We start from the raw sequence: 230,686 nt of genomic DNA, 5'->3' as shown, positions 1-230,686 counted from the left end.
AACAGACATTAAATTTGATGTGATAGTATCATGTCTGGCTTTCCATTACATTGAAGATTTCAATTTACTAATGAAAAAATTAAATAAATTATTAGCAAATGACGGTATATTACTATTTTCTACAGAACATCCGTTAACAACAGCAACGAAACAAAAAGAAAATTGGTCTCACGTTGAGAGTCGATTCAATCACTATAAATTAGATCATTATTTTGAAGAAAGCGCGAGACCGATAGAGTGGTTAGATACTGAAGTAATTCGTTATCATCGCACAATTGGAACAATGATGAATACTATAATCGATAATGGATTCATTATTGAACGAGTACTTGATACAGGCAATACAGAAATGTCGTTAAAATTATGGGATGCAGAAGATATTATGAAAGTAAATCATAGACCACCGTTTATAGTGATAAAAGCGAAAAAGTATTAACGTATGAAAGTACGTAAGAAACCAGGTCTTAAAGGCGCTCGTCGTTCACCACAGTTCTTAAAACGTTAATATTTCAAAATTACATTTCAAACTCTTTGGATGATTCCAAAGAGTTTTTTGTTTTTTAGAAAGGAGTTAATAACTGCTTAATAGATAGAAAAATCAGACTATTGGCATATATGATTTATATGAGATTATTTATATAATGTTCAAAAAGAAGGGGAGAGGGAACATTGAACATTTTATCGATTCACTTACTAACTAAAGAAATTCATAAATTAAAGGAATTTTATAGTGATTTAGGGTTTAAGACAGAAATTATGGAAAATAAATTAATCGTTCATCTCATTAAGAGTGATATTATATTTGAAAATGATATCAATAAAAAGGAACCATTTTATCATTTTGCTATAGATATTCCCCCAAATCATTATAACTTTTTAAAGAAAAAAATAAGTGGCCGAGTATGTCTCTTAACTGAAGATGATAAAGATGAAATTTATTTTGATCATATAAGCGCTAAATCTTTTTACATTAATGACTCATCTGGAAATATTGTAGAATTTATAGCAAGAAATGATTCAGATTGCAAAAATTCTATAAATAATAGATATATCAGAATAAGTGAAATTAGTTTAGTTACAAATAAGGTTAATGAGACTTTTAAACAGTTAGAGAATTATAAATTTAGGGAACGAGATAACGAGTTAATAGAAGAAGGTTTAAATTTTATATGTTCAGGTGAAGAAAAAGAATATATTTTATTAACCAAAGAAAGAAGAAGATGGTTATTTTCGGACAAATTATCTAAGTCATATCCTATACAAATAGTTACTGACGAATATATGTTGAATTATCTAAATAATCAATTGGAAATCAAAAAGAGGGGTGTTTAGTTTGATTAAAGGTTTATTCGAAGCACATCTACCAGTTAGCAATTTATTAAATTCTATTAAATTTTATGAAAGTTTAGGATTAACATTAGAAAATCATATACCAAATAAGGTTGCATTTATGTGGATTGAGAAAGATGTGAGTTGGTTAGGACTATGGGAATGTGAAAGTGTCCGTTTAGATTATCATCCTTCTATTCGTCATATTGCCTTTAATGTTGATTTAGAAGATTTAAAGACAGCAAAACAATGGTTAAATAAAAAAGGAATTGAAACTAGAGGTGCTTTTGGATTTAGTGGAGAAGAACCTTTTGTATTACCACATGTGAATAATGCTAGTTCTAAGATTCATTTTTATGATTTAGATGGTAATAGTTTAGAGCTAATATCACAAATTTCAAACCCTGAACAGTGTCTTGATGCTATGTACTTATCGGAGTGGGAAGAAAGATTTTATTAGTTACATTAATTAATAACAAAAATTAGCAATTATAAAGAAATATTACTTCAAAAACGAAGTGATAAAAAAATGTGGGGTTTACCAGGGGGAGCAATGGAACTTGGAGAAAGTTATGAAGCAGTAGCTATTATAGAAACTAAAGAAGAAACAGGACTTAATATTGAGCATTTGAAATTCATTTATCTGTTTTCTGGTGAGGATATTCATTATATCTATCTAAATGGCGATGAAGTATATAACACTATTGCCCTCTATGAATCGAGAACATTTTCAGAGGAAATTAGAAACTCAGATGAATCTATAGATTTGAATTGGTTTAACATTAATAATTTACCTAATTCAATAGCGCCACCAAAAGCGAGGCATGAGTTTTATTAAAATATTATAAGGATGAGTTGTAGTTCTATAGTAAAATGTAAAATAACTCATTGATTCAAAAGCAATTCGCGCAGTATAGTGAGAAATGCTTTCCATATATAGTTTGATAAAATATCAATAAATTTATCAAATTTTAGAATTTTCTATCTATTTATATGGTACATTGATTGGAAATATATTAAAAAGTAAAATACGTGTTTGTTTTTATAAGGAGCATTTGAAATAGATGCATAGAAAAACTGATATGAGGTAATGCAAAATGAAATATTATATTGCGAGTAGCTGTTTGAATAAAGAAATTGTTAATGAAACTATAAAACAGTTGGATGATAAAGGTTTTACTAACACTTATAAATGCACTCTAAATGATAAAGCAAGTAATGAAACTGAATTGAAAAATATTGGTCAGGCAGAGTTTCAAGCAGTCAAAAAATCGGATGTCTTATTGTTATTTTACCCGGAGGAAAAGGAACACATATTGAATTGGGAATAGCTTTGGTTGCGGTATACAAGTAGTAATAGCCTATTTTGATGATAATTTCTTAAATATCAATAACTCAGCGACATTTTATTATTTAGATAATGTAAGTCATATCAAAGTTACAGAAGAAAACGTTGCAGAAAGTTTATACAATTTTATTTTAAAAATAGAAAAATAGATGGAATAAAGTGATTCCATCCATTATACATAATAAATTATTTTAGAAGGATATTTTGACAAAGGTATATAGTTACTTAAGTCTTTAACATCATTATGTAGTTGAACTGATACCCCTTTAGAATAATTTCCGTATTTTAAAGGTCTTTGAATTACTTCTGAAAAACTAAAATTTGATGCGATATCATTAAATTTTATATTGTCAGTTTCATATCTCATAACCTGTTTTTTTAAGTATAGATTATGTATTTTCTTTATAGAGTCATTATGGTATATTTCGTCTTTTATTAATTTAGAAATATAATTATCATCCATAGAGAGATAAGTATTAATTACAGAAGGATTATTAGTAAATGAGGATATATCGCGGATTTCTTGATAATTTGCCTCCTTCAATAAAATTTTAAGCATTAAATCAATACCTAAAACATATTCGTGACCAAAACTAGATAAAAATAACCGCTCTTTCATTTTGTATATCTTCTGAACAATACCAAGTATGTCTTCGTTAACTACTACTGATTTATTGTTGTAATTAGTATTTGTAATAATGCTAAAGATATCATCTTTTAGTGGATTATTATTAAAATTATAGTAATAATCTCTTTGAATATAATCTAATTTGTCGGCGCCTAGTTCAGAAAATAATATTTGCTCTATTTGTGGTAAATCACCTTCTCTTCTTAATACATTCAAGACTGACTCCATTAATCCATTTTCCAAATTTAATATTGATTTAATTTCTAAATCATTTTTAATTAGCAGTTCACTCCATTTTTCATGATGGATATTTGTTACATTTTCAAAAGTATGTGAGTATGGGCCATGTCCAATATCATGTAATAATGCTGTAGTTAGTGCAATTTTCTTTTCAAAACCGACAATACCTTTTAAATCTGAAATAAGGTTTGTTATAGCAAAGACACCTAATGTATGATCAAAACGATTATGGATAGCATTTTTATTTAGTAAGTAAGTATGGCCCTGTTGTTTAATATTTTTTAATCTTTGTAATACTTTTGAATTGATTAATTTAATATAAAAGGAATCTTTAATTTCTATTTCAACATGAATACAATCTGTAAATATCATAATACCTCCAAGTTAAATCATATATTCTAATATACAATTTTTCAAAAATTAAGTAAAATTAAATAATAATTCATTTTTAAGGAGAAGCAGATGGGAAAAGTGGCTTTAATTGGTAATGGTCATATCGCAAAGGCAACATATATTAAGTATTTTAGAGAGAGAAACAAAGATTATGAGATATGTGCTGTTGTTAATCCAAATGTAGAAAGTGCAAAAAAATTTATTAAGGAAAATAGCATAAAAAAGTCATATAAAAATATTGATCAGATGTTAATGAACGAGCACCCTGACTTAGTAATAGTCTGTTCACCAAACAGATATCATTATGAACATGTAATGAAGTGTCTTAGTAAGAATATACATGTATTTTGTGAAAAACCACCTGCAATGAATAGTAAACAAGCCAAGGAAATGTATAATCTTGCGAAAGACAATAAATTGTTTTTGGCTTATAATTTTCCGCATCGTTATTCTGAAGAGACAAAAATACTCAGAAAAAATATCAAAAAACTTGGAGATGTTTATTTTATTGAAGCAAATGCAATTAGAAAGCATGGTATTCCAACTTGGGGGAAATTTACTGAAAAAAGTATACAGGGTGGAGGACCACTAATTGATATTGGTATACATATATTAGATGCAGCACTTTATATTTTAAATTATCCTAAAATAAAATCAGTATACGCTAATCAGTACACGTCACTTTCACATGAAAAAATCAAAGCATTTATAAATAACACTGAAAATAATGAATATACTATCGAAGATTCTTTGTTTGGGACAATAGAGTTTGAAAATGGTGCAATTCTTAGAATAAATACCTCATATTTATTAAATGTAGAGTCAGATGAGTTTAACATCAGAATGGTGGGGAAACAATATGGTGCAAATTTGTATCCATTGAAAATCTTTACAAATATTGATATGGACCTTATAGAGTACGAAGAAAAAAATGAAGTTACTGAGCCACTGAATAGATTTGGTTGTTTGGAAGAATTCTGTAGAAAGATAAAAAAGAATCAGTTTTCTACTCAAGAAGCAAATGAAGGTTATATGATTCAATATCTCATAGAATCATTATATCTTTCTGCAGAAACTGGGGAAAAAGTAATTCTTAAATATTAGCGTAACTTTACAAATGATTAATAAATACAATATAAAAGATTATTGATTTGAAATTAAGGAAATGGAGAAGAATATGAATATATATAAAACAACTGTTTTTCCCTTTAAAAATGCAGGAGGGAATCCTTGTCCAGTAATTTTAGAAGCTGATCAGTTAACTTTTGATGAAATGAAAAATATTGCAAAACAATATGAACTTGAGGTTGGATTTGTATTGGAAAGTGAATTACCTTCGTGTGATTATCAGTTTAAATACTTCGTGCCTAATAAAGAAATGGAAATGTGTGTTCATGCGACGATAGCATGCGTTACAGTTCTTAAGAATAAAGGATTTCTTAAAAAGAGTCATTTTTCAGTAGAAACATTAGCGGGTGTTTTAGATATTGAGATTATTGGAAATGACATTGATTTCAAAGTAAAAGTAAAACAAGGAGCACCAAATATTAGCGATGTAATGATAGATAAAAATGAAATTGTTAAAGCATTAAATTTATCAGTGAATCAACTTTCAGATAATGTTATAAAGAATGTTTCAACATCTAGGTATAAAACCTTTATAGAGTTGAAAGGTGTAGACGTTTTAAATCATCTTAATCCAGATTATGAATATTTATGGTCAGTTTGCAACAAGATAGGATCGACTGGATTTTATCCGTTTGTAAAAGATGAAAGCAATATTTACCATGCCAGACAGTTTCCAAATAATACTGGTTACTTAGAAGATTCTGCAACTGGTGTGGCTGCTTCAGCACTAGGAATTTATGTTAGAGATGTAATGAATCAATCTTTTGATGAATTAACAGTATTTCAAGGATTTGCGATGGATAGTCCAAGTGAAATTGTAGTTATCAATGATGATGAATCAAATTTTGTTGTAGGAAGAGCAGTTGTTGTATCATAGTTAATGAAATTTTAAAAATATAACAATAAATTAAATAAACAAGGGGATGTATTATGAATAGTATAGATGTCTTGATTTTAAACATGTCAGAAGTGAGAAGACGTAGTGAGATTGTTTGGAAAAGTATTGATAAAAAGTATTATGAATTTAAGCCGGATCAAGATGCTCTAACAATATATGAAATGATTAAACATGTTTTACAATCTGAATATATGTATCATGAAATGTTTATTAAAGGTGGCAGTATTGAGGAAATTCCAACACCATATGATGATATTTATAACAGCATTGAAGAACTAATAATAGTTTCAAAAAAATATAAAGATGAGTACAAAGAATTCATTAAAAAATTAAATGAAGATGATCTTACTAATATCAAAATTGATAGATCACAAGATGCAGGTTATATAAGAACTATAGGAGATATGATAGAAAGAGTAACTTTCCATGAAGCAGTTCATCTAGGACAATTATTAGATTATATGAGAACTGCAGGAATTGAAAGACCGAGAATTTGGGATTAAAAACTTGTAAATAGATATACTTATAATTGGAAAAGATTTAGAATATGCTTCTCAGAAATTAATAGAAGAAAATATACCCGTAAAGGAAGCGTATCTATTCGAAAGAAAATGGCGAGAGCTAATAATTGAACAAAAGAATCTGAGTAGTAAATCAGAAGTTCATTTCATAGAATCAAGTACTCATAATATACATATAGATCAACCAAAAGTTTTAGCAGAAATAATAAAATTATTTTGTTATAAAATAAAGGTGAAAATGTGAAGAATATAAAAATTCAAAAGTTATCACAATGTCATGCTGAAGAAATTGCGAATGAATGGAAGTATGAAGGGATTTATAAATTTTATGATGCAACTGAAGATGAAGAAGATTATCGAGAATTAATTTCACAAGAGCTTCGAGGTGAACAATATTTTGAAGTATTGTCAGAGGACCAATTAATTGGATTCTTTGTAGTAAATGATTCTATACCAAATTTTGTAGATTATGGTCTAGGTATGAAGCCTGAATTAACAGGCCATGGTAACGGGAAAATATTTATTAAAAAGACAATCCAATATATCATTGAAAATTATGATGTCGGAACAATTACTTTATCTGTTGCTTTATTCAACAAGAGAGCAATCAATTGTTACGAGAAATGTGGTTTTATTAAAGAAAAAGATTTTGAAATGGAAACAAACGGATCTCAATATCGTTTTGTTAAAATGTATAAGAAGTGTTGAAAGCTATAATATCGATTCATCGGGGGAGAAAAATGATTTATTTATTAAGACATTGTAAAGCAACAGGTCAAGAATATAATGCGGAATTAACAAGTGAAGGAAAGGAATCTTCAATAAAACTTATTCCTATCCTGTCAAAATTAAATATACATGAAATTCATAGTAGTCCAATGACAAGAGCAATAGATACAGTAAGTCCATTTGCCGAAAAAAATAATATACATATAAATACTACTGAAGTTCTTCAAGAAAGAATACTTAGTTTAGATGCGATTCCAGATTGGAAGAGTCATCTTGAAAAAACATTTTTAGATTTTGACTATAAACTAGAAAATGCTGAATCAAGTAACGAAGCATTAAAAAGAATTTTTACCTTTGTAAAAAGTTTGGATAATGACAAAAATCATTTAATTGTTTCACATGGCAATCTTTTAACTTTATTGATAAATAAATATGATAAAAATTTTGAATTCATAGAATCATTAAAGATGGAAAATCCAGACTTTTTTAAATTAGATTTGATTAACGAGAAAGTAGAACGTTTAAATATAAGTAAATAAATAGTTTATTATCATAAACTATACTTACCACCGGTCAGCAGTTTATTTAGTTACTCTTAAGTGATATTTGATGCAATTCTATGCAATCGAAAAAATCAGAAATCCTTTAATATCAATGCTTACGACAGTCTATACAACTGTACGAAATCCTAAAGTTTTTTGAACGTAGGAAGTCAGATTTTTAAAGGCCTGATTGTTAACAACAGTTTTCAAAATATTAGACTGCAGCTGTTTAAAGTTTACTTGCTTACAGATGGAGTCCGCAAATTGCGTCAGCAATTTGTGTTCAAATAAAATGATTACAGCACTTCTCGAAAATACTCGAGAGGTGCTTTTTTTGTTATTATTGATAGATTTAGTTGCCTTTAAGTTACCCCTAGGTGTCAATAGTGGTTTTAAGAGGAACCATTTTGTTTGAATATTGTTTGAAATTCATTTATATGCATCTGTATGAAATCATTTGAAATGACCTAGTTTTTCTTTAGGACTCGTACATCATTAAATCTATTTACTCATAATAATATTTGCTAATTTCATTTGCACTCAATAAATCATATGCATCCTTTTATTCACATTGGAAAATATTTCATGTAATTGTAAGAGATTACTTGAATTATTGCATTACTTTTTTTATAATCTTTTCAACTAATTAGAAATTTATTCTAAATATTTCGAATGAAGGGTGAAACATTATTTAGTGAAGTATTATCGATAAGAGGACTTTATTTAACTAATACTTTGATTATAGGATTGTTTATAGTGATATTTATAATGACCAATGACAACAAAAGACGTATTTAATGTCTTTATTGAAAGAATTAACTACGTAGATTTTGTATAAATAAGTGATTAAAAAGTTTTACGGTATGAGTAATATTTTAATAGTGATTCTTTATATAAAGTATTTTTAAATTTAACACATTTCAAATTAATATAATAAATAATTATTGACAGAAATATTTGACAATTATATAATACTCTTAATTTAATAAAAGTTGATGAAGAACAAGTAAATACTAATTATTCTTAATAGAGAACTGATGGTTGGTGGAAATCAGTGGATGATTATTATTGAATACATCTTCTAAAGAAAATCAACACAGCTATGTGTCTGTTACACATACAAGACCCAAGTTTGGTGGTACCGCGATTATACGCCCATACATTTATTTGTATGGGCGTTTTTATATTTTAGGGGGAATAACATATGGAATTAAACTTCGAACAACAAGAGATTTATAAATTACAAAAGGATACACTAGTTAATGGACTAATTGATATCGTGCCATTAGAAAGTTTTGAAAAAAAACTGAAAGAATCTATATTAAATAATAAACCATTAAAAATAAAATTCGGATTAGATCCAACAGCACCTGATGTTCATTTAGGACACACAGTAGTGATTAATAAATTGAAACAATTTCAGGATTTTGGTCATCAAATTCAAATAATTATCGGTGATTTCACAGGTAAAATAGGAGATCCAAGTGATAGGGATGCGACAAGAAAGCAATTAACTGATGAAGAAGTCATATATAATGCTAAAACATATTTTGATCAAATTTCAAAAATAATAGATAAAGAAAATATTGAAGTATTTTATAATTCAAAATGGTTGAAGCAATTAGATTTGGAAGAAATATTAAATATCGCATCATCGATTACATTGACAAGATTATTAGAACGCAAAGATTTTACTAATCGATTTAATAACAATAAACCAATAGCTTTACATGAGTTTTTCTATCCTTTAATGCAAGGATACGATTCTGTAGCGTTAGAATGTGATATTGAGATTGGTGGAACCGATCAACTATTCAATCTACTTATGGGACGTCATATGCAAGGACATTATAAACAAAATGAACAAGTAGTATTAACACTACCATTACTTGAAGGTTTAGATGGTATACAAAAAATGTCTAAGTCCAAAAACAACTACGTAGGAATAGATGAAAGTCCTAAAGATATGTATGGAAAATTAATGAGCTATCCTGATGATTTAATGGAAAAGTATATAAATTTAGTTACCCATTACTCTATTGAGAATAAAAAAGCTTTAATTGAAAATATCAAGCAAAATAAAATACATCCTAAAAATGCAAAAATGCAGATTGCGAAACATATTGTAACTTTATATCATGGTGATAAGAAAGCTGAAATTGCTGAACAAGAATTTAACAATGTATTTGGAAGAAATGCATTACCTGAGCAAATTGAGGAATTAGAACTAAATGCAGGTATATATAATACTTATGAATTTCTAACAGATAATTTATCTTTATTCAGTTCAAAAAGTGAAGCAAGAAGAATGATTTCAAATGGCGGCGTTAAAATTAATGGTGAAAAATTGGATGAAACACAATTAAAGATTAAATTAGAAGATGAAATGATTGTTCAAGTTGGAAAAAGAAAGTTTAAAAAGATAATCTTAAAATAATTAATCAATAAGTTTTTTTGAAAAACCCTATCATATTCTTAATAAATAGAGGTAAATAAATTGGATAAAATACTAGCTTTAAATATTCTATCATTTTTGAATGTTAGAGAAATAATAAATACACCAAGAGAAATATCAGGTGGACTTCTTCATAAAATGTATAAAATAGAAACCGATAAAGGGACATATGCCGTAAAGCGATTAAATGAGGAAATTATTTCACGTCCTGAAGCTCCTAATAATTATATCCTCTCCGAAAAATTTGCGAGTTATTCAAAGGGTAATATGATTAGTGCTGTTTGTGCAAAAAATAAAAATGATTTACCGTGGACAATTATTGATAATAGATATTATATGGTATTTGATTGGATTGAAGCTCATTCTCTTAATCAGAATGAAATTGAAAATAATCACTTATTGATTATTTCTGAACTTTTATCAAGATTGCATAAATTTAATTATCAAAGTGATTTAGTTAATAAAGAATTTAAAAATATTTACTTTAACGATTTTGAACAAATAATTAAGGATGTATCAAATGATGTGTTTGCATGGGGGATAAGCAAACATCAACTAATAGAAAATATAAAAAAATGGATTAATTTATACAACGAATCAATGTGTGAACTATCTCATAATCAAATCATAAGTCATAGAGATCTCGATTCAAAAAATGTTTTATGGAAAGAAGGAAAACCATATATTATTGACTGGGAATCAGCAGGATATATTAATCCAACCATTGAGCTAATTGATGTTGCTACAAGCTGGAGTAGAGATGAAAATGGTAGAATTAATAAAGAAAAATTTAATCTAGTGATTGATTGTTATAGAGAAAACTATAAGATTAATGACAATTTATCAAATGCAATGATTGGTAATTTAGGTGGAATGCTCGGATGGTTACTTTATAGTATGAAAAGATTTTGTGATACTAATAATAATGAAGATGAGAAAGAATTGGGTAAGAAACAGGTTATAGTAACATATAATCATTTAAAAAGATATATAGAAGAAATTCCTTACTTATTAGATGAAAATAATAGATAGTTATATTTATGAATAAAACTTCAATAGATTGAATTTGCACACGCAACCGGGAAGTTTTTATTTTTATTAAACTAGGTAGGATGACGATGCGTACAGAAAAACAAATGTTTGAATTGATTTTTGAAATAGCAAAACAAGATGACCGTATTGAAGCAGTATTACTTAATGGATCTAGAGCTAATCCAAATAGTATGAAGGACCAGTTTCAGGATTTTGATATTATATTTGTAACAAGACATATTAATGAAATTATCAAAGATAAAGATTGACATAAGCAGTTTGGTGATATCTTAATTATGCAGGAACCGGACTTTGAACTTGATAGGAAACATTATAATGTGTATGGTTATCTGATGCAATTTCGAAATATGACAAGAATTGATTTAAGATTGATGCAACCAGATAGTATCTTGGAATATATAGATGATGCCTATTCTAAAGTTTTGTTAGATAAAACAGGAAATTATCAACAATTCAATTTTAATAAAGAAGAAGAAATGTACGTAACCAAAGTAGCTACACAGTACGAATTCAATAAGATTGTTAACGAAATATATTGGGTTAGCACCTATGTCATTAAAGGAATTGCTAGAAAAGACTTTATGTATGCAGAATATATGCTAGCCAATCCAGTAAAAAATGCGTTTATTAAATTAATAAAACAGTATATTTTATCGAAAAAAGATTTAGAAGAATATAACTTTGGAAAAGTGAATCAACATATTTTAGAACATGAAGAGATAAAAGATAGTTTAATAAAAATCAGTTGTAATGTCAGTCTAGAATCTATTGAAGAAAATATCAAACTAATCGTTGAACAAACAAACGAACTCGCAACTAAAATAGCTTTGAAACAGGATATTAAATATAACAAAGTAGAATATAACGCTGTAAAGTTTTATATGGCTAATATTTTAAAAACTAAGGATGATTCACATGTCTAATATTATAGAAAATTATATTGAGACTGTCAGAATTGGTATAAATGATATATTACCGGATGAACTTTTAGGAATCTATATACATGGATCATATGCTCAAGGTACTTTTAAATGGGAAAGATCATATATTGATATGATAGTTTTGATTAATAAAAGTTTGTCTGTAAAACAAAAAGAAGATTTATTAAATTTGTTTATTACATTAAAAGATAAAGGGCCTAAGAAAGAGATAGAAATATCATTTTTAAATATACACAAGTTATTTGAAGAAAGTCATCCTTATTCTTATGAATTTCATTACTCGCCATACTGGTACAAGTATTTTGAAGAAAACAAATGGCAAGTAACGACGAATAAAGAAAAGTTAGATCCAGATTTAGCAAGTCATATAATGAATCTTAGTGTTCAAGGAATAGTTGTGTGTGGTCCAGAAATTAAAGATGTATTTCCTGTTATTAGTGAACAAGAGTTTATCGATAGTTTAATCTATGATGAATCAGATGCACCATTAAACAATGTTGATACGATTATGAATTTATGTAGAAGTTATTATTTTCACGAAAAAGGTGAGTTGATTTCTAAGCTAGAAGGATTAAATTGGATGAAAAATAATAAATCAGATTTCAATGAGTTACTAAATTTAGTATATGAATTGTACGATAATAATCAAAATTTAATACCAGACAAATATTTACAAGAAGCTAAAAATTTTAAAGATTATATTGATTATTTAAAACAGGAATAAAAAGTAATAGATAAATTACACGTTTATAAGCTATACAGCTGACTGGAAAGGGAAATGCATGAGAGGATTTTTTGATAATAAAAACATTGAACGAAAAGCAATGCAATTATTAAATAATTTTAATACAAACGAGTTTGGTAATTTAGTTATAAGTGATAAACCGGATTTACAAGATATTAAAAATGAAATAGGTATAGAAGTCACGATTGTAGAGTTCCAAGGATTAATAAAGAATTTTAATCTCATAGGCAAATCAATTATTGAATATCACAAGATGTTTAAATCGTATGCTTATAACATTATGGATTTTGATGATTTATTAAGCTTAGATAATGAATATTTTATTGAGTTCCTCGAACAGAATCCCGTCTACTTAAAGGATGGGCATCCTAAATTTATTTATTCTAGACAAGAATTGAGTACACTTAAAAAGAAAGATAAAATTTATTTTACAGATTCTCATTTGTTAACATGCTTAGATTCAGAAGGATATTTTAAATTTATACCTGTGGTAGCAGAATGGGTATCTGAATTACCTTCTCTAATGTTGGAGCAATATAAAGTAAAAGAGATAAAGGCAAAAGACTATAAAAACTTTCAAAATTTATATTTATTTATATATTGTTTTTCAGGAGACATAGAAGAGATTAAACAATTTGAGTTGACGTTAAAAGAATATGTTAAACATAATAATCAAATTTTCAAAGGAGTTTTTATTAATAATAATTGGAGTAATACTGAGAAATTATATTACATAGAATTATAAATACCACCGGCCAGCAGTTTATTTAGTTACCCTTTAGTTACCCCTAAGTGATATTTGATGCAATTCTATGCAATCGAAAAAATCAGAAATCCTTAAATATCTATATGTACGATATCCTAAAGTTCTTTGAGGTGAAAAAATGTATATTTGTCCTGTTTGTGGATATAATCAGTTAGAAGAAGAGCCATACAAATTTTTTGACGATAATATCTTTAATGCTTCTTTTGAAATCTGCTCATGTTGTGGGTTTCAGTTTGGCTTCGATGATGACAATATAGCATCTCAGCATAAACAAAAAATAACTTTGAAAGAAGCACATAAAATATATTTCGATAATTGGGAGAAAAATGGTTACAAAATATTTTCAAAAATTAAATTTGGAGATAGAATATTAACTGATTATCTGCCATTGAAAATTTTAGAAATACAAAAAGAAAATATTATGATAAATAATGATGATTATAATCAATTCATATTTTGAGGATGAATTATCTGAGGAAGAAATAATATTAATATATAATTTTACGAGAATTAAAAATGCACTTTGAAAATAAGGGAGTATACAAAAATTGTATACTCTCTTTGATTTGAAATGTATTAAGTATATGCAGCTTCAAATAATATATTTTAGGTATATAAAAACTACCGGCCAGCAGTTTATTTAGTTACCCTTTAGTTACCCCTGAGTAATATTTGATGAAATTCTATGCAATCGAAAAAATCAGAATTCCTTTAATATTAAGACTTACAACAGTCTATACAACTGTACGAAACTCAAAAGGTTTTTGAACGTAAAAAGTCAGGTTTAAAACGTCAGTCACTCACCACAGTTCTCAAAACGTTAAGTGTCAAAACTCTTGCAAACTTGTTAGCATAGAGATTTGTTACGCAAATTACATCAACTTTGCGTTTGGTAGCGCATTTTAGTGCGCAAGAAATACAAGTAATGGTTTTATGAAAGCAATACTATATTGGTACTGTATCAAATAGCTTGCGTTTCGATTATAATCGAAACGCTAATTGTTTTCTTCTTTGATTTCGATTATAATCGAAATAGGAGGTGCGTATTTTGGATTATATTACTAGAGTTCAATATCTCAATAGCATTAGCCGTTTTGTAGATAAACCGATTGTAAAAGTTTTAACAGGTTTACGACGTGTCGGTAAATCGACGCTTTTAGAAATGATTAGATATGAATTGCTTTCTCACATTAAAGATGAACATATTTTATTTCTTAATTTCGAATCAAAAGACGGATTATCTATTAATAATGCTCAAAAACTAGTTAATCTTGTTTCAGAGCGTTTTAACAAGGATGACCGCATATATTTATTTTTTGATGAAATACAACTTGTAAGTGAATGGGAAAAAGCAATTAATGTTTTCAGAGTTGATTTCAATGCTGATATTTATATCACTGGGTCAAATTCAAAGCTTTTATCGACTGATATTTCAACGGTGTTAGCTGGTAGAACCGTTAATTTTCATATTCAGCCTTTTACTTTTAAAGAATATAAACATTTATTAGCACATCTCAATTTAACTGAACAAGCTTTATTTAATGCATTTGTACAGTTTGGAGGAATGCCTTTCATTAAGTATTTTGATTTAGAGAAAGAAGCTACTTTAAAATATTTAATGGATGTATATAACACAGTTATTGTTAAAGACGTATTGGAATATAATAAAATAAGAGATGTTGATTTGTTTAATCGCATACTAAGATTTGTTATTCAAAATATTGGCAGTACCTTTTCTGCATTAAGTATTGTAAAATTTTTGAAAAGTGAGCAAAGGAAAGTATCTGTGGATACTGTACTTTCTTACTTAAGAATGTTAGAAGAAGCTTTTGTAATTCAGAAAATTGTGAGAGAAGATTTGATAGGTAAAAAAGTATTAAAAGTAGATGAAAAATACTATTTATCAGATCACGGGTTCCGTGAAGCACTTGGATACTCTAATACTCAATCAATTGAAAAAGTATTAGAAAACATTGTTTTAAATGAAATGCAATCAAGAGGTTACGAAGTAAAAATTGGAAAAGTCAATGATTTAGAAGTGGATTTTGTTGCACAAAAGCATCAAGACAAATTATATATCCAGGTAAGTTATTTGTTAGCAAGTCCATCTACGATTGAACGTGAATTTAAAAGTCTTTCAATGATTAATGATAATTATCCAAAATATGTTCTATCTATGGACCAATTAGATTTTAGTCATGATGGTATTATTCATATGAATATTATAGATTTTTTAAAAAGTACTGATAGCAATAGCTAATCTTTTGATAATATACAAACTTATTACTAATAAGTTTAAATATTAACTAGTGTCCAGCATAATTTTATAGTTAAATAATTTCATAAAATTTAAGTGCTTTTCGATGATAATCGAGAAGTACTTTTTTGCTTACTATATAACTCTTTATTAGAAAAGGGGCGATCGTTTAATTTGTTTAGTGTCAACTAATCATGATTATTATATAATTATATTTGAATATTCTGTATATTTAACAGGGTGGAGGGTATAATGTTTAAAAGTGAACTCGAGTTATTAAATAAATATTTAATTGAGGAATATGTCGGATTTAATGATAAAAAAGATATAATTGCATCCATGGATTTTTCAAATATTCATGATTTCTTTCCTGATGTGACTGAACAGCTTAATAAACTGCATGATCCTCATTTACGTATTGTTGATAAACTGAATACAAAAAAAGTATCAATCTTATGTAAGAACCATAATAATCGGCTGTTTGTTGTAAAATCTATTGATCCAGACATAACGATTGGTAGTGAAATAATAAAAATAGGTGAGCACTCAATTCAAGATATAATTGAGAATGAAGCAGATTTATTATTTGATCCAAATCCTAAAAGATACGAATGGCATAATGTACTTCGCAAACATAAAACTGTAACTTTAAAAAATGGAGAAGTTAAAAATATCTTTATCGCGTCTAATGATGAATTATATGATGAAGAATATAAAATAGAAAATCATGATGATTACATATTTATCAGATTACCTGATTTTAAAAATGTTAATGCATTACATGAACTCATTAAAAAAAATAGTAACTTACTTAAACGTAGTAAAAAATTTATTATTGATGTGCGTGATAATAGAGGTGGCAGTGACTTTGCATATTTTCCATTGTTAGAATACATCTTTCCCCCTGGATATATATTAAATATCGATTACAGCTTAACGTTTAATTATTCAAAAAAATATTGTGATTATATGATCAGTAAAGTGGATAAAGATTTGATGAAGATGGATGAGGGAGAGACGAAGGAAGCGTTTAAGGAATATCGCAAAAGAATGTCTGATAACTATGGTAAAGGTGTGACCAAATTTAGTGATGATATTGAACCGATTGTACTGGACGGTATCGCTCAAGATATTAAAGTAATTGTAATCGCTAATGAAAGATGCGGGAGTTCAGGTGACAATTTTGTTGAGACCGTTAAACATAGTGAATTTGTGACTGTTATAGGAAGAGCTACTAAAGGCATGAATGATTATTCAAATTGTGGTTATCTCTATTTAAACGACCAATTTGACTTGCTTTGTCCATATTCAAGATATAACGGTTTAGACCATGGTGTCTCTATGGCTTTAAAAGGAATTTCACCAGATATCGCAATTCCATGGACTACTGAAGAATTATCACGCGATGTTTTACTTGAAAAGGCGATTCAGTTGGTTAATGAATGATTAGAATACTAATGTTTTATATTTAGTTCTAAAAAAATCGAGGGATTCTAATGAAAATATTTGGAGAAAAAATAGAAAATCTTAATTATAAAAACATTCCTAGTGTATATGCTGTTATTTTAAATAACGCAAAAGAGAAAGTTTTAACGGTCAGGAATGGAAAAGGACATTACTTTCTTCCTGGTGGAGGAATTGAAAATAACGAAAGCGATCAGGAGTGTTTGGAAAGAGAATTGCTTGAAGAAACCGGATATTCTGTGTCCATAGGCAATTATATCGGCAATGCAAAGCAATACTTAATGAGTTCAAAAAACGAACCAATATTAAATGATGGAAATTTTTATATATGCATCTTATTAGAAAAAATCAATAATCAATCAGAGGAAGATCATGAAGTAGTGTGGTTAAAAATTGATGAATTTGAACATCTGTTATTTCACGATCATCATATTTGGGCTGTGAATGAAAGTTTGTATCGATAATATTTTGTTATTAGGATGTGAGATATGAAAAATATATTGGTTACTTTAGGTTTTGTTATTGGTGGGATACTACTAATAATGTCGCCATTTATTATTGATCTTTTTCTAATAAATGCTTTTAAAAGTTCGTATGAATCACTGTTGTTTTTACTACTTATATTCTTAATAATTGTTTATGTAATTTCAATATTTTTAGATTTAATTATTGAAACAATAATAAAGGTAATATTGAAAATCAATAAAGAAGATTCGTTAAATATATTAAGTAAGTTAGTTATCAGCGTTATTTGTAGCTATTTTTCTTTAGTAGCCATTGATAGTCTTTTTTCTAAAATTAATTTAAATGTCGTTACTATAATTGTAATGGTATTAGTGCATAATCTTATTTTATATTTTGTTGAAAGTAAGCTAGATAATGTTGAAAATCAATGCTAATTTGATAGGTAGCTTTGATTTTTTATAATAATATTCTAAAAATTCTATATACTTTTACTTAATTCTAGTTGATTGAGGTGATATATATGACATATTACATTAGAAAAGCAACATATGATGACATTGCTGAAATTCAAGAAGTAGCTAAGGTTTCATGGCACGAGACGTATGAGGGCATTATTCCAGCAGACATTCAAAACAAATTTCTAAATGAATCTTATAATGAGGAGATGCTTAAGAAAAGAATTGATAAGTCAATTTTATTAGTTGCTACATATGATAATAATATCGTGGGTTTCGTAAATCTTTCATACTTGTTAGAAGGTAATAAATCACTGCTTATGGCGATTTACATTTTGAAAGCATATCAAGGTAAAAGGATTGGATCTAAGTTGTTGAGTGAAGCGAGATCTTACATAGATACGAACACAAAAGAAGTTACTTTTGAAGTAGAAGTTGAAAAAGAAAACACCTCTGCAATTCAATTTTATCAATCTAAAAACTTCGTTATCAATGAAGAATATGTAGATTATTTTTATGATTATCCTTTACAAACAGTTAAGATGACAATGAGATTGTAAGGGATAAAATATATGGCACAATATCAAATTAAGCAACTTAAAATTGATGAATTTAATCTTTGCGAAAATATTTGGGGTAAGAAAGAAAATCCTGAAATGATTGAGCAATTTTATAATCAAATTAAGAATGGAGAACGTATCACATTTATTCAGAGAATGATGAATTTATTGGTGAAGGTTCTTTAGTTTTTACACATCAAGATTCGGATTATACCATTCCAAATCAACGCGTGTATCTATCGCGAATGATTGTTAAAGAAGAGCATCGTAATCGTGGGATTGGAGGTATCATGTTAGATTATTTAATTGAGAAGGCCCAATTCATTAGGTTACATATAGCTTTCGTTAGGCGTTGATATCGATAACTTAAATGCAGGCATCTGTATGAAAAGAAAGGATTCACAGAAGTTATATTTGAAGGTGAAGATGAATACGGTGAGTATGTGAAGTTGTTGAAGAGGTTATAAAGTTAATAATTTACATAAACAAAAATGCAAACGCAAAAATTTGCGTTGCATTTTTGTTTGGTGTAATATGTAATCAGGAGGGAGTGATTATTAGTGAAAGAAAGTAAAGTATTAGAATATAAAGAATCTGTTACGAATCAATTTTTAAAAACTGTTAGTTCATATGCTAATTTTAGAACTGGTAAAATAATTTTTGGTATTACCGATCGAGGTGAATATATTGGGTTTAATAATGTCAATCAAGTAATTTTGGATATAGAAAACAAAATAAATGATAGTATCACTCCCAAACCCAATTTTACATTATCTATTCAGAAAAATAACACAATTTGTTTAGAAGTTGAAAAAGGCATTCATAAACCATATTTGTACAAAGGTAAAGCGTATCGAAGAAGTGATACTGATACAATTGAAGTTGACCAACTTGAATTAAAGCGATTAGTACTTGAAGGTTCAAATTTAAGCTTCGAAGCATTAGAATCGAATGCTTCTTCGTTTTCTTTTGATACACTATCTAAAATACTTATTGAAAACCTTAATATTAAATCTGTAACTGATGATTTATATAAGACGCTTGGATTAATCAATATAAACGATAAATATAATAATGTTGCATCTCTACTTGCAGACAACAATAATTTTTCGTGTATTGATATCGCTCGATTTGGTTACTCGATAAACGAAATTCTTGATAGAGTTAAACTTTCGAATATTTCAATTTTATCTGCTTATCAAACTGCTATTGAAACCTTTGAAAGATATTATGAATATGATCAAATAGAAGGAATGTATAGAAAACCAGTAACGATTATTCCAAAAGATGCATTTAGAGAGGCTTTAGCTAATGCCATCGTTCATCGTCATTGGGATATTAATAGTCATATTAACATTGCAATGTATCAGGATAAAATAGAAATTACATCTCCTGGTGGTTTACCTAGTGGAATCAGCGAATTTGATTATCTTGAAAATAATATTTCTGTTTTAAGAAACCCTATTTTGACAAATATATTTTTTAGATTAGGCTTTATTGAAGTATTTGGAACAGGGATACAACGTATTAAAGAAGCATATAGTGAAGCTGCAGTTAAACCTCAATTTATTATTTCAGATACAAGTATTAAAATCATTCTTCCTGTCATTAATGCAAAACCAAAAGTCACAAAAGACGAAAGCGTAATCATGGAAGAACTTAAATCTGGTTATGTACTTTCAAGTAGCGAGCTTGTAGAAAGAACACCTTTCAATAAGTCTAAGGTCATTCGTTTAGTCAATCATCTATGTGAAAGTGGATATGTTTATAAAGTTGGAACTGGTCGTGGGACGAAGTATAGAGTTTAATCATTACATTTGGAGATGAATGATATGAAAACATACTCAATTGAATATGCGCAAAAGCATTTAGAATCTCTAATTCGGTCAGTTAATGATAATAATGAAGCAATTTTAATTAAAGACTTCTTTCCTGGTAATACTAATGCAGTATTAATAGGTGAAGAGCAATGGAATTCTATGCTTGAAAAATTAGGAACAGTCATAAAAATCGAACAACGTAAAAACGAAGAAGAATTTGATTTTGATAGTACATGGGATAATTTATTATGAATGAGCTATATATCTTTAGCTAGTATCACTGCTTATAGCCAATATAAAGTGAAGCCACAATTTTTTGTTTCAGAAACAAGTATTAAGTTTATCCTTCCTGTAACAAATGTTTTACCAAAAGTAACAAAAGATGAAAGTATCATTATGGAGACACTGGGTTCTGGATATGTGCTTTCAAGCAGTGAAATAGTAGAACGTACGCCTTTCAATAAATCAAAGGTCATCCGCTTAATAAACCATCTTTGTGAAAATGGATATGTCTATAAAGTTGGCACAGGTCGTGGAACAAAGTATAGGATATAATTCTTGAGTGATTAAAGCAAAATTGAAATTTAATAATTTAAATGTTATATATTTTTGCTAAGTATTATCTTATCCATCGCTTTTATACCATTTTCAATTATGACTTCTTTATATGCATTGATAAAGAAGTCTTTTTTTATGTCTATTATTCTAAATCCACACTTTTGATATAATGCGAGTTGATTCAGACTTGAATTGGCTGTTGCAATGATTAAATTGTTATATCCTGAATGCTTCGCTATTTTTTCTGCTTCTTTTAGCATCAACTTTCCATAACCTTTTCCTTGATAAGCTTCACTAACTGCAATATTCATTATTTCCATCGTTGACTCACTTAGTTCTTTAAGTACAACAACACCGATAGGTTTACTTTGTTCTAATATATAGATTGAACTTTCACTAATATATTGATTAATCATTTCAATTGAAGGGTCTGCTAATAATAGCAATTCTTTTATTTCATCGTTGATTTCTTTAGCTTGTTTTAACATCGAATCACCTTTTTGTAAGAATTTTCTGTATAATAATATTATATATTTTTCTAATGAAAAAGACAGTAGGTGATTAAGAATGAAACCCATTTACACTTTTGAAATCGCTGATGATTTAAATAAGTATCATGCTGATATTACATATTTCCATACACAAATAAAAGATTTCCAAAAATATCTTGAAGATTATTTTCAGTTAAAGGATATACCAAATGGTGTATTCTGGACATCACGTTTTGTGATGGAGGAGGTACTTGAAAAACCAGTACCTGCTTTTACGAGAGATGAAGCGATCTATATGTGTGCTGTTCAAGATTACTGGGCACAATATTTTATAGCGTTGCTTCCGGAATCTTTAAAAGATAAATACACGTCATATTATAGCGAACATACTAAAGATGAGATGCTTGCAATATTAGGACATGAACTCGCACATCATATTGATCTATTTCTTGCTGAATTCGATGAAGAACATCCAACGTGTGAGGATATGTGGTTTGAAGAAGGAATGGCGACGTATCTTCCAAGAAAGTTCTTTTTTGATGATGAATTATTTAATGACATATATCATCTTGAAAAGTCACTTTACGAATATTATCTAAATGAATTCGGTGACTTACCTTTAGAACACTTTACTTATGATATTTACTCACATTCGAAGGAATATATTATGTTTCATTACTGGATGAGTTTTATTAAAGTTACTCAGTTTGTAAGTCATGTAGATGGAGATGTTTCACGTTTATTTAAACTTTATCATGATTGGGATACGGAAGGGAGAAAGATATCTTTATCGCATTATTTTGAAACACATATATAGGAGGATGCCATGCATATTGATGATTTAAATGAGCATTTGCCCGGCTTTCATTTTGTGAAGTTAGAAATCTTCAATAAAGGCTGGTCGGATGACCAAAAATATATTGTTACAACTCGGGATGAAAAGTATCTATTACGTCTTTCTTCTATTGAAGAAATAGAGGATATTAAATTGCAAATTTATTTAGTTGAAAAGTGTATGGACCTTGGGCTTCCTGTGCAACAATTAGTACCACACGGCGAATATAAAGATCAATATTATTTATTATACAAATGGATTGAAGGTCATGAAGCCAAAGAAATATTACCCACATTAACTTTAGAAGAACAATATGAACTTGGTCTTGAAGCCGGTAGAATATTGAAAGCCATTCATGCTATACCTGGAGCAAATCAGTTTGGATGGCGTGACTTTTTCCTAAAGAAAATCGAACGTAAGCAATCGATGTATCTAAACTGTGAATATAAATACGATAATGATAAGTGTTTATTTAATGTAATAGAAAAGTATGAAAATCATATCACCGATAAACCTGTTGTCTACCACCACGGCGATTATCATGTCGGGAATATGGTCATTGATGAAAAAGGTAAGCTCTGGATTATTGATTTTGATAGATGTAGTATCGGTGAACCATTTGAAGAATTCAATCGTATCAGCTGGTGTGTCAATACAAGTGAGGCATTTAGTAGAGGGCGCGTTGATGGATATTTTGATGGTGAGATACCTATTGAATTTTGGGAAGTGTTGTCTGTCTATATCGCTACGAATATCATATCGTCATTACCATGGGCAGTGCCATTCGGTGACAAAGAAATACAAGTCATGAAAGAAGAATTTGAAGTACAACGTAAGTATTATGAAGATTTTAATATTGTCATTCCTAAATGGTATAAATAATCTTTATTATTTTGATTTTTATCGTTTTGAGTGGGCGAATTACGTCAGATTTCGACCACTGGGCATTAATTTTTCTATATTATTAACTTCGAGTGGGCGAATTATTGCACATTTCGACCACTCATTTCTCAATTTAAAATAATAAATATAATAAAATTACGAATTAAAATATTGGAGGGATACACTTGAGTGAAATATGGGAACTCCTAGATATGAATAGACAAAAAACAGGTATCCTCCATGAAAGAGGCGTTACAGTACCTGATGGATTGTACCATTTAGTAGTAGAAATCTGGGTACAGAAACCAAATGGTGATTTGCTACTTACACAACGTCATCCTGATAAACCACTTGGTTTAAAATGGGAGTGTAGTCGAGGATCTGCTGTTGCAGGAGAAGATGGTGTACTTGCTGCACATCGTGAGTTACTTGAAGAAGCAGGTATTTATGCATCTTTAGAAGACATTCAATTTAAAGGCTATACGATGCATTCGCATTATATTACTGAAACTTATCTTTACGAAGCACCAACGAATGACATTACATTTAAACTTCAAGCAGCAGAAGTTGTTGATGCTAAGTGGGTCAGTCCGAATGATATTGAACAAAATTTAGACGAATTAATACCAGATTTATTGGATAGATATTGCAAGTTTATTAAAGTGGGGTAGTTAACATGAGAAATTTGAAGTTCGAGTTTGATTTTTTCTTTATATCAGAAGCTTTCTTAAATCAACATCAGCATTATTTAATAAACACTTTAGTTGTTCCGAAAGAAGAGTTTAAGAAAAACAGCAGCTTATCGAATGTTGTTAACAATTCAATGTATCAAACATGGCATCTGACATATGAGTTTGTTATTGTAGCTGAACCTGGATGGTATGAAAGCATAGAAAGTACACTTAAAGATGCATTAAAAAAAGAAATGATCGATAATGGCACTCAGCTGATCAATGATGATAGATTGATCACTTCAGCATATTGGGATATGCTCTCAAGAAACGAACAAATAAGCTTTATCCAACAGTTCAATGATGAACCTAGCAAAACAGATATAACGCTGTTCAGTTCAATATCTCATCTTACTGCATTGCATAATAAATTCCCGGAAAACCATGGTGCAAATTGTTTGTCGGCAACACTATATGCATTAACTAAAAATCCATGTATATTAGAACAGTGGGTGCATCAGGAAACCTTTATGCCCTTCCTTAACCGACTTGGATATAAAGAAGTGGAATCTTCATTTAGCAGTGGAGATATTATCTGTTTCTATTATGACGATTTACTTACACATGCATGTTATGCGATTGATGACGAATATGTCTTTAACAAGCAAGGACAGACATTCTGGAAACCGTGGACGATAGAACGATTTGAGACGATTCAAAATAATAGAAGTGAAAATAAAATTCGATTCTTTAGCAAATAGATCATATTTAAAATATTTTTTAAATATGATTTTATTCTGGAGGTTTTTATGGAATTTACAATTTATAACAATAAATTTGAGAAAGAAATATTAACAATGATTTATGACTTTTTTGATTTTCATGCTGGGTTAGTAAGTTCTAAAGATGAATTAACTAATGAAGCCAGATTGAAAGAAATTATTAATGAATGGATTTCCGAAAATCATGAACTTTACTTAATTAAAATTGGAAAGGAAATAATAGGATTTTGCCACCTTTGGTATAAAGGTGAAATAGTATGTTGGGTTGAAGATTTATATATTATTCCTGAAGAAAGAGGGAAAGGTTATGGTTCTTATAGCCTTAAATTAGCTGAAAATATTGTTAGATCGAAACCGGGTTATCAAGCCATTAGTTTAGATGTATCTATAAGAAATCAAACAGCCATTGACTTGTATTTTAAAAATGGATACGACTCAATAAGTCTTATTACATTAAGAAAAGAATTTTATGAAAATAAAAGAGATAAAACTGTTAATTTCCTTGAACATGAATTTTTTTATTAAAGAATAGTAGTAATTTATCGATATCTGCATTAGTAGATGAATTGTACAATTATTGCCTTTTACTCTTAAATATACTAATTTTAATAACCCATCACTCAAACACTTGAGCGATGGGTTTATCTTTTAGAATATATTTTTATATCGATACGTGAGTAAACAAATCAATAAGTAAGCAAGGGATGCTACAACAAATGAGAATGTTAAGGTAGCGTGTTCTGCTAGTAACGACATCACAAATTTTGATAAACAAAATCCTAAACTATATATACTCTGATTCAGTGTGTAAGTATCAAGCAGTGTTTCATGATTTAAATGCTTTTGTATTTCTGTGTGTAGTGAAATAGATAATAATTGCTCTATAATGCCATAAAGCCATGATAGCAGAACTGCTAATATTAACCACCTGTTAATCCCGAAGACAAACGTAATGAGTGAAAGCAGCATATATCCACTGTAATAGAAGTGCATCATATTAAATCTTTGAATCAAATGAATCATCTTTGATCCGACAAGTAAACCTACAAAAAATGCCGCGTTGATAATACCAAACCAGAACGACGGAGCATTTAAATATTCTTTTACAAAGGCAATCATTATTGCAGCAATCCAGACAGCATGGCCAAATGACGCGATGAAAGTATTCCAATTTAAATATTGACTGTAACTGGTACGATTACTTTTAATAACCGCTTTGAAACTTTTGGAACTTATATGCTCACTCTCTACAGTATTAATATTAAAATTTATCTTCATCATAAATATCACAGATATGATAGACAAGATGACACAAAACATAATCAATCCATCACTATGCAGGAATGCTAACAATAAACTGCCTAATGCCCAGGCTGAAATTTGTATCATATTATTCATACTGCTAATTTTTCCGTTTGCTCTAAGAATATTATCCTTAGACTCAAAGTAGGGGATTAACGTGTTGCTTAATGGATTTGTAAATCCATCCAAGAACGCAATCATAAATGCTAACCCTAATATATAAATATAATGCAATTCAACATACATTATACCGATCAATATGATCAGCAAGGCACATTTCATCGTTTGATTAAACACTAAAATATATTGCTTTTGAAATCTTGAATATATAATTGGTGCGATAAACCCACTTATAAAATAAGCAGATGTGATGAAAATAGGTACTAATGCACTTAATTGAATAGAGTGCGTTAATTCATAGAGATAAGCAATCAGTGCAATAATATAAATATTATCGCTCGTATTGGCGAATAACTGACTAAAGTATAAGTATTTAAAGTTATTTGTAAATCCTTTCATGATTTCCTCCTAATTTAAGAAGATCATAGACTTACAAATACAACTTATTTAATTGTTTTTATTGACTTGTAAGTCTACATCTAATTGATGAATTAGAAAGAAATCATTACATATGAGATCACCTCTTATATATTTTTTAATGCATTTATCTTATCATTATCAGAAAATTTGTACAATATATTCATTTTTCTCTTAATTTATTAATGACTATTTCTGATATTTCACGATTTGTTAACCATCTATTTTCACTAGAATGTTTTCCTAATTTTATAATATTAATTTCTCTTTGAAATGTATAATTTCTACTAGATGTACCTTTAATTAAGTAAATTTGACTATTAAGAATATTTTGTTGGTCAATAAAATCATTAAAAAGTTCATAATAAGGACTATGTATCCAGGCAATAATTTTAGTTATTTTTTCGTTTCTTATGAAGTCTAATAAGTTTGTATAATTTTGTTTGTTTCTATAATCAAATTGAAAAAAATCTACGTGTGACATCTTTAAAATATCCTGATATTTCTCTTTATTTCTACTACATAAATAAATTTGCTCCTGATACTCTTTTGCAGCCCACTTACTAAAATCTAATAACATACCTGATCCGCCAATAATTATTATTGTCAATTATATCACCTCTTAATTTATTTTAATTTTTATAAAGTTTATATTACTACTCTTATATTGTCTTAAATTCAGCAATTTATTAGTATTTTGAAACTAAAATAATAATTATCATAAATTCAGGAGGGATAACTATGAAAAATAAAAATTTTATTTTGTATTGTATACTTGGCGGTGTGAGTAATTTTGGAAGTGTATTATTGAACTTAGGCATATTGTTTCTTGTATTTGAATATACAAATTCCACTAAAATTACCTCATTTATTGCTGCAATTGAAACAGCTCCATTTATTATTTTTGGTCTAATGGGTGGAGTAGTAGCAGATTGGTTTTCAAAACGCAGTTTTTTGTTAAATCTTTTACTTTTTAGAATGCCATGTATTATCATTTTTATTATATTTATTTATTTTAAGATTTATCCATTAATGTCTATCGTTTTTTTTGTAATTTCAATGAGTGTTATCAACTGTTTTTTTAATCCAGCTCATAGAGCTTTACTACCTCAAACCATATCACAAATTCATTTAGTAAAAGCAAATTCAATGTATGACGCTATACTCAGATCAACCACTATATTAGCTACTTTTTTTAGCGGCTTACTTTTATATAAATATAATATTATCGTACTTTTTATTATCAATTTATTGATGTATATCGTTGCTTTTATTTGTATAGCACTGATGAAGTTTGAAACTAATAAAAACATCAGTAATTTAAGTATTAATAGATTATTCCATGATTTATTAATTTTTTACAGATATATAAACAATAATAACGAAATGAAAAAATTATTTCTTTATACTTTTGTTATGGTTTTCTTAAATACATGGATTTTTGACGTAGGGTTCTTAGGATTATTAAAATCTGAAAGTCAAAATGCTAATCAAGATTATACATTTTTTAAGGGATTCTATAGTTCAATTGCGATATTGATAAATATGTTAATTCCGTTCATATTTAAGAAACAATCCATACAATCATATTTAAAAGGCTCATTAATATGGGGGAGTGGATTTTTCATTATTTCAATAAATCAAAGCTTCTATTTTATTTTAATTGGATTAATTTTTATCAGTATAGGAATGATTATTTCCAGTACAACGAGATCTTTTATGATTCAAACTAAAATATCTCCTGATATGCATTCAAGAGCATTTAGTTTTAACGCAGTTTTATTATATATTGCCAATACCATTTCATATTTATTGTTTGGATTTTTATCTGATTTTATCAATATTAATATATTATTTACTATTTCTTCTTTATTAATGATTTTCTTAGCTATATTTTTTTACATATTCGTTTGGAGTAATGAACGTGAAAAATTTGAACCATTTTGAGAATTGTTGATATGAATTATATCCTACAAAATAAGCTATTTCTGTTAATAATACTCCATTTTTATTTATTATATTTAACGCCTTTTTGATCCTAATATAATTTATGTATTCTATTGGTGTCATATTAAAATACTGTTTAAATAATCTTATTAAATAATATTTACTATATGATAAATCATTTGCCATTTGATTAAGTGTTAACTTTTCACGATAATTTTTTTGTACATAATTTTCTATTATTTTCTTTTCTTTATTAATTAAAACTTCATCCTGATCAACACTAAAAAATGCTTTATGTATAATTAATTCAGTAATCATTGCATCTAAATATTGTGCTTTTATTTGATTGCTTTGAATAGTATTCATAATGTGGTCAATTTTTTTAAACATTTGAATCATGGATGCATCACGTTTTATAGGCATATCAAAATAACTCATCTTCAAATTTAAGTCCTGCTCTATGCCTTTTACATAAGATGCATGAATAGCAAGCAGTTGTTTTCGTTTACTAACTTTAATCTGTTTATGTTTTGTAGATGGTTGTAAAGTTATTATCTTTTCCTCTCCAAAACTAACATCGCTATTTTCAATTTGATAGAAATTGTGCTGGAACTCATTAAAAATTATCTTGTAAGTATCGTCATATCTTACAAGACCTTCTGTTAATTTATCTTCACGTGAAAGATATAATCCATAATTTGTTTCTATAATCATATTTACCTCTCATATTTTTAATAATTTAGTTCATCCTATATATCAATTCTTCTTTTGAATATTTCTTTAATAGGGTTCCTGAAAATAATGTATCTTGAACATCATAATTAAGTGCTTTTAAAGTCTCAATTGCAAATTCTCTGAATGCAAACCCAATCGCAGTAATAATATTATTCTCTCGATCATAGTGTACTGGTGTTCTTGTAAGTTGATTCGTTGATAAATCAGGAAATGATTCTATCGTTTCTTCATAGAGACCAGCAGTGAATTGGACATCTTTCAATAAACCTGCTTTTGCAAGTAAGATAGGTGATGAAGATATTGAACTTATCAATGGACGAGTATCTGTATTTAATTTCTTTAAAAATTTAATTAATTTCGTATCATCTATTGCTTTTGTATAATCTATTATTCCAGGCAAAATGATGAGTTTATAATCATTAATATTCAATTCTTCAAAAATTAAACTAGGATTCACTGAAAAATTATCTTCACTTATTATTGGGTCTTTCGTAGAGGCTGCTGTTTCAATTGTCCAAATGTCTTTTTCTTCTAGACTAATCGTTAAATACGAAGTTAAGCAATTAATTTCGTAGAGTGAAAATCCAGGATAAATTATGACAAGTGCTTTATTTTTCAATTTTAAAATCCTTTCCTTAATTCATATATTAATTCATACATTTTATTATTCTTTATTTTCCGAAAATTCTATATAATAAATATAATACAATTGATGGAGGTTGGACGCAATGTCATTAGGGGTTAAGCGTGGTCAGGTTGTATTAAGTGAATACCAAGAAACTTGGGTAGATGAATATAATCATGTTAAAAATGAAATTCTTAATGTTGTGAAGTTAGACAAAAACGCCATTCATCACATTGGAAGTACTTCTATACCTGGTTTATCAGCTAAGCCTATTATTGATATATTAATAGGCGTTGAAGATTATATGTCACTTCCTGAATATTTTTTTAAAGAATTAAAGACAATAGGCATTTATAGATTGCGTGTTGAAAAAGATGATGAAATTGTGTTGGCGAAATTCGAGGATGAATCTTTTCAAAAACATACCCATTTTATTCATATAGTAAATAAAGAACAACAGAAATATACAGAATTATTAAAGTTTCGAGATTATTTACTTTCACATTCAGATGCTAGAATGGAATATCAACGTTTAAAAGAGAAACTATATACACAATACGCAGATGACAGACCTAGATATACACAAGAAAAAGAAGCATTTATCAAATTAATTATTAATAATGAATAGAAACCATGTTTTTTGTTTGAATATCATCTCAGAAATATGTAATTCATTCTCATACAAATAAAATATGAAAGTAAGTGATTTTTATGAATAAAGATTTGACAAAAATATTAGATTTTACAATCGAGTTAGAAAAATTAAAAACTGTGACTAGAATGAATAAAACAGTTGATAAAAGACAAGAAAATAGTGCTGAACATTCCTGGCATGCAGCTTTTGTAGCAGAGGCTTTTTCAAAATTTTATCCCAAAGCGTTAGATACAAATAAAGTTATAATGATGTTACTGATTCATGATGTTGGTGAAATTAATGTGGGTGATACATTTTTATATGATGAGGTAGGTAAGTCAAGTTCTTTTTCAAAAGAACGAACTTCATTAGAAAATACTTTACTGAATTTAGATAAAGATCTTAAGAAAAAATATATAAAGCTTTGGGAGGAATTTGAAATAGGTCATTCTGAAGAAGCCAAATTCGCAAGAATTGTAGATGCTATATTACCCTTGATAAATCATTATGTGACAGGAGATGTAAGCTCAACTGAAGCAAGATTGACAAAATCTCAAGTTATAACAAAAAAACAATTTATAAATGCAGATTCTGAGGAATTATGGGAATTAGCAGCTCATATTATTGATAAAAGTGTTGAAAAAGGTCTTTATGAAGATAAGTAATAATGATTTATACTAGTTGAATGGTATTGATAGATTCTAAATAATAATTATTAATTTAGGGGTGGGTATTGTGTCGAGAAATAATTTCTACGATTCAGACGGTTTATTTAAAGAATTCACATCGATTAGAGAAAACAAAGTTAATTTTAATGATTTAGTTGAGACACCTATTTTATTCAGTATGTTGCCTGATTTGAAAAATAAAACTGTATTAGATATTGGCTGTGGAATGGGGCAACATGTTAAGGCATATGCTGAGATGGGGGCTAAGTCGGTATTAGGTATTGATATTTCTGAAAAACTTCTAGCAATTGCTGAAGAAAAGTTCAATGGTAAGAATATTGAATATCAAATGAAATCTTTTGAAGATTTAGATTCGATAAATGAACAGTTTGATGTTGTTACGAGTTCACTAGTATTTGATTATGTTCAAGATTTTGATCGACTTATGAAAGACATAAGTCATATAACTCATGTTCGTTCACAAATCATTTTTAGCATGTCACATCCTATCGTTACTTCTTATGATCAATCTATACCAAGGTGGACTCGTGATCATGATGGTAATAAACTTCATGCGAATCTATATAATTATTTTATTGAAGGGGAGAAACATTTTTCATGGGGTGGAACAGAGGTAGTTAATTATCACAGAACAATATCTAGTGTAATTAATTCGATAATTCAATCAGGCTTCACAATTCTTGAGTGTCGGGAATCATTAGCTGATGAACATCTTAGAAAAGTATATCCTGAAGTTTTTGCAGGTACTATCCATCGACCGGATTTCATTTTCTTTAAATGTATAAAGTTATAACTTTGAAATAGAACTAGCATATATTATCGCTAGTTCTATTTATTTCAAAATAAATATTTAAATATTCTAAAAATTGTTATATAATATAATTAATTTTTATGATCGGAGGTGTTGGTATTGTTTTTAGAAGTTGCGAAGCGTATGCGTTTTGTTTTAACGGTACGTGGGAAATTTGCGTTTGAAATTCAAAATTGGTGGAGTCTGCCCTTTTTTAAGCAAGTACAACTTCTAGAGGAATACTAAACACGGTTCCTCTAGCACACTAGAGGAGAGAAAAAATGAATATTTTAAACGTAGCCCAAGTATCAAAATCTTTTACAGGTGATGTAATATTTGAGGATATTAAATTTGAAGTAAACGATCATGATCGTATTGGTCTTATCGGAAGAAACGGTGAAGGTAAAACAACCTTATTCAAACTCATTTCAGGAGAAGAGCGTCCTGATAGTGGTTTTATTAGTTTATCAAAAGATATACGCGTTGGTATTTTGAGCCAGATCCCTAAATTCCCGGATGATATGGATGTTTATTCATGTTTAGCACAAACTTTTATTGATCTTGATGTAATAGAGAAGAAAATGAAAGCATTAGAATTAAAAATGGCAAGTAACCCTGATAATCTTGAAAAGATTTTAGTTCAATATGCCAATATACAAGAGAAGTTTGAAGCACTAGGTGGTTATGAAAAGGATAGTAAAATCAACTTTGTAATGCATGGTCTTAAAATTTATCCATTGGCCGGTAGACTTTGGTCTCAGCTTTCAGGTGGAGAACGTACTAAAGTTGGTTTAGCCATGTTATTACTTCAATCACCGGAATTATTACTACTGGATGAACCGACAAATCATCTGGATATCGAAAGTATTGAATGGTTAACGCAATTTATTAAAAATTATAAAGGTGCTGTTATTATTATTTCTCATGACCGTTATTTTCTTGATGAGACGGTGAGTAAAATATTAGAGATAGATCAACAAACGCTGCATATTTATCATGGAAATTATTCTTACTTCATAAAAGAAAAAGAAGATAGAATCTTAAGAGAGTATGAAGAATACAAAAATCAACAGAAGAAAATTCAAAAGATGAAAGCACAGATTAAACAATTAAAAATATGGGCGAATCAAGCTGTACCACCAAATGCCGCAATGCATCGTCGCGCAAAAAGTATGGAAAAAGCTTTGGCTAGAATAGAAATAAAAAAGAAACCGATTATTGATGCTAAAACAATGCAGCTTGATATTCAAAGTGCAGACAAATCTTCTAAAGATGTGTTCACTTTAATTGATGTTGCCAAAATGTATGATGATATATTGTTTGAAGATGTAAATATGAAAATCAGAAGAAATGATAGGATTTCTATTGTTGGAGCCAATGGTACAGGAAAAAGTACGTTAATAAAAATGATGTTAGAGGATGTTAATCCTGATGAAGGCGAAATCATTATTGCACCTAATATTAAGATTGGTTATCTCTCACAACATCATTTTACTGAAGACAATGATACTGTTTTAGACGCGTATCGTGCATACGCATCAGTCACAGAAGGAGAGGCTCGTAATCATCTCGCTGGATATTTATTCTATGGTTATGATGTATTTAAAAAAGTGAAAGATTTAAGTGGTGGAGAAAAGATGCGTTTACGATGGGCACAAATTATGTCGAATGATTTTAATGTACTCATTCTCGATGAACCTACTAACCACTTAGACATTGAATCTAAAGAAATATTAGAAGATGCTTTAGATAAATTCGAAGGAACGATTATCGCTGTTTCGCATGATAGATATTTTCTTGATAAGTTTTTCGATGTTACTTATTGGATTGAAGATAAAAATGTAAACATGTATTTAGGAAATTATAGTTATGCGAAGCAGAAAAAAGCTGAATAAACTTAACCCTTTATTATTTTATTCTAGGTTTGATTTTACTTACTTTCATATTAAAGGAGATATGTTATGAATCAATATGTAGATTTTAATCAAGAAAGATGGAACAATGTATCAAAGAAAAAAGGTAATGCTTATTCAATTCCGTTAAGTCATGAAGAATTTATATATATTAAAAATAATCCTATCGATGTTAGTTTGACAATTGGCAAAAGTGTACCTAACGAATGGTTCACAAAAGCGAAAGGTAATAAATTATTAGGTTTAGCTTGTGGTGGAGGTCAACAAGGTCCTATTTTCTCTGCTAAAGGTTATGATACAACAATTATGGATTTCTCAGAAGAGCAGTTAAATAAAGATAGAATGGTTGCTGAAAGAGAAAATATCATTATTACCACAGTTCAAGCCGATATGACTAGAGATTTTCCTTTTGAAAATGAAACTTTTGATATTATTTTTTGTCCAGTATCGAATGTATATATTGAAGATTTAGAGAACATGTGGAAAGAGTCATATAGAGTGTTAAAACCTGGTGGTTTATTAATGGTTGGTTATTTAAATCCATGGGTCTATATGTATGACGGTGATATTGTTTGGGATCAACCCGATAAAGAATTATTATTAAAATATAAATTACCTTTCAATTCTAGACAGCTTGAAGAAGATGGTAATTTAATTATTGATCCTGAGTATGGATATGAATTTAGCCATACACTAGAAGAGCAAATTGGCGGTCAATTAAAAGCAGGTTTTGCCATGATTGATTTTTATGAATCAAAAGATGTCCGAAACAGACTAACAAAATATGGTAGTGACTATATTGCTAATCTATCTATCAAATTGTAATTATATTAAATGGTTTTCAAAATCAAATTCAACAAATATATCTATCGTTTCTGATACCATAATAGTGAACTACACTCTTAATAGGATGTGATTATTTCATGAATATTAATGATCTAAAGCTTACTCAGCTCTATTTGAATTAACGTAAAGTGGATGAGGTAAGTGAATGGCTGGATGATGTTTCTGTCAAAAATACAATAATCTCGGTAATTCAGTATGATAATCAATTTTATATCGTTGATGGTCATACACATTGCTTCGTTGCTTTTCAAAAAGGGGTTATAGATATCCCTGTTGAAATTTATGATATTGATAATACATCAGTAGAGATGCAATTATATCTGGATTGTATAAAGTGGTGTGAACAAGAAAATATTTATCATATTAATGATCTATCCCATCGCATTCTAGCAGAAAAAGAGTTTGAAAAACTTTGGATTGAGAGATGTCAAAATCATATGAAAGATATTCAGGATGCTCGTGATGCTGATATTGCTTATCGTGAGCATTTGAACCATAAAGTAACCTATACTCACGAAGAAGTCATGAAACATTTCAAATTGTAATCCTACACCAATCTGTTATAATAAATATATAACAGATTGGTTTTTTATTTTTACCTTTAAATCTGTTCTATACTTTGTATAACAGAGAGGTGGTTCAATGTACATAGAGATTGATGAAACGAGTAGCGTACCGGTTTATTTACAACTTGCCAATCAAATTATATATCACATTGCAGAAGGGAATGTCGTACCTTATGATCCGTTACCTTCTGGTCGTGCATTTGCAAAGAGTCTTCAGATTAATATGCATACGGTGAACAAAGCTTATCATTATCTGGAGGAGAAACAATTGATTCTCGTGCAGCCGAAGTCCGGAGCGATAATTCATCCTGATGCTTTAAAGGCTGCTACAAAAGTTGAACGGGAAGAATTAATGAGTCGTTTGAAACCGATTATTGATGAAGCGAAGTGCAAACAATTGGATGTTGCTGATTTACTGAAATTAATTGAAAAGGGAGAGGGTTAATGATGGAAGGTTTATTACTTAGTAGCATATTGTTTTTAACCGGCTTATTGTTCTTATTGAATGGTCGTTTCGTTCGTCGTAATATTTTATTTAGTGTCTTTGTGCCTGAGAGTGAAACAAATAATACTATGATTCAACCGATAAAATCTCGTTACAACAGGCAGATAATCATATTAGCAATCGCTGTTTCTCTATTATTTAGTTTGATTTATTTATTTGCTAGTCATTCAGCAGCACTCCTGAGCTTTGTCGTATTACTGCATGTTTTAATTATCTTCGCAATATTTATCTATAAGAACGCGCATGATGCGTTAAAAGCTGTAAAGTTAAGCGAAGAGTGGATGAAAGATATTAAAGTAGTGAAAGCGACTGATACGAGTTTAATGACAGAAAGTTCTCCGCTTCCGAATGCTTTATTTGTGATTCAGCTACTTGCATTTATCGCTGCGTTTATATTTGTTGCACTGAACTATGATAGAATACCTGAAACGATAGCAACACATTGGAATATTAAGGGTGAAGCCGATAACTTTAGTCCGAAAAACATCATCAGTGTATTTGCGCCTGGTGTACTTGGACTTGTAATTTTGTTAGTACTTTTTGCAAGTTCAAAAGGGATAAACTTTTTCGATGGTAGTGTTAATCCTTCTGCTAAATCAGCTTCGATTAAATTTGTCAAGAAATCTAAGTTAATTAACAGTATGATGATTCATCTCATATCATTTACAATGACTTTACTCTTTATTTTAATCTTTGTACGACCTGCTATCTATAATGGGGATTATCTTCCTCATGGAATTATGAGAATGTTAATCGCTATAATGCTGGTTATTACAGTAGTTTGTCTTTATTTACAAGTTTCTGAAGATAAGAAGTATCGTCAGGCAGCAGCTTCATCAGATAAAGCACCTTATTATAATGAAGGTCATTATATCTTCGGACTATTCTATTATAATCCGGATGATTCTAATGTCTGGGTACCGAAGATTTCTCAAATGGGTATGACGCTCAATATGGCGCGACCGATATCCTGGTTTATCGCGTTTATGCTTATAGGTTTACCCTTTGTAATCATTGCGCTTATTACAATTTTCTCATAATGTTTTAATATGAAGTTAACTTCATTTTTTACGGATATTTTAGTAGATTTGAAGCTAACTTCATTTTTTATTTATTCTGTTTTCTATTATTATAAAGATAACAAATAAATCATTAGGAGAGATGCTTATGATTTCATATGAACAATTACAATACAAAGACGTTAATCAATTAAAAGACTACTTTAAACATGTTATTTCACATACATTTTTAAACAATGGCGTTGATGATGATGAAGACCTTAATAACGAAATTAATAAGAAGATAACTTATATCAATCATTATTTTAATGGTTCAGATGATATGTTTATTGTCGCTAAGGATGGCGACGTTGTTGTTGGAATCATTGGGTTCTATACACCTAATCAAATGATCCAGAAGCTTGTCGGAGATAAAGTTGATGGATTAAAAGAGATGGGAACACTATACATACATCCTGATTATCAGAGTAGAGGAATAGGCAGTCAACTTATCACGCTTTTAACACAGTTTATGAAAGAGCAGGGTATCGATTCGTACTGTTTTGACTGTGGTTATAAAAAATCAATGGCCACATGGACGCGTAAATTTGGTCAACCTACGTATTTCTTTAAAGATTACTGGGATGTAGGAGATCATTATGCTGTTTGGGTGATTGATATTAAGGATGTCTAATAAAGATAAGAATTTTGCATTCATTATAACTTAATGTTGTTTTTTATTTTTCAACCCTTTCGGAGGTGTTACCCATGCATCCAGAGATTGGAGTAGCTTTTAATAATTTACATCAGTTAAGAAAAGATTATTTTTCCTCTTCAATATTTATCAACGAATTAAATAAACATGTAGAACAAGATAAATGGAGTGTCGGAGAAGTGATTTTTCATTGTTATTTGTTACTTAAGTTGACACGTCAGTTTTCAAAGTATTATATTCCAATCGCTAAACATTGCGTTGCTTTAAATACCGAATCATACTTCTTATAATAATGATATGCATAATATTTATGCTGGTAAAACAATGAAAGCACCTTTTATCTTAACTCCAAAACTTAACGTGGAGTATCATTTGCAAGATTTATTCGATTTACTCGAAACAGAGACTGAATTATTAAAAGAACATGTGGGCCTACTGAATGATCAACAAGTTCAAAAGATTCGATTTCCAGATCCTGTACCTAAATATCCTAATGTCGTGCAGGTTGTAAAGCTTTTATATATTCACGAAAAACATCACTATGAAGTAGTGAGTGCAAGAAATGAGCAATATCATAGAGATTAGGAGTAATGAAATGATCCATCGACTGACTCAAGAAAAATTAGATAGTGTAACGCAACTTGCACTAAAGCTTTGGCCAGATAATCAATATAATGATTTGAAAGTAGAATTTAATGATATCTTGAATGATGATAATCAATGTGTGTTTCTTTTTGTTGCAGATCAAATAGATGTAGGTTTTGCTCATGTCAGTTTGCGTGTTGATTATGTTGAAGGGACAGATTCAAGTCCGGTAGGTTTTCTTGAAGGTATTTATGTCTCTCCTGATTATAGAAATCAAGGTATCGCAAGAGAACTTATTGAAGTATGTGAGCAATTTGCCAAAGATAAGGGCTGTACTGAATTTGCGAGTGATTGTGAGCTTACAAATCTAGATAGTATTTTAATGCATGAAAAACTAGGGTTTGAAGAAACTAATAGAATCGTGTGTTTTAAAAAGAAAATAGAAAGATTTAAATGTTAATTACATTTATTCCGGCAAATATGGAGTTGTATTCCATATTTGCCGAACTTTTTTGATTGATTTTTATGTTTTTTTCGGCTAATATGGAGTTGTATTCCATATTAGCCGGAGGTGGCTTAATGTATATCCATAGAACAATTGAAGATACATTGCTAAAAGTTCAACAAAATTTTAAAGTTGCTTTAATTACTGGACCACGACAGGTCGGTAAATCTACTGTATTGAAGCATTTATTTGGTGATGATTACGAATATGTCACTTTAGATGATTTATTCGAATTGAATCTTGCGAAAGAAGATCCAAAGCTTTTTTTTATGAATCATCCTGGGAAATTAATCATTGATGAAGTGCAATATGCACCTGAATTATTTATAGAAATTAAAAGACTCGTTGATCAAAACGATGATTATGGACAATATATTTTAACAGGTTCTCAAGGATTTAGTTTAATGCGTAATATTTCTGAGTCCTTAGCAGGTCGCGTTGGTATTATTGAAATGAATGGTCTGTCTACACGTGAAATTGTTGGTGATGATATGTTATCACCATTTATTCCAAATAAAGATTTTATTGCTGCAAAAAGAAAATATGTTGAATTAAGTGAGATGTGGCGTATCATTCAGCGTGGAAGTTTACCTGAACTGTATAAGAACGAAAATCTCGATTGGGACATGTATTATGCTTCTTATGTAAAAACATATATTGAACGAGATGTCCGTGATTTGCTTAATGTTAAAGATTTAAATCTATTTTCTCAATTTTTAACGGCATTAGCTGCACGTACTGCTCAAATGTTGAATTACAACACGATTGCAAATGAAATTGGTGTTGATATAAAGACAATCAAAAGTTGGATTAGTGTACTTGAAACATCAGGTATTATATATCTTTTACAACCTTTTTCTAATAATAGATTGACCCGTGTTATTAAAACACCGATGTTATATTTTAAAGATACAGGGCTTGTTTGTTATCTACTGAAATGGAAAACACCAGAAACACTAATGAATGGTGCAATGAGTGGAGAAATTCTTGAGACATTCGTGATTTCTGAGATTATTAAGTCTTTTAATAATGCAGGTATAACTAATGTACCTATAATGTTCTATCGTGATAGAGATATGAAAGAGATTGATGTCATTATTGAAGAAGATGGTGTTTTGTATCCAGTTGAAATAAAAAAAACATCGATGCCAACATTAAAAATGGCCAAAAATATGGCTGTTTTAGAGAAAGCTGAAGGCTTTTCAATTGGTAATCAAATGATTTTAAGCTTTGTTCAACAAAAAAGTTATTTAGCTTATGATACGATTACTTATCCTATTTGCGCCATTTAACCCTGTCCAAAGTAGTCTATAAAGGCTACTTTTTTATTTATACAAAACCAGAACATACGTTCTATTTTTATTGAAATAGAACGTATGTTCTGGTATGATAAATATATCATCAAAGATTATAAGAGGGTGCTTAATATGTATGATTACAGTCTATGTGAGAAAAGGAATGTACTCTGTATTGACCAGAAGAGTTTCTTTGCGAGTGTTTCTTGCATCATGAAAGGACTTGATCCTATGACAACAAAGCTCGCTGTTGTCGCTGATACGAAACGACAGGGGTCTGTTGTACTTGCTGCTACACCACCGCTAAAAGCAATGGGGATAAAGACCGGTTCACGTTTATTTGAAATACCTCATCGTTCTGATATTTATATTATCAATCCTTCGATGAACACTTACTTGAAAGTTGCCAGTCAAATTGCTGAGATTTCACTGCAATATGTTGCACCGGAGGATTACCATCAATATAGTATCGATGAATTTTTTATGGATGTTACAAAGAGTTACAAATTATATGCAGAAACTCCTTATGAATTGGCTTTAAAGATTAAGAATGAAATTTATGATAAGACGCAAATTCAGTGTGCCGTGGGCATAGGGGATAATGTCTTACTCAGCAAGATTGCACTGGATATGGAGGCAAAGAAACAACCGGATGGTATTGCTGAGTGGCATTATGAAGATGTACCGGCAAAGATGTGGTCGATTGAGCCGTTAAGTAAGTTTTGGGGAATTAATCGTCGCACCGAGAAGAAACTCAATCAAAAGGGGATATTCACGATTGGGCAGCTTGCTAATTATCCGCATCATTATTTAAAGCGTGATTTCGGTATTATCGGAGTAGACCTGCATTTACATGCGAATGGCATCGACTCAAGTTTAATCCGAGAGAAACATCATATTTATAAACCCTCTATTAATAAAAGTCAGATTTTAATGCGTGATTACCGTTTCGATGAACTACGAGCTGTCGTGTTAGAACATGTTGAAGAAGTAACATTCAGACTACGTGCCGACAATATGATTGCACGTACGATTTCTTTTACTGTTGGTTATAGTGATGAAGGAAAAGTAAATAAAAGTTACACATTATCTGAAGGGACGAATTTAACCGCTGATATCTTTCAGGTTGTGTGGGGATTTATGATGCAGTTATGTGATAAGAAGCGTATGTATCGTACAGTAAATATTTCACTTACAAACTTTATTCGTGAGGAAGATCGTCAGTTATCGCTCTTTGTCGATGAGTTTGAACGTGAGAAACAGGAGAGACTGGAAAAGACGGTAGACCAGCTAAAGATACGTTTCGGGAAGAATAGTGTCTTGCGTGCAGTTTCGTATACAGAGCAAGGCACGGCGATGAAGCGTAATGGATTGATTGCTGGTCATAAAGCATAGTAGTAATTTTAAGAACTGATTAAATGTCAGTTCTTTTTTATTCGCATAATCGTAATCAACATAATCGTAATTATGCATAATTACGATTATATTGATTATAATTATGCTATAATGATATTTGAGGTGAGAAAATGTTTATAGGAAGAGAAAAAGAATTACGTTGGTTAGAAGAGCAATATACGAGTGATAAATTTGAAATGAGTATATTATATGGTAGAAGACGAATTGGAAAAACTAGACTAATAAAAGAATTCATTAAAGATAAAAAAGCCATATACTTTTTAGCTACAAATGGCACTGAAAAATTAAATTTACAACTTTTCTCAGAATACTTATTTAATATATTGAGTCCATCATTGACTACAGCACAATTTCCAGACTTCCATAGCGCATTTAAATATTTAGGTGAACAAGCAAAAAATGAAAGAATCGTACTTGTGATAGATGAATATCCATATTTAGCCGAATCAGTAAAAGGGGTATCAAGTATCCTTCAACGCGTAATAGACGAATATTTTATAAATACTAAATTATTCATTATTTTATGTGGATCATCAATGAGCTTTATGGAAAAGCAAGTTCTAGGTCAAAAAAGTCCGTTGTATGGCAGAAGAACAAGTCAAATGAAATTGTTCCCTTTTTCATTTGAAGAAGTGCTAGATTTCTTTCCAAATTCAAGTAATGAGGAAGCAGCAATATATTATGGTGTCACTGGAGGTGTAGCTGAGTACCTTACATTTATAAATCCAGATGACACTCTTGATAATAATCTTATTCACTTATTTTTTGAAACGCGAGGAAGACTATACGAAGAACCACAAAACTTACTTAATCAAGAATTAAGAGATCCCAAAATTTATAATGAAATATTGTTATCAATAGCTAGTGGATCTAGTAAAAATAATGAAATTGCGACAACAATAGGCAAACGTTCTTCAGACATTACACCGTATTTAAACAATTTACAGGAGTTAATGATTGTCGAGAAAGTCGAATCTATTTCAGAATTTGGTTCAAAAAAACCAATATATAGAGTACGTGATTTTATGTATAGATTCTGGTTTAAATTTGTAAAAACAGGACAAGCTATGATTGAAATGGATGAAGGGAAAACATATTATTACGAAAAAGTTAAACCTTATATTAATGAGTATATGGGATTAGTGTTCGAACAAATCGTATTCGAATATATGAATAAAAAGAATAAAACATTTAAAATAGATGATAAAATAATTCAACAGGGTATATTCTTTGGAACAGATAAATATAAGAAAAAAGAAGTTGAAATTGACTATTTAGGAATAAGTTCAAATAAATATTATCTTGGAGAAGTTAAATGGAGAAATGAAAAAGTAAAATCAAAATTACTCCTTTCACTACTAGATAAATCGACTATCATACCTAAAAAACATCAATATCTATTGTTTAGTAAGTCTGGATTTGTTGAAAGTGATATTTTTGAACAATATGATGTAGAGTGTATAAGTTTTGAAGAAATTTGTTCATTATTGAAAAATAAATAAAAGAAAAGGAACAAATTTAACGTGAGAAACAAGAAATGATTACAAAATGATTGAAGCTGACAGTTGACCAGTTAAAGGTACGTTTCTGAAGGAACGCGTATATTGCGTACTGTATCGTATACAAAGCAAGGAAAAGTGGGTTTAATCGCAGGTCATAAGGTTTAGTATTGATTTTAAGAACTGATTATATGTCAGTTCTTTTTTTGACTAAATGTAATAATGTGTTGAAAGCCATCTACCATAAGTATATAATTACACTAAATCTAACAATCGAGGTAAAGGGTCATGATTATTCTATAATCCAAATGATGATATTAATTAAATCATTCAAATCAGGATTAAGGGATAACTATGTCCTTTTTTAATATCATCATTTGGACTTTCATATATTAAAAGATGAAAGGAAGAATGACATGATGCTACAATTAAATAATATTCTTAAACAAATAGAAGATACGACTTTATTCGAAATAGACCAATTAAAGATTGGCCAAGGGGAGAAGATTGGCTTAATCGGTAAAAATGGTTGCGGTAAATCTACATTACTTAAAATGATTGCCCAAATAGATACTTCATATTCAGGTGTAATAACTAATCCGTTTCAAACAAAATATGTTCCGCAATTGAAAGAAATAACGAGCCAGTCCGGCGGGGAACAGACGAAAAGTTACTTACTTGATGCTTTTAACAGCAATAATGCTTTATTGTTACTTGATGAACCATCCACTAATTTAGATATGAACAATATCAAGTGGCTCATCAATCAAATCAATCAATTTCAAGGGACAATGGTAATCGTGAGTCACGATAGATCATTGCTCAATCAAACAGTACAAAAAATATTAGAAATAGAAGAGAAAAGACTTAATATATATACCGGTAACTATGATGAATACGATGAACAAAAAAAGAAACAATATGAGCAGCAATTAAAAGAATATGAACAGTATCAAAAGAAAATGAATCAACTCCAGCAAGAATCTATTGAAAGAAATAAACATGCTAAAAACTTTAAAAAAAGAAAGAAGAATATTAGTATTTCCGACTATAAAGTCAATTCAAGAATGGGTGCTTATGACAGCCAGGAAAAAGCAATCGCTAAATCAAGCAAAGTGCTGCAAAAACGAATGGAACAAATGGAAAAAGTAGAAAAACCTAAAAATGAAAAGCATTATAAGATTAAAGCAGTCGGTAAATTAAAGCAAATAGGTGCGACTTTAATACATTTAGATAACTTTAATTTAAAGGTTGGCAATCAGCAATTATTTCATGCAGACCACTTCAAGATGGTGCAGGGGGATAAAATTGCAATTACAGGACCAAATGGGAGTGGTAAGACAACTTTTATTAGACAGTTAATTAAAGAGCAAATAGATGGCTACTATAAACCAAATATAAAAATAGGTTATTTTGCACAAAATTTAACGACGTTAGACGAACAAAAGAGTATATTTGAGAATGTACGAAGTACATCTGTACAGGACGATATGCTTATTAGAAATGTACTCGCTGCATTAGGATTTGATTATTCTAGATTGAATCAAATTGTTAAGTTTATATCCGGCGGAGAACGTGTGAGACTACAAATCATAAAGTTATTACTCGGTGATTATGATCTGTTAATCTTGGATGAACCGACAAATTTTCTTGATATTTCTACATTACAAGCATTAGAGCACTTCTTAAAAGATTATCCTGGAAGTTTTCTGATTGTATCTCATGATGAGCAATTTATAAATAATACGACAAAGAATAAATTTGTCATAAAACAACAACAATTATTAGATGACACAAAACAGAAAGAATATCAAACGACTAATAGTAGTCACTTACAGCTATTAGAATATAAATTAGAACAAATGATACTTGATCCTGACATAAATATACAGGATGTTATCAAACTTAAAAAGAAAATAGAAAATCTTAAAAAGTAATCAAAATTCATAAAACAAAAAACTTTCAGATCTTCTGAAAGTTTTTTATCGTTTAATCACAACTTCTGAAAAGTTATAGAATCCAGCAGTAGTTACTTTTGCATTATGAATGCTATTTGGTACTTTAACTTCCTGAGTAATGTTGAAGATAGGGTAGAGTGTATGTGATTCAAATAACGACTGATTAATCGCATGATTCAGTTCATTCCACTCACGAGTATCTGTTGTGATATATGTAGCATAATAATCACTCAACAGAGGATACTGTTGTGATAAATGGTGATGCATCGTTTTATTTTGATAGAGCAGAGTAAAATATTCAAAGGATTCCGCTTCACTAAAGAACATGCCATGGATATAAATATCCCCCTCAACTGTTATTTCACTTTTAAAGGAAGTCATAATATCGATAGGTTTTAATACCGCTTCTATATTGTATCGCTTTAAATATCTTTTATACTGGAGCATCTTTTTTTCGATATAGCTCGGATAGACAATGGTTATAGAGAAATGATCTTCTAATTTATTTAATGGTTTAAGTGAAAGTGGCTGATTTTTTAGTATATAAGGCGTTCCTTTACTTGTGTGTATATCTTTAAGATGATGAACGGACTGCTGAAATAAGTAATGCACAGTTGCTTTCTGAAGATCAGATAACTTATTTTGAGCGAGTGACAGCACATAATAAAAACCATCCGTTACTTCAATATGCTGGAACGTATCACTATCACTTAACATAAAGTTACTTTCTTTAAGCTTCGGTATATAAATTAATTCAACTTCATCCAGATATGATTGATAGCCATAATACTGATTAAAAGATTTTAAAGTCGTTTGAAATTCATTATTCATTGCGATATAAAATGGTCCAGTACCGATAATTTGCTGCTTATCCTGCTTATAGATTGCAAGATTTAACTTACATAACACGTCTTTAAAATACGAAAAATCATTATAGTATATTTTAAGCGTAAGTTTATTAATTACTTCCATTGAGACAATTGGACTTAATAACACTTTCGTCTCCTGAAACGCTATTGCATGACTCAGACATCGTTTAATATCTTCAGCAGTCACTTGAGTACCATCATGAAAGTAAATATTCTTCCGTAAATATATCACTGCATGGTCATCATAAAAATCAATATGCTGTGCTATCTTAAAATGATATTGGTTCGAATGTTTATCATAAGCGACTAACGTGTCGTAAACATTACTCAATATATTGGCGCTATTGATATCTACCACTTCTAAAGGATGAGAATAGAGTGGGGCGTAGCGCTTCTTAACGACTAATTTGTCTACATCAGCTGTAGATACACCGAGTAATTGATTGGCTTTCGTAATTAGCATCTGTTTATGATGAATAGACCAGTCCCATGTTAAATATTGAATAGCATCTGATAATTGATATGGTGTTAGCATTGCATTCACCTTATTGAAATATAATGTATCGATATCCACGAACCATTGAACCGTAGATTGATTCCCGCGACCACGTGCACTCTTAAAAGTGAGATAACCACTATCCTGCCATCTTTTTAAACTTCTGGATAAATGCTTCTGGCTCACCTTTAACTGTTCACTGACAGATGATTGATGAAATGCTGTAATCTTCAAATTATAGAATGACAGTAATAATTGCTCCATAGCTCCTCCTAAAAGTGGACTGAAATAAAATATTGTCCATTTTTAAATCATTATGTCTACTTTATCATATGTAGAAAGTTAGGGGGAATGAAAATGAAAGTTCGTGACTTACCAATCAATATACAACTCAGATTGTGGGGTTCCTTTGTCAATCGCTGTACTTATAGTGCGACACTACCATTTATTGCACTATATTTAACAGATCAGCTGAATGCAAGAATCGCTGGATTGTTTTTAGCATCAATCGTCTTTGTCCAGTTTATCAGTAATATATGGGGAGGTTACTTAGTCGACCAATTCCCGAGGAAAAAGATGCTGATTTTTGGATCATTTACTGAAGCATTATCGCTAATATTCATGTGGCTCACTGTTGTCAACTCATGGATTTATCTGTTTATGACGACGTTTGTACTCTTTACGATATTCAGTGCATTTCGCAGACCTTCTATGAGTGCACTAGTTCAGGATTCAGCAACAGATGAAAATAAGAAATTATTATATCGGATGGATTACTGGCTGATTAATTTATCACTGGCAATAGGCGCACTTCTCGGTGGGCTATTCTATAACGAACATAAAAGCTGGTTATTCTTTGCTTCAGCGATGGTGGCACTGTTATTAAGTTTCTTATATATGAAATATATTGAAGAAACAAACAGCTTTATCCGTAAAAAAGAACATAAAAATGTATTTGTAGATTTGTTCATTGCATATCAGACTGTCGTTAAAGATAAACGATTCGTATTGATGGTAATCGGTACGATGTTCATTGCAACTGTGGAGCTCATGACAAGTACTTACGTTGCTGTAAGATTACATAAAAACTTTGACACAATTTACATGTCCGGTTTTGAAATTACCGGTGTTAGAATGTTTACAATCATTAACCTCGTTAATACAATTACCGTGATTACATTTTCTTTATTAGTTGGTAAGTGGTTAGAGAAGTTTAAAGTAAGTAGAATTCTAGGATTTGGACTATTGATGTATGCAATAGGATATGCAGTACTTACTTCTGCAAATATGTGGTGGCTGATTATCATAGCTGTGCTTATTGCTACATTTGGTGAAATGATATTTGCACCGATTAAAAGTGCGGAAATGCTGACATTAATACCAAAACAAAAACGAGGTACCTATAATACATTCAGTTCATTCACATTCAGTGGCGCACAGCTATTATCTAATGGATCTTTAATCCTTGGTACATATTTAAACCCATATGCGATGAGTGTAGTTGTGTTTGTGATCGTAATTATTGGATCAGTACTTATGATGAACAGCTTGTATAAAAATGATAAAAGGGACATGAAGTTAAGATATCAATCTTAAATCAAATTCAAAGGATGAATTAAATGAATTACATTAAGAAAATGAGAAAAATAATTGGACATGATTATCTAATAGTTGTTGGATCTGGAGTAATACTCGAAAAAGATGATAAAATTTTATTAGAACAAAGAGCAGATAATAGTCTATGGGGCATCCCTGGTGGATTGTTGGAAATTGGTGAAACGGTAAAAGAAACTGCTATCCGAGAAATATATGAAGAGACAGGATTAAATGTCCATACTATGAATTTATTCGGAATTTATTCAGGGGAAAAAGCAAAAACGATTTATCCAAATAACGATAAAACATATTGTATAACGATATTATTTCATTCAAAAAATTTTGAAGGTGAATTAAAGCCATCACATGAATCCAAAGCATTAAAATACTTTTCAAGAGAAGAATTAAGATCCATTCCAATTAATACATCAAATATAGAAATGATTGAAGATTGGATTGATGGTAATTATCACATAAATATAAAATAAATATTTTAAATACCCATCGAATAATTTTATCTTAAAAACAAAGGTTAAATTGTAGAGATAAACTTATAAGGACACTGATAAGTTTCTATCAGTGTCCTTGTTTGGTTCAGACTATAACTCACTCTTTATTTCACAAACATTTCTACAAATAAGTCATTAATTATTACCTCTAATTGTTTCACTAACTTTTTATATTTACCCATCCCTTTAGCTCTGAAGTACATACTTTGATAGAAATGTTTATAATTAGTTCTTATTCTGAATCCTTCTAGATTCTTTGAAGTTTGATTTAACATTGTCTTATTACTATCATTCAACCAGTTAATATATGCTTCTTCAGAAATACGTTGTTGATCAAGCATCGCAAATACAATAAATAGCATTCGTTCTTCTTCATCATCAATATAACACGATTTATCAACATTTAATTTTTGAAGATTGATATTCAGAACATCTAATATTTCTTCATTATATTTTGAATCGTAGAAATCACTTGTTACTATACCCGCAATCAAATCTGAGTAATGCGCAATACTATGAGCCCATCCTTTACCTTCGACATATCCTCTAATATCTAGTTCATTCTTAAATAAATAGATACTCTCGTGTATGATTTGTTGTTTTAAATCATTAGATAGAAAATTACGCTGCGGATTGATAGCAACTAAAAAGTATAACACAAGTGCACTAAAGCTTCTTTTGAATACAGAATCAGAATTAATCTCACCTAAACCATATTTGATTTGCTCTAAACATATTTCAGTATAAGCAATAAGTTTTTCATTGGTAAAGGGTTCACTTTCCAGCATTTCTACAAGTCTCATTAAATAAATATTGTCTCTTAAATATCCATCAGTTGTTCCAATATTTTCTAACATTGATTCGAATAAATTTTCTTTTTCTTGCTGTGACAAACTTTCAAAATTATATTGATTATCCTCATTTGATATTTTAATCATATTTTACCTCATTTTTTAAAATTTTCTGGTAATTTCTATTAATACTATTATATATGAATATGTATAAAATAAATACGAAAGGAAACTTTCAATTAACTGAAAGTTTTTGGGTTTTCGTTAGAAATTTGCAGTTAACTGAAAGTTTTTGTATTTTTCTTATCAACCATTGTACTCCCCTTCATTATCAGATAAGATTAAATTATCAGTAAATTTGAAAAGGAGAATGAAAATGTATCCAGATGTAAATAGCACGATGCAAGAGATTGAGCGTTTAGTAAATATTCCAGGTCCTTCAGGTTTTGCATTTAAAGCAATTGAATATGTGACAGAAACATTATCTTCAGTAGGTTACGAAGTACAACAAACGAATAAGGGTGGGGTATTGATTACTGTGCCCGGGAAGGATGATACACGTCATAAATACTTAACGGCACACGTTGATACGTTAGGTGCGATGGTTAAAGAGATTCTACCGAGTGGGCGTTTACGTTTATCGATGGTCGGTGGTTTCAGATGGAATGCTGTTGAAGGTGAATACTGTGAAATTCATACAAATGATAAAGTGTATACGGGAACAATCTGTCTGCATGAGACAAGCGTCCATGTTTACCGTGACGCAGGTGATATTAAACGTGATGAGGATCATATGGAAGTTCGTATTGATGAAATTGTAAAGTCTCAGGAAGATACTGAAAAATTAGGTATCAGTGTCGGAGATTTTATCACGTTCAATCCAAGGTGTGAAATTACTGAATCCGGATTTATTAAATCGCGTCATTTAGATGATAAAGCAAGTGCGGCGATGCTTATCCAGCTGTTACGTCATTTAAAGACTGAAAATATTGAATTACCTCATACGACCCATTTCTATTTCTCAAATAATGAAGAAATCGGTTATGGTGGTAACTCAAATGTTCCGGAACAAGTTGTAGAATATATTGCTGTTGATATGGGTGCATTAGGTGATGGACAAGCCTCTGACGAATATACGGTATCGATATGTGCAAAGGACAGCTCAGGTCCTTACCATTATCAATTGAAACAACATCTTGTTCAGCTTTGTAAAGATCATGAAATTGATTATAAAGTTGATATTTATCCATATTACGGTAGTGATGCGAGTGCTGCAATGAGCGCTGGTTATGATGTTAAACACGGGTTATTTGGTGCTGGTATTGAATCAAGCCATGCGATGGAACGTACACATAAAACTTCACTTGAAAATACGGAAAAATTAATATATCAATATGTATTGAGTGATGTAATTTAGTATAAATGTAAATTTAGAATTTTCTGATAAATATAAGTTGAATATTTTGAGACACACGTCCTTTTTCGTTATAATGTGGTTACTACATGAGAAAGGGCGTGTTTTATTTATGACAAAAAAAGTATTAATGGTACTGACAAATCAAGAGAAGTTCAGTGATGGTACACCAACAGGACTATGGTTAGAAGAAGCTGCAGCACCATATAAAATTTTTGAGAAAAATAATATCGCAGTAGATTTTGCTTCTATAAAAGGTGGCGCAATTCCACTGGATCCAAACTCTGTAGCCAATGATGAGACGAAGACATATGCCGATGTCGTTAATAAATTAGGGGACTCTCTAAAATTGAGAGACGTTGTATTTGAAAATTATGATGGTGTATTTATTCCGGGTGGACATGGTACGATGTATGATCTACCTAATAATCCGGATTTACAGAACATCCTTGCATTCTATAAAGAAGATGGTCGTGCCATTGGAGCTGTTTGTCATGGTCCAAGTGCTTTCGTCGGTGCTAAACTTAAAGATGGTAACTACTTAATAGACGGTGTTAAACTTACTGGATTTACAAATAACGAGGAAAGTGCGATGAAACTAGATGAAGTTGTTCCATTTGCATTACAATCAGAGTTAGAAAAACAAGGTGGCCGCTTTGTTGTTGGTGAGAATTTCACATCACACGTTGTAACAGATAAGAAGTTCGTGACCGGCCAAAATCCTCAATCTAGTGTTGAGGTTGCAGAGGCATTTGTAAAAGTATTATAAAAAATAAACCACATGGAGTAATGCTCCATGTGGTTTATTTCATAAGTAACAGATTTCTTAAAATTAATCCGAGTACAACACCAATAAGTAAGCTTAGCATCGTCCCAAGTAATATATATTCACTTGTCTTATCAATCTTCTCTAAATTGTTATTTGGTTTATCATCTTTAAGGTCATTAAACCGAAGTATCGATTTACTGGCGATAACAAGTCCAATCGCTGTATATTCTCCAAAAGCGATAAACATCAGGATCAGTAGCCTTTCAATATAACCAATCATTAAACCTACGTTATCTGACTGCTTCGTCTTTGTTTCACTCATCGCCGTTAAAATCCATTTAATGATAGGACCTGACATAATAAATAACAGAATAAATATCCCGATTAAAATCATTTTCAGCATAATGCGTACTCCTTAAATGTATTTTGGATATGTAAAGTCATGCTGTTGTGGTCAAGTTGAGCTAAAGCCGCTTCTATCAGCATTAACTGTTTCTTATGACTTTTCTTTAAATGTTCCGAAATGGTTGAAATACCTTTACCAAGGACTTGTGCAATTTCTTTTTGCTGATCATATACATAGGAGAGCAGCAGTACTTGTTGCTGCATTTCAGAATGATTATGAACGATTTCTGTTAAATAGGGATATAATATATTATTAATTATCGTAACATCCTGTTCCTCAATCGTTAAATAAAAATCAGTAATATCTGACTGTTTAATTTGAGTTAAATTTCGTCGTGCCTGTTTAATGATTGGTGCATTCCAATGTTCAAGGTTACCAGAAGGGATTTCTTCATTGCTCACAGCAATTCCGAATTTAATCGGTTGTGATTTATACGGCCATAATAACTTTATATATAAACTTGTTAAAAGAGTTGCTGACAGACTATCGCTTACAAAAAATAATTCATCACCCATACGAAAATTAATATACTTAAATGATACGTCCTTAGTCCACTGTTCTATTTCTTCAGTTAAATGCACTAATGTGTTACTGATTGCCTCTGTATTATCGTATTTAGTACTTCCTGAAACATCCATTACGAATAAAGATAACATCTTAATCCTCCGCTTCGTTTATTTAGGCGAATTGTTATAATTCCGTTTATTTAGACGAATTGTTATAATTTCGTTTATATAACCGAATTATAACACACTTTTAAGTAAGCTTACGATAAAATAATGTTAAAAGCGTGAATAGATAAGTATTTAAATCAAATTTAGTGTAAATTTCATTTAAATCTTCTTAAAAGATGAAACATTAATGCTATGAAGTGATTAAATAGATGCTTTTATGTTATTATGGTGCATGAGATTAATGAACAATAGTGTTCATTCGAATAAGGAGAATCATCATGAAATTTATAAACTTATCAAGAGAAGCTTTCGGAGAATTTACAGATAAACAGACATATAGTCATTTTACGCAGATGGCAGTTAACTATGATCTGAAAATTGCAGAAGGTGCTGAAGTTCATCTCGTAGGTGTTACAGATGATAATGAAAATATTATTGCAGCCGGTCTTTTCACCGCTGTACCTGTGATGAAGGCGTTCAAATACTTCTATTCAAATCGTGGTCCGGTCATGGACTTTCACAATAAAGCGCTTGTGACATTCTTTTTTAAGGAATTAGAACGTTATTTAAAGCATCATAAAGCACTTCATCTTAGAATCGATCCATATGTGCCATATCAACTGAGAGATCATGAAGGTAAAGTGATAGAAAGCTATGATACACAAGATATTTTTGAAAATTTAAAAACATTAGGCTTTAAACACCAAGGATTTACGACTGGTTTCGATCCAATTCATCAAATTCGCTGGCATTCGGTACTAAATACTGCAGGTTTGTCAGAAAAAGAAGTATTGAACAATATGGATAGCCTACGTAAACGTAATATTAAAAAAGTGATTAAAAACGGTATAAAGGTACGTGATCTCTCAATAGATGAACTGCATATCTTCAGACAGTTTATGAATGATACAAGTGGAAAAAAAGAGTTTGTTGATAGAGATGATGCATTCTATAAAAATCGATTACAATATTTCGGAGATCGTGTGAGAATGCCGCTCGCTTATATTGATTTTTCTACATATATACCTGAGCTCATTGCCGAAGAAGTTGATGTACAAGCTCAAATCGAAAAAGCTAAAACAGAACTTCAGAAAAAGCCTGATGCGAAGAAATGGAAAAATGTACTGACAACAAGCGAAAATCAATTAACAGCCATTAAAGAAAAACTCGCTGAAGCAAAAGCTTTACAGCAAAAACATGGCGATACTTTACCGATTGCTGCTGCATTCTATTTAATCAATCCATTTGAGGTCGTTTATCTTGCAGGTGGTACATCAAATGAATTTAGACATTTTGCAGGTAGTTATGCGATTCAATGGGATATGATAAAGTATGCCATGGAAACAGGCGTTAATCGTTATAACTTCTATGGCATCAGTGGTGATTTCACGGAAGATGCAGAAGACGCTGGTGTAATCAAATTTAAAAAAGGATTTAATGCCGACGTTATTGAATATATCGGAGATTTTGTGTTGCCGATCAATAAACCGGTTTACAAAGTATACGAAACGATGAAGAAAATACGTAAATAAGATTTGAAGGGAAGATTTTCATGGAATTCACTGAGTTGACGGTTGCAGAATATACTGATTTTATTTGGAATACAACTGAAATGAGTCACTATTTTCAACTGCAGGAAAACATAAAGAATAGAGAAGCTGACGGTTATTCAGTTGTTTTATTAGGCATTAAAGAAGAAGGCGAAGTCATTGCTGCCAGTCTATTTTCAAAAATACCGACATTCGGAAGTTATTTCTATTATTCAAACCGTGGTCCAGTCATGAACTATAAGAATTCAGAGCTTGTTGATTTTTACTTCAAATCGCTGGATACATATTTAAAAACACATCAGGCTTTATATGTGAAGCTAGATCCATACTGGATATATAAAATGTACGATAAAGATGTGAATTATAAAGAAGAACATGGCACAAACGATGCGATTATTAATCAGTTAAAATCGCTTGGCTATAAACATACCGGTTTCTCAGTAGGGTATACGATGGACACACAAGTCAGATGGATGAGTGTGTTATACCTTCAAGATGAAACGCCAGACTCAATAATGAAACAATTTGATTCACAACGTAAACGTAATGTGAAAAAAGCACAGAAATACGGTGTCAAAATCAGATTGCTTGGTAAAGATGAATTAGATGTATTTTTAGATTTGTATCGTGAAACGGAACAACGCGCTGGTTTTATTGCACGACCGGACAGTTACTTTGAAGGATTCCATCAATATTATGAAGATAAAGTACTATTACCGTTAGCGTATATTGATCTTGATGAATATATTGAGAAATTATCAAATGATATTACATCATCTGAATCAAAACGTGATCAGATGATGGCAAATGAAAATAAATCAGATAAGCAGATGAAGAAGATCGAACAGTTAGATCGTGAAATTAATCACATGCAAGACGAATTATTAGAGATGAGTACATTACGTAAAACTGATGGTAATATTCTTAATTTAGCTGCTGGTATGTTTTTCTTAAACCATTTCGAAGTGAACTATTTCTCTGGCGGTTCTAGTGAGAAATATAATAAATTCATGGGACCATATGCAATGCACTGGTATATGATCAATTATTGTTTTGAACATGGATTTGATCGCTATAACTTCTATGGTGTATCTGGTGATTTCAGTGAATCTGGTGAAGATTACGGCGTATATCGATTTAAACGTGGATTTAACGCTCAAATTGAAGAACTTGTCGGAGACTTTATTAAGCCAATCAATAAACCTAAATATGCTGTATATCAAGCCGCATTAAAAACGAGATTAAAATTAAGTGAATTAAAACAACGTAAACGAAATAAAAATAATCAGTTAGAAGATGAATTAGAAACGACAGAAAATATTGTATTACAAAAAGGACCGGATAAAATTAGTGAGTCGAATTAATCATTAAGATATAAAAATTGAATAATTAATCTTAAGTACAAAATAAGGCATCATATAATATAAATGTATATATAGTATTATATGATGTTTTTATTCAACCTTTTAGTTTACATAATATATATTATCGGAAGTTGTATGCAGAAGAAAAAGATACTACCTATTTCGTAGTATCTTCTATGCTTTCCATTATTAATGTATAAATGTTTCAATTATATATAATTAATTACATTTACTTTAAAGCTGTTAATTCATAAGCAGCAATTGTTCCGCTCATTTCATGACTTGCAAGTAATACCGGTTGTTTTGTCGGAGAATGTTTCGCATCGATAAATGTTAAACCTTCCGGTGAAATATCGCCATTATCATTTGCTTTGAAATATGTCTCAAATACAGGTTTCTTCGGATTTGAAACGTTATAAACCATAATTCCGCCAGTTCTTTCTAAACCGATAAAGGCATACGTATTACCATTGATAACACCAGTTATAACTGATTCAGCTTCAGGTCCTTTATCATCACTTCTTGAGTCAAATTCAATTTTACCAAGTTCTTCCTGATGTGAATTGAATGTATCTTTATTTGCTTTTGCAGTAATTGATTCAAAATCTGATCCTGAATCGTACACTAATCCTAAATTACTCGCATTGCGAATTGAGAATGAACGTCCACCAAATGTTACAGGAACAGTGAATTTACCTTCTTTATTAACAAAACTTTGAGAAGTTGTTGTTTTAAGACGTCCAAGATGCTTGTCATCTTCTAAATCTTTAATATCTGTACCTTTTAAATATTTACTATTTAAATCATATTGATCAGCGATATCTGCAATTCTAGTTTCTTCACTATATCCTTCGTAATCCTGCGAATCCCCTTCATTTGCTGTTAATAAGTAAGTTTTACCTTTTATCGTCATTTGAGCAATACCGTCAGGTTGATACATACCAAGTAACGGATAATTTTTCATATTAATCTTTTTATCTTTATCAGAAACATCACTTGTATGCTTTAAATATGATTTATAGCCTAGTCCTCTTACTTTAACGAATTTATCTTTTTTAAGATCAAACTTTGCGATCGCATTACGCTCCTGAATCGTAATATATGCAAATTCATTTTTATCATCTATCGTTACATATTCTGGTTCAAGATTTAAGAAGCTTTCTTCAGCAGTGCGCCCAAGCTGACGTAAGTTACTTGGAATCATCTTTTTAGAGAATTTAACTGTCTTAACTGCTGATTGTTTCACTTTACCTAGTGCATTGACTTTAATTGAAGATACAGAACCTTCCGGATTAACAGTATAAGCATCATTCGGTTCACCTTCGTTAGCAACGATTAATTTCTTGCTATCGTGCGTGAAAGTTAGCATATCTGGCAATGCGCCAACAGTAACCTTACTGATTAATTTACCGTCTTTATCTAAAAATGCAACGCGTCCATTGTCTGTTTTTTCTTTTGCAGGAATACTGATAGCGATATAGTGATATTTCTTATTCACTGCAACACTTGTAATATCACTACCTTCAATACCAAGGTCTTTTAATAAGATACGTTTCTTTAATGTGAATTTCCCTTTTGATAATTTAGACATATCTAAAATATCAACTGCATTTAATGCACCGTTAATTGAGTATGCTTGTTTGAATTGTGGATCATAACTTACAATTTCAGTACCGCTTTCACCGAATTTAGTCTTTGAATCATAGCGAGCTAATTGAGAAACTTTAATCTTGCTATTTGGTCCATAATTGTTTACTGATTGTGCATCAGCAATAGGTGTTGCTAGTAATGATGTTAACGCTAAAGTACTAATAACTTTGCTTACATTTTTCATAATGACATTCTCCTCAAAGTATATAATTTAGTAGATTTTATATGTATAAATTAAAGTTTAATGTAATGATGTAAACCACGAATAAAATTTATTAATACAATGTAAATATTTGATTACAATATAAAATAAAGCGGTCAGGAATTCTCCTGACCGCTTCTTTAAGCTTTTAACGATTCAATTTGTTTTCATGATGCTTCACAGATTCCATTTCAGCACGATTTTGATTTTCATCATATTTACGTTGCTCTAATTTTGCTTTTTGTTTTAACTTTTTATTTTTACGATGATCTTTAGTCATATACCAGAATAAAATGCTTAGCAATAATGAAATAACCGCTAAAAAGCCTGCATATCCAAGTAAAGGTTGGTAAGTAATATCGTAAAAGTTAGGTAGTATAAACGCCGCAACAGCTAATAATAAAAACGTAATGATCGGTGCAAAAAGAAATCTACCTAATGCTAATCCAAAGATTAACGAAATAACAAGCATCCCTACAATAGTGATTAATAGGAAGTTCGGAATTTCATAGAAGTTGATTGTATTTAATGTCATCATTTTATCACTCTCTTATCCTTTATCAATTTTAGAAAATACAAAATATAAAATACAAAACTTATTATACCCTATAATTATAAATATAAAATCAATATTCGGTAAATTTCTTATCATTTAAAGAAATCTTTAGAACTTTAGAAAAAAACTTAATATTTTACGAAAAACACTTTTGTTAAAAAGATTTCTAAAAATTCATAATAAAGCGTATAATAAAAATATTAACATCTTCAATAAAGATGAATCTGTTAAAGACAAAAGGAGAATGAATATGAGTTTACCGAAAAGAAATGAAGTTCCTGTTGAACAAACTTGGGATTTATCTACATTATTTGACTCAAATGATGCATTTTATGCGCAACTTGAGAAAACAATCGCAAAAACGAAGCAATTCAATCAAGAATACGCAGGGACACTTTCTGATACTAGTAAGATTGAATCTGCTTTAGATGAATATGCTGCAATTAAAAAAGAACTGGATCACTTAGGCAGTTATGCTTCCTTATTGTTTAGTGTTGACCAGACAGATGATACTTCAGGCAAATTATACAGTAAATATGTGAATAGTTATGGTATGATTGCAAGCTTACTGACTTTCGTAGAGTCAGAGGTTCTTGCTCTAGATACAGAAATTTTAAACAAATTAAAAGATGAAACACCAGCGTATCAACGTTATCTGGAAAAACTAATCGCGCGTAAACCGCATCAGTTACATCCAGAAGTTGAAAAGACACTTGCATCTTTCTCACCAGTATTCAGTGCCCCTTATAACCTTTATGATACGACTAAGATGCTGGATATTGATTTCGGCACATTTTCTGCGCATGGTAAAGAGATACCAATGAGTTACGTTTCTTTTGAAGGTGAACTTGAAGTTGACGCAGATACAGAAATGCGCAGAAATGCATTCAGAAAATTCTCTGATACGTTAAAAAAATATGAAAATACAACAGCAAAAACATATGATATGGTCGTTCAGCAAGAAAAAATCGAATCTGAACTGCGTGGATATGATTCAGTGATTGATTATTTATTACAACCACAAGAGGTTTCTCGTGAACTATATAATCGTCAAATCGATTTAATCACGACTGAACTAGCACCACATATGCGTCGATATGCAAAGTTACTGCAAAAAGTTAACGGTTTAGAGCAAATGAAATTTGAAGATTTAAAGATATCACTAGATGACTCTTTCGAACCAGAAATCACTGTAGAAGAATCTCGTGATTATATTAAAAAAGCGCTTTCGATTATGGGTGAAGATTATATGCAGATGGTAAATGATGCATATGACAAACGCCAGATTGACTTCGTACAGAATAAAGGAAAGTCAACTGGTGCATTCTGTGCAAGCCCGTATCAGGTGAACCCGTTCATCTTAATTTCATGGACTTCAAAGATGACAGAAGTATTTGTGCTGGCACATGAATTAGGTCATGCAGGTCACTTCCATCTTGCTCACCAAAATACAAATATATTTGATGAAAGCTGCTCATTATACTTTGTTGAGGCTCCTAGCACGATGAATGAAATGCTGATGGCAAATTATTTATTGGCCGAATCCGATGATCCAAAATTTAAACGTTGGGTTATCGCTTCGATTATATCACGTACTTATTATCACAATTTTGTAACGCATTTATTAGAAGCAGCTTATCAGCGTGAAGTTTATCTATTAGTTGATAAAGGTGAATCCATGACTGCTGATATATTAAACGGTATTAAGCGTAAAGTAATTGAAGATTTCTGGGGAGATGCAGTAGAAATCACTGAGGGTGCTGAACTGACTTGGATGCGACAACCTCATTATTATATGGGATTATACCCTTATACGTATTCAGCTGGACTGACTATCTCTACGATTATGTCTCAACGTATTCTTAATGAAGGTGAACCAGCTGTACAGGAATGGACAGAAGTACTTAAGAGAGGTGGTTCATTACCACCAGTTGAACTTGCAAAAATGGCTGGTATCGACCTTACTACTGATGCTCCGCTTAAAGAAACGATTGCTTACATCGGATCATTAATAGATGAACTGGAAAAGTTAACTGAAGAAATTGAACAGCACAATTAAAACTACAAACGCATAATACAGCCATTGTATTATGCGTTTGTTTGTTTAAATCTTAAATAATGAGGTGTTTATATGAATATTAATGGTAAAGTTGTCATTATAACTGGTGCAGCACAAGGTATCGGTAAACATATCGCAGATACATTTAGACACAATAAGGCCATCGTCTGTGATATTGATATCCAGCCAGGATGTTATTTTCAGGGCGATATATCAGATACAAATGTAATTGATGCATTCATTCAGCAGGTTATCAGTGAGCATAAGAAAATTGACTATATTATCAATAATGCACTTCCTATTATGAAAGGCATCAATGATTGTACGATAGAAGAATTTAACTACGCGTTACAAGTTGGTGTCTCTGCCCCATTTTATATTGTTCAGCAAGCACTACCCTATCTAAATGATAATGCTGCTATCGTAAATATCTCATCATCAAGAGCACTCATGAGCCAGCCACAAACAGAAAGCTATTCCGCTGCCAAAGGTGGCATCAGTGCATTAACACATGCTTTAGCTGTAAGTTTAAGAGAACATGCACGCGTCAATGCGATATTACCTGGATGGATCGATACAACAAACAGTGAATTTACAGGCAGCAATAACTTACAACATCCTGCCGGTCGCGTCGGCGTTCCGAATGACATTACACAAATGGTACTTTATTTGTGCAGTGATAATGCATCGTTTATAACAGGACAGGAATTTGTCATTGATGGTGGCATGACGAAACAAATGATATATCATAATGACCAAGGATGGTATTATGATAAATAAAACCAACATTGCGGATAGTTTGAGTATCCGGCAATGTTGGTTTTGGTTTCAATATATAAATGTATTATTCTACTGCTTTAATTTTATCCGCTTCAATCACGATGCGTTTGTTTTTATATAAGCGGCCAATCGCACGTTTAAAACTACCTTTACTCATGTTAAAGACTTCTTTTATCGCTTCAGGATCTGACTTATCAGAGAATGGCAGTTCACCACCGTATTCTTCTAATAACTTTAAGATTTGCTCTGAATCATCATCTAAACGTTCATGTGCAAGTGGTAAAAATGAACCGTTTAAAGTGCCATCTTCTTTATGTCCGATAATACGTACTTCTACTGCTTCACCAAGTCTAGGTTCACTTCGACGTTCTGATTCATGAACGAATATCTTATATCCCTCTTTAGATAAAAGAAACGTTCCGATACGTAATAAACGGTATGGATGTGCTGTGATCGTCTTGTGTAACAGCTCTTCTGGTGCTGGTGTAAACATGGCGTCGACCATCGTTTCACTTGCAAGACGTCCATATAACTGATCATTTCTATCTACACGAAGACAAGCAAATACTTCATCTCCCGCTTCTGGCCAAACTTCTTTTACTTTCGGTAGATCTTCCCATGGAATAACGATTTCACGTGGGATACCGATATCTACCGTAACCCCGTCTCTATCTTTCTTAATCACTTTCACCCAATCATAGCGGTCAGTTGAAATATCGGGAATATTTTGAGTTGCGAATAAATCTCCAGTACGACCTGGATATACAAAGAAAGAATAATCCTCGCCAATTTCTAATTCATCATCTTCTAATACTTCTGATTGATTTAACTTTACAACTTCACTATTCGGTCCAAGTAAGTAATACGTAGACCCTTCTAATCGATCGACGCGTAAAAAGTCGATACTTCCTGATAATTGTTTATTCTCCATATGTCTCTCCTTTAGGTTAAATACCTATTTCAATAAATCATTATAGCACATTTTTAACTATTCGTCCGAAATAACAGTATAATAGAGCTATCTGTGTAAGAGAGAAATCAGTAATATCTATTTCTTATCAAACTATGTTATAATCTTACTGATTATAAATTAAAGGAGACCACTCAATGTTACAAGTATCTAATGTTAGTTTACGATTCGGTGATAGAAAATTATTTGAAGATGTAAACATAAAATTCACACCCGGAAACTGCTACGGTTTAATCGGAGCAAACGGTGCAGGAAAATCTACTTTCCTAAAAATTCTTTCAGGCGAACTTGACTCTCAATCAGGTCATGTTTCTTTAGGGAAAGACGAACGCTTATCTATATTAAAACAGGACCACTTTGCTTATGAAGATGAACGCGTACTTGATGTTGTACTTCGTGGTAATGAAAAGCTTTGGAATGTCATGAAAGAAAAGAATGAAATCTATATGAAACCAGACTTCAGCGATGAAGATGGTATGCGAGCAGCTGAACTTGAAGGTGAGTTTGGTGAAATGGGCGGCTGGACTGCTGAAAGTGATGCACAAGTATTATTATCTGGACTTGGCATCAAAGATGATCTACACGAAAAGAAAATGTCTGAACTTGAAAATAACCAGAAAGTTAAGATTCTTTTAGCACAAGCTTTATTTGGTGAGCCGGATGTATTATTACTCGATGAGCCTACCAATGGTCTAGATATCCCTGCGATCAGCTGGTTAGAAGAATTCTTAATTAACTTTGAAAATACAGTAATCGTCGTATCACATGACCGTCACTTCTTAAATAACGTATGTACGCATATTGCAGATTTAGACTACGGTAAAATTAAAATTTATGTTGGAAACTATGACTTCTGGTATCAATCAAGTCAGTTAGCACAACAAATGTTACAAGACTCTAATAAGAAAAAAGAAGAAAAGATTAAAGAATTACAGGACTTCGTTGCACGATTCTCAGCAAATGCTTCTAAATCTAAACAAGCTACAAGCCGTAAGAAAATGTTAGAAAAGATTGAATTAGATGATATCCAGCCATCTAGCCGTAAATATCCTTTCGTTAACTTTAAGCCAGAACGTGAAATTGGTAATGAATTACTACAAGTACAAGGCTTATCTAAAACAATCGATGGCGTAAAAGTTATAGATAATTTATCATTTACGATGAATCCAAATGATAAAGCAGTACTCGTTGGTGATTCTGAAATTGCTAAGACTACCCTACTTCGTATTTTAGCTGGAGAAATGGAACCGGACGAAGGATCTTACAAATGGGGTGTAACGACATCTCAAAGTTATTTACCGAAAGATAACTCAGAATTCTTTGAAGGTAAAAATATCGACTTAGTAGAATGGTTACGTCAGTATGCACCACCTGAAGAACAAACGGAAACTTTCTTACGCGGATTTTTAGGTCGTATGTTATTCTCTGGTGAAGAAGTACGTAAAAAAGCAACTGTATTATCAGGGGGAGAAAAAGTAAGATGTATGTTAAGTAAGATGATGTTATCATCAGCGAACGTACTATTACTTGATGAGCCTACAAACCATTTAGACTTAGAAAGTATCACTTCTGTCAATGATGGTTTAAAAGCATTTAAAGGTTCACTCATCTTCACTTCTCATGACTTTGAGTTTATTAACACAATTGCAAATCGTGTTATCGACTTAAATGCTAACCTTTCTAAAGAAATTACTTATGAAGAATACTTAAAGGAACAAGGTGTACTTAAATAAATATTTTCTACGTGTATTCATTTATGAATACACGTTTTTTAGTGTTTTAAGTATTGTTTAATAAACTATTATTTTTAAATTTTCTCAAAACACTTTACAATCTTAAAATCTTTCTGTAGTATATTAAACATCAATTAAATAAATGTAACAGATGAGGCGCATCGATCATGAGTAAGTAATGGTAATTCTGCAAATGAATTATTGAAAGGGTGAGATGCCGAAATATAGTATTTATTGCAGTGAATGCTATGTTGGATCCACAGGTTAAGAGCTATGGATTTGTCATTATTGAAAAATAATGGAGTGCATCGCTTGTATATAAATTCAACAAGTCCAGATGTCTCTGGGCTTGTTTTTTTGTTGGTGATGACCCTTGCAGGAGGAAATAAATTGATATCAGAAAACAGTATTCAGACAGAAGAAAAAGTGAACAATATCAAAGTATTAAAATTTGGCGGAAGTTCTGTTGCAGACTTCGATAAGATCAGACACATTGCTGATTATCTAAAAAAGCGTGTGGAACAAAATGAAAAACTCGTCGTCGTTGTTTCAGCGATGGGAAAGACAACGGATGCGCTACTCAAAAATGTAGCAACACTTTCAGATCGTCCAAAAGAAAGTGCACTGGCTATGTTATTAACCACAGGTGAACAGCAGACCATCGCTTATCTTTCAATCATATTAAATGATCTATCAGTAGAATCCGTTGCTTTAACGGGAGCGCAGGCTGGAATACGCACAGAAGGTCATCATCTAAAAAGTAAGATTCAGACAATTAACACGACTAAATTACAGGAACTATTTAAGACGAAAGATATTATTATCGTAGCTGGCTTTCAAGGCATCAATCATGAAGATGAGTTAACGACACTTGGTCGTGGTGGAAGTGATACAACAGCAGTAGCACTTGCAGCATCACTTCAAGCATCATGTGAAATATATTCTGACGTTACAGGAATATTTGGTACCGACCCGAGAGTATATCCAGAAACGAAGAAGATGGACTATGTCAGTTTTGAAGAAATGATGGAACTGTCATCGCTCGGAGCTGGCGTACTTGAAACAAGATGTATCGAAATCGCATATAATAATACTACTAAAATATATACCGGAAAAACTTTATCCGAGGAGAAAGGAACATGGATTGTGCCAAATGAACAAATCATAGAAAGAAAAGCAGTAACTGGAATTGCATTAGATGAAGATATGAATTACGTAACTTTATCTTATCCAATGCACGACACAAAAGTATTGACCTCCCTATACGAATTATTAGAACAAAATCAAATCAATATCGATATGATTTCTCAGACAGTAAATATCGATGGTATGCAGTTATCATTTACGATGAAAAATACAGAACAATATCAGATTAAAGCAATTATTGATCAGTTAACTGCATCATACCCTGCCCTACTCCATGAAATTAAAGATAACTATGCGAAAGTATCGATCATCGGTTCAGGTATGCGTGATATGTCTGGTGTCGCGTCAAAAGTATTTATGTCTTTAATCGAGGAGCAGATTGCTTACTATCAGGTATCGACAAGTGAAATCAGTATCTCATTAGTAGTAGATGCCGGGAATGCAAAGCAAGCAGTACAAATATTATGTGAAAAATTTAATGTTTAATTTTTTAATTTTATTTATTTAATTTTTATTAAAACACTTTAACTCATTAAAGAAAATGCGTAACATAGAAGTAAATAATTGATTAATTATAAGGAGTGTATGAAATGTATAAAATCGCAGTCGTAGGTGCAACTGGTTTAGTCGGTCAAAAAATGTTAGAAGTACTCGAAAGAAAATCAATCCCATTTAATGAACTTACATTATTTACTTCAGCAAGATCTGCAAATAAAGAAGTTGTTTATCAAGGTAGAACGTATATTACAGAAGAATTAACAGAAGAAAAAGCGAATGAAAAGTATGATTTTGTATTAATGAGTGCAGGAGGTAGCACGAGCTTAAAGTTCTCTCCTCTGTTTGAACAAGCTGGTAGCATTGTTATAGATAATTCAAGTGCATATAGAATGGAAGAAGATATTGATTTAATTGTACCGGAAGTAAATAGCCCGCAATTAAACAGAAACATTATTGCAAATCCAAACTGTTCAACAATTCAGTCAGTCGTACCTTTAAAACCGCTTCAGGATAAATATGGTTTAAAGCGTGTGGCATATACAACTTATCAGGCGGTGTCTGGTAGCGGTGTTGCCGGAAGAAACGATTTAATCAATGGCGCTAAGGGTGAAGCACCAAAGAACTACCCTCACCCTATTTACAATAATGTATTACCTCATATCGATGTATTTTTAGAAAGTGGCTATACAAAAGAAGAACAGAAGATGATTGATGAAACAAAGAAAATATTAAATTTACCGGACTTAAAAGTTACAGCGACATGTGTACGTGTTCCTGTGCAGGATTCACATTCTGTTGCTATCAATGTAACTTTAGAGCAACCAGCAACAGTACAGGATTTACGTCATCTTTTTGAACAAACAGAAGGTGTTGTCCTTATCGATGACGTTGCGAATAATGAATACCCTCTAGCCATCAATACAACGGGTAAAGATGAAGTATTTGTAGGTAGAATTAGAGAAGATGACACGCTAGATAATTCATTCCATATTTGGTGTACAGCAGATAACTTACTAAAAGGTGCAGCACTAAATGCTGTTCAAATTTTAGAACAGATTCATTTGAACAATCAAAAATAGTAAATACGAATAGTAAATAATAAATAACTATCGAAAAAAATAAATAACTAGCAAAAAAATGTACAATTATTATAAATTAACAAGGAGTGTTCATATGACACAAGTTCAATTTAAAGGTACTGCAGTAGCAATTACAACCCCTTTTATCAATTCACAAGTAGATTACGAGACTTTCGAACGTCATGTTAACTTTCTTATCGATAATGATATTCAGGCGATATTTGTTAATGGTACAACAGGAGAAGGTTCAACATTAACAGAAGAAGAAAAATTAAAACTCGTTGAAATTGCTGTACGTGTTTCAAATAAGCGTGTTCCGATTATCGTAGGTACAGGAACAAATAATACACAGGCAAGCATTGATCATTCTTTAAAAGTAAAATCACTTGGAGCAGATGGTATTATGCTCATCACACCATATTATAATAAAACAAACCAAAGAGGTTTAATTGAACACTTTACTGCTATTGCTAACGCTGTTGAATTACCTGTTGTTCTCTATAATGTACCGGCAAGAACAAATATGACGATCGAGCCAGAAACGGTTGAAGTATTAGCGCAAAATCCATATATCTATGCTTTAAAAGATGCAACACACGATCTTGACTATACTGCAAAAGTTAAATCAATTATTCCTGATGATTTTATGCTTTATAGTGGTAATGACGATATTGTCGTACCTTTCTATGAAGCCGGTGGAGATGGCGTTATTTCAGTAATCGCAAATGCAATACCAAAAGAATTTCAGGAAGTTTATACGACATTTAATAATGACCCTGCCCTGGCAACAGAAAAGTTCAATACAATTACACCTTTACTTAATGCACTAGAAGTTGATATCAACCCAATGCCGATTAAAGCACTTGTAACACATATCGGTTACGCAAATGGTGAAGTACGTTTACCGCTCGTACCTTTATTAGATGAAGAACAGCAGCAGATTAGTGATGTTTATGACAACTTTAGAAGTCAGGTGATCTAATTGAAAATTTTACTAGCAGGTTTTGGAGCAATGAACGAACGTGTTGCTAAATTAGCATTAGATAAAGGACATGAAATTACGGGAATCATTTTGTCACGAACGACAGAGCGACAGCTTCCCTACCCTGTCTATTATGTGGATGATGAATTCCCTGAAGCGGATGTGATTATTGATTTCTCCAATCCGGAAATTACACTTCCACTCATTCAGAGCAAACATAATATACCTTTAGTCATTGCCACAACCGGAGAAAAAGAAGCAATAATCGATGCATTGAAAATTAAAGCACAACATACGCCTACTTTCTTTAGTGCAAATATGAGTTATGGTGTGCATATCTTAACTGAACTCATCCAATATGCAGTACCATTATTAAAAGATTATGATATCGAACTGATTGAGCGCCATCATAACAAAAAAGTTGATGGTCCGAGCGGTACACTCGTTAAACTACTCGATGCAATTCAGGAGAAAAGATCTTTAAATCCTGTCACAGACCGTACATTAGAAGATAAAGCAAGAGCGCATGATGACGTTGGTATCAGTGTAGTACGTGGTGGTACGATTACTGGTGAACATGAAGTGCTTTTTGCAGGCATTGATGAAACAATACAGATTATACACCGTGCGCAAAGCAAAGACATCTTTGCAAATGGTGCCATCGAAGTCGCTGAGCAACTCATCAATAAGCACAATGGCTACTATACATTTGAAAATTTATCGTGAATATTGAGTATTTATAAACTAAATTTAAAGAAAACTTATAAAACATATTAATAAATTATCTTAAAGGAGATTATTATGAGAGACTTAACAGCACAAGAAATTATTCAATACATTAGTGAATCAAAAAAGCAAACGCCGGTAAAAGTTTATGCAAACGGAAATTTTGAAGATGTTGCATTCCCTAAAACGTTAAAAGTATTTGGATGTGCACAGTCAAAAACAATATTCGGTGATCTAGCTGACTTTGAAGCTTTTTATAATGAGAATCAATCAATATTCAGTGAAATCGAAGTTGAATATGACCGCCGTAATTCAGCGATTCCATTAATTGATCAACGAAATATTAATGCACGTATTGAACCAGGTGCTTTTATCCGTGAACATGCTGTCATCGAAGATAACGCTGTTATTATGATGGGTGCTACCATTAATATTGGCGCAGTTGTAGGCGAAGGTACGATGATTGATATGAATGCTGTCCTTGGAGGACGTGCTACGACTGGTAAAAATGTTCATGTAGGTGCAGGCGCTGTTCTGGCAGGCGTTATCGAGCCTCCGAGTGCACAACCGGTAATCATTGAAGATGATGTATTAATCGGTGCAAATGCCGTAATTTTAGAAGGTGTACGTGTTGGTCGTGGTGCTGTCGTTGCAGCGGGTGCTATCGTTACTGAAGATGTTCCTGCAGGTAGCGTTGTTGCTGGAACACCTGCACGTGTAATTAAGCAGGCTTCTGAAGTTGAGGGATCAAAAATTGAGATTGTTAGTGCGCTAAGACAATTAAATCAATAATACGCAGGCTGATATTCGTATCAGCCTTTCATTCTATTGTAGAAAGGTGAAACAATGATAAATCTAGATAACATTATCCATACAAGAAGAACTTTGCACCAGTATCCTGAACTAGGTCTAGAAGAACATCATACAACAGCATATATTATTAAAAGAATACAATCGCTTGGCATTGAATTCTTTACCCCTCTTGACACAGGAGTTATTGCAATCATCAGGGGATCTTCAAACGAAACAATCGCGTTTCGTGCTGATATTGACGCACTGCCGATTGATGAACAAAATGATATTGAATACAAATCTACTGTGTCGAATGTTATGCATGCATGTGGACACGATGGTCATACGACGATGTTACTATCATTAATGGAAGAAGTATACGCAATGCGTCAGAAAACACCATTAAAACATAATATCATGTTCATCTTTCAACCTTCAGAAGAAGCAAATGCTGGTGCTAATTTACTGATACAAAACTTTAATTTTGAAGCATATCATATAAAAGCGATATACGGTATCCATATGATGCCTGATCATCCTGAAGGAGAAGTGATTTACAGAAGTCATGAAATTACAGCCAGTGCAACTGAATATCGATTCTTTATTAATGGTAAAAGTGCGCATGTAGCAAATAAAGAGCAAGGACATGCTGCAAGCAATGCCTTAATTCAAGTCTTAAATCAAGTTAGTACACTCCAGCAGTTCTATTTACCAGGACTAGAACGTAATATTATTCATATCGGTAAGTTTAATGCTGGTGAAGCAATTAATACTGTACCTTCCAATGGATATTTAGAAGGTACAATCAGAACATATCGTGCAGCTGATTTAAATGTTATCCAGCAGCAAATGGAACTCATTGCACAAGCTGTATCTTTAACAACACATTGTGAGGTCAATGTAGAATTTTCTGAAGGATATCCTCCAACAATCAACGATTCATCTATTGAAGATAAAGTTGTACAAAGTATTGCACAATCTAATCTTGTCGGTGTAAAAAAAGATGTACCCTATTTATTCGGAGAAGATTTCTCTTTCTATAGCAGCCTAGCCCCAACTTACTTTGTATTTCTCGGTTGCAGAAATGAACAAAAAGGCTATGTACATGGATTACATCATAATCAATTTAACTTTGATGAAACAGTATTATTGAATGGCATTAACTATTACTTATCACTAATTAGAGGTTACGAAGATGAGTGCTAAATGGGAAATTAATCAAACACAGTTTACGAAAAACATCAAACAGGTCATTAAAGATAATCCAGTGATTGCCGTCGTTAAAAATAATGCTTATAATTATGGCCTTGAATTTACGTTAGATTGTATGACAGCTTGTGGTATTAATTATTTCAGTACGACAAGCTTAGAAGAGGCAATTGCAATACGTAACTATAACGATACTTGTAATATCTTCCTAATGAATCCTGTCACTGATTTTGAAAGTTTAAGACAATATAACATTGAAATGACACTGCCATCAGCACAATTTTTTGAGCAATACAGCGATGAACTTTATGGCATCCCGCTTCATATGGAATATGAGAATTTGTTACATCGTTCAGGTTTTAAATCAATTACTGAAATGCAGGAAACGCTCTTAATCATTAAAGCACAGTATCCTTCTATTGATATTAAAGCGTTGTGGACACATTTTGGATATGCTGATGAATTTGAAGTTACAGATTATGAAACTGAAAAGAAGGACTGGTTAGAAGTAGTAAATGCTCTGACACCACTCCATTCATTTGAAGTCATACATGCACAGAACAGTGCAAGCTACGTTCGTGAAGATGGTCTATTGCCACAACATACACATTTACGACTTGGCATCATTCTTTATGGCTCTCGTCCCTATTCAAGTTTACCGGAAACTATAACCAGACAGTCATTACGTATATCCAGCCATGTTATTCAGATTCGCGAAATAAATGTCGGTCACTCCGCTGGCTATAGTTTCGCATTTACCGCACAAAAAGATACGCGATTAGCAGTTGTGGCCATTGGATACGGTGACGGTATTTTAAGAACACGCGCAAAGCATGACTGCCTGATTAATAACAGACGATATCCTATTAAAGCGCTGATGATGAGTCATATGTTTGTTGAAGTCGATGAAAACGTACAACCGAATGATATCGTTTATTTATATCACGAACAGATGCGTATCGATGAATATACATTTTTAGGTGTAGGCGCTAATTCTGAACAGCTTTCTGCACTCAATCACAATACACTATTACTGGAGGTTACACAGTGAATTTAACAAGAGAACAAGGTGTGCTAACTATACACGGCCATTCATTACTAGATATTAAAGAACAATATGGTACTCCCCTATTTGTCTATGACGAATCATTAATCCGTAATCAATGCAGACGTTTCCATGAAACATTACAAGCTTCAGGATTAACTTATACGATTTCATATGCATCAAAAGCATTTACATCTATTCAATTATTTAAACTGATGCAGGAAGAACAAATGGGATTAGATGTCGTATCAGAAGGAGAACTTTATACTGCGCTTACAGCTCAATTTGATCCGCAAAAAATCCATTTCCACGGTAACAATAAGACAGATCATGAAATTGAATATGCGATTGAAGCGGGTGTTGAATACTTTGTGATTGATGCAATCGATGAAATTGAACGCATCAACACTATCGCTAAACGTAAGAATAGTACCGTTAAAGCTGTATTACGCGTAAATCCAGGTGTAGAAGCACATACACATGAATTTATCCAGACTGGGCAAGAAGATAGTAAATTTGGTTTAAGTATTAAACATGGACTTGCAATAAAGGGGGTAAAGCACATTCAGGAAGCAAGCCACATTGACTTTTATGGTATACATTTTCATATTGGCTCTCAAATATTCGAATCAACTGGAACGATAGAAACAATACAAATCGTTATTCATTGGTTAAAAGAAAATAATATTGACATTAAGGTTTTAAATATCGGCGGTGGATTCAGTATAAAATATACATCTGAAGATATCAGTTATCCTATTGAAGATGGCATTAAAGCTATTACTCAGACGTTAATTGATACATGTAACGAAATTGATTATAAAACACCTGAAATCTCTTTAGAACCTGGACGATCTATCGTCGGTGAAGCTGGAATAACACTTTATGAAGTTGGTACAGTAAAGTCAATACCTGAAACAAATAAATATATATCTATCGATGGTGGTATGAGCGATCATATCAGGACTGCACTTTATGATGCACAATATGAACTCGAATTAGTTGATCGTGAAGACAATCAAACTGAAAATGTAACTGTAGCAGGAAAGTTATGCGAATCTGGTGATATTATCGCACGTAATACCGCCCTACCCGTTTCAACTAAGCGTGGTGATACATTATGTGTGAAATCAACTGGCGCTTATCATTATTCTATGTCATCTAATTATAATCAAATGCTTAAGCCTGCTGTTGTCTTTGTTTCAGAGCAAGGCGTACGTGAAGTGATTAAAAGACAGTCACTTGAACATTTAATTGCTAACGAAGTACAATAAAATAAGTAAAAGAAAGACACCCTGGAAAAACCAGGGTGTCTTTCTAACGTTCATATATAATTTATTGCATTAAAATTATAATTTTACAACGTTTGCAGCTTGTGGTCCACGATCGCCTTCAACCACTTCAAATTCTACTGCTTGTCCTTCTTCTAATGATTTGTATCCTTCTTGATTAATCGCTGAGAAATGAACGAATACGTCGTTTTCTCCTTCGATTTCGATGAATCCAAATCCTTTTTCTGCGTTAAACCATTTAACTGTACCTTGTTTCATAATTAGAAACCTCCACACTATATTAATTCAATATGTGATTATTCACATATTACAAAATAAATAAAAAAGTGAATAAATATATTTACTTTGTAATATGGAATAATCATATTGCTATAAATAATTATAAAATACCGATAATCATAAATCAATACAATATTCTGTAAATTTAAACACTTTACAAATTTTACTTTACTGTAATAATAAATGATTTATAATTATCTTTTTTATCAATTATATAGCATTTATTATTATTTCAACGATATTGATATATTTCCCCATTATCCAGAAATAAAACACTATGAAAAATTTGAACATCATCATCGCAATCTTCACAGAATTCGATTTCACAATTGTTATAAAAAGCATGTATATCATACTTTCCAACTAATTCATTGCAAAAATGCTGTCTTAACATTACTAATTGCTCATTATAATAGCTTTTTGCTTCAGATAATTGTGAAAAACTTTTTATTTCGGTAGCTTTCTCTCGATAATCTTCAAATAGCCACCATCCTTCATAGTCTGCTCTAATTGTTATGATTTCATACATCTTTTTCACCTCATTAAAAGATTATCTTCTGTTTATTTCATATTTTCAAGTAAATCGTCTTACAAATGCGATTTATTAGGTGTTTTGAATCTTTTTACATATAATAGTGGTAAGAGGTGAAGTAAGATGAAAACAATTCAAATTAAAGTTTTTGGACGTGTACAAGGTGTGGGATTTCGTTACTTCACAGCGCAACATGCGAAAGATAATAATATCACCGGCACAGTTCAGAATGTAGATGATTATGTTGAGATTTATGCAACTGGAGAAAATTCAAACTTAGACACTTTTACAGACAAGGTCATTCGTGGTGCTTCTCCAATGTCTCGCGTACAATCTTATGAGATTAATGATATCCCAGTAAAACAATTTAAACAGTTTAAAACGATATAATATTTTAAAGGAAATGATGAGATGAAATACAATGCATCGTATATTTTTGGTGCGATATTTGCAGTTCCAATCGCACTATTAACAGGATTTATCAGCATGAATTTTTTTCAGTTTGATATGTGGCTTGACTCTCTCGTTATGGCAGGTAGTTATTTAGGAGCATTCTTCCCTATCCAGATGACGACCGGTAATAAATATTTAAAAGAGATGGGTGTTACAAAACAAGACTATAAATATATCAGACAGCAGATGAAGATTGCTGAACCAAAGATTAAACAATTATTAGTTCAATATAAAAAAGTACGTTCTGTAACTGATTTTCGCAATGTAAATGAGATTAATAAACTCGCACGCACAATTTATAAATCAGTGCAAAAAGATCCTAAGAAATTTTTTAAAGTTGATAGTTTCTTTTTTTCTCATTTAGATAATACAGTAAATTTATTAGATCAGTTTTTATATTTATCAAGAATGCCGCATAAGACAGCTGAAGATAAGCAATTGCTATATAATGCGCGTTTAACACTTGAAGAATTAAAACGAACTTTACAGGCAGACTTAAAAGCATTGAATTCAAGTGACTATGAACAGATGAAAGTCGAAATCGATCTCGCTTCTATTCAGAAGTCCAGTCATCCAATACCTATTCAAAGTGACAATGTCAAAAATGGAAATATTAATCATGCTACAAACGAACAGCAGGCTTTAGATTATGAGGAACGAGTACCTGTTAATTTTAAACGCTCTAAACAATATGCACATGTAAATGAAAGGAAAGATATAAATGAATGAAAATGAGTTACTTAATGATTTAACGGCAAATCCATTTGAAAGCAATGCAGTGTTACAACCGGAACAAAAGCATAACAATATAACTACATATCAAACTGAAACCCTTTCTCCTGAAAAACGAGAAAAAATCAACCAGATTAAAAATCAGATAAAACCTCTTGATAACGAAAATTTATTATTATATGGCGCGAGTGCACAACAAAAACTTTCTACGTTTTCACATCAGATACTGGATGAAGTACAGAAGAAAGATGTAGGCTCAATCGGTGATAGTCTTGATCAATTAATGAAAAAATTAAAAGAAGTTGATCCAGATGAAATTTCGCAAGTTGAAAAAAGTAAGTTTAAAAAATTATTTAAACGCGTTTCTAAATCAGTCAATGAATTAATTTCAAGATATCAGTCAGTTTCAGGACAAATCGATCGCATATCCGTACAGCTTCAAAATTCTAAAGATGTTTTATTAAGAGATGTACATATGTTAGACCGCTTATATGAAGAAAATAAAGCATATTTTGATGCATTAGACATGTTCATCATTGCCGCTGAAGAAAAACGTGAAGAAATTCAGACTGTAATGCTCCCTGAATTAGAACAACGTGCATTAGCATCGAATGATCAGATGGTCGTTCAGGATGTCAATGATCTTAGACATTATCTAAATCGTTTAGACAAACGTATCTATGATTTGAAATTATCACGTCAAATCACTTTACAATCTGCCCCACAAATTAGAATGATTCAAGATGTCAATCAAACACTAGCCGAGAAAATTCAAAGTTCAATTCTGACGAGTATTCCATTATGGAAGAACCAGATGGCTATTGCCATGAGTTTATTACATCAGCAGAAAGCGTCAAAAGCGCAGCAACAAGTTACGAATACAACGAACGAACTATTGCTTAAAAATTCTGAAATGCTTAAGATAAATACAATACGAACAGCACAAGAAAATGAACGTGGCATTGTAGAATTAGATACTTTAAAAACGACACAACAAAACATCGTTGATACGATACGCGAAACGTTAACAATTCAACAGCAAGGTAGTGAAAAACGACGTGCAGCTGAAATTGAACTTGGCAAAATGGAACAGGATTTAAAACAACAGTTACTTCAATTACAAAAGGATCAGCAAAATAGAACTTATTAGATAAAGAGACCTAAGACGTATATTCAAGCGTCTTAGGTCTTCATTTATTTATATGAAATTTTAGTTTGTCTTAAACCTAAAACATAACCGATTAAATATCCTACTACAGCAAATAATAGCCATTCCATTGATTGCGCTTTTAAAGGTAAAGCGTTCATAAAAGGTAAAATATTAAATTCTGCACTCAGTACAGATAAAACAGAAACAATCGTTACTAATATAATCGGAATTTGAAATGCTAATAATGGAGTCGGTACAAATTTTGCGACTAACATAATTAACACTAAAGTCATCGCTATAGGATACAAGATTAATAATACAGGAATTGATTTTTCAATTACAGCTTTTAATCCTTGGTTCGCTAATATAAAACTAAATAATGTAAAAGCAATTGCATATGTTTTATAAGATATTTTCGGGAATATTTCATTGAAATATTCACTTACAGCAACAACTAAACCTGTTGAAGTTGTTAAACAAGCTAAGCTCACTATGATTCCAATTAACAGTTTACCGAAAGTACCGAATGTATCATGTGCAACGTGCGTTAAAATATATGTACCTAAATCTAATTCATTTTTCTTAATTTCTGAAAGCTGTGCAGCTGATAAATGATAGTGACTACCAATCCATCCTAAAGTTAAGTAAATGAACCCTAATGCAATCGCTGCAATGATACCTGCCAATACCGTTTGTTTAAATAAACCTGTCTCTTTCGTAATACCTTTATCTTTAATTGCATTAATAACAATTACTGAGAAAGCAATCGCTGCAATCGCATCCATCGTTTGATATCCGCTTGTAAATCCGCTAAAGAAACTCGTATTTAAATTCGTATACACGTCAGCTTGTGCCTTAACGGGTGAAGTGCCTGTTAATAAGAAAATACTTACAACAACTAATGCAATAATTGAGATGAGTAGTAGTGGTGTTAAAATTGCTCCCACTCTATCTACCATTTTAGATGGATTAATCGCTAACCATAATGTTATTCCGAAGAATATAATAGTAAAAATCAATAAAGACATTGCAGATGGTGCTTTTAAAAATGGTAACACAGCCATTTCGTAAGATGTTGCACCTGTTCTCGGAATAGCAAATAATGGTCCAATTGTTAAATATACTGCTGACAGAAATAAGATTCCGAATACCGGATTAATTCTATGAAGTACACCTTTATAACCTGATTCATCTAAAGATCCGACGATAATACCAAGTAAAGGTAAGCCTACCCCTGTTAAAATAAAACCAACAATTGCCGGCCAGAAAAATTGACCACTAGCAAAACCTAAATTTGGCGGAAAAATTAAATTACCCGCTCCAAAAAATATTGCAAATAACATAAAACCTACGACCCAAGTATTCTTATTCATGGGATGACCTCCTTACTTTAATGTTAATTATACTATCACTTTAAACGCATAAAGTCTACAATTTTTCAGAAAATTTAAAAAAAATACACACATCGTTAATATGTGTGTGTAATTATTCTAAAATTGTTTCATACTTTGAAGTAATAAAGTTTTAAGAAGCGGCTGTATCACACTTGGTAACTTTTCTACACCTTCCACAAAGATGCAGTAATCATTATAAATATTTTTTATTGTTGCCATCGTAATTTCGTCGATTTTTGTCTGGCTTAAGAAAATATTGATGACATATATATTTTCTTTTCGCAGCGCAACTACTGCATCATGGGTATCCATAATACCATTCGATTCATAATCAAATGCTGATGGCTCACCATCTGAGAATACGATTAAAAATTTTTGTTTTTCCTGACGTGCTTTTAACATATTGCCAGCTATCCGAATCGCTAAACCATCCCGATTATCCTCACCGGTCTTATAACTCACTACATTTGAAGAATATTGATTTTGTAAGGAATTTTGGTAAGTAATGATTTGTTCTAAAATATTTGGCTGAATATTTTTATCCGCTTCAAACCCATCTTCAGAGAAAGCCATAATTTCATGTCTTATCGATAATTGTTGTAATGTCTCATGAAACAACACGATACCCTTCTTTGTTTCTTCCAGTTTATCTTCCATGCTATAAGAAGCATCAATTAATAACATAAACGTTGCATCTAATTTATAAGATTTCTGGTCTTCTTTATAAAATACGCGTTTGCGATCATCTAAAAACCATTGTGTAAGGTTTCGGCTTAATTTTCCTTTACTCAATCCTTGACGCTTTGCGCTGACCTCATGATCGACGCTTTTGTTAATCACGTTGACCAATGTTTTTATCTCTTTTAATACATCTTCTTTATATGCATTATATATTGTCAGACTTTTATCATCTTGCACCGTTTCTTTCCAAATTATCTTTGTATTGATGTTCTCTTCCCCGACGATGTCACTAATATCATTACCTTCTGCGTCTGTCTGAGGCGGTTTTGTCTTACCTTTCCCCATCATCATCTCAGTAATGTCATCACTTGCATCACCTTCACGCTCATTTTCTTTTATATTATTACTGTTCGAACCTTCTGTTACTTCAGTCTCAAGATAAGCACCACTCTTTGTTTCTGTATCACGTTGTTTTGTCTGTACTGACTCTGATTCATCCATTTCTGCTACGTCTTGTTTCGCTTTATCTAAATTCGCTTTTTTAATAGCTTTAGCATTCATATATGCTAATTTCGGGATATGGTAATAGTCGTTTAACATATCTTTCGTTAAATTTGGTTCAATTAATAGCATAAGTCTTATTGCAAGATTTGCACTATCTTCAGTATTTTTTAAGTCATAAAATGATTGTAAGGCAAGCTGAATGCTGTATTCAAGTTCCGTAAAAAACATTGTCTGAAAAGAAAGGATATTATCTGTCAGTAATGCATGTTCAATTTGTAAAAATAATTCATCAGTGGGCATCGCCTTTGTCTGATAAAATTTTATCTGGCTTTCATTCTCTTTTAACTTTGTTCGAATGCGTACATCAAAGAATTTCTTTGTAAAAGGTCTTTCTTCACTGATTAAATGCATTAATCTAAATTCATCAATCATCATAAAGAGCTGCTGAAAGAAGCTTTTTACTCGAAATGATTCATCTAGTACATCTTCTACAACATCTAAATCTGTATAATCAAACCCAATAGCATGTAAAATCGTGTCACTCTTTAATAATTTCATTTCTTCTTCATGTTCTCTATGTTTCCATTTGAATGCTACATTAATCGTATTTTCTGCAAGGTCAAAATAAGCAAACTTCTGAAAGTTTACTTTCACCGTCTCATCTTCACGTAATAATTGGGCTAAGTCAGTCAAAGTCATTATTAATGATGGATCAACGCGCTCATCATTAAATAATATAAATTTTTCACTCATTAAAAATTCAGTTCCATTGCATTGATAATCGCATTTTGTTCTCGCTCATCATCCAACTTATCAATGATTGCACGTTTCGCTGCACGTTCAATCGGCATTACTTGTATTAAATCACAGAAATCAAGCAAAGCACGGACTGAACTTGCTTCTTCACTAATTTGACCTTGACTCGCCATCGTTACTAAATCCTGATTAAACTTTATGATCTGATCAATGATCTTTGTATCTTGTAATGTCGTCTGTTCTACGATAACTTGTTTTAAGACATCACCACTTATATAGTGAAGATCTAAAACGACAAATCTATTTTTTAATGCTTCGTTCATTGGTAATGTACCTACATAACCAACATTTATCGCTGCAATTACTTTAAAATTATCATGTGCTTTAATCACTTCTCCAGTAAACGGATTCGTTATTGTTCTACGAAAATCAAGCACACCGTTTAAAATAGGTAACGTTTCAGGTTTAGCCATATTAATTTCATCAATATATAATATATTACCTTCACGCATTGCTTCAATAACTGGTCCATCCACGAATACGATTCGAGATTCACCATTGATATTTTCGATTGTTTTATAACCTAATAAACTCTCTGCATCTAAGTCTACCGAACAGTTAATACTATTCATCTTCTGATCCATATCAACACTCAAAGTTTCTGCTAATTTCGTTTTACCAGAACCAGTTGGCCCCTTTAATAGTACATTTTTACTTAAATTTAGCATTGCCAGAGCGTCCTCGTATATCGTTACATCGCTATTTTGATATTTTTGCATAATCGTACTCCTTTTCAAAATAAAAAGAGGCAATATTATGCCCCTTTATTGTTTAACCTTATTATACATGATTGTACTAATATTTTGTTATAAACTGTTTTGACGAAATTGTCACAAAAAGTATTATAAATACAATATTTTATCAGTATTTACTTTCTGTACTAATAAAATTCTTAAATTTCTTCAAAATATTCTTTATAATATCCACCCACTTTTCCACTGTTGTCTCGTATATGATAGTATTCTTCTGTTTCATTGACTACATCATAAACTTGACCGACAGTAAGCATATCGCTTACTTTATATTTTTTAGCATCAACATTAACAACTTTAACTTGTTTGATTGCAGCTTTATCTTGCCATTCTTCATGTAACATATTAACAACTCCATATCTTTATTTTGTTTGAATTGGTTTTAATGCGCTTTCAATTTCATTTCTACGTGCTTCTAAAAATGGTGGTAAACTCAAACGTTCACCTAAAGCATCAACTGGTTCATCAGATGCAAATCCAGGACCATCTGTTGCAAGTTCAAATAATATACCAGAAATATCTCTGAAATATAAAGATTTAAAATAATATCGATCAACTATCCCTGAGTTTGAAATATTACCAGTATTTAATTTATTTAAAGCAGCTTGTAATTTTAACGCATCACTCACTCTAAATGCGACATGATGAACACCACCATATCCTTGCTCTGTCTGGCCAGTACGTTTTAAAAGATGTACCTCACCGCCGTTACCACCTTCACCCATTGAAAATACATGTACTGTATCTAAAGAGTCACTATGTTCATATTCTCCGGTACGTTCCATATCTAGTATTTGTGTCAAAACTGATGCTGTAACGAGCGTGTGTTCTACTGCAAGTAAGACTGGTCCTAACCCTAAAACCTGATGAACACTTTCTACAGGACTATGGGGATTAGGTTTCCCCATCGGAATACCAGTATTCAATTCATCAGAAATCAAATATATTAGGCGATCATCGAAATCATAGAAAGGTAGTGCATGTTTGCCGTTTATTTTAATAACCGCATCATATTTAATCTGCATTTCATCAAAACGCTGTTTAAAATAATAAAGGCTATAATCTGTTGGTACACGTAATGAAAAGGCATAAATATCGTTTGTGCCACGTACATGTTTTGGTGCATCTTTAAAATCAAAGAAAGTCACATCTGTACCTGGACTACCTTCATTATCAGCAAAAAACAGATGATATGTATCGACTGCATCTTGATTAACTGTCTTTTTAACAAGCTTTAATCCTAGAACATTATGATAAAAGTCATAACACTTTTGTGCATCACTCGTAATGGCAGTGACGTGATGTAATCCTAATAAATCCATGGTTTCCCCTCCAAATATAAAAAACCAGTAACTTATACTTATTATAACGTGTATAAGTTACTGGGTAAATTATTTATAACAAATTAGCTTTCTAATAATAAATCTTCAGGATTTTCGATTAATTCTTTAACAGTTTTCAAGAAACCTACAGCTTCCTTACCATCGATAATTCTGTGATCATAACTTAATGCGACATACATCATCGGACGATTTTCCATGCGTTCTTTATCAATAGCAACTGGACGCGTCACGATTGAGTGCATACCTAAAATAGCAGCTTGCGTACCATTGATAATAGGTGTAGACATTAATGAACCGAATACACCACCGTTAGTGATTGTAAATGAACCACCCATCATATCATCTAAACCTAATTTTTTATCGCGTGCTTTAATTGCTAAATCATAGATAGAACCTTCGATTTCAGCAAAGTTCTTCTTATCACAATCACGTACAACAGGTACTACTAAACCTTCGTCAGTAGATACAGCAACACCGATATCATAGAATTGTTTTAAGATTAAATCGTCTCCATCAATTTCAGCATTAACAGCAGGATATTTTTTAAGTGCTGCTACAACAGCTTTTGTAAAGAATGACATGAAACCTAAACGTGTACCGTCGTGATTTTCCTGGAATGCATCTTTTTTACGTTTACGTAAATCCATTACATTTGTCATATCGATTTCGTTAAACGTAGTAAGCATTGCAGTATTCTGAGAAACTTCTAATAATTTATTAGCAATTGTTTTTCTTCTGCGACTCATTTTTTCGCGAATTACAGGTTTCGAAGGATTTTCAGGTTTTGCAGGTTTTTCCTGTGCTGGAGCTGCTGGTTTTTCAGCTTGGACAGGTGCATTAACTGCATTTTGTACATCATGACTTCTGATTAATCCTTTAGGGTCGCGAGGATTGATTGAATCTAAATCAATGCCATGTTCACGCGCATACTTTCTAGCAGACGGTGTTGCTACAATACGTCCGCTTTTTTTATTTGTTGTTACAGCCTCAGGTGACTCCGGCGCATTTTTTGAAGTTTCAGCTGATTGTACTGTTTCTTCTGTTTTTTCAGAAGTTGCTGGAGCAGCTTCAGGTGATTTATTTTCTGCTGGTGCTGATGTTGCCCCACCTTCACCAACAATTGCGATGACTGATCCAACTTCAACTGTATCTCCTTCTTGTGCTTTTATTTCTGTAATAACACCTGCTTCTTCAGAAATAACTTCTACGTTAACTTTATCTGTTTCAAGCTCAACGATGTTTTCACCTTTTTCAACTGTATCTCCAACTTGTTTAAACCAAGTCGATATCGTACCTTCTGTAATTGATTCTGCTAATTCTGGAACTCTGATTTCTGCCACTTTTATTTCCCCCTTATAAGTTTAAAGCTTCATTGATGATTTTTGTTTGAACAAGTTTATGAATCTCATTATCGCCTTCAGATGGTGCAGCACGTCGAACACGACCATAGTATTTAACGTCAATTCCTTGTGCCATCTCCAGTAATTCTGGATAAATGTATTGCCACGCACCTTGATTCTCAGGTTCCTCCTGAACAAATCCGATTTCAGTTAATCCACGTAAATCGTTAATAATTGCTTGAATTTCTTCCTTTGGTAATGGATACAATTGTTCTAATCGAATTAAGTGAATTGTATCATTTGGATTTTTTTGCAATTCAGTGTATAAGTCAATAGCAACTTTCCCACTTGCAATTAACAACTTCTTAACTTTCGTCTTTTTATAACTTTCAGAAATAATAGGTTTAAAGCTTCCTTCAGTAAACTTATCCACCGTATCTGCTACGAAGTTATTACGTAATAAACTCTTTGGACTCATTAATACAAGTGGTCGCATCTGTAACGTATTTAAATAATGTGCCTGACGACGTAATAAGTGGAAATAATTTGCTGTCGAAGTTACATTTGCAACCGTCCAGTTATTTTCACCGGCAAGCTGTAAGAAACGCTCTAAACGTGCAGAAGAGTGTTCCGGACCTTGTCCTTCATAAGCGTGAGGTAAAAGCAACGTTAATCCACTACGTTCTCCCCATTTAGCATTTGCGCTTGATACAAAATTATCAAAAATCATTTGTGCCATATTAGCAAAATCTCCATACTGAGCTTCCCATACAGCTAATGCATCATTATTTTCTAAATTATAGCCATACTCAAATCCTACAACAGCAGCTTCTGATAACGGAGAATTATGAATATCAAAAGATGCTTTTGCGTCAGAAATGTGTTGTAAAGGTACATATTTATCTCCATTGTTCTCGTCATTTAATACCGCATGACGATGTGCAAATGTTCCTCGCTCCGCATCCTGACCTGTATGTCTTACTGGTTTTCCGTCTTGAATGATTGTTCCATATGCTAAAAGTTCAGCATGTCCCCAGTCAATTAATCCATCTTTAGTAAATGGATCATTTCTACGTTCAAGAATTTTTTGCAGCTTATTAAATACTGTAAATGTCTCTGGCGTATTTAACATTTCTTCATTAAGTTTCTTCAAACGATCAAATGAAACGCCAGTTTCCACATTTTCATAACCTTCTGTCACTTCAACAGGTGCTAGCATTTCACTGTCATTATTTTTCGTACTCTTATCAATTTTATCATGTGCAGCACGCATTTCAGCAGTAACACCCTCAAAAATTGCATTCATTTCATCTTCAGTAATAACGCCTTCTGCTACAAGTTCTTTACCGTATTTGATTTCAATACTTGGATGACCTTTTACTTCTTTATATAACATTGGGTTCGTAATCGTCGGTTCATCCATTTCATTATGACCGTAACGACGATAACCTACTAAATCAATTACGAAATCCTTGTTGAATTTTTGACGGAATGCCATTGCCAGTTCAATCGCTTCCATACAAGCTTCGACATCATCAGCATTAACGTGAATAATCGGTAAGTCATAACCTTTGGCAACGTCAGTTGCATACGTAGTGGATCTTGAATCATATGGCTCAGTTGTAAATCCTACACGGTTATTTGTTATAATATGCAGCGAACCACCAACAGAATATCCATCTAAATTGCTTAAATTCATACTCTCAAAGTTAATGCCTTGACCAGGAAATGCTGCGTCTCCATGAATTAAAACTGCTAATGCTTTATTGAAATCCTGTTCAGGTTTACTAACATCAGTCGTTACTTCCTGAACTGCACGTGTCTTACCTAAAACGACAGGTGCCACAATTTCTAAGTGCGAAGGATTGTTCGCAAGAGAAACAACTTGCTCATTACCATACTTCGTTGTTGTCTTTTTACCACCTAAGTGGTATTTAACATCACTCGTCCAACCCTTCGTTACAACGAGCGAACCATCTTCAGGTAAGAATTTCAGTGGGTCGGTATGCATAAACTCAGATAACATCATTTCGTACGGTTTTTCTAAAATGTGTGTTAATACATTTAAACGACCTCGGTGTGCCATACCAATTTCAATATTTTTGATGTTTTCTTTGTTTGCAATACGCAATACTTGCTCTAACATTGGTACTAAAGCGTCTACACCTTCAATAGAGAAGCGTTTTGCACCTACAAAATTTTTATGGATATATTTTTCAAAGCCTTCAACGTGTGCAAGACTTTTTAATAGATTAATCTTTTCGTCTTTACTAAATTGATGATGCTCACGTGATTCGATTTGTTCAATTAGCCATTCACGTTCATTAGCATCATTAATATGTGAAATTTCAAAGCCTATTGTACTTTGATAAGCTGCTTGTAAATGATTGATTGCTTCTAAAGCATTGTCAAATTGCTGCGCATAACGTTCAGAAATTAGTCCAGCTGGCAAAGATTTCAAATCTTCTTCTGACAGATTAAAATCCTCAAGCGTTAATGCTGGCAAATTTTCTCTCTGTGGACGGTATAATGGATATATATCAGCTGTAAGATGCCCATACAACCTAATATTATCGATTAACTTTAACACACGCTTAACTTTCTCAGTATCGGCATTACCTGCACTAATTGCATTTCCTGATAGTGCTGATTGCCCCCCCTGAATACTTGAAAATAATACTTGTAACTCATCAGATACCGACGATGGATCCACTAGATATTGATCGAACATTTCTAAAAGAATACCTAAGTTCGTTCCAAATCTAGGTGGTGCTTCATCTAGGTTTTTACCTTTTGTCATGGTTCCACCCTCCATTTAATTAAATAAAACGTTTACATAGCTATTTTAACAAAGCAAAGCACGAAATTAAAGGGGAAAAACATATCTTTGTGAATTATATTGTACGTATTGGAAATTGTATAATAACTTTTGTAAATTGATTGACTTCACTTTCTATCTTCACTTGTCCTTTATATGTTTCGATTAACTTTTTAGCGATGGATAAACCTAAACCATTTCCACCTTTACTTCTTGCTCTTGATTTATCAACACGATAAAAACGATCAAATATATTCGGAATATCTTCTTTTGGAATACCTTCTCCATTATCGATAATTTCAATCTGAACTAATTTATTCTTCAAAGAGGTACGAATTACAATACGTTTATTAATCTGATCATATTTCATCGCATTATCCAGAAAAATCAGTAAAATTTGTTCAAAATGAAAACGATTGATATTCAGCTTAATCTGTTCATGAGTTGAATGATACTCAAACATATAATCGTCTTTAAGCTGTTGTATTGAGTGAATTCTACCTTGAATTTCTGCATTGATATCAATATTTTCAATCTGCTTTGTTTCTAATAAATTTGAGTCTTTCGATAATAATAACAATTCTTCAACAAGTTTATTGATACGATTCATCTCCTCCAATGAGATAGAGAGAGATTCTTCTAATATTTCGGGATTATTCTTTCCCCATCTTTGTATGAGATTTAAATGACCGTTAACAATCTGTAGCGGTGTGCGAAGTTCATGACTTGCATCTTCTACAAATTGTTTCTGCTGTTCAAAACTTGATTCCAGCTGACTCATCATCTCATTAAATGTATCAATCATATCATCTGTTTCATAATAACTTGTAGAGACTTGCAGTTTATTCTGAAAGCCATCTCTTTTAATTTGATTCATCTTACTTGAAAGTCTTCGAATAGGCTTTGTAATCTGATTAGAAAATAAAAAACTGATTAAAGCTGTCATAAATAAAGCTGTAAGGCCAAAGAAACTACACAGTAATATTAGAAATTGCATCACATTAAAGTAATCATCCAGAGAACGGGCCACGGTAATATAGCCGTTATAATGTTCGTTGCGAAATGGCGTTGACATTAATAAAAATTGTCTTTCTCCAATTTTTTTCTGAACAAGACTGCGTTCATTTGTCTTTATAACCGGTAGATTAAAGTCGTAACTAGAATTCGTACTGACATCATAAATTCTATTTCCATCAAGATTATACAAAAAAACTTTTTCATTTTTATTGATTGCACGGTAAATATCTGACTGTGTCACTTCCCCAGTCGTTTTTTCTTCAAATAGATTAGAAATATCCGTGACACTTTTCCTTAGATTTTCTACTTCCTGCTCTTTTTGGTATGTACTGATTAAAAATATTATGAATAGACTAAAAATCATAAAAATGATAAATGTCAGTGTCGTTGTTAAGACAGTCCATTTCGAGCGTAATGATTGTGATTTCGTTTTCATCGTATGACATAACCTACGCCGCGGACAGTTTCTATCAGCTTATGATATTGAAATGGTTTAAGTTTATTTCTTAAATATCTTATATACACATCAACTACATTTGTCTCAACTTCACTTTCATAACCCCAGACACTTGTCAGAATCTGTTCTCTTGTCAGTACATGTTTTTTATTTTCTACAAGTAGCTTTAGTAGTTCAAATTCAGTCTTTGTTAATTCAAGTACTTTTTCGTCAATCGAAACTGAGAATGCATCAAGATTGATCTTCATTTGATCAATTTGTAAAATATTCTCTTCAACAATATCATTCTTCGGTTGGTGTTGACGACGTAAAATCACCCTTATTCTAGCAAGTAACTCTTCTATATCAAAAGGTTTTACGATATAATCATCTGCACCGTAATCTAAACCAATGACTTTATCGTAAGTATCACCTTTCGCTGTAATTATTATTACTGGAGTATCTTTCACTTTTCTAAGTTTCCTGCATACTTCTAAGCCATTAATTTTAGGTAGCATCAAATCTAAAAGTATACAATCATAATCATTTTTTATTGCTTCTTCAAGACCAGCTTCACCATCATAAACAACACCGACTTCATAACTTTCATGCATTAATTCTAATTGAATAAAACGTGCTAAATTTTCTTCATCTTCTATAATTAAAATACTATGCAAATAACCAACTCCTAAAAAGCTATTTCTTGTTGTATTTCTCCTGAATTTGTTTAATATTTTCTTTCACATCTGGCCATTCATCATCTATGATTGAATAAATAATTAAATTTCTTCTTACACCATCTAGATTACGTTCTTTACGAATAACACCTTCTTTTTGAAAACCTAATCGTTCTATCGCTCTATTAGAACGTTCATTGCGCTCATCTGCTCTAATTTGAACACGTACCATATTTAATGTTTCAAAACAGAACTCCAATAGTAAAAACTTACTATCTGTATTAACATAAGTTTTTTGTGCTTTCACACCAAACCAGGTCGTTCCAATTTCACAACTATCATTATCATAATCTATCTCTTTTATTCGTGTAGAACCAACTACTTCATTTGTTTCTTTCATTACGACGATAAAAGGAATAGATTTCATCTTTTCTCTTAAATGCACCGCGTCAATGACCCATTGTTCCATTAAATCCATATCTGTCGCTTTAAATAACATATAACTCCAAATTGATTCATGGTTGATTTCATGAAGATCTTTTGCATGTTCAATTTGCATCGGTATTAATTTAATTCTTTCATTCTCTAACACGACAGATTCAAATACGTTAATTGTCACTGTGGCACCTTCTTTTTCTATGATATAGCAAAATCATATCAAGAAATTAAGAAAATTCATATGTTTATGATTAAAATTTACAAAGAAATAAAAATCAACACAAAAAACTCCTGACTGGGCAAAGTCAGGAGTGTATGGGCAAAATATTGGGGGGTTAATTGAAAATGTTCTACTAGAGGGGGAACTCTTTAATTGAGAACCATTTTCAATAACTATTATACCTTATTGAGAATGGTTGTCAATTACTTTATGCAAAATTGTTTGAGATAAAAGAATACAAATAATACCACCGACAATTCCGGCAATAATATCTGTCGGATAGTGTACACCTAAATAAACTCTACTTGAAGAAATCATGATAATCGTAAACACACATAATCCAATTAAATATGGTTTTAACTTACGATCACTTTTACTAAAAAGATATGCCAGGCTGCCAAAAAATGCGGTTGAGCCCATTGCATGACCACTTGGGAAGCTAAATCCAGTAATATCGATTAGACGAAGTAAAGTTGGACGTTCTCTATCGAAAATGTTCTTTAATAAAGGGTTTAATGTACCTGATAAAATCATTGATAGTGCAAAGAATAACGCTTCTATCTTTAATTTTTTCAGCATAAGATATGCAACTACTAGTAAACTTAATGCTATCATTGCCCAGACTTCACCCACTTTAGTAAATCCGAGCATGATAGACGTTGTAATAAAACTTTCAGAAGAATATATAAATTCATATACTTCATTATCAATCCATTTACCTAGTCTTGATTCATGGAACAAAGCTATTACGCCAAAAATAAAACTAAATATTAAAATTAAGGTAATTCTTCTCGCTCTCGACATGTTATCTCTCCTACTTTGCATCGAATATAATTTTTTCTAAAAGGGTTTCAGCTGTATATGTAACCTGTTCAGCATGCATTTTATTTTTCATCTCCACATAATTTGCTTCAACTTTTTCAATCGACTCGATTAACGTCTGGCTCGTTAAATCAGACTCTTCGATGACTTCAGCAAATCCTTTAGCTTTAAAGATTTTAGCATTTTCTATTTGGTCTCCTCGACTTTGATCTAACCCAAGTGGAATTAATATCATCGGTTTCTGTAAGGCTAAAAATTCAAATAAAGCGTTTGCGCCTGCACGGGAAATCATAATATCAGTAATCTTATAAAGATGCATTAATTCTTCAGAAACAAATTCTCTTTGATAATAACCACTTTTTTGAATCGATATATCTAAATTACCACGGCCTACCAGATGAATAATCTGATATTTTTTTAATAAAACATCCAGATTATCTCCTACTGCCTTATTGATTAATTTAGATCCAAGAGATCCACCCATAATCATAATCACTTTTTTTTCACGATTGAATTGTGTGATTTGATAAGCATTTAATGCTTCACCGGAAAATAAATCATCACGAATAATACTGCCCACGTAATCTGACTTTTCTTTTGGGACATATTTCAAAGTTTCTTCAAAAGTTGTATAAAGTTTATTTGCAAACCTTAAAGCTAATTTATTAGCGAGTCCTGGTGTTACATCAGATTCATGGATGATTATTTTAATATTAAGCATTTTTGCAGCAATCGTAACAGGAACAGCAACAAATCCACCTTTTGAAAATACTATATCCGGTTTTTCTCTTTTTAAAACACGCAATGCATCTAATACGCCTTTTTGGACTTTAAAGATATCCTTAAGATTTTCAGCAGAGATATATCTGCGTAATTTACCACTCGAGATGCCATAATATTTAATGTTTGGAAATCGTTTTGTAATTTCATCTTTTTCTATCCCATTTTTAGAACCGATATATATACATTCAATCTTCTGCGCTTCTGCTTTAGGAATTAAAGCCATATTAACAGCGACATGACCAATCGTTCCCCCACCCGTAAATGCAATTTTCATTCGTTTCACTCCATTATTTTGATTTTGCTTCTTTTATTGCTGTTTTTAATTGTGTATCATCTGACTGAACTTTTTTCATTAATAATTCTGTAAACTTTTCAGTTGTTTTGCCACTAAGTTGACCATTGATCTTTAAATCTTTGTCTGTCTGGAAATCAATAATCGCTTGTTCTGTCTTGCTATCAAATACAGTGTCTATTTTACCAGGATCATACCCTAGAGCTTTTAGTCCTAACTCTAATGATTTAATATTACTCCCTTTTTCACCAAGACTCAGCACTGTATCTGGATCTAATATTTGCGCATTCGTATATGCAGGTAATTTTGCTTCAACATCTGGTACAATTCCTTTTTTATGAATCCAGTTCTCTTTAGGCGTTAACCATTTCATTTGTGTATATTTCAACATCGATTTATCTTTATAAGGTGTTGCAGTCTGAACGATACCTTTACCAAATGATTTCGTTCCAACAATTTCTGATTTATCATTTTCACGCATCGCTTCAGCAAATACTTCTGAAGCACTCGCTGAACCTTCATTAAGCAGGATCACTGTTTTCAAATCCTTTGTAATTGGATTGGCAGGATTTTTCGCTGTCAGATTCTTTTTATCACCTTGCTTATTTTCTGTATATAAAATGGTATCACCTTTATCAAGAAACTCGTTCGCCATCTTAGTAGCTTCATCCAGATAACCACCAGGATTATTGCGTAAATCAATGACTAAACGTTTCATACCTTTTTCATCCATGTTTTTCAGCGCATCATGAAATTCTGTTGACGTTTTTTCCTGGAATTTTGTCACTGTAATAATAGCAGTTTTATCTTTTGTAATTTTTGAAGTAACACTGTCCATATGGATTTTATCACGTGTTATTGTAACCTTAAATGGATCTTGCGAACCACGTTTAATTGTTAAAACGACATCTGTTCCCTTTTTACCACGTATTTTATTGACAACTTGCTGTGTATTCCATCCTTCAATGGTCTTACCATTAATTGCTAAGATGATATCATTTGGTTTAATACCTGCCTTATATGCTGGTGCACCCTTAATCGGACTTGAGATTAAGATTTTTCCATCCTTTTGTTCAACTTCTGCTCCAATACCTTGAAAATCACCTTGCATCGATTCAGAAAATTCACTTTGTTCTTTTTCTGTCATATATTCACTATAAGGATCTTTTAAGCCACTAACCATTCCTTTGATAGCCGCATCGACAAGGTCTTCTTTTTTTACATCTTTATAATAATCCTGATTTAAAGTATCGTATACATGATAAAGTTTTACAAATTCACTGCGTTTAGGAGAATCATCTTTAATGATTTTTTCATTGCCACTTAATATTGAGAATGCAGTAATAGCAGCGGTTATAATAATTGTTGACACAATCATCATAATAAATTTAAAAGGGGAAATCTCGTAATTTCTTTTTACCTTTTTGTCATTTTCTTCATTTGATTGTTCAAATTCATTTTTTTCATGGTTCAACATATTTCACATCCAATTAATTTAAGTTTATTTCAATAGTATATAAAAAAACAAAAAATAAAGCACGTATCAAATGATACATGCTAAAAATTTAACCATTCCTGATATGCTTCGTACATTTTATCAAATGTAGAAAGTGACATATCAGAAGAACCATATTCTTCTATATATGTTGACAAATCTTCAAAATCAAGATTTTCTTTAGGAAACATTAAATCATTGAATACAGCTTCAGCAAAAATACCAAATTCATTTTTTGCACCGCGTTCAGTTAATGCGTAATGATAAAAAGAACTTTGCTTCATTATTTTACTTCGACTGATAAAACAGTTGTTTCACCACGCGCTAATAAATCACTATTTAATGTATCCAATTGATTAATCACATCAGAATTTGTAATGATAACTGGTGAAATAATAGAAGAAGCTTTTTCTTGAATTAAATTAATATCAAAATCTAATAACGCATCGCCGACTTTTACTTTATCGCCTGCACTTACCAATGCGTCAAATCCTTCTCCGTTCATTGCAACAGTTTCTAAACCAACATGGATAAGTACTTCCAGACCATTATTTGCTTTAATACCGATTGCATGTTTTGTTGGGAATACATTGACGATTTCCCCATCTATTGGGGATACAACTTTGCCTTCTGAAGGTTCAATCCCAAAACCTTCACCCATCATCTTTTGTGCGAACACAGGATCAGGTATATTTTCAATCGCTACATACTTACCTGTAATCGGCGCCTTAATTTCAATATTTTTTGAAACTTCTTCACCTTTACCAAACATTTTTTTGAACATAATAATTCCTCCAATACAAATTTAATTTGTTAATTATGTTTATCATACCCAATAAATATTAATCTAATACTTTTATATACTCAGAATAACCTAATGCTTCTAATTTTTCGTATGGTATAAATTGAATACTTGCTGAATTAATACAGTATCTTAATCCACCTTTATCTTTTGGACCATCGTTAAATACATGACCAAGATGAATATCGCTAAGTTCAGTTCTGACTTCTGTTCGTGTCATTCCGTAGGACTTATCGACTAATTCAATAATTTCTTCATCGCTTATTGCTTTTGAAAAGGATGGCCATCCACAAGAAGAATCAAATTTATCATTTGAAGTAAATAGCGGTTTTCCACTCACTTTATCCACATAAATACCTTTTTCAAAATGATTCCAGTATTCATTTTCAAATGGTGGCTCAGTACCATTTTGCTTCGTAACGTAATATTCCATTTCATTTAGTTCATTGATATCTTTTTTAAGCATCCTGTTCACCCCAGTGTGATTTAATAAATCCTTTTCGCCCAGAACCCTCACTATAGGCTGCATAATGAGCGGGTGCTTTTTTATAATAATCCTGATGATATGCTTCGGCAGGATAAAAATTTTTGTAAGTGATAATTGGTGTAGATACCGGTTTTTTAAATATTTTAGCGTCATTTAACTTTTGAATTACTGTTTCTGCGATTTGTTTTTGTTCATCGTTATGAGTGAAAATTGCTGGTGTATAACTTTCGCCTCTATCAAAGAATTGTCCTTCATTATCAGTAGGATCAAAAGTTTTAAAGTATATATCCAGAATTTCCTGGTAACTTATAATATTTTCATCATAAGAGATTTGAACTGCTTCACGGTGCCCCGTAGTATTTGTACAAACTGCTTCGTAAGTAGGATTATCTACGTGTCCACCACTATACCCACTAATTACAGATATGATACCATCAAACTGGTGAAATGGTTTAACCATGCACCAAAAGCATCCACCTGCTAAAGTTGCTAATGCCATCCAATCACTCCTTTATTTTTAAATCGAAGTGCCACGCTTTCTCATCATCAATTTTTTTCAGTAAAATTTTTGTATCGCCAATTTCTTGTATACCTAGAGTATAGATGAAACGCTTATTTTCTTCATCCAATGTGACTTCTTTAGGCAAATTACCATATTTATCAACGATACGCAAAGCTTTTTGTTTTGATAAAGGTAGACGTCCGATGTCTATACGCTCTATATTTAAAGCAAGAACCCCAGGAGCAATGACTTTTGGCGTTGTCTTTATTTTAGTTTGTACATCTAAAGTCATAAATTTCGATTTAGCATCAATCCAAATGAAGTGATCTTTAAATTTAATCTTTGTATTTTTATCATCCATTGTAATAAAATGCTTGATTGTTTTTTCCGATAAAATCATCGTATCCTTTGAATCCATTTCAAATGTAGGTAACGTTTTCATTTGTAAAGGTTCAGAAAATATTTGTCTCGCCCAAAATATTGAATAAATATTTATGCACAATAATAAAATAAATAAAATAAACCAAACAGGGTGTTTTATCGCTTTAATCATTATATCCAAATACCGACAATCCTATTGCACCTGGCCCAGTATGTGTTGACACAATTGGCGTTGTAGTATTAATAGAAATTTTCTCGTCTGTGTATTGTTCAATAGAAGCCTTAATTTTGTCTAATAGATCCACTGCATCCGCTTGTGAAATACCAATACGTATATATTTATAGTCATCAGCCATTTTTGCGACTTCTTTCGTCAATAATTTTACGACTGCATTTTGTGTGCGGGCATTTTGTATCACTTGTATTTCTCCATCAATAACTTCTGCTACCGGTTTTAAATTCATCAATCCACCTATAAATCCTTTACCACGAGAGATACGTCCGCCTTTTCTTAAGTAATCAAGTTGACTAATTACCAAAAATAAGCGAGATTGATGTTTCATCATATCAATAGCAGCTACAATTTCATCCATTGATTTATGTTTGATAATAAGTTCGGCCACATTTTGAATGATAAATCCATATGATTGTGCAATAAACCCACTATCAACAACAGTCACTTTACCATTCACCATACCTGCAGCTGTTTGTGCACTTCCTACAGTACCACTTAATCGATGCGTCATATGCAGACTTAATATTTCATAACCTTCGTCTATATATTTTTCATAAATTTCAGCAAACTTTCCTGTAGGCGGCTGACTTGTTTTAGGAATATCCTTTAAAGTAACGAGTTGTTTCAAATATTCCTCAGATGTAATTTCTTCCTGATCTAAATATGTCTTGCCATCCATCACAATATTTAAAGGCACCTGTACAATGCCATGGTCATCTAAATATTGCTGAGGTAAATCATGTGTTGAATCTACTATCAATTTAATTTTACTCATTTTATCCCTCGATATCTGTTGTTATTTTATTACTGATTCTATACGCTCATGTACAAGATTAGCAACTTCTTGTAAAGAATAACGATCGAATATTTCTGGTTCAATTGCATCTAATATCGTGACATCAACCTGACCAGGTACAATTTTTTTACTATTATATTTTTCCATCAGCTCAGAAGTACCTTTAATAGCTATAGGAACGATTGGTACCCTAGCACTTTTTGCAAGTTTGAATGATCCCGCTTTAAACTCTGCCATACCATTACCCTTACTACGCGTACCTTCAGGGAAAATCATAATGCTATGTCCCGCTTTTAATGATGCGACACCATCTCGAATCATTTGAATTGATGAACGACGATCCGTCCTATCGAGATAGATACAATTTAATAAATCCATCCACTTATGTAAAAATGGTATTTTCTTCACTTCCACTTTTGAGACGAACCCAAACGGTTTATTGATGGCATAAATTAGCACAGGAATATCAAAATTACCTTCATGGTTTGAAATAAATAATACACCATTTTCTGGATAATTTTGATCGCCGTGAATATTTACTTTTACACCGGCTGTTCTTAATATTTTACTGGCCCATCTTTTCGGATATTGATTTGTTACTAAATCTTGTTCAGCAACAGTATCATATTGGGTTAATGAATTTTTTACACCATTTAATTTTGGCGTGACAAAAGCTGCATATCCAATGATTGTCCCTATCGTTCTTATTAATCTAATCATTTTTCTTTCCTCACTAAATGCATAAAATGATGCGGTACAAGATTCTTTTCATCAAGTATACCTTCCTCAATCGATTTTACTGTGAAATCCTCGAAAGTATATTCCGGGAAAAAAGCATCTCCAGGATATTTATTCTCGATTACAGTAACATACATATCTTCTACCATATCGATTGTTTGTTCATATAAATTTTGTCCGCCAAAAATATATACATGACCTTCTAATGCATTGATTTCTTCAAGTGAATGAATAACATCTGCATCATTTGGCTTAAATGATTCATCACGCGTAATGACGACATTACGTCGATTTGGTAAAGCTTTACCTAATGATTCGTAAGTTTTTCTACCCATAACAATCGTGTTCCCTGTTGTTAATGTTTTTACGCGTTTCAAATCATTCGGCAAATGCCATGGCATTTTATTTTCATATCCAATAACTCTATTTTGATCGTGACAAACAATAATTGATAACATAATGATTCTCCTTATACTGCAATAGGTGCTTTTATCGCTGGATGTGCCTGATAATTGATTATTTCTAAATCTTCATATTCAATATCGAAGATTGATTTATCGGTATTAATCTTTAAAGTAGGTGGTTCAAAAGAGTCTCTTGATAGCTGTTCGTTTACTGCATCGATATGATTTGAGTAGATATGGGCATCACCAAATGTGTGCACAAACTCACCAACTTCAAGATTGCATTCTTTAGCGATTAGGTGTGTTAATAAACTATAACTAGCGATATTGAAAGGCACACCTAAGAATATGTCTGCACTTCTTTGATATAACTGGCATGATAATTTATTATCTTGAACATAGAACTGAAACATCGTATGACATGGTGGTAACGCCATCGTGTCAATCTCTCCTGGATTCCAGGCAGAGATAATATGGCGTCTACTCGTTGGATTATTTTTTATTCCTTCAATTACTTCCATAAGCTGGTCAGTCGAACCATTCTTCGTTTCGAAATTACGCCACTGCTTACCGTAAACATTACCTAAATCTCCATATTTTTTACTAAAGTCAGTATCATTTAAAATTTTATCTTTAAAAATTTTAAGTTGTTTTTTATATGCTTCATTAAAATTTTCATCAACAAGTGCGCGATGTCCGAAGTTCGTCATGTCCGGACCAATATAATCGTCGCTTTCAATCCATTTTAAGAATGCCCATTCATTCCATATGTTATTGTTATATTCCAGTAGATACTTGATATTTGTATCACCTCTCATAAACCATATAAGCTCCGTTGCGATAAGCTTAAAAGAAACTTTTTTTGTTGTTAACAAAGGAAATCCTTTTGATAAATCAAAGCGCATTTGATGACCGAAGACAGAAAGCGTTCCCGTGTTTGTACGATCATCTTTATTTTTACCAGTTTCTAAAACTCTTCTACACAAATCGTGATAAGCTTGATCGAATGAATTCATCAAGTCACCTCTTTCTATTTTTTCTTATATACTTTATAATACATTTATATAACAATTAATTAAAGAATTAGATATTAGAGATTTACATTCTAGGGGTGAAATATATGGGCGCAGATATGATGGTCGTTTCAGGTTTATTCTTATTATTATGCTATATGATCAGCATGTGTATAACTGAATAATTGATACATCATAAAAAGGCTTCGAATTTACGAAGCCTTTTTATTGTGCAATGATTTATAAATAACGATAACCATAATGTGTCTTCGTTTGTTTTCTAACATTCATAGTAAACTGATAATCACGAATTAAACTGGATTTAAAATGCGCGCGCAGTATGACTTTCCCTTTGAAATGCTCAAATATCGTATTTAATAGCTTACGATCACTTTCAATATCATGGGTTACTACATTAACTAAAGAAGCAATGTTAGACGTCACAACAGTTTCTTCATACATTGGATCTAAATAGATAACATCTGCCTGATTCAGTATACCCATATGATTTACAACACTGCCATAAATAAAATGTATGCGCGATATATCTATTTTATTTTTCTCTAAAACATTGAAATAAAAATGCACGCCCCATTTTATTGCAAAATGAATATAGAAATTGTCTTCAAATGCATAAAATATGCTGTTTTCCATCGTTAGAGCCATTAATATTAAATCATTTGCCATTCCAGTTGTGGCATCGATGATGATGTCAGTATTGATAGAATCATCCTGAATAAGTTCGATAAGAGGAGGCACATGATTGCCGGTAATGTAAGCTTTATACTTAACGCGTGTCGTATTTTCATGATAAAAAATCTTATTTTCAACAGAAGTATATAATACAACGCCTGTTTGTTGAATTACCATTACAGGCGTTGTATCTTCTTCAAATAAATTCTTAATGGTTAGCTTCTTTCTTTCAATAACTTCATAATTTACATCTGAATATGTCTTAACATCAGATACAATACATTTCAAATATTTCAATATTAAACGATTCGGTTTAACGCAAGTTGTAATACGCAGTTTAATTTTAGCAGTGGTCATCAAAATATTCTTTAATATCCATACAAATTTCTTCTACAGGTCGTCCTTCGATATGTTCTCTTGGAATAAAACCAACTAATGATTGTCCTTTAAATAATGCCATCGAAGGACTTGAAGGTGCTTGTGCTACGTATTCACGCATTTTATCTGTCGCTTCACGGTCCTGACCTGCAAATACTGTTACTAAGTGATCAGGTTTCTTGTCATTTTGTGTAGCAACTGTAACAGCTGCAGGGCGTGCTAATCCTGCTGCACATCCACATACCGAATTAATAACTACAAAAGTTGTTTCATCTTCTTTCACTTGATTAAAATAACCTACAACCGCTTCACTTGTTTCTAAAGATTCAAAACCATGATTCGTTAATTCACTTCTCATTCCGTTCGCAAGTGATTTCATATATTCTTCATAAGCATTCATTTCATTATTCTCCTTTGTTACGGTTAGCAATTTGTTTCCAAACGGAACCAACAGCTGCCTCACCATTTTTAATTCGTTCGTAAGCCATTTGTACTTGAAGTTTGACATCAAATGCAGGATCTTCTAGATGTTGCTCTAAATAAGTTAAACTACTTTCATCACCTTCGTCAAAGATAAACATCGCTGCACGCCATCTGACAATTGGATGTTTATCATTTAACGCTGCATGCATTATTGGTAAACTTTCTTTAAACCCAAGATCACTTAAAGTATCTCCAGCTGTACGGCGTACAGTTAAATTATTATCATTCATTGCTTTATGCAAAGCAGGTAATACTTTTCTATCTTCTATCATACCTAAAAATACGACAGCAAGACGCCTTATCTGAGGCTTCTCATCTAGTAGCACTGCTTCAAAAAAAGGCAGATCAGATAAGTCTGGATTCGGATAATGATCTATCTTTCGATAACGTTCCTGCCAATCTTCAATCGTATTATATTCATCCAAAGTAATTTTTTCTAGTTTCTTGGATGTATCTATATACTGATTTGCTTTACCTTTTGCAATATATTCTGTCAAAACATCATCAGGAAATTTAGCATCAATTTCTTCTTTAATGGATCGGATGATTTCATCTGTCTCACCATATCTTACACCGTAATCAATCCATTTACGGAGTAAAATAACATTATCATCATCATTTTGTGCAGCTAGCATCGCATCGATAAATCTTACATCCAGTTGTTTACGTGATTCTCCATCTTTATCTGTAACTTTTATTTGATAAGGAATACTTTTAAATTCTAGTACTTCAACTTTCTTTTCACCATTATCCACTGTTATTTCTTGTTGAACATCAATCTCTTCTTCAAAAACAGATTTTATTTGTGGTAGTACCACTTCCCAATCGGACTTCGGCGTTTTATCAACAGAAATAAAATCCATAACATGAAAAACTGATTTTACATCTTCTATTTGAAGTAATGCATTAATAAATACGGGATTAGTTTCATGTATTGTTGAATATGTATTACTTTTCATATCCTCTTTTTTATAATCAAGTGTTATTTTTAACGTATTAGGACTTGGTGTTGGTTCAATTTTTGTGATCTTCATAATAGCTCCTTACTGCAATATATTGCCGAGTTGTTTTATTTCAATACCTACAGAACATTTCTTTATACAATAGTGATGTGCGTAAGTTTTGCCATACGCTTTGCGGTGGTATGATTTAAGCATACATCCTTCACAATAATGATCCGTTAAAGTATCGATTTGTTTTAAAGTCACTTTTTGTTGCAGGTTCATTATCTCACCTCAAAAATTAGTATATCAAAACTGCAAAAAAATTGATGCTCATTTGTTTCCTAAATGATAACTTGCAAATTCAATAGATACACTCTATAATACATAAGTTGAATTTTTATAGAAAGAGGTTTGCTATGAGTAATGAATTATGGGCACTTGCTGCCTTTTTGTTAACGTTTTTATGTATGGTACTCATGTATCGTTTTTTTGGAAAGGAAGGGTTATTTGTATGGGTAGCAATCGGTACAGTGATTGCAAATATTCAAGTAACAAAGTCTGTTGAATTATTTGGTATTACTGCAACTTTAGGGAATGTCCTATTTGCGTCAATCTATTTAGCAACAGATATTTTAAATGACAGATATGGCCGTAAAGTAGCAAAAAAAGCGGTGTGGCTAGGATTTGCATCAGCTATTATTATGACGATATTAATGGCGATATCTTTACAATTTACACCTACAGAGACAGATATCGCACAAAAAAGCATGCAGACGTTATTTGGTGTCGTACCTAGAATCGTATTAGGATCAATCATTGCATATATTATCGGACAATATGTAGATGTTTACTTATTTAATTTAATCAAAAAATATTTTTCATCAGAGAAAACATTTATTGTACGTGCATATGGAAGTACGATATTCAGTTCAATTGTAGATACTGCATTATTTTCTTTAATTGCATTTACCGGTTTAATGCCTAATAATATTGTCTTTGAAATCTTTATAACGACTTATTTATTTAAATTAGCTTCAACAATATTAAACATTCCTTTCGGTTACTGGGCAAAACGTTATCATAAAACAGATAACTTATAGTCGTTTTGCGAGATTTTAAAAAAAATAGGAACATGAGGTATAAATATGGCTCAAATATTTATTGATGCATCAACAAAGCAGAATCCACTTCATAGCGCGTGTGGTATTGTTCTCAAACTTGATGGTAAGACGATTGAATATGGAGAATATTTAGGTGCTGTAGATAATCATATAGCCGAATGGCAAAGTCTAATTATCGGAATAAAGCTTGCTTTAACCAATGATTGTAAAACTTTACTGATAAAAAGTGACGCCAAAATTGTTGTAGATTCTATTGATAAAAATTATGTGAAGCAACCTCTGTTTAAACCTTATTTACAGGAGTATCTTAAGTTGCAATCAAACTTTGATTTAATAATTATCAACTGGATACCTAGACATCAGAATAAACATGCAGATGCTATAGCAAGAAGAACTTTGCAGCAATATTTATAATATTGCTCAAAGTTCTTCTTTTAATATTTTCTCCATTGTAATTAACACACCATTTTCATCATTACTCGGTATTTCAGTCTTTGCGATTGATTTAACTTTGTCATTTCCGTTTGTCATTGCAAAAGAATTTTCTGTAAGTTTTAGCATTTCAATATCATTATCACTGTCACCAAAGACATATAAATCATTCATATTTGCACCCAATATATTCATCACTTTTTTAATTGCAACAGCTTTATTTGTTCCTTTATGAATGATATCGATACAATTAAAACCACTATCTACTGCAATGCTTGATTGGCATAAAGTATTTAACTGAACAATCAATTCTTTCATATCACCTTTTATTTCAATTGTGATTTTAGTAATATCATTCATTTCATCCAAATTATTTATAATCAAATCGTTATAATACTGCTGCATTCGATTGATAAATTGATCTCCGGCTAATATGTTAATATAAGATTTTTCTAATGTACTTGCTACATAAGAATAAATATTATTATTATTTAAATACTTTAAAATCCGATTAATATCAGTGTAATCGAGAAATTGCGTATCTATAATTTTATCATCAAACGCAATGACTGCACCATTAAAGCCAATATAGTATATATCTTTTTGCTCAAAAAATGTTTTGAGATGAGAAATAGTATTGCTACTTGCTACTAACAACTTAAATTCATCTTTATATTCTGTATTTAATCTTTCGAAAAATTTCTTATCATAATTATTATTACTATCTAGAAACGTGCCATCCATATCCACTGCAAATACTTTCATCAACTCACCCTTATTCACGTGAAACAATCATTATTTCACTTTATATTGTGTAGATTTTCCTTGTCCAACTTTAACAATAAAGTCTTCTTTTTGAAGTTGTACTAATGCCCGTTCAATGGTTTTACGACTAATATCTGCGAGCATAATCTCTAGATCTTTACGCGCAATCGGTTCAAAGGATCTATTTAAAACATTAAGTACTCTATACTGCGGCGTTATTTTCTCATTTAATATTAACTGGAAATTATAGTCCAGTGATTCATAGGACTCCAGTATTTTATAAAAATAATAATTCATAAAACCCTGTATATCTTCAAAAGGAAAATAATCAACATTCTTTTTCTTCAACCTTTTATTATTACCAGCGATATCTTCATAAATCAGTTTTTCGATACTTTGATACTGAGTTACTAAAATATTAGATTTATACAACAGTAAATTCAATAATAAACGAGAAAATAAGAGCGTTTTATTAGCAAGCAGATTAGACTGAATAAATTCAAACACAAATTGAAATATCTCGATTAGTATATTTGTATGTGGCAAATCGATTACATTATTATAATGTAAACATAATTGTTTGACAGCATCTCTTTGGACTTCTGAAGATTTTGATATCGATTCTTCGTCTCCCATTGACATCTCTAAATACATTGCACAAATTGATTCATAATTGATGTCAATAAATTCATAATCCTCTACAATATATAACAATGCATCTCTAAATCCACATATTTGCGCTTCTATTTCATTATTAAATGATTTTTTAAACTGTAGTATCTGTAATAACTTTGTATCAGATACAGAATATCCTGATAAAGCACAACCATATTTCACATTGTGATACAAACCTGAAAATTTAAGTTTCTCCAATGTGGCAGTATTATATTGTAAATAAATAATTTGTTTACCTTTGTACTCATGAATTTTAGTCATTAAATTCACAATATTTGAGTTATATCCAACCATATATACACCTCTTTATCAGTCATTTTATATCATTTGACTGATAAAATAAAGAATATTAAATAAATTTAAGTTATTTTCAAAAACTTTTAAATCAATAACATTTATAAAGCTATTGCTTTATTATTCCAAATGGATATTATATAATATTTCCACTACTAAAAAATGGAGGCTATTCTTATGACTTCTTTAACTATCCAGCAAGCAATATTCATCTCAAGTAAATTACGTGCTCAACTTGATAATGCAACAGAAAAATTCAGAACAGAGTTTCGCGTACCGATCGCATTAAATAATAAAAGTATTGTTACAGAAGAAAAGAATGCTTTAGTGCATGAAACATTACGCTTAATTGAGAGTTTAAAGTCTGATATCTCCAATTTAAAAACAGCTATTCATAGAGCGAACTGTAATGCTCAGATTGAATTTGAAGATAAGTTATACTCACCTTCAGAACTCCTGGAGTCTCTTAAAATTGAAAGAAATATCGTCAACATGCTTGATAATAACATTTCGTTCGGATATGGACAGGAGCGAATTAAAGCTGTCGCTGGTGTTGGAATCGTTGAAGAAGGTATTATCGACGAGCAATACGTTCGTAGTTACATTGAGCAGTTAGAATCCTCTGCAAACAACAAATCAATGTTAATCGATCGTTTTAATAATGAGTATACAATAGATGTTGAGTTGAGTAATCAAGTATAATTGCCATCTTTCTTAATTTTAGCTTTGAATAACTCATTACTACACTTACTACATCACATCATTATGTTGTTTTGGTAGAAAGTCTTATTTAGTCATCGAATGGAGCCGCTTTTCGTTTTACTTAACATTTACGTCTTACGTATACGAAGATTACGGAATTCAATTTTTGATTTTTTAACTTTCGATGGGTGTAAACCAAAAACGCAGAATAGCTCGTTTTGCCTTTCAACTATTCAAAAGAGGATTAGACAATGTCTAATCCTCTTACTTTATATAATTTCATTGTTTAATAGTTACCCGGGCACCAGATACGTCCATTTGGACATGGTTTAGTCGACGGTCTTTCAGTAGTTGGTTGTTCTGTTGTTGCCTGTTCAGTTGTCGGTGCTTCAGTAGTTGGTTGTTCTGTTGTTGGCGCTTCAGTTGTCGGTGTAGTTATAGTACTTCCTACTTCAACGTATTTGATATTTTGACCTTTATCAGAAGGTACTTTAAACGAATCCTGTGCATCAAATACTACTGAACCTCCTGGTGCTAATGCTGTTGGTAAATTTGTAATATGAATTGGTTTAATTCCATTAAAACCAGACTCACCATTAAATCCAAATTTACCTGTGTTTTCTTTCTTTTCTAATGCAATTCTGAAATTCGTCATAAATTCGCCTACAGACATTGTTGGACTAATATGTTTATGTATCGCACGTTGCAATGTTTCAATCGTTGTACCTTGATCTTCTAAAATTGCCTTAAATATTGCATCACCATTATCAGATTGCGTTCTTAAGTATTGACCGAAGAGATATGATAATGAATAATTCGATAATACATCATCATTATTATTCCATTGTAAGACAGATCTACCATTTGCAATGGTCATTGATTTATTAAAATAATCGATGCGTTTCGTTAATACTTCTTTAGAATATATTTGTTCAGCTGCCATCGAAAATGCTTCATTTAACCAAGTATCCATCTTACCTGTAATAAAGTCACCTCTCTCAACAATGACATTACGATTAAAATTAACCATATGTTGATACTCATGGGCCAAAGTCGTATATATCTTTGTAACGTCCATCTCTGCATTTTTACCCATTGACGGATAAGTATCCATATAAAATGTTTCTGATAAGTTAGACCCCTGCATCATTAAAAGATCTCTCGGATGAAAATAACCTCCAACGTAACTTTTTGTCGTTTCATAATCATCTTTAATATCAAATACTAAAATATTGATTTTTCCATTCTTATCAATATCAGAAGGTGTCGAAAATTTAGATTCAACAAGTGGTGCAATCTTGTTATCAAATTCCTGTCCTATTTGTGTAGCTTTCGCTTCTGTTACGCGGCTATCTGCAACCCATACTTGTGCTTTAGAACCATCATATAATAATTTTGCTGTCGTTTTCTCATCAGCATTAGTAACTGTGTTTATTGTTGTAAATACACGAGAGTCTCCCTTTTTATAATCATTAGTCATTGTAGGTATCTCTGCTTTACTTTGTGTACGTAAAGACTTACTTACTTTTGGTACATCAAAAGTCTTATCAATCTGGTGAATCTCCTGATCTTTGTTTACAATTGAAGTAATATTTTTAGTAGCCATTTTTGGATAAAGCATATTAGTATTTATCGTCCCTATGTTTTCCGATGTTCCAAGTCGATTCGTATTTTCGTTATTAATGATATACGTTTTTGCCTCTGCGTTTGAAGTTATAGATGAAACGAGCGTAATTGTTGTTAATCCTGTAATCGTATATTGAAGTAACTTTTTCATTATGAAGCTCCTTTATGTTTTATTTATTAAATTCAATATATATTGTTAATTGATTATTTACAACACTCTGAATATTACTTTGCGGTGTACCGCAAAGTAATATTTTTTGTTGAATTTTTCTAATACCAACTGTAATACCTTGATATAAAAGGATTAACTAGCATTTTTAACTTTTTATTAACATACTATTATTTGTTCAATTGTCACAAATAACAAAACCCTCTATGCATTATATTTTGCATAAAGGGCTTGTCATTATAATTTTGCTATGAAGTTTTTGGCAACCTTCAGTTCGTATTGATCACATAAATCTATCATTGATGCCAAATCAACTGAATATGGCATTTCACTGATAATTTCATCTAACTTTAGCGGTACTTCTGTATGGATAGCTGCAAGTTGATGGGAAAGCTTTAAAGCATCTGCTGCTTCATTAATTTTATTTTGCTGACCTTTCGGAAGTTCTTCTATATGTTCAAGTACACCTTCAACACTGCCATATGTCTGAATTAATTTAAGTGCTGTTTTTTCTCCAATACCCTTTACACCAGGATATCCATCAGCAGTATCACCCATAAACGCTTTAACATCAATTAATTGCTTTGGCTGAATTTGATATTCTTCGATAAATCGAGTTTTATCATATTTATTGTAAATATTAAATCCTTTTTTTGTTAACCATACTTCTATATGATTATCTAGTATTTGAAGTAAATCACGATCACCACTAATTACTTTTATATCATATGTGTTATCTAGTGCATGTGCTAATGTGCCAATGACATCGTCGGCTTCAAAATTTTGTATGCCAATATTATGAAATCCGAGTTGTCTTGAGATTTCCTGCACCATATCAAATTGAGGAATCAACTCTTCTTGTGGTGCTGGACGATGGGCTTTATAGTTAGGGTCGATTTCGTTTCTGAATGTTTTAGCCCCCATATCCCAACAGACTATTACATGATGGGCATCGATGTCATGAATCGCACTTACAACATGTCTTACAAATCCTTGAACCCCATTTGTAGGTATGCCTTGCGAATTTTTCATATAGTTTTTGTGTAGACTTGTAGCAAAGAAGTGACGAAAAAGCAAAGCCATTCCATCAACGATTAATAAATTGTTCATTTTTGTTCTCCAGTTTCGATTTGATTTGGATATTTTGACACCCACTCGGAATAACTACCTGCATATACTTTTACATTTTGGTCTAATGTCTTGAGAGCGACATATAAAGGTGTAGCGCTTAAGCCTGAACCACAATAAATAATGCTTTCTTTTCCTAAAACATTTTTGAATACTTCTCGTAGTGCCTCACTTTTTTTCGGCAAACCATCTGCATACACTTCACTAAAAGGAATATTGATTGCTGTCGGAATATGGCCTGCAATTTTATCCATCGGTTCAACTTCGCCAACATAGCGTTCATGAGCACGCGCATCAATAAGTACAACATCATGTTGAGGCGCCTTAATTAAGCTTTGGATATTATTACAGAAAGTGATGATCTCTTTATTAAAATTTTTGTTTAAATCTCTATTTGCTAATTCTTTATTCATTTCCACCGCCATTTCGTACTCTTTGACGGTGGAATTATAAAATTTAACTGTAGCATGCTGTTTTTCTTCAAATGAATCTTTAGTCGATTTCTTAAACAGTTTCAAATCTTCATAACCTTCCTGAATAAGAAAACATTCAATACCCACAAGATGACAGAGAAATACAAATCGAGTGCCATAAAAACTATTGCGATTATCATATCCTATTATCAACTTACCTTGAGCAATTGATTCCACAATATCAATGAAATCATTTAAATCAGGTAATGGATGTCGTCCACCAGATATTGGATTGTTACCCATTAAGAATGAATGAATATACTCTGCTCCTTCAATTCTTTCTTCATAATAGTTTTGAATACTTTGTGCTAAATTGTCCATTATACCTCGACAATCAAATAATACTGCATCATTATTTTGTACCAGTTTATAAGCTTCTTGTTCTGTTATCCATATTTTCATGACTTACACCTCTATTTTTTGAATCGCTTCTGAAACTTCTTCTTTTAAAGTATGGTCAATTTTTTGTTGCATTTTTTCGTGCATTGTTTGATGTATCATTTTATTTTTTTCTTCAATATAATTAGACAATTTTATTGCATTGTCGTCAATAAGCATCAAGATTTCATTTTCATACATATCAATTAATTTAATTAGCATTTGTATCGTTTTTTGGTGTATTTCATCGTACAGTTCAATTTTCAGTGTCTGATTCATCAACTGTTTCTGCTTAATATTTGCTAAGCTTAATGTATGAATTTCATCAGTGAGCTTACTAATACTTACGTCATTAGGATTTAGTAATTGTTCTTTATATTGTAAATCTTCATAAATCTCTTGTTGTTCTAATTGCTTCGATAATACTTGACTTACCTGATTGAAGTTCAATTGTACGCCCTTATTTAATCTCGGCATAATCAAATATAAGTCTTCATTTAACTTTTGCTGAACAGCATGTAAATAGCTCTGTTGTACTTTAGACAAATCTGAAGAAGTATTGATTTGTTCTTTTAAGACGTCATACAGCTGTATTTTCATCTTATCTTTAAGATATGTTGTTTGTTCTGTCAATATATCCTTTACCGATCGTATTACATTATCTTTTACATTTAAATCGATTGGACCATTGGCTAACCACTCTTTGTAATACTGATTTCTAATTTGTATTTGATTTTCGTACTGATCAAAATCATTTACAAGTGCTTTTGCTTTTTCGTATAAAACAGATGTCTGGTGATTAATTTGCTTGATTTTCTGTTGTTTACTTGTTGTGGTTACAAAGTGTTCAATTGCTGATTTAAATATAGTAAATTTTTCATCGTAAGCTTTTAATGAATTTCGACTTGATACTGGATAAATTGGATCATCAATTTTTAAAGTTTGTAATTCACCCCTTAAATAATCAATAACCGAATTTAATTCTTGATCATCTTTTGCTAAATCTACCGCATTAATAACAAAGAAATTCTGACTATCTTCGTTTATGATTTCTACTTCATTTAAATAAGAAAGAAATGCTTTGTCTTTTTCAGTATAGACGTGATTGTAATATGAAACATAGATTAATAAATCGCTATCAGCAATAATTTCTGTCGTTTCTTTTGTATGACGGCTATTCGTACTACCTGTGCCTGGTGAATCAATAATAATCTTATCTTTTAGAAAATCATTTTTTATACCTAACGTTATTTTCTGTACAAATGCAGCGTGTGCATCAACAGCAGTATACTGTTTTATTTCGTCATCATTCACTTCGATTGTTGCATGATTCTCTAAATACTGTGCATATAAATCATAATTTTGAATAATCGCTTCTGCAAAATTTCTGTTCTGTGCATTTAACTGATTAAGTTTTCCTTTAAATCGTTTAATCCATTGACTAATTGTAGGTACATCAATTGTTGAAGTTAACATCATGTCATTTAATGATTTCAATATGTCTTTTTCCAACTTAAATGTGACATAATTCTTATCACCATATTGAATCTCAGTAATTGAAGCTGTCGTTGGATTCGGGGAAGATATTAATATTTCTTCTTTTAAAAGAGCATTAATCATCGCACTTTTACCTGCACTAAAAGCACCAAATACAACAATTTTAGTTATATTTTTATTCAATCGTTCAATTTGTGCATTTACTTTCTCTATATCAGTCTTGAAGTACGTAACATCAGACAAATGTTGCAGAATTGATTTGCTTAGATTCAGATTCTCATTTGCAGTAGTCGGTACTTTAGTAATTTTTGAAATTTCTATAGGTTTTTCATCAAGCATTTCAAATGTTACATATTTTCTATCAATTAATTTATCTACTGATTCATCAACATGAATATAGTAGTGTAAATAGTTTTTAGTAGTAATTGATTTTAATAATGATTCATTCTCAAAATATTCATCAAACTTCACAGTTTCCTTACTATTTTCATTATTTGTATTTAAAATGGACATATTTATATTTTTTATGAACTGATCATGCCAATTCTTTTGCTGATTAACAATCATACGTTCAATGAATAATTTTAATTCATCTGAATAGATTAATACATAATCATTTGTGATAGATGTCTGTTGCTTTATTAACTGCTTAACATAATCTTGTGAAATATTAAAAACAAGTTCATTAATTATATTTGGATAACTTAAGTATTTTGAGAATTGACCATAATATTCTTTAAGCTGAAATGTAATTTGTTTCTCAATTAATGCATTCAGTGATCTAACAACTGTTGCCACTTTTTCATCCTGAATCGCTAGTAATTTTGCTTTTTTACCAAAAAGTCCTGGTACTTTATAGTTATCTGCAAATGTTTCGAGCATCTCACGATTTTTCTCGCGCATTTCAAAGGGCATTAAATAAGCATTTTTTATAATATCCTTCACACCATTTAACAATAACTGTGTGTTATTGGCATCTGCTAATATAGATTGTTCAGCGTTCATCGCTACATTTGCACTTGCTTTCTGATAGGCAGTATCAATTTCGTCTTCTTCAACATTTATTGTAGCCAGTAAATTCGTTTTAATTTCATTCAGATAATGTATTTGTGTCGATTCAATATAAGCTATCATGCGTTCAAAATAATGCGCTTTGTTTGTTTCTACAATGTGTGCATAGCGCTCCATTAATGGAATCACATTATCAATTTCATTATTAACACTATCATAAATTGATGTATATAAAATATGCTCAATCTTAAGTTGCCAACGTTCAATATTATCATTTATAGCAGTTTTAAAATCTTCAAATGATAATTCTTCTTCCTGATGTTTATCAATCTGATTTATTATCAACACGACTGGGACGTTTAATTGATTTAATGCTCTAATTTGATCAAAGTTTTTTTCTGAATTTACATGATTATACTCAACCGTATAAAAAACCAGGTCACTAATAAGTAAAAATTTCATTGTACTTGCTTCATGGTTTTTAAATGTTGCATCAATTCCTGGAGTATCCTGAATAACGGTACCATTATCAAATAGATGAGAAGATTTTTTGATTTCAACGGATTCTATTTTATGGTTAAGTGTATTTACTCTTTTTATATCTTCATATTGATTTAAATCACTATATGTATGATTATCAAGATTGATGCGTACATTTTCAGTGTCACTGATAATAATCTGAGCCGTATTACTTGTAGTAGGAACTGGGGAACTCGGTAAAATATTCTCATTGAATATATGATTTATTAAAGATGATTTCCCTGAAGAAAAGTGACCAATAAAGCTGATCACAACTTGATCCTGATGCACTTTCTTAATAATTTCATTGATTTGTTCCACTAAAATCACATTGTTTGACTTCTCTACTTCTTTTTTTAATTGATATAATTGCTTGATTTGTTCATGATGTTTCATAACATACCTCATTCATATATATTTATTTGTGAAATTTTTAACGAAAATAAAAAAGTGTGATATTTATCACATTAATAAACTTTGTACTCTATTATTATAAAGAAAGAAAAGCTATTAAGAAAGGGTGTTCATTATGGCAGAAGATAAAAATTTAAATCAATCACATGATCCGATTCAGGTTAATGAAGAAGTTCATCACGATTTAGATTTGAGAGGCACAATGGCGTCAGTATTATTTTTAGGCGCTGTGTTTGTAGTAACATGGTTTGCAATTTTTATATTATTTTTAGAACGTGTATAGGAGGGGAATATTTTGCATAAGTTAGAGAAAATTTGGCTTGGATTAGGTATGGGATCACTTGTTTTATTCTTAGGTATTATTTTTGTTTCTGCAATACATAGCGGTCACGAGCCAATCGCCAGTGGACGAGAATTTGTCGATCCAGAATTAATTGATAAACATGAAGTATTCAGCAAACCAGGATTACATAAAGTTGATGGTAAAGATTGGGATTACGAATTAGTATTTGTGGTTTCTGCATTTAACTTCAATCCAGGTGAAGTTGAAATTCCAAAAGGTTCAAAAGTAAAGATTATCGCAACAAGTCGCGATGTTGTTCACGGCTTCGAAATTGCTCAAACAAACGTTAACATGATGATAGAACCAGGACACATCTCAACATTCGTCAAAACATTTGATAAAAAAGGTGAATACCTATTATTATGTAACGAATACTGTGGTACTGGTCATGCAGACATGAAGTCAAACATTAAGGTGGTAGATAAGAAATGAACGCATTCAAATTAGATAGCGGCGTATTTGACGATCGCTCTACTTATAGAAACCATCATGCCGAAGAAATGGCAGAACGTGTAGAAATGGACCGTAAAGATGGTAAATTAATAATGGCACATATGTATGTCGCAATTGTGTGTTTAATCATCGGTGGATTAGCAGGTCTTCTACAAACATTAGTACGTTCTGGACAATTAAAATTACCTGCAGGAATCGGTTATTATCAAATCTTAACTGTTCATGGTATTATTTTAGCTTTAGTATTAACAACATTCTTTATTATGGGATTCCAGACAGCTGCAGTAATCCGTACTTGCGGTAAACTTTCACCATTACAAAGAAAATTAGTTTGGTTAGGATTCTGGGTAATGTTAATCGGTACTGCAATGGCAGCAACGATGGTATTACTTAATAAAGCTACAGTCTTATATACATTCTATGCTCCTCTGAAAGCGCATGTAATCTTCTATGTTGGTATGGCATTAGTCGTTGTAGGTTCTTGGATTTCTGCAGCTGGACAAATCATGCGCTATGCACAATGGAGAAAAGAACATAAAGGATTAAAATCTCCTTTATTAGCTTATATGGCAACAATCAACAATGTTATGTGGATCGTATGTTCTATCGGTGTTGCAGCAACAGTTTTATTACAAATGATTCCTTGGTCATTAGGTTTAGTTGAACGTATCGATGTATCACTTAGCCGTACGCTATTCTGGTACTTTGGACATGCATTAGTTTATTTCTGGTTATTACCAGCATATATGTCTTGGTATGCAGTCGTTCCAAAAATTATCGGTGCAAAAGCATTTAGTGATAACTTAGCACGTATGAGTTTTATGTTATTCTTATTCTTCTCAATTCCAGTTGGTATTCACCATCAGTTAACTGAGCCTGGTATTGATGTAACATGGAAATATGTACAAGTTGTATTAACATTCATGGTCGTTATTCCTTCATTAATGACTGCATTTAGTTTATTTGCAACATTTGAAGCGTATGGAAGAAAAGTTGGTACTAAAGGATTATTTGGATGGATTAAAACATTACCTTGGAATGATGCACGTTTCGTATTACCATTCATCGGAATGGCAGCATTTATTCCTGGTGGAGCTGGTGGTTTAGTTAACGCTTCAGCTCAAATGAACCAAGTCGTACATAATACTATCTGGATTACAGGTCACTTCCATTTAACAGTAGCAACAGCAGTTATCTTAACGTTCTTTGGTACAATGTACTGGTTAATTCCACATGCTACTGGGCGTGTAATGACAAAAGCAATCAATAGATTAGCAATTATTCAAGGTGTTATGTGGGCAATTGGTATGTCAATCATGTCTGGCGCAATGCACTACATCGGATTATTTGGGGCGCCACGTCGTTCTACTTATTCTGAATATGGTGGTTCAAAAATTGCAGCTGAGTGGATTCCTTACCAGGTAATGCAAGCAGTTGGAGGTACAATTTTATTTATCTCTATCATCTTAGTAGTTATCGTGTTCATTCAGTTAGCTTTCTTTGCTCCTAAAGGATATGAAGCATTCCCAGTTTCTGAAGCAATGGATGAAGCAGCACCTGCTTATAAATTCGTTGAAAACTGGAAATTCTTAATTATCGTTACGATTGCATTAATTTTAGTAGCGTATACAGTACCTATCGGACAAATGTTTATGGATCCACCTCCTGGTGCTAAAGGTATGGGTGAAGGAAAACTTTGGTAAAATTAAAACATCAAGCTTTCGCTTGATGTTTTTTTATTTTTATATTCATTATTTCTCACTATTAATTTCATCTATTATTTCTTTAATCGCTTTAAAACTTTCTTTTTTTAATCCAAAATCAAACGTATTATTGATTACCATCAGTTCATCAAAACGATACGTTTCATATAATTTTTTAATTTCATATTTAACATCTTCTTTTATTCCAATAAAATAACGTCCTCTATTCTTCTCGATGATCCGTAAATCCTCTTCACTATAATCATTTTTATTAACCTGTTCTATTGAAGGAATGACAGTATCTCTACCTTTAGTAACATTTAATAACCAATGATCTAATATACGTTTTTGCATATCTTTTTCATCTTTATCTTTTACAACAATGATAAATGTACAAAATATCGTATATGCGCATTTCATAAATGCATTAGGAATAAACCCCTGTTGATAAATTTTTATTGCACTGTCTCGATATTTATCACTGATAAAATTACCGAAAACAAAACCTACCCCTAATTTTGCAGCCCTTTTAGCACCATTATCAGTTAACCCTAACGTAAAAATATCTGGATGATTTTTAATTCTCGGTCCGGCTTTAACTCCTCGATAGTGATGTTCTATAGGTAAAGTGTTACGCATAAATCCTAAAAACTCTTCTAGCATTCTATCGTATGCTTTTACCTTACTGACGTTACCATCTGTTAAGGCTTTTCTCGTAATTTCACTTCCACCTGGAGAATTTCCTAGGCCAATTGTCACACGACCAGGAAACATCGCTTCTAGTAAATTTGCATTTTCAGCGATCTTATAAGGACTATATTGCGGTAAAAGAATACCTGCAGAACCTATGTTTATCGTAGTAGTGACTGATAATAATCGAGTCATAAGAATTTCTGGTGAATTGCTAATTAATCCTGTCGTATTATGATGTTCAGCAACAAAATAACGATCATAATTTAATTTTTCTGCAAATTGAACGAGTTCTATCGTATGTGCCAATGCATCCCCTGGCGTTTCTCCACGTGCCATGGGTACTTGATCTAATATACTTAATTTCAATGTATTTTCACCTTCTTTTCAATATATTTATCATAAACAAAAAACCACACAAAACATATATTTATGCTTAGTGTGGTTAAATTTATTTAAAGGTTTGTCGACAGCCTCTTTTATCTCTCGCCCCAATATTGATAATAGGTACATTCAATGTATCCATTAAATAATTTTCGACGTTTTGTCGCTTTTTTGCCAACCAATACTTCAAAAGTCTTTAAACTTGTCAAAATATATAGTGACCATTTAGGATTTTTTTCAATCAGTTCTCCTAAATACGTATACATTGCTTCCACTTCTGCTCTCTCACCGATACGTTCGCCATACGGTGGATTACCCACGATTGCACCCTTTTCACTGTTTAACGTAAGATCATGAACATTCATTTGTTTAAATTCAATGATATCTCCAAAACCTACTTCAATCGCATTATTACGCGCAATTTCAACCATATTCGGATCAATATCACTTGCTGTAATCGATATTTCTTTATCATATTCAGCAACATCTTCTGCCTTAACACGTTCTTCATCGTACATACCTTCAGGAATGATATCCCAGTTTTCACTCACAAAATCTCTGTTAAATCCTGGTGCAATATTTTGAGCAATCATTGCTGCTTCAATTGCAATGGTTCCTGAACCACAGAAAGGATCAATAAATGGTGTATCTCCTTTCCAGTTAGATAACAATACAAGTGCAGCTGCTAACGTTTCTTTCATCGGTGCTTCACCTTGTGCGAGACGGTATCCACGTTTATGTAATCCGGCTCCTGAAGTATCGATTGTAAGTAATACTTCATCTTTAAGAATCGCAACTTCAACTTTATATAATGCGCCATCTTCACGTAACCATCCTTGCTGATTGTGGGCTTTTTTTAGACGTTCAACAATTGCTTTCTTTACAATTGCCTGGCAGTCAGGTACACTGAATAACTTTGATTTTAAACTTCTACCCTGAACTGGAAAACTTCCATTTTCACTTATATAATTTTCCCACGGTATATTTTTTGTCTGTTCAAACAACTGTTCGAAAGTTGTTGCATAGAAACGTCCGACAACAAGTTTAACGCGATCTGCGCTGCGTAACCAAAGATTTGATTTAACGATTGCGCGTGCATCACCCTGATATAATACACGTCCATTTTCTGTTGTTGTTTCATATCCTAGGGCCTGAACTTCTTTCGCTGCAACAGCTTCCATCCCCATAGGTGTAGTGGCTAGTAATTGATACATAATTTCCTCCAAGTTTACATAATACTTTTATAGTAGAATGTAATGTTTATTAATTCCATTGTAACACGATAAATACGTTCAATAAATAAAAAAAGTCCCCCATTATAAATGGAGGACATCTAGAAAGATATCTCTATAAGCCATGTTCTGTTCCTTAGTACTGCAAATGAGCCTAGATACTCTCGTACGCCGGTGATAATCATCTGTCTGTATTTTCATACCTCTTCTATACGTTCATTTCCGCTAGAAAAGTGCTCCTACCAAATTTGGATTGCTCACTCGAGGGGTTTACCGCGTTCCACCTTTTCTATTTCTAGAAAAGCTACGTCACTGTGGCACTTTCAAGTTACTCAGACCATATCTAAGACTTAGGTCTATTCACTGCCGTCAAATTAATGCCCTGGCTTATTGTTTCACCAGGCACGATCACTACAGCCATCTCAGGCATGTGTGAGCATGGACTTTCCTCTATACAAAGTATAGCGATTATCCGAGATATCTTTTAACATTATTAAATTATAACATCAAATGCATTGAATTGCGATGGCTATTATTTACCGAACACTGCTTTTTCAAGATTAGAAATACGTTTTAATAAATCGTAGTTATTCGGTGTTTGTTGCTGATGATCACTTCTACCTGTTGCAACACGCATACGAAGGTTTTCAATTTCACGTTTCAATTTTGAATTTTCATCAGAAAGCTTTAATAATTGATTGTTCATGTCTGCCATCTTTTGATAGTCTTCTATCACTTCATCTAGAAAACTATCTACATCTTCCGGTTTAAAACCACGTACCATCGTTCTTTCAAATTCTTTTTCATAAATATCTTTTGCAGATAATTTTAAATTCATTTCTGACATAATAACACCTCTAATTTTCTTGTTCTCTCATATATTCATCTATAAAATCTGATAAGTCGAAAAAACTGATACTATCCATAGTATATTGATTTTCTACCATAAAATCAATGAGCGTTCTTTTGAAGAATTTAGGACTTGCTTCATGCTCTTCGTCATAAAATAATAAAGTACCTTCAGTATTATCCAAAATGAATTGATTCGCCTGACTAAACATATATCCACCTTTATAAGTATCCTGAAACACACTATTTATATAATCTGCTTTACTGATAATCTGTTGATAGTATAGTTGATTTTCTTCATTCCATTTTTCTGTGTGACTTAAAAATGGCGTGATAATACCCAATTTAATATCATATTGTTTTTTTAATCGAATCGTTACTTCAGCTGCCCATAATTCCGTACCTAGATTCCCCTGGATAATGACCCATTTAAGACCTTCTTCAATATATGATTTAATTTTATCCTGAAGGAAGAGTTTTATATATCGTACTTCAGGCTGATTATTTTTAAAAATACCAATCTCATACGGTTTATATCCAGTTATATATAAAGTCTTCATTACTATATCCTTAAACTTTTCCTATTACTCTGTTGATATATTGAAGATCATGATTGACTGCTTTAAATTTGTCGATAAAAATTTTTTTACTCGTCTTATCAAAAAAACAATCGACAGATAACTCACGGATATATAGAATCATTAATGATAATTTCTTTTCATTCATTAAAGGTAAAGATAATATCTCTTCTTTATAATTATTTAATTGATTTAAATTTGCATCTACTTGTTCAGTAAATGGTTGTACATCAATAACAAAGTTAAACAGTTCACCATTTTTTGCGCTATGAAAGTACTGATCAATCTGTTGCATATTTTCAATTAAACTTTTAATACAATTTTGTAACATTTAACTACTCCTTTCACAAGTTGTGTTAAACTCATTGTATATGAAAAAATAAGACATCACAATTAGGATGAATAAAATGGTCAATTATCCAAATGGTAAGCCTTCTAAGTCTTTAGACTTAGTTACAAATACTATAAATAATAGTAAAATTGAATATGGAAAACGTGGTATGAAATTTGAAGATGAAATCGACAACAGCAATCGATATTATCTCCAAAACGATCTGGCAATTATACATAAAAAACCGACACCGATTCAAATCGTAAAAGTAGATTATCCGAAACGTTCGAAAGCAGTAATCAAAGAGGCTTATTTCAGACGTGCATCAACAACTGACTATAATGGCATATATAATGGTAAGTATATTGATTTTGAAGCTAAAGTTACCCAAAATAAAACGAGTTTTCCACTGATCAATATACACCAGCATCAAGTTTCACATATGCATCAAGTTTATCGTCATGGCGGTATCGTCTTTATTTTAATTTGCTTTTCCAGTCTTGAAGAAGTATATTTATTACCGTTCGAAAATTTTTATCATTATTGGCAAAGATACAAAGACGATGAAAAGAAATCTATTCAGTTAAAGGAAATTAAAAAAGATGGTATATTGATACCATATACATATCGTCCTAGAATTGACTATTTAAAAGCAATACAATCACTATATTCTATTTAAGATTAATGAGAGAGAGGATTTAAGAATGGCTAAAAAGAAAAAAAGTTTAAAGAAAACGATCTTACAAGTTGTAGGCGTGCTTGTCGCATTATTTACAACGATGGTCGTTGCTGGTATGCTACTGTTTCTATATTATGCATACAATGCTCCAAAATTTAATGAGTCAGCATTACGTGATCAATTACCGACTAAAATTTATGATAAAGATAATAATTTAGTAACCATATTATATATGGGACAAAAACGTGAGAAAGTTAAGTTTGCAGATATTCCAGATACGATGCGCGATGCTGTACTTGCTACTGAAGACAATCGTTTCTATGAACATGGTGCATTAGACTTTAAACGATTAACCGGTGCAGTATTTAAGAATTTTACTGGTGGATTTGGTTCGCAAGGTGCTTCAACATTAACACAACAAGTAGTTAAACGTTCTTTCTTAACAGATCAAAAATCTATTGAACGTAAAGCACAGGAAGCCTACCTATCTTATCGATTAGAACAAGAGTATGATAAAAATCAGATTTTTGAGATGTATATGAATAAAATTTATTATTCTGATGGTATCTATGGTGTTAAAACAGCAGCTAGATATTATTTTAATAAAGATTTAGATCAATTATCACTTGCTGAGTCTGCTTATTTAGCTGGACTTCCTCAAGTTCCTAACACGTATAATTTATATGATCATCCAGAAGCTGCAGAAAAACGTAAAGATACTGTTTTATATTTAATGAATCGTCATAAACGTATCTCTAAAGCTGAAATGGAACAGGCGCAAGCTGAAGACTTATCAAAAAATTTAGTACCTAGAACAGCTGCACAACGTCAAAATATAGAAGAAAATGATCCGAAATATGCATCATACGTCAATGTAATAAAACAAGAATTAAAAAATAATAAAGAATTTCAAGGCAAATCATTAAGTGATGTGTTAACTAGCGGATTAAAAATTTATACAAACATGGACAATAATGCACAGATTTCACTGCAAAACAATGTTGATAACATGAATATCTATAAAAACAAATATCAACAAGCAGCATCAACGATTGTTGATACACAAACTGGTGCACTTGTTGCAATAAGTGGTGGGCGTAATTTTACAGACGTCGTTGATCGAAACCTTGCAACAGACGTACATCCTGTTGGTTCAACAATCAAACCATTCTTAAGTTATGGTCCAATTGTCGAAAATGAACAATGGGCAACAAATCATAAAATACAGGATGAATCAGAATACGATATAAATGGTATCAAATTTAAAAACTATGATACGCAAAACCACGGCGTTGTAACAATGCGTGATGCTATCCGTCGTAGTTTAAATATACCGGCATTAAAAATCTTCCAGGAAGTAAAAAAAGAAGCTGGTAATGATGCATCTTATGAATTTGCCAAAAATGTTGGATTAGAATATCAATCAAAAGATTTAGGTCCTGCTGAAGCTTTAGGTGGATCATCTTCTGAGTTCTCTCCTACTCAAATGGCAAGTGCATTCTCTACTTTTGGTAATGGTGGTACATACAACAAAGCGCATGCTATTCGAAAAGTTGTGACACAAGATGATGAAACGATTAAGTTTGACACAGTTTCTGAAAAAGCGATGGAAGACTATACGGCATATATCGTAACGGATATGTTAAAAGGATCATTTGAACCTTTAGGTACAGCTTATGGTAGTAGTATTCCAGGTCTTACACTTGCAGCTAAAACAGGTACAGGTACGTATGGCAATGAAACGTATGAAAAATACAATTTACCTGACAATGCTGCAAAAGATGTCTGGATTGTAGGGTATTCACCACGATATACTATGTCTGTTTGGATGGGGTTCACTAAACTTGCTGAAGGCGGTGCTAATTCATTCGTTGGTCCTGAAGAGCAAGCATTACCAAAATCTTTATTTAAACAAGTAATGAGTGAAATCAGTCCAATAGATGGTCAGGATTTTGCAATGCCTGATTCAGTTGAAAAAATCGGTACAGATGTTAAAGTAAAAGGTCAACAAGATAATAATGATGTTTTAACAGGAAAAAATGATAATTCATCTACTACAGAGTCAGACTCAACGACAACTTTTCCTACAGGTTCTTTAGATGAGCAAACTGAGGCAGCGCGTAATAACAATGAACGTGCTGCTGAAGCTGCTAAGAGAGCCTTAGAAGAAGCAGAACAGGCAGAACAGGATGCGAAGAATCAAATCAATAACCAGTCATCTAGCAACTCTGAAAAAAAAACTTCTAATTCAAAAGACAAGAATAAAAACAACACCACTGAGGTTGTAACAGAAAATATACCTACTACAATGGAAAGAAGAACAGCTGAAACTGTTCCATCTAGCCAATCTGCAGATCAAAAAGCTGCCGCTGACTTGAAAGCAGCGAGTGATAAAGCTGCTGCTGACTTAAAAGCTGCAAGTGATAAAGCTGCTGCTGATTTAAAAGCCGCAAATGAACGGGCAGCACAAAATTTAGGTCAATAAAAAAGAAGCGAAACAATAATGTTATCGCTTCTTTTTTATGCTTTTTATCGCAATTAACTTATTGATTTCAACAAGCATTGTCTTCATTTGCTGATAACCCATAAAATGATGTTTACGCTGTTCAATATACTTTATACGTTCAATAAAATTTAAAGGTCCTATTTGAATGCTATCAGCTTTAAGTTCAACATTGGGTTCTAAATCATTTAATGTTCTCATTAAATACAGTAATCCTTCATAATATTCATCAAGTAATTTTATTGCATCAATACTATTTAATGTTCTATTTCTACTGTGCTGATCAATTTGTTCTTCCAGTTCACTCATTCTCTCTTTCATGATACAACCACCTTATGACGTTTCTTACCTTCTCTGCAATCCTTTAACAATGGACATTCAAGACATTTCGGATTGCGCGCTGTACAATGATATCGGCCAAAGAAAATTAATTGATGATGCGTTTTGTTCCATCGTTCTCTCGGAATCTTATTACATAATGTTGCTTCAACCTGCTTTACATTATCTTTCCATTTACATATACCAAGTCTCTTAGATACACGTTCTACATGCGTATCAACAGCAAGTGCAGGAATTCCAAACGCTACAGATACGACTACATTGGCAGTCTTTTGACCAACACCTGGTAATGCAACAAGTTCAGCATGTGTCTGCGGAACTTTTCCATCATATTTATCTATTAAAATACGACATAATGCCTGAATATTTTTTGCTTTATTCTTATATAAACCGATTGAGCGAATATCATCCATTAGCTCCTCAATCGGAACATTTATATAATCTTCTGGTGTTTTGTATTTTTGAAATAACGTTCTAGTTACTTTATTGACGAGAACATCTGTACATTGTGCCGATAATAATACAGCAATTGTTAATTCAAATGGATTGTCATGAACAAGTTCACATTCAGCATCAGGAAACATTTCATCAATAACATCTAACATTTCTAAAGTTTTCTTCTTACTTATCATATGGATTCTCTCCGTTCACCCAATCAAAAACAGGAATATCAGGTACAGTTTTAGATAGCGTTTTTGACGGCTTATATTCATTACTTACTATTTTTGATTCATCAATCGTCTTAACATTACGTTTTTTCCAGTTCAGTAATATTCGATCGATATATTTAATACTCAGTTTATTATGACTGCTTGCTTCGTTTAAAGCTGTAATAATTAGTGACGCAGAATGTCGATCGGTATCTATCCAATGAGAAATTGTCTCAATTTCTATGGGTGTTAAAGGACGTGCAAATGTTGCTTCAAAACGTTCAAATATTTCTTTAAAACTCGTTTGTCGTACATTGACATCGTTAATTTTTTCTTGTTCTTCTTGTAATCTTAATAATTGCGATTCTAAAGGTGTTAAATCGTAACGTTCTTCAAAAGATACGTCATCATATTTTTTAACATCAATTTTTATAAAATCTTTACTGATTAAGTTTTGTAATATTAACATCACTTGTGCCTTGTCAATGCTCATCGCATTGCTAATTGTCTCAAACGAAGGTAAACTATGCTCATTTGATAATTCTATAATTTTCATGATCATGATGAGTTCAGTTTCACTCATCCCAAGTTGATGATATTGTTCAAAAAGAACACGAGGAATGATGATATCTTGTTTAAATATACTCATTGTCTCCTCCTTATTGATAGAAAAATCGTACAGATATAAAATTATATCTATACGATTTAATATTATAAATCTATATTAACTTAATTAATTATGGATATAAACGATTCAGTAGTCGTGGGAAAGGACTCGTTTCACGAACGTGTTCTACGCCTGAAAGCCATGCTACTGTTCGTTCTAAACCTAATCCAAAACCAGAGTGTGGTACACTACCGTATTTACGTAAATCAGTGTAATAACTATATGCTGCTGGATCTAAGCCATGTTCCTTAATACGTGATTGAATTAATTCAAGATCCCAAATACGTTCAGAACCTCCAATAATTTCACCGTACCCTTCTGGTGCAATTAAGTCAGCACATTTAACCGTTCCTTCTTCTTCAGGATTAGGCTGCATATAGAATGGTTTGATACCTGTTGGATAGTTTAAAATAAATACAGGTAAATCGTAGTGATTAGCAATTGCTGTTTCATGCGGTGCACCGAAATCATCGCCCCACTCAATATCATCAAATCCTTGTTCTTTTAAGAATTGAATCGCATCCGTATACGTAATACGCGGGAACGGTGCTTTTACTTTTTCTAATTTCTCAGTGTCACGACCTAATAATTTTAAGTCTAATTGACAGTTCTTAAGGACTGACTGAACAATATATGAAACATATTGTTCCTGAACTTCTAAACTATCTTCATGCTCGTAAAATGCCATTTCCGGTTCAATCATCCAGAACTCGATTAAGTGTCGACGTGTTTTAGATTTTTCTGCACGGAATGTAGGACCGAATGAAAATACTTTACCGTGTGCCATCGCTGCCGCTTCCATATAAAGTTGTCCTGATTGGCTTAAGAACGCATCTTCTTCAAAATATTTCGTTGCAAATAATTCGCTTGTGCCTTCTGGTGCAGATCCTGTTAAGATTGGTGGATCAATCTTTGTAAATCCATTGTCGTTAAAGAACTCATATGTCGCACGTATAATTTCATTTCGAATTTTCATTACCGCATGCTGACGTTTAGAACGTAACCATAGATGACGATGATCCATTAAGAAGTCTGTACCATGTGCTTTCGGTGTAATAGGATAGTCCACTGATTCATGAATCACTTCTATGCCTGTCACTTCCATTTCATAACCGAAATCTGAACGTTCATCTTCTTTAATTACACCAGTGATATATAAAGATGTCTCCTGCGTAATACCTTTTGCAACTTTAAATAATGCTTCACCAACTGATTCTTTTACGACTACTGCTTGCATAAAACCAGTTCCATCACGTAACTGAAGGAATGCAATTTTACCGCTTGATCGTTTATTTAAAATCCATGAACCGATTGTTACTTCTTTACCTACATATTTACTCGCTTGATTAATCGTTATTTTTGTCATATTTATTTCTCCATTTTCTCTTCTACGAATTCTTTAATGCGTTTAATCGCTTCATGCATTGAATCTAAGTCCGTCGCATAGCTTAAACGAATATTATTTGGTGAACCAAAACCTGATCCAGGAACTACCGCAACTAATTTTTCTTCTAATAATGCAGTCACAAAGTCCTCTGTATTTTCATATCCACAAAGTTTTACTGTTTCACTTACATTAGGATATAAGTAGAATGCACCTTTTGGTTTAATACATTGAATGCCTGGTATCTCCATCAGTTTAGGATAAATCTCATCAAGACGACTTTTGAATATACCATTCATTTCATTTAAGAATGTTTTATCACCATTGTATGCTTCAACAGCTGCCCATTGAGAAGGTGTTGTCGGGTTACTTGTAGAGTGACTTGATAAATCCGTCATCGCTTTAATTAATTTTGCATCTCCACAAGCATAACCGATACGCCAGCCTGTCATAGAATGACTCTTTGAAACACCATTGATTACAACTGTTAATGCTTTGATGTCATCATTAAAGCTAGCGATACTCACATGTTCACCATCGTACACAAGTGTTTCATAAATTTCATCTGATACTACGACAATATTATTTTCTACTGCCCAGTCTGCAATTTGTTGTAATTCTTCTTTCGTGTAAACCATTCCACTTGGATTACTAGGTGATGTTAAGACAAGTGCTTTTGTTTTGTCTGTTTTCACTTTATTTAGCGCATCGATAGTAACTTTATATTCAGTTGTTTCGTCACTATCAGCATAGATAACTTTACCGCCAGCTAATATTACTTGTTCAGGATAGCTTACCCAATAAGGAATTGGGACAATTACTTCATCTCCCTCATCAAGTAATGCCTGAAATAAATTGTAAAGTGCATGTTTGGCACCACTTGCTACCATAATTTCATTTAATCCATAATCTAAATTATTATCATCTTTTAATTTCTTTTGAATTGCTTCTTTAAGTTGTTTCATTCCACCAGATGGCGTGTATTTCGTTGCACCATTTTGAACGGCTTCGAATGCTTTATCAATAATATTTTGAGGTGTATTAAAATCTGGTTCCCCTGCTGCTAAACCAATAACAGGTTTTCCACTAGCTTTTAATTCATTTGCTTTAGCTGTTATTGCTAAAGTCGTTGATGGTGTTAATTTTTGAACACGTTGTGATAATTCCAAGATTCCTCATTCCTCCCAGGATTCATTATAAGAACAGTTTACCAATAATTAAGTCATTTATTAAGTAGTTTAAGCTATAATTCCGAAAAACTTTTGTAGAGTGTATACATAAATTGCTCAAAATCCTCAATATTTCCCTCTTGCTTATTAAAGTTTGAAAGTATATGACTGAATTTAGTTGCATAGCGACTATCTACTATTCTTCTATCAAAACAAATCATCCAGCCTCGATCTTTTTCGTTCCGAATTAAACGCCCGGTAGCCTGGTGTAGTTTATTGACAGCGATAGGAACCTGATAATCTAAAAACACATCTTCAACTTCATCTTTCATCAAAGCAATATTTAAATCTTTCGGATGCATAAAAGGTAAAGAAACAATCATTACGCATTTTACACCGTCATATTTAAAATCAATGCCCTCATAAAATGTTTGCGTAGCCAGCAGTACACCTTTTTCTAATTGATTAAATTGCTGATTCAGTTTCGTTGTATTAACATCACTATTTTGAGTCAAAATTACCTGATCAAGTGCTGTTTCATATAAATAATCACGTAATATTTCAACCTGCTGATAGCTATTCAGTAAGATTAATGCTTTACCATCATAATTATTTAAGTACATCAATATATATTCCAGACATTTTTCTATATATTCTTCTTGTTGCTGATAATTGAATGCTGGTATATCTGTAGGTATATAAAAAGGTGCTTTATATTTTTCGAATGACGCATCAAATTTTATATATTTTTTGCTCTCCATAAATAAGTCTGATAAAACGTTATGTTCATTAATGGCGTTTATGGTTCCGGAGATAAATATTTTCGAATCAAAAGCATCTAAAATATATTTTCCAATTACTTCTTTAACTTTATGCTCTTTTAAAATAATATGAATGCCTGATTTATTGTGATTGTTAAACATGATATATAGCTCACCATGTAACAATATATTGTTATAACATCGTTCAAAGTTTTCTTTTAAGTTAATAATCATTTTACGTTGGATCTTTGTAATGTTAGGTGCAGAAGCAATCGTTGAAAGTGTATGAATTAGCTCGAGCAGTAAAATAGCTGGTTCATCTGCCTTCTTGATTTCAGCTTGTATAATACGATCCGAGTAGAAATGAGTAAGCAAGTATTCAAACAACTGTTCATACTTTTCATTTAATTGCTGTAATTCATTATTGATGCTACCGTATTGAAAAAATGTCAAATCACTTAGTTTTTGCTTGTGACTAATGGCACTTGTATCAAATTCCTGTAATGTCTGAGATATTAAATATTTTAAATCCTGATATTTCAGTTCAAAAGTTGTGTATTTTAATGCGTAATTGAGTATTTGATGTGCTTCATCAATAATAATATGATGATAGTTTTCAAACATATTAAGTTTTCGATTTGATAGAAGATGTGCATGATTCGTGATTCCAACATGCGCCGTATCTGGATAAGTATCAAACAAATAAGTTTCATTTTGTTGAGGTATATAGAGGCTGCGCATCAATTCAAAGTATATTTTACGTCCACCATTTAAGTTCAATTGTTCGATATCACCATCATTACCACTCATTAAAAAGATGATTAACTGCATTTTTAATATGGAAATATCATGATTAATTTTGGTATCCTTTAAAATATATTCCACAAATTCAATTGTTAAATAATGATTTTTACTTTTAATAATTTGATACGGTATATTTAAACCTTGGCGCTTTAAAAGTGCGATATCATAATCAATCATTTGGTTTTGTAGAGCTATAGTAGAAGTAGATACGAGTACAGATTGGTTAGTCTCCGCAATAAAATATGCCGCAGCAATTAAATAGCTTAATGTTTTTCCACTTCCAAGTTCCGCTTCTATTGTAATTTCAGTTTGTTGTTTTAAACTTAAATATATTTCATAAGATAATTGATATTGTTCTTCTCTATAAATAAAATCAAGTGATTGTATCGTCTGTTCAAAAAATGTTTCAAAAGATACATCGATATTAAGTGGATTCACTTGTCTATTTTTTTTGATAAAATTAATGCCGTTCATCGTATTATATTCAACAGAACTAAGCTCATAATCTCGTATCAGATCAAATAATACTTCATCAAAATGATAGCGCATTTGTTTAGCTTGGCTATATAATGATTTCAAAGTATTACTTGGTAAATTACGTAATCGATCTAACGCAATCATTAAAATTTCACAAGTTGCTTTCGCATCATCAATTGCTCGATGTGCGTTTGTTAACTTTATATTTAATTGTTCAGATAAATAAGACAATTGATATCTCGACATTTGAGGGAATACTATCTTAAATACATCAACAGTATCAATAATGTACTTTGGTTTATAGAAAATATTACTTTCATTAAAATATTTTCTTAAAAAATTTAAATCAAAATCAACATTATGTGCAACAAAAACACACCCTTCTAATAATTCATATAGTTGAAGCGCAATCATTTGAAATGTCGGCGCATGTTCGACCATTTCATTATTTATTTTTGTTAAGGACTGAATAAACGGTGGAATGGGTTGCGTAGTATGCACAAATGATTCAAAAGTATCGATAATCTGATTGTTTTGCATAATACAAACACCAATCTGAATCATTTCATCCACTTCCAGATTATTCCCTGTTGTTTCTAAATCTACAACAGCATATTTTAATGCCATATTTTACACCTACACTTCTATATCTGCACTTATGAAATGATGGCGTTCACCTGTGTCATCTAACACAACGAGTACACCATCGTCTTTTAAATCGACAGCTTTGCCATATATTTGTTTATTACCTTCAGTATACCTTAACGTTCTATCCCAAATCATAGAATAGCCTTTATAAATTTCTTTTAACTCTTTAAAAGGCTGAGATAAAAAAGCTTCATAATAGTGTTCAATTGAATCTATTAACGCTTTGATAAAAATATAACGATCGGTCTCTTTTTTAGACTCAAGTTTAAAACTTGTAGCAGTATCTCTAATACTTTCATCAAAATCTTCGATTGTATGATTGATATTTATACCGATGCCGCAAATGATCGTATGAACACCATCAGAATCTCCATTGATTTCTGTTAAAAAACCACAAACCTTCTTATCATTGATATATACATCATTCGGCCATTTAATTTTTGGTTCAAGCTGTGTTACATTTTTTATCGCTTCAGCGATCGCAATAGAAATAAACAAATTAAACGTTGCAATTTGCTGATAGCTAATATTAGGATGCAGCACAAGGCTCATCCACAAACCAGTATCACGTTTAGAAGCCCATGGACGTTTAAATCTACCTCTACCAACTGTCTGAATTTCGCTCAATATAAGTAATGGTTCATCATGTTCCATTAATAATTCGTGTGCTACAGTTTGAGTAGAAGTTACCTCTTCATAGACAAACTGTTTTTGAAATATTGAATCCGTTAATAAATAGGATAATAAATCCCTGTCCCAATGATCTGGAACTGACGTTATGCGATAACCTTTATTCTTTATTGACTCAACTGAATAGCCTTGCGTCTTCAAAACTTCAATTGCCTTCCATATCGCAGTGCGTGATACGTTGAATTGTTCAGCGAGTTTTTGCCCGGAAATATAATCGTCTTTATGCATCATTAAATATTCAAGTATATCCTTTTTATATTTAGACATGATTCTTTGCCCACTCCAATATGTTTTCTTGTCGATTGCTCAGTCGTCCTTCAATAACTGCTAATTCAATGTTGTTTATCATACTTTTTAGCCATGGACCAGGTTTTTTATCTAAATTTGTCATTAACACATTCCCATCAATTTGCAATTCATCTCGTGTCTGAATTGGTAATTGCTGTTTAGCATTTAGAATTGATGATATATCCACTATATTATTGAATACAATTTTTTCATTTAAAATAAAATGATAAACACTTTGAATTAAATCTATATCAAATCGATATACAAACGCTTTTAAACTTATTTCAGAGTGATTAAAAAAGTCAAAAATTAAGACGCAATCTTTTATTTGTTTCTTCTCCTGGTTGGATAGTTTAAAATCAGAAATTTTAGATGTTAAATCCTGACCGACTTTTAATTCACAATATATAATATATGCGATGTATACGACAAAATTTACAGGTGAATGCAGCTGATAAGTAGCAGTATTCTCCTTTATATCTCTAAAAAAAGGTAAATAACAATACATTGTCTTATAAAAGATTTGTAATGCTTGATGTACACCTTTACCCATCAATAATTTCTTCAATTCAACAACGATACGTTCTATAGAAACTAAAGCAATTGTTGCAGCAAGTTTATCAATAGCATGCAACGTATTCGTTTCAATATTAAAATTCAAGACACTTTGAAATCGTATTGCACGCATCATGCGTAATGCATCTTCTTCGAAACGATGTGCTGCATTTCCTACTGCACGTATTTCTTTATTTTTCAAATCTTTTTGACCATCAAAATAATCGATAATTTCGTATGTTTCACTTAACGCCAACGCATTGATTGTAAAATCTCGACGTTCTAAATCAGATTTCAAATCGGTTACGAATTGTACCTGTTCAGGACGTCGATGATCAATATATTCTCCATCTACTCGAAATGTTGTTACCTCAAACTGAAAATCCTGCCACAATACGATGACTGTACCATGTTCAATACCAACAGGTACAGTCTTATCAAAAATCTTGATGATATTTTTAGGCAGGCAATCTGTAGTTATGTCGATATCATTCACTTCTTCTCCCAGTAATAGATTACGTACTGCCCCACCTACAATATAAGCTTCATAACCATGTAGCTTTAATTCTCCGATAACTTGATTTGCAGTTTTAATCAACGCTTGTGTTGTATGATTTAAATAAGATAATTCCAATTTCATAACTTCTCCATTTTAGTGATTAATTTTTTACTAAAGACTGATAGATTGCTTCGTATTGATCAGTAATGATTGTAGAATGGAATCTTTTATTGATGTCAATTTGCATTGCATCCTGAAATTTTGAATATAAATTATCATTCGTAAGTAATTCAATGGCATATTCACTTGCTTGAACTGTATCACCTACATCTACAATAAATCCTGTTTCATTATGTTTAATGACTTCCTGAATACCACCAGCAGTGGTTCCGATACACACTACACCCGTATGCATCGCTTCCAGCAATACAAGCCCAAAACTTTCTTTTTCACTCATCAATAAGAATAAATCTGCCATTTGATAATAGCTTGCTACCTTATCCTGTTTACCTAAAAACATGACATCATCAAGAACACCTAGTTTTTTAGCATAGCTTCTCATTTTCGATAGTTCTGGACCATCTCCTAATAAAATAAGCTTTGACTTTAACTTTGCTCTAACAAGACTAAATGTTTTAATTACATCCTGAATACGTTTTACTTTCCTAAAATTTGATACATGAATCAACACCTTATAATCATCCGGGATACCATAACATGCTCTTAATGCTTTATTATCAATTGGTTCAAAATCTTTTTCATTAATAAAGTTGTAAACTGTATTGATTTCTTTGTCTGGAGCAATAATATCATATGTTTCCTGTGTTAATGCATTACTCACACTTGTGACAATGTCACTTTCTTCGATACCAAATTTTATGGCACCTTTTAATGTTGAATCGTACCCTAGAACTGTAATATCAGTACCATGTAATGTTGTTACAATACCTACATCTTTTCTGGCAATCTGCCGTGCAAGAATGCCACAAATGGCATGCGGTACGGCATAATGCATATGTAATACATCGAGGTCATACACATTAATAACTTCCGCAATTTTAGTCGCCAGCGTTATATCATAAGGTGGATACTGAAAAACTGAATATTGATTGACATCAACCTGATGAATTGTAATATTTGGCATTTGGAACTGTATTCTAAATGGTGTGTTAGAAGTAATGAAATGGACGTCATGACCTCTCTCTGCCATCTTTATTCCCAGTTCAGTTGCAATAATTCCTGATCCGCCCATAGTCGGATAACATGTAATTCCTATCTTCATAATGACCTCCTATAATGATTCAAAATACGTAATAATTGCTAGAGCGCTACCTTCGTTTGTAGCAAGTGGTACATCATATACATCAGATAATCGTAACAATGCACTGACATCCGGTTCATGAGGTTGAGCAGTCAAAGGATCTCGAAAGAAAAAGATGGCATCAATTGCTTTATTAGCGACTAATGCACCAATTTCCTGGTCACCACCGAGTGGTCCTGATTTAAACCGCTTAACATTTAAACCCGTTCTTTCAATAACACGTAAACCAGTAGTACCTGTTGCAAACAACTCATGCTTACTAAATTCATATATGTGGTCTTCAATAAACTTTACTAGCGCATCTTTTTTCTGATCATGTGCGATAATAGCAAATTTCATTCTTTATCCACCCTTTCAAAGCGATTTTTATCCCTATTATTAAATTTATCCATCGTCTGATTAAAACTTTCTGTCAAATCAATATTCATTGAGTTGGCAAGACAGATTAACACAAAAAGATTATCAGCAAGTTCTAATCCAATCTCTTTTTCTTTTTCACTTAGTTTCTTTTGTTTTGGACCATAAACATGATTAATTTCTCGTGCCAATTCTCCGACTTCTTCTGTTAATCTCACCATATTTTCCATCGGTGAAAAATAGCCAAGTTTAAATTGATTTATATATGCATCTACTTCTTGCTGCATTTCTAATAATGATTTCATAATTACCTCCAAAATATTAACATTATTATGTATAATTAATTTTATAAAGGGGGTTAATAAATGCAAAAAACGATTCGAGTAAAATTAATGAATATTATCATGATTCTTATAGGTGCATTTATTTTTAGTTTTGGTATCGTGAATTTTAATATGGCTAACGCGCTGACTGAAGGCGGTTTTACCGGTATTGCTTTAATATTATATCATTTATTTCATTTCAGCCCTGCTATATTGAATTTAATATTTAACATTCCGCTTTTCTTTGTAGGTTATAAACTACTCGGTAAACTTTCATTTATCTATACCTTAATCGGTACTTTAAGTGTATCGTTATTCTTAGGTATTTGCGAAAAATATCCATTACATATTAATTTGAAAGACGATTTACTACTCGCTAGTTTATTTGGCGGTGTATTTATCGGTGCAGGACTCGGCATTATCTTTCGATTCGGAGGGACAACCGGTGGTGTTGATATCCTAGCTCGACTTATGAAAAAATATTTTGAAGTACCGATGGGAAGAACAATGTTCGCATTCGATTGCCTTGTTATTCTTGCAACATATTTAACGTTAGGTGATTATCGCATAACAATGTATACGCTCGTCTGTGTATTTGTTGGAGCTCGCGTCATCGATACAATCCAGGACTCAGGTTACTCTGCACGTGGTGCAATGATTATTTCTGATCAACATCAGGCAATTTCTGATGAAATCAGTAACGTATTAGAACGTGGTGTTACATTAATCTCAGCACATGGACATTATTCTAAAACTGACCGTCCAATAGTATACTGTGTCGTGCCAAGAAATGAAATCACACGTCTAAAACAGGTCATTAATAGTATAGATCCACATGCCTTTGTATCATTGCTAGATGTACACGACGTGTTAGGCGAAGGATTTACTTTAGATGAATTTAAAAAACCGATAGAAAGATAGTATAAAAATTATAAAATACATAATTAAAACACCATATCTTTAAATCAACGAATGATTTATAGATATGGTCGGTTTTATAAATAAGTTATATTAATAATAAGTTTCTTAGTGATTCAGCATTATTAATCTGAATTTCTTGCCATCATGAAAAATCTTAAGAACTCAGCAACAGCTACTGCAGTCGCTGCAACATATGTCATTGCTGCTGCAGAAAGCACACTTTTTGCATGGCGATATTCTTCTTCATTAACGATATGTAAAGCTTCAATTTGTTGCATTGCACGTTTACTTGCATCAAATTCTACAGGTAAAGTAACGATTGAGAATAATACTGCAAATGACATTAACACAACACCAGCCCAGATAGCCATTGTTCCAATGCCACCACCTTGTTGGCTCATACCAGTTAATACTGCACCAATCATGATAAGTATGTAGCTAAATGTTGTCCCTAAATTTGCTAAAGGTACTAAAGCACTTCGTACTTTAAGCATTCCATAACCTGTAGCATGCTGAATTGCATGACCAACTTCGTGTGCTGCAATTGCAGTTCCAGCAACACTTGGTTGTCTGAAATTAGATGGACTAAGTACTACAACCTTTTTATTAGGGTCATAATGATCTGATAAGAACCCTTCACCTTCAATAACTCGAACATCCGTAATACCGTTTGCTGCTAAAATTTCTTCAGCTACTTGTTGTCCAGATTTTCCACTTGTAGAACGTACGCGACTATATTTATTATAAGTAGACTTTACTTTATATTGGAAATACATCGGTACTAACATAATGATAATAAAATACAGGATATAACTCATTAACGTATTGCCTCCTTATACTAGATTAGTTTTATTTTATTAAAAAGGTCAAAATCAATCAAATATTACGTCCTTATCCATGATGTAAAGTAGTAGCACAAAACATAATATGGATAACCAATATGAAAAATAACCAATATGTTGAATGTATTCATTCAACATACTATAAATAGGATACTGCATATAGACATAATCTATGACATCATTATGAAATACCCACATTGCAGTAAGTAAAACATGTTTTAATCTTATTTTGAATAATGGAAAGAAAAGAAGTGCCTGCACCGCCATAATAGCATGTGACATACAGAGCATTAAACCGATAGCTGTTACCTGTCCTAATTCTATAAAAGTAAATATATTCATCACTACTGCCCATATGCCATATTTAATAAGTGTGATAAATGCAAGGCATTCAATTAACGGTAAATGTTTTTTATATAAAATAGCTGTAAGCGCAATAATTAAAAATAAAGTGGCTGTCGGACTATCTGGTACAAACGGTATAAAATACCACTTCGTGTTAGTAAGTTGTTCGGTATACCAGTAATAGCCATAAATCGTTCCTAAAAGATTACACAAAATAATAAAAATAAGAAATACTTTATTCTGAATCCAGTAATAAATTTGATCTATCATCATTCACCTCATAAAAAAAGAATCATCACATGGATGATTCTTTAGTTATTATTTCTTAAGTGGTTTACCGCTTTCGTCAGTTTCTTCTAAACCTTCGATGAACTTACCAACTTCTTTAATTTGTTCTTCTGTCAATGTATCTTTAAATGATGGCATTGATCCAGCACCGTTTTTAACAAACGCTTCTACACCTTCTGCTGGTAAATTAGCTTTTACTAAGTTAGGACCACTACCACCAGTTAATTCTCCACCGTGACATGACGTACAGTTTGATTTAATAATCTTTTCGTATGTTGGATCTTTCTTATCTAAGTTCGTGAAAACAATCTTACCTTGCGCTGCTTGTTGCTTCCAGTCATGGTAATACGAAGACTCCCAAGTTGTATAGAAGATTATAGCAACTGCAAGTAACATAAATCCAGAAGCTAACGGACGTTTTGTCCATTTACGCTCTGGTCCACGATCTAACCAAGGCGCTAACATTAAAGCACCAAAAGCAATACCTGGCATTACAATTGCACCAAATGTATTAAATGGACCTGAAGCATACGTATACTTTAAGATTTGGTATAAGAATAAGAAATACCAGTCAGGTAATGGTGTGTACCCCGTATCTGATGGATCTGCGACACGTTCTAATGGTGATGGGTGCGCAACAGTTAAACATAAATATGCAACTAGGAATACTGCACCAGTCATCCATTCTTTTAATAAGAAATCAGGCCAGAAACTTTCTGTTTTACCTGGAAATTCTGAATAATCTCGATTTAATTTTGGTTTCTCATAAGATTTAATACGAGAATCACCAACAAACTTCATACCTTTTCCGCGATGCATCTATATTACCTCCTTTTATAGTGTATTCGTGTTTATAGTGGCCCCGAAATACCTTGTTTTCTGATCATGATAAAGTGAGCTGCTAACAACGCGAATAAACATGCAGGCAAGAAGAATACATGAATAGCGAAGAATCGCGTTAATGTTTGTGCACCGACAATTTGTGGATCACCGGCTAATAATGTTTTAACCCATGGACCAATAAACGGTACAGATTCTGCAATTTGTAAACCTACTTTTGTAGCAAATAATGCTTTCATATCCCAAGGTAATAAATAACCTGTAAATGATAATCCTAACATTACAAAGAAAATTAATACGCCGACTAACCAGTTTAATTCACGAGGTTGTTTATAACTACCTGTAAAGAATACACGAAGCGTATGTAAGAACATCATGACTACAACTAAACTTGCACCCCAGTGATGCATACCACGAACAATTACACCTGCTGCAACATCATGTTGTAAATAATAAACTGATTTCCATGCATTTACAATATCTGGTACGTAGTACATTGTTAAGAACATACCTGATAATACTTGAATTACTGTGATGAAAAACGTTAAACCACCAAAACAATAAACGAATGCAGAAAAGTGATAAGCAGGGTTAACATGCTCAGGCACCTCATGATCTGCGATATCGCGCCAGATTGGTGTAATATCAAGTCTGTCATCGACCCAATCATAGATTTTATCGATCATTTTTTACCCTCCTATTTCACTAATTCATTTGGATGTTTTTTACCGATTGTAAGCATACCGCCTTTATCACCAGTTTCATACTGATCTAAAGGTCCAAGTGGTGGTGTACCAGGAACATTTGCACCATTCTTTTCGTAACGACCATTATGACATGGACAGAAGAATTGGTTTGGATTTGATTTATCACCGTTCCATGTTACTGTACAACCTAAATGTTTACAAACTGGAGACATTGCAATAATGTTTTCCCCATCTTTATAAACCCATGCAAAATCTGTTACTTCGCTCGTATACCATGCATCTTTTTGTTCGTATTTGAAATCTACTTTCGTTGGTTCTTCAGTGATTTCCGAAACTTTAAGGCTAGTCGTTATCATATCTCCTGCAGCTCCAGATTTAAAAACAGGATCTAATGCGAAACGCCCCAATGGCATAACCATACCAGCAGCCATAAATGATCCAACTCCCATTAAGGAATAGTTTAAAAATTGGCGTCTTGTGACACGTTGGCTCATTTAATTTTCCCCCCTCTAACGCGATTCTTTTATATAAAATATACTAGGACATATCAATTTTAGCTTATTAAGGTGGCTTGGTCAATAAGATGTCACAATTTATGTAATAAAATTGTCATTATTTATTCCATAAAATAATAATTGATTTCATCAATGATTTGATGTTCTCTTGTACGAACTCCTGTTTCATTTCATTATCTAATGTTTCTAATGGTAAAATATTTATTTTATGCACATTTTCTTTTTCGAGATTAAATTTTTGTGGTACCACAAATACCAAGTTTTTAAATCCAAATGTTTGTAATTGTGATTCGATAGTATCAAGAATTTTAACATCATCTATGATCTGAATGGGTGGTACTACTAACAGGCGACCTTTAAATTGTTGTTCTACTCCCATCGTTACATATTGAATCATTTCATAATGATCAGCGATATCCATCAAATGTCTTGAGTAATCAACCGGTACAACTGGAATAATTGCAGTATCGATATATTCAAGTTGATCCTGCAAAGTTTTAAGATCCTGATGATTAAATAACATGTTTTCTTTTCTCCTCTAAATCCATTTTTAATTGCGTAAGCATTGCAAAACGGGTTTGATTTTTTGTAAGTAAAGTGTCTTCTATTGCGTAGATTATCTGTTCAATCAAATAAGTAAATAATTTAGAATTTGTAAATATTTCATACAAATCCATTTTCATTTCAATATAATCAATTTTCAAATCGTTTTCATCCATCACCTGGAAATCAATTTGATACATTATCTCTTGCTGACAAATGATATCGTATTTCAAATCACTAAATAATATATTCACGTATAACGGTTTCTCATTATTTAATAGATAATGGAAAATAACATCACTATCAGTATAAATACCATGACTTAAAATCAAATGTACCTTAAAATGATTAAAAATGATTAACTGATCTTTTAGTTGGGTCGTTTTTTTAAATTGTATATGTTCTAAAATATTTGGTTTATCTTTAATTAAATTAAGTAACCACACCGTATTTTTATCATGAATTTCATATTGATTGAGTAAATACTTTATGAACCCACTACGTTCATCAATGATATTGTAATTCATTAAGCATCAATATCCGCATTCGGATCGATTTGAAGCATTAGCGCATACAATTGTTCGGCAAGTTTTACATCTGCAATCTCACGTGCATAGTTATAATAATCCGTTAAGAATAATGCATTATCTTTTAGCACATTATAACTTTCAGCATAAAAATGTTTCGCTTCTGTATCTTTTTCCAATTGTTGATAACTATATGCGAGATGCCACATCACTGTTGGATCTAAATCTTCTTCGTCTATATATGCAAATAATTTTACAAGATCTTCATATGCTTCTTCTTCTCTATAATAATCGGCAAGTAAAAGTGATGCTTCAACATAAGATGGATCTATTGTTAAGGCCTGTATTAAATATTCAACCCCTTTTTCATTATGCATCTTAATCATGATGCGTCCTGTATCAACAAGCAACTCTTTATAAAACTCATTTAAACTCAAACCTTTTTGTCCTACAATGATTGCATCATTGTATTTACGTTCGCTTTCTAATAAGTTTACGAGTAACAAATAAGCCTGCATATAATCAGGATCTTTATCTAATAAGGTTTGTAATGTCTGAATACTGCGTTCTATTCGATCTGCTTTCTGATAACTGATCGCCATCTTGAAATAATCATCACTTAGCATATCCTTATCATCTATTTTTTCATAATGTTCTACCGCTTCTTCATAGTCACCTGATTGTAAGACACAATCAGCTATGCGAGATTGAATATTAACATTATTGACACGGTCAATTCCATTATTGATCAAATACTCATAACTTCGAGCTGCCGGTAAATATTGCCCGTCAAAATAATATAGTTCAGCGAGTGCAAAACTTATAATTGGATCCTCACTAGACATCATATATGCCTGTTTCACTTTTTCAATCGCTACTTCAAGCATATCCTGCTGTTGATAGATATCAGCTTCTAACATTAAACGTTCTACAGTTAGTGGTGTATTATGTAGTACCTCTATTGCCTTATCATGTTGATTATCGTCAATTAAACATTCAATATAATAAGCCATAACATCTGGTTCATCAGGATACAGCTCAAACAATCTTGCGAACACCTTCAACCCTTGTGGATTAAGGCCATACTGTAATAATGTATCCCCGAGTTGAAATAAAGCGTCATGATCATCAGTAAATAATGCACCGTCAATTGATTCGTCCAGGTTGTCCAAATTTTGCAGATGAATCTGATCAATGATCTGATAAATATCCATTAGTTTCCTCCTTGTAGTGTTCTTAAATCATCCATAAATGATGGATACGATATATTAACTGCTTCAAAATGTTCAATTTCAATATCTTCATTTTCTAATAAATTCGCAATTGCAAGCAGCATACCGATACGATGATCATTAAAAGAAGAAAATCGCGTGTTTAGCATCGATTCTTTTTTATGTCCATAAATTATCATACCATCATCAGTAGCTTCTAAATGATAACCGAGCTGATTCAAACTTTCAACTACCTTGTCTATTCTGTTCGTTTCCTTTACCTTCAATTCCTCTGCATCACGTATCACACTTCTACCATGTGCCTGTGTCATCAATAATGCAATAATCGGTATTTCATCAATTAATGTTGGAATCATGTCTCCAAAAACATCTGTTGCATTTAACTGGGCTGTATATTTCACCTCTATATCGCATATCGGTTCCGCACCGTCAGAAACAGACTTTAAAGAAATTAGTCCACCCATTGCCTGTACAACTTCAATAATACCAGAACGTGTAATATTTGTTCCGACATTTCTGATGACAATATGACTTCCGGGAATGATTAAACCGGCTACGATAAAGAATGCAGCAGAAGAAATATCACCAGGCACTTGTACATCAGTAGTTACTAACTTATCTATGGAATGAGCTGGTAAGTGAATATAATCATCTTGTTTCTCAACTTCAACGCCAAACTGTTGAAACATGAGTTCTGTGTGGTTACGTGAAGTCACCTGCTCTTTTATCCTTACATCGCTTTCTGCATACAAACCTGCAAATAATATTGCAGACTTAACTTGAGCACTTTTAACCTGCATATCATATGTCATCCCATTAATATTAACATCATTATTCATGCTATTGATAACAAGTGGTGTACGACTATTATTTTGACTACCAGTAATGTCCACCCCCATTAAACGCAATGGATCAATGACACGATCCATCGGTCTTTTTGCTATTGAATCATCACCACTCATCACTGACATAAATGGCAGCCCGGCAAGTACACCTGACAATAAACGTGTCGTTGTGCCTGAATTACCAGTGTCCAGCACTTGTGTTGGTTCAACAAAATTACGATAACCTTGCGCGTTAATTATTATTTCTTTATTTACTTCATCAATCTGAATATCCACGCCTAACTTTCGGAAAATATTTATCGTACTTAAACAATCTTCACCGAATAAAGGGTCTATAATTTTCATTTTTCCTGTCGATAAACTACCTAAGATAATTGCACGATGTGTGATCGACTTATCTCCAGGCACTTTTATCTCACCTGTTAATCCTTTACTTTTCACCATAACAACTCCTTAATACAGTAACCCAGCGCTCAAAAGACTTTTTCAATGTACCGTATTCAAATGATTTCAAATAAAACACATTTTCTAAATGACCTTGTCGTTGCTCCATAACAACAAAACTAATACTGTCAGTCTCATTTTTCTTATCTTTACTGAGCAGTGCGTAATAATGTTCAAATGATTTCACTTCTACTTCTGGATAACCTAACTGAATCAGCCAATGATAAAACTTTTCGATTATATTTTCTTCATAACCACTTAAAATAAGCGCATACATCATCCCATGTATAACAGCAATACCATGTGGCAATTTGTGCGAAAATTCTAAAGCATGACCTAACGTATGTCCAAAGTTTAAATATTTACGTACGCCACTTTCTAACTCATCACGCTCGACGACATTCAGTTTTGTTTGTATGCCATAAGTAATCCATGTTTGCATTTTATTCATATCTTTTAAATCATCCAGTTTATTAAATGCCTGCATTAATCTTGATAAATCATCATTTACGATATCACTTATCTGATTTACTTTGTAATTCCCGTTCAATAATACGTGTTTCACGATTTCAGCAAACCCACTTAAAAGCTCAGCATCATTTAAAGTATTCAAGAAAGAAATATCATATATCACTCTATCAGGTCGTTTAAATGCACCGATTAAGTTCTTGCCATGTTTAGAATTTATTCCTGTCTTACCTCCGATTGCAGCATCGTGAGCCAAAATTGTAGTCGGTACTTGAATGAACGAGATACCGCGTAATAAACTTGCAGCAACATATCCTGTGAAATCTCCAGTAGCCCCTCCACCGATAGCAATCAGACAGTCATTACGTTTAATATTCTTTTCAAGTAATAGTTCTGTCATTGTACTAAAATGATGCATCGTCTTTACAGCTTCACCTGAAGGAATCAACACTTTTTCAATATCATATCTTTTCATGAATGCATCTATTTTTGCTTTGTGAAGACGATACACATAAGTATCAATCAATGCAAAACATTTGTGATAATGACTTAGATCATATTCCTGTTCCAGTGCATTTTCAGTAACAATAATCTCGTAATTTTTCGCCTTATGGTCCACTTGATAATTTGTAATGAGTTTCATCTAGAACTCCTTAATATAAGCTTTATGACGTTTAATATTATCCTGTAGTTGCGCTAAATCATTGGATTGAAACTCATCTAGTATTTCTTTCGCGATTTCAAAAGCAACAGCATGTTCACAAACAATCGATGCTGCTGGCACAGCACAGCTATCACTGCGTTCTATAGAAGCTTTATATGCTTCCTTTGTATTAATATCGACTGAATCAAGTGGTTTGTATAGTGTAGGGATGGGCTTCATTACAGCATTAACGATAATCGGCATGCCATTGGTCATCCCGCCTTCAAATCCTCCAAGTTGGTTGGATAAGCGATAATATCCTGATTCATCATAACCAATCGGATCCTGCACTTTGCTTCCAGGTAAATGCTTCATATCATAGCCTGCACCAAATGACACTGCTTTAAAGGCGTTGATACTTATCACTGATTGAGCCAATTTACCATCTAATTTACGGTCATAATGCACATAGCTGCCTAAACCTGCTGGAACGTTCTCTACAATAACCTGTACTTCACCACCAATTGAATCACCATTTGATTTTGCCTCATCGATTGTATCTCGCATCTGTTGTGCAACATTGTCATCAATACAACGCACATCATTATTATCATTATTTTCTTTAATCGTATGAATTGGATAATCGTTGTTATCTCTAGCACCACCAATTTCAATGACACGTGAAAAAATATCAATACCCAGCTGACTCAATAACTCTTTGCAGACAGCACCTACTGCTACACGCGCAGCCGTTTCACGTGCACTAGAACGTTCCAGCACATTTCGGAGATCACGATGACGATATTTAATGCCACCTACTAAATCAGCATGTCCTGGACGTGGTTTCGTAATAACGCGCTTTACAGGTTCTGTATCATCTTTTGGATCTACACCCATCACTTTCAACCAATGTTTATGATCATCATTTGTAATCACTAAAGTAATCGGTGAGCCAAGCGTAACACCATGCCTCACACCAGAAGTTATCTCTACAGTATCTTTTTCAATCTGCATACGTCGACCTCGGCCATAACCACCTTGACGTTTAAATAATTCCTGATTGATCATATCGCTTGTAAGCTGCATGTTTGAAGGCATACCTTCTATAATAACTGTTAGTTTAGGACCATGTGATTCTCCCGCTGTTAAAAATCTCAAAATAATCGCTCCTTAATATTTATCATTACTAAATCTTATCAAATATATACTTGTTTCTCCAATGTATTATATTTAAATCCAAATAAAAAAAGACAGTCATCGAAATGATAACTGTCTATACTATGAATTAGTACACCCAAGTAGATGTAACTAAAAAGGATATTTTTCATAGATTATCTAAGAGACCATAAACCATTGATAAATAAGCTTTTATTCGATTTCTAATCAAAAAATTTTTCACAATATTTCTGAGTTTGTTTAAAATCTGCCCTTTTTCTGCCCTTTTTTTATTACATTAATTTTCAGCTAACATATTTTTACTTTTCATTTCCATAAGATTTCTATTTAAATGGTAGAAACTCAAAAAAGAGGCTTTAAAAAAGCCTCTCAATCAATACATATTTTATTAAGTATATCGTTATAAGTTGTTTTAGTATGAATGTAACTAATACCTAATAAACTTGAGATTTCTTTGAAACTCATACCCTGACTTAAAAGCCAAACTATATAAGCCTCTCTATCTGTACATTTGTTGAATATTACATCCTCTATTTCATTGTAAAAAATTAAATCATCTTGACTATGTTTTTCAATATTAATATTTTTTACATTCAAATTAATATCAAAAAAATCATCAAATTCAAAATCTATTGGTTCTACACTCTTAATTTTATGTACATTTCTGATACATTTATCCACCAGATCACGCTCAAAACTCATCTTACATAACCTGTTGCATCTGCAACTAGACAAAGTATTTTCTCTTGAAAGGCTTTAACAGTTAAAACACTGCTACCAAGTGCATTACAGATTGTTTTTTCATCCTCACACTGCCACCAACTTAATTTTATTAAATTTTGTTCAAATACAGTTAATTGAGTGTTATAGAGTTCTGTAATACCAAGTACTATTGATGAAACTCTTTTATATTGTGCATCACTTATATTATTTGGTCTACTTTTATAAATCTTAATTAAATCATGATATTTTTTCATATATGATTCTAAAATTGCTTTATCATATTTATTAATAGGATATATTTTAAATCTTTCATTCTCATTCATATCGTTAGTACCTCTAATTCTGTATTTAGAGCCTCTTTAACCTCTTTTACGTGTTTACCTATTACATGCATTGATTGACTCTTAAATTGCTTGATTTTTGATTGTTTTATAGGGTTAACAACTTGATATAAATCACGTTGCAATTTCTCTATAATTACTTTTTCAGGTACATATGAACCATTACTTGATAAGTAATGCATCAATTGTTTTTGTTCATATGGTGTATATCGTGACATTACTCTTTTTAAATGATTTATATTATCTGTAGATTTACTTTTATAGTATTCTAACTTTTCTTTCTCTCTAATGATCAATAAAACTAACTTATCTACAGGAAACGCAACAGGTACAACTCCTCTAATATCACAATAATTTATATGAGATTGATTTAAATAATATAAATCTTCAATAAACATTTCTTTAGCTCTTATTTTTGTTGAGATGAATACAGGGTTATATCTAGTCAATAATAGCCATGTTAATACTTTTCCATCATGATAGTAATGATAATTATATTTAACTCGTTTAATTTTCACGATTATCACCTCGATTAATAAAAACTCCCAATAAAAATTGAGAGTTTTACTATTATGTATTAATCTACATTTATTTAATTTTAATATATAGGTTCGTTTTTTGTCACCAAAGCATCAATTATTAAATTCTGTAACTTTTATTATCTCCACCTTATAGTCTTTATTATAATCTAAATTGTCAGTAAAAGAAAAAGATGCATCTGTATGCTTTTTAATTATATCTTCATCTTTTTGACGTTTCTTAGAATAATCAAGAAAGGTTGTATAAATTGAATCATTGCATTGAGTTTCGTGTTTGAAAACTCTTTTTGCACATTCATTTAAAGGTGTAATCAATAGTAAGTACTCCCTTTGAATAGTTATTCTTTCAATAAATTCTTTATATGTTTTAAAACGAGTTCTTGTTATCAATAAAAAGTACTCCTTTACACATTATAAATAATAACTACTATTATTTGATTTTAATGTTGATGGTGCATTTCTATATTTATTAATCTTTTTATGATCTGCACAAGCACTTATTTTTTTACCGGTAGTAATATTGTCAATAAAGCCATATTTCTTACAATCTTCAGCATTAAGCCATGTTTCCTCTTTCATCATATCTTTTATTTCGAATTTTGATATTTTTACCTTATCAAAATATGAATTACATATAATATCATCTATTTTATCTAGAGTTTCAGCCATTTCTCTTAATTCCCGAGGTTCACCAACAACCATAGTTGATGCACAATGAATCATCATATATGAATTATCACTCATATTGATAGTATCACCAGCCATTGCAATTAATGAGGCTATACTTAACGCATAGCCCTCAATATTGACTGTTATATGTGCCTTATGTCTTTTAAGGATATTATGAATTGTAATACCCTCAAAGACATCACCACCTATGGAATTTATACTTACAATAATTTTACTTACATCGCCTAAATTTTTTATTGCTTCATTAAAACCGTAAACACTAACAGATGTTTCATCATCACCTTTATTATTAATCGGCTTAATTTCACCATAAATATCTATATATCCTGTATCTTCAACATTAATTACATTAATAAAGCTATTTTTCTTTCTATCATACATTCCATACATTTTAAAATACCTTTCTATTAGATATTATAGTGCTATTAAATCATCTAAAGTATAATCATCAGTTTCATCGATATATTCTTTCAATTCAATACTTTCAATATAATAATCGAAATCTTCACCACGTACCCAATTAGTTAATAAACTTCTGCCGTAAGTAGTAAAATCGTAATTATTGATGTTAGTAATGAAATCTAAATCAATATCTTCTAATTTGTAATAAAATTTATGTACTATTGGTTTATTGAAATCACGTTTATAATATTTATCATACTTTGACCTTTCTTCAATATAATCTTTATAAGATTGAGAAAAGTTATGTTTTTTTAATTTGACAATAATGGTTGGTTTTGTTGGATCATAAACTTCTTGTAATATTGTTCTATTGATTGATTTAGCAATTTTATTATTCATTAATATCCACCTTTAAAGATTTATTATAGTATTTATATGGTTTATAAGAGCCTCTTAATACTTCAAACGAAGTAAATGCTTGTGTACCTCTGGGACTTGTCAAATGTAAAACTCCGTCTTTAGATTTAGCTAATTTCATTACTTCATTTACTACTGATGCAGTATTTCTAATAATCTCTAATTCACGTTCTTCTTTTGATAATTTTTCTTTTAATTCTACTAATTTTTGAATTTCTGAATTAACTTTTTGAATTTCTTTTCTTTTAGACAATTGTACTTTTTCGACTTTTTTATCTTCGATTTTATAATTATTAATGATTATTTCAATCTTATCATCAGGTATTAAAATGTCCGTCACATTACCGTTAAACCTAACTTTTCTTTTAAGTTTTTTTATATTATCTTCAATAAAATCTAATTCAGCTTCAGTTTTAACTTGATGTTTATGTTTTTCAAAAACTTCTATTTGATCTTCATAATTCATTGTGTATTTTCTTTTAATTTTTTCACGATCTAAAAAGTCTAATACTTTAAATGTTTCTTCAAAATGCTCTGTCGCTTTCTCTTTCTTTGTAATAATATTCTCTTTTGTAACCGGTATTCCTTTATATCCTTTTGTTGCAAACCTTTGAAACATTCCTTTAAAGTCCATGTTTTCTCCTTTTTTAATCATATATTTTTTATACACCCCCCCTAACGTGCGAAAAACTCCTGTTTTTTCTCGGAATCGAGACCTGCGCCGTTTCCTATGACTCATTCAGGAACCCAAACCTAAGCTAGGGGGGGGATAAAATAAAAATCATTCAACAAAATTTTTTGTTAAACGATTTATTCTATACCTCTATTTTATTTTTAATTTGATTTTATTTTGTACAGAATTTGTACACGAATTGTACGCATATTTACTTAGCCCAATTTTGGGTTCAGTAAAATTAACAAAACAATAGCCCTATCAATATCAATAAATGATATCAATAAGGCTGATTGCAAGTGTTATATTAATTATATTTGTTTATATAGATTTTGAAAAATTATATCTTAACAGTTTATTATACTTGTCATATATGTTTAATAAACATGTAAGTATTACTACAAAAGACATCTCATATCTTTTTTAATTTTTATTAAAGGTTCTAAATATTGTTTCGACCCTTTAATAATAGCCAACAAATTTTGCGTTCACTTCTTGTTATAACTTCAGCCGACATCTCGACTCTATATAGAAACTTTTCTAGTTGAACTATTGATTGATAAAGTGACTATATTCATCAATATAATATGGATCAACTTCTCCTAATGATGCAAGTATTTCTGTTTGAACACTAAGAACATCTCTCATGGAATCTCGTACAATTGCTATAAAAATAACATCTTTAAATTCATTTCCATGTTTGTCTTCATAATTTAGTTCTACCTTTATAAAGGGCTTAATATTACTTTGCATATTAAACAATGAATAATTTATTATTGCCCTGTCACTATCATTAAATCTAATTGAAAAAGTATCATTATGAGCAACTATTCTTCTATGAAGTTTTGAATGATTATTACCTATATTAAAAGTATACCTTTTCATAATCTCTCTATCTGAATATTGATCTTTATATGAATATAAGAAATCATTATTATACTCATCTTTCTTATTCTTTTTTTCTATTTTATGTATAAACTTCCCAACTAGAAACTCTTTAATTTCTAAACATTCATAATACTTTACTGAGTCAATATGATGAATAACCATTTTAATATTATATGCTACACCATCACCAACATTTTTAAATCGTAAATAACTCTTATTAAATATAGTTTCTACTCTTTCATCTACTTCATCCTGCTTATATACTTTGCTACTGTGCTTAACATACTTATCATCAGGATACTTCCAGCGTATATCAAAAATATTTGTATCTCCCTCAGACTGAAAAAAATCTAATTCATTTTCAACAAATACAAAAATAGGTCTATTATTTATACTTTCATATTTCCTATTCAACTTTATTTCATTTCTTCTAAAAATATCTTGAAGTATGAATATTAAAGCTACTGCAACTATGTTCAATAAAGGCAATCCTATATCTTTTAAAGTGTTATAATTCATAATATTTTCAAGTTCTATTGTTTCTATAAAATAATAAATAATATGTTCAATCAATTTTATCTCCTATTCTATTCATTTAATTATATTATTATATTATACATTCTGAGTTATTCATATCTAATATTGTGTATAACTCGCATACTACCTACAACCCCTGTATTATCAACACTTACATCATTTCTCTTATTTTCAATTATACATACCCTTATTATGAATAACTCTTTACAACACTAAAGCAATTAATACATTTAAATACCTGAACTAATCATTGTTTAGTTCAGGTATTATTAACGCAATATACTTCATAGGTCAGAACGCATAATTGCGTTTTGATGAGTGCCAACTATAACTCTTTAAAATATACTAAACTCAAAGTTGAGTCTAGTATATGAAGTAACAATTTGTTACCTCATATATTTACAAATTGATTCACTAATAAATACCCTCAGATATGAGGTCATCACTTAGTTGTACCCAAAGTAATTATTGTTTACATTGAGATTAGTATAGAAAACCGTAATGTCGGTTCTCTAAATACTCAGCTCAGATTTGAGCTTTGTAAACTAACACCTGATGCAAAGATTAATTGCATCAGGTGTTCATAAATTAAAATATATTCAATTCAGATCATAACGCATTATTGCGTTTTGATTAGTGACAACTATATTTTATTTAAAATTTAATAAGCTCACATTTGAGCTTATTAATTGCACCTGAAGTAACTATTGTTTACCTCAGGGAGTAACACATAAAATACTCAACTCAAATATTAGTTTTGATAATTTAAATATGGATGTTTACTAGTATACAAATTCAAAGTTAGTCATTGCCTCATCAATATTATCTTGTGTAATACCAATATACTTAAGTGTGATAGCCTCGCTACTATGATTGAATATCTTTTGTAGAGTAGCAACATCTTTAGTACCTTTGTAATAATGATATCCAAACGTTTTTCTCATACTATGTGTGCCTATTGAATCTATATCAATATAGTCTGTAAGTCCTTTAAGTATCTTATATGCCATATCTCTAGTAATAGGCTTGTTATAACCCTCTCTAGACTTAATTAAAAACTCCTCAGCTGGTTTATCTTTTATATATTCCATCAAAGGCTTTTTCAAGTTTCTATGGATCTGAATTTTACGTTCTTTACCTGTTTTCTTTTCTCTTAATTTAATTACATTACCCTGTACATTAGACACTCTTAATTGCAATATATCCGATATTCTAAGCCCACAATATACACCAATTAAGAATAATATATAATTGCGTTCATTTTGCTCTTTAAGGTGTCTCTCTATTGCAATAATCATGTCAGGGTTTCTAATCGGTTCAACAAAGTTCATTTATTCCCACCTCCTTTATAAATTTCTAATTCAAGTATTAAAGCCATTCTTATTAATGCTCTATCTTTAATTTTGTAATAATTCGTTCTACCAATACCTAAATCACTATAAATATTAAAATCATCTTTATAATTTCCTTTGATGTATCGGGTAACAATGATATATCTTTCATCGGGTAATAAATTATCAATTGCATTGTGTACTTGGTTTAATATTGTATCTCTATCACTTAATATTTTTTCTCTTTCATCATGCACTTGTTGTTTATCTATTGAAACATACTCATTTACTGTTCTTGGTTGAATAAATTGATATTTTTCATTTAGATCAGGTTCATTTATTAAAGGAAAGGTATATAATATCTCTTTGTATATCTTCAAAAAATCAGTAACATTCTTTTTACTTTTCTTCTTGTCAATCGTATTAAAAGTATTCAATTTAGCACCTCTTTAATATCTTTTAAATAAAAGAGTGACCCAATATTGAGCCACCCTATACGGTAAATCTGTAAACTGTTATAATTTATATAAATTCTGTTTCGTCATTCGTTTAAACTATAAAATTTATCAATTATAGCCCTCAGGTGTTAGCTTAAATGCTAATACCTTTTTTTATGTCCGCTTCAAGTTCATGATATATATCTTTCTGCAGTTCATTTCTTCGTTTTAATCTTGCTTTATTCATACTCAGTATTCTTTTTTCTTTCCTTTCTTTGATTACATCTAAAATATCTCGGTCAATTTCAGCAAAACGCTTCAATTTTACTTCTTTATCTAATTTTTTTAATCGTTTTGCCATTTCTTCTTTATACACGTATTTTTTTCTATATTTCCTTTGGTATTCTCGTCTTTCCTCTTTATTCATTTCACACACCTCATATTTTGCATTTTAAGGCACTTATTAGCTACGTTTAAAAATTATGATAATTTCCTGTCATCCTATAAATAAATTACTTAAATACAATAGAGATTTATCAAATATTAATAATTCTGATACTTTGTATTTCTAAATTTATTCTTTTCTTCAATTTTGATAGCAACAATTTTTCTTATTTCTCCATATTCTCCATTACACAGTTCAATTAGTTTTTTTGCATACGTCTCAGAACAATCTAAAACGATCATTATTTTATTAATCATTACTTTAAACCCTCCAATCTTTTATCATTCCCATATAATTTAATCACCTTTACTTTATTCAACATCCGACTATATGACCTCTTTATCATGAAATCTGACTCTTTTTTTAATTGGTCTATAGTCAGGTTTGATGTATAAACAGTACTTTTACCTTGTCTTTTGTTTGTAATATCAAATAATTTCTCATTGGCCCACTCAGTTTTTTTATTTGCTCCTACATCATCTAAAACAAGTAAATCAACTTCAGCTATTAAGTTCATATAGTCATATTCTGTTTGATTTGTACTCTTGTTAAATGTGCTTCTTAGTAATGCTAACAATTCAACGATATCAACATATAAAACTGTATATCCCTTATTTTTTATAGCTTCAGCTATACAGTAAGCTAAATAACTTTTCCCAGTACCTGTTCCACCTATTATTAAAAGGTTTTGCACCTCTGATTTAGTCTTACTAAAATTCTGTACATAATTAATAGCCGAGCGATAAGCAAGCTTCTCATGTATCTCAATAGTCTTATCATCAATTTGAATATTACTGTTTTCAAAACTTGCATTTTTTATATCTTCATTGATTAGTGAGCGACTAAAAAAGTGATTTACTTTTTTTTGAGATTGGCGTTTCTTATTCTCTTCAATAATCGGTTTAAATGAACAATGGCAATCAATTATTACTTTTCCGTGTACTTTGGTTTTTTGGTGTCCACATTTATCACATAATTCTACTTCTTGGGGTGCAGTTATTAGATCAATCTTTTCCTTAGGAATTCTTTTTAAAGACTCTGCGTTTAGAAATTTGTTCAATTGTTATACCCTCCATTTCTGCCATTTCTTTAAGGTCATCTTCTGAATATGCGTCGTAATATGTTGCATCTGGATGATTAGGGTCTAGTTTGCCATTTTGCCTTATTGCTTCATCTTGAATTTTATTTGTATAGCTATTGCTTTTACTGTTTTCATATTGTTCTATTGCTTCAATCGTCTTTAATCCTCTTTTATTCCAATCTTTTAAAAGCCAATCTACGAAATTGTAATTATGTTTGTTGTTAATAGCACTTTTATTAATTGCGTATTTTACAATGTTAAAACCAAAATCATCATAATCATTACCTAATTTCTCAATTACTAATGGTGGTGGTGACATCTGAATATTGTTTTGATAATAATTAAGTAATTCCTGAAATGTATGATTGTTGTTGTTGTTGTTTTCTAATTCAACTTTTTTAAAATCACTTTTATTCTCATTCACATCTACTACAACAACATTATTATCATTATTAGTCATTATTAAATCATTATTACTCATTATTGTTTGTTTCTTTTTGTTTTCTTTTTGAATATTTTTTGTTTCTTTTTTGAATTCTTTTTGCGTCTTTTCTTCGTCTTTTCCGTGTCTTTTTTTAATATCTAAATTTTGATAAATGTCATAATTTACAACGCTTATAAGTGTTTTTTTTGTGTCTTTTTTTAATTCAATCATAGAGTCACTCTCTAACAACTTTAAGAAAGAATCTACTTTGGTTATAGACCAATTCCAACGCTCACTTAGTTTTCTCAAAGAAGTGATTCTTTCACCTCTTTTAACGGTTACTAATTCATTTCCTAATGATACTTTTTTATCTGTATGATTAACCATTAAGAGAATGTCTATCCATGCTTCAAATTTTGAAAATTTTCTATCTTCCTCATATAGCCAGTGGTTTTCTATTGTTCTATGGAGACTTATCCAACCTGTCACACCCACTCCCTCCTTACTTCCATAGTCAAAACTAATAGAAATATGGTAGAATGAGCATATAAATGTTTAATTATTTGAATGTTTGGTTCTAACATGTCATTGGGGAATGAGGATGTTAGAGCCTTTTTATATGCCCAAATTCTCATATTACCTACTCCGCTTCATCTTTATTTTGTTGATCTGATAATAAATTAATAAGATTTTCTATTCTTAATATGTTGTTATCTAACTGAGTGTTATACATATTCAATAAATCATTACTTTGTTCGACATGTAATTTCATCTCATGAAATGCTCTACCAATCATAATGAAATCTTCTTGTGAAACAGGTTCTTTACCATCAAAATAATCCTCTATAAAATTAGAAATAGTAGTTTCTAAACCCTCAAATTTTCTTTTATTAGTTACCATGTGATCTTTTATATCTCTCAATTTCAATAAGTTGTCATTATTCATTTTAAAAACTCCTTTTATAAATATTTTTTATGCATACTGTATAGATACTTATCAAATTCTTCTAAGTTAATTAGTCTTAATGAACTTGATAATTCAACGTAAACACGAGGGAATTTCGTTTCATCCAAATTATTTAACCATCTATAAACAGTGCTATATGAAACGTCATAAAGCGTTGCTAATGTATTAACCTTTGCAAATCGTTTATCTTTCATAGCAATCTCCTTTGGATCCATAATTGTTTTTTCCTTTGTAGGTACTTCAATTTTTAAGACTTTACTCACTTACAACACACCCTTTCTAATATCATTTTTTATAACTTCATAACTTATCACACCCAGCATTGAAAAATAACTTAATGCTATAAAACCATTCAATGAATTAGTGAATGTATTACTGATACAGTAAATCATGACTATATAAATTATAGTTTTAAAAAGAAGTATCATTATTAGTCACCTCCTTTAAGTTCGGTTTGCGTCGGTTTGGAATCAAAAAAAATTTCATCTATTGTTATTGATGGAAACATTGAACCCCTAAGAGTATCTCTAAACCAAATCATTTCATTCTTTTTAAATGAACTTATACCTTTTTCTTTCATACGATATGCTTGAACAGAGATTTTAAAAATTTTTGCAATATCTTCTTGAGTTAAACCTAACATCTTTCTATATCCTGCTATTTTATTCATATTGCACCTCCTTTGAGTCGGTTTACGTCTGTAAATTCATAATAACAACTAACGTCGGTTTGTGCAAGAAAAACTTTCTTAAATAGAAAAAATGATTTATAATATCAATAATGAGGTGTTAAAAGTGGAGAATATAAATAAACATGATGTTGGTAGAAGAATTAAAAGTATAAGACTTAAAAAAGGCTTTAACATGAGAGAATTTGGTGAAAGGCTTGATAACGCATCAGATAGTATCGTAAGCAGATGGGAAAAAGGTAAAACTCTACCCAATTCTAATAGATTAAAGAAAATTGCTGAAATCGGTGAAGTTTCAATAGATGAATTGTTATACGGAAAAGAATATACATTTTTAGAAGTAGGTAAAATTCTTTATGAGAAATCACTCAAATTAAATAACGATAAAACTAATATCAGTAAAGCATTGAATTTTTTTAAAAATTCTTATTTGTTAGATGATATATTAATTAAATCAGCAAAAAATTTGATAGAGATACCGACACTAAATGAATATATAAAAACCCCTAATGATATTTTAGATAATATAAATGATACTAGACTAATGGTTTATTTTAATAATACTATTTTTATTTATTACCTTAATAATATTAAAAACGATAATAATTTAATTGATAGTCGTATATTACATATAAAAAAACTTAAACCATATGATTATCAAGAATATCCTGAAAAATTTGAGTTTCATTCAAAAAATAATGATAGTCAAATAATCGCTAGTTTATTCGAAAAAAATATAAGTCCTAATATACAAAACAAAGTAATGAATATTCTTGATGAGGCAATAGAAAAATTAAAAGAGTTAAAGGATGAAGCTATCGACACTCATAGTCAAAAAGCGATAGATTATACTTTCATTGAAATTATTGAGAATGATATTAAAACATATGAATTAGGTGAGTCATTGATTAATGACCAAAAAATTAATTCTAAAGAAAATATGATAAAACATGTATATCAAAAATTTAAAGACCTTAAAGTTGAAGATTTAAAAGATAATAATTTAATTGAAAAAATAAACAGTTTTGAACCTGATAATATCTCAGTTAGATTAAGTAATGTAAATGAAATTGATGAAAAAATAGTAGTAAATTACAAAGATTTATAAAGTATTTGGTATCGGAAGTGATTAAATATGTGGTCTGAACAATTCACTGATAAAAACGGTAATATTAAATATCGTTTTTACGAAAAATATAAAGATCCTCTTTCTGAGAAATGGAAACGTGTTTCTGTTGTGATGAATACAAATAATAAACGATCACAAAAAGAGGCTTTATTACGTTTAGAAAGAAAAATTAAAGAGAAGATTAATGAAAAATCGGACAAAACATTAACTACATTAACCTTTCATACTGCATGTGATGCATGGTTAGAAGTTTATACTAATACATCAGGAATGAAACACACCACTATATTAGAAAAGAGAAGTATTGTAAATGCTATTAAATCTTTAGTTCCCAAAGAAGATTTAATAAGGAATTATAAATATCAACAAATACAAGATTTGTTTATCAAATGGCACAAACAAGAATTAAGTCATTCGACACTTATAAGCTATAAATCAGTAATAAATCGTATATTTAAGCATGTATCAAACGTATATGGATTGAAAGACATTTCATTCTTAAATGATGTTAAAGTACCAAAGAAAGCTAAAACAATAGAAGATATAGAAAGTAAGAGAAACAATTATCTTGAATTAGATGAATTGAAATTATTAATTAAGGCTATGCATGATTTAAACGCTTTAAACACACATCCTAGCAAAAGAAGAAATAATATGATAATTCCCCTTATAGTCGAGTTTCAAGCTCTAAATGGTATGCGTATTGCCGAATTATTAGCAATTAAACAAGAGAACATTGATTTTAAAGATAATAAATTATTAATTAATGGTTCTATAGTATGGAGTATTGATAAAAAAGATAATGCATACGGTCAAAAAGATACTACTAAAAATGATGGAAGTTATAGAAAGATTAGTTTGAATAAAAGAAGTATGGAGATACTCAATAAGATTGTTATTGAGAATAAGAAATCTAAGCAGTGGGAAGATAATTATAATGATCGTGGTTTTATTTTTACTAATACAATAGGTAATCCATTACATACTAGTAAAATAAACGAAAAATTAGCCGATACAGTGCAATTTATAAAAGATAATGATAAATACCCTAAAAAAATAAACAAGCGTATAACGACTCACACATTACGTCATACGCATATATCTACTTTATCACAATTAGGTATATCGTTAAAAGCCATTATGGAACGTGTAGGACATACTGATCATAAAACAACACTTCAGGTATATTCTCATGTTACTGAAAAAATGGATAAAGATTTAATAACAAAATTAGATGAAATTTCACTTACATCATGATCTAGTAATTTACTAGGTCATTTTTTATTTCAGTTATTAATATAAATTAATAAGTCCAGATGTGGACGCATTTATTTATACACTCATATTTGAGGATATTAAAAAAATACCACCTTGCTATTATGGCAATGTGGTTATAATGTGTTGTGCAAATTCGACAAACCTAAATTTGGGTTTGTTAAATTATTATCCTCGTAATTCCTGCATTTTATTAAAAGGTGTATTTAATATACACATCCTTTTAAATATTTTTAACATTGTTTGTTTAGACATTTTAGAATAACCAAAACAATTCATAATACAACACAAATATGTGGTGTATTAATCTATAAGGATGTAACTATTGTTTTCTCCCTTAATTTTACTCAACGAAAATTTTCGTTGAGTGGGAAATTATATAATAGCCGATATTTCGGCTCTATTATATTTTAATACGCTCAAACTTGAGCGTATTGATTAATGTGTTTATACAAAACCGAAATGTTGGTTCTCTGTTTATAGAAAGCATTCACTGAACCCAAAATTGGGTTCAGTAATATTACCTCACATTTGAAGGCAATAAAAAGATAAAAAAAACCAACAAAATGATTCGTTGGTTAAAATTTATTAAATATGTATAAAACTAGTATTCAAATTGAAATTCTTTCATTAAATCAAATATAGTACAATAATCTACACCAAGTTCAATACAAACACTTGGTATTTTCGCTCGTTTCATAGGATTATTAATATTTACATCAGCTTTTTTTTCAAAGGTAACAATTGTATAATTGTTAGACATTGCAGTTGCAATTAGCCAAGGATCGGCGACATTTATATCAGCCCACTCATGCAATGCTGATGGTTTATAATAACCACTTCCTTTTAAATGATTTAAAACTTTTTTGTAATTAAGTATAGTTTCTGGTTTATTTGTAGATAAAATGTTAAAATTTTTGTTCTCAAACCAAAGTTGTAAATCATCTTTCTTGGTCTGATCACTCTCAATACATATTTCATTTTTTACTTTGTCAATAATAAAAATATATGGCCTTAATTGAGAATCACTAATATCATTCCAAAATGATTTAACCATATCCAATGGATAGTATGATTTTGAAGGAGCAATAAATGAATTAGCATCTATTAAATATTTATTTGAAGATACAATATTATTTATCATTTTACATCCTCCAAAATCTTTACAATATTTTCAAAAGAATTTCTTTTTAGCCCAGTTAATTTATAAATATCAGAAAAGCTACTTTCTCCATTACTTATTTTATTCGATAAGGCTAAAATAAAATTTTTATCAATTCGTGAAATATTATTGTTATAAAAATTACCGCCACTACCTTTTCTTGCTTTAATAACATCATTAGTTTTTTTCTCAACTTCTATATATATATCTTGATTAATTAACTTTAGATCAAGTGACTTTCTAGCAATAGCAATATTACTGACAGGAAATTCATAACTTAATTCATTAATTTTATCAATTATTATTTTTGATTTGTTTTTATTCCACATCTCTAAAAAGTAATCAGTAGGAATTAACAATTCAGAAGCTATTTTATTACAAAATATTTCTGATTTATTATTTAATTCTAAGCCATCTATATATAATGTGTCTTCTCCTAAACAAACATGTATTAATTCATGAAATAAAGTGAAAAGTTTACCATTATTACTATCATTGTTATTGATAAAAATTAATGGGGCATACATATCAGTCAAACAAAAACCCCTAAACTCATCAACATCCAATTTTCTGTAAGTATTATTTCTAACAATTCCATTTTGCATAATTAATATTCCGTTTTTACTTAATAATTCTTTAATAAATTTAAAATAGTCATTTTTGATATCTAAAAACCATAAATTTTCTAAGTTAATTATTCTTCGAACTAATTCAACAGACTTTTTAATATCATCATTGTTATCCAATACATTGTATAAGTGATTTTTTTCGTAACCTTCTTGTATTAAGAAATTTTTCATCCATTCTTGTCTTCTTTTCATATCAGATACAGTATCAATTAAATTTCTAGAAGGTTTATTAATTTCTTTAGTTCCGATAGTTCTAAAATCTAACATTTCAAATTCATCATTTGGTGGTTCATCTAATAATAAGTAACCGAAAGGAACATTCAAAAAGTTGCTTAATTCAACAACTTGATTATAAGTAGGGCTTGGATCATTCTTAATCCATTTATCTATACTATTGAATTTTTTTATTAAAGTAACCTTATCAATTTTTGAGTTTTTTATAGCCCAAATTAATACCTTATCATTTAATTCAATTCGATTACTCATTTTTTTCACCACCATTTATAATTTAGAAGCTTCTTTTTCTAATCATATATTAAAAATTATACTAATGAAACTCTAAAATAATAAGAATCGCCCTTTTTCTGCCCTTTTTTTAAACAAAATCTTTAAAAAAGTAGCTATAAGCTTTTAAGAAGCCTATAGCTATAATGTTTTTTGTACAAAATTTTAATTAGTACACCCAAGTAGATGTAACTAAGTTGTAATCAATAATTTCTTCTTGTTTAAACCATAATGCGATTTCTTTTTCAGCTGAAGCTACTGAATCAGAACCGTGTATAATATTTTTACCAACAGTCATACCAAAGTCACCACGAATTGTGCCAGGTGCACTTTCAGCAGGATTTGTCTTCCCAACTAAAGTACGTCCGATTTCCACTACATTCTCCCCTTCTAAAACCATTGCAAAAACTGGTCCAGATGTAATGAAATCAACTAATTCTCCGAAAAAAGGTTTTTCACTATGTTCACCATAATGCGTCTTTGCTAAATCTTCAGACACTGTCATTAACTTAGCACCTACAATTTTAATACCTTTGTTTTCGATGCGTTTTACGATTTCTCCAACAAGTCCTCGTCCTACGCCATCAGGTTTAATCATTAAGAAAGTTTTTTCCATTATTTATCCCTACCTCATTGTTTTTTGTGTAGCCTAGAATATTTTATCATTGTAAGCGATTTCTTTCAATTCCTAATATACACGGTAAAGCATTTTTTCATGTATTTCCAGAAGATGCTTTTTTTCTTCGCTATCCGGTAATTGATTTAAATGATATTTTGCTTTCTCGGCATACTGTTTACTTAAGCGTTTAGTAGCTTCAATGCCATAAGTTCTAACATTGTTAATAATAAATTCAAATATCGCTTCGTTTTGTTCATTTTCCAGATTAATGATAATTTGTTCTAACTTTAATCTTTCAGGATTATCTTTATTATTTATAGCGGCCATTAATGGATATGTGATATGACCGTTACGAATATCGCTAGCAACAGGCTTACCTAATGTTATTTCATCACTTGTATAATCCAGCATATCATCTATAATCTGATAGCTCATACCGATATAATGTCCAAATTTGCGGATATGGAATAATGATGCTCGGTTAACCTCCGTACTCATCGCACCTAATACACAACTGGCTTCAATTAATATCGCAGTTTTACGATTAATACGGCGCAGATATTGTGTAAATGATATAGGATACTGGAATCGATCTGCCATCTGATCAAACTCTCCGAAACATACTTCCAGAATGGTCTGACTAAATACTTTATGAAAATCAGTATGATTAATATCACTGATATTTGTTAATGCTCTAGCCAGTAAAAAGTGACCTGTTCGAAGTGCAATATCTTTATCAAATGCAGTATGGACACTCATTACGCCACGACGTTTGTCACTATTGTCAATATAGTCATCATGAACTAAACTTGCCATATGAATTAATTCTAAGCTTACTGCGGTATTTAGGAGATGGCTATAATGTTTATCATCACCCATCAAACCCGTAAGTAAGACAAACATCGGTCTGACACGTTTACCACCTGATTGCAATGTATGCATACTTGCCTGTTGTATCACATTTGAGTTGCTATGGATAACTTGATTCAAATGCGCTTCAACTCTTGTGATATGTGGTTTTAAATATGACTTATAACTCATTGCAACCATCCATTTCTTTTATTATTTCTTAGGCTTGTAAGCTTTATGCATAGCACTTACGCCACCAGTAAATCCTTTAAATTTAATTTGGGTAAAACCCACACCTGCCATTAATTTTGCTAATGTATATTTATCAGGGAAATCAAAAGCTGATTGCTGTAACCAGCTGTATTCTTTCATTGATTTTGCAAATACTTTTCCAAACAATGGCATAACGTATTTGAAATACAATGTATATCCTTCTTTAAAAACAGGCATGGTTGGATGACTTGTTTCTAAAATCACAATCATGCCACCTGGTTTTAAGACACGATAAATTTCTGCTAATCCTTTTTCAAAGTCCGGTAAGTTTCTTAAACCAAATCCAATGGTTACATAATCAAATAGATCATCTTCAAAAGGCATATCCATGGCATTACCATGAATCAGTTCAATGTTGTCATAACCCTTTACTTTCTTCTTAGCTACTTCGAGCATATTCTCACTAAAATCAAGGCCGGTTACGTGCCCATCTGGTCCAACCGCATTAGCCATCTGTATCGTCCAGTCACCTGTACCACAACAAACATCTAAAGCTTTCGATCCTCTTTTTACTTTCATTTGCTTCATCGTATATTTACGCCATGCTTTATGTTGATTGAAACTAATAATGTCATTTAATTTATCATATTTTGTTGAAACGTTTTGAAAAACGTTATGTACCATTTCAGTTTTTTCTTCACTTGTCATTGGTTTTGACATTTAAGTCACCACTTTCATCTATGTATAGTTAAGCCATAAAAGGCGTTACAAAAATATTATCGATTTTTTCTTTCACTACAGGATCATTTGACTGCGAATATAGTTGCTTAAGTTCATTTTGTCTTGCAACACATTCAGTAAGTACTTGATATTGCGTTTGTTGGAAAGGTGATGCTAAATAACGATAGAATAATGCACTTAATAAATCTGTAGAGAGCACATATCGATCTTTATTGCTATCATCCACCATATCCTGCATGCGCATACTTGTGTCAATCGCAAGTATCGCACATTTCGTCTGATCATCAAGATCCAACAATTTCGTTTGTGCTAATATATCTTGGTTGACTTGTATCATTTCGAAAAAGGGATATCGCTTCTTTAATTGGTCAATATCGTTTAGGAATCTTTCATAAAAGCTCATCGTCTTTACCTCTATCGCTTATTCTTTTTCTATTATAACTTAATATTAGAAAATTTAAACAAGATTAAACTGATTAGGACAAAAATAAAAAGCCCTATATGGGCTTTTTATAACACAATTATTTAACTGCGTCTTTTAATGCTTTACCAGCTTTAAATGCTGGGACTTTACTAGCTGGAATATCGATTTCTTTACCAGTTTGTGGGTTACGACCCTTACGAGCAGCACGTTCACGAACTTCAAAGTTACCAAAACCGATTAATTGTACTTTCTCACCATTTGATAATGATTTTTGAATTGATTCAAAAACAGCATCAACAGCTAAACCTGCTTCTTTTTTAGTTAAGTTAGCACTTTCTGAAACCGCATTGATTAAGTCTGTTTTATTCACGTCAATTCACCTCCCCAAAGGTTATGTAAATGATACGAAAGTATCATTCTGTAATGACTTTAACATAATAAACGTTGTCACTGCAACGATTAATACAAAAAAATGAATAAATTTTTCATTTTAATGCTGAACTGTTCTGAAAATTGGCTCATTTTTCTCATTTATTGTATATGGAACAGAATATGCTGGTAATACGGGAGAATCTTTGTAAAGAATGTATCTGATATCTGTACCTTTCTTTAACTTAAGATTGTTTTCATTAATCTTTTTACCAAGATCAAGCGTATAATCGATTTTAAATTCATTACCACCATTAATATATATCGGTAGACTTTCATCACTATATGGACTTTTTACTGTTGGATACTTTTTTAGTCCGTATTTTTTATACTCTATCTTATAAAGGTTCGGTCCAATTTTTTTGCCTAAAGCAAGCGTATCCGATTTTGTCTCAAGTCGAATCCTTAAATTTTTCAAAGCTTCAGAAGTTCTTAAGTCGATTAATTTAACAGTAGGATTTTTTTCTACATCCATCAAAACGTACTGATAGTAGCCTCCCATTTCAAAAGAACTCCCTGGTAACTGAGATAAATATTTCGGTTTTAATTTTTCAAAGTCAACAGGATGTTTCAAGTAAATTTCATAGGACATATCTCGTTCTTTAATTGGTAATAAACCTCCACTATCTTTTTGATAGCTATCGACAGCACTTTGTACCATTTTTAACTGTTCTTCAGGCGCTACTTGATTTTGAGCAAGTTCTTCTTTCGGATACATACAACCCGATAAGGAAACTGATACTACAAGCAATAATCCTATAATTCTTTTACCCATGACTCGACCCACCTAACACGACAAACATGAGTAATGCACTTATAATAAGTGCAATATAAGCTAAGCCGGTAACAATTACATTTAAAATTTTATTTTTTACTTTAAAACGCGCAACGTAAATTAACATCATAGCAAGTAACATAAGACCTAATGAATAAAAAGAAACCCACATTAAGTCCATTTTAGATATATTGAACATAATTTCCCTCTATTCATTCTTTTTTTCTCGGCTCATGAGTTCCATGACACCAGTATTAACATCTAATCCTTCAAATAATAATTTATAGAGCGCAGAAGTTATCGGCATTTCAACATTAAAAGCTTTAGATATTTCGTAAGCTGCTTCCGTAGTTCTAACACCTTCAACAACCATCCCCATCTGAGCTAATGCCTCATCTAATGTTGCTCCTTTACCAAGCATATTCCCGCACTTCCAGTTACGTGAATGTACAGATGTACACGTTACAATTAAATCTCCAATTCCGGCTAAACCTAAAAATGTCATTGGATCTGCACCCATCTTAGTACCAAGTCTCGTAATTTCAGCTAAACCACGTGTCATAAGTGCAGCTTTAGCATTATCACCATAACCTAAACCATCTGTGATACCTGCTGCTAATGCAATAATATTTTTTAATGCACCACCGATTTCTACACCGATTAAATCATCGTTAGTGTATACTCTAAAATATTCATTCATAAATAAATCCTGTGCGATACGAGCAACAGATATATCTTTTGATGCAACTGCTACCGTTGTCGGTTGTTTAACAGCGACTTCCTCTGCATGACTTGGACCACTTAATACACCTACACCTTTTATTAGCGCAGTATTCATTTCCTCTTCAATCATTTCAGAGATACGTTTAAAAGTTAAAGGTTCGATACCCTTGGAAACATGTATGATTATTTTTGGTGCTTCACTTACATCATTGATTTGAGCCGTTACAGAACGTATCGCTTTTGTCGGAACAGCTAAAATTAATATTTCAGCATGAAGCACTGCTTGTTTCAAATCAGTTGTTGCTTTTAAATATTTATTCAATTGTGCCTCAGGTAAATATTTATGATTCGTATGTTGTTCATTTAATTCATTAATTGTCGCTTCAGTTTTACCCCACATTAGACAATTATGACCGTTATCAGCAAGGACATTTGCTAGTGCAGTACCCCAGCTTCCGGTACCAATTACAGAAACGTTTGTCATTAATTACACCCCTTAGTTTCGTTTGCGGGCAATAATATGAACTGGTGTGCCCTCAAATCCAAATGCTGCTCTTATTCTATTTTCCAGGAATCGTTTATAAGAGAAATGCATCATTTCTACATCATTTACAAAAACAACAAATGTCGGTGGTTCGATAGCCACTTGAGTTGAATAGAATATATTTAATCGACTGCCGTTATGTGTTGGCGTTGGATTCATTGCAACAGCATCTGTTATAACTTCATTTAAGGTACTACTTTGAACACGTTTACGGTGATTTTCACCCGCTTCATTGATGAAAGGGAATAACGTTTTTAATCGTTTACCTTCTAGTGCAGAAACGAATGCAATTCGCGCATAATCTAAAAATTGGAAGTTCTCTCTTACTTTATCTTCAAATTTCTTCATCGTTTTAGAATCTTTTTCAACAGTATCCCATTTATTTACAACGATCACTACTGCTTTACCCGCTTCATGTGCATAACCGGCAATTTTCTTATCCTGTTCGATAATACCCGTATCAGCATCAAGCACTACTAATACCACATTTGATCTTTCGATTGCCTTTAATGCACGTAATACAGAATAACGTTCAGTCGTTTCATACACCTTACCTTTTTTACGCATACCAGCAGTGTCAATCATAACGTATTCCTGATCTTCAAATGTGTATACAGTGTCAATTGCATCACGCGTCGTACCTGCAATAGGTGACACGATTACACGTTCTTCACCTAATATTGCATTAATTAAACTAGATTTACCTACATTTGGACGACCAATTAAAGAAAATTTAATGACATTATCATCATATTCCTCTTCAGGTTGTTCAGGGAAATGTTTACTTGCTTCATCCAGTAAATCACCAATACCTAAACCGTGTGAACCAGAAATCGGGAAAGGTTCTCCAAATCCTAGAGAATAAAACTCATAAATATCAGTACGCATTTCTGGATTATCAATTTTATTCACTGCAAGTACGACAGGTTTGCTTGATTTGAATAATAATTTCGCTACAAATTCATCTTCAATTGTAATGCCGTCACGACCATTAACCATGAAAATAATGACATCAGCTTCATCAATGGCAATCTCAGCCTGGGCGCGAATTTGTTCCTGGAACGGTTCATCACCAAGTTCTATACCACCAGTATCAATAATATTAAATTCATGTGTTAACCATTCGCCGCTTGAATAAATTCTATCTCTCGTAATCCCCGGCGTATCTTCTACGATTGAGACACGCTCTCCTATAATCCTATTGAAGATTGTAGATTTGCCGACATTCGCTCGGCCTACAATCGCTATTGTTGGTTTTGTCAATTTTGTTCTTCCTCTCAAATAATATCTGTTCTATTTTAACATAGAAAGTGTGTTTATCAAATCGATATAAAAAATGCCGATATGCATACAATATAATTTGTATACATATCGACATCAAAAATATATATTATAAATTTAAATCTTTAAATTTATCTCCGAAAACATCACCTAAAGTTGGTGCATCTTCGTCAGTTGTAGTTTGATTATTTAAATAAGAGGTATCAAAGTCTTCTGTTTGTTCTTCAGTTGCTTTTATTGATAATCCAATACGTTTTTCATCTTTATTAATATCTAAGATTTTAACTTTAACTTTTTGACCAGCTTCTAATACTTCACTCGGATTTCCGATATGATCATGGCTGATTTGTGAAATATGAACAAGACCTTGTAAACCTTTATCAATCTCAACAAATGCACCAAAGTTCGCTAAACGCATTACTTCACCTTCAACCACATCTCCAACTTTAAATTTTTCATCAATTGTTTCAAATGGTCCAGGTAAAGCAGCTTTAATTGATAATGACACACGTTCATTTTCTGGATCAACACTTAAAATTTTAACTTTTACTTTATCACCTACTGATAATGCATCTTCTACTTTATCGATATGGTCGTGCGTAATTTGAGAAATATGAACTAATCCATCTACATCACCAATATCAACGAAAGCACCGAAGTTTGTCATGCGAAGCACTTCACCTTCAACCACTGCACCTTCTTCTAGATTTTGTAGACGTTCTGATTTTAAAGCTTTGTTTTCTTCAGCTTCAATCACTTTATGATTTAAGATCACTCTATTTTTTTCTTGATCTAACTCTTCTATTTTTAATGTTAATACTTTTCCTACATAATCAGAGAAATCTTCAATATAGCTTGTAGAAATTAATGATGCCGGGATGAAACCACGTAAACCAACATCTACGACTAATCCACCTTTAACAGCTTCTTTAACTTCAGCTTCTAAAGTTTCACCATTTTCAAATTTTTGTTGTAAAGTTTCAAATGATTCAGATTCATCTAATTTACGTTTAGATAAAATGTAGTGACCATCTTCTTCTTTGTCTTCAATCTTAGTCACATATGCTTCAATTTCATCGCCAACTTTTACAACATCTTCCGCATTCTCAACGCGTAAGCTTGATAATTGACTGATTGGAATGATTCCATCATATTTAGCACCATCTAATTGTAATACAACATGTTTCTCTTCAATTGATTGAACAGTGCCTTTTACTTTGTCACCTTCATTAATTTCTAAAATCATGTTTTCGTTAAATTCTTCTGTCATTAGGGACGCCTCCTCAAAGTTTACAGCTTATAGCTTATAATAAACTTCTTATAAATCGACGATAAAGTCAAGAAATTCGCTTTATTTATCGATAATTTCACGTGCTAATGCAATGATTTTATCCTTCACCGCTTCTATCGTCATACCAGTTGTATCAATTTCAATCGCATCATTCGCTTTAACTAAAGGTGAAATTTCGCGTGTCATGTCGAGATGATCACGACGTTCTATGTCTTTAACGAGATCTTCGAAATTTGCTTCAATGCCACGCTGCTGATTATCTTTAAGTCTTCTTTCAGCACGTTCAGTAACGGACGCTATCATATACACTTTAAGTTCGGCATCAGGAATTACTTGTGTACCGATATCTCGACCATCCATAACAACACCTTTTGCAGCTGTCAATTCCTGTTGAATACCCACTAATTTCTCTCTAACAGCCTTTTGACTTGCAACATAACTTACATTCAATGTAACATCATTTTCTCGAATGCGTTCAGAAACATCTTCATCATTCAAATAAATTTTTTGACCATTATCATTGACAATTTTCAAATTGATTTTTTGAACGAGTGTTTCAAAATCTAATACAGGTTGTGCTAAATGTGCAAGTGTTATAGCACGATACATCGCACCTGTATCGACATAAACCATGCCAAGTTCAGATGCGACAAGTCTTGCAATGGTACTTTTACCAGCTGCAGCAGGTCCATCCACTGCAATATTTATCTTTTTCATCTTATTACCTACCTTGTCGTTTAATCTTAATTATTTTATCATAGTAGTTATACGTTGTATATTTGGAGGATAAATATGAAAAATATTCTTGTGATGCATACTGGTGGTACAATCAGTATGTCAGAAAATGCGGAAGGATACGTTACAACAAACGAAGTCAATCCGATGTCGAATATCCAGTTAGATGCTTATGCCAATATTACTGAAATCCACCCTTTTCAAGTGCCCTCACCACATATCACCATTCAACATATGAATGAACTTAGAAAGAAAATTATTCAGGAAATCTATAATGAGAATTATGATGGTATCGTGATCACGCATGGAACGGATACTTTAGAAGAAACTGCATATTTTCTGGATTTAACACTGAATGTAAGTATTCCGGTCATATTAACTGGTGCAATGCGCTCTTCAAATGAGATTGGATCAGATGGATTATATAACTATATTTCTGCGATAAAAGTCGCTTGTCATGAAGCAAGTCAAAATAAAGGCGTATTAGTCGTATTTAACGATGAAATTCATAGTGCCACTAACGTTACTAAAACACACACATCTAATACGAGTACTTTCCAGAGTCCTAATTACGGACCGCTCGGTATCGTCACTAAAAATAATGTTTATTTCCATCACTTACCGATATTGAATCATCCACTTGTAAAAGTAGATGAAACAAAAAAAGTTGGATTAATCAAAGCACATAGTGATCTTGATGAAGCATTACTTTCATTCTTTGTAGAGCAAAACTACGATGGTTTAGTAATTGAAGCACTTGGACAGGGTAATTTACCGCCTTCAAGTTTAGCCGGCATCAATAGACTGATTGATGCAAAAATCCCAGTAGTACTTGTATCTCGCTGTTTTAACGGCATAGCAAGTAATACATACCACTATGAGGGTGGCGGCTATGAGTTAAAAGAAAAAGGACTTATTTTCTCGAATGGATTAAACGGCCAGAAAGCAAGACTTAAACTTTTGATAGCTTTAAGCAATAATTTAGACCAGGAAGCATTAAATACTTATTTCAGCAAATAAAAATAGGACATCACTGTCCTATTTTTATTTTGACTTTTTAGTTAAAATACTATCAACAATCATGCCACCATGAAATTTTCCATTCTCGATAAATATTGTATTGGCATCATTACCTGCTGCAATAACACCCGCTATATACAGATTTTCGACATTTGTTTCCATTGTTGCGCGATCGTAAAATGGCGCAGTGCCATATTCATTAGTCACAAGCTCAATACCCATAGATGCTAAAAATTCATAATCCGGATGATAACCAATCATCGCAAACACTGTATCGTTCTTTATATTTATTTCACCGTCCGGCGTACTAATTGAAACTGTTGATTCATCGATATTTGTTACATGACTTTCAAAATATAATTTGATTTTCTCATGATTAACAAGAGATTCATAGAGCGGTAATATCCATGGTTTTACACTTTTAGAATAAGTACTTCCTCTATACACTGCAGTAACGCGAGCACCCGCTTTCTCAAGTTCTAGTGCAGCATCTATCGCAGAATTCTTTCCACCAATAATGAGGACATCCTGATCAAAATATGGATGTGCCTCCTTAAAATAATGGTGCACTTTTGGCAAATCACTTCCTGGAACATCAAGTGTATTATGCTGTCCGTAATAACCAGTCGCAACTGTAAGATATGTACATTCATACGTCGCTTTACTCGTACTTACGATAAAACTATCATGAAGCTTTTCAACTTTGATTACCTCTTCATTCGCATGTATTGTTAAATCATGATGCTTCACCACTTCGCGATAATATACTAACGCCTGGTTTCTTTTCGGTTTATGCTCTTCTACAATGAAGGGTACATCACCGATGCCTAACTTTTCACTTGTTGAGAAGAAAGTTTGATGTGTTGGATAATTATAGATCGCTTCAACCACATTACCTTTTTCAATGACGATATTTTCAATGCCAGCTTTTTTTTGTTCGATACTTGCAGATAACCCACATGGACCTGCGCCAATAATAATACTTTCAATCTTAATCACTCGTTTCACCTTCCGAAAAAAAGAGACTCCGGCTAAAGAGTCCCCTTTTATTAATTATCTTCCTGAATATCTAATACTTTAAATCCATTTTGTTTTAAATATTTAGTAAACTTCTTGATATTTTTATGATCTTCAACTTTAACAATCATTCTGCGATGCATTTTGTCTGTTTCATCAAATGTAACAAACGAAATGGCATTTAATTTAAATTTAGATAAAGCTGAAGCAAGACGTTTAATACGTCCTTCTGCATCAATAGAAGTAATCGCGATACGAACACCAGGTTTACTCATACCAAATGCAGATTTAAATTGTTCCATAACGTCATAACGTGTTACAACACCTAAAAATTCTTTGCGGTCATTGATAATACTCAAAATCGGAAAATCCTGTAATGTTAAGAATGATTCTTCAAAGAAAGTTGTGTCATTCACACTATATTCATCTAAAGTAAGAATTTCTCCTATTTTAGTTTGTTCAATAAATTCATCACGTAATTTCGGTGTTTTCATAAAGAAGAAATGTCTAAATATATCATATCGCGTTGCTGTACCTAGATATTTTCCTTCTTCTACTACAGGCATTCCATCAATTCCATGATGCTCTAATTTATCCAAAACACTTTTAATCGTATCATTTGGATTTGCTACGTAACATTTTTCTTTCGGAATCATAATCGTTTTTAAATACATAAATCCATCCCCTTTGTATATAATTATTCTGGTATTACTAAAGTTTGACCTGCAGAAAGATTGTTACCAAAAATGCCGTTTGCTCTTCTGATTTTCTCAACGTTTTCCGGAGATCCACTTCCATAATATTTAATTGCTATACGGTATAAGTTTTCTTTTGCACCAACAACATGTGATGCACCACCATTTGTTCCCGAATTATTTGAAGAAGCAGCATTATCAGCATTGTTATTTGTAGTTGAATTATTATTGTTTGATGCTGCGTCGTTATTATTTGTTGTTGCTGTATTATTATTTGTTGATGTATTGCTATCATTTGAATTTGCAGTAGTATCTTCAGTACTTTCATTTTCTGCTACTGCACTTTCTGTTGTAGCATCTTCCGTCGTTTTATTATTTTCTTCAGTCACTTTTTCTTCAGTTGCTTTTTCTTCAGTTGATTTAGTTGCTGCAGTTTTATCTTTATTTTCTTTACCCTCGTTAACAACAACTTCTTCTTTTTCAGGTTTACCTTCATCCTGATTATTAATAAAGTTACTTAATAAGAAAATAATCGGTATCAATAATAATATCGCTGCAAGAAACGGTAGATACTTCTTCATTCCATTACCATCATCTTCTTTTTTGTCTTCAATCTCTTTATGGTCATGCTGCTTTTTATTTGCTGTTGTTGCAGCGGCGGCAGTACCAGTTGCGCCCGCACCAACTACCGCTGCACCTGCAGCAGCTTTTTTCTTATTATTATTTTTAGTTTCTTTTTGTGATACATCTTTTTCTGTCTGTTGTTTAGCTGTATTTTTATTGCCATGAATTCCACTTTTATTCGAAGCAACATTTCCAACTACACTTCCACCAACACCTGTTGCTGATGCGATAATTGAGCGGTCTCTTTTTTTATTTTCTTTAACGGCTTCTCCATTAGTTTCAACAGCGTTTTTATCTGTCTGAGCATCGTAAGTTACTTTTTCATCGGGTTGAATTGATTTTTCACGATTTTTTCGTTCCTGAGAACGATTTCTTCTTGAAGCCCCGCGTGGTGGAAATATTTCATTTGATTCAGCTTTGTTTACTTGTTCACTATCCACTTTATCTTCATTAACTGCTTCATTTTCAACAGCTTGATCTTGGTCTGACAATTCTTGTCTTTCTCGTTCAATTTTCTGTTTACTTTTTTCAAATTCATCTTTGAAATTATCTCTTGACACAATATCCACCCACTTAATTAATATTTTAATAATACATACTTATTATAGACAAAATATGTTGCTTAAGTAAAGACATATAAATCATTAAACAGTTGATTTAGAAGCGTTTTTCCGAACTTTTTTTGAACATGATAACTTTGCTGTTTAAACGAGATTTTAACTTGTTTATTGCAATGCGCACAACTTTTACACTTAAATATATTATCATGCTCCATACTTTTTGAATCTCTAACATATTGCTTGTTTAAACTGAATTGATTTAATTTATGAGTTAAACAGTATTTTTCATTAATGTATTCAATCATCTGTGTCAATGCTGTTCGCTTCATATGCTGGTGTCGTCTTATTTTTCGTAATATTTCTTCTCTGCTATACTTTGCTGAAAGGATATTCATTAATATCTGTTTTTCCTCAGTTAGTGCTGCACCTTGAAAATATAAATCTATCTCAGTGAGCGTCAATTCATTTAATTCATTGAGACGGTATGGAAGTATCTCATCATTTGGACTATATAATAATATAGATTGTGATAATTCACCATCCCTCCCTCCTCTACCTATCTCCTGAATAAACTGAAAAATAGATTTTGGCATATGATAATGTATTACTGTTCTAATATTTGATTTATTAACGCCCATACCAAATGCATTCGTCGCACAAATCACCTGTATTTCATCATTCATAAAGCGTTGTTGTACTGACATTCTTTCTTCATATTGCATATCTGCATGATAGCGTTCTACCATTATACCTTGTTCTAAAAGATATCTATACACGTATTCAACTTGTTTCTTTGAAGAAAAATAAATAACAGTTGAAGCAGATGCTTTTAAAGTTTCTAAAATAAAGGACAATTTGTCTGCATCATCATTTGTATTTACTACGGATAAAAAGATATTCTCTCTTTCCGTTAAATAATTCATTACTGTTAATTCTCTTTTAATAACGTGCTGAATATCATATATCACTTGATCATTTGCAGTGGCGGTTAATGCAATAACCTGTGCATCATAATAAGACACTATTTCATCAATCATCAAATAATGGGGACGGAATTCATACCCCCATTCAGAGATACAATGTGTCTCATCTATTACAATTGCTTCGCAACGATAGTGCTTTAAATAATTCAGACCATTTGTAACCAGCCATTCAGGTGAACAATATATAAAATCATATGTCTCAATACGAGATAGTAATAATTGTTTGTCCATATCATCTAACTGACTATGTATACAGCATGCTTTGACCTTTTTTTGTTTAAGCTGCATAACCTGATCTTCCATTAATGCAATTAATGGCGATATGACTATGGTCTTTTTATTATTTACCAGCATCGGCAATTGGAAGGTTAGAGATTTCCCAGAACCTGTCGGTAGAAGCGCTAATACATCATGCCCTTCAAGAATCTTTTGAACAATTTCAATTTGGTTTTCTCGTAAGCTTTCTAAACCAAAAGTTTCTTGTAAAATTTTATTGATTGCATTCATTTGCATTGCTCCATTTTATATTTTACGATTGCGATTTTTAATTTAAAATAATCCTTTATCGGCGAAATTTCATACAATGTCTTTAGTTTCCCGTATCGATTGTTTTCGATAATTTCTTTGATGGTTATATATTCTTGTTCTGATAGATAATTTGAAATATCCAGAGGATAGTCTTTAATCAATATTTCAATAATATGATCCTGTATCGTATGTATTCTTACTGATTTATTTCGTTGAATTATATCTATTGAGTCTCCATTAATTAAACGCTGATAAGTATCACTCGTATTAATATGCAGTGGTGTTCTGACATATAAATAACTTAATAACTTATATTCACGTGTCTTAAATGCATGAAGCATCAAATTCTTTTCTATGATCATTTGTGATCTTATATCATCAATACTTTTATTAAATTGTTTAGAGATTTGTTCATAACTATCAGGTCTAATTTGATGACCATGCAGAAAATGTATAAAATAACAGCTACCAGTTGCTTTAAAGATATACTGCGATAAATCATCAACTTCCTGGGCTAACTGAATAAATTGATCATCATTTTTAATTTTCGTAAATAGTTGCTTAACATGTTGTTGAATAAATAAACGATTTGAACTTGGTAAATAGTCAGAAGAATGATAGAGATATTCTGAAACTGTTTGAAGCAATAATACAAATGAAGAAAAAGATAGCTCACTTGCATAGTAAAAATATGGATATAGTTTAAGATTAATAAGACTGATATTTTCCTCACTATCATTACGAACGAGTCGAGTGACAGCCTCAAATGAAACATTTGGATACAATTCATAAACTGGTAATAGATCCTGCATCACTGCGTCGAAATAAGTTTGCTGAGTTCTTGCACCAATTAATAATTTCCATAAACTTTTAACTGATTTGTCTGGTAAGTAATGCGACTTTATATAACGATTAATCGACTTCATTTTGTCACCCTGAAATATTTTTGTTGAAAATGTGCTTAACTATCACTAAAATAGTTATGTATGTTATAACTAGTGTAGCATGAAAGTGTGAGGAGGCGAAAAAATATGGCAGGTAAATATACGATTGTTGATATGGATACATGTATCGCATGCGGTGCTTGTGGTGCAGCAGCACCTGATATATATGATTATGATGATGAAGGTATTGCCTATGTTATTTTAGATGATAACCAAGGAACTCAGGAAATACCAGAAGAATTAGAAGAAGATATGATCGATGCATTTGAAGGATGTCCCACTGATTCAATTAAAGTTGCTGATGAATCATTCGATGGCGACGCGCTTAAATTTGAATAATAATATTAGAAAGCTTGAAGTTCAAATCGAACTTCAAGCTTTTTTGTCAAGTTATGTTTTATGCGATTAATGATCAATCAATAATGATTAATTATTAATTTTCATCTGTTTTTTAAGTGACGGTACTAAAGGTCTAACAACAATATAAAATAGAATTGTCAGTAATAATCCTTTAATAATATTAAAAGGAATAATACCAGCTGTTACGATAACCTGAATGTTCTTTACAAAATCATTTAAATTCATAATCATGCCATACATTGGTAATAACACGAAATAGTTCAGAATACTCATCACAATCGTCATTACGATTGTTGCACTGATAAAAGCAGGTATTATTTTATTAAATCTACCTTTTGTAATAACATACAGTGTTAAGATAAACGACGTCCCTGCTAAAAAGTTAGCAACAGGACCAACTGGATCAGTCATGTTCATTACGAAGTTAAGTATGTTCTTAATAAACTCAATAAGTACTGCACCGACAGGTCCAACAGTAAATAGCGCAATAATTGCAGGTAAATCACTGATATCAATCGTTAAATACGGTGGTAAGAAAGGAACTGGTACTTTTAAAAACATCAGTATGAATGCAATTGCACTTAATAAACTGATCAGTATCAGACCTCTAGTTCTATTCAATTTTGTCATAAATTCTCCTTACTTCATCTTTGAATCAGGAGGACAAATTAACTTGACGAAACTCTGACCTCCATCTTCTCCCATCCAGACTGTACTGTCGGCTTTGGAATTACACCAAATCAGCTGCATAATGCAGGTCGCGGGCTTTTACCGCCGGCTCGGAATTTCACCGACCCCGAAGATGAATGTGTATTTTGGCTATTGCCATAAATCATTGTACCAAACTACTGCGCCGTGTCAACTAACGGAATTGAAATCGTGAATGTTGTGCCAATACCCTGCTCACTTTCAACATTAATTTCGCCATGATGTTTTTCAATGATAGCTTTTACGATAAATAAACCTAAACCAGTACCGTGCTTACCGCGTGTTCTTGCCTGATCAACTTTGTAAAATCTTTCAAATATATGATTGATATGTTCTTTAGCGATACCGACACCTGTATCAGAAATTTTGATATACAGATTACTTGTATCATTATATGTCGAAATTTTTATAGTATCTCCACTCTTTGTATAACGCATTGCATTATCCAGAAGGTTTGTAATAACCTGGAATATCTTATCATAATCAATTGCTACCGCTTTTGTATGCTGTAAATCTAATTGTAATGTTGTTTTATGTTCCATAGCACTCTGTTTAAAGTTCTGAATATTTTTTTCAAGTAAAGGCGAAATATCCATCATTTCTTTATTTAACGTTGTTTCTCCAGCGTCAATACGCGCAACATTTATTAACTCATTAACCAGTCTGTTTAATCGTTTAGATTCATCGAGAATAATATTTAAAAACTCATCCACGTCATCTTTTTCAACGACTATGCCATCTAAAATTGCTTCAGTATACCCTTGTAACATTTGAATTGGTGTACGTAATTCATGAGAAACATTTGCGATAAACTGCTGTTTCATCATATCTATCTTTTTCTCTTCACTCATATCACGAATAATTGCGACAGCACCATTATTTTGTCCCTGTGTCGTATTTTTGACGGGTGAAATGATGAGTACATAATGCTTATTAAACGTAGAAATTTCATGATATATTGTTTCATCAGATTGCATTACCTGATTCACGAGTTTACTTAATACATCTGTGTCTTCCTGTGAAATATCATCTAAAAATTTCTCTGCCATCGGATTTTGCAGCTGTTTTTCAAGATCCATATTAAAGCTTAAAACACCGTCTTCCATTGCATTGATTAATCGATCTCTTAAATTACGTTCCTGTGAAATTTTACTGATATTTAATGTAATCTCCTGCTCCATCTTATTAAACGCAAGTGCTAATTCACCAATCTCATCTCTGGAATATACAGCTATTTTATTATTACGCTCACCTCTTGCGAGATTAAAAGCAGCTGACTTTAATAGTAACAATGGTTTTGTAATCTTATTGGATAAGAAAAAGGCGAAGATAGTAGTGAGTATCAGTAATAACATAGCCACGATAAAAATAATGAAAGTAATATAATTTAGTGCATCATCCATAGAATTAGCATCCTGATAAATAAATATACCGCTATCTTCATGATTAAAAGCTTGAGAAGGATAGCCAATCAGAATAAACTCATGTCTATTATCCTGATAATTTACTTTAATATCCTTTACAACATATTCATCTTTAACAAAAACTTTATCGAACGCATCATTTTCCTTGATCTCATCGACCATTAATTGCTTCAACGGATCTTCATATGTATCGTCTAAATCAGATTTATTCTGAACAATAATAATGCCGGCAGGATTTTCTATTAATTCTTTCACATAAGTTAATGCATCACTTTGATCATGATGACTCGTTAATACGAGTTCGGCTTTCTCAGCTTGCTGCTTTAGCGTATGTCCTGACTCGCTCTTCAAATAAGAATTAAAGAACCCCATTAAAGAGACAGATAATATAATTAAAACTGCAGTCACTATAAACAAAATAGTTAACCACAGTTTAATTACTACGCTATTAAAATAGCGCATTATTCTTTCACCTCAAACTTATAGCCAACACCCCATACAGTGTGGATCATATCAGCAGCTTTTGGTGAAACTTTATTTAATTTTTCACGAAGACGTTTTACATGTGTATCTACTGTACGTAAATCTCCATAAAACTCATAATGCCAAACATCTTTCAGTAATTGTTCACGATCAAATACTTTATCCGGACTTTTAGCTAAAAATAATAGTAATTCATATTCTTTTGGTGTCAAATTAACTTCCTGATTTTCAGCCATAACACGATGTGCATCATTATCAATGACTAAAGAATCAAATACTATTAAGTCTTTCGCATGTGAATCCTGTTTTAAATACATTGTCGGTTGAGCACGTCGTAAAATTGCTTTTACACGTAGTACTACTTCTCGTGGCGAGAATGGTTTAACGATATAATCATCGGCGCCAATTTCAAAGCCTTCAACGCGATTATGTTCCTCACCCTTTGCTGTAAGCATAATAATCGGCGTTGTTTTTTCTTCTCGTATTCTTCTACACACTTCAATACCATCCATTCCAGGTAGCATAATATCAAGTAATATACAATGGAAATTCTGGTTCAAAGCAAGTTCTAATGCTGCTTCGCCATCACTTGCTTCAACTGTCTCAAAACCTTCACGCTCGAGATACATTTTAGCTAGTTTTCTGATTCTGTCTTCATCATCAACGATCAATATCGTATGTTTCATATCGATTACTCCTTTAATTTAAGCGTATGAGTGTAGACCTGCAATAATAAGATTGACTGCAATGACATTGAATAAAATGATTGCCATACCTACCACAGCAAGCCAGGCACTTTTCTTACCTTCCCAGCCTCTTCCTAAACGTAGATGCAGGAAGATAGCATAGAATAAGAATGTAATTAAAGCCCAAACCTCTTTAGGGTCCCAACCCCAGAATCTACTCCAGGCAATTTGTGCCCAGATACTTGCAAATAATAAACCACCTAATGCAAATAATGGGAATCCAATAATAACTGATCTATAACAAATTTCATCCATCAACTGGAGTGATACTTTATTCGTTAATGGTTTAACTACAGAAAATAATGTTTTTCTTAACACTAATCTTAACAGTCCATATAAAATTGTACCAATGATAACAGACCATACTACTGTATTTAACTTTTGCGCATTAATTACTGGCGGTAATTCAATACCCGTATTGAATCTTTTAACTTCTTTATAATCTTGTTTTGTCCCTTTAATTTTTTCAACAGGAATACTATCTTTAAATGTTACTAATCCTGGCAAATGATATTCAGCGATTGTCTTATTATCATTTTTATCATTATAATAATAATCTTCCTGATAATGAACGATACCTTTCATTACGATTGTCGTTAAAATAAAAGCTATCACAAGGGTAATGAAATACATTACAACCTCTAACCAGAAAGCATCCTTTGATTTTTCATTCGCATCAACATATCGTAATAAGTATATTAAACCTGCTACTGAACTTACAGACAAAATACCATAACTGATTGTCACTGTAATTACATGAATTGCCAGCCAGTTACTTTGTAATGCCGGAATAAGTGGTGATACATCACGCGAGAACATGCTGGCATAGACAATGACAAGCATTGCAAACGGTAATGAGAATAACGCTAGTATCGGTGTATGATATAAGAAGTAGAGTACTAAAAATCCACCGACCATCATAATACCGAACATCGTCAGGAACTCATACATATTACTTACAGGGGCATGACCTGCAGCAATCCAGCGTGTTACAAAATAGACGAGTTGCATAATAAAACCAATAATTGTTAACGTAACTCCTATTTTTTCACTTTTCTTAGATTTCGCTTTAATACTCGCTGAGAATGGTAATATTGCGATTAAATATAATATAAATGCAGCATACAATGAAGTACTACTGATATTTAATAAAGCTTCATTATTCATTTTCTTCCTCCGTATCCGCATATTTATCATTAACTTTCGGTAAGTTAAAAGGTGCTAACATACTGTTAATATCCTTAGCATAACCATAATAATTTCTATTCGTATGTGCTGCTAATTTAAATCCATCTTTCGTTTCAATCCATATACGACGATGATGAATGTATGATCCGATCGCAAGACCAATTAAGAAAATTGAAAACCCTACAAATAGTATAGGTAATGTTAAATCTTTTTTCACGGTTAAATATGTGATTGTCTTGTTTGTAGCACTCACAAATTTAACTGCATATTGATTATTTTTAGTAATGTCTTGTGAAGAACGTATTTTCAGTAAACTATATTCAGGTTTCTTATTTTTATCTTCTACACCAAAGACAAAAGCTGGATTGTTCGGTATCGGCGAAGTTGTTAATAAAGTTCCATTTTCCGCAATACCATTGAAATCTGGTGCATAGTTTTTCAGACTCACTGTTAAATCTTCTCTTACTTTGTATTGTTTGTCCGGATTATCAAGTGCGACTTCAAACGTCTTACCTATGGATTTACCTGTCTTGATATTTTCAACTTTAAAAGTCATCGTTTTAAGCTGAGATTGGTCGAAACTATTTTGATATAACGCAAAATTTGCAAATTTAACCGGATGGTTCACTTTGACACTATCATCTTTAATTTGTGCTAATTTTGGTTCAGCACCGACAACTGATTTATCAGCTTTATTCTCATAGATGGTAACTTGAGATTCGTAATTTTTAGCAATTTTGTTCATTCTGGAATCCGCAGCTTTACCATTAATATTTGAAATTGATTCGGCATCATATTGTTCAAAAATAAATTTATTGTTTTTTATATAATACGTATTTTCAGTTCCAGGTATACTCTTCGTTTCACCTTCTGCAACACCAACAAATTCATCCACGTAAAATGCTGGTATAAAACGAAGCATAGCACCGGCTAACAAAATGATTAGTCCAGTATGATTAATATAAGGACCATAACGACTTAAACGACCTTTTTCAGCTAATATTGCTGTGCCATCTGTTCTAACTTTGTATTTTCTCTGCTCTAATGCATTTACTAGAGCTTCCTTTTCAACTGATGTCGGTACATCTAGTGTCAACCTCTGACGTTTAAAGTACGTAGGGTGTTTCTTAACCGTTTGACGCGTAAGCGATTTATGTAATGGAATGCCTCGGTCTATACTTGCTGCAATAATAGAAAATGCAACAAGCGCAAGTAAAATTAAATACCACCAGGATGTGTAGAGATTATCTAAACCTAGTTTATAATAGATATATCCTAAAGTACCGTATTTATCTTTATAAAATGTTGATGGATCTTCACCTACCGGAATAAAATATTCCTGAGGAAACATTGTACCTAGTGCTGATGCTAAAACTGTTAATACAAGTAATATCACACCAACTTTAACGGAGCTAAAAAAAATCCATACTTTATCTAACAATGTTTTATTTTTCGTCTTACTTCTCACTGCCTGACCGTCATAGCGCATGACGTCTGTTGTTTTCTTTTTATCATAGCTGTCATTGATCAATCGGCCGCAGTTTTGACATAATTGAGTACCAGGAGGGTTAACATGACCACAAACACATTTAATCGATTGTTCCTGCATCGTCATCCTCCTTTTATGGTTTTACCATTTCCATATATTTCTGAATATCTTCTTTTGACATTTGGCCTTTATGGTGTGCTGCTATCTTCCCATCTTTATCAATGATATACGTATTCGGTAGATCATTTGCATTATATGCTTCCATTACATCACCATTATCTAAACCAACTGGTAAGGTTACTTCTTCGTCTAATGCACTGAAGAACTGTTTAATTTGTTGTGGACTGTTCTTAACGTGAATCGTTAATACTTCAACACCTTGATTTTTGTACACATTATGTGCACGGTTTAAATCCGGCATTTCTTCTAAACAAGGTTCACACCAAGTCCCCCAGAAATTAAGTACTAGTCCTTTACCACGATAATCTTTTAAATTTACTTTATCGCCATCTAATGTTTTCAATTCAAATACTGGCGCATCATCCCCTATCTTCACAACTTTTTCACCATCCTTCGTTACAGAAACATAGATGATAAAAATTATTGCAAGTAAGATAAAGAAAGTCACTATATATTGAATCCATTTTTTTTGCTGTTTCGCCATGCTTAACCCCTTCTCTATTCAAAATGTCACATTACATTATATCATTTACGCAATGATTATCTGTGGCAACTATGTGAATTTTATGATTTATTCAAACTCATATTACGTAATGTTTTGACTTCATGAGGTGTAAGTTCTCTGGCATCTCCCGCATTTAATCCTTTAAGTGTTAACGGTCCATATTCAATACGAGATAATTTCACAACCTCGTGACCGAAATGGGCAAACATACGTCGCACTTGACGATTACGTCCTTCATGAATTGTAATCTCTACTAAAGTAGTATCCTTTAATTTGTCCTGTGACTTGACTTTCACAATTGCTGGAGCCGTCTTTCCGTCTTCAAGCATAATACCACGTTCTAATTCTTTAACTTGTTCTCTTAACAGAAATCCTTTTAATTTAGCTACATATTTTTTCTTCATTTTATATTTCGGATGAGTCATCTGATTGGCAAAGTCACCATCGTTTGTCAGTAATAATAAACCACTTGTCTCATAATCAAGACGACCAACAGGAAATATTCTTAAGTCCAGCTGCGGAAAATAATCAGTTACAACAGTTCGCCCTTTATCATCAGAAACACTTGTAATCACACCCGTTGGTTTATGAAATAATATATAAATCTTTTCCGGGTTTTCTAGAGGAACTCCTTCTACTTCCACACGGTCTCTTGGACTTACCTTTGTACCAAGTTCAGTTACTGTCTCACCATTAACGGTAACTTTACCCTCAGAAATTAATACTTCTGCTTTACGACGTGAAGTTACACCACTTTTAGCGATGACTTTCTGTAATCTTTCTAATTGTTCGCTCATTTTATTCATCCTCTGCATTTAAATTTTTAAAGAATAATTCCATTTCACTTGCATCACTTGTCATCATCTCATCTCTCGGTAAATCATCTAAAGATGTAAGACCAAATGTCATCAGGAAGAATTCAGTCGTTACTAATTGTCTTGCACGTTCACCATTGACTTCTGTACTTTTTACCAGACCTCTTTCAATCAATGTTTTGACAGGTCCATCACTATTCACACCACGCATCAATTCAATATCATGACGCGTTACAGGTTGATTATATGCAATTATCGCTAAAGTTTCGAGTGAAGCCTGCGTTAATTTCTTTTCATTTGTAGCAGTAACCAGATCTTCCAGGTAAGGATTTAAAGTCTCATTGGTCATCAGAAAGTATTTTGATCCTAACTTTTGTATTTCAAAAATTTCATGATTATACGCACTTACAATATCAGATAATTGTATTGGTGTAAGCTCCATAATCTCTGCAAGTTGTTCAATTTCAACACCTTCATCACCTACTGCATATAATAGACCTAGTATGATATTTATTTTTTCATTCGACATAGTTTTTTCCTCTTTCAATGTGAATTTCACTAAAGTCACTATATTGATAAACATTGATCTTATTATTTTTCATAAGTTCCAAAATCGCCAGAAACAATGTTACAATCTGCGTTTTCGTTTCAGAAAATGAAACAAAATCATCAAAAGTAATTTTCTTTTTTTGAGATAATGCATGTGTTACCGTCTCAATCGCTTCTTCCATGGAGTAAGTATCTCGCGCAACACTTACAGATTCACTGGCAATCTTTTTACGACGCTGCTTTGCTTTCTGATATGCAGTGATTAAATCGGTAAGTTCAATGTGCAAAGGTGTTTGTTTCGCATTCTCGAAATGCGACAAGTCATTGCTACGTTTAACAAAATATTTTTCATGTGACTCTTTTTTCGTTTTTAAAATATCAGCATATAAACGGTAATTTTGATATTCTAATAATTGTCGCATCAAATCTTCACGTGGATCTTCGATGATTTCACTTTCATCTACATTTGTATCCGGTAATAATGTTTTACTCTTGATTCTTAATAACTCACTTGCCATTACTAAATAATCACCATGTTGATTAATATCTAGATCGTCAACATTTTTGATATAATTAATATATTGTTCAGTTAAAACTTTCATCGATATATCATAAATATCTATTTCATATTTCTGAATGAGATGAAGGAGTAAGTCTAACGGACCTTCAAATGAAGCTAATTTTACTTCGTACATATATTCACCTTACTTCTGGAGGATTTCTTATGCATGCATTATTCAAACAAGCATTTTCGGATTATATTATTCAATTTCATGTGCATCGCGATTATTTTGAATGTCATGAAATTATGGAGGATGCCTGGAAACAAAAATCACATTTCACTAAACAGGATCCTGAAGTGGCACTTATAATGCTCGCAACTGCCATGTATCATTTAAGACGTCATAATAAGCGTGGTGCCACTACATTAATCAAAAAAACGATACTGTTACTTGAAATGAATACACACTTCTTATCTGAATATCTCAATATTTCTGTTTTAATAGAGCAATTATCTGCGATTCAACAGAATTTAACTTATCAACCTATCACACTTCCTGTTGTTGAAGCAATAGATACAAATCATTACTGCGAACCTACACAAGCAATCATTCATAAGCATAAACTGCGTGATAGATCTGAAGTCATTCATGCGAGACAACTTGCTTTAAACGATAAATATCCAGTACAGGATACCCCAAATGATACACATCAAAGCGATAAAACCAAATAATATCCAGTTATTTTTATTTTGCTTTGGATCATTTTCCTGATTGATCTGAGTATTTGTTTCATACGTGTCTTTTGGCACAAAAACTCGTTTTTTTCTATCATTTTCTGATTTAAGTTTCTCTTGATTTCTTTGAATTTGTTTTTGTTTACTCATATTTACTCCTTATGCTCTAGGATGTGTATTTTTATACACTTCCCGTATTTGTTTCTTACTGATATGGGTATATAGTTGTGTTGTTGAAATATCTGCATGACCTAACATTTCCTGAACAGCACGTAAATCTGCACCATTTTCTAAAAGATGTGTTGCAAAAGAATGGCGTAATGTATGTGGCGTTAATTTTTTGTCAATGCCAGCTTCAACTTTAATTTGGCGCATTATCTTCCAAAATCCCTGTCGTGTAAGTCGTTTTCCATGAAAATTTAGAAATAAACTGTCTGTCATTTCTTTTTTGAGCATCTTATAACGTGTCGAATGGATATATGTCTCCAGCAATTTAATCATGTTATCTCCAATAGGAATAATACGCTCTTTATTACCTTTACCGAATACGCGAACGAAACCCATGATTGTATTCACATCATCTACGTTTAAATTTATCAGCTCTGAAACGCGCATACCGGTAGCATATAACAGTTCCAGCATTGCCTGATCACGTTTTCCGGTAAGCTTTGATGTGTCAGGTGTCGATAGAAATTTATCAACCTCTTCTATAGAAAGAATATCCGGTAAGTTACGTTCATATTTTGGTGCTTCAAGAATAACAGTAGGATCCTTAACCGCATATTTTTCTCTTAAAGCAAACTGATGAAATCCTCTAATTGTCGCTGAAACGCGTGCTAACGTTTTTGCAGATTTCCCCTGATCTTTTAAATAACCTAAAAATAATGTAATCGTATATCGATCGATGTTATCAATATTACCAATTTTCTCTTCTTCTAAAAAAGCCTGATAATGATTTAAATCTCTACGATAGGCTGCTATCGTATTTTTACTCAATCCCTTTTCAATCATTATAAAATGTAGAAATTCGTCTATTATTGTTTGCATATCAACACCTCAATATTTAGTTTACCATAATAATTATATAATCAACTAAAAAATATAAAAAAAACAGATGAAAGTATCACCTGCATTTCATTTTATTCTGTTATTTTTTTATCAAGATCTTCAAGTTGAACGCCTTTTTCAGTACATTTTTTACAAATACCATGGAAAGTTAAACGATGATCCATTATTAAGAAATGATAATCAGATTCTACTTTCTTTTCAACTTCATCCAGTAAATCTTCTTCTATTTCATCCACATCTCCACAACTCATACATACTAGATGATGGTGAAAGTGTTTTGCACCTTCTTTTCTCAGATCAAAACGAGCTACGCCATCTCCAAAATTTATCTTATCTACAATCTTCAATTCAGCCAGCAATTCTAATGTACGATATACAGTTGCGAGACCAATTTCAGGTGCACGTTCCTTTACTTTCAGGAAAACATCTTCTGCACTCAGATGATCAGCTTCATTTTCTAATAATACGGTCACTGTCGCTTCCCTTTGAGGGGTTAATTTATAAGAAGCATCATGTAACTGCTCCTTTATTCTATTAATTCTATCCTGCATTACTAACACTCCTAAAGGTTACGATTGATATATATAAAATATCAGTAATTGAGAATTAAAGCAAGAAAAATAATGTCTTTTTTAGAATTATTATAATCTAATATTTTTTCATTGATAATAACAAGTATTGAATCGCTATAATCGTCTTTGCATCTTTAATTTTCCCTGATTTTATCCAGTTATTAGCCTCTTCTAATGTCAACCAGTGTTTCAATACAAATTCATCTTCATCCGCTACAAGGTTATGAGATTCTATAAGTTCCCCCGCTTCATATAAAGAAATAAATTCATTACAGAATCCGGGTGAAACATAAAACTCATTAACCAGTTCCATCGTATTTGAAGTAAAACCTGTTTCTTCTTCTAGTTCACGAAGTGCAGTGTCACGTCTTGCTTCACCAGGATCTACTTTACCTGCAGGGATCTCGATTAGATTTTCGCCAGGTGCTTTTCTGAATTGTTCTACAAGCAGTAATTTATTATGTTTCATCGCAATCACTGCAACTGCTCCTGGATGCAGAACCACTTCCCTGGTACTTTCCTTACCATTGGGTAATTCAACCTGGTGTCTTTCGACAGTCAACACCTTACCGTCTAGTATCGTTTCTTTTGATAGTGTGCGTTCTGTTAAATCCATATTAATACACTCTCCTTTTTGTACATGTTAAACTATATTTATTATAACGAATGGAGGGAAAGACATGAAATTTAATACTACAAAAAGTGGCATAAAATTTTCTGAGCTGGGACTTGGTGCGATGAATCTCCCTCAGGATGCACTTGACAGTCAATATATTCTTGATCAGGCAGTGGATTTAGGTGTTACATACATAGACACTGCTGACCTGTATCAAAAAGGGCAGAATGAAAAAAATATCGGTCATTTCATTAAAAATTCTAAAAAGCGTGATCAGATTACTTTAGCGTCAAAAGTGGGTAATCGATTCAATATGCTAAATGATGATGTAGTGTGGGATCCTTCAAAAGAACATATTACACGAAGCATTCATGAAAGTCTGAAACGTCTTGAAACGGATTATTTAGATTTATATATGCTGCATGGCGGTATGATTGAAGATAATAAGGATGAAACCATCGAAACATTTGAACAACTAAAAAAAGAAGGCCTTATTCGTGCATACGGCATCAGTTCCATTCGACCAAATGTCATCGATTATTATTTAAAGCATAGTAATATTGATACGATCATGATGCAGTTTAATCTAATTGACAATCGTCCAACAGATTTAATTGAATCCATTCAATCAAAAGACGTGCAAATATTGGCTCGCGGACCATTGATGAAAGGATTATTAACTGAAAAATATGATGAAATATTAGAGAAAAAATTTGAATCAGGTATTTTAGGATTGACTCAGGAAGAATTAAGACAAAGTCTTGATGCATCTACTACAATTGCGCCGTTACAACAGGCTGTATATCAATACTTAACATCATACCCTGTTGCTTCAATTGTAAATGGTGCATCGAGTGTTGAACAGTTACAGGTAAATGTTAAAGCATATGATACTTCAATCAAACATCCAATAGACAAACAAAAGCTTAACAAAATAGTTGAATCATTTAAAAACTTACATTACGAGGATCATTTAGTATGAACAATAAAATATTAACTAGGACGTTACTCGGTGTATCACTCGCATCAGGCATTACTTCTAGTATCGTTGGATTGGTTGCTTCAAACTATGTCCTGAATTTTAAATTACGTGATGTTGAAGTCATACGTCGCCGTGAAATTAAGGCGAAACGATTAGATGTTGAAGCATTTAATGCAAAGCAACCGCTTAATGTTACTATCCAATCACGCAATGGATATAACTTAAGTGCAACTGTTGTAAAGCCATATGAACATAAACACTGGATGGTATTCTGTCATGGTGTTACTGAAAATAAAATTACAAGTATAAAATATTTAAATATGTTCAATGAGCTAGGATTTAACGGTATTATCTTTGATCATCGTAGACATGGGGAAAGTGGTGGTAATCACAGCACATATGGCTATTACGAAAAGACAGATTTAGAATCTGTTATCGCCTTTTTAAAAGAACAATATGGTTATGACATTACTTTCGGTGTCCATGGTGAATCAATGGGTGCAGTTACAACATTACTTTATGCTGGAGAATTAGCGAATGAAGCAGCATTCTATGTTTCAGATTGTGCATTTTCTAATTTTACTCGATTATTGACACAAATCATAGAACAGAAATCATCATTCGGAAGTGGCTTTGTATTATCAGCCTTAAATCAGGTACTGAAAATGAGAACACATTTTTCACTGAAACAAGTGTCACCGATAGATGTCATCCAAAATGTTGAGCAGCCTATACTGTTTATCCATTCTAAACCAGATGTATTTATTCCTTATACGCACTCTGTCGATCTTTATAATAAGAAGCGTGGCCCTAAGATGCGCTGGTATCCAGAACATGGTGGTCACGCTGCAAGTTATAACGTCAATCCAATTTCATATAAGAACAAAGTGGAACATTTCTTAACGACATTCGACTTATTACCACCGAAAAATGACAATACACACAATAAAGCGAATGAAAAACATAAAATAAAAAAGAAGAAATAATAAAGACATAACAAAATAATAATAAAGACAAAATAATAATAAAAACAAGATAACAAGTGTAACTTACACCTGTTATTTTTTTGTCATGAAATATCTTTTAAATATTCTTTCAAAACTTCTCGGCGCAAGTGCATAAGCCTTTAAACCAGAATCCATCCAAAGTGGTAGATTAAGTTCTGTTTTTCTATCGATCATCGCAGTTATTATTTGTTTACTTAACTGATCGACATCAAGCTGTACCTGCTCAGCTAAATTATTCATAGGCTTACCTTTATTAGCTTTCTGAATAAATTGTGTATTTACAGGTCCCGTATTCACAGTTAAAAAATGAATATGACTCTGTTCCAGTCGTAATGCGTTCATCACCTGATTTATTCCTGATTTTGAAGCGGCGTATATAGCACCAAATGGTGTCGTTACTTTACCAGAAAGACTACCAATCGTAACAACCATACCTCCTGGATTCATTTTATGTAGAACATGTTTCGTAAGAATAACGGTCTGCGTTAAATTGACATGTATCATATCTTCAATAACTTCGTCACTTTGATCAATTAATGATCCATATTCTGCAAATCCAGCGCAATTGATTAGATAATCAAATGATCCCTGCCCATCAATCCATTTTAAAAATTGTGCGTACTCATCATCGTTAACCATGTCCACTCTGTGCACCACCAGATTATCATACTTATTTTTTAGAACATCTAGTTGTTCTATACGTCTTCCAACAGCAGTTACATGGACGCCACGCGATAATAAAATCTCTGTTAACTTCAAACCTACACCACTTGTAGCACCTGTAATCAATGCATTTTTTCCGATCAATATGCAAACCACCCTGTTATTTTAACAATTTATTTTGTGTCAAAATTGTGTTTTATCAACTACAATCTTATAATAATACTAACAAAGAATCCAGGAGGCATGTGACATGAAGATTGTATTTTACGGCTCAGGTAATATGGCGAGCGCAATTTTTACAGGCTTGATAGAAAGTAATACCGTAAAAGGTGAAGATATATATTTAACAAATAGAAGTGACATTGAAGAATTAAAAAGATTAAACAGTACATTAAATACACAATATAGCTATGACGATGTTGAATTATTATCAAATGCTGATTTTGTATTTTTAGCTGTTAAGCCTCATGATTTTGATTCGCTTGTTGAGCGTATTCAACCTCATCATAATGCAAACAATAAGTTTGTATCAATGATGGCCGGTGTGCCAATCAATCAAATCAAGACAAAGCTTCAGACATCAAATCCAGTTGCACGTATCATGCCGAATACAAATGCGCATGTCCAGCAGTCAGTGACTGGTATCTCTTTCTCTGATAATTTTGAAGAAAGTGATAAACAGCTTTTATTTGATTTACTTGATGCTTTTGGTACTTCAATTGAAGTTGAAGAAGATTCATTACATGACGTTACTGCAATCACAGGCAGTGGCCCTGCATTTTTATACTATATGTATGAACAGTATATCAATGCAGCAAATCAACTTGGCTTATCACATGAAGATACTGATATTGCGGTACGTAAACTGATTATCGGTACTGCAAGAATGCTTGAAAATAGTGAACTGTCTCTAGATCAGTTGCGTGAGAATATCACTTCAAAAGGTGGTACAACGAAGGCAGGACTGGATGCTTTAGCGAAACACCCTATTGAAGAAATATTCGTAGATTGCTTAAATGAAGCTTTAAATCGTAGTAAAGAATTAGGAAAATAAATATAAGTATAAATATAAACAATGCGCGCTCAGCTAATTGAGCGCGCATTGTTTATATTTCAAAACTATCAAAGTCCTTCACAATTTCAAAAACCATATCGGGATATTTATGCTGTATTACATCTTTCAATAATACAATATCCTGTAAATCATAACGATTACTCACATGATTGATCAATACTTTTTTTGCATGTGATACTGCAACAAGATTTGCTACGTCATCAATATGACTATGGTAATATTTATGACTCAAATCCAAGTCACCATCTAAATATGTACTTTCATGTACGATAACATCTGCATTATTTGCCAGAGCTATTTCTGCCTCACATGGCATTGTGTCACCAAATATCGTAATAATCTTACCAGGCTTATCTGGATTTCGATAGTTTTTCGTTTCATAAATGATACCATCTACCTCAACAAATTCCTGTGTTTTAAATTGTTGATATATAGGACCAGGTTGTATGCCCGCTTCAATCAACTTATCCGAGATTAAATTACCTTCTGTGTCAGGAAATTGGATACGATAGCCGTATGAATCTATACCATGATTTAATTTTCTTATACTGACGCATATCTGATCAATCTGTAACTCATCTCCATCAGCTATTTCGATAATTTCTAGCGGATAATTCAAGTGCGACCCAGAAATTAATAGTGACGTTTCGATATATGCTTTTATACCTTTTGGGCCAAATACTTTTAACGGCTTATTTTCACCACCTTGAAAGCTTCTTGATGTCAGTAGACCCGGTAATCCAAAAATATGATCGCCATGCAGATGTGTAATAAATATATGATCAAGCTTTCCAAGTTTAATATTTGTATGTAATATCTGATGCTGACAAGCTTCACCAGCATCAAATAACCAGAACGTATTATTTAACGGTGCAAGAGAAAGTATGATTGTTTGTGTATTTCTTTCTTTTGTTGGTAAACCTGCACTCGTACCTAAAAAAGTTATTTTCATTTTTCTACCACCTTTTATTTCATCACGTCATTATAGCATGTTTTAATTGTTTTTTTAGGCATTGTATGAAAAAATAAAATAGACTTTAATAGAATCGAGGTATTTATTTTGGATATTGAAAAGCAAAATATTCCCTGTTTAATAACAATTTTCGGTGCAACAGGTGATTTAAGTCACCGCAAGTTATTTCCATCTTTATTCCACCTTTATCAGCAAGATAACTTGAATGAGCATGTTGCAATCATTGGTATTGGACGACGTGACTGGACAAATGAAAAATTCAGAGCAGAAATTAAATCATCTATCGAAAAATTTGTTAAAGATACACATAAAATCGATGAATTTATGGAACATGTTTATTATCAGTCTCATGACGTCAATAATAAAGAAAGTTATGATGCGCTGCTAACACTCTCTGAATCTTTAGATGCCCAATATGACTTAAATGGTAACCGTCTATTCTATTTAGCAATGGCACCAGAATTTTTTGGTACTGTATCAGATTTCTTGAAATCTAGCGGACTGACAAAAACAAAAGGATTTAAACGCTTAATTATTGAAAAACCTTTCGGTAAAGATCTTGCTTCTGCTGAAAAACTAAATAATCAGCTAAGAAAATCGTTTAAAGAAGAGGAAATTTATCGAATTGACCATTATCTTGGTAAAGATATGGTACAAAATATCGAAGTAATTCGATTTAGCAATGCAATGTTTGAACCGTTATGGAATAATAAATATATCTCAAATATTCAAGTCACTTCTTCAGAAATTTTAGGTGTTGAAGACCGTGGTGGTTATTATGATAATAGTGGTGCTTTAAAAGATATGGTACAAAATCATATGTTACAAATTGTTTCTTTGCTTGCAATGGAGCCCCCTATATCATTATCATCTGAAGATATTCGGAATGAAAAAGTAAAGGCACTCCGTTCTATCCGCAAAATTCAGCCTGAACACGTAAGAAGCTATTTCGTTCGTGGACAATATGATGTTGGTGAAATTAACGGTGAAAAAGTAAAGCGTTATCGTGATGAAGAAAATGTGAATCCAGAAAGTAACACACCTACATTTGTTGCTGCTAAAGTTATGCTCGATAACTTTAGATGGGCAGGTGTGCCCTTCTACATTCGTACAGGTAAACGTATGAAGGAAAAAGAAATACGCGTTGTTGTTGAATTTAAAGAGATGCCGATGAATCTTTATTATCAAAAGGATAATCAGCTAGATTCCAATTTACTTGTTATTAATATTCAACCAAATGAAGGTATTGAACTGCATTTAAATGCACGTAAATATATCGAAGGTATCGATACTGAACCAGTTAAATTATCATATGCGATGACGACACAAGATAAGATGAATACAGTCGACGCATATGAAGGATTAATTTATGACTGTCTAAAAGGCGATGCCACTAACTTTACACACTGGGAAGAATTAAAGGCAACATGGAGTTATGTGGATACTGTTGCTGAATACTGGGATGCACATCCTGCTCCATTCCCTAATTATCAGGCTGGATCTAACGGTCCTGTTAAAAGCGATTTGTTATTAAGTCGAGATAATTTTCACTGGTGGGACGTTTAATATTTAAATCTTTAAAAACCTTTGAATCATTATGATACAAAGGTTTTTATTGTGCCATAATTGTGTTAATATTTGAATTATGAATAAATTTTTACGATCATCATTTGAACATTACTCAGAGCAGGATTTCGATACATTGCTCAATATAAAGACTGATCCTTATCTTGAAACTTTTACAAATCATCATTCGAATCGTTACGAACCAACGATTTATCATGATTTATTATTATTATTTAACATGATTAAAGAAGACTTAAATGAAGATGCATTACTAGTAGATTTTGGCTCTGGATTAATGCGCGTTCCAATCTTCACTAACTATGTATTCAAAATTAAAACAATCGGTATTGAACTGAATAAGCAGCTTTACTTAAAAAGTCTTGAAAACATTAAAAATTATAGCTTATTACATCATCAAGAAAATGATGTTACTGCGCAAAATATTAATGCATTACAGTATCAATTTAGCGGTAAAGAAACACATTTATTTTTCTTCAATCCTTTTTCTGTATTCGTATTTCAAAAAGTGATGGATAACTTAATGACATCATCTATTGAAAAATGTGATATCATTCTGTATTATGCAAAACCAGAATATGAAGTATATTTACAGGATATCATTCATTTCAATTTGAAATATCATATTCCTTTGCAACAAATAAATAATGATCCATCAGAAAAAATAAATATCTATGAATACACGAAATCTATTTAAAGCATACTTTAAGGAAGATGTGAATTATGAATAATATTGACTTAATGCAGAAAACAATCGTATATATTGAAGATCATTTATTCGAACCATTTAAATATGAAATAATCGGAACATATTTAAATGAAAATCCAATGCATATAAATCAAACATTTACTATGATTACCGGCATGAATATAGAAGAATATATATATCATCGTAAAATGACCGAGGCCGCTAAAAAGTTGTTAAATGGTAATTACCGTCTTGTGGATATCGCCAATCAGTTCGGTTTTTCAACTGCACATGAATTTAGTACTGCATTTAGCAATCACCATCAAATTTCACCGATTCAGGTTAGAACTAACCCTGAACAATTGAGAATGGTAGAACGACTCTACATTCAGCTTTCTGTGACGACGAAGCCTCCGATGCCTTATAAAATGCAGACGATGGATAGTTTCAGAATTGTAGGCATACAAGAAATCGTTTCATTTAATGAATTAGGTAATCATTTTCTAGTGCCGGATATTGTCTATGAGTTAAAAGAAAAGGAAGAAATTAAATCATTATTATCATTTAGCTCAGACAAAAAAATTTATGTAGTTGTTCAACCTAATCCAAATGATATAGAAATATTTATAGGTGTTAAGTCAGAACGTACTTTTGATTATGAAAGCAAACAAATCTTTAACGGTGATTACGCTAAATTTGAAGCTCGTGGAAAGCTTGATTATGTATTTAATGAAATTTGGCAATCTGTCGAAAAACAAGTAGACTTTAATATACACTACGAACGTAATAGTCAGTATATTTATATTTTTCCTGATGATATGGATTTTGATAATAGTTTCAATAAAGTTGAACTTTGGATACCAACATTATAAAAAGCGCGCAAGACGATTGTCTTGCGCGCTTTTTGATATAAACAAAATTATTTCCAGTCTGTATGGAATACGCCTTCCTTATCTTTACGTTCATAAGTGTGCGCACCGAAATAATCACGTTGTGCCTGAATTAAGTTTGCAGGTAAATCTTTTGATGTATAAGAATCAAAATAATTAATTGCTGCTGCAAAACTTGGTGCTGGTGTACCTGTAGTGATTGCAGTAGCTGCCACCTTACGTAAACTTGTTTGATACTTTTCTACAACTTCTTTGAAGTATGGGTCTAATAATAAGTTTTGTAAATCTGCGTTATTATCATATGCTTCTTTAATCTTTTGTAAGAATTGTGCACGAATGATACAACCTTCACGCCAGATCATTGCTAAATCACCTAACTGTAAATTCCAGTTATAAGCCTCACTCGCTGCCTTCATTTGAGCAAATCCTTGCGCATAACAACAAATTTTACTCATATATAATGCTTCACGAATTGCTTCTAAAAATTCAGCTTTATCGTCTTCAAAATTTGTTTTATTTGAATTGATATTTTCACTAGCTACAATTCTTTCGTCTTTTTGACTTGAGATGAAACGTGCAAATACACTTTCTGTGATTATTGTTAATGGCTGACCTAAGTCTAATGCATTAATAGAAGTCCATTTTCCTGTTCCTTTTTGCCCAGCTTTATCCATTACTTTTTCAACGAGTGGCGTACCATCTTCATCTAATTTCTTAAAGATATCAGCCGTGATTTCGATTAGGTAGCTATCTAATTCGCCTTCATTCCATGATTTAAATGTATCAGCAATTTCATCATTTGACATACCTAGTACATTTTTCATTAAATCATAACTTTCAGCGATTAACTGCATATCTGCATATTCAATACCGTTATGCACCATTTTAACGTAATGACCCGCACCATCCGGACCGATATAGGCAACACATGGTTTGCCGTCTTTAGCTTTAGCAGCAATTGATTCTAAAATAGGTCTAACAAGTTCGTATGCCTCTTTTTGACCACCTGGCATAATTGAAGGTCCATGTAATGCACCTTCTTCACCACCTGAAACACCAGTACCGATGAAATTGAATCCTTTTTCTGAAAGATATGCATTACGACGAATCGTATCGTTGTAGTTAGTGTTACCACCATCAATTAAAATATCGCCTTGATCTAATAATGGAATTAAGCTTTCAATTGTTGCATCTGTTGCTTCTCCAGCTTTCACCATCATCATGATTTTACGTGGCTTTTCAAGACTATCAACAAATTCTTCTAGAGAGTATGTTGGGAAAATATTTTTACCAACTGATTCTTTCATCATTTCTTCAGTTTTTTCTTTTGAACGGTTAAATACTGAAACAGTATTTCCGCGTGATTCTATATTCCACGCTAAATTTTTACCCATTACGGCTAAACCGATTACACCTATTTGTTGTTTACTCATAATATACCTCTTTCAAATGAATTTTCATGATTATTATAGCACATGTCTATATTGTTTTAACTAAACAAGCTTAATGATTTCAATTACTTGTTCTGTTAATTTATTTAATTCATCAATCGGCATCTTTTCATTTACCGTATGAATATCCTGATAGCCGACAGCTAATACAACAGTTGGAACAAACTTGTTAATAAAGTTAGCATCACTACCCCCACCGTTAGATACAACTTCTGGTGTTCTACCTACACGTTCAGCTGCTTGACTTACAATCTCAATAACCTTGCTTGTTTTATCAACATTGAATGAAGGATAATTAACTTTAACCTCAACATCAGCTTTACCACCAAGTTCTGCTGCAGCAGTAAGGATCGCTTCTTTCATGTGTGCAACTTGTGCTTCCATTTTACTATCAACTAAACTACGCGCTTCAGCAACAATATTACATTTTTCAGCGACTATATTTGTTCTTGAACCACCATTAATCGTACCGATATTTGCAGTTGTCTCTGCATCTATTCTACCTAGTTTCATATTACTGATTGCACGTGAAGCAATGTTTATTGCACTCACGCCGTTTTCTGGGGCCACACCCGCATGTGCCGTAACACCTGTAATTTCAATGTTAAGCGTTGCGTTTGTTGGCGCCTGGTTTACAATTGTACCAACTTTACTGCCAGCATCTAATGCAAAGCCAAGTTTCGCATCTAATTTTGATCCATCTAATACACTAGCACCTATTAAATGAGATTCTTCTCCAACAGAAATTACAACTTCAATATCACCATGTGGAATTTGTTCTTCATTAATCGTTCGAATTGCTTCAATCATTGCAGCAATCCCCGCTTTATCATCTGCACCAAGAATCGTAGAACCATCTGTATGAATGACATTATTAGTAATAATCGGGTTTATGCCATTACCAGGTGTAACAGTATCCATATGACAAGATAGTAAGATTGTCTCCTGATCTGTTGTCCCTTTTAATTTCATAATTAGGTTGCCCGCACCAAAACCTGTCTTGCTTTGTGTATCGTCTTCAGTGACTTCAAAGCCAAGCTCTGCATATAATATTTTTAAATGATTTGCAATCTCACGTTCATTACCACTCTCGCTATCAATCTTTACAAGTTCAATAAAAGTATCCACTAATCTTTGCTGGTTCATTTACAACACTCCTCAAAATATTATTTATATTTATCGTACCAAACAACTGTTCATCAATAAAGGATAAGACGTAAAATCAATTATTTGATATAATAAATAAAACGCACTTAAGAAAGGAAGTACAGAATGAATAACAAAACAGCACGCAAAGTCTTTATCATCGTCTTACTTGTACTAATTGTTGCAGCATTAGTACTTAGCGCAGTATTACCATATCTTAATATGTAAAAAACGTTGAGAATAATTTCTCAACGTTTTTTTTAGTACATCTTTAAAGATCCAAATTTAGATTTAATCATTAAATAACTTTCAATTTCTTTTAGCAGCTGGATTGCAGCAGAACGAGATTTTAATCGCTCATGTGAATCAGGTAATGGATAATTATCAAGATCGAGCATTATCTCATACAAATCATGAAGTCTAATAGCAGTAAAGTTATTACTTGTAATATTATTTGATAAATCCTCTAATAATCCGCTACACTGCATATGCAGCTTATCTTTACAGCTTATATCATTGATCAGGTGTGTCATACGTGCCAAAAGTTCAAGTTGAGATTCACGCATATCAAAATAATGATAATATGAATTATCATTACGTGAAAAATGATTCTCGACTTCCATATAGGCGAGTGACTTCGCACGTTCTATCGTTTCATGCAGCTTATCAATATCATTTGTGTTCAATACAATTTCAGGATGCTTTAACGCATCGCTCAATCGGCTGACAATAACCTGAAATTCCATCTCTATTGCACGTTTATAACCATGTAATGCATTGTTGTGATTCGGCATATAAAGATTTAAAATTAAAGCGATGCCCATGCCTACACAAAGTAATAGAAATTCATTAACAGCTAATGCCCAGTCGATATGTCCTGAATTAAAGCAATGTAGAATGATAACGATACTTGTGACAACCCCTTCTTGTATACCGAACATTACTGTAACAGGAATAAACAGTAAGACGAGAATACCGAGGACAATCGGATTAAAGCCTAAATTCATAAAGAAAATATATGAAAACAAAATACCAAGCAAGCACGAGAAAAATCTCGCACTTGCAGCTTCTAAAGATTTTACTTTTGTATTCTTCACACAAAGAACGACTAAAATAGCAGCAGATGAGAAATTCTCGAGACCCATCATCTTACAGATGATTACGCCGAGAGACATACCGAAAGCAGTCTTAATCGTACGCGAACCAATCTTGTAAGGTTTAATCTTCATGAATGAATTAACGTTCCTCACAATGCTCTTCGAATAAAGCTTGAATGTTTGTAATAACACTCATTGGATCGTGACCTTCAATTTCATGTCTTTCGATCATTTTCACAATCTTACCATCTTTAAGTAAAGCAAATGATGGACTGCTTGGTGGATAACCTTCAAAGTAATCACGAGCTGTTTCAGTCGCTTCTTTATCCTGACCAGCAAATACAGTTACTAATTGATCAGGCAATTTATCATAATGTAAAGCATGCGCAGCAGCAGGACGTGCGATACCGCCAGCACAACCACAAACAGAGTTGATCATAACAAATGTTGTACCAGGTTTCTCAAACGTTTCTTTAACCGCTTCAGCCGTTGTTAACTGTTTGTAACCCGCAGTTTCGATTTCTTGACGTGCATTATTTACGAAATCTTCCATAAACATATTAAAATTCATATCCATTGATAAAACACCTCTTCTAAATTGATACAACTATCATAACGAATAAAGACCGTTAAATCTAGTGATTAATTCGTGAAATATAAAAAGATGTAGATAATATATAGCTTATTGATTGCTAGGAGCGTATAACATAATATTTCATATTTGCGGTTGTTCGTTTGCTTATCAGTCAGTGTATTATTTCTTTAAACTTAAATACAATTATTCATTTGCTAACTTACTCAATGATATATAACAGTTGTATAATTGAAATAAACTAGGAATAATTATTAAGCATCCCTATTTTATTGACATACACACCGTGCTTCATTACTATTTACAGTAATCTTAAAGGAGGTAATCTTATGCCTAATACAATTCAAATCCGACCCATCCAACAAAAAGATAATCCCATCATCCATAAAATTATTCAATCATCTCTTGAATCGTTCAACTTAGATATTCCAGGATCAGCATACTTTGATCCTGAACTAGCACAACTATCTTCATATTATAATGAACGTGTAAATGCACAGTACTGGATAGCAGAGCAAAATGGAGAAGTTTTAGGTGGTGTTGGCATTGCCCCATTCAGTGAAGATGGGATGATATGTGAACTTCAAAAACTATATCTTTCAGAATCCGCTCAAGGTAAAGGTATCTCTAAACTATTAATGGACCAGGCATTAGCATTTGCATCAAACCATTATAATGCTTGTTATTTAGAAACAATGAGTAAACTAGAAGTTGCATGTATGCTCTATGAAAAGTATGGCTTTCAATTATTAGAACAACCAATCGAAGGCAGTGACCATTCAGCAATGGATCGCTGGTATATAAAATCACTATGAAAAGAATAATCTCATTCTTCATTATATTATTATCATTATTTCTGCTTTTTATAAATCAAGATAGGATAATCGATAACTACAACACATTACGCATTGAACTTATGCCAAATCCGATGGCTACAAATACTTATGATAAAGGACAATGTACTTATTATGTATTTGATAAAGTAAAGAAAGACGGCAACATGATAGAACGATCCTGGCGTGATGCCAAGCACTGGGCGAAACTTGCTAAACAAGATGGATATAATGTAAACCATTCGCCAAGAAAAGGTGCGTTACTTCAATCACCGAGAGGTACGCAAGGTCATGTAGCATACATTGAACATGTATATCAAAACGGTAATGTAAAAGTTTCAGAGATGAATTATACACAGCCATATGAAATAACAGAGCGTATTATTTATAAGAAAGATCTATCGAGATATAAAATTATCCATCCTAAGATAAATCCAAAAAAGTACTAACTGATATATAAACAGCTAGTACTTTTTTTGATCTTATTAATACAAAAAATTATTACCATTCTATAATAATAGTAAGATAATCTACTTTTCTTCATCAAACTCTCTTACTTTTACATCTTTTGTCGATTCATCTCTTAATTGAATCAACATGATAAAACAAATAACAATTAAGCTTGCAGGTATGATAAACGGTAAATAATTTAAAAACTCATTGTCGTGAATTCTTACCAAATAATAAATGAAAAACATCCAGCATGCATTTAAAAATAAAATAAATAGTTTGTCTCCAAAATTCATAATATCCACCTCTTTATTTAATATTGACCGAAACAGTACCCACATTACCTACTTCATGTTTAATACTGTTCTTTGAAGATGCTACAATTTCATTCCCTATCGTAATATCTAATTGCTGACCATCAATTTTAAGTGATTTATTAAAGGTTTGCATATGCTTTGATATCAATAGATTATCAACAACACGTGTCACTATACGCCCTCCACCACTATTGTGAATAACAGCTACCGCACCATATTGATTACCATCCAGCTCATAATCAGCAATCATAACTTTAAGATTTTTAGGATTATATGGGGGCGTTTGAGTTACTACAGCCATTTCTAATGCATTCAGACTTTCAATATATTCATTTGAAATAATATCATCTAATCTTTGTGTATTATGTATAATCTGATCTGTAAATTTAACCGTAAGATTTGTTGCTTCATCAATCACGCCAGATTCATATTTTTCAAGTTTATCATCTTCGTTATGTCCAGCATAAAATGTCGAAACAGTATTGCCAATGACTGTTTTCTTTGTTATACCTGTCATTCCTTCTTCTAACTGGATACCTGTAGCTATAATGTCCAGTTTATAATTTTTATTTTTCGGATTATAAATGGCATATCCAAAAGCGTAATTTTTGTTTTTGTCATTTTTCTCTTTCTCACTAACAATTATAGAGTAAAATTTAGGATTTGATTGCTTATCTGGATTTACAATCATACCTTCACTCTTTGAATGAGGAAAAAGCTTTTCTTTAAAATCTTTCATCGCAGCTTCACCATTTGCATACGCGTTACTCTCTAATTGTTTAATCAGCGTACTCTCTTTTATCGGTTTAGCTTTAACATGTTCTTTTGTTGACTCAGAATACAAGATTCCTGCTGCAATTAGAAAAATGATTATAACAGAAGTTATTACACGTTTTGTGAAAGTCATCTTCATCCCTCCTCGTATTTTAAATTGAAATTACCATAGTTTAGCACTTAATCACATATATTATATAATTAACTTAATATGACAGTAAATATATAAAAAAATCTATCCAAAACTATGGATAGATTTGTAATACATATATTCTTTCGTAAAATAATTAGTGAATTGCATTCCAGACTTTCTTAGCCACACTTTTTGGCGATTGTGGATTTTGTCCGGTAATGATATTACCATATGTTCTTCTAAATTAGAGAATCCATTTAAAACTGTACCTTGCAAGCGATTGTCCTCAAAGTTTAGTATTATTATCATAAAACACCTTAATTGAAATGATTAGAGTATAAATTATTATTACTTTGATATTCATACTTTAATTACACTACAAATTTGAACATACTTTCCAAAAAGTACGATTGTTATAATTTTTTAATCATTAATGTATCTTCATCTCTAACAGCAATTGGTTTAAACCCAATATTTTCATATAATTGTTGTGCATAATTTCCGTTCGTAACACTTAATGAAATTCCATTAACATTATTATTTTTTAATAAATAAATTAATTGTTCCATAAGAACTTTTCCTAAACCTTGTTTTCGAAAATCTGGTAATATCGAAATATTTAATTCAACAAAATCATCCTTATAGAACCCATAACTTTTATCAGTTTCATTAAATTGTCTACACCATGCTAAACCTATTACTCTATTATTTATTACTGCTGCCATAGTATAATCATCTTTTCTTCCAAAATCTTCATAATACTTTAATAATTCTTTTTTATCTACGATTGATTTATTAGGTTTTTTACTCCCTTCAGGAACATAAATTGCATGGTACAAAAATTCTTTTATAATGGAATATTCTTTTTTATCTAAAGATCGTATCCAAACTTCAGGTACATCTTTTTCCATTGAAATAAACTTAAATTGATTATTTTTTTCTTTATTATCATGTAGAAGTATTTGCTTGTATCGCTTATATTCATTCTTTTCTTTTTTATAAATCCAAACTGAATCAACAAGAAAATGATTTGTATTAATCGAAGCATTAATTTCTTCTTCCATTAATTTTAATTCACTCCATGTTAATGTGTTTGAACTTAAACCTGAAGGATATGTAGTTTTACCAACTGTAATATGTCCTACATATCGATCTCCTTCAAAGCATTTTTCTCTCAATAAATCTGGAACATTTAATTCATCAACGATAGATTGATGCAGTGATTTCAATTCAGGAGAAATCACTGATAAAAACATTACTAATTCACCAAAGTATTTTGTACCTTCAATTTTCACTTCAAATTGATTAGTATTTTCAATAATTTTAGTAACTATTTCAATCCATTGTTCATCATCAGTCAAATTACTTTGCGCTTTTAAAGTTATATGTGGTTCTACACCAAGTTTAGATATGTATTTCTTTTGAATATTAATAATGTCATTATATATTTCTTCCGGAGGTACAATTCCAATAAAATATTCTGTCATAATAAGACTCCTTTTAGGATGAGTTATTCATATTAAATCTACTTTAAATATAAGTTCATCAACTTCGCATCTACAAATTCACCGTTAATTTTGGCAAACTTTTTAAATTCTCCAATATGTTCAAAACCAAATTTTTCATATAGTTTAATTCCTCGAATATTATTACTAAATACTTCTAAAGTTATCACTTCTATTTGAATCTCTTTCGCAAAATTAATTAGACTGCTCATTAATTGAGAACTTATACCTTTACCCCAATAGTCCTTTCTAACCGAAATAGCAAGACGAGCTTGATGCGCAATACGTTCACGTGTTTGACCTGATAAGTTTGCTAAACCAACAATTTCATCATTTGCAATTGCTACAATCATTATTTGTTTAGGATGATTAATGATAGATTCTAAAACTTTTACTTCTTGGTCAACATTTAATCCAATCCCTTCCGATCCAAACAGTAAATTATTAGATTCATTGCCTACAATTTTTGTATATTCTAGAATCTTCTCTGCATCTTTTACTTCAACCGATCGTATTATCATAAACTCACCTCTCTAAATTTTTTTATAATTATATCACTTTAAATTAACGAAAATTAATAATATTCTAAAAAAAATTATAAAAAAGTTAAACTCCATAAAAAACAAACCATCCAAATATAGACAGTCTGTTCACATAATATTGTTATATTAGAATTTACTTAATTGCACTCCAAACTTTCTTCGCAACAATTTTAGGTGATTGTGGATTTTGTCCAGTAATAATATTACCATCCTGAACGACTTTCGAAGCCATCGGTAATACCGCTTTTTTATAATTCGCACCCTTCTTCTTAAGCTCATCTTCTAATAGAAATGGTACTTTATTCGTCTTTCTCACCATTTGTTCTTCTAGATTAGAGAATCCGGTTAACTCTGTATCTTTCAAACGATTGTCCTCAAAGTTCAGTAAAGCTGCTGCACCATGACATACAGATGATATCACTTTCTTTTCTTTATCCATTTCTTTAAGAATTCGAGAAATATCTTCATTATCAACAAAATCAAACACAGTACCATGTCCACCAGTAAAGTAAACTGCGTCGTAATCACTTACTTGCGCTTCATGAATAGACTTTGTATTATCTAATAATTTCATAAACTCAGGATCTTCCATGTAATTCTTAGTCTTATAATCTAACATCAAAGTACTCACGCTAAACGGATCAATCGGTACTTTCCCGCCTTTAACGCTATACAGATCTATCTTAACTTCTTTGTCTTTAAAATAATCATAAAAATGAACAAGCTCGCCTAGCCATAATCCTGTCTTTTCCTCTAAACCTTTATAATGATCTGTATTTGTATTAATAATCATAATTTTTTTCATAAAAATTCACCTCATACTTTTTATAAAAGTTTATACCCTATAAATAATGAAATAAATTGTGGCTTTCAAATATTATTCTATAAAATTTCTCTCAGCTTATCGTAATCAACTTCTAATCCTTTTCGTAATAATGCTTCATCGACGAGTTCTAATAATTCTTCATAACTTTCATCTTCATCTGACATATCCAGAAAACCATTTTCAATCATTTCATAATATTCATCTTCTCCCTGTACAATCACAAAACATCTGGCATACAAAAATAAGTCAGACGACATATTATCATCAATTTCATCATCGATCATTGCATTTATTTCTATAGATTTTGAAAGAACTTCAGCTAACGTATTATTAAACGCTATAATTTCTTGTTCTTTATATTTTGAAAGTTTTTTTATCGCTTTTTCAATATCTAATCTTCGTTTAAATAATTTGTTAAGTACTTTCCAGAATTCATCTTCATCCATGTACTCATATACAATACTTTCTCTTTTGGCTTCAAATTGTTTTTGTTCTTCATCCATCTGCTTTTGAAATTCATCAGGATGAGTATTTCTAAACCATTCATAATAAATCTCTACTGAAGATAACAATCCAAAGCTAGGGTAAGAAGTTGGTTTAATGAAATCCGTATCAATATTTCCTATGAGTGTATACATTTCATCTGACTGTGCAAAACTTTCAGCACCATATGTCGCATCAAATTTCCAAAATCTATCATGTTTTTTTATTTGATATACATCTTTATCATTTAAAGATGGTGGAATTTCCTTTAGATACGTAGACATTGCAACAATTACTGACTTTTCTTCTATATCATATCCATCAAGTACTATCATACATCCATATTTGTTTTTTGGTAGTTTCTCTGCAATAACATCGCCTTTTTTTAATGATTTAAACATAACTACACCTCATATCGAATTTTATATATCCAACATAGTAAATTTATTTGTAAAATATATTTACTTTTTTATTTATTCCATTATATCACACCCTTTTTTGACTAATTTTTACACATAGTATAGTATTATTGTTAATAAATTTAGATCGGAGTTATAAAAATGATAAACATCACCGGAAAATATACACATGCGGTTATCATGACAGATAACATTGAAGACGCTGCCAGGAATAGAGTTCAGAATATGACGAACCTTGATTTTCTATCTGGCACTAATATTGTGATGATGCCTGATGTACATGAGGGAAAAGGTTGTGCGATTGGTACATCTATTCTTATGAACAAATCTAGTGCCAAGATTCCACCTGCATTTATCGGTGTGGATATTGGTTGTGGGATGATGAGTTATCCATTAGGCAAACTTGATAATATTAACTTTTCAGAGCTTGATCAGTATATAACTGACAATATTTCAACATATCCAAGGACCGATGAACTTAAGCATCCTGTATTTCATAATATTTCTTCAGAAATTAAAGCAATTATTTTAGATAATTTAAAAGAAATTCAAACATCTTTACTATTTCAAAATGTAAATATGATTCAATTAATCAATTCTGTCGGAACATTAGGCGGCGGTAATCATTTTGTTGAGATTGGTAAGAATAAATTAGATGAATATTACCTTACGATTCATTCTGGTAGCCGCTTCTTAGGGGCTAAAATAGAAAAACACTATCAGGATTTAGCTAGAGAGAGTCATAAAAATATTGATGTTGCACCTATCATTAACATCTTAAAAGAACAGAATAAACATCATGCTATTCAACCGATGATAAAATTTGTAAAACAACTGAATCAGGACAATCATTATGATGATGAAGTTAGCTATCTTAAAGGTGAAAGCTTATTGCATTACATTAATGATATGACAGCTGCATGCCGCTTCGCAGAAACGAGTCGTTTAATGATGACAGCCGTTATCCTCAATTACTTTGGAATACAGATGGACAATACAAAAATCATAAATTCACCTCATAATTTTATAGAGGTAAAAGATAAAGAATATTTAATCCGTAAAGGTGCATGTGATGCGAGTCTTGATAGAGATGTTGTTATTCCAATCAATATGCGTGACGGCATCATCATCGGAAAAGGTAAAGGTAATCCAGAGTGGAATTATTCTGCGCCACACGGTGCAGGACGCGTATTATCTCGTTCAAAAGCTAAACAGACGCTCAACTTAGAAACATTTGAAAAGCAAATGGAAGGGATATATAGTAGTACGGTTGTAGAAGACACTTTAGATGAAGCACCTGATGCGTACAAACCAATCGATGAAATTATTAAGCATATTCATGACTCAGTTGAAATTATTGACATCATTAAACCAGTATATAATCATAAAGGTGTTGAAACACCTAAATGGTGGCAGAGGAAGAAGTAAATACTTATTTAGGAGATGTTATTATCAAATATTTAAACTATAACAATCCAAATTTAGATAAAATGAATTTAGTACCACCTATATTTTCACTCATTATCTCACTTACATTGATCTTAATTAATATTCGCACTCTAAGCATACGCGATGAATTATGGGTTAAAATTGCAGTTACTATTTCGCTAGTAATCTTTGTAGCTTTTACAATTATCAATATAATAACGATCTATCTCATTATTAAAAGAAAAAGTACTAATAAAAAATAAAGTAAGTGTCCGTCATTATACGACACTTACTTTATTTTTTGTATGAAATGATATAATTTTTCGATGTCATCTAAATGTTGATTACACACATTACTATCATGACAAATATAATCACCCTTTTTCGTATATGTTCCGTCACTATTCGCTTTTGTCTTATTTAAGAATAATGAAACATCAGATTCATGTTGACAAATCGAACAAAATCCCTTCACTTTAGTTGGAGCTAATTCCCCGTATATACTTTGAAAAGCACCTTTACTATCTTTATAGACAATATACTTTCGATTTGCAGAATAATCATTCCAACCAAGATAGCTCATCATCTGAAGATCATATTGGTCACTTGGTGGTGTCTTTAATTTCTTTACCTTTTTGAATAACTTCTCTACTTGTTTAGCGGAAGGCATTTCAAAAGGTTCCACAAACTGTTTCATTTCTGAAAGAATCATATTAGCTTTCGTCTTAGAAAGACGAATATCATCAAGTTGAGTAATATACTCACTTGCATCTATACCATTCACAATGTAAATCGCTCTAATTTCGTCTAATATAATATTTTTTTGTGCTTTATTCGTCGTTGGATCATTTGTTTTATAAATCTTAAGTAACTGGTTCACTTTAAACATTACTTGCGCAAATTCATATACTTTTATCATTTTGTCTATACCTCACTTTAGTGATTTGAGTATAGCATAATATTAAAATGATAGTAAAAATTAAAGTTGATGTGTGCATCTCCAATTTCGATAAGAAATGTTAGTTCGAAATTGGGGTTTTACCAATTTCAGATTGAATTTGTTTGTCGAAATTGGGGTTTCACCAATTTCAGATTGGATTTTCCTGCCGAAATTGGGGTTTCACCAATTTCAAATTCTATTTCTTATTATTGATTGTCACAAAATAATTCTCATCATAAAATTTGAATAATAAAAAATTAATATTGTAATTTTCACAATTATCTTATATATTATATCTAATAATAAAAATAGCATTGATGAGAAGATTTAATTCATAAAATAGAGAGCTTCGGTAGCTGAAAAGAAGTAACGAATTAAAGGATGACTCTAAGCTTCGCAAAGAAAGTTTGTATGAGTAGATTGCGACGTATCCAGCGTTAATGGATTAAAGTTATTAACTTTACGAGGTATATTATGTGAGTAATATACGAATTTAGGTGGTACCACGAATTTTATATATCGTCCTAATCGCATTTTTGCGATTGGGACTTTTTTTATGGAATATAAGGGGGAGATTTAGAATGACAGTATTTATTGGAGGAGCATGGCCGTATGCAAATGGTTCTTTGCACATTGGTCATATCGCAGCACTATTACCTGGAGACATTATTGCAAGATATTACAGACAGACTGGTGAAGATGTATTATATGTGTCTGGAAGTGATTGTAACGGAACACCTATTGCAATACGTGCGAAACAAGAAGGAAAGACCACTCGAGATATTGCTGATACTTATCATCAGGAGTTTCAACATTGTTTTACTCAATTAGGTTTTACTTATGATATTTATACTAGAACAGACTCGATCGAACATCATGAAGGTGTAAAGTCATTATTCTTAAAATTATATGATAATGATATGCTCTATCAAAAAACGATTGAGCAAGCATATTGTGAATATGATAAGCAGTTTTTACCTGATCGATTGGTTGAAGGTGAATGTCCTAATTGTGCAGCAAAAGCACGTGGTGATCAGTGTGATCAATGTTCAGCAATACTTGATCCACTAGATTTAATCAATAAGCGTTGTAAATTGTGTGGTAACGAACCGGTAATAAGAGAAACAAATCATTTATATTACAAATTTAGTAGGCTTCAGGAACAACTTGAAAAGTATTTTAAAGAAACGAGCACGAAATATCACTGGCGTCAAAATGCATTGGCACTAACTGAAAGGTATTTAAATGAAGGTATACCTGATCGTTCTGTGACACGTGATTTACCCAATGGTGTAGATGTGCCAATCAAAGGATTTGAAGATAAAAAGATATATGTCTGGATTGAAGCAGTAGCTGGATATTTAACAGCATCAGAAGCATGGGGAAAACTAAATAATCAGGATTATTCTAAGTTTTGGACAAAAGATACTAAAACATATTATATTCACGGAAAAGACAATATACCATTTCATACTGTAATTTGGCCATCAATTTTAATGGGTGCAGATATTAATGGTTTGCCACAATCAATCGTATCAAGTGAATATATGACTTTGGAAAAACGAAAAATATCAACCAGCCAGAATTGGGCAGTCTGGATACCGGATTTAATAGAACGATATCACCCTGATACGATTCGCTATTTCTTTACAATCAATGCACCAGAATCACGAGATGCAGATTTTTCGTTTAGAGAATTTATATATAGTCATAACAGTGAACTTCTTGGTGCATTTGGTAATCTTGTTAATAGAACATTTAAGTTTCTGGAAAAATCATATGATTTAGAAATCCCTCAAACTGAAATTGATAAAAGTATTAAAAATGAATTACATTCACTTTATCAAAAAGTTGGGCATTTAATAGAAGCAACTAAAATTAAAGAAGCGTTAGAATTAATATTTGAATTTATAAGAACATGTAATAAATACTTTGACGAACAACAGCCATGGATTACATTTAAAGAAGAAAAAGAAAAATGTGATGAAACTTTAGCTACATGTGTATGTATTATTCAAAATTTAAGTCAATTATTGAATCCTTTCCTCCCATTTAGTGCAGAAAAACTAAAAGATATGCTGGGATTAGGATCATTAGAATGGCATGTAATCGAGGATTTACCAAAAAGACTTGCATCTGTTTCACCATTATATGAACGAATAGATGTTAAGCAAATCGATGAAGAAATTGAAAGATTAAATGATATTAATATAAACTAATTTAGATACTACTTTAAAGAATAGTCACCGTATATATGAATCTCAAGTGGAGTGTTCTCAGCACACCACTTTTTTATTGATTTATCGGTAATATACAAGCTGAAACAATCGTACAAATTTTGTTTAAGAATTCATCGCTTACCTTCTCAATTGTTTTATATTCTCTAGTATTTAAATCAATTGTCTTTGGATGTTGACATAATACTTTACCTTTAGTAAATAAGTTATCTTCTAGATTAATATGCAAAGGGAATGAATTAGAAGTTGTAGAAATAGGACATAAAATTACTAAATTTGTGAATTCATTAAAATCTTTATTACTTATTACTAATGCAGGACGATATCCCGCTTGTTCCTTGCCTTTTGTAGGATTAAGATCTAGCTTGATGATAGTACCCTGCTCTACCATACTTCATTACCTCTAGGTTTACCCCAATCAAATTCGCTTGGCTTATTTTCTGTTTCATAGTTTTCAAATAATTCCCTTATGAGTGAATTATTTTGCTGCTGTTTTGTTAAAATAATTTTTTCATCTTGCATTGTTAAATCAAATTTTTGATTTTTATCAAGATTCATTTCATTTACTATTGATTTTGGTATTCTTATGCCTTGACTGTTACCCCATTGTTGTAGAGATACCTGCATTTTATTCACCTCTTATAAAGTATATACATAGTATATACTGAAAGATATTTTTTGTCACTTATTACACTAAGAAATAATTCTATAAATCTTTCCAATAAAAGTATTGTCCAATATCTCCGTAACATTTATCGATGTTAAACAATAATTTATATCCATGTTTTTCATAAAATTTTGGTGCTTGAAATGAAAAAGTATTAAGATATATATGCTTTAACCCTTCTCTTCTACCTTTTTCTTCAACATAATTTAATAATTTTGTGCCTAATCCATGTTTTCTATATGATTCATCAACAAATAAAAATTCAATCTCAATCGTAGAAAAAGTTGATTCCCCCACGATACCAGCAATAACTTTACCGTTTTCTTCTATATTAAAATTATACGATTTTCTATCTCCCCAATTGTGTTCATTATATTCTTTTATCTTCTGATGAATATATTCATTTGTAGCTTGTGAGCTTTCATTTATCTCAAACATTAATCCGCCTCAATTATTTTTTTGATTATTTTTTCTATCGTATTTACTTCATATATTGAAATGTCTTTTTGAATATATTGCTCTATAACCACCCTCATATTATCTCTAAGCTGTAATAACTTTTTATCTATACCAGCTTTATAATCTATCAAAGTGATCTCGGATTCAAGAAAAGGAGAAGTAATTTGATAGCATTCATCTTTAGGCGAAATTGATATCAAAGGGTTATATTCATCTTCTACTTCTATTGTATAATAATGAAAACTTTCATAATCCCTTTTATTCAACCAATCATTCAATTGTAGCCAGAATTCTATAATGGCAATATCTTCATCAAAATAAATAGTATTATTATATTTGATTTTCAAATTTGCATCCAATGCCATAAAGTTTCCAGGTTTCGAGCGTTCTTCATCTGAAAGTTGGTCCATAGGACTTTCTACTAAATGAAAATCAAAGTTTAACATTATTGTACCCTCGTTTCTTGTTAAAGAGATTATTTCTAAAAATACCTTGCCTATTTAGTTCAATAATTTTACTAATTAGAACGTATGTTATGAAGCATTGATATTTGCATTACTTTTTGCAGATATCATGTTGCGTGTCATAGAAGTCAGTAAAAACGATAAAAAATAACCACTCATAAGCTTTGACCGAGCTGAGTGGTAGTGGTTTTAAAACTACTATAAAGGTTAGTCACCGTCTGAACGGATCTACAAGGGGAGTGTTGCTGCACTCCTCTTTTCACATTTATTTTATAATGTTTCACAATATAAATCAAAAAAATTAAGATATGTTTTAATTCACCTTAGTTCCCTGGTGAAAATACAACTTCCAACCATCTTCATTAACCCAAATTGAACTACGGTTAGATTTATTGTTCGTTACTTTATCTATCAATATATATGTAGCTAGCTTACTGTTATCAGAAAGATCTTTCACACGATAACCTATCACTTCAAAATCACTTTCAGGCATCTTAAATCCAACATAATCTGATTTCCTAGTCACTCTTCCTGATTGACCAAACTCCATATAGTCATCATGTAAAATATCTGCGTATTCACCACTTAATCTTCTAGCAGCATCTAAATGTAACATTTCGTATTCGAGCATATTATCACCTTTCCTTAATTATCTTTTGCATTATAATAGTCTAAAGCTCTCTTCTCCAATGCTATTACATAATTGCGTTTAGCATTTCTATATTCAGGTGTCTCATCATATGATTGGGCAAGTTTAGTCTTTAAATCACTGTAGGCCTTTACTTCCTCTGGATGTTCAAGTAAATAATCTCGAACAGCTAAATGTCGATAGATTTCAGGATGACCTTCTTGATAGATATGTATATGATGCGTTCTATCATCTCCACCTTTTCTTAATAATCTTCTACCCGAAATACCCCATTCTCCAGCAACATCGTATCCCTCTTCTATAAATTTCGAATTATAACTATCAATTTGATTTATGTCTTTAACCAATACCATCATATCTATTACAGGTTTAGCTTTCATACCAGGAACCGATGTACTACCAAAATGTTCAAATATTACAACTTCATCAGGAATCATATCAAAAATTATTAGACATTCATTTTTAAAACTATCTTTCCACTTAGGATTATAATCAAATAATCTTACTTTCATAAAATTCCTCCTCATTAACACTTAAACTTTCAACATTATATCTAATTTTTTAACAAGAATAAAGACTTGAATTTTTTATTACTGAAGTAACAAAATAGAAATTTTTGCAACTTATTAAAACATTGTCTACTGATTATCTTATTAATGATAAATTAAATATAAGGAGGAACCTGATATGAAATTTAATGTAAACTTTAATAATCATTTTAATAAGGATGTTATCCATTTAGAAAGTCACGAAATTAACAAAGAATTTGTTCATGACCTAATCAATTTTTTTGAGACTAAAATTACATTGATTGATATTAAATCTAATAAATCTATAAAAGTATCTGTAAATCATATCGAATCTATTGAATCTTTTACTCATTTGTCCAAAGTAATTTTAGTTGATAATTCACTTTTTTATATCAAAGGAAGGATAAAAGAATTAAAATATTTAACTAAGTATAAAATAGTTAAAATCAATAATACACAGATGTTTAATCTAAGGCATATAAATCAATTCTCTTCAGATAAATCATCAAGACTATTAATACAAAGTAATTCTAATAAAAAATACATCGTCAGCAGATACTATTCTAAAGAGATAAAGGAGATGTTATTATGATAAAAGAACTAACTCAAAACTTCTTTCAAACATCATTTTTAAGCTTAATTTGGGTAATGGTAATTACTTCATTGTCCAACACTGATAACTTAATTTATTATAATTACTTTTGGAGATTGATTTTGATTTCTATATTATTCGGACTTTCTTTTGGCGTACTATATCCTTATTTATGGAAATATTCAACTACTAAATCTAATTTTAATGTTTTTGTTTGTTCAACTGATAATACTATAATTATTTTATGCTCTATTTATTTGTATTCTGCTGATCTATTTAATCAAATCTCCCCATATTTATTTGGCATAATAGTGATAAATTTGATTTTACATTATGTAATCTTCAAGTTATATTCAGATTATTTAAATCAAAAATATATTATGGAAATTCAAAATAGAAAAAGGTTATAATTATTAAATTATTTACTTTAAATGTGATTAATAAAAAAAGCAAAGGAGTACATCTTATCACTCCTTTGCTTTTTTTATTAACATTATTTAATGCTCTCTATAATTACTTCGACAATAGAATCTAAATTCATAACATTTGTGTCAATTCTGGTTCCAAAATCAATACTCTCAAAAGATCTAATACAATGATTTATTTGGTCATATGGCCATCTGTCGGATTCATTTCTTGAATTAAGTCTATCAATTAAAATATAATCATCCGCTACCAATAAAAATTGACGAATTATTTTAGAATTTAAACCCGATATAATTTCTTGATAATAATTTAAGTTTGTAATTGTCATCGGGATAATAATAATTTTATCCGTTCCCTCAATTAATTTTCTTAGAATTTCATTATTAATATTTCGCCATTCTATATAATCTTGAAAATTTTCTTTCTTCATTTCCTCAGGGTAAATTTTATTCAGCATAGTTCCTGCAATCTCTGGATCAAAAATAATGCTATTTATTATCTTTACTTTAAGTAAATTTGCTACTGTCGTTTTTCCTACACCAAAAGCTCCATTTATCCAAATAACCCTCAACTGATTATTTAATATCATACTTATATCTCCAATATTGAATCTCATATTTGATTTTTTTTAAAGAATTACTTTCTACGTATGTACATTTTATTTTATTCACTTTTAAACTCTTTATAAAATCTAACAGTTTCTTCGTAGTCTTCTTGATCATTATATAAGTCTAAGACTTCTAACATTTTTATCGCAAAATCCACATATTTATTAGGTGGACTTACAAGTAAATTATCTATCAATGTCACTTCAACTGTATTGAGTTGATCATATTCAATGTTAAATAATTCACTCAATATATGAACACCACCACAAATACCACCAATCAATGTATCGTTGTTTTTTAATTTTAATAAAACTTCTAATAACAGATTTTTATTTATTAAATTCCCAGGATTACCCCCTGTGATTGTAAATGATTTCGCATCGTTTATTTCGACTTGATTAAGCTGAATATCTGGAATTATAGTAAATCCTTCATGTACTTTTACTTTTTCTTCTTCTCCAACAATAACAACTTTCTCACCTTGAGTACTTAAGAAATTTGCTAATAATGTAACTTCAAATAACGCACAATCCTTAAATATAAATATATAATGATTCATAATATCACCTCTAAGTTATTTACCTCTGATTATATCAATAAAATAACAAAATATTCAGAAATTTTAAAGAAATAAACTATTATTTTTAATATGTCACACGTAAAAATCTTATCAGTATATATAAATTGAAATTATCACGTCAAAATTATCTTAAAGTAAATATTGAGATATTTTAATTCAAAAAAAATGATCAATATAGTCGCATTTTTGATTTTTAATTATCATATAACGTAAAATGAATTATGCTGCATGTCAAACCCCAGCAAAAGTGGAATTTTTATTTAGAAATAATAAATCATTCTCACTTTTTATTCAATACCTACTGTTTCTAGAACCACAGTTTATCGATACTTAGACAAAATAGAAAATAAAAATATTAAAAGTAAATGAGAGGTAAACAATTCTACCTCTCATTTGATAATTAAAGTTTGTTTTTGTTTATTAAGTAACGTGTCATATTGATATATACATTATATGTATCATACTTTATCACCTAAAAGGGGATGTTGATTGTTATATTCAATCAGTAAAATCAATCGGATTAAGTGAAATTGTTACACATTCAATACGTTAGATTTTTGGTTACCATTACTATAAGGACTAAATAATGTCGCTTTTTGGATTTATTTAGTCATTCTTCTCAGTCAGATACTCTAAAATGTATTAATCAAAATCTAATGAATCAATCTATAAACAGTATCATGAAAAATATCTATATGGATGATATTGTTTACTTGGGGAGTGATAAATAGATAGAGAAAAGAATAAATAAAATTCCTAAGCCAATCAAAATTTTATAATAAAAATTTTGATGTCTCTTAATAAAACCAACAAATGTTAAAAATATACCTAATATCATTGAAAAAATCATTGCAATAAAACCCATTTTTATTCGTTCCTTTCCAATTTAATTATTCTGTCATGACGTCTAGCTATATCTAAATCATGAGTTACCGTGATAATGGTGCTTTTAAACTCTTTATTCATTTCAAATAATAAATCAATAATATGCTCTTTATTAGTAGGGTCTAAAGATGCCGTAGGTTCGTCAGCTAAAATTACTTCTGGATTCATAATTATTCCTCTAGCGAAAACAGCTCTGGAGCGTTGACCACCGGAACACTCAAGTGGCTTCTTTTTTAATATGGATTCAATTCCTATTTTTTCAACAATTTGATGAAAATTAGATGTCATATCTATTTTTTTTGACTTAGCATATAATAGAGGTAATTTAATATTGTCCTCTATAGTCAATGAATTGATAAGTGCTGAATCTTGTAGAATAAATCCTATTTTCTGATTACGATAATTTGCTAATATATCCTTAGATAAATTTTTGACTGGTAAATTAAAAATCTCGTAATTTCCTTCATAATTATTATCGAGTAGACCTAGAATATTAAGAAGTGAAGTTTTTCCAACACCAGATTCACCTATTATAGCGATTTTTTCTTGTTCTTTAACTTCTAAAGTGAAATTTTTTAATATAGCTTTTTTTTGCTTCTTATGTATTTTTCTTTGTATATTCAAATTAATTACATTATTCATTGTAACACCCCTAGTGATATTGGAATACTTTTTATCTTCTTTAAAGATATTTCTACTATAAGTATACTGATAATTATATCAATAATTATAACTATTAATAAAGCTAACCAATCCATATCTAGCAATCCAAATTTCCCATAGGTGGCGAAAATAGCATCTTTTTTTAACCAAAAACTATATCGATTAAAAGCAGTAATTATAAATAAACCTATTATATTAAGAAAAAGTAATAATCCAAAGTAACCATAAAAAATTCTCCTTAATTTCGAATAGCTTAAGCCCACTAATAAATTAATTGTAATATCACTTATCATTAGACGTATACTCATTAAATTATTCCAAATAGCTACAGATATAACTATTATGAGTAATATAATCGTGATACTGCCAATAATTTTTAACGAGTTCATATAATAGTCTTCAAAGTAATTAAAATTTTCTTGTTGGCTAAAAAAGTTAAACTTTAAATTTGTATTTTCTTCTATATATTTACTTAGTTTTAGAGCTTCTTTTTTAGTCGAATGAATAAGAATCAAATCCATAAGACCGTTAACTTGAAGATCAATTTTTGAATTTTGAAGAATTTTATTATTAACAGGTACAAATATTGAAAAGTTAAAATAGTTCTTTGAGTTAGGAGCATAAAAATTAGAATGATAAAAATCCTTTTCTAGAACACCTTTAACTTTCAAGTTTATTGGGTTTGGCAAAGATGAATCATTTATCTTTATTACTGATCCAATAGGATATGTTTTTGCTAAACCATATCCTATCAAAACTGGTATCTCTTCAACATTTAATTCATCTTGAAAGTCCAATTCTTCACCTTCAAACAAATTAAAACGATTTATTTTATAAGCATCTTTATTAATGTAATTAAGTGTGATTTCCATATCATTTTTATTATTTAGAGATGTTACAAATCCATTTGCTTGAAAAGCATATTCATAGTTATTACTTAAATACTCATATATTTTTTGAGTGTCCCCTTTTTTTAAGCTATTAAAATCTGATTTACTATTTGGATCTAAATTAGCAATAAAATTCCCTTTTTTATTCAATATTTCTATTTTGTTATATCCTTGAGAGGTAGATATTATTGAACGTGCCGCTGTAAATGAAAAATAGTTGGCAAGAAATAATAATGCTATCATACCCAAAACAAGTATGGGTCTTTTTAAAAAAATTCTAGTTAAAAAAAATTTAAAAATTTTCATTCTGTTTCACCTGACCTGCACTTATTATAATATATGTGACAAAAATAAAAATTAAATAGAGATTACCTTTAACATCTATTTTTAGGTAAATATTTAATACAAGAGATATTAAAAAAGCAATGAGTAATATACATACACTATCTAGTATATATCTTTTTATTATTTGTATCATTGTATCTCCTACGAGAATACGACAGAATACTTCTGTTTTTTTGCGCCCTAAAAATTGATAATGAAAGATTATTATTATAAATGAAAATAAAATTAATGTGATATAGTAGTACTCTGATAAGCTTTGTAAAAAAGATTGTAAGATAAATGAATTTGATAGATTAAAGATTTGTATATTCATAAGTAGTGTATTAGAGATAAAACATACTATATAAAGAATACAAATCTCAAAAAAATCAATAAATCTAAAAAGTGAGTATCGCATCCTATCGCCCCTTTAAGATTAATATTTTAATATTAAGTAAATTTTACTACAAATCTAAAAAAATACAATTCACAAATAGAGAATTTTACTAAATATATACAAAATCTGATAAAATAGGTACTTCATTCTTTGCTATATTATTTAGTACATCATTAGTATTATTACTAGCTTATTTAACAAATAGACAAATTAAAATCGGATTTTTTATTAACGAATACAACTGAACAAGAACAAAAGTATCTCATGGAGATATTCGAAATAAGAAGCCGTGAAAAATCATTAATACTTTGTTCCCAAATGACTTCCGTAGAATGGCATAAGAAATTAGGGGGTGGAGCCATCGCAGATACGATTTTAGATCGTGCTGTATCAAAATCATATAAAATATTTTTAGAAGGAGAATCGTTGAGAAAAATTAAATAAAATCACTGGTACCAATCGTCCGATTTGTATGGTAGTAAAAAACGCGATTTACATGGTACCGTAAATCGCGTTTTTCAGTATTAATGTTTATGAACCAACATTGGAAGAAATTTTTATTAATACAGGTAGTAAAAATTAATATTTAAAATAACACTAAATATAATTTTCATAATGAATAAGCACCTACAAAATCATTTGTAGGTGCTCATCATTTATTACCCTCTACGTCTAGAAATCAAAGAATGTTCATTTAAACTAAATGTACTACGTACACGCATCATTTGATCAATACGTTCTTCTGCTAATCGTTCAGCTGCTAAAGCTGTAGAAATGTTATCACGTTTTGCGATTTCAAATACTTTATCCATCTGGTCATAAATTTCATTTACTTTTTTCGTCGCACGGTCTTGGTTATAGCCGTTTAATTCATCAGCTACATTTATAACTCCACCAGAGTTTACAACAAAGTCAGGTGCATAGATAATGTTTCTTTCTTTAAGCATTGCTGCGTGTCTTTCCATGTCTTTCAACTGGTTATTAGATGATCCACATACTGCTTTAACTTTCAATTGTGGAATTGTGTCATCATTAAGAATCGCTCCTAATGCACATGGTGCAAAGATATCCGCTTCAACTGAGTAAATTTCATCTGGCTTCACTGCAGTTGCTCCAAAGTCATTTACTGCTCTATCAATTGATTCCTGGAAGATATCCGTAACGATTAATTTCGCACCTTCTTCATGTAAATATTTACATAAAGTATAAGATACATTTCCTACCCCTTGTACAGAAATTGTCTTACCTGCTAAACTATCATCACCGAATGCTTCTTTTGCCGTACGTTTCATCGCACGATATACCCCTAATGCTGTCATCGGACTTGGATTTCCACTAGATCCGTAGCTTTCTGATAATCCTACGACAAAGTCAGTTTCTTCATGCATAATATCCATATCAGTAACTGTTGTACCAACGTCTTCAGCTGTAATATAGCGTCCGTTTAAACTTTGAATATAACGGCCTAATGCTCTAAATAATGCTTCAGATTTATCTTTTTTAGGATCTCCGATAACAACTGTTTTCGCGCCACCTAAGTTAAGTCCTGCTGCTGCATTTTTATATGTCATTCCACGTGCTAAACGTAATGCATCTTCAATCGCTTCTTCTTCTGTTTCGTATGGCCACATTCTGCATCCACCAAGCGCAGGGCCAAGTGTTGAATCATGTATCGCGATAATCGCTTTTAATCCACTTGCATTATCCTGACAGAATACAACTTGCTCATAGTCATATTGTTCTAAAGTCTTAAAAATCATTTTATTTCCCCTTTTCATAAAATAATTATTAGGTTAACACTTCCTATTTTACATTAAATATTATGTTTATAAAACAAAAATATTCATTTTTAAATTTATTTCTGTATATTTTAGTTCGATTTCCGATATATTATTATTATATTCTATAGAATATTTATGTACTTCAACTCGCTAAAGCGCTTACAATATGCTATTTGAACATATTTTAGATTCTTTTATTTATTCATGATTTTTAACTCTTATTATATTTATATAATAATTTATTTATTATTAATATTATGATGTTTTTTTGTTATAATGCTATTGGTAGGTGAATTTATGAAAAAGATGATCGCACTTCTTGTATTAGTTATTCCAATTTACTTTGCAGGTTTAGGTATCAAATGGATGCGAGATGCTGTTTTTGGTATTCTTGTCCCAGAACTCCATTTTATTTGGCTGCAATTTTTAATTGGATTTATCTTAATGGTACTTGGTGTTAGTTTTGTAGGCGGCTATATTCTACATATCGAGAAGAAAAGTAAACGTGCACAAGAAAAATTTTATAAAAAACAAGAGAATCAATCCTTATAATGGATGATTCTCTTGTTTTTATATTTTAATCAATGTTGTTTTAACAAATAATCATTTTTTAGTTTAACCGCTACTTCTACTTCATCTGTTATAATGGCATCGATTCCTTCTTCCAGCCAATACTGTATTTCTTTTGCGCGATTAACGGTATAAACACGGGCTGGTAAATTATATCGTACTACTTCTTGTCTTTTCGCGTCGTTCATATAACTTTTTCCGTAAGGATGCACTGATTTAATACCATGTGACTCCATATATATCCACGGCTCTCCTAATTCTTTATCCGTAAGTAATGCTGTGTCATAGCTCGGATCAATCTTTTCTATGTACAATAAACTTTCAAGATTAAAGCTTGATATAATAATACGCTCTTTCATGTCATATTGACTTAATAGTTTAATGAGTGTTTCTTCAAGCACACCTTCCGTAACACCTTTTATTTCAATATTTAACGTCATATCGGTTGTAATGATCCAGTCCATCACTTCTTTTAACGTCGGTACTTGTTCATCAGTTACTTTAAATAAACCATTCTTATTACGTGCATTTTTGATTTCATCTAATGTTAATTGATTGACACGACCTTTTTGATTGGTAGTACGATTTAAGGTTGGATCATGGATGACAATAATTTCATTATCGACAGTCATATGTATATCAAGCTCTATACCATCTGCCCCATGTTCATAGGCTTTTTTAAAGCTTAGCATCGTATTTTCTGGATAAAGTGCTGCATACCCTCTATGTCCAATTATTTTAGTCATGATAATCCTCCATAAGGTAATCAATCAGTTCGCCACTTGTCGGTCGATTTAATTTGCCACGTTTGTTAAACACTTCCTGTAAACCGTTATCCCATGCTTTTTCAATTGCATGTCGAATAGAACGTTCTACATTCGCGTTCTTTACATTGTTTCTCTCTGCAATCTTTGGATATAAATCAATTGTTAAATGTACTTTCTTTGCTCGTTCTTGCTCGCTTCTGGCAGATAATATTTCAATGGCATCCTGTATATATCGTGTACCTTTATGTTTTTCTTTAAATCCTAACTGTTCTAATTTATTTTGTCTGAGAACAGATTCATCAATATTACAGATCTGACAAATACGATTGACAAAATTATCAAAATTAATCGGCTTTAAAATGAAATAATCAGCTCCGGAATCCATTGCTTCTGACAGCACAGAATCTTTTCCAAACGCACTTAAACAAATAATTTTAAAAGGATGATTCGTTGGAATATGCTCTTTTAACAGCGTAATTCCATCGATATGTGGCAATATCAGGTCAAGTAACAGTAAATCAAATTCAATATCATTGATCATATTAAGGGCATCCTTACCGTTATGACACATTCCGACGACCTGCAAATTATGTTTTTCCAGATGTGTTTTTATTGTTACTGCGAGTTCTCGTGAATCTTCAATAATTGCAACTTTAAGTACCATACTTCTTCATCCTTTTTTACTTCTTATTTTGATTGATTAATTCAGCTGCATGTTCTAATGTGAGTGGCGTCACTTCAACACCTGAGATCATTCTTGCAACTTCTTTTATGCGTGATTCTCCATCGAGTTCAGTTACTCTTGTAGTCGTTCTGTCATCTTGTTCTTTTTTCTCGATATAAAGATGATGATCACTAATTGCAGCAACCTGTGGCAAATGTGAGATACAGATAACCTGTATATGTTGTGAAATATCATACATTTTCTCAGCCATTTTTTGAGCGACTTTCCCAGAAACACCTGTATCTACTTCGTCGAATAAAATTGCTGTCTTGCCTTTAGATTCTGCAAATATACTTTTTAAAGCAAGCATCATACGACTTAGTTCTCCACCGGATGCTATTTTCTCAAGTGGTTTCAATGGTTCACCTTTATTTGGGCTAATCATAAATTCTAAAGATTCAATACCAGTTGCAGTTGGTTCTGTCTTAGTAAATGCCATTTCAAAGTTTGCACTTTTCATCTCTAAATTATGAATTTCATCCAATATTTCATTGCGCAGTGTTTGAGCTACTTTACGTCTTGCTTTGCTTAAATCATTACCAAGTGATAAAAGTTTTGACTTTGTCTGTTGTATTTCGTTCATCAATTGAGTAGTAGATTCTTCAATATTTTCAATCGTATTAATTTCTTTTTCTAACTCATCAATAAAAGGTATCAGCTCATTTAGAGGTTTTCCATACTTACGTTCCAGAAATTGTATTTCATTCATACGCGTCTCTAACTGATTAAGTTCATTCTCATCATATTCATTTTGAGTCATTGCATCATGTAATGCATGTTTCGCATCATCTAATATATAATATAGTCCTTCAGAGTCTTCTAATGTCTTACTAAACTTGTTCGGAATAATTTCATCCACTTCCTTAAGTGATGCATTAAATTCAAATAGTAAATCTAATATTTGATTCTCTTCGCTTAATAGATTGACAGATTTCGTTAAAGCATCATTAAGTTTTTCATAGTTTTGCAGTCGATTAATTTCTTCTGTTAACGTTTCTTTTTCTGAGGCGATTAATTGCTTCTCACTTAATTCTTTATGCTGATATTTTATTAAATCTAACCGTTGTAACAATTCTTCATCTTTTTGCTGCAAGTTTTTCAGTTCATTCGTTTTCTCAACATATTGTTTAAATGTTATCTTGTACTCCGATAGTAATGTATCATAATTACCTTTTGCATAATCATCTAATAATGTCAGATGATATTTTGGTTTTAATAGTGTCTGTGTTTCGTGTTGGCCATGAATGTCCAAAAGCTCCTGCATGATACTTTTTAACTCTGTTAATGTTACGGTCTGATTATTGATCTTACATATGCTTTTACCCGTCTTTAAAATTTCACGTTTAACCAACATAAAATCATCTAATGGAATATCTTTTTCAATGAGCATATCCTTTACTCGAGGATTATGGTCTATATCAAATATACCTTCAACAATCGCCTTATTCTCACCATGACGCACTAAATTCTGACTTGCACGCATACCGATAAGTTGTCCGATTGCATCGATAATGATTGATTTACCTGCACCAGTTTCTCCACTAAGTACTGTTAAACCATCTTTTAATTCAATTTCTAATGCTTCGATTATTGCAAACTGTTTTATAGATAACGACAAAAGCATATAAAATCCCCCAATTAAAGCATGTTAAATATACGTTCAGTAATCACTTCTCCTGCTTTTTTATCTTTACAGATTAATAGACAAGTATCATCCCCACAAATCGTACCAATGACTTCTTCCCATTCTAACTGATCTAAAATAGCACCGATTGACTGTGCATTTCCAGGTAAAGTTTTTAAGATAAGTAAATTGTCAGCACTATCCAATTTAACAAATGAATCCATTAAATAGCGTCCTAATTTATCAAGTGGATGGTATTTTCTATCTCTTGGTAGTGAGTAAATATATTGTCCACTAGGTGTGGGTACTTTAATTAATTGTAATTCTTTTATATCACGAGATATAGTTGCTTGTGTTACATTTAAATTATATTCATTTAATTTCTCAACGAGATCTTCCTGTGTTTCTATTTGTTGATTGGAGATGATCTCTCTGATTTTAATTTGTCGGATGGTTTTATTCGCCATACCTACGCCCCCTTGTTCCTGTATAATTATACAGATAATTTTAGCATACATACAATTTATTGTATACGAAAAAACCACCGAATTTCCTTCGGTGGTTTAATCATTTAATATGTTAAATGCTTGTTCCACAATCATTGCTGTTGATTGTGACTGATTTTTATCAAAGGTAACATCATTAATAATTTCATCATTATCAGTAATAACTTGACTATGTAATAAATATTCAATATTTCCTTTTTGACCTGTAATTGGTGAAAAGGTAATACCATTGACTTGAATATTCAGTTTCTTACATAGCTGGATCATTTCATCTAAAACCCGGATATGTTCATCTTTATCGTGAACTATTCCTTTATCAACAAATTCATATCTTGCTTCAAATTGAGGCTTGATGAGTGCAATAATTGTAGCTCCGTGTTCTACTATTTCAACAAGTTTATTGAGAATTACCGATAAAGAAATAAAACTTACGTCTATCGTAATAAAATTCGGTATCGGATTAAACTGTTCTTTTGTCACATATCTAAAATTTGTCTGTTCCATAACTGTAACTTTATCATGAATGCGTAAACGATAGTCTAATTGATTCGTACCGACATCCAAAGCATATGAATGACGCGCGCCATTTTGTAATGCACAGTCTGTAAATCCACCAGTTGAAGATCCGATATCAAGATGAATGACATCAATTAAATTTAAATCAAAATAGTCAATTGCTTTTTCAAGCTTATATCCACCACGACTTACATATTTTTTTCGCTTATCTTTTACGCGGATTTTTGCAGTTATAGGATTAATTTTCTCTCCTGCAGTATCAATGCGGATATTATCATTAAAAATGAGCCCTGCCATGACAGCACGCATAGCGGCATCTTTTGTTTCATAATAGTCATGTTCAACGAGCCAATCATCAATTCTAATTTTTTTCATGTTTACGCTTCAGTGATTGTTTTATTTCATTGATGATATTTGCTTTTGAAATTCCGATATCATTCAGCAATAATTCTACATCACCATGCTCAATATATTCATCGTCAATACCGATTCGTTTAATATCTATATGCTGATGGTTATCATTGAAGTAATTGACGATTAATGATCCAAAACCACCGCTCAACATTGACTCTTCAACTGTAATTATCGCTTTATCTTCCTGTGCAATCTTATCCAGATAGTCTGTATCTAGTGGTTTAATAAATCGTGCATTAACCACTTCAATAGTGATACCTTCTTTTAATAGTTCATCACGCACTTCTTCAATAAGTTGTAATGTCGGTCCGAAACTTAGTACGGCGACATCCTGACCATCATGAATGGTTTCCCATGTACCATATGGTACGGGTTGCAAATTATCATCAACATCTACACCAATTCCATTTCCTCTTGGGTAACGTATCGCAATAGGTCCTGAGTATTCATAAAAAGCACTATGCAGCATATGACGTGCTTCATTCTCATCTTTTGGCATCATAATTGTAATATTAGGCATATGACTTAAGAATGGTATATCAAACACACCTTGATGTGTTTCACCATCTGCACCAACAAGACCTGAACGGTCAATACCAAATACAACATGTAAGTTTTGACGATCAACGTCATGTAACATTTGATCATAAGCACGTTGTAAAAATGTTGAATAAATTGCAACATACGGTTTCATGCCATTCGCAGCTAGTCCAGCCGCCATTGTAACTGCATGTTGTTCAGCGATACCGACATCAAAGAACTGCTCAGGTAATTCTGCCTGGAACCTCGTCAACTTACTTCCTACAGGCATCGCTGGCGTAATTGCAACAATATGTTTATCATTTTCTGCAAAACTTTGTACCGTGTCACTGAAGATTTGACTCCATGCGGGTGCTTTTGAGCTACCTTTAACCTGTTCACCAGTTTCTAGTTTATATGGTCCTAATCCATGCCAAGTCCCTATTTTATCGTTCTCAGCAGGTCGATAACCTTTACCTTTTTTAGTAATAACATGAACGATAACCGGACCGTTAATACGTTTAGATGTCTCGAAAGCTTCTTTAAGATCATTAAAATTATGTCCATCTACCGGCCCAACATATTTAATACCAAGTTCTTCAAAGAATACACCTGTAACAACAAGATATTTCAGACTATCTTTAATGCGATCAGCTGAATCTCTTAACTTATGACCACCCGGTAATTTACTCAAGAAACCATCAATATCAACTTTTGCTCGATTATAATTTTGATTTGTACGTAATCGACCAAACATATTGTGCATTGCACCAACATTTGGTGCTATACTCATTTCATTATCGTTTAAGACAATCGTCATATCAGTTTTATCATGTCCGATGTGATTTAATGCTTCTAACGCCATACCACCCGTTAAAGCACCGTCACCGATAATCGGCACGACATCATAATCTTCACCTAGAATATCACGTGCTTTCGCCATTCCAATTGCTGCTGATAATGACGTTGAAGAATGACCTGCTTCCCATACATCATGTGGACTTTCATTTAGTTTCGGAAATCCACTTAAACCTTTGTATTGGCGTAAAGTATCAAATTTCTCTCCACGGCCAGTTAAAATTTTATGAATATATGCCTGATGCCCTACATCAAAGATAAGTTTATCCTGTGGACTGTTAAAACTTCTATGCATGGCGATTGTTAATTCTACAACACCTAAATTTGCCCCGATATGCCCACCGGTAATTGCACATTTCTCTATAAGAAACTGACGAATATCGCCACTTAATTCAACTAACTCATCATCTGTTAAATTTTTAATAAACGATGGATCTTTTATTTTCGATACATCCATGAATTCCCACCTACATCTCTCTTACTTTAATATGTTTCCTATTATATCATTGTTTACGAATGCATGAAAAATAAAAAAAGCCCTGCAAAGGCTTTTATTTGTTTCTATTGACAATAAAATCAATTAATTCTATAAGCGGCGCTTTGCTTAGAGTAATATTGCCAACAATTTCTACAGTGTCATTATAGATTTCATTTAGTCTTTGTTTAGATGCTTCCAGACCAATTAGAGAAACGTAGGTGCTTTTTGCATTTTCTGCATCACTTCCAACAGCTTTTCCGATTGATTCGAAATCACCTTCTACATCTAAAATATCATCTTTTATCTGAAACATTAATCCAATATTTCTTCCTACTTTATCTAGTGATGATAGAATATCATCATTCAGATTTAGGATTATACCTGCAGCATAGATAGATGCGTGAATTAAATCTCCTGTTTTATGATGGTGAATGGTCTCTAAAGTAATCATATCAATTGATTTATTTTCGCTCTCCATATCAAGCATTTGTCCTGCGACCATACCTTTTGACCCGGCAGCATCAGATAATAAAGCTAAAAGTTTTATTTTTGTTGCATCAGAATAATTAGCATTAATGATCTGGTGAAAACTATCAGTTAATAATGCATCTCCTGCTAATATCGCTGTCGCCTCACCAAAAACTTTATGATTTGTGAGCTTACCTCTACGATAATCATCATCATCCATCGCTGGAAGATCATCATGAATCAATGAATATGTATGTATCATTTCAACCGCCAAGCCAAATGCTAATCCATCTTTAGGATCACCACCTAGACTCTCAAGCGTTGTCATTAACAGTAACGGACGAACACGTTTACCTCCCGCTTTAAGCGAATAGATTATCGAATCATTTAATTGTGAAGACACAGCTTTTTCTTGATAGAGTTTATCGATTGCACCATTAATCGTCTCAATATATCCCTTATTCATTTGTATCTGCCTCTTGAAGCTTTGCAATTTTCTCCTCTGCTTCTTTCAGTTTATCCTGACAAGCTTTAGATAATTTCACACCTGCTTCATAAAGTTCTATCGATTTTTTAAGAGACACATTTTCATTGTCAAGTTGTTTAACTATCGTTTCTAATTCATTCATCATCGTTTCAAAATCTTTAGCCATGGAAGACACCCCTAGTTATTTCTTTTCAATTATTTCACTGATTACTTTACCATCCTTTATTTCAACTTCTAACACATCACCAATGTTAACATCATCTACAGAACGCACAATGAAATCATTATGACGCGTAATACTATAGCCACGCAGTAACGTTTCAGTCGGGCTTAAGCTACTAAGCAGTGCCAGACGAGATTGAAATGCTGACTGTTTCAACGACATCATATATTGAATTGTTCTATTTATCTGATGTTGTTTATTCTCAATATCTTTTTGAAGTTGACTTACTTTATCCTGTAAAGTTTTAGGCGTAATAAATTGTGTCAATGTTGATGTACGATGCTTTTCTTGTTGCAGCATCGTATTCATCATGTACTTCATATTATTCTGAATTTCATCGATTCGCTGAACCTTTTGTTCAACAAGCATATATGGATTCTTAAAAATATAATAATTCTCAAGCTGATTTAAGTGTTGCATTCGATGACGTAATATATTGTTAATTTTATGATTCATGAACTCACGTGCTTTTTTAATCTGCGCATCTAATTCACGGACGTCAGGCGTTGCAAGAACGGCCGCTCCAGTTGGGGTTGGCGCACGTAAATCAGCTACAAAATCTGATAAAGTTGTATCTGTTTCATGACCAACTGCTGAAATGATTGGTGTGCGTGCGTTATAGATGGCTTCAACGACAATGGATTCGTTAAAAGCCCATAAATCTTCGATCGATCCTCCACCACGTCCAAGAATAATTACATCAGCATCGATAGCATCTGCCTGTTCAATATTTTTTACGATATCTTCTTTAGCACCTGCACCTTGTACAAGTGTTGATATATACGTTACTTCTGCTAGAGGATATCGATTATTTAAAGTAGTACGTATATCCTGTACAGCCGCTCCTGTACTTGCTGTAAGTACTGCAATATGCTTCGGGTATTTTGGTAAAGCCTGTTTATGTTCTCTATTAAAATATCCTTTTTCCTGAAACTCTTTTTTAAGTTGTTCAAATTTCTCATATAATAACCCAATACCATCAAGCGTCATCGTATTAACATACAATTGATAGTTGCCTCGTGCTTCATATGATGAAACGCGACCGGTAATAAGTACACTATCTCCCTCTTTAGGAGTAAAAGATAATTTACTGGCATCACGACTAAACATCATACATTGAATAATGGCACCATTATCTTTTAATGCAAAATAATGATGTCCACTGGAGTGACGCTTATAATTTGAAAGTTCACCTTTAATATAGACTTCCTGTAAATAAGGGTCTCTATCAAACTTTACTTTTATATATTTACTTAACGCACTTACCGTTAAATACTTTTCCATATCATCACTACGCTTTATTTTTTATTATTTCACTTAAAACACCGTTGATAAATTTATAGCTGTCATCATCACTATAAGTTTTCGCTAAGTTCACCGCTTCATTAACAACTACTTTTTCTGGTGCATCAGTGTATAAAATTTCATATGTACTCATTCTTAATATAATACGATCAATCTTATTGATACGGTCAAGCGTCCACTGCTTAAGATGCGGTGATATTTTACCATCGATGTCTGTTTCATGAGCTTTCACACCACGAACGATTGATTCACAAAATTCATCCTTTAGAGGAGGTTCAATAATAAAAGCTGTTGCTTCTTCAATTGTAATATCATGTTCTTTTGTTTCTAATTGAAATAAAATTTGTACTGCATGTTGTCTTGATTCTGTTCTTGACATATGTTTCTCCTTCAAAAATTTAGAGGATGCAAGCATCCTCTAAATTAATTTTCTTTAAATTTTACATTAACGATATGCACATTGATTTGTTTCGGACTAATCGCAGTCATATTACCTAATGCATTTTTTATAGATTGCTGTACTTGTGTTGCCGTCTTTGAGATTTTTGTACCATAGTCGAAAGCACAGTATGCATCGATAATGATATCTTCATCTTTGACTTCCACGTTAACACCTTTTTGATTTTTAACGCCTAATTTATCGAGAGATTTGTTCTTTTGAACAAGTGATACACCTTTGACTTCAGATACAGCGATTGAAGCGATGACTTCAATTACACTCGGTGCAATTTCAACAGTACCTAAATTGCCTTTTTTATTTGTTTCAATCATTGATATATGCCTCCCATCTCATATTAATACTATAACATGTTTTAAGTATAATATTAAATGCAAAATAAAAAAACGCATAAGCGCTTTTTTATGAAAGTATTTCATTTTGTTCTAAAAACTTCGTACTATATTTATTAGATTTAAAAATATCATTTTCCATTAATGCAAGATGGAAAGGTATCGTCGTATCAACACCGGTTACAACAAATTCATCAAGTGCACGTTTGGCACACTCAATCGCTTCAGCGCGTGTTGGTTGATGGACGATTAATTTGGCCACCATGGAATCATAAAAGGGTGGAATTTTATAGTTCGTATAACACGCTGAATCTATTCGTACACCATATCCACCTGGCACAACATATTGTGTAATTTGACCTGGAGATGGCATAAAATTCTTATAAGGATTTTCTGCATTAATTCTAAGTTCAATGGCATGTCCTGACATCTTAACATCATCCTGTTGTATTGTGAGTCTTTCCCCTGCGGCAATTTTTATCTGCCATTTCACCAGATCAATGCCTGTCACCATTTCAGTAACTGGATGTTCAACCTGAATACGTGTATTCATTTCCATAAAGTAAAATGCTTTCGTTGCTAGATCATAGATAAATTCAACCGTACCAGCACCTTCATAGTTTACAGCTTCAGCTGCACGCACTGCTGCCTGCCCCATTGCAGTTCTCGTAGTGTCATCTAAAATCGGTGAAGGTGATTCTTCTACAAGTTTTTGCATACGACGCTGAATGGTACAGTCTCGCTCTCCGAGATGTATTACATTACCGTATTGATCGGCTAATATTTGGATTTCAACATGACGAAATTCTTCAATAAATTTCTCTAAATATAACCCTGGATTACCGAAAGCTGTAGCAGCTTCTTGTTCGGTCATCATATAACCATTGCGGAGTTCTTCATCATTTCTTGCTACACGAATCCCTTTTCCACCGCCACCAGCAGTCGCTTTTAAGATAACCGGATAACCCATTTGATTCGCAAGTGTCAATGCATCTTCAACACTTTCTAATAATCCGTCACTGCCAGGAACAACCGGAACATCTGCTTTTATCATTTCTTTTTTGGCTACATCCTTAATTCCCATTTTAGAAATAGAATAGTGGCTCGGCCCAATAAATTTAATTTGACATGCTTCGCACATTTCAGCAAAATTTGCATTCTCAGCTAAAAAGCCATATCCAGGATGAATACCATCGCAACCTGTAGAGCTTGCGATCATTAAAATATTCGGGATATTTAAATAAGAATCTTTTGATTGTTTCGGTCCGATACAATAAGCTTCATCAGCAATTTGAGTATGTAAGGCATCACGGTCTGCCTCTGAATAGACAGCAACTGACTGTATATTTAACTCTTTTAACGCACGAATGATTCTTACTGCTATCTCGCCACGATTTGCGACTAATACTTTCTTCATATTATTTCACCTTAAATAACGGTTGTCCGTACTCAACCATTTGTCCATCTTCAACAAGAATTTCTACAATCACTCCTGAGATTTCAGCCTGAATTTCATTAAATAATTTCATTGCCTCCAGAATACATACTGTGCTGTCAGCATTGACTTTATCACCGACACTGACATAAGGCGCACTTTCAGGTGAAGGTGATTTATAGAATGTTCCGACCATTGGTGCATTTATTGTTTTACCTGATTCTATAGCTTCTGCCTGTGATGTAGTATTTGGTTGAGTTTGTGGTTGTATTTGCTGTGTAGGCATAACTGGTGCTGATGGTACTTCATATGTTGTAGTAATTGGAGCCTGTACTATTTCTTTTTCTTTTTTGATCACAATTTTATATTCATCCTGCTCTAAATTTAATTCAGTTAATGTTTTTGATGCGTCTATTAAATCTACAAGTTTTTTAATATCTTCAAATTTCATGATGTACCCCTTTTTTTATACAAGATTTTATGACTAGTTACTAATTTATTTTATCCTAGTGGTCAGACCAATACAAGAAAAAAATAAAAGACATGCAATATGTGCATGTCTTTATAAAAATTTATAGCTTATCCACGTGATACATATGATCCGTCAGTAGTATTGATGATTAATTTATCACCTTGGTTAACGAATAAAGGTACGTTTAAAGTATAACCCGTTTCAACAGTTGCTTGTTTTGTTGCACCTTGTGCTGTATCACCTTTAATACCAGGTTCAGTTTCTGTTACTTCTAATGTTACAGTGTTTGGTAATTCAACACCTAACGTTTCTCCTTCATACATTTGGATATGAACTTCCATATTTTCTTTTAAGAATTTTAATTCGTATTCAATCGTGCTTTCTGGCAATTCTAATTGCTCATAAGATTCATTATCCATGAATACATGTTGATCACCTGAAGCATATAAATATTGCATACGTTTATTATCGATTTGTGCTTTACCAACTTTTTCACCAGCACGGAATGTTTTTTCCTGAATAGCGCCAGTACGTAAGTTACGTAATTTAGAACGTACGAACGCAGCACCCTTACCTGGTTTTACGTGTTGGAATTCAATAACTCTCCAAATCCCGTTATCTACTTCAATTGTTAAACCTGTCTTAAAATCGTTTACTGAAATCATTAAATTTCCTCCTAATTAGCTCTCTTATAAAATAATAAGGTCTTTTGTTGAATGTGTAAAGCGCTTTAGTCCATTTTTTGTAACTAAAACATCATCTTCAATACGTACGCCACCTAAACCATCGACATATATACCTGGTTCTAATGTTACACACATGTTTTCTTCCAGAACATGAGGAGATTTTGAAGATAACATTGGTCCCTCGTGCACTTCAAGCCCTATGCCATGCCCTAATGAATGTCCGAAATTTTCTCCGTAACCGTAAGATTCAATCACATCTCTCGCAATTTTATCTGCTTCTACACCTGACATACCCATCGTAATTTCATTTAAAGCTTTCATTTGTGATTCTAATACGATGTTATAAATCTTAACCATTTCTTCACTAGGATCACCAACAGCAATCGTACGTGTTATGTCTGATATGTAACCATTATATATCGCACCGTAATCAAATGTAATCATCTCACCAGTCTGAATCACTTTATCACTCGCAACACCATGCGGTAATGCACCACGCACACCACTTGCAACAATTGTATCGAAAGAAGAACCCGTTGCCCCTAGTTCACGCATTTTCATCTCCATTAAGTTATTAACCTGCATTTCAGTCATACCAGGCTTCGTTACCTGTAAGATATAATCAAATGTTGCATCAGCAATATCGGCAGCTTTCTGGATGATTTCAATTTCGTGTGGCTCTTTTATCATTCGAATACGTTCTACTTCTCCAGCAACATTGACAAGTTCATAATGATTACTAAATAAGTTTTGATGTTGCTGATATGTAATAAGATCTCCCTCAAATCCAATAGATTTATAGCCATATGTTTCTATCAACGTGCGAATCTCATCAAGTATCGGTTTACTATGTTTAACAATTTCAAATGCAGATGCTTGATCAGTAGCCTGTTCAATATATCTAAAATCTGTTACTAAAAATTTCTTATCTCTAGAAATGATTAAAGCACCGCTTGAACCTGTAAATCCAGATAAATATCTTCTGTTATACTGTGATAGTACAATAACAGCATCTAATGATTTTTCATCTAACAATTGATTTACTTTTTCAAATTTCATATTTTTACTTCCTCTCTATATATAAGCTTTTTTATAACATTATATATATGTTAACATATATAAAGATACTATTTGAATTGAGGCGTAACAAAATGAAAAAAATATTTTTACTATTATCGACGAGTCTATTACTAACTGCTTGTGGACCTTCAGAAGCAGAACAACTTACGAAAGAAAAGAACACTTTATCTAAAGAAGTTGAACATTTAAAAGAAAAAGTTGAAAACGAAAAAACGAAACATATTTCTAAAAATAACACATTGAATAATATAGAAAACGAACTCAAACAAGCTAAAAGTGGCAACACCATAACAAATGACTTGTACACTCAAAACTTTAAAGCATACACTACTCAATTAGCTACTGCATTTAAAACATACTCTGACATTGAAGGTAAGA

259 protein-coding genes, 1 other RNA gene, 1 pseudogene and 2 riboswitches (2 of these 263 only partly in view) are annotated in these 230,686 nt (G+C 31.7%); of the genes and pseudogenes, 99 read left to right on the top strand and 162 right to left on the bottom strand.

Features of this window, described 5'->3' with window-relative positions:
- The 6 genes from BFS35_RS03100 to BFS35_RS03080 all read left to right on the top strand — a co-directional run.
- On the top strand, positions 1-436 hold the 3' portion of the coding sequence (locus BFS35_RS03100; protein WP_158554243.1) for a class I SAM-dependent methyltransferase. 302 nt of this gene lie to the left of the window's left edge; 436 of the gene's 738 nt are visible here — the last part of the coding sequence; the start codon falls outside the window, past its left edge; the stop codon is at positions 434-436.
- A gap of 3 nt (positions 437-439) precedes the next feature.
- Entirely contained in the window at positions 440-505 is a 66-nt protein-coding gene (locus tag BFS35_RS14260; protein ID WP_407943221.1) for a hypothetical protein, read from the top strand.
- A gap of 164 nt (positions 506-669) precedes the next feature.
- Positions 670-1,332: a hypothetical protein gene (locus BFS35_RS03095; RefSeq protein ID WP_099577945.1), complete on the top strand. Its 663-nt coding sequence runs from the start codon at positions 670-672 to the stop codon at positions 1,330-1,332.
- 1 nt (position 1,333) lies between these two features.
- Positions 1,334-1,789, top strand: coding sequence for a VOC family protein (locus BFS35_RS03090; RefSeq protein ID WP_099577946.1), 456 nt, complete (start codon positions 1,334-1,336; stop codon positions 1,787-1,789).
- 12 nt (positions 1,790-1,801) lie between these two features.
- Positions 1,802-2,167, top strand: a complete 366-nt coding sequence (locus BFS35_RS03085; RefSeq protein WP_331466706.1) for an NUDIX domain-containing protein — start codon at positions 1,802-1,804, stop codon at positions 2,165-2,167.
- A 286-nt stretch (positions 2,168-2,453) separates the two neighbouring features.
- Positions 2,454-2,660, top strand: a complete 207-nt coding sequence (locus BFS35_RS03080; RefSeq protein WP_205757137.1) for a hypothetical protein — start codon at positions 2,454-2,456, stop codon at positions 2,658-2,660.
- Positions 2,661-2,849: 189 nt separating this feature from the next.
- Here BFS35_RS03080 and BFS35_RS03075 read toward each other — a convergent pair whose 3' ends face one another.
- Positions 2,850-3,917, bottom strand: a complete 1,068-nt coding sequence (locus BFS35_RS03075; RefSeq protein WP_099577952.1) for an HD domain-containing protein — start codon at positions 3,915-3,917, stop codon at positions 2,850-2,852.
- 90 nt (positions 3,918-4,007) lie between these two features.
- Here BFS35_RS03075 and BFS35_RS03070 point away from each other — a divergent pair, with 90 nt between their 5' ends.
- The 21 genes and pseudogenes from BFS35_RS03070 (at position 4,008) to BFS35_RS02975 (ending at position 21,292) form a co-directional block, all read left to right on the top strand.
- A complete protein-coding gene (locus tag BFS35_RS03070) occupies positions 4,008-5,042 on the top strand; it encodes a Gfo/Idh/MocA family protein (RefSeq protein WP_099577954.1) in 1,035 nt (344 codons plus the stop codon).
- Between the two features lie 73 nt (positions 5,043-5,115).
- A complete protein-coding gene (locus BFS35_RS03065; protein WP_099577956.1) occupies positions 5,116-5,943 on the top strand; it encodes a PhzF family phenazine biosynthesis protein in 828 nt (275 codons plus the stop codon).
- Between the two features lie 53 nt (positions 5,944-5,996).
- Positions 5,997-6,467, top strand: a complete 471-nt coding sequence (locus BFS35_RS03060) for a DinB family protein (RefSeq protein WP_099577958.1) — start codon at positions 5,997-5,999, stop codon at positions 6,465-6,467.
- A gap of 258 nt (positions 6,468-6,725) precedes the next feature.
- Complete coding sequence (locus tag BFS35_RS03055) at positions 6,726-7,193, top strand: GNAT family N-acetyltransferase (protein WP_240628339.1); 468 nt, start codon at positions 6,726-6,728, stop codon at positions 7,191-7,193.
- A 32-nt stretch (positions 7,194-7,225) separates the two neighbouring features.
- The gene (locus tag BFS35_RS03050) at positions 7,226-7,753 is read left to right on the top strand and encodes a histidine phosphatase family protein (RefSeq protein WP_099577960.1); all 528 of its coding nucleotides are present in this window, start codon (positions 7,226-7,228) and stop codon (positions 7,751-7,753) included.
- A 1,207-nt stretch (positions 7,754-8,960) separates the two neighbouring features.
- Positions 8,961-10,193 (top strand): tyrosine--tRNA ligase, encoded by a 1,233-nt coding sequence (gene tyrS / locus BFS35_RS03045; protein WP_099577962.1) that lies wholly within the window; start codon positions 8,961-8,963, stop codon positions 10,191-10,193.
- Between the two features lie 60 nt (positions 10,194-10,253).
- Positions 10,254-11,243, top strand: a complete 990-nt coding sequence (locus BFS35_RS03040; RefSeq protein ID WP_099577964.1) for a phosphotransferase — start codon at positions 10,254-10,256, stop codon at positions 11,241-11,243.
- A gap of 80 nt (positions 11,244-11,323) precedes the next feature.
- Positions 11,324-12,187 (top strand): annotated as a pseudogene (locus tag BFS35_RS03035) (aminoglycoside 6-adenylyltransferase).
- The gene (locus BFS35_RS03030; protein WP_158554242.1) at positions 12,180-12,929 is read left to right on the top strand and encodes an aminoglycoside adenylyltransferase domain-containing protein; all 750 of its coding nucleotides are present in this window, start codon (positions 12,180-12,182) and stop codon (positions 12,927-12,929) included. Before BFS35_RS03035 ends, BFS35_RS03030 begins: the two are co-directional and overlap by 8 nt.
- Before the next feature lie 58 nt (positions 12,930-12,987).
- Positions 12,988-13,695, top strand: coding sequence for a hypothetical protein (locus BFS35_RS03025; RefSeq protein WP_099577968.1), 708 nt, complete (start codon positions 12,988-12,990; stop codon positions 13,693-13,695).
- Between the two features lie 139 nt (positions 13,696-13,834).
- Positions 13,835-14,176, top strand: a complete 342-nt coding sequence (locus BFS35_RS03020) for a hypothetical protein (protein ID WP_099577970.1) — start codon at positions 13,835-13,837, stop codon at positions 14,174-14,176.
- A 588-nt stretch (positions 14,177-14,764) separates the two neighbouring features.
- Positions 14,765-15,976, top strand: a complete 1,212-nt coding sequence (locus BFS35_RS03015; protein WP_099577972.1) for an ATP-binding protein — start codon at positions 14,765-14,767, stop codon at positions 15,974-15,976.
- A gap of 249 nt (positions 15,977-16,225) precedes the next feature.
- Positions 16,226-17,419 carry a S41 family peptidase gene (locus tag BFS35_RS03010; protein WP_099577974.1) on the top strand — a complete coding sequence of 398 codons (1,194 nt, stop codon included), beginning with the start codon at positions 16,226-16,228 and terminating at the stop codon, positions 17,417-17,419.
- A gap of 50 nt (positions 17,420-17,469) precedes the next feature.
- Positions 17,470-17,901, top strand: a complete 432-nt coding sequence (locus BFS35_RS03005; protein WP_099577976.1) for an NUDIX domain-containing protein — start codon at positions 17,470-17,472, stop codon at positions 17,899-17,901.
- 24 nt (positions 17,902-17,925) lie between these two features.
- Positions 17,926-18,336, top strand: coding sequence for a hypothetical protein (locus tag BFS35_RS03000; protein WP_099577978.1), 411 nt, complete (start codon positions 17,926-17,928; stop codon positions 18,334-18,336).
- A gap of 86 nt (positions 18,337-18,422) precedes the next feature.
- A complete protein-coding gene (locus tag BFS35_RS02995) occupies positions 18,423-18,917 on the top strand; it encodes a GNAT family N-acetyltransferase (RefSeq protein ID WP_099577980.1) in 495 nt (164 codons plus the stop codon).
- 12 nt (positions 18,918-18,929) lie between these two features.
- Positions 18,930-19,103, top strand: a complete 174-nt coding sequence (locus BFS35_RS13975; RefSeq protein ID WP_240628337.1) for a hypothetical protein — start codon at positions 18,930-18,932, stop codon at positions 19,101-19,103.
- On the top strand, positions 19,061-19,273 hold the full coding sequence (locus BFS35_RS13970; protein ID WP_331466705.1) for a GNAT family N-acetyltransferase: 213 nt from the start codon (positions 19,061-19,063) through the stop codon (positions 19,271-19,273). The genes BFS35_RS13975 and BFS35_RS13970 overlap by 43 nt, the downstream gene beginning before the upstream one ends.
- A gap of 204 nt (positions 19,274-19,477) precedes the next feature.
- Positions 19,478-20,725 carry an ATP-binding protein gene (locus tag BFS35_RS02985; RefSeq protein WP_099577982.1) on the top strand — a complete coding sequence of 416 codons (1,248 nt, stop codon included), beginning with the start codon at positions 19,478-19,480 and terminating at the stop codon, positions 20,723-20,725.
- A 24-nt stretch (positions 20,726-20,749) separates the two neighbouring features.
- On the top strand, positions 20,750-20,989 hold the full coding sequence (locus BFS35_RS02980; protein WP_158554241.1) for a type II toxin-antitoxin system Phd/YefM family antitoxin: 240 nt from the start codon (positions 20,750-20,752) through the stop codon (positions 20,987-20,989).
- Complete coding sequence (locus BFS35_RS02975; protein WP_099577986.1) at positions 20,990-21,292, top strand: helix-turn-helix transcriptional regulator; 303 nt, start codon at positions 20,990-20,992, stop codon at positions 21,290-21,292.
- A 44-nt stretch (positions 21,293-21,336) separates the two neighbouring features.
- Here BFS35_RS02975 and BFS35_RS02970 read toward each other — a convergent pair whose 3' ends face one another.
- Positions 21,337-21,783 carry a GNAT family N-acetyltransferase gene (locus BFS35_RS02970; protein WP_099577988.1) on the bottom strand — a complete coding sequence of 149 codons (447 nt, stop codon included), beginning with the start codon at positions 21,781-21,783 and terminating at the stop codon, positions 21,337-21,339.
- A gap of 79 nt (positions 21,784-21,862) precedes the next feature.
- On the opposite strand from BFS35_RS02970, the gene BFS35_RS02965 reads away from it, so the two are divergent.
- From BFS35_RS02965 to BFS35_RS02945, 5 genes are all read left to right on the top strand, one after another.
- Complete coding sequence (locus BFS35_RS02965; RefSeq protein ID WP_099577990.1) at positions 21,863-22,603, top strand: hypothetical protein; 741 nt, start codon at positions 21,863-21,865, stop codon at positions 22,601-22,603.
- Between the two features lie 9 nt (positions 22,604-22,612).
- On the top strand, positions 22,613-23,503 hold the full coding sequence (locus tag BFS35_RS02960) for an aminoglycoside phosphotransferase family protein (RefSeq protein WP_099577992.1): 891 nt from the start codon (positions 22,613-22,615) through the stop codon (positions 23,501-23,503).
- A gap of 185 nt (positions 23,504-23,688) precedes the next feature.
- Positions 23,689-24,174, top strand: a complete 486-nt coding sequence (locus BFS35_RS02955; protein WP_099577994.1) for an NUDIX hydrolase — start codon at positions 23,689-23,691, stop codon at positions 24,172-24,174.
- A gap of 5 nt (positions 24,175-24,179) precedes the next feature.
- Positions 24,180-24,935, top strand: a complete 756-nt coding sequence (locus BFS35_RS02950; RefSeq protein WP_099577996.1) for a hypothetical protein — start codon at positions 24,180-24,182, stop codon at positions 24,933-24,935.
- A gap of 48 nt (positions 24,936-24,983) precedes the next feature.
- The gene (locus tag BFS35_RS02945) at positions 24,984-25,481 is read left to right on the top strand and encodes a GNAT family N-acetyltransferase (protein WP_099577998.1); all 498 of its coding nucleotides are present in this window, start codon (positions 24,984-24,986) and stop codon (positions 25,479-25,481) included.
- Positions 25,482-25,604: 123 nt separating this feature from the next.
- Here the strand turns inward: BFS35_RS02945 and BFS35_RS02940 are convergent, their stop codons facing one another.
- A complete protein-coding gene (locus BFS35_RS02940; protein ID WP_099578000.1) occupies positions 25,605-26,777 on the bottom strand; it encodes an MFS transporter in 1,173 nt (390 codons plus the stop codon).
- A 181-nt stretch (positions 26,778-26,958) separates the two neighbouring features.
- Complete coding sequence (locus tag BFS35_RS02935) at positions 26,959-27,405, bottom strand: Rossmann-fold NAD(P)-binding domain-containing protein (RefSeq protein WP_099578002.1); 447 nt, start codon at positions 27,403-27,405, stop codon at positions 26,959-26,961.
- A 131-nt stretch (positions 27,406-27,536) separates the two neighbouring features.
- Between BFS35_RS02935 and BFS35_RS02930 the strand changes: the two genes are divergently transcribed.
- Positions 27,537-28,742 carry an MFS transporter gene (locus tag BFS35_RS02930; RefSeq protein ID WP_099578004.1) on the top strand — a complete coding sequence of 402 codons (1,206 nt, stop codon included), beginning with the start codon at positions 27,537-27,539 and terminating at the stop codon, positions 28,740-28,742.
- On the opposite strand, the gene BFS35_RS02925 is transcribed toward BFS35_RS02930, so the two are convergent.
- Positions 28,680-29,456 (bottom strand): helix-turn-helix domain-containing protein, encoded by a 777-nt coding sequence (locus BFS35_RS02925; protein WP_099578006.1) that lies wholly within the window; start codon positions 29,454-29,456, stop codon positions 28,680-28,682. The genes BFS35_RS02930 and BFS35_RS02925 overlap by 63 nt on opposite strands.
- A 25-nt stretch (positions 29,457-29,481) precedes the next feature.
- The gene (locus tag BFS35_RS02920; RefSeq protein WP_158554240.1) at positions 29,482-30,096 is read right to left on the bottom strand and encodes a DJ-1/PfpI family protein; all 615 of its coding nucleotides are present in this window, start codon (positions 30,094-30,096) and stop codon (positions 29,482-29,484) included.
- Positions 30,097-30,205: 109 nt separating this feature from the next.
- Between BFS35_RS02920 and BFS35_RS02915 the strand changes: the two genes are divergently transcribed.
- From BFS35_RS02915 to abc-f (BFS35_RS02840), 17 genes are all read left to right on the top strand, one after another.
- Positions 30,206-30,730, top strand: coding sequence for a GrpB family protein (locus tag BFS35_RS02915; protein WP_099578010.1), 525 nt, complete (start codon positions 30,206-30,208; stop codon positions 30,728-30,730).
- 83 nt (positions 30,731-30,813) lie between these two features.
- Positions 30,814-31,401, top strand: a complete 588-nt coding sequence (locus tag BFS35_RS02910; protein WP_099578012.1) for an HD domain-containing protein — start codon at positions 30,814-30,816, stop codon at positions 31,399-31,401.
- 70 nt (positions 31,402-31,471) lie between these two features.
- Complete coding sequence (locus BFS35_RS02905) at positions 31,472-32,218, top strand: class I SAM-dependent methyltransferase (protein ID WP_099578014.1); 747 nt, start codon at positions 31,472-31,474, stop codon at positions 32,216-32,218.
- Positions 32,219-32,335: 117 nt separating this feature from the next.
- Entirely contained in the window at positions 32,336-32,461 is a 126-nt protein-coding gene (locus BFS35_RS14100; protein WP_275068213.1) for a hypothetical protein, read from the top strand.
- 35 nt (positions 32,462-32,496) lie between these two features.
- On the top strand, positions 32,497-34,110 hold the full coding sequence (gene abc-f, locus BFS35_RS02900) for a ribosomal protection-like ABC-F family protein (RefSeq protein ID WP_099578016.1): 1,614 nt from the start codon (positions 32,497-32,499) through the stop codon (positions 34,108-34,110).
- A 66-nt stretch (positions 34,111-34,176) separates the two neighbouring features.
- Positions 34,177-34,953, top strand: a complete 777-nt coding sequence (locus BFS35_RS02895; RefSeq protein WP_099578018.1) for a class I SAM-dependent methyltransferase — start codon at positions 34,177-34,179, stop codon at positions 34,951-34,953.
- 149 nt (positions 34,954-35,102) lie between these two features.
- Entirely contained in the window at positions 35,103-35,519 is a 417-nt protein-coding gene (locus BFS35_RS02890) for a hypothetical protein (RefSeq protein WP_099578020.1), read from the top strand.
- A 97-nt stretch (positions 35,520-35,616) separates the two neighbouring features.
- The gene (locus BFS35_RS02885; protein ID WP_099578022.1) at positions 35,617-35,985 is read left to right on the top strand and encodes a GntR family transcriptional regulator; all 369 of its coding nucleotides are present in this window, start codon (positions 35,617-35,619) and stop codon (positions 35,983-35,985) included.
- A complete protein-coding gene (locus tag BFS35_RS02880) occupies positions 35,985-37,085 on the top strand; it encodes a DUF1648 domain-containing protein (protein WP_099578024.1) in 1,101 nt (366 codons plus the stop codon). Before BFS35_RS02885 ends, BFS35_RS02880 begins: the two co-directional genes overlap by 1 nt.
- Positions 37,086-37,212: 127 nt before the next feature.
- Positions 37,213-37,737 (top strand): GNAT family N-acetyltransferase, encoded by a 525-nt coding sequence (locus BFS35_RS02875; RefSeq protein ID WP_158554239.1) that lies wholly within the window; start codon positions 37,213-37,215, stop codon positions 37,735-37,737.
- A gap of 74 nt (positions 37,738-37,811) precedes the next feature.
- The gene (locus BFS35_RS02870; protein WP_099578028.1) at positions 37,812-38,048 is read left to right on the top strand and encodes a hypothetical protein; all 237 of its coding nucleotides are present in this window, start codon (positions 37,812-37,814) and stop codon (positions 38,046-38,048) included.
- An 82-nt stretch (positions 38,049-38,130) separates the two neighbouring features.
- Positions 38,131-38,343 (top strand): hypothetical protein, encoded by a 213-nt coding sequence (locus BFS35_RS02865; protein ID WP_158554238.1) that lies wholly within the window; start codon positions 38,131-38,133, stop codon positions 38,341-38,343.
- 10 nt (positions 38,344-38,353) lie between these two features.
- Complete coding sequence (gene aac(6'), locus BFS35_RS02860; RefSeq protein WP_099578032.1) at positions 38,354-38,803, top strand: aminoglycoside 6'-N-acetyltransferase; 450 nt, start codon at positions 38,354-38,356, stop codon at positions 38,801-38,803.
- 119 nt (positions 38,804-38,922) lie between these two features.
- On the top strand, positions 38,923-40,140 hold the full coding sequence (locus tag BFS35_RS02855) for an ATP-binding protein (RefSeq protein WP_099578034.1): 1,218 nt from the start codon (positions 38,923-38,925) through the stop codon (positions 40,138-40,140).
- Positions 40,141-40,275: 135 nt separating this feature from the next.
- Positions 40,276-41,538 (top strand): Y-family DNA polymerase, encoded by a 1,263-nt coding sequence (locus tag BFS35_RS02850; protein WP_099578036.1) that lies wholly within the window; start codon positions 40,276-40,278, stop codon positions 41,536-41,538.
- A 131-nt stretch (positions 41,539-41,669) separates the two neighbouring features.
- Entirely contained in the window at positions 41,670-43,061 is a 1,392-nt protein-coding gene (locus tag BFS35_RS02845; RefSeq protein WP_099578038.1) for an ATP-binding protein, read from the top strand.
- Between the two features lie 413 nt (positions 43,062-43,474).
- Positions 43,475-44,995 (top strand): ribosomal protection-like ABC-F family protein, encoded by a 1,521-nt coding sequence (gene abc-f, locus BFS35_RS02840; protein WP_099578040.1) that lies wholly within the window; start codon positions 43,475-43,477, stop codon positions 44,993-44,995.
- A gap of 45 nt (positions 44,996-45,040) precedes the next feature.
- Here the strand turns inward: abc-f (BFS35_RS02840) and BFS35_RS02835 are convergent, their stop codons facing one another.
- Entirely contained in the window at positions 45,041-46,645 is a 1,605-nt protein-coding gene (locus tag BFS35_RS02835; protein WP_099578042.1) for an ABC transporter substrate-binding protein, read from the bottom strand.
- 93 nt (positions 46,646-46,738) lie between these two features.
- Here BFS35_RS02835 and BFS35_RS02830 point away from each other — a divergent pair, with 93 nt between their 5' ends.
- Both BFS35_RS02830 and BFS35_RS02825 read left to right on the top strand, forming a co-directional pair.
- Positions 46,739-47,977, top strand: a complete 1,239-nt coding sequence (locus BFS35_RS02830; protein WP_158554237.1) for an MDR family MFS transporter — start codon at positions 46,739-46,741, stop codon at positions 47,975-47,977.
- A gap of 23 nt (positions 47,978-48,000) precedes the next feature.
- Positions 48,001-48,465 carry an NUDIX hydrolase gene (locus BFS35_RS02825; protein ID WP_099578046.1) on the top strand — a complete coding sequence of 155 codons (465 nt, stop codon included), beginning with the start codon at positions 48,001-48,003 and terminating at the stop codon, positions 48,463-48,465.
- Between the two features lie 125 nt (positions 48,466-48,590).
- On the opposite strand, the gene BFS35_RS02820 is transcribed toward BFS35_RS02825, so the two are convergent.
- Positions 48,591-49,424, bottom strand: coding sequence for a DUF2785 domain-containing protein (locus BFS35_RS02820; RefSeq protein WP_099578048.1), 834 nt, complete (start codon positions 49,422-49,424; stop codon positions 48,591-48,593).
- Between the two features lie 229 nt (positions 49,425-49,653).
- On the opposite strand from BFS35_RS02820, the gene BFS35_RS02815 reads away from it, so the two are divergent.
- Both BFS35_RS02815 and BFS35_RS02810 read left to right on the top strand, forming a co-directional pair.
- Complete coding sequence (locus BFS35_RS02815; RefSeq protein WP_099578050.1) at positions 49,654-50,694, top strand: M42 family metallopeptidase; 1,041 nt, start codon at positions 49,654-49,656, stop codon at positions 50,692-50,694.
- 109 nt (positions 50,695-50,803) lie between these two features.
- Complete coding sequence (locus tag BFS35_RS02810; RefSeq protein WP_099578052.1) at positions 50,804-51,460, top strand: type 1 glutamine amidotransferase domain-containing protein; 657 nt, start codon at positions 50,804-50,806, stop codon at positions 51,458-51,460.
- A gap of 34 nt (positions 51,461-51,494) precedes the next feature.
- Here the strand turns inward: BFS35_RS02810 and BFS35_RS02805 are convergent, their stop codons facing one another.
- Both BFS35_RS02805 and BFS35_RS02800 read right to left on the bottom strand, forming a co-directional pair.
- Positions 51,495-51,863 (bottom strand): hypothetical protein, encoded by a 369-nt coding sequence (locus tag BFS35_RS02805; protein WP_240628335.1) that lies wholly within the window; start codon positions 51,861-51,863, stop codon positions 51,495-51,497.
- Entirely contained in the window at positions 51,857-52,522 is a 666-nt protein-coding gene (locus tag BFS35_RS02800) for a sigma-70 RNA polymerase sigma factor region 4 domain-containing protein (protein ID WP_099578056.1), read from the bottom strand. The genes BFS35_RS02805 and BFS35_RS02800 overlap by 7 nt, the downstream gene beginning before the upstream one ends.
- A gap of 296 nt (positions 52,523-52,818) precedes the next feature.
- Between BFS35_RS02800 and BFS35_RS02795 the strand changes: the two genes are divergently transcribed.
- Both BFS35_RS02795 and BFS35_RS02790 read left to right on the top strand, forming a co-directional pair.
- Positions 52,819-54,072 carry an aminoacyltransferase gene (locus BFS35_RS02795; protein WP_099578058.1) on the top strand — a complete coding sequence of 418 codons (1,254 nt, stop codon included), beginning with the start codon at positions 52,819-52,821 and terminating at the stop codon, positions 54,070-54,072.
- Positions 54,073-54,092: 20 nt separating this feature from the next.
- Entirely contained in the window at positions 54,093-55,454 is a 1,362-nt protein-coding gene (locus tag BFS35_RS02790; protein WP_099578060.1) for an aminoacyltransferase, read from the top strand.
- Positions 55,455-55,683: 229 nt separating this feature from the next.
- On the opposite strand, the gene BFS35_RS02785 is transcribed toward BFS35_RS02790, so the two are convergent.
- Together BFS35_RS02785 and BFS35_RS02780 are read right to left on the bottom strand one after the other, a co-directional pair.
- Complete coding sequence (locus BFS35_RS02785; protein ID WP_099578062.1) at positions 55,684-57,288, bottom strand: choice-of-anchor I family protein; 1,605 nt, start codon at positions 57,286-57,288, stop codon at positions 55,684-55,686.
- Between the two features lie 166 nt (positions 57,289-57,454).
- On the bottom strand, positions 57,455-57,844 hold the full coding sequence (locus BFS35_RS02780) for a hypothetical protein (protein WP_240628334.1): 390 nt from the start codon (positions 57,842-57,844) through the stop codon (positions 57,455-57,457).
- A gap of 262 nt (positions 57,845-58,106) precedes the next feature.
- Between BFS35_RS02780 and pepF the strand changes: the two genes are divergently transcribed.
- Entirely contained in the window at positions 58,107-59,921 is a 1,815-nt protein-coding gene (gene pepF / locus BFS35_RS02775; protein WP_170137299.1) for an oligoendopeptidase F, read from the top strand.
- Between the two features lie 72 nt (positions 59,922-59,993).
- Entirely contained in the window at positions 59,994-60,701 is a 708-nt protein-coding gene (locus BFS35_RS02770) for an SDR family oxidoreductase (RefSeq protein ID WP_099578066.1), read from the top strand.
- A gap of 64 nt (positions 60,702-60,765) precedes the next feature.
- Here BFS35_RS02770 and BFS35_RS02765 read toward each other — a convergent pair whose 3' ends face one another.
- On the bottom strand, positions 60,766-61,632 hold the full coding sequence (locus tag BFS35_RS02765) for a CvfB family protein (protein WP_096076522.1): 867 nt from the start codon (positions 61,630-61,632) through the stop codon (positions 60,766-60,768).
- A gap of 176 nt (positions 61,633-61,808) precedes the next feature.
- On the opposite strand from BFS35_RS02765, the gene BFS35_RS02760 reads away from it, so the two are divergent.
- From BFS35_RS02760 to lysA, 9 genes are all read left to right on the top strand, one after another.
- Positions 61,809-63,404, top strand: a complete 1,596-nt coding sequence (locus BFS35_RS02760; RefSeq protein WP_099578068.1) for an ABC-F family ATP-binding cassette domain-containing protein — start codon at positions 61,809-61,811, stop codon at positions 63,402-63,404.
- 143 nt (positions 63,405-63,547) lie between these two features.
- Positions 63,548-63,721: riboswitch (Lysine riboswitch) on the top strand.
- A 76-nt stretch (positions 63,722-63,797) separates the two neighbouring features.
- Complete coding sequence (locus BFS35_RS02755; RefSeq protein WP_240628374.1) at positions 63,798-65,036, top strand: aspartate kinase; 1,239 nt, start codon at positions 63,798-63,800, stop codon at positions 65,034-65,036.
- A 104-nt stretch (positions 65,037-65,140) separates the two neighbouring features.
- Positions 65,141-66,127: an aspartate-semialdehyde dehydrogenase gene (locus tag BFS35_RS02750; protein WP_099578070.1), complete on the top strand. Its 987-nt coding sequence runs from the start codon at positions 65,141-65,143 to the stop codon at positions 66,125-66,127.
- A gap of 94 nt (positions 66,128-66,221) precedes the next feature.
- The gene (gene dapA / locus BFS35_RS02745; RefSeq protein ID WP_099578072.1) at positions 66,222-67,109 is read left to right on the top strand and encodes a 4-hydroxy-tetrahydrodipicolinate synthase; all 888 of its coding nucleotides are present in this window, start codon (positions 66,222-66,224) and stop codon (positions 67,107-67,109) included.
- Positions 67,110-67,835, top strand: coding sequence for a 4-hydroxy-tetrahydrodipicolinate reductase (gene dapB, locus BFS35_RS02740; protein WP_099578074.1), 726 nt, complete (start codon positions 67,110-67,112; stop codon positions 67,833-67,835). It abuts the gene before it with no gap.
- A 72-nt stretch (positions 67,836-67,907) separates the two neighbouring features.
- Positions 67,908-68,627, top strand: coding sequence for a 2,3,4,5-tetrahydropyridine-2,6-dicarboxylate N-acetyltransferase (gene dapD / locus BFS35_RS02735; RefSeq protein WP_099578076.1), 720 nt, complete (start codon positions 67,908-67,910; stop codon positions 68,625-68,627).
- Positions 68,628-68,681: 54 nt separating this feature from the next.
- Positions 68,682-69,833 carry a M20 metallopeptidase family protein gene (locus tag BFS35_RS02730; protein WP_099578078.1) on the top strand — a complete coding sequence of 384 codons (1,152 nt, stop codon included), beginning with the start codon at positions 68,682-68,684 and terminating at the stop codon, positions 69,831-69,833.
- Positions 69,823-70,887: an alanine racemase gene (locus tag BFS35_RS02725; protein ID WP_099578080.1), complete on the top strand. Its 1,065-nt coding sequence runs from the start codon at positions 69,823-69,825 to the stop codon at positions 70,885-70,887. Before BFS35_RS02730 ends, BFS35_RS02725 begins: the two co-directional genes overlap by 11 nt.
- Positions 70,884-72,155 (top strand): diaminopimelate decarboxylase, encoded by a 1,272-nt coding sequence (gene lysA / locus BFS35_RS02720; protein ID WP_099578082.1) that lies wholly within the window; start codon positions 70,884-70,886, stop codon positions 72,153-72,155. Before BFS35_RS02725 ends, lysA begins: the two co-directional genes overlap by 4 nt.
- A 75-nt stretch (positions 72,156-72,230) precedes the next feature.
- On the opposite strand, the gene cspA is transcribed toward lysA, so the two are convergent.
- The gene (gene cspA / locus BFS35_RS02715) at positions 72,231-72,431 is read right to left on the bottom strand and encodes a cold shock protein CspA (protein WP_016912585.1); all 201 of its coding nucleotides are present in this window, start codon (positions 72,429-72,431) and stop codon (positions 72,231-72,233) included.
- Positions 72,432-72,684: 253 nt separating this feature from the next.
- Positions 72,685-72,981, bottom strand: a complete 297-nt coding sequence (locus BFS35_RS02710) for a DUF1033 family protein (RefSeq protein WP_099578084.1) — start codon at positions 72,979-72,981, stop codon at positions 72,685-72,687.
- Positions 72,982-73,107: 126 nt separating this feature from the next.
- Between BFS35_RS02710 and BFS35_RS02705 the strand changes: the two genes are divergently transcribed.
- Genes BFS35_RS02705 through BFS35_RS02695 form a run of 3 tightly spaced genes read left to right on the top strand, consistent with a single transcriptional unit; the run spans position 73,108 to position 75,319 of the window.
- On the top strand, positions 73,108-73,374 hold the full coding sequence (locus BFS35_RS02705) for an acylphosphatase (protein ID WP_099578086.1): 267 nt from the start codon (positions 73,108-73,110) through the stop codon (positions 73,372-73,374).
- A 21-nt stretch (positions 73,375-73,395) separates the two neighbouring features.
- Positions 73,396-74,166: a 5-bromo-4-chloroindolyl phosphate hydrolysis family protein gene (locus BFS35_RS02700; protein WP_099578088.1), complete on the top strand. Its 771-nt coding sequence runs from the start codon at positions 73,396-73,398 to the stop codon at positions 74,164-74,166.
- The gene (locus BFS35_RS02695) at positions 74,159-75,319 is read left to right on the top strand and encodes a toxic anion resistance protein (RefSeq protein ID WP_099578090.1); all 1,161 of its coding nucleotides are present in this window, start codon (positions 74,159-74,161) and stop codon (positions 75,317-75,319) included. The genes BFS35_RS02700 and BFS35_RS02695 overlap by 8 nt, the downstream gene beginning before the upstream one ends.
- Before the next feature lie 44 nt (positions 75,320-75,363).
- On the opposite strand, the gene brnQ is transcribed toward BFS35_RS02695, so the two are convergent.
- The 26 genes from brnQ to BFS35_RS02565 form a co-directional block, all read right to left on the bottom strand.
- Complete coding sequence (gene brnQ, locus BFS35_RS02690) at positions 75,364-76,692, bottom strand: branched-chain amino acid transport system II carrier protein (RefSeq protein WP_099578092.1); 1,329 nt, start codon at positions 76,690-76,692, stop codon at positions 75,364-75,366.
- A 117-nt stretch (positions 76,693-76,809) separates the two neighbouring features.
- Positions 76,810-78,651 carry a vWA domain-containing protein gene (locus BFS35_RS02685; protein ID WP_099578094.1) on the bottom strand — a complete coding sequence of 614 codons (1,842 nt, stop codon included), beginning with the start codon at positions 78,649-78,651 and terminating at the stop codon, positions 76,810-76,812.
- Positions 78,651-79,433 carry an ATP-binding protein gene (locus tag BFS35_RS02680; RefSeq protein ID WP_099578096.1) on the bottom strand — a complete coding sequence of 261 codons (783 nt, stop codon included), beginning with the start codon at positions 79,431-79,433 and terminating at the stop codon, positions 78,651-78,653. Before BFS35_RS02680 ends, BFS35_RS02685 begins: the two co-directional genes overlap by 1 nt.
- Positions 79,434-79,606: 173 nt before the next feature.
- Positions 79,607-79,810 (bottom strand): DUF6501 family protein, encoded by a 204-nt coding sequence (locus tag BFS35_RS02675; protein WP_099578098.1) that lies wholly within the window; start codon positions 79,808-79,810, stop codon positions 79,607-79,609.
- A gap of 18 nt (positions 79,811-79,828) precedes the next feature.
- Entirely contained in the window at positions 79,829-80,788 is a 960-nt protein-coding gene (locus BFS35_RS02670; protein ID WP_099578100.1) for a ring-cleaving dioxygenase, read from the bottom strand.
- Positions 80,789-80,871: 83 nt separating this feature from the next.
- Entirely contained in the window at positions 80,872-82,149 is a 1,278-nt protein-coding gene (odhB, locus tag BFS35_RS02665; RefSeq protein WP_099578102.1) for a 2-oxoglutarate dehydrogenase complex dihydrolipoyllysine-residue succinyltransferase, read from the bottom strand.
- A 13-nt stretch (positions 82,150-82,162) separates the two neighbouring features.
- On the bottom strand, positions 82,163-84,949 hold the full coding sequence (locus BFS35_RS02660) for a 2-oxoglutarate dehydrogenase E1 component (protein WP_099578104.1): 2,787 nt from the start codon (positions 84,947-84,949) through the stop codon (positions 82,163-82,165).
- A gap of 94 nt (positions 84,950-85,043) precedes the next feature.
- Complete coding sequence (locus BFS35_RS02655; RefSeq protein WP_099578106.1) at positions 85,044-86,420, bottom strand: HAMP domain-containing sensor histidine kinase; 1,377 nt, start codon at positions 86,418-86,420, stop codon at positions 85,044-85,046.
- Complete coding sequence (locus BFS35_RS02650) at positions 86,417-87,097, bottom strand: response regulator transcription factor (protein WP_099578108.1); 681 nt, start codon at positions 87,095-87,097, stop codon at positions 86,417-86,419. The genes BFS35_RS02655 and BFS35_RS02650 overlap by 4 nt, the downstream gene beginning before the upstream one ends.
- A 19-nt stretch (positions 87,098-87,116) precedes the next feature.
- Entirely contained in the window at positions 87,117-87,716 is a 600-nt protein-coding gene (locus BFS35_RS02645) for a GNAT family N-acetyltransferase (RefSeq protein WP_096076500.1), read from the bottom strand.
- 222 nt (positions 87,717-87,938) lie between these two features.
- Positions 87,939-88,559 (bottom strand): phosphatase PAP2 family protein, encoded by a 621-nt coding sequence (locus BFS35_RS02640; RefSeq protein ID WP_099578110.1) that lies wholly within the window; start codon positions 88,557-88,559, stop codon positions 87,939-87,941.
- A gap of 10 nt (positions 88,560-88,569) precedes the next feature.
- Positions 88,570-89,634, bottom strand: coding sequence for an undecaprenyldiphospho-muramoylpentapeptide beta-N-acetylglucosaminyltransferase (locus BFS35_RS02635; protein ID WP_099578112.1), 1,065 nt, complete (start codon positions 89,632-89,634; stop codon positions 88,570-88,572).
- Positions 89,635-89,647: 13 nt separating this feature from the next.
- The gene (locus tag BFS35_RS02630) at positions 89,648-91,129 is read right to left on the bottom strand and encodes a S41 family peptidase (protein ID WP_099578114.1); all 1,482 of its coding nucleotides are present in this window, start codon (positions 91,127-91,129) and stop codon (positions 89,648-89,650) included.
- Positions 91,130-91,209: 80 nt separating this feature from the next.
- On the bottom strand, positions 91,210-91,431 hold the full coding sequence (locus BFS35_RS02625; protein WP_099578116.1) for a YozE family protein: 222 nt from the start codon (positions 91,429-91,431) through the stop codon (positions 91,210-91,212).
- Positions 91,431-91,931 carry a PTS sugar transporter subunit IIA gene (locus BFS35_RS02620; protein WP_099578118.1) on the bottom strand — a complete coding sequence of 167 codons (501 nt, stop codon included), beginning with the start codon at positions 91,929-91,931 and terminating at the stop codon, positions 91,431-91,433. The genes BFS35_RS02625 and BFS35_RS02620 overlap by 1 nt, the downstream gene beginning before the upstream one ends.
- A 58-nt stretch (positions 91,932-91,989) precedes the next feature.
- Entirely contained in the window at positions 91,990-92,415 is a 426-nt protein-coding gene (gene msrB / locus BFS35_RS02615) for a peptide-methionine (R)-S-oxide reductase MsrB (RefSeq protein WP_099578120.1), read from the bottom strand.
- Positions 92,408-92,935, bottom strand: coding sequence for a peptide-methionine (S)-S-oxide reductase MsrA (msrA, locus tag BFS35_RS02610; RefSeq protein ID WP_099578122.1), 528 nt, complete (start codon positions 92,933-92,935; stop codon positions 92,408-92,410). Before msrA ends, msrB begins: the two co-directional genes overlap by 8 nt.
- Before the next feature lie 4 nt (positions 92,936-92,939).
- A complete protein-coding gene (locus BFS35_RS02605; RefSeq protein WP_147329901.1) occupies positions 92,940-93,491 on the bottom strand; it encodes a DUF2140 family protein in 552 nt (183 codons plus the stop codon).
- Positions 93,484-94,329: a DegV family protein gene (locus BFS35_RS02600; protein ID WP_099578126.1), complete on the bottom strand. Its 846-nt coding sequence runs from the start codon at positions 94,327-94,329 to the stop codon at positions 93,484-93,486. The genes BFS35_RS02605 and BFS35_RS02600 overlap by 8 nt, the downstream gene beginning before the upstream one ends.
- A gap of 21 nt (positions 94,330-94,350) precedes the next feature.
- On the bottom strand, positions 94,351-95,070 hold the full coding sequence (locus BFS35_RS02595; protein WP_099578128.1) for a lysophospholipid acyltransferase family protein: 720 nt from the start codon (positions 95,068-95,070) through the stop codon (positions 94,351-94,353).
- Positions 95,067-95,549: a dihydrofolate reductase gene (locus tag BFS35_RS02590; protein ID WP_099578130.1), complete on the bottom strand. Its 483-nt coding sequence runs from the start codon at positions 95,547-95,549 to the stop codon at positions 95,067-95,069. The genes BFS35_RS02595 and BFS35_RS02590 overlap by 4 nt, the downstream gene beginning before the upstream one ends.
- An 8-nt stretch (positions 95,550-95,557) precedes the next feature.
- Positions 95,558-96,511, bottom strand: coding sequence for a thymidylate synthase (locus tag BFS35_RS02585; RefSeq protein ID WP_099578132.1), 954 nt, complete (start codon positions 96,509-96,511; stop codon positions 95,558-95,560).
- A 234-nt stretch (positions 96,512-96,745) separates the two neighbouring features.
- Positions 96,746-97,555, bottom strand: a complete 810-nt coding sequence (locus tag BFS35_RS02580; protein WP_099578134.1) for a class I SAM-dependent methyltransferase — start codon at positions 97,553-97,555, stop codon at positions 96,746-96,748.
- Positions 97,542-97,976 (bottom strand): BrxA/BrxB family bacilliredoxin, encoded by a 435-nt coding sequence (locus tag BFS35_RS02575; protein ID WP_099578136.1) that lies wholly within the window; start codon positions 97,974-97,976, stop codon positions 97,542-97,544. Before BFS35_RS02575 ends, BFS35_RS02580 begins: the two co-directional genes overlap by 14 nt.
- Before the next feature lie 4 nt (positions 97,977-97,980).
- Positions 97,981-99,093: a conserved virulence factor C family protein gene (locus BFS35_RS02570; RefSeq protein WP_099578138.1), complete on the bottom strand. Its 1,113-nt coding sequence runs from the start codon at positions 99,091-99,093 to the stop codon at positions 97,981-97,983.
- 9 nt (positions 99,094-99,102) lie between these two features.
- Positions 99,103-99,285, bottom strand: coding sequence for a zinc-finger domain-containing protein (locus BFS35_RS02565; RefSeq protein WP_099578140.1), 183 nt, complete (start codon positions 99,283-99,285; stop codon positions 99,103-99,105).
- A 134-nt stretch (positions 99,286-99,419) separates the two neighbouring features.
- On the opposite strand from BFS35_RS02565, the gene BFS35_RS02560 reads away from it, so the two are divergent.
- Both BFS35_RS02560 and BFS35_RS02555 read left to right on the top strand, forming a co-directional pair.
- A complete protein-coding gene (locus tag BFS35_RS02560; protein WP_099578142.1) occupies positions 99,420-100,103 on the top strand; it encodes a queuosine precursor transporter in 684 nt (227 codons plus the stop codon).
- Between the two features lie 45 nt (positions 100,104-100,148).
- Positions 100,149-100,538, top strand: coding sequence for a ribonuclease HI family protein (locus BFS35_RS02555; RefSeq protein WP_099578144.1), 390 nt, complete (start codon positions 100,149-100,151; stop codon positions 100,536-100,538).
- A gap of 6 nt (positions 100,539-100,544) precedes the next feature.
- Here the strand turns inward: BFS35_RS02555 and BFS35_RS02550 are convergent, their stop codons facing one another.
- Together BFS35_RS02550 and BFS35_RS02545 are read right to left on the bottom strand one after the other, a co-directional pair.
- Complete coding sequence (locus BFS35_RS02550; RefSeq protein ID WP_099578146.1) at positions 100,545-101,321, bottom strand: Cof-type HAD-IIB family hydrolase; 777 nt, start codon at positions 101,319-101,321, stop codon at positions 100,545-100,547.
- Positions 101,322-101,351: 30 nt separating this feature from the next.
- Complete coding sequence (locus BFS35_RS02545) at positions 101,352-102,290, bottom strand: Fic family protein (protein ID WP_099578148.1); 939 nt, start codon at positions 102,288-102,290, stop codon at positions 101,352-101,354.
- 177 nt (positions 102,291-102,467) lie between these two features.
- Between BFS35_RS02545 and BFS35_RS02540 the strand changes: the two genes are divergently transcribed.
- Positions 102,468-102,992, top strand: coding sequence for a hypothetical protein (locus BFS35_RS02540; protein WP_099578150.1), 525 nt, complete (start codon positions 102,468-102,470; stop codon positions 102,990-102,992).
- 286 nt (positions 102,993-103,278) lie between these two features.
- Here BFS35_RS02540 and BFS35_RS02535 read toward each other — a convergent pair whose 3' ends face one another.
- The 4 genes from BFS35_RS02535 to BFS35_RS02520 all read right to left on the bottom strand — a co-directional run bounded on the left by BFS35_RS02535 (position 103,279) and on the right by BFS35_RS02520 (position 110,189).
- On the bottom strand, positions 103,279-104,769 hold the full coding sequence (locus tag BFS35_RS02535) for a M30 family zinc metallopeptidase (protein WP_205757134.1): 1,491 nt from the start codon (positions 104,767-104,769) through the stop codon (positions 103,279-103,281).
- Between the two features lie 255 nt (positions 104,770-105,024).
- Positions 105,025-105,897: a 5'-3' exonuclease gene (locus BFS35_RS02530; RefSeq protein WP_099578152.1), complete on the bottom strand. Its 873-nt coding sequence runs from the start codon at positions 105,895-105,897 to the stop codon at positions 105,025-105,027.
- Positions 105,894-106,790, bottom strand: a complete 897-nt coding sequence (locus BFS35_RS02525) for a sulfurtransferase (RefSeq protein ID WP_099578155.1) — start codon at positions 106,788-106,790, stop codon at positions 105,894-105,896. The genes BFS35_RS02530 and BFS35_RS02525 overlap by 4 nt, the downstream gene beginning before the upstream one ends.
- Before the next feature lie 3 nt (positions 106,791-106,793).
- Positions 106,794-110,189 carry a dynamin family protein gene (locus BFS35_RS02520; protein ID WP_158554236.1) on the bottom strand — a complete coding sequence of 1,132 codons (3,396 nt, stop codon included), beginning with the start codon at positions 110,187-110,189 and terminating at the stop codon, positions 106,794-106,796.
- 133 nt (positions 110,190-110,322) lie between these two features.
- Here BFS35_RS02520 and BFS35_RS02515 point away from each other — a divergent pair, with 133 nt between their 5' ends.
- The 3 genes from BFS35_RS02515 (at position 110,323) to BFS35_RS02505 (ending at position 112,706) form a co-directional block, all read left to right on the top strand.
- Positions 110,323-110,490 carry a cytochrome c oxidase subunit 2A gene (locus BFS35_RS02515; RefSeq protein ID WP_096076475.1) on the top strand — a complete coding sequence of 56 codons (168 nt, stop codon included), beginning with the start codon at positions 110,323-110,325 and terminating at the stop codon, positions 110,488-110,490.
- Between the two features lie 12 nt (positions 110,491-110,502).
- Positions 110,503-110,982, top strand: a complete 480-nt coding sequence (locus BFS35_RS02510; protein ID WP_205757133.1) for a cytochrome c oxidase subunit II — start codon at positions 110,503-110,505, stop codon at positions 110,980-110,982.
- Between the two features lie 68 nt (positions 110,983-111,050).
- Complete coding sequence (locus tag BFS35_RS02505) at positions 111,051-112,706, top strand: b(o/a)3-type cytochrome-c oxidase subunit 1 (protein WP_099578607.1); 1,656 nt, start codon at positions 111,051-111,053, stop codon at positions 112,704-112,706.
- Positions 112,707-112,754: 48 nt separating this feature from the next.
- On the opposite strand, the gene BFS35_RS02500 is transcribed toward BFS35_RS02505, so the two are convergent.
- The 6 genes from BFS35_RS02500 to BFS35_RS02475 all read right to left on the bottom strand — a co-directional run bounded on the left by BFS35_RS02500 (position 112,755) and on the right by BFS35_RS02475 (position 116,770).
- On the bottom strand, positions 112,755-113,765 hold the full coding sequence (locus BFS35_RS02500; RefSeq protein WP_240628332.1) for an MsnO8 family LLM class oxidoreductase: 1,011 nt from the start codon (positions 113,763-113,765) through the stop codon (positions 112,755-112,757).
- A 110-nt stretch (positions 113,766-113,875) separates the two neighbouring features.
- Complete coding sequence (locus BFS35_RS02495; RefSeq protein ID WP_099578159.1) at positions 113,876-114,994, bottom strand: THUMP domain-containing class I SAM-dependent RNA methyltransferase; 1,119 nt, start codon at positions 114,992-114,994, stop codon at positions 113,876-113,878.
- A 131-nt stretch (positions 114,995-115,125) separates the two neighbouring features.
- Positions 115,126-115,492, bottom strand: an RNA gene (gene rnpB / locus BFS35_RS02490) — RNase P RNA component class B.
- A gap of 52 nt (positions 115,493-115,544) precedes the next feature.
- Complete coding sequence (gene gpsB / locus BFS35_RS02485) at positions 115,545-115,859, bottom strand: cell division regulator GpsB (RefSeq protein ID WP_099578161.1); 315 nt, start codon at positions 115,857-115,859, stop codon at positions 115,545-115,547.
- Between the two features lie 10 nt (positions 115,860-115,869).
- Positions 115,870-116,421: an SLOG family protein gene (locus tag BFS35_RS02480; protein WP_099578163.1), complete on the bottom strand. Its 552-nt coding sequence runs from the start codon at positions 116,419-116,421 to the stop codon at positions 115,870-115,872.
- A gap of 10 nt (positions 116,422-116,431) precedes the next feature.
- The gene (locus tag BFS35_RS02475; RefSeq protein WP_099578165.1) at positions 116,432-116,770 is read right to left on the bottom strand and encodes a DUF1798 family protein; all 339 of its coding nucleotides are present in this window, start codon (positions 116,768-116,770) and stop codon (positions 116,432-116,434) included.
- A 76-nt stretch (positions 116,771-116,846) separates the two neighbouring features.
- On the opposite strand from BFS35_RS02475, the gene recU reads away from it, so the two are divergent.
- Together recU and BFS35_RS02465 are read left to right on the top strand one after the other, a co-directional pair.
- Positions 116,847-117,449, top strand: coding sequence for a Holliday junction resolvase RecU (gene recU / locus BFS35_RS02470; RefSeq protein WP_099578167.1), 603 nt, complete (start codon positions 116,847-116,849; stop codon positions 117,447-117,449).
- A gap of 25 nt (positions 117,450-117,474) precedes the next feature.
- A complete protein-coding gene (locus BFS35_RS02465; RefSeq protein ID WP_240628330.1) occupies positions 117,475-119,934 on the top strand; it encodes a transglycosylase domain-containing protein in 2,460 nt (819 codons plus the stop codon).
- A 21-nt stretch (positions 119,935-119,955) separates the two neighbouring features.
- Here the strand turns inward: BFS35_RS02465 and BFS35_RS02460 are convergent, their stop codons facing one another.
- The 11 genes from BFS35_RS02460 to BFS35_RS02410 form a co-directional block, all read right to left on the bottom strand.
- Complete coding sequence (locus tag BFS35_RS02460) at positions 119,956-120,273, bottom strand: YpoC family protein (protein WP_099578169.1); 318 nt, start codon at positions 120,271-120,273, stop codon at positions 119,956-119,958.
- The gene (gene nth / locus BFS35_RS02455; protein ID WP_099578171.1) at positions 120,270-120,923 is read right to left on the bottom strand and encodes an endonuclease III; all 654 of its coding nucleotides are present in this window, start codon (positions 120,921-120,923) and stop codon (positions 120,270-120,272) included. Before nth ends, BFS35_RS02460 begins: the two co-directional genes overlap by 4 nt.
- A complete protein-coding gene (locus BFS35_RS02450; RefSeq protein WP_099578173.1) occupies positions 120,913-121,590 on the bottom strand; it encodes a DnaD domain protein in 678 nt (225 codons plus the stop codon). The genes nth and BFS35_RS02450 overlap by 11 nt, the downstream gene beginning before the upstream one ends.
- A gap of 88 nt (positions 121,591-121,678) precedes the next feature.
- Positions 121,679-122,974, bottom strand: a complete 1,296-nt coding sequence (asnS, locus tag BFS35_RS02445) for an asparagine--tRNA ligase (protein WP_099578175.1) — start codon at positions 122,972-122,974, stop codon at positions 121,679-121,681.
- A gap of 2 nt (positions 122,975-122,976) precedes the next feature.
- The gene (locus BFS35_RS02440) at positions 122,977-124,161 is read right to left on the bottom strand and encodes a pyridoxal phosphate-dependent aminotransferase (protein ID WP_099578177.1); all 1,185 of its coding nucleotides are present in this window, start codon (positions 124,159-124,161) and stop codon (positions 122,977-122,979) included.
- A 74-nt stretch (positions 124,162-124,235) separates the two neighbouring features.
- Positions 124,236-126,830 (bottom strand): helicase C-terminal domain-containing protein, encoded by a 2,595-nt coding sequence (locus BFS35_RS02435; RefSeq protein WP_099578179.1) that lies wholly within the window; start codon positions 126,828-126,830, stop codon positions 124,236-124,238.
- Between the two features lie 9 nt (positions 126,831-126,839).
- A complete protein-coding gene (locus tag BFS35_RS02430; protein WP_099578181.1) occupies positions 126,840-127,808 on the bottom strand; it encodes a biotin--[acetyl-CoA-carboxylase] ligase in 969 nt (322 codons plus the stop codon).
- Positions 127,801-129,024, bottom strand: a complete 1,224-nt coding sequence (locus BFS35_RS02425) for a CCA tRNA nucleotidyltransferase (protein ID WP_099578183.1) — start codon at positions 129,022-129,024, stop codon at positions 127,801-127,803. The genes BFS35_RS02430 and BFS35_RS02425 overlap by 8 nt, the downstream gene beginning before the upstream one ends.
- 19 nt (positions 129,025-129,043) lie before the next feature.
- A complete protein-coding gene (gene bshA, locus BFS35_RS02420; protein ID WP_099578185.1) occupies positions 129,044-130,165 on the bottom strand; it encodes an N-acetyl-alpha-D-glucosaminyl L-malate synthase BshA in 1,122 nt (373 codons plus the stop codon).
- Positions 130,166-130,174: 9 nt separating this feature from the next.
- A complete protein-coding gene (gene mgsA, locus BFS35_RS02415) occupies positions 130,175-130,543 on the bottom strand; it encodes a methylglyoxal synthase (protein WP_099578187.1) in 369 nt (122 codons plus the stop codon).
- Entirely contained in the window at positions 130,540-130,866 is a 327-nt protein-coding gene (locus tag BFS35_RS02410) for a nucleotide pyrophosphohydrolase (protein ID WP_099578189.1), read from the bottom strand. Before BFS35_RS02410 ends, mgsA begins: the two co-directional genes overlap by 4 nt.
- Positions 130,867-130,926: 60 nt before the next feature.
- Here BFS35_RS02410 and BFS35_RS02405 point away from each other — a divergent pair, with 60 nt between their 5' ends.
- Positions 130,927-131,805, top strand: a complete 879-nt coding sequence (locus tag BFS35_RS02405; RefSeq protein ID WP_099578190.1) for a YitT family protein — start codon at positions 130,927-130,929, stop codon at positions 131,803-131,805.
- Positions 131,806-131,927: 122 nt separating this feature from the next.
- Here BFS35_RS02405 and BFS35_RS02400 read toward each other — a convergent pair whose 3' ends face one another.
- The 28 genes from BFS35_RS02400 to BFS35_RS02270 form a co-directional block, all read right to left on the bottom strand.
- Positions 131,928-132,623 (bottom strand): zinc metallopeptidase, encoded by a 696-nt coding sequence (locus BFS35_RS02400; protein WP_099578192.1) that lies wholly within the window; start codon positions 132,621-132,623, stop codon positions 131,928-131,930.
- Positions 132,624-132,677: 54 nt separating this feature from the next.
- Positions 132,678-133,262: a DUF1405 domain-containing protein gene (locus BFS35_RS02395; protein WP_407943213.1), complete on the bottom strand. Its 585-nt coding sequence runs from the start codon at positions 133,260-133,262 to the stop codon at positions 132,678-132,680.
- Between the two features lie 48 nt (positions 133,263-133,310).
- Positions 133,311-134,099: a menaquinol-cytochrome c reductase cytochrome b/c subunit gene (locus BFS35_RS02390; RefSeq protein WP_099578196.1), complete on the bottom strand. Its 789-nt coding sequence runs from the start codon at positions 134,097-134,099 to the stop codon at positions 133,311-133,313.
- 32 nt (positions 134,100-134,131) lie between these two features.
- Entirely contained in the window at positions 134,132-134,806 is a 675-nt protein-coding gene (gene qcrB / locus BFS35_RS02385; protein WP_086042577.1) for a menaquinol-cytochrome c reductase cytochrome b subunit, read from the bottom strand.
- A gap of 11 nt (positions 134,807-134,817) precedes the next feature.
- Entirely contained in the window at positions 134,818-135,321 is a 504-nt protein-coding gene (locus BFS35_RS02380) for a QcrA and Rieske domain-containing protein (protein ID WP_099578198.1), read from the bottom strand.
- Positions 135,322-135,439: 118 nt separating this feature from the next.
- Entirely contained in the window at positions 135,440-135,865 is a 426-nt protein-coding gene (locus BFS35_RS02375) for a DUF2487 family protein (protein WP_099578200.1), read from the bottom strand.
- Positions 135,855-136,412, bottom strand: coding sequence for a YpiB family protein (locus BFS35_RS02370; RefSeq protein ID WP_099578202.1), 558 nt, complete (start codon positions 136,410-136,412; stop codon positions 135,855-135,857). The genes BFS35_RS02375 and BFS35_RS02370 overlap by 11 nt, the downstream gene beginning before the upstream one ends.
- Complete coding sequence (locus BFS35_RS02365) at positions 136,412-137,626, bottom strand: tetratricopeptide repeat protein (RefSeq protein ID WP_099578204.1); 1,215 nt, start codon at positions 137,624-137,626, stop codon at positions 136,412-136,414. The genes BFS35_RS02370 and BFS35_RS02365 overlap by 1 nt, the downstream gene beginning before the upstream one ends.
- On the bottom strand, positions 137,626-138,933 hold the full coding sequence (gene aroA / locus BFS35_RS02360) for a 3-phosphoshikimate 1-carboxyvinyltransferase (RefSeq protein ID WP_099578206.1): 1,308 nt from the start codon (positions 138,931-138,933) through the stop codon (positions 137,626-137,628). The genes BFS35_RS02365 and aroA overlap by 1 nt, the downstream gene beginning before the upstream one ends.
- Entirely contained in the window at positions 138,920-140,044 is a 1,125-nt protein-coding gene (gene aroB / locus BFS35_RS02355) for a 3-dehydroquinate synthase (protein WP_099578208.1), read from the bottom strand. Before aroB ends, aroA begins: the two co-directional genes overlap by 14 nt.
- On the bottom strand, positions 140,045-141,202 hold the full coding sequence (gene aroC / locus BFS35_RS02350) for a chorismate synthase (RefSeq protein ID WP_099578210.1): 1,158 nt from the start codon (positions 141,200-141,202) through the stop codon (positions 140,045-140,047).
- Positions 141,203-141,589: 387 nt separating this feature from the next.
- Complete coding sequence (locus tag BFS35_RS02345) at positions 141,590-141,922, bottom strand: helix-turn-helix transcriptional regulator (RefSeq protein WP_099578212.1); 333 nt, start codon at positions 141,920-141,922, stop codon at positions 141,590-141,592.
- Positions 141,919-142,266 (bottom strand): hypothetical protein, encoded by a 348-nt coding sequence (locus BFS35_RS02340; RefSeq protein ID WP_099578214.1) that lies wholly within the window; start codon positions 142,264-142,266, stop codon positions 141,919-141,921. The genes BFS35_RS02345 and BFS35_RS02340 overlap by 4 nt, the downstream gene beginning before the upstream one ends.
- Positions 142,263-142,802 carry a pathogenicity island protein gene (locus tag BFS35_RS02335; RefSeq protein WP_240628328.1) on the bottom strand — a complete coding sequence of 180 codons (540 nt, stop codon included), beginning with the start codon at positions 142,800-142,802 and terminating at the stop codon, positions 142,263-142,265. The genes BFS35_RS02340 and BFS35_RS02335 overlap by 4 nt, the downstream gene beginning before the upstream one ends.
- A gap of 114 nt (positions 142,803-142,916) precedes the next feature.
- Complete coding sequence (locus BFS35_RS02330) at positions 142,917-143,213, bottom strand: hypothetical protein (RefSeq protein ID WP_099578216.1); 297 nt, start codon at positions 143,211-143,213, stop codon at positions 142,917-142,919.
- 21 nt (positions 143,214-143,234) lie between these two features.
- Positions 143,235-143,903, bottom strand: a complete 669-nt coding sequence (locus BFS35_RS02325; protein WP_099578218.1) for a head maturation protease, ClpP-related — start codon at positions 143,901-143,903, stop codon at positions 143,235-143,237.
- A 24-nt stretch (positions 143,904-143,927) separates the two neighbouring features.
- A complete protein-coding gene (locus BFS35_RS02320; RefSeq protein WP_099578220.1) occupies positions 143,928-144,314 on the bottom strand; it encodes a hypothetical protein in 387 nt (128 codons plus the stop codon).
- The gene (locus tag BFS35_RS02315) at positions 144,307-144,987 is read right to left on the bottom strand and encodes a hypothetical protein (RefSeq protein ID WP_117945936.1); all 681 of its coding nucleotides are present in this window, start codon (positions 144,985-144,987) and stop codon (positions 144,307-144,309) included. Before BFS35_RS02315 ends, BFS35_RS02320 begins: the two co-directional genes overlap by 8 nt.
- 567 nt (positions 144,988-145,554) lie before the next feature.
- Positions 145,555-146,466, bottom strand: coding sequence for a hypothetical protein (locus BFS35_RS02310; RefSeq protein ID WP_099578223.1), 912 nt, complete (start codon positions 146,464-146,466; stop codon positions 145,555-145,557).
- A gap of 746 nt (positions 146,467-147,212) precedes the next feature.
- On the bottom strand, positions 147,213-147,761 hold the full coding sequence (locus BFS35_RS02305; protein WP_099578225.1) for a tyrosine-type recombinase/integrase: 549 nt from the start codon (positions 147,759-147,761) through the stop codon (positions 147,213-147,215).
- Positions 147,758-148,198: an ArpU family phage packaging/lysis transcriptional regulator gene (locus BFS35_RS02300; protein WP_099578227.1), complete on the bottom strand. Its 441-nt coding sequence runs from the start codon at positions 148,196-148,198 to the stop codon at positions 147,758-147,760. The genes BFS35_RS02305 and BFS35_RS02300 overlap by 4 nt, the downstream gene beginning before the upstream one ends.
- 154 nt (positions 148,199-148,352) lie before the next feature.
- The gene (locus tag BFS35_RS02295) at positions 148,353-148,625 is read right to left on the bottom strand and encodes a hypothetical protein (RefSeq protein ID WP_099578229.1); all 273 of its coding nucleotides are present in this window, start codon (positions 148,623-148,625) and stop codon (positions 148,353-148,355) included.
- A 116-nt stretch (positions 148,626-148,741) separates the two neighbouring features.
- On the bottom strand, positions 148,742-148,900 hold the full coding sequence (locus BFS35_RS13800; protein ID WP_099578232.1) for a hypothetical protein: 159 nt from the start codon (positions 148,898-148,900) through the stop codon (positions 148,742-148,744).
- Positions 148,900-149,703, bottom strand: coding sequence for an ATP-binding protein (locus BFS35_RS02290; RefSeq protein WP_099578234.1), 804 nt, complete (start codon positions 149,701-149,703; stop codon positions 148,900-148,902). Before BFS35_RS02290 ends, BFS35_RS13800 begins: the two co-directional genes overlap by 1 nt.
- Complete coding sequence (locus BFS35_RS02285; protein WP_099578236.1) at positions 149,660-150,637, bottom strand: DnaD domain-containing protein; 978 nt, start codon at positions 150,635-150,637, stop codon at positions 149,660-149,662. Before BFS35_RS02285 ends, BFS35_RS02290 begins: the two co-directional genes overlap by 44 nt.
- A gap of 151 nt (positions 150,638-150,788) precedes the next feature.
- Positions 150,789-151,094 (bottom strand): type II toxin-antitoxin system toxin TscT, encoded by a 306-nt coding sequence (locus tag BFS35_RS02280; protein WP_099578238.1) that lies wholly within the window; start codon positions 151,092-151,094, stop codon positions 150,789-150,791.
- Positions 151,095-151,108: 14 nt separating this feature from the next.
- A complete protein-coding gene (locus tag BFS35_RS02275) occupies positions 151,109-151,378 on the bottom strand; it encodes a pathogenicity island protein (RefSeq protein ID WP_099578240.1) in 270 nt (89 codons plus the stop codon).
- Between the two features lie 167 nt (positions 151,379-151,545).
- Positions 151,546-151,785 carry a helix-turn-helix transcriptional regulator gene (locus BFS35_RS02270; RefSeq protein WP_099578242.1) on the bottom strand — a complete coding sequence of 80 codons (240 nt, stop codon included), beginning with the start codon at positions 151,783-151,785 and terminating at the stop codon, positions 151,546-151,548.
- A 124-nt stretch (positions 151,786-151,909) separates the two neighbouring features.
- On the opposite strand from BFS35_RS02270, the gene BFS35_RS02265 reads away from it, so the two are divergent.
- Together BFS35_RS02265 and BFS35_RS02260 are read left to right on the top strand one after the other, a co-directional pair.
- Entirely contained in the window at positions 151,910-152,911 is a 1,002-nt protein-coding gene (locus BFS35_RS02265; protein ID WP_240628327.1) for a helix-turn-helix domain-containing protein, read from the top strand.
- A 27-nt stretch (positions 152,912-152,938) separates the two neighbouring features.
- Positions 152,939-154,189: a tyrosine-type recombinase/integrase gene (locus BFS35_RS02260; protein ID WP_099578246.1), complete on the top strand. Its 1,251-nt coding sequence runs from the start codon at positions 152,939-152,941 to the stop codon at positions 154,187-154,189.
- A 622-nt stretch (positions 154,190-154,811) separates the two neighbouring features.
- On the opposite strand, the gene BFS35_RS02255 is transcribed toward BFS35_RS02260, so the two are convergent.
- From BFS35_RS02255 to cmk, 13 genes are all read right to left on the bottom strand, one after another.
- The gene (locus BFS35_RS02255) at positions 154,812-155,351 is read right to left on the bottom strand and encodes a DUF4411 family protein (RefSeq protein ID WP_099578248.1); all 540 of its coding nucleotides are present in this window, start codon (positions 155,349-155,351) and stop codon (positions 154,812-154,814) included.
- Positions 155,348-156,484, bottom strand: coding sequence for an ImmA/IrrE family metallo-endopeptidase (locus tag BFS35_RS02250; RefSeq protein ID WP_158554235.1), 1,137 nt, complete (start codon positions 156,482-156,484; stop codon positions 155,348-155,350). The genes BFS35_RS02255 and BFS35_RS02250 overlap by 4 nt, the downstream gene beginning before the upstream one ends.
- A gap of 187 nt (positions 156,485-156,671) precedes the next feature.
- Positions 156,672-157,118 (bottom strand): nucleoside-diphosphate kinase, encoded by a 447-nt coding sequence (gene ndk / locus BFS35_RS02245; protein ID WP_099578252.1) that lies wholly within the window; start codon positions 157,116-157,118, stop codon positions 156,672-156,674.
- A gap of 72 nt (positions 157,119-157,190) precedes the next feature.
- Positions 157,191-158,162, bottom strand: coding sequence for a hexaprenyl-diphosphate synthase large subunit (gene hexs-b / locus BFS35_RS02240; protein WP_240628325.1), 972 nt, complete (start codon positions 158,160-158,162; stop codon positions 157,191-157,193).
- 21 nt (positions 158,163-158,183) lie between these two features.
- A complete protein-coding gene (locus BFS35_RS02235) occupies positions 158,184-158,891 on the bottom strand; it encodes a demethylmenaquinone methyltransferase (RefSeq protein WP_099578611.1) in 708 nt (235 codons plus the stop codon).
- 40 nt (positions 158,892-158,931) lie between these two features.
- Positions 158,932-159,327 carry a hypothetical protein gene (locus tag BFS35_RS02230; protein ID WP_099578256.1) on the bottom strand — a complete coding sequence of 132 codons (396 nt, stop codon included), beginning with the start codon at positions 159,325-159,327 and terminating at the stop codon, positions 158,932-158,934.
- Positions 159,328-159,445: 118 nt separating this feature from the next.
- Positions 159,446-159,718: an HU family DNA-binding protein gene (locus BFS35_RS02225; protein WP_096076444.1), complete on the bottom strand. Its 273-nt coding sequence runs from the start codon at positions 159,716-159,718 to the stop codon at positions 159,446-159,448.
- A gap of 120 nt (positions 159,719-159,838) precedes the next feature.
- Positions 159,839-160,552, bottom strand: a complete 714-nt coding sequence (locus tag BFS35_RS02220; RefSeq protein WP_099578258.1) for a hypothetical protein — start codon at positions 160,550-160,552, stop codon at positions 159,839-159,841.
- The gene (locus BFS35_RS02215) at positions 160,545-160,751 is read right to left on the bottom strand and encodes a DUF2768 family protein (protein WP_099578261.1); all 207 of its coding nucleotides are present in this window, start codon (positions 160,749-160,751) and stop codon (positions 160,545-160,547) included. Before BFS35_RS02215 ends, BFS35_RS02220 begins: the two co-directional genes overlap by 8 nt.
- Positions 160,752-160,760: 9 nt before the next feature.
- Complete coding sequence (locus tag BFS35_RS02210) at positions 160,761-161,759, bottom strand: NAD(P)H-dependent glycerol-3-phosphate dehydrogenase (RefSeq protein WP_099578263.1); 999 nt, start codon at positions 161,757-161,759, stop codon at positions 160,761-160,763.
- A gap of 12 nt (positions 161,760-161,771) precedes the next feature.
- Entirely contained in the window at positions 161,772-163,082 is a 1,311-nt protein-coding gene (gene der / locus BFS35_RS02205; RefSeq protein ID WP_096076440.1) for a ribosome biogenesis GTPase Der, read from the bottom strand.
- Between the two features lie 127 nt (positions 163,083-163,209).
- Positions 163,210-164,370, bottom strand: a complete 1,161-nt coding sequence (gene rpsA, locus BFS35_RS02200; RefSeq protein WP_099578265.1) for a 30S ribosomal protein S1 — start codon at positions 164,368-164,370, stop codon at positions 163,210-163,212.
- A gap of 81 nt (positions 164,371-164,451) precedes the next feature.
- The gene (gene cmk / locus BFS35_RS02195; protein WP_099578267.1) at positions 164,452-165,108 is read right to left on the bottom strand and encodes a (d)CMP kinase; all 657 of its coding nucleotides are present in this window, start codon (positions 165,106-165,108) and stop codon (positions 164,452-164,454) included.
- Positions 165,109-165,183: 75 nt separating this feature from the next.
- Between cmk and BFS35_RS02190 the strand changes: the two genes are divergently transcribed.
- On the top strand, positions 165,184-166,146 hold the full coding sequence (locus BFS35_RS02190; protein ID WP_099578269.1) for an asparaginase: 963 nt from the start codon (positions 165,184-165,186) through the stop codon (positions 166,144-166,146).
- A gap of 24 nt (positions 166,147-166,170) precedes the next feature.
- Here the strand turns inward: BFS35_RS02190 and BFS35_RS02185 are convergent, their stop codons facing one another.
- From BFS35_RS02185 to BFS35_RS02165, 5 genes are all read right to left on the bottom strand, one after another.
- Positions 166,171-167,145, bottom strand: coding sequence for a YpdA family putative bacillithiol disulfide reductase (locus BFS35_RS02185; protein ID WP_099578271.1), 975 nt, complete (start codon positions 167,143-167,145; stop codon positions 166,171-166,173).
- 50 nt (positions 167,146-167,195) lie between these two features.
- On the bottom strand, positions 167,196-167,837 hold the full coding sequence (locus tag BFS35_RS02180) for a CBS domain-containing protein (RefSeq protein ID WP_099578273.1): 642 nt from the start codon (positions 167,835-167,837) through the stop codon (positions 167,196-167,198).
- A 23-nt stretch (positions 167,838-167,860) separates the two neighbouring features.
- The gene (locus BFS35_RS02175; RefSeq protein ID WP_099578275.1) at positions 167,861-169,042 is read right to left on the bottom strand and encodes a LysM peptidoglycan-binding domain-containing protein; all 1,182 of its coding nucleotides are present in this window, start codon (positions 169,040-169,042) and stop codon (positions 167,861-167,863) included.
- Positions 169,043-169,104: 62 nt separating this feature from the next.
- Positions 169,105-170,532: a RecQ family ATP-dependent DNA helicase gene (locus BFS35_RS02170; protein ID WP_158554234.1), complete on the bottom strand. Its 1,428-nt coding sequence runs from the start codon at positions 170,530-170,532 to the stop codon at positions 169,105-169,107.
- Positions 170,529-171,479: a helix-turn-helix domain-containing protein gene (locus BFS35_RS02165; RefSeq protein WP_099578279.1), complete on the bottom strand. Its 951-nt coding sequence runs from the start codon at positions 171,477-171,479 to the stop codon at positions 170,529-170,531. Before BFS35_RS02165 ends, BFS35_RS02170 begins: the two co-directional genes overlap by 4 nt.
- A gap of 105 nt (positions 171,480-171,584) precedes the next feature.
- Here BFS35_RS02165 and BFS35_RS02160 point away from each other — a divergent pair, with 105 nt between their 5' ends.
- Positions 171,585-171,836: a ferredoxin gene (locus tag BFS35_RS02160; protein ID WP_099578285.1), complete on the top strand. Its 252-nt coding sequence runs from the start codon at positions 171,585-171,587 to the stop codon at positions 171,834-171,836.
- An 87-nt stretch (positions 171,837-171,923) separates the two neighbouring features.
- Here BFS35_RS02160 and BFS35_RS02155 read toward each other — a convergent pair whose 3' ends face one another.
- From BFS35_RS02155 to BFS35_RS02115, 9 genes are all read right to left on the bottom strand, one after another.
- Complete coding sequence (locus BFS35_RS02155) at positions 171,924-172,487, bottom strand: ECF transporter S component (RefSeq protein WP_099578287.1); 564 nt, start codon at positions 172,485-172,487, stop codon at positions 171,924-171,926.
- A 59-nt stretch (positions 172,488-172,546) separates the two neighbouring features.
- Positions 172,547-172,665: riboswitch (FMN riboswitch) on the bottom strand.
- Between the two features lie 37 nt (positions 172,666-172,702).
- On the bottom strand, positions 172,703-174,451 hold the full coding sequence (locus BFS35_RS02150) for an ATP-binding protein (protein WP_099578289.1): 1,749 nt from the start codon (positions 174,449-174,451) through the stop codon (positions 172,703-172,705).
- Complete coding sequence (locus BFS35_RS02145) at positions 174,451-175,158, bottom strand: response regulator transcription factor (protein WP_099578290.1); 708 nt, start codon at positions 175,156-175,158, stop codon at positions 174,451-174,453. Before BFS35_RS02145 ends, BFS35_RS02150 begins: the two co-directional genes overlap by 1 nt.
- A gap of 18 nt (positions 175,159-175,176) precedes the next feature.
- Positions 175,177-176,385, bottom strand: a complete 1,209-nt coding sequence (ccsB, locus tag BFS35_RS02140; protein WP_099578292.1) for a c-type cytochrome biogenesis protein CcsB — start codon at positions 176,383-176,385, stop codon at positions 175,177-175,179.
- Positions 176,378-178,015: a cytochrome c biogenesis protein ResB gene (gene resB / locus BFS35_RS02135; RefSeq protein WP_099578294.1), complete on the bottom strand. Its 1,638-nt coding sequence runs from the start codon at positions 178,013-178,015 to the stop codon at positions 176,378-176,380. Before resB ends, ccsB begins: the two co-directional genes overlap by 8 nt.
- A 13-nt stretch (positions 178,016-178,028) precedes the next feature.
- Positions 178,029-178,559, bottom strand: coding sequence for a thiol-disulfide oxidoreductase ResA (resA, locus tag BFS35_RS02130; protein WP_099578296.1), 531 nt, complete (start codon positions 178,557-178,559; stop codon positions 178,029-178,031).
- Positions 178,560-178,639: 80 nt separating this feature from the next.
- Complete coding sequence (locus BFS35_RS02125; RefSeq protein ID WP_099578298.1) at positions 178,640-179,377, bottom strand: pseudouridine synthase; 738 nt, start codon at positions 179,375-179,377, stop codon at positions 178,640-178,642.
- A 1-nt stretch (position 179,378) separates the two neighbouring features.
- Positions 179,379-179,924 (bottom strand): SMC-Scp complex subunit ScpB, encoded by a 546-nt coding sequence (gene scpB / locus BFS35_RS02120; protein ID WP_099578299.1) that lies wholly within the window; start codon positions 179,922-179,924, stop codon positions 179,379-179,381.
- A complete protein-coding gene (locus BFS35_RS02115; protein WP_099578301.1) occupies positions 179,914-180,639 on the bottom strand; it encodes a segregation and condensation protein A in 726 nt (241 codons plus the stop codon). Before BFS35_RS02115 ends, scpB begins: the two co-directional genes overlap by 11 nt.
- Positions 180,640-180,668: 29 nt before the next feature.
- On the opposite strand from BFS35_RS02115, the gene BFS35_RS02110 reads away from it, so the two are divergent.
- Complete coding sequence (locus BFS35_RS02110) at positions 180,669-181,178, top strand: DUF309 domain-containing protein (RefSeq protein WP_158554233.1); 510 nt, start codon at positions 180,669-180,671, stop codon at positions 181,176-181,178.
- Between the two features lie 162 nt (positions 181,179-181,340).
- Here the strand turns inward: BFS35_RS02110 and xerD are convergent, their stop codons facing one another.
- The 3 genes from xerD to BFS35_RS02090 form a co-directional block, all read right to left on the bottom strand.
- Positions 181,341-182,228: a site-specific tyrosine recombinase XerD gene (xerD, locus tag BFS35_RS02100; RefSeq protein ID WP_099578308.1), complete on the bottom strand. Its 888-nt coding sequence runs from the start codon at positions 182,226-182,228 to the stop codon at positions 181,341-181,343.
- 92 nt (positions 182,229-182,320) lie between these two features.
- Entirely contained in the window at positions 182,321-182,800 is a 480-nt protein-coding gene (fur, locus tag BFS35_RS02095; protein ID WP_099578309.1) for a ferric iron uptake transcriptional regulator, read from the bottom strand.
- A 97-nt stretch (positions 182,801-182,897) separates the two neighbouring features.
- A complete protein-coding gene (locus tag BFS35_RS02090) occupies positions 182,898-183,437 on the bottom strand; it encodes an NUDIX hydrolase (protein WP_099578311.1) in 540 nt (179 codons plus the stop codon).
- A gap of 64 nt (positions 183,438-183,501) precedes the next feature.
- On the opposite strand from BFS35_RS02090, the gene BFS35_RS02085 reads away from it, so the two are divergent.
- Entirely contained in the window at positions 183,502-184,419 is a 918-nt protein-coding gene (locus BFS35_RS02085; protein WP_099578313.1) for an aldo/keto reductase, read from the top strand.
- Positions 184,416-185,405, top strand: coding sequence for an alpha/beta hydrolase (locus BFS35_RS02080; RefSeq protein WP_099578315.1), 990 nt, complete (start codon positions 184,416-184,418; stop codon positions 185,403-185,405). The genes BFS35_RS02085 and BFS35_RS02080 overlap by 4 nt, the downstream gene beginning before the upstream one ends.
- Before the next feature lie 72 nt (positions 185,406-185,477).
- Here the strand turns inward: BFS35_RS02080 and BFS35_RS02075 are convergent, their stop codons facing one another.
- Positions 185,478-186,233, bottom strand: a complete 756-nt coding sequence (locus BFS35_RS02075; RefSeq protein ID WP_158554232.1) for an SDR family NAD(P)-dependent oxidoreductase — start codon at positions 186,231-186,233, stop codon at positions 185,478-185,480.
- A 106-nt stretch (positions 186,234-186,339) separates the two neighbouring features.
- On the opposite strand from BFS35_RS02075, the gene proC reads away from it, so the two are divergent.
- Positions 186,340-187,143, top strand: coding sequence for a pyrroline-5-carboxylate reductase (gene proC, locus BFS35_RS02070; protein ID WP_099578319.1), 804 nt, complete (start codon positions 186,340-186,342; stop codon positions 187,141-187,143).
- A 52-nt stretch (positions 187,144-187,195) separates the two neighbouring features.
- Here the strand turns inward: proC and rnz are convergent, their stop codons facing one another.
- Complete coding sequence (gene rnz / locus BFS35_RS02065; protein WP_099578321.1) at positions 187,196-188,116, bottom strand: ribonuclease Z; 921 nt, start codon at positions 188,114-188,116, stop codon at positions 187,196-187,198.
- Between the two features lie 108 nt (positions 188,117-188,224).
- Between rnz and zwf the strand changes: the two genes are divergently transcribed.
- From zwf to BFS35_RS02050, 3 genes are all read left to right on the top strand, one after another.
- Positions 188,225-189,703 carry a glucose-6-phosphate dehydrogenase gene (zwf, locus tag BFS35_RS02060; RefSeq protein WP_099578323.1) on the top strand — a complete coding sequence of 493 codons (1,479 nt, stop codon included), beginning with the start codon at positions 188,225-188,227 and terminating at the stop codon, positions 189,701-189,703.
- 79 nt (positions 189,704-189,782) lie between these two features.
- On the top strand, positions 189,783-190,418 hold the full coding sequence (locus BFS35_RS02055; RefSeq protein WP_147329900.1) for a hypothetical protein: 636 nt from the start codon (positions 189,783-189,785) through the stop codon (positions 190,416-190,418).
- Between the two features lie 26 nt (positions 190,419-190,444).
- A complete protein-coding gene (locus BFS35_RS02050; RefSeq protein WP_099578327.1) occupies positions 190,445-191,281 on the top strand; it encodes a helix-turn-helix domain-containing protein in 837 nt (278 codons plus the stop codon).
- 47 nt (positions 191,282-191,328) lie between these two features.
- Here BFS35_RS02050 and gndA read toward each other — a convergent pair whose 3' ends face one another.
- Positions 191,329-192,732 carry an NADP-dependent phosphogluconate dehydrogenase gene (gene gndA, locus BFS35_RS02045; protein WP_099578329.1) on the bottom strand — a complete coding sequence of 468 codons (1,404 nt, stop codon included), beginning with the start codon at positions 192,730-192,732 and terminating at the stop codon, positions 191,329-191,331.
- Positions 192,733-192,792: 60 nt separating this feature from the next.
- A complete protein-coding gene (locus tag BFS35_RS02040) occupies positions 192,793-193,896 on the bottom strand; it encodes a M20/M25/M40 family metallo-hydrolase (RefSeq protein ID WP_099578331.1) in 1,104 nt (367 codons plus the stop codon).
- A gap of 126 nt (positions 193,897-194,022) precedes the next feature.
- On the opposite strand from BFS35_RS02040, the gene prli42 reads away from it, so the two are divergent.
- Positions 194,023-194,124, top strand: coding sequence for a stressosome-associated protein Prli42 (gene prli42, locus BFS35_RS13795; protein WP_157742174.1), 102 nt, complete (start codon positions 194,023-194,025; stop codon positions 194,122-194,124).
- A gap of 32 nt (positions 194,125-194,156) precedes the next feature.
- Here prli42 and BFS35_RS02035 read toward each other — a convergent pair whose 3' ends face one another.
- Together BFS35_RS02035 and BFS35_RS02030 are read right to left on the bottom strand one after the other, a co-directional pair.
- Positions 194,157-195,125 carry an aromatic acid exporter family protein gene (locus tag BFS35_RS02035; RefSeq protein WP_099578333.1) on the bottom strand — a complete coding sequence of 323 codons (969 nt, stop codon included), beginning with the start codon at positions 195,123-195,125 and terminating at the stop codon, positions 194,157-194,159.
- A 7-nt stretch (positions 195,126-195,132) separates the two neighbouring features.
- On the bottom strand, positions 195,133-195,570 hold the full coding sequence (locus BFS35_RS02030; protein WP_099578335.1) for a BrxA/BrxB family bacilliredoxin: 438 nt from the start codon (positions 195,568-195,570) through the stop codon (positions 195,133-195,135).
- A 356-nt stretch (positions 195,571-195,926) separates the two neighbouring features.
- On the opposite strand from BFS35_RS02030, the gene BFS35_RS02025 reads away from it, so the two are divergent.
- Positions 195,927-196,400 carry a GNAT family N-acetyltransferase gene (locus BFS35_RS02025; protein ID WP_099578613.1) on the top strand — a complete coding sequence of 158 codons (474 nt, stop codon included), beginning with the start codon at positions 195,927-195,929 and terminating at the stop codon, positions 196,398-196,400.
- Positions 196,397-196,867 carry a CHAP domain-containing protein gene (locus BFS35_RS02020; protein ID WP_099578337.1) on the top strand — a complete coding sequence of 157 codons (471 nt, stop codon included), beginning with the start codon at positions 196,397-196,399 and terminating at the stop codon, positions 196,865-196,867. Before BFS35_RS02025 ends, BFS35_RS02020 begins: the two co-directional genes overlap by 4 nt.
- A gap of 81 nt (positions 196,868-196,948) precedes the next feature.
- Here BFS35_RS02020 and BFS35_RS02015 read toward each other — a convergent pair whose 3' ends face one another.
- The 7 genes from BFS35_RS02015 to BFS35_RS01985 all read right to left on the bottom strand — a co-directional run bounded on the left by BFS35_RS02015 (position 196,949) and on the right by BFS35_RS01985 (position 201,849).
- Entirely contained in the window at positions 196,949-197,164 is a 216-nt protein-coding gene (locus tag BFS35_RS02015; protein ID WP_099578339.1) for a hypothetical protein, read from the bottom strand.
- Between the two features lie 13 nt (positions 197,165-197,177).
- Positions 197,178-198,092, bottom strand: coding sequence for a hypothetical protein (locus tag BFS35_RS02010; protein ID WP_099578341.1), 915 nt, complete (start codon positions 198,090-198,092; stop codon positions 197,178-197,180).
- Between the two features lie 102 nt (positions 198,093-198,194).
- Positions 198,195-198,368 carry a hypothetical protein gene (locus BFS35_RS13790; RefSeq protein ID WP_158554231.1) on the bottom strand — a complete coding sequence of 58 codons (174 nt, stop codon included), beginning with the start codon at positions 198,366-198,368 and terminating at the stop codon, positions 198,195-198,197.
- Positions 198,369-198,505: 137 nt separating this feature from the next.
- Positions 198,506-199,579, bottom strand: coding sequence for a GNAT family N-acetyltransferase (locus tag BFS35_RS02000; RefSeq protein WP_099578345.1), 1,074 nt, complete (start codon positions 199,577-199,579; stop codon positions 198,506-198,508).
- 38 nt (positions 199,580-199,617) lie between these two features.
- Entirely contained in the window at positions 199,618-200,118 is a 501-nt protein-coding gene (locus BFS35_RS01995) for a GNAT family N-acetyltransferase (protein WP_099578347.1), read from the bottom strand.
- 154 nt (positions 200,119-200,272) lie between these two features.
- The gene (locus BFS35_RS01990) at positions 200,273-200,944 is read right to left on the bottom strand and encodes a type 1 glutamine amidotransferase domain-containing protein (RefSeq protein WP_099578349.1); all 672 of its coding nucleotides are present in this window, start codon (positions 200,942-200,944) and stop codon (positions 200,273-200,275) included.
- Positions 200,945-201,021: 77 nt separating this feature from the next.
- Positions 201,022-201,849: a DUF4240 domain-containing protein gene (locus tag BFS35_RS01985; protein WP_099578351.1), complete on the bottom strand. Its 828-nt coding sequence runs from the start codon at positions 201,847-201,849 to the stop codon at positions 201,022-201,024.
- A gap of 159 nt (positions 201,850-202,008) precedes the next feature.
- Here BFS35_RS01985 and BFS35_RS01980 point away from each other — a divergent pair, with 159 nt between their 5' ends.
- Positions 202,009-203,295: an RtcB family protein gene (locus tag BFS35_RS01980; RefSeq protein ID WP_099578353.1), complete on the top strand. Its 1,287-nt coding sequence runs from the start codon at positions 202,009-202,011 to the stop codon at positions 203,293-203,295.
- Between the two features lie 289 nt (positions 203,296-203,584).
- Here BFS35_RS01980 and BFS35_RS01970 read toward each other — a convergent pair whose 3' ends face one another.
- Positions 203,585-204,214, bottom strand: a complete 630-nt coding sequence (locus tag BFS35_RS01970; RefSeq protein WP_099578357.1) for a FusB/FusC family EF-G-binding protein — start codon at positions 204,212-204,214, stop codon at positions 203,585-203,587.
- A 602-nt stretch (positions 204,215-204,816) separates the two neighbouring features.
- On the opposite strand from BFS35_RS01970, the gene metG reads away from it, so the two are divergent.
- Positions 204,817-206,454: a methionine--tRNA ligase gene (gene metG / locus BFS35_RS01965; RefSeq protein ID WP_099578359.1), complete on the top strand. Its 1,638-nt coding sequence runs from the start codon at positions 204,817-204,819 to the stop codon at positions 206,452-206,454.
- A gap of 73 nt (positions 206,455-206,527) precedes the next feature.
- Here the strand turns inward: metG and BFS35_RS01960 are convergent, their stop codons facing one another.
- From BFS35_RS01960 to BFS35_RS01935, 6 genes are all read right to left on the bottom strand, one after another.
- A complete protein-coding gene (locus tag BFS35_RS01960) occupies positions 206,528-206,863 on the bottom strand; it encodes a type II toxin-antitoxin system PemK/MazF family toxin (protein WP_099578361.1) in 336 nt (111 codons plus the stop codon).
- A complete protein-coding gene (locus tag BFS35_RS01955) occupies positions 206,857-207,099 on the bottom strand; it encodes an AbrB/MazE/SpoVT family DNA-binding domain-containing protein (RefSeq protein WP_099578363.1) in 243 nt (80 codons plus the stop codon). The genes BFS35_RS01960 and BFS35_RS01955 overlap by 7 nt, the downstream gene beginning before the upstream one ends.
- 79 nt (positions 207,100-207,178) lie before the next feature.
- Positions 207,179-207,577: a GNAT family N-acetyltransferase gene (locus tag BFS35_RS01950; RefSeq protein WP_099578365.1), complete on the bottom strand. Its 399-nt coding sequence runs from the start codon at positions 207,575-207,577 to the stop codon at positions 207,179-207,181.
- Entirely contained in the window at positions 207,577-208,044 is a 468-nt protein-coding gene (locus BFS35_RS01945; protein WP_099578367.1) for a DUF7878 domain-containing protein, read from the bottom strand. Before BFS35_RS01945 ends, BFS35_RS01950 begins: the two co-directional genes overlap by 1 nt.
- Before the next feature lie 331 nt (positions 208,045-208,375).
- Positions 208,376-208,693: a nuclear transport factor 2 family protein gene (locus BFS35_RS01940; protein WP_099578369.1), complete on the bottom strand. Its 318-nt coding sequence runs from the start codon at positions 208,691-208,693 to the stop codon at positions 208,376-208,378.
- Between the two features lie 14 nt (positions 208,694-208,707).
- Positions 208,708-209,223: a GrpB family protein gene (locus BFS35_RS01935; protein ID WP_099578371.1), complete on the bottom strand. Its 516-nt coding sequence runs from the start codon at positions 209,221-209,223 to the stop codon at positions 208,708-208,710.
- Positions 209,224-209,398: 175 nt separating this feature from the next.
- Here BFS35_RS01935 and BFS35_RS01930 point away from each other — a divergent pair, with 175 nt between their 5' ends.
- Positions 209,399-209,833, top strand: coding sequence for a LytTR family transcriptional regulator DNA-binding domain-containing protein (locus BFS35_RS01930; RefSeq protein ID WP_099578373.1), 435 nt, complete (start codon positions 209,399-209,401; stop codon positions 209,831-209,833).
- A gap of 493 nt (positions 209,834-210,326) precedes the next feature.
- Here the strand turns inward: BFS35_RS01930 and BFS35_RS01920 are convergent, their stop codons facing one another.
- From BFS35_RS01920 to BFS35_RS01905, 4 genes are all read right to left on the bottom strand, one after another.
- A complete protein-coding gene (locus BFS35_RS01920) occupies positions 210,327-210,848 on the bottom strand; it encodes an AAA family ATPase (RefSeq protein ID WP_158554230.1) in 522 nt (173 codons plus the stop codon).
- A 74-nt stretch (positions 210,849-210,922) separates the two neighbouring features.
- On the bottom strand, positions 210,923-211,426 hold the full coding sequence (locus BFS35_RS01915; protein ID WP_099578377.1) for a DJ-1/PfpI family protein: 504 nt from the start codon (positions 211,424-211,426) through the stop codon (positions 210,923-210,925).
- An 888-nt stretch (positions 211,427-212,314) separates the two neighbouring features.
- Positions 212,315-212,974 carry an ABC transporter ATP-binding protein gene (locus BFS35_RS01910; RefSeq protein ID WP_099578381.1) on the bottom strand — a complete coding sequence of 220 codons (660 nt, stop codon included), beginning with the start codon at positions 212,972-212,974 and terminating at the stop codon, positions 212,315-212,317.
- Entirely contained in the window at positions 212,971-214,191 is a 1,221-nt protein-coding gene (locus tag BFS35_RS01905) for an ABC transporter permease (RefSeq protein WP_099578382.1), read from the bottom strand. The genes BFS35_RS01910 and BFS35_RS01905 overlap by 4 nt, the downstream gene beginning before the upstream one ends.
- 616 nt (positions 214,192-214,807) lie before the next feature.
- Here BFS35_RS01905 and BFS35_RS01895 point away from each other — a divergent pair.
- Positions 214,808-215,050 carry an ATP-binding protein gene (locus BFS35_RS01895; RefSeq protein WP_262492306.1) on the top strand — a complete coding sequence of 81 codons (243 nt, stop codon included), beginning with the start codon at positions 214,808-214,810 and terminating at the stop codon, positions 215,048-215,050.
- 215 nt (positions 215,051-215,265) lie between these two features.
- Here BFS35_RS01895 and BFS35_RS01890 read toward each other — a convergent pair whose 3' ends face one another.
- Positions 215,266-216,366, bottom strand: a complete 1,101-nt coding sequence (locus BFS35_RS01890; protein WP_099578388.1) for a Glu/Leu/Phe/Val dehydrogenase dimerization domain-containing protein — start codon at positions 216,364-216,366, stop codon at positions 215,266-215,268.
- Between the two features lie 318 nt (positions 216,367-216,684).
- Between BFS35_RS01890 and BFS35_RS01885 the strand changes: the two genes are divergently transcribed.
- Positions 216,685-216,939: a DUF2627 domain-containing protein gene (locus tag BFS35_RS01885; protein ID WP_099578390.1), complete on the top strand. Its 255-nt coding sequence runs from the start codon at positions 216,685-216,687 to the stop codon at positions 216,937-216,939.
- A 29-nt stretch (positions 216,940-216,968) separates the two neighbouring features.
- On the opposite strand, the gene BFS35_RS01880 is transcribed toward BFS35_RS01885, so the two are convergent.
- The 15 genes from BFS35_RS01880 to BFS35_RS01810 all read right to left on the bottom strand — a co-directional run bounded on the left by BFS35_RS01880 (position 216,969) and on the right by BFS35_RS01810 (position 230,287).
- Positions 216,969-217,703, bottom strand: coding sequence for a glycerophosphodiester phosphodiesterase family protein (locus tag BFS35_RS01880; RefSeq protein WP_099578392.1), 735 nt, complete (start codon positions 217,701-217,703; stop codon positions 216,969-216,971).
- A complete protein-coding gene (locus tag BFS35_RS01875; RefSeq protein WP_099578394.1) occupies positions 217,696-218,388 on the bottom strand; it encodes a response regulator in 693 nt (230 codons plus the stop codon). Before BFS35_RS01875 ends, BFS35_RS01880 begins: the two co-directional genes overlap by 8 nt.
- Positions 218,389-218,404: 16 nt before the next feature.
- Positions 218,405-220,072 carry a DNA repair protein RecN gene (gene recN, locus BFS35_RS01870; protein WP_099578396.1) on the bottom strand — a complete coding sequence of 556 codons (1,668 nt, stop codon included), beginning with the start codon at positions 220,070-220,072 and terminating at the stop codon, positions 218,405-218,407.
- Between the two features lie 14 nt (positions 220,073-220,086).
- The gene (ahrC, locus tag BFS35_RS01865; protein ID WP_099578398.1) at positions 220,087-220,539 is read right to left on the bottom strand and encodes a transcriptional regulator AhrC/ArgR; all 453 of its coding nucleotides are present in this window, start codon (positions 220,537-220,539) and stop codon (positions 220,087-220,089) included.
- A gap of 96 nt (positions 220,540-220,635) precedes the next feature.
- Entirely contained in the window at positions 220,636-221,469 is an 834-nt protein-coding gene (locus BFS35_RS01860) for a TlyA family RNA methyltransferase (protein ID WP_099578399.1), read from the bottom strand.
- On the bottom strand, positions 221,456-223,342 hold the full coding sequence (gene dxs / locus BFS35_RS01855; protein ID WP_099578401.1) for a 1-deoxy-D-xylulose-5-phosphate synthase: 1,887 nt from the start codon (positions 223,340-223,342) through the stop codon (positions 221,456-221,458). The genes BFS35_RS01860 and dxs overlap by 14 nt, the downstream gene beginning before the upstream one ends.
- A gap of 94 nt (positions 223,343-223,436) precedes the next feature.
- Positions 223,437-224,297 (bottom strand): polyprenyl synthetase family protein, encoded by an 861-nt coding sequence (locus BFS35_RS01850; RefSeq protein WP_099578403.1) that lies wholly within the window; start codon positions 224,295-224,297, stop codon positions 223,437-223,439.
- Positions 224,290-224,484 carry an exodeoxyribonuclease VII small subunit gene (gene xseB / locus BFS35_RS01845; RefSeq protein ID WP_407943209.1) on the bottom strand — a complete coding sequence of 65 codons (195 nt, stop codon included), beginning with the start codon at positions 224,482-224,484 and terminating at the stop codon, positions 224,290-224,292. Before xseB ends, BFS35_RS01850 begins: the two co-directional genes overlap by 8 nt.
- 15 nt (positions 224,485-224,499) lie before the next feature.
- Complete coding sequence (gene xseA, locus BFS35_RS01840) at positions 224,500-225,825, bottom strand: exodeoxyribonuclease VII large subunit (protein WP_099578407.1); 1,326 nt, start codon at positions 225,823-225,825, stop codon at positions 224,500-224,502.
- 7 nt (positions 225,826-225,832) lie between these two features.
- A complete protein-coding gene (nusB, locus tag BFS35_RS01835) occupies positions 225,833-226,225 on the bottom strand; it encodes a transcription antitermination factor NusB (protein WP_099578409.1) in 393 nt (130 codons plus the stop codon).
- 44 nt (positions 226,226-226,269) lie between these two features.
- Complete coding sequence (locus tag BFS35_RS01830) at positions 226,270-226,617, bottom strand: Asp23/Gls24 family envelope stress response protein (RefSeq protein WP_096076378.1); 348 nt, start codon at positions 226,615-226,617, stop codon at positions 226,270-226,272.
- 88 nt (positions 226,618-226,705) lie between these two features.
- Positions 226,706-228,052 (bottom strand): acetyl-CoA carboxylase biotin carboxylase subunit, encoded by a 1,347-nt coding sequence (accC, locus tag BFS35_RS01825; protein WP_099578411.1) that lies wholly within the window; start codon positions 228,050-228,052, stop codon positions 226,706-226,708.
- 1 nt (position 228,053) lies between these two features.
- On the bottom strand, positions 228,054-228,521 hold the full coding sequence (gene accB / locus BFS35_RS01820) for an acetyl-CoA carboxylase biotin carboxyl carrier protein (protein ID WP_099578413.1): 468 nt from the start codon (positions 228,519-228,521) through the stop codon (positions 228,054-228,056).
- 128 nt (positions 228,522-228,649) lie between these two features.
- Positions 228,650-229,207: an elongation factor P gene (efp, locus tag BFS35_RS01815; RefSeq protein ID WP_096076375.1), complete on the bottom strand. Its 558-nt coding sequence runs from the start codon at positions 229,205-229,207 to the stop codon at positions 228,650-228,652.
- Positions 229,208-229,231: 24 nt separating this feature from the next.
- Positions 229,232-230,287, bottom strand: coding sequence for a M24 family metallopeptidase (locus BFS35_RS01810; RefSeq protein WP_099578415.1), 1,056 nt, complete (start codon positions 230,285-230,287; stop codon positions 229,232-229,234).
- A 92-nt stretch (positions 230,288-230,379) separates the two neighbouring features.
- Between BFS35_RS01810 and BFS35_RS01805 the strand changes: the two genes are divergently transcribed.
- A protein-coding gene (locus BFS35_RS01805; RefSeq protein ID WP_099578417.1) for an LXG domain-containing protein crosses the window boundary here: on the top strand, positions 230,380-230,686 show its 5' portion. Its footprint extends 284 nt past the window's final position; 307 of the gene's 591 nt are visible here — the first part of the coding sequence; it begins with the start codon at positions 230,380-230,382; its stop codon lies beyond the right edge, outside the window.

Source organism: Macrococcoides goetzii, from assembly GCF_002742385.2.
Classification (GTDB): Bacteria; Bacillota; Bacilli; order Staphylococcales; family Staphylococcaceae; genus Macrococcoides; species Macrococcoides goetzii.
This window is presented reverse-complemented; position numbering and strand designations above follow the sequence as displayed.

What these genes read in the sequence shown, in the direction of transcription:
- BFS35_RS03075 (WP_099577952.1), bottom strand. Translation starts at nt 3,917, where the DNA reads ATGATATTTACAGATTGTATTCATGTTGAAATAGAAATTAAAGATTCC.
- BFS35_RS03070 (WP_099577954.1), top strand. Translation starts at nt 4,008, where the DNA reads ATGGGAAAAGTGGCTTTAATTGGTAATGGTCATATCGCAAAGGCAACA.
- BFS35_RS03065 (WP_099577956.1), top strand. Translation starts at nt 5,116, where the DNA reads ATGAATATATATAAAACAACTGTTTTTCCCTTTAAAAATGCAGGAGGG.
- BFS35_RS03060 (WP_099577958.1), top strand. Translation starts at nt 5,997, where the DNA reads ATGAATAGTATAGATGTCTTGATTTTAAACATGTCAGAAGTGAGAAGA.
- BFS35_RS03050 (WP_099577960.1), top strand. Translation starts at nt 7,226, where the DNA reads ATGATTTATTTATTAAGACATTGTAAAGCAACAGGTCAAGAATATAAT.
- tyrS (WP_099577962.1), top strand. Translation starts at nt 8,961, where the DNA reads ATGGAATTAAACTTCGAACAACAAGAGATTTATAAATTACAAAAGGAT.
- BFS35_RS03030 (WP_158554242.1), top strand. Translation starts at nt 12,180, where the DNA reads ATGTCTAATATTATAGAAAATTATATTGAGACTGTCAGAATTGGTATA.
- BFS35_RS03025 (WP_099577968.1), top strand. Translation starts at nt 12,988, where the DNA reads ATGAGAGGATTTTTTGATAATAAAAACATTGAACGAAAAGCAATGCAA.
- BFS35_RS03020 (WP_099577970.1), top strand. Translation starts at nt 13,835, where the DNA reads ATGTATATTTGTCCTGTTTGTGGATATAATCAGTTAGAAGAAGAGCCA.
- BFS35_RS03010 (WP_099577974.1), top strand. Translation starts at nt 16,226, where the DNA reads ATGTTTAAAAGTGAACTCGAGTTATTAAATAAATATTTAATTGAGGAA.
- BFS35_RS03005 (WP_099577976.1), top strand. Translation starts at nt 17,470, where the DNA reads ATGAAAATATTTGGAGAAAAAATAGAAAATCTTAATTATAAAAACATT.
- BFS35_RS03000 (WP_099577978.1), top strand. Translation starts at nt 17,926, where the DNA reads ATGAAAAATATATTGGTTACTTTAGGTTTTGTTATTGGTGGGATACTA.
- BFS35_RS02995 (WP_099577980.1), top strand. Translation starts at nt 18,423, where the DNA reads ATGACATATTACATTAGAAAAGCAACATATGATGACATTGCTGAAATT.
- BFS35_RS13975 (WP_240628337.1), top strand. Translation starts at nt 18,930, where the DNA reads ATGGCACAATATCAAATTAAGCAACTTAAAATTGATGAATTTAATCTT.
- BFS35_RS02980 (WP_158554241.1), top strand. Translation starts at nt 20,750, where the DNA reads ATGAAAACATACTCAATTGAATATGCGCAAAAGCATTTAGAATCTCTA.
- BFS35_RS02975 (WP_099577986.1), top strand. Translation starts at nt 20,990, where the DNA reads ATGAGCTATATATCTTTAGCTAGTATCACTGCTTATAGCCAATATAAA.
- BFS35_RS02970 (WP_099577988.1), bottom strand. Translation starts at nt 21,783, where the DNA reads ATGTTAAAACAAGCTAAAGAAATCAACGATGAAATAAAAGAATTGCTA.
- BFS35_RS02965 (WP_099577990.1), top strand. Translation starts at nt 21,863, where the DNA reads ATGAAACCCATTTACACTTTTGAAATCGCTGATGATTTAAATAAGTAT.
- BFS35_RS02960 (WP_099577992.1), top strand. Translation starts at nt 22,613, where the DNA reads ATGCATATTGATGATTTAAATGAGCATTTGCCCGGCTTTCATTTTGTG.
- BFS35_RS02950 (WP_099577996.1), top strand. Translation starts at nt 24,180, where the DNA reads ATGAGAAATTTGAAGTTCGAGTTTGATTTTTTCTTTATATCAGAAGCT.
- BFS35_RS02945 (WP_099577998.1), top strand. Translation starts at nt 24,984, where the DNA reads ATGGAATTTACAATTTATAACAATAAATTTGAGAAAGAAATATTAACA.
- BFS35_RS02940 (WP_099578000.1), bottom strand. Translation starts at nt 26,777, where the DNA reads ATGAAAGGATTTACAAATAACTTTAAATACTTATACTTTAGTCAGTTA.
- BFS35_RS02930 (WP_099578004.1), top strand. Translation starts at nt 27,537, where the DNA reads ATGAAAAATAAAAATTTTATTTTGTATTGTATACTTGGCGGTGTGAGT.
- BFS35_RS02925 (WP_099578006.1), bottom strand. Translation starts at nt 29,456, where the DNA reads ATGATTATAGAAACAAATTATGGATTATATCTTTCACGTGAAGATAAA.
- BFS35_RS02915 (WP_099578010.1), top strand. Translation starts at nt 30,206, where the DNA reads ATGTCATTAGGGGTTAAGCGTGGTCAGGTTGTATTAAGTGAATACCAA.
- BFS35_RS02910 (WP_099578012.1), top strand. Translation starts at nt 30,814, where the DNA reads ATGAATAAAGATTTGACAAAAATATTAGATTTTACAATCGAGTTAGAA.
- abc-f (WP_099578016.1), top strand. Translation starts at nt 32,497, where the DNA reads ATGAATATTTTAAACGTAGCCCAAGTATCAAAATCTTTTACAGGTGAT.
- BFS35_RS02895 (WP_099578018.1), top strand. Translation starts at nt 34,177, where the DNA reads ATGAATCAATATGTAGATTTTAATCAAGAAAGATGGAACAATGTATCA.
- BFS35_RS02885 (WP_099578022.1), top strand. Translation starts at nt 35,617, where the DNA reads ATGTACATAGAGATTGATGAAACGAGTAGCGTACCGGTTTATTTACAA.
- BFS35_RS02880 (WP_099578024.1), top strand. Translation starts at nt 35,985, where the DNA reads ATGATGGAAGGTTTATTACTTAGTAGCATATTGTTTTTAACCGGCTTA.
- BFS35_RS02875 (WP_158554239.1), top strand. Translation starts at nt 37,213, where the DNA reads ATGATTTCATATGAACAATTACAATACAAAGACGTTAATCAATTAAAA.
- BFS35_RS02870 (WP_099578028.1), top strand. Translation starts at nt 37,812, where the DNA reads ATGCATCCAGAGATTGGAGTAGCTTTTAATAATTTACATCAGTTAAGA.
- BFS35_RS02855 (WP_099578034.1), top strand. Translation starts at nt 38,923, where the DNA reads ATGTATATCCATAGAACAATTGAAGATACATTGCTAAAAGTTCAACAA.
- BFS35_RS02850 (WP_099578036.1), top strand. Translation starts at nt 40,276, where the DNA reads ATGTATGATTACAGTCTATGTGAGAAAAGGAATGTACTCTGTATTGAC.
- BFS35_RS02845 (WP_099578038.1), top strand. Translation starts at nt 41,670, where the DNA reads ATGTTTATAGGAAGAGAAAAAGAATTACGTTGGTTAGAAGAGCAATAT.
- abc-f (WP_099578040.1), top strand. Translation starts at nt 43,475, where the DNA reads ATGATGCTACAATTAAATAATATTCTTAAACAAATAGAAGATACGACT.
- BFS35_RS02835 (WP_099578042.1), bottom strand. Translation starts at nt 46,645, where the DNA reads ATGGAGCAATTATTACTGTCATTCTATAATTTGAAGATTACAGCATTT.
- BFS35_RS02830 (WP_158554237.1), top strand. Translation starts at nt 46,739, where the DNA reads ATGAAAGTTCGTGACTTACCAATCAATATACAACTCAGATTGTGGGGT.
- BFS35_RS02825 (WP_099578046.1), top strand. Translation starts at nt 48,001, where the DNA reads ATGAATTACATTAAGAAAATGAGAAAAATAATTGGACATGATTATCTA.
- BFS35_RS02820 (WP_099578048.1), bottom strand. Translation starts at nt 49,424, where the DNA reads ATGATTAAAATATCAAATGAGGATAATCAATATAATTTTGAAAGTTTG.
- BFS35_RS02815 (WP_099578050.1), top strand. Translation starts at nt 49,654, where the DNA reads ATGTATCCAGATGTAAATAGCACGATGCAAGAGATTGAGCGTTTAGTA.
- BFS35_RS02810 (WP_099578052.1), top strand. Translation starts at nt 50,804, where the DNA reads ATGACAAAAAAAGTATTAATGGTACTGACAAATCAAGAGAAGTTCAGT.
- BFS35_RS02805 (WP_240628335.1), bottom strand. Translation starts at nt 51,863, where the DNA reads ATGCTGAAAATGATTTTAATCGGGATATTTATTCTGTTATTTATTATG.
- BFS35_RS02800 (WP_099578056.1), bottom strand. Translation starts at nt 52,522, where the DNA reads ATGTTATCTTTATTCGTAATGGATGTTTCAGGAAGTACTAAATACGAT.
- BFS35_RS02795 (WP_099578058.1), top strand. Translation starts at nt 52,819, where the DNA reads ATGAAATTTATAAACTTATCAAGAGAAGCTTTCGGAGAATTTACAGAT.
- BFS35_RS02790 (WP_099578060.1), top strand. Translation starts at nt 54,093, where the DNA reads ATGGAATTCACTGAGTTGACGGTTGCAGAATATACTGATTTTATTTGG.
- BFS35_RS02785 (WP_099578062.1), bottom strand. Translation starts at nt 57,288, where the DNA reads ATGAAAAATGTAAGCAAAGTTATTAGTACTTTAGCGTTAACATCATTA.
- BFS35_RS02780 (WP_240628334.1), bottom strand. Translation starts at nt 57,844, where the DNA reads ATGATGACATTAAATACAATCAACTTCTATGAAATTCCGAACTTCCTA.
- pepF (WP_170137299.1), top strand. Translation starts at nt 58,107, where the DNA reads ATGAATATGAGTTTACCGAAAAGAAATGAAGTTCCTGTTGAACAAACT.
- BFS35_RS02770 (WP_099578066.1), top strand. Translation starts at nt 59,994, where the DNA reads ATGAATATTAATGGTAAAGTTGTCATTATAACTGGTGCAGCACAAGGT.
- BFS35_RS02765 (WP_096076522.1), bottom strand. Translation starts at nt 61,632, where the DNA reads ATGGAGAATAAACAATTATCAGGAAGTATCGACTTTTTACGCGTCGAT.
- BFS35_RS02760 (WP_099578068.1), top strand. Translation starts at nt 61,809, where the DNA reads ATGTTACAAGTATCTAATGTTAGTTTACGATTCGGTGATAGAAAATTA.
- BFS35_RS02750 (WP_099578070.1), top strand. Translation starts at nt 65,141, where the DNA reads ATGTATAAAATCGCAGTCGTAGGTGCAACTGGTTTAGTCGGTCAAAAA.
- dapA (WP_099578072.1), top strand. Translation starts at nt 66,222, where the DNA reads ATGACACAAGTTCAATTTAAAGGTACTGCAGTAGCAATTACAACCCCT.
- BFS35_RS02730 (WP_099578078.1), top strand. Translation starts at nt 68,682, where the DNA reads ATGATAAATCTAGATAACATTATCCATACAAGAAGAACTTTGCACCAG.
- BFS35_RS02725 (WP_099578080.1), top strand. Translation starts at nt 69,823, where the DNA reads ATGAGTGCTAAATGGGAAATTAATCAAACACAGTTTACGAAAAACATC.
- cspA (WP_016912585.1), bottom strand. Translation starts at nt 72,431, where the DNA reads ATGAAACAAGGTACAGTTAAATGGTTTAACGCAGAAAAAGGATTTGGA.
- BFS35_RS02710 (WP_099578084.1), bottom strand. Translation starts at nt 72,981, where the DNA reads ATGTATGAAATCATAACAATTAGAGCAGACTATGAAGGATGGTGGCTA.
- BFS35_RS02705 (WP_099578086.1), top strand. Translation starts at nt 73,108, where the DNA reads ATGAAAACAATTCAAATTAAAGTTTTTGGACGTGTACAAGGTGTGGGA.
- BFS35_RS02700 (WP_099578088.1), top strand. Translation starts at nt 73,396, where the DNA reads ATGAAATACAATGCATCGTATATTTTTGGTGCGATATTTGCAGTTCCA.
- BFS35_RS02695 (WP_099578090.1), top strand. Translation starts at nt 74,159, where the DNA reads ATGAATGAAAATGAGTTACTTAATGATTTAACGGCAAATCCATTTGAA.
- brnQ (WP_099578092.1), bottom strand. Translation starts at nt 76,692, where the DNA reads ATGAATAAGAATACTTGGGTCGTAGGTTTTATGTTATTTGCAATATTT.
- BFS35_RS02685 (WP_099578094.1), bottom strand. Translation starts at nt 78,651, where the DNA reads ATGAGTGAAAAATTTATATTATTTAATGATGAGCGCGTTGATCCATCA.
- BFS35_RS02680 (WP_099578096.1), bottom strand. Translation starts at nt 79,433, where the DNA reads ATGCAAAAATATCAAAATAGCGATGTAACGATATACGAGGACGCTCTG.
- BFS35_RS02675 (WP_099578098.1), bottom strand. Translation starts at nt 79,810, where the DNA reads ATGTTACATGAAGAATGGCAAGATAAAGCTGCAATCAAACAAGTTAAA.
- BFS35_RS02670 (WP_099578100.1), bottom strand. Translation starts at nt 80,788, where the DNA reads ATGGATTTATTAGGATTACATCACGTCACTGCCATTACGAGTGATGCA.
- BFS35_RS02660 (WP_099578104.1), bottom strand. Translation starts at nt 84,949, where the DNA reads ATGACAAAAGGTAAAAACCTAGATGAAGCACCACCTAGATTTGGAACG.
- BFS35_RS02655 (WP_099578106.1), bottom strand. Translation starts at nt 86,420, where the DNA reads ATGAAAACGAAATCACAATCATTACGCTCGAAATGGACTGTCTTAACA.
- BFS35_RS02640 (WP_099578110.1), bottom strand. Translation starts at nt 88,559, where the DNA reads ATGTCGAGAGCGAGAAGAATTACCTTAATTTTAATATTTAGTTTTATT.
- BFS35_RS02635 (WP_099578112.1), bottom strand. Translation starts at nt 89,634, where the DNA reads ATGAAAATTGCATTTACGGGTGGGGGAACGATTGGTCATGTCGCTGTT.
- BFS35_RS02630 (WP_099578114.1), bottom strand. Translation starts at nt 91,129, where the DNA reads ATGTTGAACCATGAAAAAAATGAATTTGAACAATCAAATGAAGAAAAT.
- BFS35_RS02625 (WP_099578116.1), bottom strand. Translation starts at nt 91,431, where the DNA reads ATGAAGCAAAGTTCTTTTTATCATTACGCATTAACTGAACGCGGTGCA.
- BFS35_RS02620 (WP_099578118.1), bottom strand. Translation starts at nt 91,931, where the DNA reads ATGTTCAAAAAAATGTTTGGTAAAGGTGAAGAAGTTTCAAAAAATATT.
- msrB (WP_099578120.1), bottom strand. Translation starts at nt 92,415, where the DNA reads ATGCTTAAAAAAGATATCAATGAACTAAATGAAATGGAATATTACGTT.
- msrA (WP_099578122.1), bottom strand. Translation starts at nt 92,935, where the DNA reads ATGGCATTAGCAACTTTAGCAGGTGGATGCTTTTGGTGCATGGTTAAA.
- BFS35_RS02605 (WP_147329901.1), bottom strand. Translation starts at nt 93,491, where the DNA reads ATGATTAAAGCGATAAAACACCCTGTTTGGTTTATTTTATTTATTTTA.
- BFS35_RS02600 (WP_099578126.1), bottom strand. Translation starts at nt 94,329, where the DNA reads ATGAGTAAAATTAAATTGATAGTAGATTCAACACATGATTTACCTCAG.
- BFS35_RS02595 (WP_099578128.1), bottom strand. Translation starts at nt 95,070, where the DNA reads ATGATTAGATTAATAAGAACGATAGGGACAATCATTGGATATGCAGCT.
- BFS35_RS02580 (WP_099578134.1), bottom strand. Translation starts at nt 97,555, where the DNA reads ATGACCACTGCTAAAATTAAACTGCGTATTACAACTTGCGTTAAACCG.
- BFS35_RS02575 (WP_099578136.1), bottom strand. Translation starts at nt 97,976, where the DNA reads ATGAATGCTTATGAAGAATATATGAAATCACTTGCGAACGGAATGAGA.
- BFS35_RS02570 (WP_099578138.1), bottom strand. Translation starts at nt 99,093, where the DNA reads ATGAAGATCACAAAAATTGAACCAACACCAAGTCCTAATACGTTAAAA.
- BFS35_RS02565 (WP_099578140.1), bottom strand. Translation starts at nt 99,285, where the DNA reads ATGAACCTGCAACAAAAAGTGACTTTAAAACAAATCGATACTTTAACG.
- BFS35_RS02560 (WP_099578142.1), top strand. Translation starts at nt 99,420, where the DNA reads ATGAGTAATGAATTATGGGCACTTGCTGCCTTTTTGTTAACGTTTTTA.
- BFS35_RS02555 (WP_099578144.1), top strand. Translation starts at nt 100,149, where the DNA reads ATGGCTCAAATATTTATTGATGCATCAACAAAGCAGAATCCACTTCAT.
- BFS35_RS02550 (WP_099578146.1), bottom strand. Translation starts at nt 101,321, where the DNA reads ATGAAAGTATTTGCAGTGGATATGGATGGCACGTTTCTAGATAGTAAT.
- BFS35_RS02545 (WP_099578148.1), bottom strand. Translation starts at nt 102,290, where the DNA reads ATGGTTGGATATAACTCAAATATTGTGAATTTAATGACTAAAATTCAT.
- BFS35_RS02540 (WP_099578150.1), top strand. Translation starts at nt 102,468, where the DNA reads ATGACTTCTTTAACTATCCAGCAAGCAATATTCATCTCAAGTAAATTA.
- BFS35_RS02535 (WP_205757134.1), bottom strand. Translation starts at nt 104,769, where the DNA reads ATGAAAAAGTTACTTCAATATACGATTACAGGATTAACAACAATTACG.
- BFS35_RS02530 (WP_099578152.1), bottom strand. Translation starts at nt 105,897, where the DNA reads ATGAACAATTTATTAATCGTTGATGGAATGGCTTTGCTTTTTCGTCAC.
- BFS35_RS02525 (WP_099578155.1), bottom strand. Translation starts at nt 106,790, where the DNA reads ATGAAAATATGGATAACAGAACAAGAAGCTTATAAACTGGTACAAAAT.
- BFS35_RS02520 (WP_158554236.1), bottom strand. Translation starts at nt 110,189, where the DNA reads ATGAAACATCATGAACAAATCAAGCAATTATATCAATTAAAAAAAGAA.
- BFS35_RS02515 (WP_096076475.1), top strand. Translation starts at nt 110,323, where the DNA reads ATGGCAGAAGATAAAAATTTAAATCAATCACATGATCCGATTCAGGTT.
- BFS35_RS02505 (WP_099578607.1), top strand. Translation starts at nt 111,051, where the DNA reads ATGGCAGAACGTGTAGAAATGGACCGTAAAGATGGTAAATTAATAATG.
- BFS35_RS02495 (WP_099578159.1), bottom strand. Translation starts at nt 114,994, where the DNA reads ATGTATCAATTACTAGCCACTACACCTATGGGGATGGAAGCTGTTGCA.
- gpsB (WP_099578161.1), bottom strand. Translation starts at nt 115,859, where the DNA reads ATGTCAGAAATGAATTTAAAATTATCTGCAAAAGATATTTATGAAAAA.
- BFS35_RS02480 (WP_099578163.1), bottom strand. Translation starts at nt 116,421, where the DNA reads ATGAAGACTTTATATATAACTGGATATAAACCGTATGAGATTGGTATT.
- BFS35_RS02475 (WP_099578165.1), bottom strand. Translation starts at nt 116,770, where the DNA reads ATGTTACAAAATTGTATTAAAAGTTTAATTGAAAATATGCAACAGATT.
- recU (WP_099578167.1), top strand. Translation starts at nt 116,847, where the DNA reads ATGGTCAATTATCCAAATGGTAAGCCTTCTAAGTCTTTAGACTTAGTT.
- BFS35_RS02465 (WP_240628330.1), top strand. Translation starts at nt 117,475, where the DNA reads ATGGCTAAAAAGAAAAAAAGTTTAAAGAAAACGATCTTACAAGTTGTA.
- BFS35_RS02460 (WP_099578169.1), bottom strand. Translation starts at nt 120,273, where the DNA reads ATGAAAGAGAGAATGAGTGAACTGGAAGAACAAATTGATCAGCACAGT.
- nth (WP_099578171.1), bottom strand. Translation starts at nt 120,923, where the DNA reads ATGATAAGTAAGAAGAAAACTTTAGAAATGTTAGATGTTATTGATGAA.
- BFS35_RS02450 (WP_099578173.1), bottom strand. Translation starts at nt 121,590, where the DNA reads ATGAGTATATTTAAACAAGATATCATCATTCCTCGTGTTCTTTTTGAA.
- asnS (WP_099578175.1), bottom strand. Translation starts at nt 122,974, where the DNA reads ATGACAAAAATAACGATTAATCAAGCGAGTAAATATGTAGGTAAAGAA.
- BFS35_RS02435 (WP_099578179.1), bottom strand. Translation starts at nt 126,830, where the DNA reads ATGGCATTAAAATATGCTGTTGTAGATTTAGAAACAACAGGGAATAAT.
- BFS35_RS02430 (WP_099578181.1), bottom strand. Translation starts at nt 127,808, where the DNA reads ATGTCTAAATATAAAAAGGATATACTTGAATATTTAATGATGCATAAA.
- BFS35_RS02425 (WP_099578183.1), bottom strand. Translation starts at nt 129,024, where the DNA reads ATGAAATTGGAATTATCTTATTTAAATCATACAACACAAGCGTTGATT.
- bshA (WP_099578185.1), bottom strand. Translation starts at nt 130,165, where the DNA reads ATGAAGATAGGAATTACATGTTATCCGACTATGGGCGGATCAGGAATT.
- mgsA (WP_099578187.1), bottom strand. Translation starts at nt 130,543, where the DNA reads ATGAAATTTGCTATTATCGCACATGATCAGAAAAAAGATGCGCTAGTA.
- BFS35_RS02410 (WP_099578189.1), bottom strand. Translation starts at nt 130,866, where the DNA reads ATGAAATCATTATTAGAAATGCAGCAAGAAGTAGATGCATATATAAAT.
- BFS35_RS02405 (WP_099578190.1), top strand. Translation starts at nt 130,927, where the DNA reads ATGCAAAAAACGATTCGAGTAAAATTAATGAATATTATCATGATTCTT.
- BFS35_RS02400 (WP_099578192.1), bottom strand. Translation starts at nt 132,623, where the DNA reads ATGAGTTATATCCTGTATTTTATTATCATTATGTTAGTACCGATGTAT.
- BFS35_RS02395 (WP_407943213.1), bottom strand. Translation starts at nt 133,262, where the DNA reads ATGATAGATCAAATTTATTACTGGATTCAGAATAAAGTATTTCTTATT.
- BFS35_RS02390 (WP_099578196.1), bottom strand. Translation starts at nt 134,099, where the DNA reads ATGCATCGCGGAAAAGGTATGAAGTTTGTTGGTGATTCTCGTATTAAA.
- qcrB (WP_086042577.1), bottom strand. Translation starts at nt 134,806, where the DNA reads ATGATCGATAAAATCTATGATTGGGTCGATGACAGACTTGATATTACA.
- BFS35_RS02380 (WP_099578198.1), bottom strand. Translation starts at nt 135,321, where the DNA reads ATGAGCCAACGTGTCACAAGACGCCAATTTTTAAACTATTCCTTAATG.
- BFS35_RS02375 (WP_099578200.1), bottom strand. Translation starts at nt 135,865, where the DNA reads ATGTTATTTAATCATCAGGATCTTAAAACTTTGCAGGATCAACTTGAA.
- BFS35_RS02370 (WP_099578202.1), bottom strand. Translation starts at nt 136,412, where the DNA reads ATGAATTACAATATCATTGATGAACGTAGTGGGTTCATAAAGTATTTA.
- BFS35_RS02365 (WP_099578204.1), bottom strand. Translation starts at nt 137,626, where the DNA reads ATGGATATTTATCAGATCATTGATCAGATTCATCTGCAAAATTTGGAC.
- aroA (WP_099578206.1), bottom strand. Translation starts at nt 138,933, where the DNA reads ATGGTGAAAAGTAAAGGATTAACAGGTGAGATAAAAGTGCCTGGAGAT.
- aroB (WP_099578208.1), bottom strand. Translation starts at nt 140,044, where the DNA reads ATGAAACTCATTACAAATTATCAAGTGGACCATAAGGCGAAAAATTAC.
- BFS35_RS02345 (WP_099578212.1), bottom strand. Translation starts at nt 141,922, where the DNA reads ATGAGTTTTGAGCGTGATCTGGTGGATAAATGTATCAGAAATGTACAT.
- BFS35_RS02340 (WP_099578214.1), bottom strand. Translation starts at nt 142,266, where the DNA reads ATGAATGAGAATGAAAGATTTAAAATATATCCTATTAATAAATATGAT.
- BFS35_RS02325 (WP_099578218.1), bottom strand. Translation starts at nt 143,903, where the DNA reads ATGTATGGAATGTATGATAGAAAGAAAAATAGCTTTATTAATGTAATT.
- BFS35_RS02320 (WP_099578220.1), bottom strand. Translation starts at nt 144,314, where the DNA reads ATGAATAATAAAATTGCTAAATCAATCAATAGAACAATATTACAAGAA.
- BFS35_RS02315 (WP_117945936.1), bottom strand. Translation starts at nt 144,987, where the DNA reads ATGATTAAAAAAGGAGAAAACATGGACTTTAAAGGAATGTTTCAAAGG.
- BFS35_RS02305 (WP_099578225.1), bottom strand. Translation starts at nt 147,761, where the DNA reads ATGAACTTTGTTGAACCGATTAGAAACCCTGACATGATTATTGCAATA.
- BFS35_RS02295 (WP_099578229.1), bottom strand. Translation starts at nt 148,625, where the DNA reads ATGAATAAAGAGGAAAGACGAGAATACCAAAGGAAATATAGAAAAAAA.
- BFS35_RS13800 (WP_099578232.1), bottom strand. Translation starts at nt 148,900, where the DNA reads ATGATTAATAAAATAATGATCGTTTTAGATTGTTCTGAGACGTATGCA.
- BFS35_RS02280 (WP_099578238.1), bottom strand. Translation starts at nt 151,094, where the DNA reads ATGAATAATGACAACTTATTGAAATTGAGAGATATAAAAGATCACATG.
- BFS35_RS02270 (WP_099578242.1), bottom strand. Translation starts at nt 151,785, where the DNA reads ATGAATAAAATAGCAGGATATAGAAAGATGTTAGGTTTAACTCAAGAA.
- BFS35_RS02260 (WP_099578246.1), top strand. Translation starts at nt 152,939, where the DNA reads ATGTGGTCTGAACAATTCACTGATAAAAACGGTAATATTAAATATCGT.
- BFS35_RS02255 (WP_099578248.1), bottom strand. Translation starts at nt 155,351, where the DNA reads ATGATAAATAATATTGTATCTTCAAATAAATATTTAATAGATGCTAAT.
- BFS35_RS02250 (WP_158554235.1), bottom strand. Translation starts at nt 156,484, where the DNA reads ATGAGTAATCGAATTGAATTAAATGATAAGGTATTAATTTGGGCTATA.
- ndk (WP_099578252.1), bottom strand. Translation starts at nt 157,118, where the DNA reads ATGGAAAAAACTTTCTTAATGATTAAACCTGATGGCGTAGGACGAGGA.
- hexs-b (WP_240628325.1), bottom strand. Translation starts at nt 158,162, where the DNA reads ATGAGTTATAAGTCATATTTAAAACCACATATCACAAGAGTTGAAGCG.
- BFS35_RS02235 (WP_099578611.1), bottom strand. Translation starts at nt 158,891, where the DNA reads ATGACAAGTGAAGAAAAAACTGAAATGGTACATAACGTTTTTCAAAAC.
- BFS35_RS02230 (WP_099578256.1), bottom strand. Translation starts at nt 159,327, where the DNA reads ATGAGCTTTTATGAAAGATTCCTAAACGATATTGACCAATTAAAGAAG.
- BFS35_RS02220 (WP_099578258.1), bottom strand. Translation starts at nt 160,552, where the DNA reads ATGGGTAAAAGAATTATAGGATTATTGCTTGTAGTATCAGTTTCCTTA.
- BFS35_RS02215 (WP_099578261.1), bottom strand. Translation starts at nt 160,751, where the DNA reads ATGTTCAATATATCTAAAATGGACTTAATGTGGGTTTCTTTTTATTCA.
- BFS35_RS02210 (WP_099578263.1), bottom strand. Translation starts at nt 161,759, where the DNA reads ATGACAAACGTTTCTGTAATTGGTACCGGAAGCTGGGGTACTGCACTA.
- rpsA (WP_099578265.1), bottom strand. Translation starts at nt 164,370, where the DNA reads ATGACAGAAGAATTTAACGAAAACATGATTTTAGAAATTAATGAAGGT.
- cmk (WP_099578267.1), bottom strand. Translation starts at nt 165,108, where the DNA reads ATGAAAAAGATAAATATTGCAGTGGATGGACCTGCTGCAGCTGGTAAA.
- BFS35_RS02190 (WP_099578269.1), top strand. Translation starts at nt 165,184, where the DNA reads ATGAAAAATATTCTTGTGATGCATACTGGTGGTACAATCAGTATGTCA.
- BFS35_RS02180 (WP_099578273.1), bottom strand. Translation starts at nt 167,837, where the DNA reads ATGTATTTAAAAACGATTATGATTCCGAAAGAAAAATGTTACGTAGCA.
- BFS35_RS02170 (WP_158554234.1), bottom strand. Translation starts at nt 170,532, where the DNA reads ATGAATGCAATCAATAAAATTTTACAAGAAACTTTTGGTTTAGAAAGC.
- BFS35_RS02165 (WP_099578279.1), bottom strand. Translation starts at nt 171,479, where the DNA reads ATGAAGTCGATTAATCGTTATATAAAGTCGCATTACTTACCAGACAAA.
- BFS35_RS02160 (WP_099578285.1), top strand. Translation starts at nt 171,585, where the DNA reads ATGGCAGGTAAATATACGATTGTTGATATGGATACATGTATCGCATGC.
- BFS35_RS02155 (WP_099578287.1), bottom strand. Translation starts at nt 172,487, where the DNA reads ATGACAAAATTGAATAGAACTAGAGGTCTGATACTGATCAGTTTATTA.
- BFS35_RS02150 (WP_099578289.1), bottom strand. Translation starts at nt 174,451, where the DNA reads ATGCGCTATTTTAATAGCGTAGTAATTAAACTGTGGTTAACTATTTTG.
- BFS35_RS02145 (WP_099578290.1), bottom strand. Translation starts at nt 175,158, where the DNA reads ATGAAACATACGATATTGATCGTTGATGATGAAGACAGAATCAGAAAA.
- ccsB (WP_099578292.1), bottom strand. Translation starts at nt 176,385, where the DNA reads ATGAATAATGAAGCTTTATTAAATATCAGTAGTACTTCATTGTATGCT.
- resB (WP_099578294.1), bottom strand. Translation starts at nt 178,015, where the DNA reads ATGCAGGAACAATCGATTAAATGTGTTTGTGGTCATGTTAACCCTCCT.
- resA (WP_099578296.1), bottom strand. Translation starts at nt 178,559, where the DNA reads ATGGCGAAACAGCAAAAAAAATGGATTCAATATATAGTGACTTTCTTT.
- BFS35_RS02125 (WP_099578298.1), bottom strand. Translation starts at nt 179,377, where the DNA reads ATGAGCGAACAATTAGAAAGATTACAGAAAGTCATCGCTAAAAGTGGT.
- scpB (WP_099578299.1), bottom strand. Translation starts at nt 179,924, where the DNA reads ATGTCGAATGAAAAAATAAATATCATACTAGGTCTATTATATGCAGTA.
- BFS35_RS02115 (WP_099578301.1), bottom strand. Translation starts at nt 180,639, where the DNA reads ATGTACGAAGTAAAATTAGCTTCATTTGAAGGTCCGTTAGACTTACTC.
- BFS35_RS02110 (WP_158554233.1), top strand. Translation starts at nt 180,669, where the DNA reads ATGCATGCATTATTCAAACAAGCATTTTCGGATTATATTATTCAATTT.
- xerD (WP_099578308.1), bottom strand. Translation starts at nt 182,228, where the DNA reads ATGCAAACAATAATAGACGAATTTCTACATTTTATAATGATTGAAAAG.
- fur (WP_099578309.1), bottom strand. Translation starts at nt 182,800, where the DNA reads ATGCAGGATAGAATTAATAGAATAAAGGAGCAGTTACATGATGCTTCT.
- BFS35_RS02090 (WP_099578311.1), bottom strand. Translation starts at nt 183,437, where the DNA reads ATGGATTTAACAGAACGCACACTATCAAAAGAAACGATACTAGACGGT.
- BFS35_RS02085 (WP_099578313.1), top strand. Translation starts at nt 183,502, where the DNA reads ATGAAATTTAATACTACAAAAAGTGGCATAAAATTTTCTGAGCTGGGA.
- BFS35_RS02080 (WP_099578315.1), top strand. Translation starts at nt 184,416, where the DNA reads ATGAACAATAAAATATTAACTAGGACGTTACTCGGTGTATCACTCGCA.
- proC (WP_099578319.1), top strand. Translation starts at nt 186,340, where the DNA reads ATGAAGATTGTATTTTACGGCTCAGGTAATATGGCGAGCGCAATTTTT.
- rnz (WP_099578321.1), bottom strand. Translation starts at nt 188,116, where the DNA reads ATGAAAATAACTTTTTTAGGTACGAGTGCAGGTTTACCAACAAAAGAA.
- BFS35_RS02055 (WP_147329900.1), top strand. Translation starts at nt 189,783, where the DNA reads ATGAATAAATTTTTACGATCATCATTTGAACATTACTCAGAGCAGGAT.
- BFS35_RS02050 (WP_099578327.1), top strand. Translation starts at nt 190,445, where the DNA reads ATGAATAATATTGACTTAATGCAGAAAACAATCGTATATATTGAAGAT.
- gndA (WP_099578329.1), bottom strand. Translation starts at nt 192,732, where the DNA reads ATGAGTAAACAACAAATAGGTGTAATCGGTTTAGCCGTAATGGGTAAA.
- BFS35_RS02040 (WP_099578331.1), bottom strand. Translation starts at nt 193,896, where the DNA reads ATGAACCAGCAAAGATTAGTGGATACTTTTATTGAACTTGTAAAGATT.
- prli42 (WP_157742174.1), top strand. Translation starts at nt 194,023, where the DNA reads ATGAATAACAAAACAGCACGCAAAGTCTTTATCATCGTCTTACTTGTA.
- BFS35_RS02035 (WP_099578333.1), bottom strand. Translation starts at nt 195,125, where the DNA reads ATGAAGATTAAACCTTACAAGATTGGTTCGCGTACGATTAAGACTGCT.
- BFS35_RS02030 (WP_099578335.1), bottom strand. Translation starts at nt 195,570, where the DNA reads ATGGATATGAATTTTAATATGTTTATGGAAGATTTCGTAAATAATGCA.
- BFS35_RS02020 (WP_099578337.1), top strand. Translation starts at nt 196,397, where the DNA reads ATGAAAAGAATAATCTCATTCTTCATTATATTATTATCATTATTTCTG.
- BFS35_RS02015 (WP_099578339.1), bottom strand. Translation starts at nt 197,164, where the DNA reads ATGAATTTTGGAGACAAACTATTTATTTTATTTTTAAATGCATGCTGG.
- BFS35_RS02010 (WP_099578341.1), bottom strand. Translation starts at nt 198,092, where the DNA reads ATGACTTTCACAAAACGTGTAATAACTTCTGTTATAATCATTTTTCTA.
- BFS35_RS02000 (WP_099578345.1), bottom strand. Translation starts at nt 199,579, where the DNA reads ATGACAGAATATTTTATTGGAATTGTACCTCCGGAAGAAATATATAAT.
- BFS35_RS01995 (WP_099578347.1), bottom strand. Translation starts at nt 200,118, where the DNA reads ATGATAATACGATCGGTTGAAGTAAAAGATGCAGAGAAGATTCTAGAA.
- BFS35_RS01990 (WP_099578349.1), bottom strand. Translation starts at nt 200,944, where the DNA reads ATGAAAAAAATTATGATTATTAATACAAATACAGATCATTATAAAGGT.
- BFS35_RS01985 (WP_099578351.1), bottom strand. Translation starts at nt 201,849, where the DNA reads ATGTTTAAATCATTAAAAAAAGGCGATGTTATTGCAGAGAAACTACCA.
- BFS35_RS01980 (WP_099578353.1), top strand. Translation starts at nt 202,009, where the DNA reads ATGATAAACATCACCGGAAAATATACACATGCGGTTATCATGACAGAT.
- BFS35_RS01970 (WP_099578357.1), bottom strand. Translation starts at nt 204,214, where the DNA reads ATGATAAAAGTATATGAATTTGCGCAAGTAATGTTTAAAGTGAACCAG.
- metG (WP_099578359.1), top strand. Translation starts at nt 204,817, where the DNA reads ATGACAGTATTTATTGGAGGAGCATGGCCGTATGCAAATGGTTCTTTG.
- BFS35_RS01960 (WP_099578361.1), bottom strand. Translation starts at nt 206,863, where the DNA reads ATGGTAGAGCAGGGTACTATCATCAAGCTAGATCTTAATCCTACAAAA.
- BFS35_RS01955 (WP_099578363.1), bottom strand. Translation starts at nt 207,099, where the DNA reads ATGCAGGTATCTCTACAACAATGGGGTAACAGTCAAGGCATAAGAATA.
- BFS35_RS01950 (WP_099578365.1), bottom strand. Translation starts at nt 207,577, where the DNA reads ATGTTTGAGATAAATGAAAGCTCACAAGCTACAAATGAATATATTCAT.
- BFS35_RS01945 (WP_099578367.1), bottom strand. Translation starts at nt 208,044, where the DNA reads ATGTTAAACTTTGATTTTCATTTAGTAGAAAGTCCTATGGACCAACTT.
- BFS35_RS01940 (WP_099578369.1), bottom strand. Translation starts at nt 208,693, where the DNA reads ATGCTCGAATACGAAATGTTACATTTAGATGCTGCTAGAAGATTAAGT.
- BFS35_RS01935 (WP_099578371.1), bottom strand. Translation starts at nt 209,223, where the DNA reads ATGAAAGTAAGATTATTTGATTATAATCCTAAGTGGAAAGATAGTTTT.
- BFS35_RS01930 (WP_099578373.1), top strand. Translation starts at nt 209,399, where the DNA reads ATGAAATTTAATGTAAACTTTAATAATCATTTTAATAAGGATGTTATC.
- BFS35_RS01920 (WP_158554230.1), bottom strand. Translation starts at nt 210,848, where the DNA reads ATGATATTAAATAATCAGTTGAGGGTTATTTGGATAAATGGAGCTTTT.
- BFS35_RS01915 (WP_099578377.1), bottom strand. Translation starts at nt 211,426, where the DNA reads ATGAATCATTATATATTTATATTTAAGGATTGTGCGTTATTTGAAGTT.
- BFS35_RS01910 (WP_099578381.1), bottom strand. Translation starts at nt 212,974, where the DNA reads ATGAATAATGTAATTAATTTGAATATACAAAGAAAAATACATAAGAAG.
- BFS35_RS01905 (WP_099578382.1), bottom strand. Translation starts at nt 214,191, where the DNA reads ATGAAAATTTTTAAATTTTTTTTAACTAGAATTTTTTTAAAAAGACCC.
- BFS35_RS01890 (WP_099578388.1), bottom strand. Translation starts at nt 216,366, where the DNA reads ATGATTTTTAAGACTTTAGAACAATATGACTATGAGCAAGTTGTATTC.
- BFS35_RS01885 (WP_099578390.1), top strand. Translation starts at nt 216,685, where the DNA reads ATGAAAAAGATGATCGCACTTCTTGTATTAGTTATTCCAATTTACTTT.
- BFS35_RS01880 (WP_099578392.1), bottom strand. Translation starts at nt 217,703, where the DNA reads ATGACTAAAATAATTGGACATAGAGGGTATGCAGCACTTTATCCAGAA.
- BFS35_RS01875 (WP_099578394.1), bottom strand. Translation starts at nt 218,388, where the DNA reads ATGGTACTTAAAGTTGCAATTATTGAAGATTCACGAGAACTCGCAGTA.
- recN (WP_099578396.1), bottom strand. Translation starts at nt 220,072, where the DNA reads ATGCTTTTGTCGTTATCTATAAAACAGTTTGCAATAATCGAAGCATTA.
- ahrC (WP_099578398.1), bottom strand. Translation starts at nt 220,539, where the DNA reads ATGGCGAATAAAACCATCCGACAAATTAAAATCAGAGAGATCATCTCC.
- BFS35_RS01860 (WP_099578399.1), bottom strand. Translation starts at nt 221,469, where the DNA reads ATGAAAAAAATTAGAATTGATGATTGGCTCGTTGAACATGACTATTAT.
- dxs (WP_099578401.1), bottom strand. Translation starts at nt 223,342, where the DNA reads ATGGATGTATCGAAAATAAAAGATCCATCGTTTATTAAAAATTTAACA.
- BFS35_RS01850 (WP_099578403.1), bottom strand. Translation starts at nt 224,297, where the DNA reads ATGAATAAGGGATATATTGAGACGATTAATGGTGCAATCGATAAACTC.
- xseB (WP_407943209.1), bottom strand. Translation starts at nt 224,484, where the DNA reads ATGGCTAAAGATTTTGAAACGATGATGAATGAATTAGAAACGATAGTT.
- xseA (WP_099578407.1), bottom strand. Translation starts at nt 225,825, where the DNA reads ATGGAAAAGTATTTAACGGTAAGTGCGTTAAGTAAATATATAAAAGTA.
- nusB (WP_099578409.1), bottom strand. Translation starts at nt 226,225, where the DNA reads ATGTCAAGAACAGAATCAAGACAACATGCAGTACAAATTTTATTTCAA.
- BFS35_RS01830 (WP_096076378.1), bottom strand. Translation starts at nt 226,617, where the DNA reads ATGATTGAAACAAATAAAAAAGGCAATTTAGGTACTGTTGAAATTGCA.
- accC (WP_099578411.1), bottom strand. Translation starts at nt 228,052, where the DNA reads ATGAAGAAAGTATTAGTCGCAAATCGTGGCGAGATAGCAGTAAGAATC.
- accB (WP_099578413.1), bottom strand. Translation starts at nt 228,521, where the DNA reads ATGAAATTTGAAGATATTAAAAAACTTGTAGATTTAATAGACGCATCA.
- efp (WP_096076375.1), bottom strand. Translation starts at nt 229,207, where the DNA reads ATGATTTCAGTAAACGATTTTAAGACAGGTTTAACAATTGAAGTAGAT.
- BFS35_RS01810 (WP_099578415.1), bottom strand. Translation starts at nt 230,287, where the DNA reads ATGAAATTTGAAAAAGTAAATCAATTGTTAGATGAAAAATCATTAGAT.